Source organism: Bradyrhizobium sp. 153 (assembly GCF_023073835.1).
Classification (GTDB): domain Bacteria; phylum Pseudomonadota; class Alphaproteobacteria; order Rhizobiales; family Xanthobacteraceae; genus Bradyrhizobium.
Window position 1 is genome coordinate 56957 of record NZ_JADPKH010000029.1, and the last position, 207829, is coordinate 264785.

The 207829-nt window shown below is 64.3% G+C and carries 186 protein-coding genes, 2 tRNA genes and 3 pseudogenes (1 of these 191 only partly in view); 94 read left to right on the plus strand and 97 right to left on the minus strand.

The genetic code is table 11. The annotated features are described in order from the left end of the window. The 3 genes in view from modA to modC are tightly spaced (at most 13 nt apart) and all read left to right on the plus strand, a layout consistent with a single transcriptional unit that may run on beyond the window. On the plus strand, positions 1-294 hold the 3' portion of the coding sequence (modA, locus tag IVA91_RS08260) for a molybdate ABC transporter substrate-binding protein (RefSeq protein ID WP_247276381.1). It extends 492 nt beyond the left edge of the window; only the last 294 of its 786 coding nucleotides appear in the window; the start codon falls outside the window, past its left edge; its stop codon occupies positions 292-294. Between the two features lie 13 nt (positions 295-307). Beyond that, positions 308-1003, plus strand: coding sequence for a molybdate ABC transporter permease subunit (gene modB, locus IVA91_RS08265; RefSeq protein ID WP_247276380.1), 696 nt, complete (start codon positions 308-310; stop codon positions 1001-1003). A 2-nt stretch (positions 1004-1005) separates the two neighbouring features. Continuing rightward, complete coding sequence (gene modC, locus IVA91_RS08270; protein ID WP_247276379.1) at positions 1006-1668, plus strand: molybdenum ABC transporter ATP-binding protein; 663 nt, start codon at positions 1006-1008, stop codon at positions 1666-1668. Between the two features lie 43 nt (positions 1669-1711). Here modC and IVA91_RS08275 read toward each other — a convergent pair whose 3' ends face one another. After that, positions 1712-1972, minus strand: coding sequence for a PepSY domain-containing protein (locus tag IVA91_RS08275; RefSeq protein WP_247276378.1), 261 nt, complete (start codon positions 1970-1972; stop codon positions 1712-1714). 166 nt (positions 1973-2138) lie between these two features. Beyond that, complete coding sequence (locus IVA91_RS08280; protein ID WP_247276377.1) at positions 2139-3932, minus strand: potassium/proton antiporter; 1794 nt, start codon at positions 3930-3932, stop codon at positions 2139-2141. Positions 3933-4148: 216 nt separating this feature from the next. Between IVA91_RS08280 and IVA91_RS08285 the strand changes: the two genes are divergently transcribed. From IVA91_RS08285 to radC, 3 genes are all read left to right on the plus strand, one after another. After that, entirely contained in the window at positions 4149-5462 is a 1314-nt protein-coding gene (locus IVA91_RS08285; protein ID WP_247276376.1) for a mechanosensitive ion channel domain-containing protein, read from the plus strand. A 118-nt stretch (positions 5463-5580) separates the two neighbouring features. Next, on the plus strand, positions 5581-6399 hold the full coding sequence (gene map / locus IVA91_RS08290; protein ID WP_247276375.1) for a type I methionyl aminopeptidase: 819 nt from the start codon (positions 5581-5583) through the stop codon (positions 6397-6399). 89 nt (positions 6400-6488) lie between these two features. Beyond that, positions 6489-7202, plus strand: a complete 714-nt coding sequence (gene radC, locus IVA91_RS08295; protein ID WP_247276374.1) for a DNA repair protein RadC — start codon at positions 6489-6491, stop codon at positions 7200-7202. A 17-nt stretch (positions 7203-7219) separates the two neighbouring features. Here the strand turns inward: radC and IVA91_RS08300 are convergent, their stop codons facing one another. From IVA91_RS08300 to IVA91_RS08325, 6 genes are all read right to left on the minus strand, one after another. Continuing rightward, positions 7220-7594 carry a hypothetical protein gene (locus IVA91_RS08300; RefSeq protein ID WP_247276373.1) on the minus strand — a complete coding sequence of 125 codons (375 nt, stop codon included), beginning with the start codon at positions 7592-7594 and terminating at the stop codon, positions 7220-7222. A gap of 94 nt (positions 7595-7688) precedes the next feature. Next, a complete protein-coding gene (locus tag IVA91_RS08305; protein ID WP_247276372.1) occupies positions 7689-8381 on the minus strand; it encodes an AprI/Inh family metalloprotease inhibitor in 693 nt (230 codons plus the stop codon). Then, entirely contained in the window at positions 8381-9370 is a 990-nt protein-coding gene (locus tag IVA91_RS08310; protein WP_247276371.1) for a 2-hydroxyacid dehydrogenase, read from the minus strand. Before IVA91_RS08310 ends, IVA91_RS08305 begins: the two co-directional genes overlap by 1 nt. Further along, positions 9370-10188: an ABC transporter permease gene (locus tag IVA91_RS08315; protein ID WP_247276370.1), complete on the minus strand. Its 819-nt coding sequence runs from the start codon at positions 10186-10188 to the stop codon at positions 9370-9372. The genes IVA91_RS08310 and IVA91_RS08315 overlap by 1 nt, the downstream gene beginning before the upstream one ends. Further along, positions 10185-11000: an ABC transporter ATP-binding protein gene (locus IVA91_RS08320; protein WP_247276369.1), complete on the minus strand. Its 816-nt coding sequence runs from the start codon at positions 10998-11000 to the stop codon at positions 10185-10187. The genes IVA91_RS08315 and IVA91_RS08320 overlap by 4 nt, the downstream gene beginning before the upstream one ends. A 209-nt stretch (positions 11001-11209) precedes the next feature. Beyond that, positions 11210-12232, minus strand: a complete 1023-nt coding sequence (locus IVA91_RS08325) for an ABC transporter substrate-binding protein (protein WP_247276368.1) — start codon at positions 12230-12232, stop codon at positions 11210-11212. A gap of 165 nt (positions 12233-12397) precedes the next feature. Between IVA91_RS08325 and IVA91_RS08330 the strand changes: the two genes are divergently transcribed. The 4 genes from IVA91_RS08330 to IVA91_RS08345 all read left to right on the plus strand — a co-directional run bounded on the left by IVA91_RS08330 (position 12398) and on the right by IVA91_RS08345 (position 17557). Then, positions 12398-13204: a creatininase family protein gene (locus tag IVA91_RS08330; protein ID WP_247276367.1), complete on the plus strand. Its 807-nt coding sequence runs from the start codon at positions 12398-12400 to the stop codon at positions 13202-13204. 140 nt (positions 13205-13344) lie between these two features. Then, entirely contained in the window at positions 13345-13608 is a 264-nt protein-coding gene (locus tag IVA91_RS08335) for a hypothetical protein (protein ID WP_247416941.1), read from the plus strand. A 396-nt stretch (positions 13609-14004) separates the two neighbouring features. Continuing rightward, positions 14005-15975 (plus strand): carbohydrate porin, encoded by a 1971-nt coding sequence (locus tag IVA91_RS08340; protein WP_247276365.1) that lies wholly within the window; start codon positions 14005-14007, stop codon positions 15973-15975. Between the two features lie 286 nt (positions 15976-16261). Beyond that, positions 16262-17557, plus strand: coding sequence for a hemolysin family protein (locus IVA91_RS08345; RefSeq protein ID WP_247276364.1), 1296 nt, complete (start codon positions 16262-16264; stop codon positions 17555-17557). 72 nt (positions 17558-17629) lie between these two features. Here IVA91_RS08345 and IVA91_RS08350 read toward each other — a convergent pair whose 3' ends face one another. The 3 genes from IVA91_RS08350 to IVA91_RS08360 form a co-directional block, all read right to left on the minus strand. Continuing rightward, on the minus strand, positions 17630-17869 hold the full coding sequence (locus tag IVA91_RS08350; RefSeq protein WP_247276445.1) for a PilZ domain-containing protein: 240 nt from the start codon (positions 17867-17869) through the stop codon (positions 17630-17632). Positions 17870-17970: 101 nt separating this feature from the next. Then, on the minus strand, positions 17971-19596 hold the full coding sequence (locus IVA91_RS08355; RefSeq protein ID WP_247276444.1) for an FMN-binding glutamate synthase family protein: 1626 nt from the start codon (positions 19594-19596) through the stop codon (positions 17971-17973). Positions 19597-20000: 404 nt separating this feature from the next. Next, positions 20001-20774 carry a ferredoxin--NADP reductase gene (locus tag IVA91_RS08360; RefSeq protein WP_247276363.1) on the minus strand — a complete coding sequence of 258 codons (774 nt, stop codon included), beginning with the start codon at positions 20772-20774 and terminating at the stop codon, positions 20001-20003. Between the two features lie 373 nt (positions 20775-21147). Here IVA91_RS08360 and IVA91_RS08365 point away from each other — a divergent pair, with 373 nt between their 5' ends. Beyond that, positions 21148-21948, plus strand: coding sequence for an ATP-grasp domain-containing protein (locus tag IVA91_RS08365; protein ID WP_247276362.1), 801 nt, complete (start codon positions 21148-21150; stop codon positions 21946-21948). Positions 21949-22132: 184 nt separating this feature from the next. Here IVA91_RS08365 and IVA91_RS08370 read toward each other — a convergent pair whose 3' ends face one another. Further along, positions 22133-23074: an amino acid ABC transporter substrate-binding protein gene (locus tag IVA91_RS08370; protein WP_247276361.1), complete on the minus strand. Its 942-nt coding sequence runs from the start codon at positions 23072-23074 to the stop codon at positions 22133-22135. Between the two features lie 9 nt (positions 23075-23083). Beyond that, positions 23084-24382 carry a dicarboxylate/amino acid:cation symporter gene (locus IVA91_RS08375; RefSeq protein ID WP_247276360.1) on the minus strand — a complete coding sequence of 433 codons (1299 nt, stop codon included), beginning with the start codon at positions 24380-24382 and terminating at the stop codon, positions 23084-23086. Between the two features lie 205 nt (positions 24383-24587). Here IVA91_RS08375 and IVA91_RS08380 point away from each other — a divergent pair. The 5 genes and pseudogenes from IVA91_RS08380 to IVA91_RS08400 all read left to right on the plus strand — a co-directional run bounded on the left by IVA91_RS08380 (position 24588) and on the right by IVA91_RS08400 (position 29868). Beyond that, a pseudogene (locus tag IVA91_RS08380) lies at positions 24588-25588 on the plus strand (NADP-dependent oxidoreductase). Positions 25589-25743: 155 nt separating this feature from the next. Further along, positions 25744-26580: a cysteine rich repeat-containing protein gene (locus IVA91_RS08385; RefSeq protein WP_247416945.1), complete on the plus strand. Its 837-nt coding sequence runs from the start codon at positions 25744-25746 to the stop codon at positions 26578-26580. A 132-nt stretch (positions 26581-26712) separates the two neighbouring features. Next, positions 26713-26928, plus strand: a complete 216-nt coding sequence (locus IVA91_RS08390) for a hypothetical protein (protein ID WP_018316432.1) — start codon at positions 26713-26715, stop codon at positions 26926-26928. Between the two features lie 190 nt (positions 26929-27118). Next, complete coding sequence (locus tag IVA91_RS08395) at positions 27119-28258, plus strand: FAD-dependent monooxygenase (RefSeq protein ID WP_247276358.1); 1140 nt, start codon at positions 27119-27121, stop codon at positions 28256-28258. After that, the gene (locus IVA91_RS08400; RefSeq protein WP_247458539.1) at positions 28255-29868 is read left to right on the plus strand and encodes a benzoate-CoA ligase family protein; all 1614 of its coding nucleotides are present in this window, start codon (positions 28255-28257) and stop codon (positions 29866-29868) included. Before IVA91_RS08395 ends, IVA91_RS08400 begins: the two co-directional genes overlap by 4 nt. A 185-nt stretch (positions 29869-30053) precedes the next feature. On the opposite strand, the gene IVA91_RS08405 is transcribed toward IVA91_RS08400, so the two are convergent. Further along, on the minus strand, positions 30054-30566 hold the full coding sequence (locus tag IVA91_RS08405) for a MarR family transcriptional regulator (protein ID WP_247276356.1): 513 nt from the start codon (positions 30564-30566) through the stop codon (positions 30054-30056). After that, positions 30556-31188 (minus strand): maleylacetoacetate isomerase, encoded by a 633-nt coding sequence (gene maiA, locus IVA91_RS08410; RefSeq protein WP_247276355.1) that lies wholly within the window; start codon positions 31186-31188, stop codon positions 30556-30558. Before maiA ends, IVA91_RS08405 begins: the two co-directional genes overlap by 11 nt. A gap of 176 nt (positions 31189-31364) precedes the next feature. On the opposite strand from maiA, the gene gtdA reads away from it, so the two are divergent. Then, positions 31365-32405, plus strand: coding sequence for a gentisate 1,2-dioxygenase (gtdA, locus tag IVA91_RS08415; RefSeq protein ID WP_247276354.1), 1041 nt, complete (start codon positions 31365-31367; stop codon positions 32403-32405). 117 nt (positions 32406-32522) lie between these two features. On the opposite strand, the gene IVA91_RS08420 is transcribed toward gtdA, so the two are convergent. From IVA91_RS08420 to IVA91_RS08435, 4 genes are all read right to left on the minus strand, one after another. Beyond that, the gene (locus tag IVA91_RS08420) at positions 32523-33347 is read right to left on the minus strand and encodes an ABC transporter permease (protein ID WP_247276353.1); all 825 of its coding nucleotides are present in this window, start codon (positions 33345-33347) and stop codon (positions 32523-32525) included. Further along, complete coding sequence (locus IVA91_RS08425) at positions 33340-34113, minus strand: ABC transporter ATP-binding protein (protein WP_247276352.1); 774 nt, start codon at positions 34111-34113, stop codon at positions 33340-33342. The genes IVA91_RS08420 and IVA91_RS08425 overlap by 8 nt, the downstream gene beginning before the upstream one ends. Positions 34114-34396: 283 nt before the next feature. Then, positions 34397-35401, minus strand: coding sequence for an ABC transporter substrate-binding protein (locus tag IVA91_RS08430; RefSeq protein ID WP_247276351.1), 1005 nt, complete (start codon positions 35399-35401; stop codon positions 34397-34399). Between the two features lie 44 nt (positions 35402-35445). Next, positions 35446-36807, minus strand: coding sequence for an FAD-dependent oxidoreductase (locus IVA91_RS08435; RefSeq protein ID WP_247276350.1), 1362 nt, complete (start codon positions 36805-36807; stop codon positions 35446-35448). Between the two features lie 40 nt (positions 36808-36847). On the opposite strand from IVA91_RS08435, the gene IVA91_RS08440 reads away from it, so the two are divergent. Then, positions 36848-36988 (plus strand): hypothetical protein, encoded by a 141-nt coding sequence (locus tag IVA91_RS08440; protein WP_247276349.1) that lies wholly within the window; start codon positions 36848-36850, stop codon positions 36986-36988. Positions 36989-36992: 4 nt separating this feature from the next. On the opposite strand, the gene IVA91_RS08445 is transcribed toward IVA91_RS08440, so the two are convergent. Further along, entirely contained in the window at positions 36993-37796 is an 804-nt protein-coding gene (locus IVA91_RS08445; RefSeq protein WP_247276348.1) for an enoyl-CoA hydratase-related protein, read from the minus strand. Positions 37797-37949: 153 nt separating this feature from the next. Here IVA91_RS08445 and IVA91_RS08450 point away from each other — a divergent pair, with 153 nt between their 5' ends. Then, positions 37950-38924 (plus strand): ketopantoate reductase family protein, encoded by a 975-nt coding sequence (locus tag IVA91_RS08450; protein WP_247276347.1) that lies wholly within the window; start codon positions 37950-37952, stop codon positions 38922-38924. A 3-nt stretch (positions 38925-38927) separates the two neighbouring features. Here the strand turns inward: IVA91_RS08450 and IVA91_RS08455 are convergent, their stop codons facing one another. Continuing rightward, positions 38928-39605 carry an alpha/beta family hydrolase gene (locus IVA91_RS08455; RefSeq protein ID WP_247276346.1) on the minus strand — a complete coding sequence of 226 codons (678 nt, stop codon included), beginning with the start codon at positions 39603-39605 and terminating at the stop codon, positions 38928-38930. Between the two features lie 122 nt (positions 39606-39727). Here IVA91_RS08455 and IVA91_RS08460 point away from each other — a divergent pair, with 122 nt between their 5' ends. Next, positions 39728-40873 (plus strand): acyl-CoA dehydrogenase family protein, encoded by a 1146-nt coding sequence (locus tag IVA91_RS08460; RefSeq protein ID WP_247276345.1) that lies wholly within the window; start codon positions 39728-39730, stop codon positions 40871-40873. Positions 40874-40884: 11 nt separating this feature from the next. Here IVA91_RS08460 and IVA91_RS08465 read toward each other — a convergent pair whose 3' ends face one another. Beyond that, entirely contained in the window at positions 40885-42024 is a 1140-nt protein-coding gene (locus IVA91_RS08465; RefSeq protein WP_247276344.1) for an amidohydrolase/deacetylase family metallohydrolase, read from the minus strand. 126 nt (positions 42025-42150) lie between these two features. Further along, positions 42151-42227, minus strand: a tRNA-Arg gene (locus IVA91_RS08470). A gap of 136 nt (positions 42228-42363) precedes the next feature. Here IVA91_RS08470 and IVA91_RS08475 point away from each other — a divergent pair. After that, positions 42364-42723, plus strand: coding sequence for a VOC family protein (locus tag IVA91_RS08475; protein WP_247276343.1), 360 nt, complete (start codon positions 42364-42366; stop codon positions 42721-42723). A 13-nt stretch (positions 42724-42736) separates the two neighbouring features. On the opposite strand, the gene IVA91_RS08480 is transcribed toward IVA91_RS08475, so the two are convergent. From IVA91_RS08480 to IVA91_RS08500, 5 genes and pseudogenes are all read right to left on the minus strand, one after another. After that, positions 42737-43693, minus strand: a complete 957-nt coding sequence (locus tag IVA91_RS08480; RefSeq protein ID WP_247276342.1) for a tripartite tricarboxylate transporter substrate-binding protein — start codon at positions 43691-43693, stop codon at positions 42737-42739. A 49-nt stretch (positions 43694-43742) separates the two neighbouring features. Further along, positions 43743-44114 (minus strand): cupin domain-containing protein, encoded by a 372-nt coding sequence (locus IVA91_RS08485; protein WP_247276341.1) that lies wholly within the window; start codon positions 44112-44114, stop codon positions 43743-43745. A 25-nt stretch (positions 44115-44139) separates the two neighbouring features. Beyond that, entirely contained in the window at positions 44140-44778 is a 639-nt protein-coding gene (locus IVA91_RS08490) for an RraA family protein (RefSeq protein ID WP_247276340.1), read from the minus strand. Between the two features lie 34 nt (positions 44779-44812). Further along, entirely contained in the window at positions 44813-46330 is a 1518-nt protein-coding gene (locus IVA91_RS08495) for an AMP-binding protein (RefSeq protein ID WP_247276339.1), read from the minus strand. A gap of 111 nt (positions 46331-46441) precedes the next feature. Continuing rightward, positions 46442-46733, minus strand: a pseudogene (locus IVA91_RS08500) (alpha/beta hydrolase); the annotation flags it as partial. Between the two features lie 260 nt (positions 46734-46993). Here IVA91_RS08500 and IVA91_RS08505 point away from each other — a divergent pair. Beyond that, positions 46994-47623, plus strand: coding sequence for a hypothetical protein (locus tag IVA91_RS08505; RefSeq protein ID WP_247276338.1), 630 nt, complete (start codon positions 46994-46996; stop codon positions 47621-47623). Between the two features lie 192 nt (positions 47624-47815). On the opposite strand, the gene IVA91_RS08510 is transcribed toward IVA91_RS08505, so the two are convergent. Both IVA91_RS08510 and IVA91_RS08515 read right to left on the minus strand, forming a co-directional pair. Next, the gene (locus IVA91_RS08510; protein WP_247276337.1) at positions 47816-48019 is read right to left on the minus strand and encodes a hypothetical protein; all 204 of its coding nucleotides are present in this window, start codon (positions 48017-48019) and stop codon (positions 47816-47818) included. An 18-nt stretch (positions 48020-48037) separates the two neighbouring features. Next, the gene (locus tag IVA91_RS08515) at positions 48038-49045 is read right to left on the minus strand and encodes a 2-dehydropantoate 2-reductase (RefSeq protein WP_247276336.1); all 1008 of its coding nucleotides are present in this window, start codon (positions 49043-49045) and stop codon (positions 48038-48040) included. Positions 49046-49208: 163 nt separating this feature from the next. Here IVA91_RS08515 and IVA91_RS08520 point away from each other — a divergent pair, with 163 nt between their 5' ends. Both IVA91_RS08520 and IVA91_RS08525 read left to right on the plus strand, forming a co-directional pair. After that, positions 49209-49784, plus strand: coding sequence for a YidB family protein (locus IVA91_RS08520; RefSeq protein ID WP_247276335.1), 576 nt, complete (start codon positions 49209-49211; stop codon positions 49782-49784). A 28-nt stretch (positions 49785-49812) separates the two neighbouring features. After that, positions 49813-50085: a GlsB/YeaQ/YmgE family stress response membrane protein gene (locus tag IVA91_RS08525; protein WP_247276334.1), complete on the plus strand. Its 273-nt coding sequence runs from the start codon at positions 49813-49815 to the stop codon at positions 50083-50085. Positions 50086-50214: 129 nt separating this feature from the next. Here the strand turns inward: IVA91_RS08525 and IVA91_RS08530 are convergent, their stop codons facing one another. Further along, positions 50215-51000, minus strand: a complete 786-nt coding sequence (locus IVA91_RS08530) for an SDR family oxidoreductase (protein ID WP_247276333.1) — start codon at positions 50998-51000, stop codon at positions 50215-50217. Positions 51001-51233: 233 nt separating this feature from the next. On the opposite strand from IVA91_RS08530, the gene IVA91_RS08535 reads away from it, so the two are divergent. The 3 genes from IVA91_RS08535 (at position 51234) to IVA91_RS08545 (ending at position 54490) form a co-directional block, all read left to right on the plus strand. Next, on the plus strand, positions 51234-52298 hold the full coding sequence (locus tag IVA91_RS08535; protein ID WP_247276332.1) for an acyl-CoA dehydrogenase family protein: 1065 nt from the start codon (positions 51234-51236) through the stop codon (positions 52296-52298). Between the two features lie 16 nt (positions 52299-52314). Further along, positions 52315-53475: an acyl-CoA dehydrogenase family protein gene (locus tag IVA91_RS08540; protein ID WP_247276331.1), complete on the plus strand. Its 1161-nt coding sequence runs from the start codon at positions 52315-52317 to the stop codon at positions 53473-53475. Positions 53476-53671: 196 nt separating this feature from the next. Further along, complete coding sequence (locus tag IVA91_RS08545; protein WP_247276330.1) at positions 53672-54490, plus strand: enoyl-CoA hydratase/isomerase family protein; 819 nt, start codon at positions 53672-53674, stop codon at positions 54488-54490. A 172-nt stretch (positions 54491-54662) separates the two neighbouring features. Here IVA91_RS08545 and IVA91_RS08550 read toward each other — a convergent pair whose 3' ends face one another. The 4 genes from IVA91_RS08550 to IVA91_RS08565 all read right to left on the minus strand — a co-directional run bounded on the left by IVA91_RS08550 (position 54663) and on the right by IVA91_RS08565 (position 59806). After that, entirely contained in the window at positions 54663-56777 is a 2115-nt protein-coding gene (locus IVA91_RS08550; protein WP_247276329.1) for an acetate--CoA ligase family protein, read from the minus strand. 143 nt (positions 56778-56920) lie between these two features. Then, a complete protein-coding gene (locus tag IVA91_RS08555; RefSeq protein WP_247276328.1) occupies positions 56921-57667 on the minus strand; it encodes a hypothetical protein in 747 nt (248 codons plus the stop codon). Positions 57668-57669: 2 nt separating this feature from the next. After that, positions 57670-58458, minus strand: coding sequence for an enoyl-CoA hydratase (locus IVA91_RS08560; RefSeq protein WP_247276327.1), 789 nt, complete (start codon positions 58456-58458; stop codon positions 57670-57672). Positions 58459-58600: 142 nt separating this feature from the next. Next, on the minus strand, positions 58601-59806 hold the full coding sequence (locus tag IVA91_RS08565; protein WP_247276326.1) for an ABC transporter substrate-binding protein: 1206 nt from the start codon (positions 59804-59806) through the stop codon (positions 58601-58603). Between the two features lie 244 nt (positions 59807-60050). Here IVA91_RS08565 and IVA91_RS08570 point away from each other — a divergent pair, with 244 nt between their 5' ends. Beyond that, positions 60051-60902, plus strand: a complete 852-nt coding sequence (locus IVA91_RS08570; protein WP_247276325.1) for a thermonuclease family protein — start codon at positions 60051-60053, stop codon at positions 60900-60902. Positions 60903-61035: 133 nt separating this feature from the next. Beyond that, the gene (locus IVA91_RS08575) at positions 61036-62427 is read left to right on the plus strand and encodes a M48 family metalloprotease (RefSeq protein ID WP_247276443.1); all 1392 of its coding nucleotides are present in this window, start codon (positions 61036-61038) and stop codon (positions 62425-62427) included. 22 nt (positions 62428-62449) lie between these two features. Here IVA91_RS08575 and IVA91_RS08580 read toward each other — a convergent pair whose 3' ends face one another. After that, positions 62450-63778 (minus strand): MFS transporter, encoded by a 1329-nt coding sequence (locus IVA91_RS08580; RefSeq protein WP_247276324.1) that lies wholly within the window; start codon positions 63776-63778, stop codon positions 62450-62452. 181 nt (positions 63779-63959) lie between these two features. Between IVA91_RS08580 and cyoA the strand changes: the two genes are divergently transcribed. Genes cyoA through IVA91_RS08615 form a run of 7 tightly spaced genes read left to right on the plus strand, consistent with a single transcriptional unit; the run spans position 63960 to position 70906 of the window. After that, a complete protein-coding gene (gene cyoA, locus IVA91_RS08585; RefSeq protein WP_247416973.1) occupies positions 63960-65123 on the plus strand; it encodes a ubiquinol oxidase subunit II in 1164 nt (387 codons plus the stop codon). A gap of 11 nt (positions 65124-65134) precedes the next feature. Continuing rightward, positions 65135-67132 (plus strand): cytochrome o ubiquinol oxidase subunit I, encoded by a 1998-nt coding sequence (cyoB, locus tag IVA91_RS08590; RefSeq protein WP_247276322.1) that lies wholly within the window; start codon positions 65135-65137, stop codon positions 67130-67132. A gap of 1 nt (position 67133) precedes the next feature. Beyond that, on the plus strand, positions 67134-67763 hold the full coding sequence (cyoC, locus tag IVA91_RS08595) for a cytochrome o ubiquinol oxidase subunit III (RefSeq protein WP_247276321.1): 630 nt from the start codon (positions 67134-67136) through the stop codon (positions 67761-67763). Beyond that, positions 67760-68140: a cytochrome o ubiquinol oxidase subunit IV gene (gene cyoD, locus IVA91_RS08600; protein WP_247276320.1), complete on the plus strand. Its 381-nt coding sequence runs from the start codon at positions 67760-67762 to the stop codon at positions 68138-68140. The genes cyoC and cyoD overlap by 4 nt, the downstream gene beginning before the upstream one ends. Before the next feature lie 13 nt (positions 68141-68153). After that, the gene (locus tag IVA91_RS08605; protein ID WP_247276319.1) at positions 68154-69005 is read left to right on the plus strand and encodes an SURF1 family protein; all 852 of its coding nucleotides are present in this window, start codon (positions 68154-68156) and stop codon (positions 69003-69005) included. Continuing rightward, positions 68977-70383 carry an ATP-binding protein gene (locus IVA91_RS08610; protein WP_247276318.1) on the plus strand — a complete coding sequence of 469 codons (1407 nt, stop codon included), beginning with the start codon at positions 68977-68979 and terminating at the stop codon, positions 70381-70383. Before IVA91_RS08605 ends, IVA91_RS08610 begins: the two co-directional genes overlap by 29 nt. After that, positions 70373-70906, plus strand: coding sequence for a response regulator transcription factor (locus IVA91_RS08615; RefSeq protein WP_247276317.1), 534 nt, complete (start codon positions 70373-70375; stop codon positions 70904-70906). The genes IVA91_RS08610 and IVA91_RS08615 overlap by 11 nt, the downstream gene beginning before the upstream one ends. 86 nt (positions 70907-70992) lie before the next feature. Here the strand turns inward: IVA91_RS08615 and IVA91_RS08620 are convergent, their stop codons facing one another. The 5 genes from IVA91_RS08620 to IVA91_RS08640 all read right to left on the minus strand — a co-directional run bounded on the left by IVA91_RS08620 (position 70993) and on the right by IVA91_RS08640 (position 77877). After that, positions 70993-71802 (minus strand): CarD family transcriptional regulator, encoded by an 810-nt coding sequence (locus IVA91_RS08620; protein ID WP_247276316.1) that lies wholly within the window; start codon positions 71800-71802, stop codon positions 70993-70995. Positions 71803-72146: 344 nt separating this feature from the next. Beyond that, positions 72147-72485: a ferredoxin FdxA gene (gene fdxA / locus IVA91_RS08625; RefSeq protein WP_018643465.1), complete on the minus strand. Its 339-nt coding sequence runs from the start codon at positions 72483-72485 to the stop codon at positions 72147-72149. A 132-nt stretch (positions 72486-72617) separates the two neighbouring features. Then, positions 72618-72869 carry a S4 domain-containing protein gene (locus tag IVA91_RS08630; protein ID WP_346015473.1) on the minus strand — a complete coding sequence of 84 codons (252 nt, stop codon included), beginning with the start codon at positions 72867-72869 and terminating at the stop codon, positions 72618-72620. Between the two features lie 22 nt (positions 72870-72891). After that, a complete protein-coding gene (locus IVA91_RS08635; RefSeq protein ID WP_247276314.1) occupies positions 72892-76314 on the minus strand; it encodes a helicase-related protein in 3423 nt (1140 codons plus the stop codon). A gap of 753 nt (positions 76315-77067) precedes the next feature. Beyond that, positions 77068-77877: a DUF3108 domain-containing protein gene (locus IVA91_RS08640; protein WP_247276442.1), complete on the minus strand. Its 810-nt coding sequence runs from the start codon at positions 77875-77877 to the stop codon at positions 77068-77070. A gap of 574 nt (positions 77878-78451) precedes the next feature. Here IVA91_RS08640 and rpmB point away from each other — a divergent pair. The 7 genes from rpmB to ftsZ all read left to right on the plus strand — a co-directional run bounded on the left by rpmB (position 78452) and on the right by ftsZ (position 85368). Further along, complete coding sequence (gene rpmB, locus IVA91_RS08645; RefSeq protein WP_247276313.1) at positions 78452-78757, plus strand: 50S ribosomal protein L28; 306 nt, start codon at positions 78452-78454, stop codon at positions 78755-78757. A 169-nt stretch (positions 78758-78926) separates the two neighbouring features. Further along, a complete protein-coding gene (locus IVA91_RS08650) occupies positions 78927-79988 on the plus strand; it encodes a YaaC family protein (protein WP_247276312.1) in 1062 nt (353 codons plus the stop codon). Further along, positions 79988-80503, plus strand: a complete 516-nt coding sequence (locus IVA91_RS08655; RefSeq protein WP_247276311.1) for a nucleoside 2-deoxyribosyltransferase — start codon at positions 79988-79990, stop codon at positions 80501-80503. Before IVA91_RS08650 ends, IVA91_RS08655 begins: the two co-directional genes overlap by 1 nt. A gap of 24 nt (positions 80504-80527) precedes the next feature. Beyond that, entirely contained in the window at positions 80528-82135 is a 1608-nt protein-coding gene (locus tag IVA91_RS37075; protein WP_247276310.1) for an AAA family ATPase, read from the plus strand. After that, positions 82128-83195, plus strand: coding sequence for a UvrD-helicase domain-containing protein (locus IVA91_RS08665; RefSeq protein WP_247276309.1), 1068 nt, complete (start codon positions 82128-82130; stop codon positions 83193-83195). The genes IVA91_RS37075 and IVA91_RS08665 overlap by 8 nt, the downstream gene beginning before the upstream one ends. A gap of 348 nt (positions 83196-83543) precedes the next feature. Beyond that, a complete protein-coding gene (locus IVA91_RS08670; protein WP_247458541.1) occupies positions 83544-84056 on the plus strand; it encodes a hypothetical protein in 513 nt (170 codons plus the stop codon). A gap of 52 nt (positions 84057-84108) precedes the next feature. Beyond that, entirely contained in the window at positions 84109-85368 is a 1260-nt protein-coding gene (gene ftsZ / locus IVA91_RS08675; RefSeq protein ID WP_247276307.1) for a cell division protein FtsZ, read from the plus strand. Between the two features lie 641 nt (positions 85369-86009). Here ftsZ and IVA91_RS08680 read toward each other — a convergent pair. Next, complete coding sequence (locus tag IVA91_RS08680) at positions 86010-86687, minus strand: hypothetical protein (RefSeq protein ID WP_247276306.1); 678 nt, start codon at positions 86685-86687, stop codon at positions 86010-86012. 159 nt (positions 86688-86846) lie between these two features. Between IVA91_RS08680 and IVA91_RS08685 the strand changes: the two genes are divergently transcribed. Together IVA91_RS08685 and IVA91_RS08690 are read left to right on the plus strand one after the other, a co-directional pair. Then, the gene (locus IVA91_RS08685; protein WP_247276441.1) at positions 86847-88220 is read left to right on the plus strand and encodes a DUF2235 domain-containing protein; all 1374 of its coding nucleotides are present in this window, start codon (positions 86847-86849) and stop codon (positions 88218-88220) included. A 244-nt stretch (positions 88221-88464) separates the two neighbouring features. Further along, entirely contained in the window at positions 88465-88710 is a 246-nt protein-coding gene (locus tag IVA91_RS08690; protein WP_247276305.1) for a PilZ domain-containing protein, read from the plus strand. Between the two features lie 57 nt (positions 88711-88767). Here the strand turns inward: IVA91_RS08690 and IVA91_RS08695 are convergent, their stop codons facing one another. From IVA91_RS08695 to cobS, 5 genes are all read right to left on the minus strand, one after another. Continuing rightward, positions 88768-89175: a hypothetical protein gene (locus IVA91_RS08695; RefSeq protein ID WP_247276304.1), complete on the minus strand. Its 408-nt coding sequence runs from the start codon at positions 89173-89175 to the stop codon at positions 88768-88770. Positions 89176-89307: 132 nt separating this feature from the next. Then, positions 89308-90420 carry an NADH:flavin oxidoreductase/NADH oxidase gene (locus IVA91_RS08700; RefSeq protein ID WP_247450037.1) on the minus strand — a complete coding sequence of 371 codons (1113 nt, stop codon included), beginning with the start codon at positions 90418-90420 and terminating at the stop codon, positions 89308-89310. 163 nt (positions 90421-90583) lie between these two features. After that, a complete protein-coding gene (locus IVA91_RS08705; protein ID WP_247276302.1) occupies positions 90584-91681 on the minus strand; it encodes an esterase-like activity of phytase family protein in 1098 nt (365 codons plus the stop codon). Further along, the gene (gene cobT, locus IVA91_RS08710) at positions 91678-93579 is read right to left on the minus strand and encodes a cobaltochelatase subunit CobT (RefSeq protein WP_247276301.1); all 1902 of its coding nucleotides are present in this window, start codon (positions 93577-93579) and stop codon (positions 91678-91680) included. Before cobT ends, IVA91_RS08705 begins: the two co-directional genes overlap by 4 nt. A gap of 47 nt (positions 93580-93626) precedes the next feature. Next, on the minus strand, positions 93627-94625 hold the full coding sequence (gene cobS / locus IVA91_RS08715; RefSeq protein WP_247276300.1) for a cobaltochelatase subunit CobS: 999 nt from the start codon (positions 94623-94625) through the stop codon (positions 93627-93629). Positions 94626-94921: 296 nt separating this feature from the next. Between cobS and IVA91_RS08720 the strand changes: the two genes are divergently transcribed. Then, positions 94922-95581: a DedA family protein gene (locus tag IVA91_RS08720; RefSeq protein ID WP_247276299.1), complete on the plus strand. Its 660-nt coding sequence runs from the start codon at positions 94922-94924 to the stop codon at positions 95579-95581. A gap of 179 nt (positions 95582-95760) precedes the next feature. Here IVA91_RS08720 and IVA91_RS08725 read toward each other — a convergent pair whose 3' ends face one another. Further along, entirely contained in the window at positions 95761-96990 is a 1230-nt protein-coding gene (locus IVA91_RS08725; protein WP_247276298.1) for a citrate synthase family protein, read from the minus strand. A 78-nt stretch (positions 96991-97068) separates the two neighbouring features. Between IVA91_RS08725 and IVA91_RS08730 the strand changes: the two genes are divergently transcribed. After that, positions 97069-98172, plus strand: coding sequence for a citrate synthase/methylcitrate synthase (locus tag IVA91_RS08730; RefSeq protein ID WP_247276297.1), 1104 nt, complete (start codon positions 97069-97071; stop codon positions 98170-98172). A 156-nt stretch (positions 98173-98328) separates the two neighbouring features. After that, positions 98329-99372, plus strand: coding sequence for a sensor histidine kinase (locus IVA91_RS08735; protein ID WP_247276296.1), 1044 nt, complete (start codon positions 98329-98331; stop codon positions 99370-99372). A 102-nt stretch (positions 99373-99474) separates the two neighbouring features. On the opposite strand, the gene IVA91_RS08740 is transcribed toward IVA91_RS08735, so the two are convergent. Then, positions 99475-100110: a DnaJ domain-containing protein gene (locus IVA91_RS08740; RefSeq protein WP_247276295.1), complete on the minus strand. Its 636-nt coding sequence runs from the start codon at positions 100108-100110 to the stop codon at positions 99475-99477. Positions 100111-100267: 157 nt separating this feature from the next. Between IVA91_RS08740 and IVA91_RS08745 the strand changes: the two genes are divergently transcribed. Beyond that, a complete protein-coding gene (locus IVA91_RS08745) occupies positions 100268-100537 on the plus strand; it encodes a BolA family protein (RefSeq protein WP_247276440.1) in 270 nt (89 codons plus the stop codon). Positions 100538-100574: 37 nt separating this feature from the next. Here the strand turns inward: IVA91_RS08745 and IVA91_RS08750 are convergent, their stop codons facing one another. The 3 genes from IVA91_RS08750 to IVA91_RS08760 all read right to left on the minus strand — a co-directional run bounded on the left by IVA91_RS08750 (position 100575) and on the right by IVA91_RS08760 (position 103745). Further along, positions 100575-101927 (minus strand): hemolysin family protein, encoded by a 1353-nt coding sequence (locus IVA91_RS08750; protein ID WP_247416996.1) that lies wholly within the window; start codon positions 101925-101927, stop codon positions 100575-100577. A 67-nt stretch (positions 101928-101994) separates the two neighbouring features. Then, a complete protein-coding gene (aroB, locus tag IVA91_RS08755) occupies positions 101995-103137 on the minus strand; it encodes a 3-dehydroquinate synthase (RefSeq protein WP_247276293.1) in 1143 nt (380 codons plus the stop codon). Beyond that, on the minus strand, positions 103134-103745 hold the full coding sequence (locus IVA91_RS08760) for a shikimate kinase (protein WP_247276292.1): 612 nt from the start codon (positions 103743-103745) through the stop codon (positions 103134-103136). The genes aroB and IVA91_RS08760 overlap by 4 nt, the downstream gene beginning before the upstream one ends. A 159-nt stretch (positions 103746-103904) precedes the next feature. Between IVA91_RS08760 and IVA91_RS08765 the strand changes: the two genes are divergently transcribed. From IVA91_RS08765 to IVA91_RS08780, 4 genes are all read left to right on the plus strand, one after another. Beyond that, on the plus strand, positions 103905-104051 hold the full coding sequence (locus IVA91_RS08765; protein WP_247276291.1) for a histidine kinase: 147 nt from the start codon (positions 103905-103907) through the stop codon (positions 104049-104051). Between the two features lie 16 nt (positions 104052-104067). Continuing rightward, the gene (xerD, locus tag IVA91_RS08770) at positions 104068-105024 is read left to right on the plus strand and encodes a site-specific tyrosine recombinase XerD (protein WP_247276290.1); all 957 of its coding nucleotides are present in this window, start codon (positions 104068-104070) and stop codon (positions 105022-105024) included. A 314-nt stretch (positions 105025-105338) separates the two neighbouring features. Continuing rightward, complete coding sequence (locus IVA91_RS08775; protein WP_247276289.1) at positions 105339-106301, plus strand: acetyl-CoA carboxylase carboxyltransferase subunit alpha; 963 nt, start codon at positions 105339-105341, stop codon at positions 106299-106301. Positions 106302-106734: 433 nt separating this feature from the next. Next, positions 106735-108243, plus strand: a complete 1509-nt coding sequence (locus IVA91_RS08780; RefSeq protein ID WP_247276288.1) for a murein L,D-transpeptidase family protein — start codon at positions 106735-106737, stop codon at positions 108241-108243. 87 nt (positions 108244-108330) lie between these two features. Here IVA91_RS08780 and IVA91_RS08785 read toward each other — a convergent pair whose 3' ends face one another. From IVA91_RS08785 to IVA91_RS08815, 7 genes are all read right to left on the minus strand, one after another. Next, the gene (locus IVA91_RS08785) at positions 108331-109026 is read right to left on the minus strand and encodes an ABC transporter ATP-binding protein (protein WP_247276287.1); all 696 of its coding nucleotides are present in this window, start codon (positions 109024-109026) and stop codon (positions 108331-108333) included. Beyond that, positions 109019-109753: an ABC transporter ATP-binding protein gene (locus tag IVA91_RS08790; RefSeq protein WP_247276286.1), complete on the minus strand. Its 735-nt coding sequence runs from the start codon at positions 109751-109753 to the stop codon at positions 109019-109021. Before IVA91_RS08790 ends, IVA91_RS08785 begins: the two co-directional genes overlap by 8 nt. After that, positions 109740-110825: a branched-chain amino acid ABC transporter permease gene (locus IVA91_RS08795; RefSeq protein WP_247276285.1), complete on the minus strand. Its 1086-nt coding sequence runs from the start codon at positions 110823-110825 to the stop codon at positions 109740-109742. The genes IVA91_RS08790 and IVA91_RS08795 overlap by 14 nt, the downstream gene beginning before the upstream one ends. A gap of 17 nt (positions 110826-110842) precedes the next feature. Next, a complete protein-coding gene (locus IVA91_RS08800; protein ID WP_247276284.1) occupies positions 110843-112060 on the minus strand; it encodes a substrate-binding protein in 1218 nt (405 codons plus the stop codon). Between the two features lie 4 nt (positions 112061-112064). Then, complete coding sequence (locus IVA91_RS08805) at positions 112065-112922, minus strand: branched-chain amino acid ABC transporter permease (RefSeq protein ID WP_247458542.1); 858 nt, start codon at positions 112920-112922, stop codon at positions 112065-112067. Between the two features lie 36 nt (positions 112923-112958). Further along, a complete protein-coding gene (locus IVA91_RS08810; protein WP_247276282.1) occupies positions 112959-114473 on the minus strand; it encodes an amidase in 1515 nt (504 codons plus the stop codon). A 167-nt stretch (positions 114474-114640) separates the two neighbouring features. Next, entirely contained in the window at positions 114641-115825 is a 1185-nt protein-coding gene (locus tag IVA91_RS08815) for a substrate-binding domain-containing protein (protein ID WP_247276281.1), read from the minus strand. 179 nt (positions 115826-116004) lie between these two features. On the opposite strand from IVA91_RS08815, the gene IVA91_RS08820 reads away from it, so the two are divergent. Further along, positions 116005-116448, plus strand: a complete 444-nt coding sequence (locus tag IVA91_RS08820) for a MarR family transcriptional regulator (protein ID WP_247276280.1) — start codon at positions 116005-116007, stop codon at positions 116446-116448. 389 nt (positions 116449-116837) lie between these two features. Here IVA91_RS08820 and secA read toward each other — a convergent pair whose 3' ends face one another. Further along, a complete protein-coding gene (gene secA / locus IVA91_RS08825) occupies positions 116838-119678 on the minus strand; it encodes a preprotein translocase subunit SecA (RefSeq protein ID WP_247276279.1) in 2841 nt (946 codons plus the stop codon). Positions 119679-120031: 353 nt separating this feature from the next. Here secA and IVA91_RS08830 point away from each other — a divergent pair, with 353 nt between their 5' ends. Together IVA91_RS08830 and argJ are read left to right on the plus strand one after the other, a co-directional pair. Next, positions 120032-120943, plus strand: coding sequence for a peptidylprolyl isomerase (locus IVA91_RS08830; RefSeq protein WP_247276278.1), 912 nt, complete (start codon positions 120032-120034; stop codon positions 120941-120943). Positions 120944-121046: 103 nt separating this feature from the next. Further along, complete coding sequence (argJ, locus tag IVA91_RS08835) at positions 121047-122288, plus strand: bifunctional glutamate N-acetyltransferase/amino-acid acetyltransferase ArgJ (protein ID WP_247276439.1); 1242 nt, start codon at positions 121047-121049, stop codon at positions 122286-122288. Between the two features lie 171 nt (positions 122289-122459). Here the strand turns inward: argJ and IVA91_RS08840 are convergent, their stop codons facing one another. Then, complete coding sequence (locus IVA91_RS08840) at positions 122460-123785, minus strand: TadE/TadG family type IV pilus assembly protein (RefSeq protein WP_247417004.1); 1326 nt, start codon at positions 123783-123785, stop codon at positions 122460-122462. Between the two features lie 137 nt (positions 123786-123922). Here IVA91_RS08840 and mutT point away from each other — a divergent pair, with 137 nt between their 5' ends. Then, positions 123923-124333 (plus strand): 8-oxo-dGTP diphosphatase MutT, encoded by a 411-nt coding sequence (mutT, locus tag IVA91_RS08845; RefSeq protein ID WP_247276276.1) that lies wholly within the window; start codon positions 123923-123925, stop codon positions 124331-124333. Positions 124334-124453: 120 nt separating this feature from the next. Here the strand turns inward: mutT and IVA91_RS08850 are convergent, their stop codons facing one another. Then, entirely contained in the window at positions 124454-125323 is an 870-nt protein-coding gene (locus tag IVA91_RS08850) for a methyltransferase domain-containing protein (protein ID WP_247276438.1), read from the minus strand. A 191-nt stretch (positions 125324-125514) separates the two neighbouring features. Here IVA91_RS08850 and IVA91_RS08855 point away from each other — a divergent pair, with 191 nt between their 5' ends. Genes IVA91_RS08855 through IVA91_RS08870 form a run of 4 tightly spaced genes read left to right on the plus strand, consistent with a single transcriptional unit; the run spans position 125515 to position 127995 of the window. Further along, positions 125515-126324, plus strand: a complete 810-nt coding sequence (locus IVA91_RS08855; protein ID WP_247450041.1) for a ComF family protein — start codon at positions 125515-125517, stop codon at positions 126322-126324. Positions 126325-126359: 35 nt separating this feature from the next. Then, complete coding sequence (grxC, locus tag IVA91_RS08860; protein ID WP_247276437.1) at positions 126360-126635, plus strand: glutaredoxin 3; 276 nt, start codon at positions 126360-126362, stop codon at positions 126633-126635. Continuing rightward, positions 126632-127510: a carbon-nitrogen hydrolase family protein gene (locus IVA91_RS08865; protein WP_247450043.1), complete on the plus strand. Its 879-nt coding sequence runs from the start codon at positions 126632-126634 to the stop codon at positions 127508-127510. The genes grxC and IVA91_RS08865 overlap by 4 nt, the downstream gene beginning before the upstream one ends. Then, complete coding sequence (locus tag IVA91_RS08870; RefSeq protein ID WP_247276274.1) at positions 127507-127995, plus strand: DUF1178 family protein; 489 nt, start codon at positions 127507-127509, stop codon at positions 127993-127995. The genes IVA91_RS08865 and IVA91_RS08870 overlap by 4 nt, the downstream gene beginning before the upstream one ends. Here IVA91_RS08870 and IVA91_RS08875 read toward each other — a convergent pair. The 3 genes from IVA91_RS08875 to IVA91_RS08885 form a co-directional block, all read right to left on the minus strand. Beyond that, positions 127992-128891, minus strand: coding sequence for an EamA family transporter (locus IVA91_RS08875; protein ID WP_247276273.1), 900 nt, complete (start codon positions 128889-128891; stop codon positions 127992-127994). The genes IVA91_RS08870 and IVA91_RS08875 overlap by 4 nt on opposite strands. A gap of 268 nt (positions 128892-129159) precedes the next feature. Then, positions 129160-129927: a bifunctional 2-polyprenyl-6-hydroxyphenol methylase/3-demethylubiquinol 3-O-methyltransferase UbiG gene (ubiG, locus tag IVA91_RS08880; RefSeq protein ID WP_247450045.1), complete on the minus strand. Its 768-nt coding sequence runs from the start codon at positions 129925-129927 to the stop codon at positions 129160-129162. 14 nt (positions 129928-129941) lie between these two features. Beyond that, on the minus strand, positions 129942-130409 hold the full coding sequence (locus tag IVA91_RS08885; RefSeq protein ID WP_247276271.1) for a PH domain-containing protein: 468 nt from the start codon (positions 130407-130409) through the stop codon (positions 129942-129944). Positions 130410-130562: 153 nt separating this feature from the next. Here IVA91_RS08885 and IVA91_RS08890 point away from each other — a divergent pair, with 153 nt between their 5' ends. The 5 genes from IVA91_RS08890 to IVA91_RS08910 all read left to right on the plus strand — a co-directional run bounded on the left by IVA91_RS08890 (position 130563) and on the right by IVA91_RS08910 (position 137626). Further along, positions 130563-131819, plus strand: coding sequence for an aspartate kinase (locus IVA91_RS08890; protein ID WP_247276270.1), 1257 nt, complete (start codon positions 130563-130565; stop codon positions 131817-131819). A gap of 286 nt (positions 131820-132105) precedes the next feature. After that, the gene (ptsP, locus tag IVA91_RS08895) at positions 132106-134373 is read left to right on the plus strand and encodes a phosphoenolpyruvate--protein phosphotransferase (protein WP_247276269.1); all 2268 of its coding nucleotides are present in this window, start codon (positions 132106-132108) and stop codon (positions 134371-134373) included. Positions 134374-134432: 59 nt separating this feature from the next. Beyond that, on the plus strand, positions 134433-135518 hold the full coding sequence (prfA, locus tag IVA91_RS08900; RefSeq protein WP_247276268.1) for a peptide chain release factor 1: 1086 nt from the start codon (positions 134433-134435) through the stop codon (positions 135516-135518). Positions 135519-135521: 3 nt separating this feature from the next. Next, entirely contained in the window at positions 135522-136403 is an 882-nt protein-coding gene (prmC, locus tag IVA91_RS08905) for a peptide chain release factor N(5)-glutamine methyltransferase (protein WP_247276267.1), read from the plus strand. Positions 136404-136864: 461 nt separating this feature from the next. Beyond that, entirely contained in the window at positions 136865-137626 is a 762-nt protein-coding gene (locus IVA91_RS08910) for a DUF4167 domain-containing protein (RefSeq protein ID WP_247276266.1), read from the plus strand. A gap of 53 nt (positions 137627-137679) precedes the next feature. On the opposite strand, the gene IVA91_RS08915 is transcribed toward IVA91_RS08910, so the two are convergent. Beyond that, positions 137680-138426, minus strand: a complete 747-nt coding sequence (locus tag IVA91_RS08915) for a methyltransferase domain-containing protein (RefSeq protein ID WP_247276265.1) — start codon at positions 138424-138426, stop codon at positions 137680-137682. A gap of 108 nt (positions 138427-138534) precedes the next feature. On the opposite strand from IVA91_RS08915, the gene gloB reads away from it, so the two are divergent. Then, complete coding sequence (gloB, locus tag IVA91_RS08920; protein ID WP_247276264.1) at positions 138535-139302, plus strand: hydroxyacylglutathione hydrolase; 768 nt, start codon at positions 138535-138537, stop codon at positions 139300-139302. Positions 139303-139325: 23 nt separating this feature from the next. Then, positions 139326-139748: a cupin domain-containing protein gene (locus IVA91_RS08925; RefSeq protein ID WP_247417021.1), complete on the plus strand. Its 423-nt coding sequence runs from the start codon at positions 139326-139328 to the stop codon at positions 139746-139748. A gap of 7 nt (positions 139749-139755) precedes the next feature. Here IVA91_RS08925 and IVA91_RS08930 read toward each other — a convergent pair whose 3' ends face one another. The 3 genes from IVA91_RS08930 to IVA91_RS08940 all read right to left on the minus strand — a co-directional run bounded on the left by IVA91_RS08930 (position 139756) and on the right by IVA91_RS08940 (position 142893). Next, positions 139756-140625 (minus strand): EamA family transporter, encoded by an 870-nt coding sequence (locus IVA91_RS08930; RefSeq protein ID WP_247276262.1) that lies wholly within the window; start codon positions 140623-140625, stop codon positions 139756-139758. Between the two features lie 116 nt (positions 140626-140741). After that, on the minus strand, positions 140742-141467 hold the full coding sequence (phbB, locus tag IVA91_RS08935; protein ID WP_247276261.1) for an acetoacetyl-CoA reductase: 726 nt from the start codon (positions 141465-141467) through the stop codon (positions 140742-140744). A 247-nt stretch (positions 141468-141714) separates the two neighbouring features. Next, positions 141715-142893, minus strand: coding sequence for an acetyl-CoA C-acetyltransferase (locus IVA91_RS08940; RefSeq protein WP_247276260.1), 1179 nt, complete (start codon positions 142891-142893; stop codon positions 141715-141717). Positions 142894-143198: 305 nt separating this feature from the next. Between IVA91_RS08940 and phaR the strand changes: the two genes are divergently transcribed. Next, a complete protein-coding gene (gene phaR, locus IVA91_RS08945; RefSeq protein ID WP_247458545.1) occupies positions 143199-143789 on the plus strand; it encodes a polyhydroxyalkanoate synthesis repressor PhaR in 591 nt (196 codons plus the stop codon). Positions 143790-143832: 43 nt separating this feature from the next. Next, positions 143833-144450 (plus strand): class I SAM-dependent methyltransferase, encoded by a 618-nt coding sequence (locus IVA91_RS08950; RefSeq protein ID WP_247276258.1) that lies wholly within the window; start codon positions 143833-143835, stop codon positions 144448-144450. Between the two features lie 118 nt (positions 144451-144568). On the opposite strand, the pseudogene IVA91_RS08955 reads toward IVA91_RS08950, so the two are convergent. Further along, positions 144569-145454 (minus strand): annotated as a pseudogene (locus IVA91_RS08955) (branched-chain amino acid aminotransferase). A 114-nt stretch (positions 145455-145568) separates the two neighbouring features. On the opposite strand from IVA91_RS08955, the gene IVA91_RS08960 reads away from it, so the two are divergent. Continuing rightward, a complete protein-coding gene (locus tag IVA91_RS08960) occupies positions 145569-146504 on the plus strand; it encodes an alpha/beta hydrolase (protein ID WP_247276257.1) in 936 nt (311 codons plus the stop codon). A 9-nt stretch (positions 146505-146513) separates the two neighbouring features. Here the strand turns inward: IVA91_RS08960 and IVA91_RS08965 are convergent, their stop codons facing one another. Continuing rightward, the gene (locus IVA91_RS08965) at positions 146514-146759 is read right to left on the minus strand and encodes a hypothetical protein (protein WP_247276256.1); all 246 of its coding nucleotides are present in this window, start codon (positions 146757-146759) and stop codon (positions 146514-146516) included. 15 nt (positions 146760-146774) lie between these two features. On the opposite strand from IVA91_RS08965, the gene IVA91_RS08970 reads away from it, so the two are divergent. Beyond that, on the plus strand, positions 146775-148688 hold the full coding sequence (locus IVA91_RS08970; protein WP_247458547.1) for a sensor domain-containing diguanylate cyclase: 1914 nt from the start codon (positions 146775-146777) through the stop codon (positions 148686-148688). Positions 148689-148703: 15 nt separating this feature from the next. On the opposite strand, the gene IVA91_RS08975 is transcribed toward IVA91_RS08970, so the two are convergent. Together IVA91_RS08975 and IVA91_RS08980 are read right to left on the minus strand one after the other, a co-directional pair. Continuing rightward, positions 148704-149264 carry a carboxymuconolactone decarboxylase family protein gene (locus IVA91_RS08975; protein WP_247276254.1) on the minus strand — a complete coding sequence of 187 codons (561 nt, stop codon included), beginning with the start codon at positions 149262-149264 and terminating at the stop codon, positions 148704-148706. Positions 149265-149346: 82 nt separating this feature from the next. Then, positions 149347-149811: an Lrp/AsnC ligand binding domain-containing protein gene (locus IVA91_RS08980; RefSeq protein WP_247276253.1), complete on the minus strand. Its 465-nt coding sequence runs from the start codon at positions 149809-149811 to the stop codon at positions 149347-149349. 162 nt (positions 149812-149973) lie between these two features. Between IVA91_RS08980 and IVA91_RS08985 the strand changes: the two genes are divergently transcribed. Then, the gene (locus tag IVA91_RS08985; RefSeq protein WP_247276436.1) at positions 149974-150987 is read left to right on the plus strand and encodes a 1-aminocyclopropane-1-carboxylate deaminase; all 1014 of its coding nucleotides are present in this window, start codon (positions 149974-149976) and stop codon (positions 150985-150987) included. A gap of 102 nt (positions 150988-151089) precedes the next feature. Here the strand turns inward: IVA91_RS08985 and recQ are convergent, their stop codons facing one another. The 6 genes from recQ to IVA91_RS09015 all read right to left on the minus strand — a co-directional run bounded on the left by recQ (position 151090) and on the right by IVA91_RS09015 (position 159502). Continuing rightward, the gene (recQ, locus tag IVA91_RS08990) at positions 151090-152955 is read right to left on the minus strand and encodes a DNA helicase RecQ (protein ID WP_247276252.1); all 1866 of its coding nucleotides are present in this window, start codon (positions 152953-152955) and stop codon (positions 151090-151092) included. A gap of 234 nt (positions 152956-153189) precedes the next feature. Further along, positions 153190-153933 (minus strand): polysaccharide deacetylase family protein, encoded by a 744-nt coding sequence (locus IVA91_RS08995; RefSeq protein ID WP_247276251.1) that lies wholly within the window; start codon positions 153931-153933, stop codon positions 153190-153192. Positions 153934-154036: 103 nt separating this feature from the next. Continuing rightward, positions 154037-155035, minus strand: a complete 999-nt coding sequence (locus IVA91_RS09000) for a homoserine O-succinyltransferase (protein WP_247276250.1) — start codon at positions 155033-155035, stop codon at positions 154037-154039. A 12-nt stretch (positions 155036-155047) separates the two neighbouring features. After that, complete coding sequence (locus IVA91_RS09005) at positions 155048-156349, minus strand: O-acetylhomoserine aminocarboxypropyltransferase/cysteine synthase family protein (protein WP_247276249.1); 1302 nt, start codon at positions 156347-156349, stop codon at positions 155048-155050. 292 nt (positions 156350-156641) lie between these two features. Beyond that, positions 156642-158201, minus strand: coding sequence for an amidase family protein (locus IVA91_RS09010; RefSeq protein ID WP_247276248.1), 1560 nt, complete (start codon positions 158199-158201; stop codon positions 156642-156644). 119 nt (positions 158202-158320) lie between these two features. Continuing rightward, a complete protein-coding gene (locus tag IVA91_RS09015) occupies positions 158321-159502 on the minus strand; it encodes an MFS transporter (protein WP_247276247.1) in 1182 nt (393 codons plus the stop codon). Between the two features lie 98 nt (positions 159503-159600). Here IVA91_RS09015 and IVA91_RS09020 point away from each other — a divergent pair, with 98 nt between their 5' ends. Next, positions 159601-160554, plus strand: coding sequence for a LysR family transcriptional regulator (locus tag IVA91_RS09020; RefSeq protein WP_247276246.1), 954 nt, complete (start codon positions 159601-159603; stop codon positions 160552-160554). A gap of 6 nt (positions 160555-160560) precedes the next feature. Here IVA91_RS09020 and IVA91_RS09025 read toward each other — a convergent pair. Further along, a tRNA-Ser gene (locus IVA91_RS09025) sits at positions 160561-160650 on the minus strand. Between the two features lie 195 nt (positions 160651-160845). Here IVA91_RS09025 and IVA91_RS09030 point away from each other — a divergent pair. Further along, the gene (locus tag IVA91_RS09030; RefSeq protein WP_247276733.1) at positions 160846-161187 is read left to right on the plus strand and encodes a hypothetical protein; all 342 of its coding nucleotides are present in this window, start codon (positions 160846-160848) and stop codon (positions 161185-161187) included. A gap of 114 nt (positions 161188-161301) precedes the next feature. On the opposite strand, the gene IVA91_RS09035 is transcribed toward IVA91_RS09030, so the two are convergent. The 3 genes from IVA91_RS09035 to IVA91_RS09045 form a co-directional block, all read right to left on the minus strand. Next, positions 161302-162765, minus strand: a complete 1464-nt coding sequence (locus IVA91_RS09035) for a trehalose-6-phosphate synthase (RefSeq protein WP_247276734.1) — start codon at positions 162763-162765, stop codon at positions 161302-161304. 239 nt (positions 162766-163004) lie between these two features. After that, positions 163005-163826 (minus strand): trehalose-phosphatase, encoded by an 822-nt coding sequence (otsB, locus tag IVA91_RS09040; RefSeq protein ID WP_247276735.1) that lies wholly within the window; start codon positions 163824-163826, stop codon positions 163005-163007. Positions 163827-163829: 3 nt separating this feature from the next. Beyond that, positions 163830-165314 (minus strand): MFS transporter, encoded by a 1485-nt coding sequence (locus IVA91_RS09045; RefSeq protein ID WP_247276747.1) that lies wholly within the window; start codon positions 165312-165314, stop codon positions 163830-163832. Between the two features lie 46 nt (positions 165315-165360). Here IVA91_RS09045 and IVA91_RS37080 point away from each other — a divergent pair, with 46 nt between their 5' ends. Beyond that, entirely contained in the window at positions 165361-165867 is a 507-nt protein-coding gene (locus tag IVA91_RS37080; RefSeq protein ID WP_247458549.1) for a DUF3175 domain-containing protein, read from the plus strand. Positions 165868-166043: 176 nt separating this feature from the next. On the opposite strand, the gene IVA91_RS09055 is transcribed toward IVA91_RS37080, so the two are convergent. Together IVA91_RS09055 and IVA91_RS09060 are read right to left on the minus strand one after the other, a co-directional pair. Then, positions 166044-168077, minus strand: a complete 2034-nt coding sequence (locus tag IVA91_RS09055; protein ID WP_247276737.1) for a HAMP domain-containing methyl-accepting chemotaxis protein — start codon at positions 168075-168077, stop codon at positions 166044-166046. A 254-nt stretch (positions 168078-168331) separates the two neighbouring features. Beyond that, on the minus strand, positions 168332-170371 hold the full coding sequence (locus tag IVA91_RS09060; protein WP_247276738.1) for a HAMP domain-containing methyl-accepting chemotaxis protein: 2040 nt from the start codon (positions 170369-170371) through the stop codon (positions 168332-168334). A 341-nt stretch (positions 170372-170712) separates the two neighbouring features. On the opposite strand from IVA91_RS09060, the gene IVA91_RS09065 reads away from it, so the two are divergent. The 4 genes from IVA91_RS09065 (at position 170713) to IVA91_RS09080 (ending at position 175754) form a co-directional block, all read left to right on the plus strand. Further along, on the plus strand, positions 170713-171198 hold the full coding sequence (locus tag IVA91_RS09065) for a (2Fe-2S)-binding protein (protein ID WP_247276739.1): 486 nt from the start codon (positions 170713-170715) through the stop codon (positions 171196-171198). A gap of 79 nt (positions 171199-171277) precedes the next feature. Next, positions 171278-173620: a xanthine dehydrogenase family protein molybdopterin-binding subunit gene (locus IVA91_RS09070; RefSeq protein ID WP_247297719.1), complete on the plus strand. Its 2343-nt coding sequence runs from the start codon at positions 171278-171280 to the stop codon at positions 173618-173620. A 15-nt stretch (positions 173621-173635) separates the two neighbouring features. After that, positions 173636-174436, plus strand: a complete 801-nt coding sequence (locus IVA91_RS09075) for a xanthine dehydrogenase family protein subunit M (protein WP_247276741.1) — start codon at positions 173636-173638, stop codon at positions 174434-174436. 205 nt (positions 174437-174641) lie between these two features. Further along, on the plus strand, positions 174642-175754 hold the full coding sequence (locus tag IVA91_RS09080; RefSeq protein ID WP_247276742.1) for a CaiB/BaiF CoA-transferase family protein: 1113 nt from the start codon (positions 174642-174644) through the stop codon (positions 175752-175754). 116 nt (positions 175755-175870) lie between these two features. On the opposite strand, the gene hppD is transcribed toward IVA91_RS09080, so the two are convergent. Next, positions 175871-176989 carry a 4-hydroxyphenylpyruvate dioxygenase gene (hppD, locus tag IVA91_RS09085; protein ID WP_247276743.1) on the minus strand — a complete coding sequence of 373 codons (1119 nt, stop codon included), beginning with the start codon at positions 176987-176989 and terminating at the stop codon, positions 175871-175873. A gap of 121 nt (positions 176990-177110) precedes the next feature. Here hppD and IVA91_RS09090 point away from each other — a divergent pair, with 121 nt between their 5' ends. Continuing rightward, positions 177111-177590, plus strand: coding sequence for an Lrp/AsnC family transcriptional regulator (locus tag IVA91_RS09090; RefSeq protein ID WP_247458551.1), 480 nt, complete (start codon positions 177111-177113; stop codon positions 177588-177590). 74 nt (positions 177591-177664) lie between these two features. Continuing rightward, positions 177665-177976: a DUF1272 domain-containing protein gene (locus IVA91_RS09095; protein ID WP_247276745.1), complete on the plus strand. Its 312-nt coding sequence runs from the start codon at positions 177665-177667 to the stop codon at positions 177974-177976. Positions 177977-178148: 172 nt separating this feature from the next. On the opposite strand, the gene fahA is transcribed toward IVA91_RS09095, so the two are convergent. From fahA to IVA91_RS09120, 5 genes are all read right to left on the minus strand, one after another. After that, entirely contained in the window at positions 178149-179420 is a 1272-nt protein-coding gene (gene fahA, locus IVA91_RS09100) for a fumarylacetoacetase (RefSeq protein WP_247278666.1), read from the minus strand. Positions 179421-179630: 210 nt separating this feature from the next. After that, on the minus strand, positions 179631-180977 hold the full coding sequence (gene hmgA / locus IVA91_RS09105; RefSeq protein ID WP_247278665.1) for a homogentisate 1,2-dioxygenase: 1347 nt from the start codon (positions 180975-180977) through the stop codon (positions 179631-179633). A 2-nt stretch (positions 180978-180979) separates the two neighbouring features. Continuing rightward, on the minus strand, positions 180980-181936 hold the full coding sequence (locus IVA91_RS09110; RefSeq protein ID WP_247278664.1) for an MBL fold metallo-hydrolase: 957 nt from the start codon (positions 181934-181936) through the stop codon (positions 180980-180982). 24 nt (positions 181937-181960) lie between these two features. Next, a complete protein-coding gene (locus IVA91_RS09115; protein WP_131874472.1) occupies positions 181961-182185 on the minus strand; it encodes a DUF2783 domain-containing protein in 225 nt (74 codons plus the stop codon). Between the two features lie 7 nt (positions 182186-182192). Continuing rightward, on the minus strand, positions 182193-183806 hold the full coding sequence (locus IVA91_RS09120; protein ID WP_247278663.1) for an FAD-dependent oxidoreductase: 1614 nt from the start codon (positions 183804-183806) through the stop codon (positions 182193-182195). Positions 183807-183915: 109 nt separating this feature from the next. On the opposite strand from IVA91_RS09120, the gene IVA91_RS09125 reads away from it, so the two are divergent. Further along, positions 183916-184458, plus strand: coding sequence for a MarR family transcriptional regulator (locus IVA91_RS09125; protein WP_247278662.1), 543 nt, complete (start codon positions 183916-183918; stop codon positions 184456-184458). Between the two features lie 58 nt (positions 184459-184516). Here the strand turns inward: IVA91_RS09125 and IVA91_RS09130 are convergent, their stop codons facing one another. Then, positions 184517-185323 (minus strand): N-acyl homoserine lactonase family protein, encoded by an 807-nt coding sequence (locus tag IVA91_RS09130; protein ID WP_247278661.1) that lies wholly within the window; start codon positions 185321-185323, stop codon positions 184517-184519. A gap of 371 nt (positions 185324-185694) precedes the next feature. On the opposite strand from IVA91_RS09130, the gene IVA91_RS09135 reads away from it, so the two are divergent. The 5 genes from IVA91_RS09135 (at position 185695) to IVA91_RS09155 (ending at position 192576) form a co-directional block, all read left to right on the plus strand. Next, positions 185695-187218 carry a caspase family protein gene (locus IVA91_RS09135; RefSeq protein ID WP_247416785.1) on the plus strand — a complete coding sequence of 508 codons (1524 nt, stop codon included), beginning with the start codon at positions 185695-185697 and terminating at the stop codon, positions 187216-187218. Between the two features lie 144 nt (positions 187219-187362). Continuing rightward, positions 187363-188034, plus strand: a complete 672-nt coding sequence (locus IVA91_RS09140) for an OmpA family protein (RefSeq protein WP_247278659.1) — start codon at positions 187363-187365, stop codon at positions 188032-188034. A gap of 158 nt (positions 188035-188192) precedes the next feature. Continuing rightward, on the plus strand, positions 188193-189122 hold the full coding sequence (locus IVA91_RS09145; RefSeq protein ID WP_247278658.1) for an efflux RND transporter periplasmic adaptor subunit: 930 nt from the start codon (positions 188193-188195) through the stop codon (positions 189120-189122). After that, on the plus strand, positions 189122-192271 hold the full coding sequence (locus IVA91_RS09150) for an efflux RND transporter permease subunit (RefSeq protein WP_247278657.1): 3150 nt from the start codon (positions 189122-189124) through the stop codon (positions 192269-192271). The genes IVA91_RS09145 and IVA91_RS09150 overlap by 1 nt, the downstream gene beginning before the upstream one ends. A 65-nt stretch (positions 192272-192336) precedes the next feature. Further along, complete coding sequence (locus tag IVA91_RS09155) at positions 192337-192576, plus strand: DUF433 domain-containing protein (RefSeq protein ID WP_247278656.1); 240 nt, start codon at positions 192337-192339, stop codon at positions 192574-192576. 364 nt (positions 192577-192940) lie between these two features. Here IVA91_RS09155 and IVA91_RS09160 read toward each other — a convergent pair whose 3' ends face one another. Next, on the minus strand, positions 192941-193615 hold the full coding sequence (locus IVA91_RS09160) for a Crp/Fnr family transcriptional regulator (RefSeq protein WP_247278655.1): 675 nt from the start codon (positions 193613-193615) through the stop codon (positions 192941-192943). Between the two features lie 233 nt (positions 193616-193848). Between IVA91_RS09160 and IVA91_RS09165 the strand changes: the two genes are divergently transcribed. Next, entirely contained in the window at positions 193849-195900 is a 2052-nt protein-coding gene (locus tag IVA91_RS09165; RefSeq protein WP_247278654.1) for an AsmA family protein, read from the plus strand. A gap of 219 nt (positions 195901-196119) precedes the next feature. Next, positions 196120-198567: an adenylate/guanylate cyclase domain-containing protein gene (locus IVA91_RS09170; RefSeq protein ID WP_247416790.1), complete on the plus strand. Its 2448-nt coding sequence runs from the start codon at positions 196120-196122 to the stop codon at positions 198565-198567. A gap of 168 nt (positions 198568-198735) precedes the next feature. Here IVA91_RS09170 and IVA91_RS09175 read toward each other — a convergent pair whose 3' ends face one another. Together IVA91_RS09175 and IVA91_RS09180 are read right to left on the minus strand one after the other, a co-directional pair. After that, entirely contained in the window at positions 198736-199992 is a 1257-nt protein-coding gene (locus IVA91_RS09175; protein ID WP_247416817.1) for a Spy/CpxP family protein refolding chaperone, read from the minus strand. Positions 199993-200346: 354 nt separating this feature from the next. Next, the gene (locus tag IVA91_RS09180) at positions 200347-201390 is read right to left on the minus strand and encodes a LysM peptidoglycan-binding domain-containing protein (RefSeq protein WP_247278651.1); all 1044 of its coding nucleotides are present in this window, start codon (positions 201388-201390) and stop codon (positions 200347-200349) included. A gap of 225 nt (positions 201391-201615) precedes the next feature. Between IVA91_RS09180 and IVA91_RS09185 the strand changes: the two genes are divergently transcribed. Further along, positions 201616-204279, plus strand: a complete 2664-nt coding sequence (locus IVA91_RS09185) for an EAL domain-containing protein (RefSeq protein ID WP_247278650.1) — start codon at positions 201616-201618, stop codon at positions 204277-204279. Positions 204280-204535: 256 nt separating this feature from the next. Here the strand turns inward: IVA91_RS09185 and IVA91_RS36775 are convergent, their stop codons facing one another. Further along, positions 204536-204658 (minus strand): hypothetical protein, encoded by a 123-nt coding sequence (locus IVA91_RS36775; protein ID WP_346015472.1) that lies wholly within the window; start codon positions 204656-204658, stop codon positions 204536-204538. Between the two features lie 120 nt (positions 204659-204778). Between IVA91_RS36775 and IVA91_RS09190 the strand changes: the two genes are divergently transcribed. Next, on the plus strand, positions 204779-205180 hold the full coding sequence (locus IVA91_RS09190) for a hypothetical protein (RefSeq protein WP_247416793.1): 402 nt from the start codon (positions 204779-204781) through the stop codon (positions 205178-205180). A 125-nt stretch (positions 205181-205305) separates the two neighbouring features. After that, positions 205306-206430: a lactonase family protein gene (locus tag IVA91_RS09195; protein ID WP_247278647.1), complete on the plus strand. Its 1125-nt coding sequence runs from the start codon at positions 205306-205308 to the stop codon at positions 206428-206430. A gap of 55 nt (positions 206431-206485) precedes the next feature. On the opposite strand, the gene IVA91_RS09200 is transcribed toward IVA91_RS09195, so the two are convergent. Further along, entirely contained in the window at positions 206486-206644 is a 159-nt protein-coding gene (locus tag IVA91_RS09200) for a hypothetical protein (RefSeq protein WP_247450057.1), read from the minus strand. Between the two features lie 158 nt (positions 206645-206802). On the opposite strand from IVA91_RS09200, the gene IVA91_RS09205 reads away from it, so the two are divergent. After that, positions 206803-207696: an HlyD family efflux transporter periplasmic adaptor subunit gene (locus IVA91_RS09205; RefSeq protein ID WP_247278646.1), complete on the plus strand. Its 894-nt coding sequence runs from the start codon at positions 206803-206805 to the stop codon at positions 207694-207696. Positions 207697-207829: the final 133 nt, after the last annotated feature.

Consider the following 207829-nt stretch of genomic DNA (forward strand, 5'->3'; position numbering starts at 1 on the left):
GCCGCCGAGCCGAAATTCGCCATGGCCGAGAGCGTGCGCGCCGCGCTGACGCTGGTGGCGCGCGGCGAGGCCGTGCTCGGCATCGTCTATGCGACCGACGCCAAGGTCGAGCCGGACGTGAAGATCGTCGGCACCTTCCCGGCCGATTCGCATCCCGCGATCATCTATCCCGTCGCCGCGACCACGACCGCGAAGGGCGAGACCAGCGACTATCTTGCCTTCCTGCGCTCGACGGTCGCCAAGACCATTCTGGAGAAATACGGCTTCAAGTTCCTTATCAGCCCCACCACATGATATCTCCGGCTTGATGTCCGAGATTTCACCCGCGGAATGGACGGCGATCCTGCTTTCGCTCAAGGTCGCCGTCATCGCAACGCTGGTGGCGACGCCGTTCGGCATCGCGCTGGCATGGCTGCTCGCGCGGCGCGATTTCTGGGGCAAGTCGCTGCTCGACGCACTCGTGCATCTGCCGCTGGTGCTGCCGCCCGTGGTCACCGGCTATCTGCTGCTGCTTAGCTTCGGCCGCCGCGGCCTCCTCGGCGGTTTCCTCGCCGACAATCTCGGCATCGTCTTCGCTTTCCGCTGGACCGGCGCTGCGCTCGCCTGCGGCGTGATGTCGTTTCCGCTTCTCGTGCGGCCGATGCGGCTGTCGATCGAGGCGATCGACCGCCGGCTCGAGCAGGCCGCCGAGACGCTTGGCGCGGCGCCGTGGAAGGTGTTCTTCACGGTGACGCTGCCGCTCGCGCTGCCCGGCGTGCTCGCCGGCATGGTGCTCGGCTTCGCCAAGGCGATCGGCGAGTTCGGTGCCACCATCACCTTCGTCTCCAACATTCCCGGTGAGACCCAGACGATCTCGTCTGCGATCTATTCGCTGATCCAGACCCCCGACGGCGACGCCGCGGCGGGACGACTCGTCATCGTCTCGATCGTGCTCGCGCTCGGCGCTCTGATCGCGGCCGAGTGGTTCGCCCGCCGCGCCACCGCGCGGCTGCACGGGAATTGACCATGCTGCGTGTGGATGTCGAAAAACAGCTCGGCGAATTCTCGCTGCACGCGTCCTTCACCGGCGAGGGACGCGTCATCGGGCTGTTCGGCGCCTCGGGCGCCGGCAAGACATCGCTGGTCAACATGATTGCAGGCCTGTTGCGGCCCGACCGCGGCAGCATCGTGATCGACGGCGAAACCGTCGACGACACCGCGGCCGGCATCCATGTGCCGACCTGGCGCCGCCGCGTCGGCTACGTCTTCCAGGATGCGCGGCTGTTTCCGCATCTCAATGTCGCGCAGAATCTCGACTATGGACGGCAGATGAACCGCCTCGCACCCGATCCGGCCCAGCACAAGCGCATCGTCGACCTGCTTGATATCGGCACCCTGCTCGGCCGCCGCCCCGGGAAGCTCTCCGGCGGCGAGCGCCAGCGCGTCGCGCTCGGCCGCGCGCTGCTGTCGAAGCCACGCCTCCTGCTGCTTGACGAGCCGCTCGGCGCGCTCGACGAAGGCCGCAAGCTCGAGATCCTGCCTTATCTGATGCGGCTCCGCGATGAAGCCAACGTGCCGATGGTCTATGTCAGCCACGACGCCGCCGAGCTGCGCCAGCTCGCCACGCAGATCGTGATGCTGAAGCAGGGCCGCGTGACGTCGTTCGGCGGGGTGAAGGTGCTGACATAAAGACGCAGCCGGAAATCCGGCTGCGCGGCCATATCATTCAGAGCTACCAGCCTCGCTCGACGTTGCGCACCTCACCCGTCCTCGCGTCAACGTAGACTTCCATCCAGCGGCCTGCACGATCCCGCCCATCAACCTCCCATTCGTCGCCGAGGAAGTTGGTGTGGGAGACCGTCACGACGCCAAGATCTGTCGCGACGTCGAGCGCGACCTGCATCGAGATCTGATCGCCGGTATCGTAGGCCATCGCCGGTGCGGCAGCGCCGAGCGCGAGGGCTGTTGCGATCGGAAGGATGAACTTTCGCATTGGCATACTCCTGCGGTCCAAGCTGTTACGCGGCTTAGAACGAGCGGCATGGCAGAGTGTTCCGGGTTTCGACGTCACGAAACCGCGCAAATCTTCGGCGGTTGCGGCGATTTGGTGGCGGTTCCTCATCGTGATTGTCCTGGCAAAAGCCAGGACGACACCCAAATCAGACCCCCGCCACCGACGCCCAGACGTCGGCGAGCTTGCGCCGTAGCGCCTGCGCACGCGTCAGCGGCGTCGGGGTCTCGTCCTCTTCCGGCAGGCGCAGGCCAACGACGTTGACGCGGCCGCCGGAGATCGAGCGCGCGACCAGCACAATCGTATCCAGCGCAAGCTCGGCGCCCTCTTTTGGCGCGTGATCGAGATGAACGTCGAAATAATCAGCCAGCGTCAGCTTACTTTCCTCCTTGTCGACCTTCACGCCGTAGATCTCGGCGAGCTCGGCGAGCGTGTGCTCGCCCGAGACCATGAAGTCGCCGAGCAGATGCGGATCGGGCGCCGAGCTCGGCTGCATGTCGACGAAGAAGCGGTCGAGTGCCTCCGCCTTTTCCGGCGGCGCCAGCAGGTAGATGTAATCGCCGGGCGCGATTGGATCGGCCTCCACCGGCGTCAGGATGTTCTCGTTGCGGATGACGAGCGTCGGCTTGGACCAGGATGGAATCAGTCCGCGGCGAAAATACAAGCTCTTCGGCCGCACCGGATAGCCGACCAGTTGCTGTTCGAGCTGGCCCGGCAGATCGAGTTCGACGCGGCGCGGGCCGCGCTCGGCGCGCGGCAGCGCCACGTGCAGCTTGCGCGCGGCGGGCGCCAGCGTCCAGCCTTGCAGCAGCAGCGAGATGATGACGACGACGAAAGCGACGTCGAAATAGAGATAGGCCTTGGACAGGCCGACCAGCATCGGGATCGAGGCCAGGAAGATCGCGACCGCGCCGCGCAGGCCGGTCCAGGCGATGAAGACTTTCTCGCGCCACTTGAAGCGGAACGGCGCAAGGCACACGAACACGGCAAGCGGCCGCGCGACCAGCATCAAGACGAGCGCGACGCCGACGGCCGGCAGCACGCTGGCGCCAAGCCGGCTCGGCGAGACCAAGAGGCCGAGCAGCACGAACATCACGATCTGCGCCAGCCAGGTCGCGGCGTCCAGGAAGGCCACCACCGAATTATGCGCGCGCGTCGGCCGGTTGCCGATAATGATTCCGGCGAGATAGACTGCAAGAAAACCGGAAGCGTGCATGATCTGCGAGCCGCCGAAGATGACGAGCGCGCCGGTCGTCACGAACGGCGCATGCAGGCCCTGCGGCAGCGCCACCTGGTTGAGCGCGATGACGACCAGGCGTCCACCGATCACGCCGACGACGGCACCCAGCACCGCCTCCTGGACGAACTCCATCAGCACATGGCCGGGCGAGCTCGAGCCGAGCGAGATGTACTCGACCAGCATGAGCGTGAGGAAGATCGCAAACGGATCGTTGGTGCCGGATTCCGCCTCCAGTGTCGCACCGACGCGCGGGCGCAGGCGCAGGCCCTGGGTGTGCACCAGCAGAAAAACCGCGGCGGCGTCGGTCGAGGCGACCACAGCGCCGACCAGCAACGATTCCGACCAGTTGAGATCGAGCGCGTATTTCGCGAATGGCGCGGTGATCAGCGCCGTCAGCAGCACGCCGATGGTCGCCAGCACCACGGAGGGCGCGAGCACGGTGCGGATGCTGGCAAAGCGCGTCCGCAGGCCGCCGTCGAACAGGATCAGGGCGAGCGCCACCGAGCCGACCAGATAGGTGGTGCGGACGTCGTCGAACTGGAGCTGCCCGGGCCCCGAATCGCCGGCGAGCATGCCGATCGCAAGGAAGACAAGCAGCAATGGCGCGCCAAAGCGCAGCGCAAGCAGGCTCGAGAGGATGCCGGCCATGACGAGAACAGCGCCGAGCAATATGGCGAGGCTGACGGAGTCGAGGGAGGCCATCCACCTTCCGGGTAAAAATCGCTGGATTTGCATCCTTATCGTCGGCGGACTCGCGCGCCAACCTATTTTCTCCCGCTCGCGGCAATCTGCCCGCATTTTGCGGCCTTAACGCGCATCACTTCGCGGTGTATCGATGGTCCGGCCGTGCCCTTTGTGGGATTCTGCGGCGCCCTCGAATCAAAATCCTCCCGCCCGCTTCCCGACGAGACCGACCCGATGGACATGGACCTCAAGGACTTCATGGAGTTCGTGCAGACGACCGCGCGCAGCGTCGGGGCGGAAATCTCCTCACCCTGGTTCTACCTGCAATTCGGTCTCATCCTGGCCGCCGCCGGCATGGCCTATGCCGCGGAGGCCGCCATTCGCAGCCGCCTCGACATGACGTCGCTGGCAATGCGCTGGCCGCTGCCGCTCCGGCACTTCGTCCGGGTGATGGTCGCGAGCGCCTCGACGGCGGTTTTCACCCTGCTCGTGATCATTTCGCGCGTGGTGATGTACCACGCGACCTGGCCGAGCCGCAGCTATCTGTTGATGGTCGCGGCCAAGCTCGGACTGGCCTGGCTGGTGATCCGGCTCCTCACTTCGGTGCTGCGCAACGCCTTCATCGTCAAGCTAGTGTCGATCACGGCGTGGTTCATCGCCGCGCTCTCCATCCTCGGCCAGCTCGATGCGACGGTCGAGCTGCTCGATTCCTTCGCGATCGTGCTCGGCGGCCTGCGCCTGACCCCGCTCTTGGCGCTCAAGGCCGGCGCGCTGCTGCTGATCGCGCTCTGGCTGACCAACATCGCGAGCAATTTCGCCGAGAGCCGGATCAATGCGACCACCGATTTGACGCCGTCGGTGCAGGTGCTGCTGGTCAAGATCATCCGCATCGGGCTGCTTGCGGTCGCGATCGTGATCGCGCTCGGGGCGGTCGGGATCGATCTGTCGGCGCTCGCGGTATTCTCCGGCGCGGTCGGTGTCGGCATCGGTATCGGCCTGCAGAAGATCGTGGCCAATTTCATTTCCGGCATCATCCTGCTCGCCGACAAGTCGGTGAAGCCCGGCGACCTCGTCACCATCGGCGACAATACCGGGCGGATCAGCGCGATGAAGACGCGCTATATTTCCGTCGCGGCCGGCGACGGGCGCGAATTCCTGGTGCCGAACGAGGATCTGGTGACGCAGAAAGTCGTGAACTGGACCTATACCGACAAGAACACGCTGGTGAAGATCGCCTTCGGCACCAATTACGACGCCGACCCGCGCCTCGTCTGCAAGCTCGCCGCCGAGACCGCCGCCGCCCATCCGCGCGCGCAGAAGGGCAAGCCGCCGAACAGCATTTTGACCGAGTTCGCCGAGGCCGGCATGAAGTTCTCGCTGACGTTCTGGATCGCGGACCCCGACGGTATGGATAACGTCAAGAGCGACGTGATGCTGGCGCTGTGGGACGCCTTCAAGCGCGAGGGCATCCGGGTTCCCTACCCCGTCCGCGAAATCCGCGTGCGCGGCGCCCTGCCGGTCGAAACGGCCGTAGAAGTCCCGAATTAGGCCCGCTTTCGGGTGCAAACATCACGCTTGGCTTGCATGAAGGCCCGCAATCATTAGATTGGAGCCTGAAATCAAGCCTTTCCGCCGACATTGAGCCCCTTTGGAAGATCGCGCCCGCATGAGTTACGTCGAAGCCACCGAGACCTCCCTGCGCAAGACCGGACAGATCAAGCTGCATGGGCCGAGCGCCTTTGCCGGCATGCGCAAGGCGGGGGCGCTGGTGGCCAAGTGCCTCGACGACCTCACCGATATCGTCGGCCCCGGCGTGCCGACCTCGCGCATCGACGAATTCGTCCGCGACTTCGCCTTCAGCCACAACGCCTATCCGGCGACGCTGATGTACCGCGGCTACCGTTACTCGACCTGCACCTCGCTCAACCACGTGGTCTGCCATGGCATGCCCGGCGACCGCCCGCTGAAGGAAGGCGACATCGTCAACATCGACGTCACCTTCATCGTCGACGGCTGGTACGGCGATTCCAGCCGGATGTATGCGGTCGGCCCGATCGCGCGCAAAGCCGAGCGGCTGATCGAAGTCACCTATGAAGCGATGATGCGCGGCATCGCCGCGGTGAAGCCCGGCGCCACCACCGGCGACATTGGCCACGCCATCCAGAGTTTCGTCGAGCCGCAGGGCATGAGCGTGGTGCGCGATTTCTGCGGGCACGGCCTCGGGCGCATGTTCCACGACGAGCCGAACATCATCCATATCGGCCGGCCCGGCGAGGGCGTCCAGCTCAAGCCCGGCATGTTCTTCACCATCGAGCCGATGATCAATCTCGGCAAGCCGCATGTCAAAATCCTCTCCGACGGCTGGACCGCGGTGACCCGCGACCGCTCGCTGTCGGCGCAGTTCGAGCACTCGGTCGGCGTGACGGCGACGGGCGTCGAGATCTTCACGCTGTCGGAGCGGCATGGCGAGAAGCAGATCGGGTGAGGCTTTGGGCCGCCGGCCTACAATGAACGGCGCTTGCTATCGCAATTGACGGTTGCAAAGCTGCGGTTCCGCGGCAATGCTGGCGGCCGATGCCCGCCAAATCCGACCACGACAAGAGCAAACCTGAGGACGCGCCGCATTATCACGGCCATCGCGAGCGGCTGCGCGAGCGCTTCTACAGCGCCGGCGCGGATGCGCTCAGCGACTACGAGCTGCTGGAGATGGCGCTGTTTGCCGCGCTGCCGCGGCGCGACACCAAGCCACTCGCAAAGACCTTGATAAAGACTTTCGGCTCGTTCGCCGAGGTCGTGCATGCGCCGGTGGCGCGCCTGCGCGAGGTCGAGGGCATCGGCGAATCCGCGATCAACCAGCTCAAGCTGATCGCAGCAGCGGCGCACCGCGTCGCCAAAGGCGACGTCAACAGCCGCAACGCGCTCTCGTCCTGGAACGAGGTGATCGACTATTGCCGCACCAGCATGGCCTTCGCCGACAAGGAGCAATTCCGCCTGCTCTTCCTCGACAAGCGCAACCAGCTCATCGCCGACGAGGTGCAGCAGACCGGCACCATCGACCACACCCCGGTTTATCCCCGCGAGGTGATCAAGCGCGCGCTCGAACTCTCCGCGACCGCGCTGATCCTGGTGCACAACCATCCCTCGGGCGATCCCTCGCCCTCGCAAGCCGATATCCAGATGACGAAAGCGATCATCGACATCGCAAAGCCGCTCGGGATTTCCGTGCACGACCACATCATCGTCGGCAGAAGCGGCCACGCCAGCCTGCGCGGGATGCGCTTGATCTAGCAGGCCGGGACGTCAATTCATGGCTCGACCCAGCGCTGCACCGCTTCGACTGTGTCGGCCGGCGTCGTGTTGAAGCAGATCGCGGCTTCCGGCGCCAGGCGGTGGACGAGGTTGAGCACCTTCTCGAACAGCAGCAGCCGTTCCTTCGGCTCGCGGAGCCCGGCGCCGATCACGATGCAGTCGAAGCGCTCGTCGCGCAGCGCCGCCGTCACGGCAGCCTCCGCAGTCGCATCGAGATCGATCAGACAGCTCGTGACCTCGAAGCCGAGACCGCGCAGCCGCAGGAGCTGGGCCTCGATGTAGCTGCGGACATGTTCGGGCGTGAGCTGCGGGAATGCGCTATAATCCGCATTGCCGGGCTCGATGCCGATCGCGAGGATGCGCTTGGCCATGCGGATCTCCCAACGAAATCGCTCTTTCGTCAACGGGCTGCCCTGCAGCGGGTTCCGCGTTCACACCCGTCGTTCGGCAGCGCGGAAGGCTTGCCTATTGACGCAGCATGATCAAGGGATCGGCGGTATCGGGGACGCGCCGCCACTGCGCGTTGTCGTCGGCCTCGAACTGCCAGGCTTCGCCTGATTTCGACATCAGGAGGATCTGGCCGCGCTCGAGCCGCCATTGCGTCGGGTTGAATTGCGCGATCGCCGCGTCGCATTTCGGCTTGAGGAAGACCTGGAAATTGTCCGCGCCCGCCTCGGTGTTGGTCAGCGTCAGCCCGCACACCGGCTGGCCGTTGCCGCGCACCATCGACCAGTCGCCGATCATCTGGTCCATCGATTTGGCCATCGATCGCGCCGCGGCGAGATCCTGCAGGATGTAGACACCCTCGCCCTGGCGCAGGCCCTCGAAGATGCCGGCCTCGACCTCGGTAAAGTCGATCACGGCTTCACCGGTGGCGTCCTGCAAGCGGACGATGTCGAGGCCCCGGACGTTCCAGGCGACGATGTCCTTGGTGAAGGGCAGCGCGGTCTTGCAGGCCGGCTCCAGCTCCAGCTTAAAACCCTGGCCCTTGGCGTCGCCCTTGAGGGTGACGACGCAGGTCTTGTTGCGCTCGGTTGTCGAGAGCTCCCACTGCCCGGGCATCTGCTTCTTCAGGGTCGCCGCATCCTGCGCGTGCGCAGGATCGATCGCGGCAGCACATGCCGCGATCATCAATGCAACGCCCCGAAGAGCTCTCATCAGCGCCCCCTAAACGGCGTTTCCGCAACCGGTGTCAGCGGCGCCTTGCCGGCGAACCAGGCCTTGAGATTGTCGACGACGAGTTGGTCCATCGCGTTGCGCGTCACCACCGAGGCCGAGCCGATATGCGGCAGCAGCACCACGTTCTGCATGGTCTTGAGCTCGTCCGGCACGTTCGGCTCCGCCGCGAACACGTCGAGGCCGGCGGCGAGGATGGTGCCTGATTTCAGTGCCTGGACCAGCGCCGGCTCGTCGACCACCGAGCCGCGCGCGACGTTGATGAGCACGCCGCGCGGGCCGAGCGCCTTGAGCACCTCGGCGTTGATCATCTTGTCGGTGCTGGCGCCGCCGGGCACGATCACCATCAGCGTGTCCACCGCCTTCGCCATCTCGATCAAATCAGGGTAGTGCTTGTAGGAGACATCCTTGGATGGGTTACGGGAATGGTAGACCACAGGCACCAGCGAGGCATCGAGCCGGCGCGCGATGGCCTGGCCGATCCGTCCCATGCCGACGATGCCGACCTTGCGGTCACGCAGCGAGCCGACGCTGAGCGGATAGTTCTGCGTCTGCCACAGTCCGGAGCGGACGTAGCGATCGGCCTTGATGAACTCGCGCAGCGTGGAGATCAGAAGGCCCATCGCGACATCGGCGACCTCCTCGGTGAGGACATCGGGCGTGTTGGTGACGATGATATTGTGCTCGGCCGCGTATTTGGCGTCGATGTGATCATAGCCGACGCCGAAGCTCGCCACCATTTCCAGCTTCGGCAGCTGCGACAGTGAATCCTTGTCGGCGCGCACGGTGTGATACGTCACGGCGACGCCGCGGATCCTGTCGCGGACCGCCGCCGTCAGCCGCTCGAGGTCACCGCGCGTCTCGGCCTTGTGCACGACGAAATGGTCGGAAAACCCGTTCTCGAGGATCGGCCGCACCGGTCCATAAATCAAAAGATCGATCTTTTCGGACGAAATCGAACCGGCGGTCATCAGTTTTCCTTTCCAAGCGCGCTCTCATGCCAGCGCCGTAAAACGAGGTGCGAAACTAGCGCCAGCACCCCATAGATGACAATCCCGGCGAGCGACAGCAAAAGCAGCGCAGCGAACATGCGGGGTATGTTCAATCGATAGCCTGACTCGGCGATCCTGTAGGCGAGCCCGGAGCCGGCACCGGCCGTTCCCGCTGCAATCTCGGCCACGACCGCGCCGATCAGCGACAGGCCGCCGGCGATGCGCAAGCCGCCGAGGATGTGGGGCAGCGCCGCGGGCAGCTTGAGAAAGCGCAGCGTCTGCGGCTTTGATGCGCCATAGAGCTGGAACAGGCCGGCGAGATTGCGGTCGACCGAATTCAGCCCGAGCGTGGTGTTGGACAGCACCGGGAAAAAGGCAACGATGAAGGCGCAGACCACCACCGCGGTCTGCTGCTCCAGATAGATCAGCAAGAGCGGCGCAATCGCGATGACCGGCGTCACCTGGAGCACGATGGCATAGGGGAACAGCGAATATTCCACCCATTTCGACTGGTTGAACAAGAGCGCCAGCCCGATGCCGCCGATGCTCGCTGCCACAAAACCTTCTAGCGTGGTCAGAAGCGTGGTGGCGAGCGACTGCGACAGCACCGCCCAATCCTTGATCAGCGTCAGAAAGATGACGGAGGGCGCCGGCAGCACGTAGGGCGGAATCTCCTTGATACGGACCACCAGTTCCCAGGCGAGAAGGCCGGCCGCGAACACGAGGACGGGCGGCACGAGGCGCATTGCACGTTGCGCGCCGGACGGCTTTGCGGTGACCGCAGCTTGCACGTTCATAGCGTCGATTGCCCCGCATAGGACGGCGCCAAGGCCGCCGACACCCTGCGGCAATAATCGGAATAGGCGACTGAAGTACGAAACTCCTCGCCCCGCGGCTCGACCGTCTCGATGCGGAGGTCGGCCTGGATGCGGCCGGGCCGCGCCGTCATCACCACCACGCGCTGCGACAGGTAAACGGATTCGAACACCGAATGGGTGACGAAGATGACCGTCTTGCCGAGGCTGCGCCACAGCGCGAGCAAATCATTGTTGAGGCGGAAGCGCGTGATCTCGTCGAGCGCCGCGAACGGCTCGTCCATCAGCAGGATATCGGGATCGGTGACGAGCGCGCGCGCCAGCGACACCCGCATCTTCATGCCGCCGGAGAGCTCGCGCGGAAAGGCCTCGGCAAAATCGGCAAGGCCGACGCTGGCGAGCGCCGCCTCGGCACGCGCGCACGCCTCGGCCTTCGGAACGCGACCAAGCCTCAGGGGTAGCCGCACGTTCTCGCGCACGCTGGTCCAGGGCATCAGGGTCGGCTCCTGGAACACGAAGCCGATGCCGTGGCCCGGCTGCGGCACGCCTTCGCGGCGCGCCACCCGCACGATTCCGGACGAGGGCGTGCTGAGCCCCGCGATCAGCCGCAGCGCCGTCGACTTGCCGCAACCCGACGGACCCAGCAGCGAGATGAACTCGCCCTTGCGCACGGCGAGGTCGAGCGGGCCGAGGGCCATGACGCCGTTGTCATAGGCTTTCGTCACGCCGCGGAGGCTGACGGCGAGCGCCGTCAGGCTGGCCTCGACGGCGGGCGAGGTTGAGCTCTCTAGCATTGGCCGCAGGCTGTTGTGAGACGCGGTCGGGCCGCGTCCTTCACCTCTCCCCATCGGGGAGAGGTCGGCGCGCAGCGCCGGGTGAGGGGGCTCAGGTCACACCAGGGAGCGTAACCCCTCACCCGCATCGCATCTGACGATGCGATGCGACCTCTCCCTTCGGGAGAGGTGTAGGACACCGAGCCGCCTGCGCCAGATCTCAACATGCGTTACGGCTTGCTCGGGCGCAGCTCGACGCCGACGCCCTTGTTGACGAAGCGCAGCGTATAGGATTTGCGGAAGTCGAGATCGGGCTTCACCACGCCCGCCTTCACCATCTTGTTGAAGAAGGAAGCGTAGCGCTCGTCGCTCATGGCGCCGATGCCGTTCTTCAGGCTGTCGCCGGAATCGACGATGCCGTGCTCTTTCATCTTGGCGACGGAGTAGGCGAGCAGATCATCGGTCATCTCGGGATTGAGCTTCTTGATCATGGCATTTCCAGCGGAATTGTCGCGGTAGATGTAATTGTACCAGCCGATCATGGAGGCATCGACGAAGCGCTGCACCAGATCCGGCTTCTTCTCGACCACGTCGCGGCGGGTTTCGATCAGGGTCGAATAGGTATTGAAGCCGTAATCGGCGAGCAGCAGTACGTTGGGCTTGAAGCCGGCCGCCTTCTCGACTGCGAAGGGCTCGGATGTCACGTAGCCCTGCATGGCGCTCTTGGGGTTGGCGATGAAGGGCTGAGGATTGAAATTATAGGGGCGGACGTTCTTCTCGCTGAATCCATATTCGGACTTCAGCCACTGGAAGTAGCTGGTCATGCCCTCCTTGGAGACGAACAGCGTCAGCGGCTTGAGATCCTCAATCTTGGCGACCTTGGCATCGGGCTGCGTCAGCATCACCTGCGGATCTTTCTGGAAGATCGCGGCGATGGTGATGACGGGAACGTCGTTGGCGACCGCATCGAACGACATCAGCGTGTTCGCGGCCATGAAGAAATCGATCTTGCCGGCGATCAGCAGCATCCGATTGTTCTCGTTGGGCCCGCCGGGGACGATGGTGACGTCGAGCCCGTAACGCTTGTAGGTGCCGTCGGCGACCGCCTGGAAGAAGCCGCCATGCTCGGCCTCGGCGACCCAATTGGTGCCGAAGGTGACCTTGTCGAGCGTTTCGGCCCCCACCGGGACGCTTCCGATCAAAGCGGCCATCAAGCCCGCCGTTAACGCTCGCCGCAGATGAGAAGGGCTCATGAAGGGACTCCGTCGATCGTTGCTGGCCCAATCGCGTCTGGCTCATGTGAACGCAACGCGATAAAACCGCATGAAGTTCGGGGACGCGAGCCGTCCGGGCCCGCGTCCCCTCATACCCCAAATTACGTGACAAATTCGGGCAAAGAAACCTCCAAGGAAAGTTCAATGATGCCGTCCCGCGACTGGACCGAGATCCGCTGGGCCGATGTTGCCCCGGCCGAGGCCTCGCGTTGGATTGCGGTGCTGCCGCTGGCGGCGACCGAGCAGCATGGCCCGCATCTGCCGCTCGAAACCGACGTGCTGATTGCGGATGCCTATCTCGCGCGCGTGCGCGAGCTGCTGCCCGAAACTGTTCCGGCCAGTTTCCTGCCCGTTGAACCAGTCGGCATCTCCACCGAGCATATCGACTATCCGGGCACGCAGACGCTGCCGACCGACGTTGCGCTGAAGCGATGGACAGGCATCGGCGAAGACGTCGCCCGACGCGGGTTAAGGAAGCTCGTCATCATCACCAGCCATGGCGGCAACAGCGCGGCGATGATGCTGGTGGCGCAGGATCTTCGCGCGCACCAGAAACTGTTCGTGGTGACGACGTCGTGGTCGCGGCTGTCGGGCGCCGACAAACTGTTCTCGGCGGACGAAGTTCGCCACGGCATTCATGGCGGTGCGATCGAGACCTCGATCATGCTGGCGCGCTACCCCGATCAGGTGCGCAAAGATGCGATCGCGGATTTTCCCGCGAGCAGCATCGCGATCGAGCAGCAATATCGCTGGCTGTCGACGCAGCGCCCCGCGCCGTTCGCCTGGCAGGCGCAGGATCTCAACGCCAGTGGCGCAGTCGGCAATGCGACTTTGGCCGTTGCAGAAAAGGGCGAACGCCTGATCGATCAGGGCGCGACGGCCTTTTGCAAGCTGCTGATTGAAGTCGATAACTTCGACGTGAACAGGCTCGCCAAGGGGCCCCTCGGCTAGATCCCATGCTCCTGGAATTGTTCAGGAAAGCACAGGGCTCCGCGACCGCATCTGCCGGCTTCGAACCGGACGCGCGCAGCCTCCGTCCAATTGGGCACGCGGGCCACAACGGACCGCCTCAACCCCGGATGGAGTTTCACATGTCGATCAAGACCAGGATTGCCGCTGTCGCTCTCGCTGCCCTCGCCGTGACAGGCGGCATCGTGTCCACCGCCTCGCAGGCCGAAGCCAAGCCGCTTGGCTGGGGCTGGGGTGTGGGCGCCGGCACCGCCACTGCCGCCGTCGTCGGCTCCGCAATCGCCGCCAGCAACGATCCCTATTACTACGGCTATCACCGCTGCGGCTGGGTCGCCCAGTACAACGCTTTCGGCCAGTACGTCGGCCGCGTTCGTACCTGCTACTGACTTGAGTACCTGAGGCCGATCTCACGTGGATCCTGCGTCCGACACGGGCGCCTCATCCACCCCGTGTCGTGCCCCCGACCCCGCCCGGCTGTCCCCCCGGGCGGGGTCATCTGTTTTCGGGCCGCGACCCTGTTGCAGGCCCGTCACATGAGGGTGCGAACCAACACCTGCGGCAATTGACACCAGTTGCTATTGAGAATTACTCGCAATAAAGTTCGCAACAGGCACAGGTGCTTGGGACGGAATCGCGTCGAATCGAGATCATCTCGCCCGATCGCATGCCAACCAAGACCTGATGACAGGGTCGCCACGAATCGGCAGGGATGCCGCAGCATCGGGACACATTCGCGTTTGGGGGCGTGCGTTTTGACGTTGAGAGGTCACCGTTACCGGTACTTGCGGACGGCCGCGGCGATTGCGACGGGCGTGCTGGCTTTTCCCGCCACAGGCACCGCGGCCGATCTGCCGCTGAAGGCCCCGGCGCTGAGAGCGGTCTATGACTGGACGGGGCTCTATATCGGCGCGCATGCCGGCTATGGCCGAGGTTCGTCGCACTTTGCGCTGAACGACGGGGCTGCAATCAGCGACAGCGGCGTCTTCAGCGGCATGATGGGCGGCGTGCAGGCCGGCTACAATTACCGGCTCAATTCCGGGTGGCTGGTTGGTATCGAAGGCGATTTTTCGTTTCCCAATTACATCACCTCGAACTCGATCGTCTCCTTCCTTTCGACCCCCGCCAACACCGTCACGCAGCAATGGGACTACACCGCGAGCTTGCGTGGCCGCGTCGGCTACACCAGCGGTCCGTGGCTGCTCTACGTCACCGGCGGCTTTGCCTGGATGGGCGAGCGCTATTTCGACGCGCCGGCTTCCAGTGCCGAAATCCCAAAAATCCTGAACACGCGGCCCGGCTGGGTCGCAGGCGCCGGCATCGAATACGGCTTCGCGCCCCATTGGAGTGCGCGGCTCGAATATCTCTACAGCCGCTTCGATGGCGCCAACGTCGCCTTCTCGACGGGGGCCCAATACAGCTCATCGTCGCTGGAGTTCCAGCAGATCAGGCTCGGCCTCAACCGCAAGGTCGATTGGGAGGGCCTGCCGAGCTACGTCCCGAAGAGCTCCCTGACCGACACGGAATCGGATCGCTGGGAGATTCACGGCCAGAGCACCTATCTGCCGCAAGGCTATCCGTCGTTCCCCGCCCTCTACACGGGGCCGAATTCGCTCTCCCCGTCGGCGCAGGCCAAAGCGACCTGGAGCAACAGCCTGTTCCTGAACGCACGGCTCTGGGACGGCGGCGAGGTCTATTACAATCCCGAGCTGCTCCAGGGGTTTGGACTGAACGACACCGTTGGCGCCGCCGGCTTCCCCAACGGCGAAGCGCAGAAGTCGAACTTCCCCTATCCGCATTACAATACCTCGCGCCTATTCGTGCGCCAGACCTTCGGCTTCGGCGGCGAGCAAGAGGAGCTCGCGAGCGGCCAGTTGCAGCTCGGGCAGAAGGTCGACGTGTCCCGCCTCACCTTGCAGGCCGGCAAGTTCGCGGTGGTCGACGTGTTCGACGGCAATGCCTACGCCAAGGACACCCGCAAGGACTTCATGAACTGGTCGCTATGGGCGCCGGGCGCCTTCGACTATTCCGCCGACAAGGTCGGCCTCACCTATGGCGTCACCGCCGAGCTCAACCAGAAGCAATGGGCGTTGCGCGGCGGCTATTTCCTGATGGTCGCAGAGCCCAATTCGAATCATTTCGACACCAAGGTCGCAGAGCGCGGCCAGTACGTGGTCGAGCTCGAGACGCGCTTCTCGCTGTTCGGCCACCCCGGCAAGCTCAGGACCATGGGCTGGCTCGACAGCGCCAACATGGGCAGCTTCCGCGAGACGCTGGACAATCCCGCGCTCAATCTCGACATCGCGCAGACCCGGCGCGGCCGCATCAAGGTCGGCTACGTCGTCAATCTCGAGCAGGCGATCACCGACGACCTCGGACTGTTCGGCCGCTGGAGCTGGAACGACGGCAAGTTCGAGACGATTGCCTTCACCGACATCAACCGCAGCCTGTCCGCCGGCCTTTCGATCAAGGGCACGAGATGGGGCCGGCCCGACGACGTGATCGGCATCGGCGGCGCCGTCAATGCGATCTCGCAGGATTATCGTGACTTCCTGGCCGCCGGTGGCCTCGGCGTGCTCATCGGCGACGGCGCGCTCAACTACCGCAAGGAGCGCATCCTCGAGACGTATTACGCCTACGCGCTGAACAAGAACCTCACCGTCACAGCCGACTACCAGCTCATCGTCAATCCCGCCTACAACGCCGACCGCGGACCGGTGTCGGTGTTTTCGGGACGGCTGCACGGGGAGTTCTGAGTAGCGAGCCAACCGCAAGGCTTCTTGGCGACAGAATGCGCGCCTCGTCCTTCGAGACGCCCGCTGCGCGGGCTCCTCAGGATGAGGCTAAGCTACGCCGGTGCTTGTCGAATTGCGACCGCGCACTCAGTCCTCATCCTGTGAGGAGCGCGCATTGCGCGCGTCCAGCGCGCAGGAACCATCGATCATGCGGTTCCCGCGGCGCCAGATGCGGCGGGATTGTGTCTCGCTGAATACCTATATCAAGGCCTGGGCGCCCAGCACACTCGCTTACCTCGGAACATCAATGCTCTCGATCGAACTCGTCATCGTCGTCGTCCTGATCGTCATCAACGGCCTGCTGTCCATGTCCGAGCTCGCCGTAGTGTCGTCCCGCCCGGCGCGGCTGTCGTTGCTCGCCGCCAAGGGCGTGCGCGGCGCCGAGCGGGCGCTGACGCTTTCGGCCGATCCTGGCAAATTCCTCTCGACGGTGCAGATCGGCATCACGCTGGTCGGCGTGCTTTCCGGCGCATTCTCCGGCGCGACGCTCGGGCAGCGGCTGACGCAATGGCTGCTTGAGCTCGGCATGTCCCCAGGCATTGCCGACATCGTCGGCGTCGGCATCGTCGTCACGCTCATCACCTACGCCACCCTGATCGTCGGCGAACTGGTGCCGAAGCAGGTGGCACTGCGCGACCCCGAAAGCATCGCCGTCAGGGTCGCGCCCGCGATGCACCTGCTGGCGCGGATCTCGCTGCCGCTCGTCTTCCTGCTCGATGTCTCGGGCAAGGTGATCCTCGCGCTGCTCGGTCGCGGCGGCAGAGCCGAGGAAAAGGTCTCGGAGGACGAAATCCATCACCTCGTCAGCGAGGCCGAAAGCGCCGGCGTGCTCGAGCCCGGCGAGAAGGAGATGATCGCCGGCGTGATGCGGCTCGGCGATCGGCCAGTCGGCGCGGTCATGACGCCGCGCACCGAGGTGGACGAGATCGACCTGAACGACGATGTGAAGACCATTCACGAGATCATCGCGAAGAGCCCGCATTCGCGTTTCCCCGTTTCGGACGGCGATCGCGACAAGCCGATCGGGGTGCTCCAGGCCAAGGACCTGCTGATCGCTTATATGAACGAGCGCACGCCGGATCTGCGCGCGCTGGTGCGTGAGGCGCCGGGCATTCCGGCCTCGGCCGATGCCCGCGACGTGCTGACCATCCTGAAAGCTGCGCCGGTTCACGTCGGTTTCGTCTACGACGAATACGGCGCCTTCGAAGGCATGGTGACAGCCGCCGATATCCTCGAGTCGATCGTCGGCGCCTTCCATTCCGAGGAAGGACCGCCCGAGCCGGCCTTTATCAGGCGCGACGACGACTCGCTCCTGATCTCCGGCTGGATGCCGGTTGACGAGTTCGGCGAACTGCTCGGCATCGAGCTGCCGCCGCATCGCTACAACACGGTGGCGGGCCTCGTGCTGCAACAGTTCAGCATGCTGCCCAACGTCGGAGACGCCTTCGATTTCGCCGGCTGGCACATGGAGGTGGTCGATCTCGACGGGCGACGGATCGACAAGATTCTGGCGAGCCGGAGGGGCGAACAGGCGGCGGCGTGAGGGTGCGCCATTGCATGCACCAGCGCGGGACGCCGCACCCACTCGTCCCGGCGCAGGCCAAACGCAAAACCTTCACCCGAACCTCACCCCGATCCGCTTTTCCTTGCGCCAGACCACGGCGCACGATCGATGCGTCCCGTCGGACTGGACGAACAGGGTGAAATGTTCGGGGATGCCGACCGGGCTGGTGACGTCGAGGGCTGCGCCGGTATCGGACAGATTGCGGATGGTGCAGTCGATCGCGCCGCCGCCGAACTCGATCGTCCCGGCCTTCAGCACGCGATGTCTCGCCTTGTCGCGCCGTTCGTCCATGGGCACAATTTACACCCAAAGTTGAACCAAGAGTTAAACGCGGTCCAGCTCGCGATGATTTTACGCGCCGGGACCGGCGTCCTTGCGGGGCGGCGCGACGCTCACTGCGCGGGCTGGAACGTCTCGGAGCGCGCCATCCGCCAGGCGTCGCGAAACCGAGGATCTTCCGTGCCTTCGAGCAGCTCGCCCGGGCGCAGCGCCGGATAGAGCTGTGCGAAGGATTGCACCTGGGTTGTCGCCGTCCGCTGGCTGAAGTGGATCGGACGCAGCTGCTGCGGATGTTCGAGGCCGGCAGCGGCGATCAGCTCGGTCAGCGAGTGCAGCGTCGCATGGTGGTAATTGTGCACGCGGTCGATCTTGAGCGGCACGTAGAGCGCGCGCGCGCGCGTCGGGTCCTGCGTCGCGACGCCGGTCGGGCAGCGGTCGGTGTGGCAGCTCAGCGACTGGATGCAGCCCAGCGAGAACATGAAGCCGCGCGCCGAATTGCACCAGTCGGCGCCAATCGCCATGGCGCGCGCCATGTCGAAGGCGGTGGCGATCTTGCCGGACGCGCCGATCTTGATACGGTCGCGCGCATTGATGCCGACCAGCGCATTGTGGACGAAATTGACGCCCTCGCGCATCGGCATGCCCAGGTGATCCATGAATTCCAGCGGCGCCGCGCCGGTGCCGCCCTCATTGCCGTCGACGACGATGAAATCAGGATAGATGCCGGTCTCTATCATCGCCTTGCAGATCGCCAGGAACTCCCAGGGATGGCCGATGCACAGCTTGAAGCCGGCCGGTTTGCCGCCGGACAGGCGGCGCATCTCGGCGATGAACTGCATCATGCCAACCGGCGTGGAGAAGGCGCGGTGCGAGGCCGGCGAAATGCAATCCTCGCCCATCGCGACACCGCGGATCTTGGAAATCTCTTCCGAGACCTTTGCGGCCGGCAGCACGCCGCCATGGCCGGGCTTGGCGCCCTGGCTGATCTTGAGCTCAACCATCTTGATCTGGTCCTCGCCGGCGACGCGCGCGAACGCCTCAGGGTCGAAGCTGCCGTCGAGATGACGGCAGCCGAAATAGCCGGAGCCGATCTCCCAGATGATGTCGCCGCCCATCTCGCGGTGATAGGGGCTGACGCCGCCCTCGCCGGTGTCATGCGCGAAACCGCCCTTCTTCGCGCCGGCATTGAGCGCACGCACCGCGTTCGGGCTGAGCGCGCCGAAGCTCATCGCCGAGATATTGAACACCGAGGCCGAATAGGGTTTTGCGCAATCCGGTCCGCCAATGACGACCCGGAATTTTTCCTCGGCATGCGCCTTCGGCGAGACCGAGTGATGCATCCACTCGTAACCCTCGCGATAGACGTCCTCCTGGGTGCCGAACGGACGCTTGTCGAGCTCCATCTTGGCGCGCTGATAGACCACCGCGCGGGTATCGCGCGAGAACGGCATGCCGTCCTTCTCGCTCTCGAAGAAATATTGCCGCATCTCGGGGCGGATTTCTTCCAGGAGGAAGCGGATGTGCGCGGAGATCGGATAGTTGCGCAGCACCGCGTGACTCTTCTGCAAGAGATCGCGGACGCCGAGCAGGGTCAGCGCGCCGAAGATCAGGATCGGGACCAGCAGGATGTCGAAGATCTTGCGGTCGACGATACCGATGGCGATCAGCAGCGCGGTGACGACCGCGCAGATCGTCAGCACGATGAAGCGCGGGGAGAACGGAAGCAGCAGGGTTTCCATGACCCCCTCTTCCGCCAGGGGCAGGCGTTTGGGAGCTTCGTGCGTCTTGTTGTCCTCGGCCACGATCCGATCCCCTCGCCAGCATGAGGCGATACGATACGCCTGTGCCTGTCATACGGATATGACGCGGCCCTTGTTTCAGGCTAGCGAATTCGGCTGAGACAAATCAATCAGCCCGATGGGCGGGCTTTTGCAGTGCAGCAGAAGGGGAAAGGGACGCGGCTAAGCGGGCAAAGGCGCCTCACCCGCCGCTGTCCTCCTGGCGAAAGCCAGGGCAAAGCCAGCAACACCCCTAAGCGGGGGTTGTTGCGAAGACTGGCAACGACCAGCCTTCGCCAAACTTCACGGTGGGTACCGGTCTTGGCCTTCGCCAGAACGACACCGAGACGACACAGAGCGAGGGCTTAGCGCTCGACGAACGCCTTTTCGATCACGAAATGGCCAGGCTTGTTGCCGGAGCCTTCGACGAAGTCGCGGCCTTCGAACATCAGCTTCAGCTCTTCGAGCATCGCCGGGCTGCCGCACATCATGATGCGGTCGGTTGCGATGTCGAGCGGGCTTTGACCGATGTCGTTGAAGATCTGCTCGGAGTTGATGAGGTCGGTGATGCGGCCGCGGTTGCGGAACGGCTCGCGGGTCACGGTCGGGTAGTAGACGAGCTTGTCCGCGAGCAGTTCGCCGAACACCTCGTCCTCGCGCAAATTCGCGACCAGCTTCTCGCCATAGGCGAGCTCGGAGACCTGGCGGCAGCCATGGACCAGCACGATCGACTCGAACTGGTCATAAACCTCGGGATCCTTGATCAGGCTCGCGAACGGCGCAAGGCCGGTTCCGGTCGACAACAGCATCAGCCGCTTGCCGGGAAGCAGATTGTCGGTGATCAGCGTCCCGGTCGCCTTGCGACCGACCAGAATGGTGTCGCCTTCCTTGATCTTTTGAAGGCGCGAGGTCAGCGGACCGTCCTGAACCTTGATCGAGAAAAACTCGAGCTGTTCCTCGTGATTGGCGCTCGCCATGCTGTAGGCGCGCAGCAGCGGGCGGCCATCAACCTCGAGGCCGATCATGGCGAACTGGCCGTTCTGGAAGCGGAAGCCGGTATCACGCGTGGCGCGGAAGCTGAACAGCGTGTCGGTCCAGTGGTGGACGGAAAGAACCTTTTCTCGGTAAAACGCGCTCATGATTTTCGATCTTCCGAATATTTGCGGTTTTCGGGCAAAAGCATCGCCCTGCCCCTGACGGCGGGGCGAGCACCATTTGCCTGGCGGAGGATTTCGCGTGTGTGATCTACGCCATTGAGACCAATAATCAACCTCGTTTCGGAAGCAATTGGTGCCGACCAAACCGGCATTTGGGCGGAATTGGGCGCATCATTAATGGATTTGCTGCCCCGCGCGCGCGGCGGGCAATTTCTTTTCCCTGGGGGGCTCGATGGCAGCAGTTAATTTCCGTGGCGCTAACGAGAATTTCATTAAGAATAGCTCTGATTTTGACCCCGGTTTGGCGCCGTTTCCCGCATTTTCGCGGCTTTTGGCGACAGGAACGACCGAAACCATGGCGAGCGGCGAGCGGATCTTCATCCAGGCGATCAGGCGCTATTGCGCGGACCATGGCATTGCGGTCGATGTCCATGCCAGCGGCTGGCTGGTTGCGATGCGCCGGGGCAAGACGCGCCGCTTCGCCTTCGGCTACGACATCGGCCTCAACAGCGCCATCGCGCATCGTCTCGCCAACGACAAATCGGCCACCGCCGAGGCGCTGGCGCTGGAGGGCGTGCCGTGCATTCCGCATCAACTGTTCCTCAACCCGAAGCTCGGCCAGAATGTCGTTGGCCCCACCTGGCGAGGTGCAATGCTTGAGCTGCTTCACGGCCATCCGCAAGGCGTGGTGGTGAAGCCGAATGAGGGGACATCGGGGCGCTCGGTGTTCAAGGTGACGACGGAGGCGGAACTGGATCACGCGGTTGGCGAGGTTTTTTCGATGAGTGCCGGCCTCGTGATCTCGCCCTATGTCGCGATCGAGGACGAGGTCCGTGTGGTGCTGCTCGATGATGTACCCCTCGTCGTCTACGGCAAGCAGCGTGGCAGAGATTGGCGACACAATCTTGATGGCGGCGCAAAGCCGGTATTGCTGGAGAGCGGCGAGGTTCGAACGGCTTGCGTGAAGCTCGCGATCGATGCCGCGCGCGCGATCGGCATCGCCTTTGCGTCGATCGACGTGGTGCGCGTCGACGCCGATTGGTGCGTGCTCGAGATCAATTCCGGCGTGATGATGGAGTCGCTGGCGAAGCTGCATCCGGAGTTGGTGCAGGCGACGTACGACGCGGCGCTGGACCGGGTGTTTGCCGGACGTTAGCAGCGGCGGCGCAGGTGCCCACCCTCCCTGGAGGGGGAGGGTCGCTGTGCACGGCGCGAAGCGGAATCCGCAGCGGGGTGGGGTGATCTCTCCACTTCGAACACTGCCCGTGGGGAGAGATTACCCCACCCCCGCTCGCGCTTCGACCATCCCCGTTCAAGGGGAGGGTAAGAGAGAAAGCCGCCTAATTATTCGCGCCCGGCGAATCGTCCATCGCCTTGAAGGCTTCTTCCAGTTGCAGCGAGATCGGTACGTTCAGCCGTTCGCCGGTGGGAAGCCTGGCTGTGAACCATTTGTTGTAGAGCGGGATGAGGTCGCGGTTGGAACCGAGCTTGCGGAAGGCGCGCTCGACCACGGCGGCGAGTTGCGGCTCGCCCTTCCTGAACATGATGCCGTAGGGATCGTAGGACAGATAGTCCCCGACCACGCGAAAATATTCCTGGGCCTTGTGACGCGCAATCAGGCCGTAGAGCAGGATGTCGTCGGTCGCGAACGCATCCGCCTTGCCGTCGTTCACCATCTGAAACGACTGCTCGTGATCCGGCGCGGTCACGATGTTAAGACCGAGCGAGAGCTTCTTGTCGGCTGCCTGGATCGCCTGCTCGTTCGTGGTGCCCTTCGTCACCACGATGGTCTTGCCCTTCAGATCTGTCAGCGACCGGACGTTCGACGCCTTCGGCACCATCAGCTTGGTGCCGGCGACGAACATCAGTGGCGAGAAGGCAACGCGCTTGCCGCGCTCGGCATTGGCGGTGGTCGAGCCGCATTCAAGGTCGATCTTGTTCTGGAGCACGGCCTCGATGCGGTCGTCCGAGGTGACCTTGACGTAATCTATCCTGAGATTGGGATCGTCGACCTCGATGCCGATCTCCTCGACGATGGCTTCGCAGAGCTCGAGGCTGTAGCCGATCGGGCGACCCGCCTGGTCGAGGAAGGAGAACGGCGGCGAGCTCTCGCGATAGCCGAGCCGCACCGCGTGCGCCTTCTTGATGGCCGACAGCGTCGGGCTGAGCCCTTCGCTGCCGGTCTGGGCGAATGCCGAGCTCACGAACAACGAAGTCGTCAGCAAACATGCCGCGAGCCACAGGCAGAATGAGGTCAGTGACCTCGCCAGGAACTGGCCCATGGTTCGCTCCTACCCATGGCCGGCCATTGCGGGCACTTCACCGGGCACCATATCCTCGGGCACCGCATCACTAGGTCCAAGCTCGTGCTCGGGCCCGAGTTCGCCTTCCCATTTGGCCACGACCGAGGTCGCCAGCGTGTTGCCGATCACGTTGGTGGCGCTGCGGCCCATATCCAGGAAGGTGTCGATGCCCATGATCATCAAGAGGCCTGCCTCGGGGATGTTGAACTGCGCCAGCGTCGAGGCGATCACGACGAGCGAGGCGCGCGGCACGCCGGCGACGCCCTTGGAGGTGATCATCAGCGTCGCCAGCATGGCGAGCTGGGTGCCGAGCGGCATGTCGATGTGGTAGCTCTGCGCGATGAAGACGCTGGCGAAGGTGCAGTACATCATCGTGCCGTCGAGGTTGAACGAATAGCCGAGCGGCAGCACGAAGCTCGAGATCCGCGACGAGGCGCCGAAGCGGTTGAGGCCCTCCAGCGTCTTCGGATAGGCCGCTTCCGAGCTCGCGGTCGAGAAGGCGATCATCAGGGGCTCGCGGATCAGCTTCAGCAGATGGCCGTAGCGTGGCCCGATCACAATGAAGCCGACGATGACCAGGATGGTCCACAGGATCGCCAGCGAGAGATAGAAGCCGCCCATGAAGACGACGAGCTTCCAGAGCACCAAGAGGCCGTTCTTGGCGACCGTCGCGGTGATGGCGGCCCATACCGCGAGTGGCGCGAACAACATCACGTAGCTCGTCACCTTTAGCATGATGTGGCCGATGTCGTCGATCAGCGCCAGGATCGGCTTAGAGCGCTCGGGCATCGCGCCCATCGCCACCGAGAAGAACACGGCGAAGATCACGATCTGGAGGATTTCGTTCTGCGCCATCGCGTCCGCGATCGAGGTCGGGATCAAATGGGTCAAGAATTTCTCGATTGAGAAGGCGGAAACCGGCAGGCCTGTCGATTGGCCCGCCGCGGGCAGCGTGCCGGGGAAGTTCGCGCCGGGCTGAAGCAAATTCACCATGATGAGGCCGAGCAGCAGCGACACGAAGGAGGCGCTGACGAACCAGCCCATGGTCTTGGCGAAGATGCGGCCGAGCTTGGAGCCGGAGCCCATATGGGCGATGCCGCCGACCAGGGTCGCGAACACCAGCGGCGCGATGATCATCTTGATCAGGCGCAGGAACATCATGGCGATCAGGTTGATGGACGAGGCCCAGTCGGCGCGCGTGTCGGGCAGGAAATTGTAGATCGCCGAGCCCATGACAATGCCCAGCACCATCGCGGCCAGAATGTATTGCGTGAACCTGTTGGACATCGCTTACCCCCACGTACACCGGCGCTTCATGATGTCGCAGATATCACAGCGACGCAACACGCTTTGCGTGTGCTCGTGTTGGCCGGATGTTCTCGTTGTGAAATGGAACGCCGCGATCTAGCTTTCATGCAGCGCACAACAAATGCGGCTTGCACGTTTTCTTGGCTGCCGCTGCATCAATAAAACGATCGGAGAGGGGAACGCCATGAGCGGCAACATCAATCGCCAGATTCTCCTGGTGGAAAAGCCCAGCGGCAAGCTCGGGCCCGAGCATTTCAAGATGGTGGAGAACGCAGTGCCGGAGCCGAAGGACGGCGAGGCCCTGCTGCGCGTGCGATACATCTCGCTCGACGCCGCCAACCGCGCCTGGATGCACGGCGCGACCTATCGCTCCGCCGTCGAAGCCAACAGCGTGATGGCCGGCGGCGCCATTGCCGAGGTTGTCAGCTCGAAGGCGCCGGAGCTGGCGGCGGGCGACATCGTGTTCGGTGACACCGGCTGGCAGGAATATGCCGCGGTGCCGGCGAAGCATCTCACCAAGATGCCGAAACTCGAGCCGATGACGCATCTGCTCAGCGTGTTCGGCATCGCCGGCCTGACCGCCTATTTCGGCCTGCTGGAGATCGGAAAGCCCAAGGAGGGCGAGACGGTCGTGGTCTCCGCGGCCGCGGGCTCGGTCGGCTCACTCGTCGGACAGATCGCCAAGATCAAAGGATGCCTCGTGATCGGCATCGCCGGCGGCGCCGACAAATGCAATTGGCTGACCTCCGAGCTCGGCTTTGATGCGGCCGTGGACTACAAGGACGGCGCGGTGTTCAAGGCGCTGCGCGCAGCTGCAGCCAAGGGCATCGACGTCTATTTCGACAATGTCGGCGGCGACATTCTGGAAGCCTGCCTGCCGCAGATGAACAATTACGGCCGCATCGCCTGCTGCGGTGCGGTCTCGCAATATGACGGCGCGCCCGCCGCACACGGCCGCGCGGCGTGCCCGGCTTGATCGTGGTGAAGCGGCTCGTCATGCAGGGCTTCATCGTGATGGACTACATGAAGGACAGCCAGCGCGCACTGGCAGACCTCCAAGCGTGGGTCAAATCGGGCAAGCTGAAGGTGCAAGAGGACATTATCGATGGCCTCGAGAACACTCCGCACGCGCTGATTGGATTGCTGGCGGGCGAGAACCGCGGCAAGCGCATGATAAGGCTCTGAGACGCCGCCACGGCGCAATTGCACCAGCATAATTGACTTGCAGGAGAGATCAAAGCGGCGAATGATGCCACGCGCGAGGCATCATTCGCGACGATTGCGATTGCATTACATTTTAAGAGTCGTCGGCGTGACCGACAGGGCAGGAAATCAGCCAGATGTTCAACACGTTGAAACATGCATCAACGCGCAAGGTGTTGCTGACGGCAGCGTTCTTCGCAACTGCAACAGGCGCGTTGGCGCAAACGCCGACCGAGGCGCAGAAGAGCGCCATCCGCTCGGCATGCCGCTCGGACTTCATGGCGCATTGCTCGAGCGTGACGCCCGGCGGCGTGGAAGCGTATCAATGTCTGGCAAAGAACATGTCCAGCCTGTCATCGGGATGCCAGATCGCGGTCCGCGCGGTAGAGCCTGCTTCGGCTCCGAAGACCGAAGCTGCGCCCGCTGCGCCGAAGACCGAGGCTGCGCCCAAGGCAGCAGCGGCGCCTGCCGCGCCGAAGGCTGACTCCGCTCCCGCTGCAAAGCCGGCCGCCGCGCCGGCGCCGAAGGCTGCTGCCGCCACGCAGCCGAGCAGCGCGCAGGTTGCGGCGGTCAGGAGCGCGTGCCGCGCCGATTATCCTAAGGTGTGCGCCAGCGTGCCGCCGGGCGGCGCCCCCGCGCTCGAATGCCTGGAGAAGAACAAGGCCAAGGTCTCGCCGGCCTGCCAGAGCGCGTTGAGTGCGGCGTCCGGCGGTGGCGCGGCTGCAACGGCAGCGCCCGCGGGTGCAGCTCCCGCGGCAGCAGCGCCGGCGGCCGCGCCAGCGGCGATCGCTTTGCGCCCGCTGCGGCCGCGCGAAGAACTGTTCATCGCAAGGTCGGCCTGCGGCGCCGACATCCGCACGCTCTGCGCCGGCGTCGCGCCCGGCGGCGGCCGCATCATTCAATGCATCTCCAGCAATGCCGCCTCGCTATCGCCCGCGTGCAAGGACGTGCTCGCCCCGTTCGCAGTGCGATGAGGCGGCGCACGATCGCGCGCCAAGGCACAGGGGCAATGATTGGCAGCGTGCGCGAATGAATTCCCGCACGCCTGCAACGACAAGTCTTTTGCAAGGATCCGATTTCGATCACGACCAGACCGGGAGGACAACATGCGTTCATTGCTGCTCGTCGCTTCTGCACTCCTCGCCTTCGCAGCAACCATGACGTTCGAGGCCACCGACGCCAATGCGGTGGTCTGCGCCCGCGGCGTGTATCGCGCCGGCTGCGCCGGGCCGAACGCGGCGGTCGTGGTCCGCAAGCCGGTTCCGGCCGTCCGCTGCACCAGGGTGCTGGTGAACGGGGTCTACGTGAAGCGCTGCGTCTGACGGTGCGCATGGCCAAGCCCGCGTGGTTTGGCTATGCTTGGGCGCGAAACTGCTTCGGACACGCGCCAAACGCGCGTTCGGGACTGAGCTTCGGCGCGCCTCGTCTTTCATAATTCCGCTGGCGCCGGACGCCGGAGCACATTAGTCTACCCCTAGATAGTGAGTATACTGTCAATTAGGGAGGCAGACGTTGCGGATCGCCGTGATTGGCGGGGGGCCCGGTGGGCTCTACTTCGCCTATCTCTGGAAGAGGCGTCACCCCGAGGATCAAGTCGACCTGTTCGAACAGAACCCGGCCGACGCGACCTGGGGCTTTGGCGTCGTGTTCTCGGACCAGGCTTTGGAATTCCTGCGCGCCGACGACCCCGAAACGGTCGACGCGATCGCGCCGCATATGGAGAGCTGGGAGAACATCACGCTGAACCTGCACGGGGACAGCGTCGCCATCGACGGGGTCGGCTTCTCCTCGATCGGACGGCTCGAGCTGCTCAAGTTCCTGCAGCAGCGCGCGCTCGATGCCGGCGTCACCCCGCGCTTCGACACCCAGATCCATGCGATCGACCAACTGAACGGCCACGATCTCATCGTCGCCGCCGACGGCCTCAACTCGCTGGTGCGCCGGGCCTATGAGGGCGATTTCGGCACCTCGCTGTCCTACTCCTCCAACAAGTTCGTCTGGTACGGCACCTCGAAACGCTTTGACACGCTGTCGCAGACTTTCGTGAAGACCGACCGCGGCGCCTTCAACGCCCATCACTACCGCTACTCGCCGAACATGAGCACCTTCCTGGTCGAATGCGACCACGCGACATGGCAGGCCTACGGCTTCGCCTACAAGGACGTCGAGCAGTCCAAGGGCGTTTGCGAGGAGGTGTTTGCCGACACGCTTGGCGGCCATTGCCTCGTCTCCAACAAATCGGTCTGGCGCAACTTTCCCTGGGTCTGGAACGAGCACTGGTCGTTCAAGAACATCGTGCTGCTCGGCGATGCCCTGCACTCGGCGCATTTCTCGATCGGATCGGGCACGCGGCTCGCGATCGAAGACGCCATCGCGCTGGTCAAGGCGCTGGAATCGGATGCGCATTTGTCGACCGCGCTGCATCGGTACCAGGCCGCGCGCAAGCCGATCGTGCAAAAACTCGTCGATGCCGCGCGCACCAGCGCGTTCTGGTACGAGCACTTCGCCGACCATATGAAGCTGCCCGTGATGGATTTCGCCTATAGCTACATCACCCGGTCCGGCCGTATCGACGATTCCCGGCTGCGGGCGATGTCCCCGGCCTTCATGGCGCGCTACGAGGCGGCCAAGAACGGCGGGGGTGCGGCATGAGCAACGAGATTCGCGACCAGGTGCCCGCGGACAGCCCCGGCGCACGCGAGATCGGCTTTGCCGTTCCGCAAATCTATAACGCCGGCCGCGTGCTGTTCGACAATCTCGACAAGGGGCGCGGCGACAAGCTCGCGCTCATCGGCCCGGCGGGCACGCGGACCTATGCCGAGCTCTGCGCCGAGGCTTGCCGCTGGGGCAACGGGCTTGCCTCGCTCGGCCTCAAGCGCGGCGACCGCGTGCTCTTGTTTCTCGACGACACGCCGACCTATCCCGCCGCCTTCTTCGGCGCGGTGCGCGCCGGCTTCGTGCCGCTCCTGATCAACACGCTGACGCCGCCGGACCTCTTGCAGTTCTATCTTGCCGATTCCGGCGCTGCCGTTGCGGTGGTGGATGCCGAATTCTGCGCGCGCTGCAATGCGGAAGCTTGCAGGGACACGGGTCTGCACACGCTGATCGTCGTCAATGGCGAGGTGCGCGACCACGCCGCGCCTGTTGCGATCGCAGCGGCAAGCTGGCTCATGCAGTTCCCGGCCGAACTCGCGGAAGCCAACACCGATCGCGACGAGATGGCGTTCTGGATGTACTCCTCCGGCTCGACCGGCCGGCCCAAGGGCATCGTGCATCTCCAGCACGATATGGCCTATAGCGAAGCCGCCTTTGCCCGGAGCGTGTTGAAGCTGACGTCTGGCGACATCTGCTTTTCGGTGCCGAAGATATTCTTCGCCTATGGCTTCGGCAATTCCGTCACCTTCCCATTCTCGGCGGGCGCGGCAACGTTGCTGTTGCCAGGCCAGCCGAAGCCCGCATCGATCTTTTCGGCGATCGAGCAATACAAGCCGACGGTGTTCTTCGGCCTGCCGACGCTTTATACATCGCTGACCAAGGCCGAAGACGCGGACAAGACGAATTTCTCGTCGCTGCGTATGGCGCTCTCCGCCGCCGAGGTGCTCTCGGCCGAAGTCTTCAACGGCTGGAAGACGCTCACGGGCCTCGAGATCGTCGAAGGCCTCGGCTCGACCGAGGTGCTGCACATCTATCTCTCCAACCGTCCCGAGCGGAAGAAGCTCGGCGCCGCCGGCCTGCGCGTTCCCGGCTACGAGGTTGCGCTGCGCGACAAGGACGGCTGCGACGTCGCCAACAACGAGGAAGGCATCTTGTGGGTGCGCGGCGATTCCAACACGCCGCTGTACTGGAACCGGCCGGACAAATCCGCCGAGACGATCCGCGAGGGCGGCTGGATCTACACCGGCGATCGCTTCGTGCGCGATGCCGAAGGCTTCCACTTCTTCCGTGGCCGCGCCGACGATCTCATCAAGATCTCCGGCCAGTGGGTCTATCCGCTGGAGGTCGAACTCTGCCTCGCCGACCACCCTGATATTCGCGAATGCGCGGTGTTCGCCGCCGAACTGCCGGACCGGCGCATGACGCTGAAGGCCGTGGTGGTGATGAACAACCGCACCACTGATCAGAGCGAGACGACGCGCAAGCTCCAGGATTATGTGAAGGGTAAGCTATTGCCCTACAAATATCCGCGCGAGGTGATCTTCATCGACGAGCTGCCGAAGACGGGCACGGGGAAGATCGACCGGCAGGCGTTGCTGCGAATGTGAGGCCGAGGATGTGAGGGATACGCTCACGTGACCATACCACGCTGTCATCGCCCGCGAAGGGGGGCGATCCAGTATTCCGAGACAAATGTGATTCAGCCGAGAAGCCGCGGCGTACTGGATCCCCGCCTTCGCGGGGAATGACAGTTGAGATCGAGGCGACAGCGTCGCTACACAACTGGAGTCCGTCACCCGCCCTTCCCCAGATGTTCCAGCGCATCCTCGGCCCGCAGCGGCACGCGTGAGGCTTCGTTGTTGAGATCGACCAGCTGCACCAAGAGCTCCAGCAGCGCCTTGCGGTCGGCGGGTTTCAACGGCTCCAGCATGCGCGCCTGGGCTCGCTCCACGGCGGGGATGATGTCGCGCAGGATCGCGGCGCCTGATTTGGTCAGATAGAGCAGCTTGATCCGCTTGTCCTCGGGCGCCGGCTTGCGCTCGATATAGGCCTTGGCCTGAAGCCGCTCGATCACGCTGCCGAGCGTGGAGCGGTCGAAGGCGATCACCGCCGACAGACGCGTCGCGTCGATGCCGGGATGGGTGTGGACCGCGATCAGCGCCGCATATTGCACCGGCGTCAGGTCGAACGCCTTGCACTCCTCCATGAAGATCGAGACCGCGATCTGCTGCATGCGCCGGAACAGATAGCCTGGCGCGGCATAGACCGCATCCATCGTGATCGGAGGAAGAGGCTTACTCGGCATCGGGCTGCTTCTCCGGCGCGGCATTGGCAAAGGCCGGCATTGCCTTGGCGGCGGCTTCTGCCTGAAGCAGGCGTGGATAGGCCGACACATCGACGCCGAAACGGCGCGCATTGGCGAGCTGCGGCACCAGACAGAGATCGGCCAGCGTCGGCGCGTCTCCGAAGCAGAACGGGCCCGGCTCGTCCCTGATCAGCGCCTCGCAGGCCGACAACCCCTCGCGGTTGACCCAGGCCGCCCAGTCCTGGACCTTCTCCTCGGCAAGGCCGAGCTCGCGCAGCCGCGCCAGCACCTTCAGGTTCTGCACCGGATGTGTGTCGCAGGCGATCGCGAGCGCGAACGCGCGCACCTTGGCTCGGCGCAGCGGGTCCTTCGGCAGCAGCGGCGGATTGGGGTGCGTTTCGTCGAGCCATTCGATGATCGCGACCGATTGGGTCAGCACTTCGCCTGCATCGTCCTCCAGCGCCGGCACCAGGCCTTGCGGATTGATGGCGAGATAGGCGGGCGCGCATTGCTCGCCCTTGCGCAGATGATGCGGCAGATGCTCGGCACCGAGGCGCTTGAGGTTCAGCGCGATCCGCACGCGATAGGCGGCGCTGGAGCGGAAATAGCCGTGCAGCTTCATTGAGACCTCCCTTGGTTCTTGTCGTTCCGGGGCTCGCGGAGCGAGAACCCGGAACCTCGAGATTCCGGGTTCGATGCTGCCGCATCGCCCCGAAATGTACGACCAACATCCCTCACGTTGACGCTACCTATATCGTCAGTATACTGTCAAATCAACAAACGAGCGGGAGCCGCACCATGGAAGCCGTGACCAAGACGCCGGAACGCGAGGCGTTTTACCGGAAGATCGACGGCGAAAATCTCACCGCGCTGTGGACGGTGATGAGCGACTTGATCACGCCGGAGCCGAAGAGCGCCTGCCGGCCTCACTTATGGAAGTTCGACATCATCCGCGACTACATGACGGAAGCCGGCAAGCTGATCACTGCCAAGGAAGCCGAGCGGCGCGTGCTTGTTCTGGAGAACCCGGGCCTGCGCGGCCAGTCCAAGATCACGACCTCGCTCTATGCCGGCGTTCAGATGGTGGTGCCCGGCGACGTCGCGCCCGCGCACCGCCACAGCCAGTCCGCGCTGCGCTTCGTGCTCGAAGGCAAGGGCGCACACACCGCGGTCGACGGCGAGCGCACTGCGATGGAGCCCGGCGACTTCATCATCACGCCGTCGATGACCTGGCACGATCATTCCAACGAGACCAGCGAGCCGATGTTCTGGCTCGACGGCCTCGATATCCCGCTGGTGCAGTTCTTCGATTGCTCCTTTGCGGAAGGCTCAAAGGAGGACCAGCAGAAGATCACAAGACCTGCCGGCGACAGCTTTGCGCGCTACGGCCACAACCTGCTGCCGGTCGACGTAAAGCGGAGCTCGAAGACCTCGCCGATCTTCAGCTATCCCTATGCCTACACCCGCGAAGCGCTGGAGAAAGCCCGCGTGTGTCAGGAATGGGACGCCTGCCACGGCCTGAAGCTGAAGTTCAGCAATCCCGAGACCGGCGATTTCGCAATGCCGACCATCGGCACCTTCATCCAGCTGCTGCCGAAGGCTTTTAAGACCGCGCGTTATCGCTCGACCGATGCCACGGTGTTCTGCCCGATCGAAGGCCGCGGCCGCAGCCGGATTGGGGAAGCGACCTTCGAATGGGGCCCGCGCGATCTGTTCGTGGTGCCGAGCTGGCACTGGGTCACGCACGAGGCGGATGAGGACGCTGTGCTGTTCAGCTTTTCGGACCGGCCGGTGCAGCAGAAGCTGGATCTGTTTCGGGAAGATCGCGGGAACGCGTGAGGGTTGACCCGTCATTCCGGGACGATGCGAAGCATCGAACTATGGTGCGCTCTTGCGCACCTGAGAATCTCGAGATTCCGGGTTCACGCTTCGCGGGCCCCGGAATGACAGCGGTGCTCACCGCCAGTGTAGCAGCCTTGTCTCCAGCCAGCCGATCACCTTCCCCACGGCCAGCCCGAACACCGACAGAATCACCACACCCGCAAGCAGCTGATCCGTCTGCATCAGATTGCCGGCCTGGAGCACGAAGGCCCCGATGCCGTATTGCGCGCCGATCATCTCGGCGCTGACGACGAGCAGCAGCGCGACCGAGGCGGTGATGCGGAAGCCAGCGAGGATCGCGGGCAGCGCGCCAGGCCAGATCACCTTGCGCACGATGGTGGCAAACGGAACGTTGAAGCTCTGCGCCATGCGGATCAGGTTGCGCGGCACCGCGTCGACGCCGCTATAGACCGAGATCGCGGTCGAGAAGAAGACGCCGAGCGCAATGGTCGCGATCTTCGGCTCTTCGCCGATGCCGAGCCAAAGGATCAGGAGCGGCAGCAGCGCGATCTTCGGGATCGGGAACAGCGCCGAGATCAAGGTGATGCCGACGCTGCGCGCGAGCCGCGACAGGCCGATGGCGAACCCGACGGCAACGCCCGCCGCCGTCCCGAGCAACCAGCCGATGCCGATGCGCAGCAGCGAGGCCGAAACGTGCTGCCAGAGCGCGCCAGAGATCGCGAGCTGATAGATCGCACGTACGATCGCCGACGGCGCCGGCAGGAACAGCGGATTGACGAAGCCCGCGGTGCCGGCGGCCTGCCAGATCGCGATGACGAGCGCGAGCGCGATCCAGCCGCCGAAGCGGCTCGACGCAGGCACGAAGCCCGCACCGCGGAAGCGGACGCGTCGAGTCGCTTGGTCCCTCGAAGCGCCTTCCGCCGGCGCACGGTCAAGCATGCTGAACCTCGCGTTCGGCGTCGATCGCCTCGTTGCGGATTAGCGACCAGATCTGGCTTTGCAGCGCCAGCAGCTTTTCCCGCGCAGCGGTTTCGCCGCGCTCTGCACGCGTCATCGGCACGGTCACGACCTCGCGAATGCGGCCGGGCCGCCGCGACAGCACCACGATGCGGTCGGCGAGCCGCGCTGCCTCTTCGAGATTATGGGTAACGTAGACCGCGCCCATGCCGCCGTCGGCGAGCAGGCGAACGAAATCCTCCATCAGCAGTTCGCGGGTTTGCGAATCCAGCGCCGACAGCGGCTCGTCCATCAGCAGGATCGCAGGCTTGACCGCAAGCGCGCGCGAAATGCCGACGCGCTGGCGCATGCCGCCGGAGAGCTGTTTTGGAAAGGTCTTGCGAAATTCAGTCAGGCCGGTGCGGCGCAGCGCGTCCTCGACCAGCGCGCGACGCTGCGTTGCTGAAAGCTGCGTGTGCAGCAACGGGAATTCGACGTTCTCCTCGACCGTCGCCCATGGCAGCAGCGCAAAATCCTGGAACACGAAGGTCAGCGGATTGAGGCTGTCCGCCGGCGGCTGGCCGCGCAGCTCGGGCGCACCCGAGCTCGGCTGCAAGAGGCCGCCGAGGATCGACAGCAGCGTGCTCTTGCCGCAGCCGGAGGGACCGACGATCGCCACGACCTCGCCGGCGCTGACGGTGAACGAGACGTCGTCGAGCACGGCGAGGTCGCCGAAGCGATGAGAGATGTGGTTGGCGATCAGATCCATGCGCGCCCGCCTTCTTCACCGTCCCCTGGAGGGGGAGGGTCGGTTTGCATGCGGCGAAGCGAAATGCAAACCGGGATGGGGTGGCGGTCTATCCACATGGATGCTGACAATGCCTGCTCCCGGACTTTCCGCGAGTACTCGGAGCGAACGACGGACAGACCACCGCCATGGCTCACCCCACCCCGCTCGCTCCGGACGATGCTGCGCATCGCCGGCACGATCGACCCTCCCCCTTCAGGGGAAGGTGGCAGGTTGCCCGTCACGAGAGTCTGCATCGTCAGCATCAATCCGCCTTCACATAGTCCTTCGCGATGATCGCGTTCGCATCAAAGCCCTTGTCGGCAAAACCCTGCTCCTGGAGCCATTTGATCTGGTTGTCGACGTTCTTCACATCCAGCTTGCCGTCGGGGTCAATATAGGCACAGTTGCCAACCACCTGCTCGACCGGGAGGTTGGTATACTTGGCAATGATCTCCAAGAGCGGCTTGGTCTGGTCGTTGACCGGCGCAACACCGTCCTTCATCGCCGCGAGGATGACGTCGTGATATTCGCGATCGGCCTTCGCCAGAGCGGCGAGCAGTTTTGTCACCAGCGCCTTGTTGGTCAGCGTCTTCGGCGAAGCGAACACCGCCCCTAACTGCCAGGGCGTCTCGTCGCCGACCCAGCCCAAAAATTTCGCGCCGCCCTCATCGATCAGCTTTCGCGCCGTCGAGACCGGAAGCAGCGCCGCATCGACGGTCTCGCCCTTTAGCGCAGCCGCAGCATTCGACAGCGATTGCAGCGGCACGATCTTCACGTCCGCGAGCTTGAAGCCATATTTGTCGGCGAGCAGCCCGAGCGAGTAATGAAAGCTCGATCCGACCTGCGTCACCGCCACGCGCTTGCCCGCAAGATCCTTCGGCGTCTTCAGGCCGGCGGCATAGGCGTTGTTGCTGGCGAAATAGCCGATCAGGGGATAGCCGGCCTTCTCGCGGCTCATGCCGCCGATCACCTTCAGCGTCCCCTTGCCGGCGAGATTGTAGAGACCGGCGGTGAAGGCGGTGATGCCGAAATCGACGTCGCCCGATGTGGTGGCGACCGCGATCGGCTGCGCCGCGTCGAAGAACTTCAGCTCGACCTCCAAGCCGGCCTCGCGAAAATAGCCCTTGTCCTGCGCAATGAAGACCGGCGCGGAGGACGACAGACGAAGCACGCCGATCTTCGCCTTCAGCGCGTCTTCGGCCCGGGCCGTGCTCATCGCCGTGATCGCCAAAAGGCCCACCAGCGCGAGCCGCGCCATCCCCATCATCCCATTTCCTCCAGTGCTTCTCTTGGGCATTCTCTTGCAGTCCGCTACAGGCCCTTGGGCACCGTCTGGTCCCGCCCGATGAAGGCGCCCTGCCGTTTCAACGTTTCCTGCAATTTTTCAACGGCGATGTCACGTGGCATCCGGTTTCCGGCCAGCGCCAGGGCGGCAGCGGAACCGGCCGCCTCCCCCATCACGAAACACGCACCGGAGACCCGTGCCGCCGATTGGCCCTCATGGGTCATGGAGGCACAGCGGCCGGCGACCAGGAGATTGTCGACGCCTTCGGGCACCAGCATCCGGTACGGCAGCTCGTTATAGCCGCGCGAGTCCGGGATCGGCGGAAAGGTGAAGACCACGTCGCCGGGCACATGGGCCTCGATCGGCCAGCCATTGACGCCGATCGAATCCTCGAACGAAGCGCAGCCGAGCACGTCCTCGCCGCTGAGCTGGTAGCCGCCGCTAATGCGGCGGGTCTCGCGGATGCCGAGCTGCGGCGGCAGGTCGACGATGTAGGAATTTTCGAAGCCCGGCACAGTGCGCAGGAACTCGAACGCGGCGAGCGCCTGCTTGCGGCCCTCGATCTCGCCGCGGGTGAGGTCGTCGGGCTCGACGCCATTGATGGCGTGGCCGTCCTCGCGCGCGACTTGCGTGAAATTCACCCGCCATTCGATGCCGGACTTTTGCGGCCGCACGATCGCGCTCTTGCGTGGGAATTTGTGCGTGCCGGCGGCAGTGGCCTTCTCCATCAATTGCGGAATGGTTCGCCAGGCCTCCCCTGCCTTCGCAGGATCGATGCCGTTGAGACGCAGCATCATCGAGGGGTACATCGGATGGCCATGCTCGTCGCCGATCTCGAACGGCGCGCCGGCCCACACCGCGAGATCGCCGTCGCCCGAGCAGTCGATGAAGATCTCAGATCGCACCGCCTGCCGGCCCGCCTTGGTCTCGACCATCAGCGCATCGATGCGGCGGTCATCGCCCATCACCACGCCGGCGCCGAGCGCGTGAAAGAGGATGTGCACCTTATGGCTGGCAAGCAGCTCGTCGGCCGCGATCTTGTAGGCGGCGGTGTCATAGGCCTGGGCAAAGACCTTGCCGAGGATCAGGTGCGGCGCATTGAGACCGTTGAGCCGATCGATCCGCGCCAGCAGCTCCGAGGCCATGCCCTGCACCAAGCGGCGATGCTCGCCGTAGACATTGCCGTGCAGGCCGCAGAAATTGGTGACGCCGGCTGCCGTGCCCATGCCGCCGAGAAAGCCGTAGCGCTCGACCAGCAGAGTCTTCCGCCCCGCGCGCGCCGCTGACGCCGCCGCAACGATGCCGGCCGGGCCGCCGCCGAGCACGACGACTTCATATTCGCCATAGAGCGGCACCTGTCGTGCCGGTTCTTCGATCATCGCCCGCATGACGCGTCCCTGTTCACAACTCTCTTGCTTGAGGCCGACTATGGATCAGTGCGCACTGAGCTACAATCCACCAAAAAAGCTCGCGATCGACGAGCGCAGGACACTGGAAACGCTGCGCCGGATGCGGCAGGACGATGATGCCGTCTATCGCAGCATCAACAACATCTGCCGCGGCTGCTGAACGCCTAACCTTTGCCGCCCCGCCAATTCGCCGCCCGCTTCTCGGCAAACGAGGCCAGCCCTTCCGCCGCCTCTGCGCTCTGGCGCTTGACCGAATGCAGGTGCACGAGGCGCGTGTAAGCGGCATCGTCCACCGCCATGCCGCCGAACGAGCTCTCCATCGCGAGCATTTTGGTTTCGGCCATCGCTTCCGGCCCGTTGGCGAGCAACTGCTCGACCACCTTGCTGCCTGCGGCCTCCAGTTCGGCGAGCGGCACCACCTCGTGGACGAGGCCGATGCGGCGGGCGTCCTCGGCGCCAAAGCGCTCGCCGGTCAGCGCGTAGCGGCGGACTTGCCGTACACTCATTGCGTCGCAGAGCTGCGGGATGATGATGGCGGCGGTCAGGCCCCAGCGCACCTCGGTGATCGAGAACAGGGCGTTGTCCGCGGCGATCACGACGTCGCAGGCCGCGATCACGCCGGTGCCGCCACCGAAGCAGCCGCCCTGCACCAGCGCGACCGTCGGAACCGGCAGCGTGTTGAGCCGCTGCACGGCCTCGAAGGTCGCTCGCGAGGCCGCCTCGTTCGCTTGGGTCGATTGCGGTCGCACGCCGTTGATCCATTTGAGGTCGGCGCCGGCTTGGAAATGCTTGCCATTGCCCCGGAGCACGACGACGCGGAGGCTCTGCTTCTTGCCGAGATCGTCCATGGCCGCGAGCACGCTCGCGATCAACGCGCCGTCATAGGCGTTGTTGACCTCGGGACGGTTCAGGGTGACGGTCGCAACGCCGCGCTCGTCGAGGGTCCACAACACTGGATTGGCGGTCATCGGCGATCCTCCGGTCGATTTGTTTGCCGCGCACTATGGCCGAGGCCGCGCGCCCTGATCCATATCTTTCCGGCGTGGGGCGGCCGCGTCCATCGCATGGCGGCTTGTGTCATGCTGGCACCAGGCGGCAAGAGATCAGGACGGGACACAGACATGCGCATCTGCATTTTCGGCGCGGGCGCCGTCGGCAGCCACATTGCGGTACGGCTGGCACGCGCGGGCCATGAGGTCAGTTGCGTGATGCGGGGGGCGCACCTGGAGGCGGCGCGCGCCGGCGGCCTCAAGCTGCGCGTCGGCGATTCCGAGGTCGGCGCCAAGGTGAACGCGTCCGGCGATCCGGCCCAACTCGGGCCGCAGGACGTCGTGATCTCGACGCTGAAAGCAACCGCGCTTCAGGGACTGGTCTCCAGCATCAAGCCGCTGCTGCAAGACGACACCGCGATCGTGTTCGCGCAGAACGGCATTCCCTGGTGGTACGGCATCGGCCTGCCGCCGCGACACCCCACGCCGCCGGACATTTCGTTTCTCGATCCCGGCGGGCGCTTGCGCGCCTGCATCCCGAAGGAACGCATCGTCGGCGGCATCGTCTTCTCGTCCAACGAGGTGATCGCGCCCGGCGTGGTGCAGAACCTCACCCCGGACCGCAACCGCCTCTTGATCGGCGAATGCGACGACCGCAATTCCGAGCGCATCACCAGGCTGCGCGGTGTCTTCAACGATGCCCGGCTGGAATCGCCGCCGGTGGCCGAGATCCGCGAGGCGATCTGGTCAAAGCTCCTGACTAACATGTCGCTGTCGGTGCTGTGCCTGCTCACCGGCCAGACCGCGCGCGGCGTGCGCGACGATCCCGCCTTCACTGAAGTCATTCCGCGCATGCTGAACGAGGCCAACGACATCGCCCAGCACTTCATCCCCGAGGTCAAGCGCGTGACCCGCAGCGGCCCCGCCCCCAATCACAAGCCATCGCTGCTCCAGGATTACGAGCTCGGTCGCGCCATGGAGATCGACGTGCTGGTGAAGGCGCCGGCCGCCTTCGCGCGCGCCGCCGGCCTATCGACGCCTGCCCTCGACCTGATCGCCGCGCTGGCGATCCAGAAGGCGCGCGACAAGGGGCTCTATGCGGCGTGAGCTTCAGGCAAGCCCATCGATCCAAGCCGCCAGCGTGTCGAGCACCTCTGTCAGCGCCTCGTCATTGCTGCGGCCGGACTTTTTCAGGACCGCGAAGGAGTGATCGCCGCCCTCGATCTCATGCAGCGTCGCCTTCGCTCCGAGCCGCGCGACGACCGGCTTGAGATGGCCGAGATCGGCAAGCCCGTCGCGCGTCCCCTGCAGGAACAGCATCGGGATTGCGATGGCGGCGAGATGCTCGGCCCGATCGACCGACGGCTTTTTGTCGGCATGCAGGGGAAAGCCGAGGAAGGCGAGCCCTTTGACGTGAGGCAATGGGGCCTTGGACTGCGCCTGCGAGGTCATGCGCCCGCCGAACGACTTCCCGCCGGCCACGAGCTTCAATCCCGGGCACAGCCGCGCCGCCTCCACGGCCGCCGCGCGGATCGCGACGTGGGCGACCGCCGGTGGATCGGGACGCCGCTGCTTCTTCTCCATGTACGGGAAATTGAAGCGAAGCGTCGCGATGCCGCGGTCAGCGAGACCTTGTGCGACCTTCTCCATGAACGCATGCCGCATATCGGCGCCTGCGCCGTGCGCCAGCACGTAGCAGGCGCGCGCCTCGGCCGGCTGCGTCAGGATCGCCGAGACTGTGCCGATGCGCTCGATGTCGAGCTTGAGCTCTTGAGTTTTGGCAGCCAAAATCAGACACCCTGATGCATTTCCGGCCGCCTTGGTAGCGTCACTGGCGCAGCCTGAAAACACAATAATTGCCGCGCCCTGCCGGCCTACCAAGCCGGACAGCCGCATTAACCGAGGTAACCATGTCCTACCGCTCCTCCTGGATGACCGAAGAGCTCGAAATCTTCCGCGACCAGTTCCGGAAATATCTCGCCAAGGATCTGGCGCCGCACGCGCAAAAATGGCGCGAGCAGAAAATGGTCGACCGCTTCGCCTGGCGCGGGCTCGGCGAGATGGGGGCGCTGCTGGCAAGCGTGCCGGAGGAATATGGCGGGTTGGGCGCCACCTTCGCCTATGACGCGGCGGTGCTGGACGATCTCGAAAGCACGGTGCCGGAGCTGACGACGGGGGTCTCCGTGCACAGCGCCATCGTCGCGCACTATATTCTCAATTACGGCTCGGAGGAGCAGAAGAAGCGCTGGCTGCCGAAGATGGCCTCGGGCGAGATGGTCGGCGCCATCGCCATGACCGAGCCCGGCACGGGCTCGGATCTGCAGGCCGTGAAGACCACGGCGAAGAAGCAGGGCAATTCCTACGTCATCAACGGCCAGAAGACGTTCATCACCAACGGCCAGGCCGCTGATCTCGTCATCGTGGTCGCACGTACCGGCGAGGCGGGCGCGAAAGGCATCTCGCTGATCGTGGTCGAGACGGCGGGCACTGAAGGCTATCGGCGCGGGCGCAACCTCGACAAGATCGGCCTGCACGCCTCCGACACGTCGGAGCTGTTCTTCGACAATGTCACCGTGCCGCCGGACAACCTGCTCGGCAAGGAGGAAGGCCAGGGCTTTGTCCAGCTGATGCAGCAATTGCCGCAGGAGCGCCTCGCGCTCGCGGTCGGCGCCGTCGCCGCGATGGAGCGTGCGATCAAGCTCACCACCGACTACACCAAGGAGCGGAAAGCCTTCGGCAAACCGCTGATGGACTTCCAGAACACCGCGTTCAAGCTCGCCGAGCGCAAGACCGAGGCGATGATCGCGCGCGTCTTCGTCGACTGGTGCATCGAGCGCCTGATCGCAAAAGACCTCGACACGGTCACGGCGTCGATGGCGAAATATTGGTGCTCGGAGAAGCAGGTCGAGACCGCCGACGAATGCCTGCAGCTGTTCGGTGGCTACGGCTACATGCAGGAATACCCGATCTCACGCATCTTCATCGATTCCCGCATCCAGAAGATCTACGGCGGCACCAACGAGATCATGAAGCTGTTGATTGCAAGGTCGCTGTAATCGCGTCCTGCTCAATTCGGATGCCACCAGCGGCCGCCGATAACGACACCGTCGGAGACGATCTTGCGATCGCCGATCAGGTGCTCGCCGACGACGTCCTCGTAATCGAACTGGCCCTGCTTGACCGAGATCAGCGTGGCGTCGCCGACGCTGCCCGGTTTGAGGCTGCCGAGCTCGGGGCGGCGCAGCGCCATCGCCGCATTCACCGTCGAAGCCGCAATCACATCCGGTAGCTCCATGCCCATGCACAGGAATTTCGACATGGTCGTGACCTGGTCATAGGCGGGGCCGTCGATGCACAGCATGTGGATGTCGGACGAGATCGTGTCCGGATAGAAGCCGTTGGCGAGCATCGCGCGCGCGGTCTTGAACGCGAACGAGCCCTTGCCGTGACCGATGTCGAACAGCACGCCGCGCTCGCGTGCATCCAGCACCGCCTTCTTCACCGTGCCCTGCGCGGTCGCGGGCGTGTTGGGGAAGGGGCGGAACGCGTGGGTGAGCACGTCGCCTGGGCGCAGGCGGGCCAGCACCTCCTCATAGCTCGGCGGCGGGTGATCGATATGCGCCATCAGGGGCATGCCGACCTCGTTCGCGACTTGGAGCGCGATGTCGAGCGGCACGGTTCCGGACGTGCCCGAGGAGTGCAGGCCCACACGCACCTTGATGCCGACGATGAGATCGCGATTGGCATCCGCCACCTTGGCCGCGTCGATCGGATTCATCAGCCGCAGCTCCTCGCTCTCGCCGACCATGATCCGGTGCGAGAAGCCGAAGATGCCGGCATGCGAGACGTGCAGATAAGCGAGAATGCGGACCTGGCTCGGCTCGATCACATGCTTGCGAAAGCCTGCGAAATTGCCCGGCCCGGCGCTGCCGGTATCCACCGCCGTGGTGACGCCGGAGAGGCGGCAGAACTCCTCGGCATCGATGCCGAGCGAGGTGCCGCCCCAATAGACATGGGTGTGCAGATCGATCAGCCCCGGCGTCACGATGTAGCGTGACGCGTCACGGACCTCGGTGCCCGGATCGGCCTTGAGCCCGCTGCCGACCGCTGCCACCTTGCCGCCGGCAAAAGCGACATCGGTCACGGCATCGAGCTTCTGGGACGGATCGACCACACGGCCGCCGCGCAGGATCAGGTCGAAAGGCATCGTCGTCTCCGGATAGTGCTGTGAGGTGTGGCGGGCACGTCGGCCGGGCCAGCAAGGAAGGAAGCCGCTCGCTTCTAGCAATTTTTGCGCCGAGCGGCGTGGCAAACCGTAACGGTGCCCTGAAAATGGCGATCCCGGGAAGACTCGAACTTCCGACCTACGGTTTAGGAAACCGCCGCTCTATCCGGCTGAGCTACGGGACCGCGGAACCCGGAGTTGCGGGTTCGGCCCCCTCATAGCAGAGCAGGATGCCGTTCGCCAGCCGCAAGGCGGGTCATCGCCAAGCCGAGCGAGGAGGCTGTACAATCGCGTCTGGGTTGACCCTGCGGAGCAGCTCCCATGATCGAAAGCATCAGCGCTATCACCCTCGGCACGCACGACATGGCGCGCGCCGTTCACTTCTATCATTCGCTGGGGTTCGAGCTCCTCTATGGCGGAAAAGCCGCGGCATTTACCAGCTTTCGCGCCGGGACCGGCTATCTCAACCTGACGGCACAGCCGGACGACAAGCGCTGGTCCTGGTGGGGCCGCGTCATCTTCTATGTCGCCGATGTCGACGCGACTTTTGAGCAGGCGCGCGCCGCCGGATGGCGGCCCTCGACCACGCCGCGCGATGCGGAATGGGGCGAACGTTATTTCCATCTCACCGACCCCGATGGCCATGAGCTCAGCTTCGCGCGGCCGCTCCGCGGAGTTTGAAGAGGCCGGATAGCTAAGCCCTGATATTGTTATCCTTTACCACCTTGCCCCAATAAGCGACCTGCTTGTCGAAGAAGCCCTTGAACGCGGCGCCGTCCTCGAGCAGCAGCGTCATGTGCTGGGTGTCCTTGAGCTGGGCGGCGGTCGCGGGCTCACTCAGGATCTCCTTGGAGGCCGTCGCCATGGCCGAAACGATGTCCGGCGGCGTGCCGGCGGGCGCGAAGATGCCCCACCAGGCGAGCGTCTCGAAGTCCGGAAAGCCCGCCTCGATCGCGGTCTGCGTGTCCGGCAGTGCCGGCAGCCGCTCGCGGCCAAGCTGCAGGATCGGTCGCAGCATGTTGGTGCCGAGCTGGGCTGCGACCAGCGCCGCCGATCCCGCAATCAGATCGACATGGCCCCCGAGCACGTCGTTCATCGCCGGGCCGCCGCCGCGATAGGGTACGTGCATGATCTCGACACCGGCCTTGCTGCCGAGCACGGTCATGGCGAGATGGCCGAGCGTGCCGATGCCGACCGAGGCATATTTCACCGCGCCGGGCGTCGCCTTGCAGGCCGCCACCACGTCCGCGAAACTCTTGTAGGGACGGCCGGCGCCGGCCGCGATGACGTAAGGCGCGGTGCCGATCAGCAGGACCGGCATCAGCTCACGCTCGACATCCACCGGCGGCTTGTCGAGGATGGATGGAATCACCGCATGGGAATCGAACGTCACCAAAAATGTCGAGCCGTCCGCGGGGCTCTTGGCCACCTGCGCCGCTCCGAGCGCGCCAGCGGCGCCCGACTTGTTCTCGACCACGACGATGCGGCCAAGCCTGGTTTGCAGATTGGACTGCAACAGCCGCGCCATCGCGTCGGTCGATCCGCCCGGCGGAAACGGCACCACGAGCGTGATCTTGCTCCCTTGCGCCGCCGCCTGCGCCATTGCGAGGATGGCCGGCGCAGCCAGGAGCGTACGTCGCGTGATCGTCATGGTCCCCTCCCTTTGATCCCCGCGCGCTTTGCTTTTTCTTTTGAGCGCTTCAGGTCGTCCCGAAACCGGATCCCGGTTTCCTGTATTCTGGCCTTGGTGGACTAAAGATGTCCAGCACGCGGGCGCCGTCGGGGCCGGCGCGCATCGTGTGCGGCACGTTGCCGGGTGTGCGCCAGAAATCGCCCTTCTTGACCGGGATTTCCTCATCGCCCTGGACGCGGATGGCGGAGCCGTCGAGCAGCACGCCCCATTGCTCCTCGGGATGATGGTGCAGCGTGCCCTGCGCGTGCGGCGCGAGCGTCACCACCGACAGCATCGCCTGCTCGCCGGAGAAGATGCGCGTGGTCACCCCAGCCGCGAGTTCGCGAAACAGCCCGTCGCTGGGATCATCGATATTGTGGAATTCATTCTTCTGGCTCATGCCATCCTCTCTTGTCGTCGCCTGATCAGGACTTGCCGTAGGAGCCCTGGTAGCGCCCCTCGCGAATCGCCTTCAGCGTCTCCTCCTCGCGCGCGACCTGGACGCGCACCGCCTCCAGCAGAGCCGCGGCGCCCGCGGCGGGAAACGACACCACGCCGTCCTCGTCGCCGACGACGATATCGCCGGGCGCAATCACGCTGCCGCCGATCGTGACCGGCACGTTGATCTCGCCGGGGCCGTTCTTGTAGGGGCCGCGATGGATCACCGCGCGGGCGTAGCAGGGAAAGTCGTCGGCCGCGAACGCCGCAACGTCGCGGATCGCGCCGTCGATGACATAGCCTTCGGCTTTGCGCCATTGCGCGATGTTCTTCATGATCTCGCCGACCAGGGCTCGCGACTCGTCGCCGCCGCCATCGACCACGATGACGTCGCCAGGGCCGACCAGCTCGAGCGCGCGGTGGATGGCGAGATTGTCGCCGGGACGGGTGCGCACCGTGAAGGCCGCTCCCACCAGCTTGCCGCCGCGATGAAAGGGCCTTAACCCCACTGCGCCCGGCAGCCGGGCCAGATTGTCTGAGATCACCGAGGTCGGCGCGTCGCCGAAACCTGCGATGATGCTCGCCGGCGGCTTCGGCACGCTGCTCGCTGCGATGGTGATCGTCATGTCGTCCTTCCGTGTTCTTGTCCGTGTTTTTGTCTTATTCGGCGTGCGCCCGCGCCTTCGCCGGCCAAATCCGGAAGGCGCGCCCCTCCTTCATCCACGCCGCGCGCTCGTCGCGCAACAGGGTGCGGCGGACTTTGCCGGAATCATCGCGCGGCGGCGCGTTGACGATCTCGAAACTCTCCGGGTGCTTGTAGCGGCTGAGCTTGTCCTTCAGGAAATCGGCCACGCCATCAGCGATGGCCTGACCGTCGGCATCGGGCTCCGGCTCGATGATGGCGTGGACGCGCTGGCCCAATTCCGGATCGGGCAATCCCACCACGACGCAGGAACGCACGCCGGGACAGGCGGAGACGGCGGCCTCAACCTCGGCCGGATAGATGTTGGCGCCGCCGCGCAGGATCATGTCGGCAAGACGGTCACCGAGATAGAGATAGCCTTCCGCATCCAGCCGGCCGATATCGCCAAGCGATTCCCAGCCGTCGGCACGGCGCTTCGGCTCGGCGCCGAGATAGTGATAGGTCGCGTCCGTGCCGTCATTGTTGAGGAAATAGATCTCGCCGGTCTCGCCAAGCGCGACATCGTTGCCGTCCTCGCCGATGATGCGAAGCTTCGCCATGTCGCCGATCTTGCCGACCGAACCCTTGTGCGTCAGCCATTCCGTACCGGAGATGATGCAGGCGCCCTGGCGCTCGGTGCCGCCATAGAGCTCCCAGATCCGCTCGGGCCCGAGCCAGGCGATCCAGTTCTCCTTCAGCCAGGGCGGCATCGGAGCAGCCATATGGAAAACCGTCTGAAGACTCGATACATCGTAGGCGTTGCGCACGGTCTCCGGCAGCGCCCAGATCCGGTGCATCATGGTCGGCACGAAATTGACCCATTGCACGCGCTCGCGTTCGATCTGCCGCAGCGTCTCCTCAGCGTCGAACTTGACGAGGCCGGTGAGCTTGCCGCCGGCGAACAGCGCGTAATGCGACACGATGAACGGCGCATTGTGATACAGCGGGCCGGGATTGAGCAGTGAGACCCCGAAGGGGATATTCAGCGGCGGCGCAGCGACGGTGTCGGTCACTGCCGGATGATGGTCGAGGATCACCTTGGGACGGCCGGTCGAGCCGCCTGAGGTCATGGCCTTCCAGTAGCGCGCCACCGGCGGGTCGAGCGGCTCGTCCGAAAAACCTTGCGGCACGAAATCAGCCGGGAGACGGTTCGGCGCGTTCCAATCGGCCTCGCCGCCGACCACCAGCGCCGGCTTGAGGATGTCGAGCACCGCGGCGGCTTCGCCGCGCGGCAGCCGCCACGACAGCGAGGTCGGCGTTGCCCCGCACTTCCACACCGCAAAGGATGTCTCGAAGAACGCGTTGCTGTTGGGTAATCCGATCGCGACGAAGTCACCGGGCTTGACGCCCTTGGCCATGAACGCCCGCGCGCGCCGGTTGGCGCCACGCTCGAGCTCGTCCCATGTCAGCGTCTCCTGCCCATGACGGACGGCGATCGTGCCGTGCGGTTTGCGCTCAGCGTACCAGCGCGGCACGTCGGACAGAGGCAGCAGCATCAGGCGTTTCCACTTCGTCTTTTTGGCGCCGCCTCACGATGAGGCGCTCACAGTGCGAAGTGTAACAGCCAAAGCCAAGCCTTCAAGGCACAAGCCTTCAAGGCATGCGCATCAGCGCTCCGCGCTGCAGCCCGCACTATCGAACAGTGCCGCGAGCCCGCACCGCGAGGTCAGCATCTGGTCGCCGTCATGGCCGACGCCGGGAACGTCCAGATCTTGTGATTGGGCGTGCGGTGGTTGCGCTTGGCCATCGCCTCCGCATAGGCATGTCCGCGGGCGTAGCGCGTGGCGCCTTGCGCCTTCGCCATGCAGCTCTTGTCGAGCGCGCGATGCTCCGGATTGGTTCGAGGGTGCCGAGCAGATAGATCACCTCGCGCTCGACATAGCGCTGTTCGAGCGCGGCCGGCGCCACGTTCGCACCAGGGCGGTTGCGACGATACCTGCCAGCGCTCGCAACGGACATTCTCCTTCGAATTCAGACCAATAAAAGTTTAAGCGCATCACCTGCCGCGCGGCTGTGACTCCCGCGCCACGTCAAGCAAAAAATGTCAGCAGCCCAGCCATGAAATTCCCGGGTTCCATGGGTGACAAGCCGGCGATAAAGAGGCAAAAATCCGGCTCGACTCAGGTGGGGTTGAGTCGTGCAAGGAATGCTCTCGTAAAATGTCGGTCGTAGTTGCATCGCGTCGTGCGGCGCCGCTTCTCGTTACCGCAGCAGGATTATTTCTGCTGACGCTGCCGCATGCCCGGGCGCAATGGTGGAAGCGCGCGCCGGTCGACTTCGAGCAATGCGCTGACGCCGCCGAGAAATCTCCGACCAAGGCTGAGAAGACGGCGGCGCTCGCCGATTGCAACGCCAAGTTCGCTGGCCGCCGCAAGGCAGGCGGCGGCTATTCCTATTACGACTTCCTCCAGGATCGCACCTTCGACATCGCCGGGCCGAATCCGACCCCCGAGGAGCAGAAGAAGATCGACGAAGCCTACACCGCCTATCTCGCCAGTCAGCGCCGCAGCAATGAAGCGGCCCAAGCCACCGCGCGACAGCAGCGCGAGCAGCAGGAACAACAGGTCCAGCAGCTCCAGCAGATCGCACTGCGAACCGAGGTCGAACGCGCACGCGTGCCCGTCCCGGTTGAGCGGCCGAAGGTGCAGCAGACTGTCGGCCCGAAGCCGAAGGGCGCGCCCTGCACCAAGGGCTCGTTCTCCTGCGAGTGGCCGCGCCTGTCGGAAAGCTTGAACGATTTGAAGAAGTTGTTCAATCCAACGCAGAGCAAGCCGGCGAAGAAGGGTTAGCTGGCCGCTCCCAACTCCGCTGTCGTCCCGGACAACCTTAAGCGCAGATCCGAGACCCATCGCCACAGGGAGGAGTTGTCGCACGCAGTCGGCAACCACGAGTCTTCGCCACACCCAATCCTGTGATTATGGGTCGGGGATCGGCGCGCGCTTTGGGCGCGCTTGTCCGGGACGGCGGCGCAGAGCGTGGCGTCAGTTCGCGTGCTTCTTCTTAGTGCGCTTGGGTTTGATTGCGGGCGCCGCTGCCGTTGGCGGAGCGCTCAACGCCTTGCGGCTCTCCTGCAATCGCGCGTCATAGCCCGGAGAGTTCACGACCGTCGGCGGTCTTGCATCAGCGAACGTGGATGCGCCGCAGAGCGCAGCCAGCGCGAGCCCGATCATCAAACAACGCTTCATCGCACTGCTCCTTCGCGCTCACGCTGATCCGCGAATCTGCCGTGGCGTCAGCCCGGGTGAGCCCTTGCCCGCGACTTCGGCTTCCTTGATCAACGCAACAATGCGGCGCATCAGCGGCACGTCGATATTGTTCTGTTCGGCCAGCGCGATGACCGCGCCCTGAAGATAGTCGATCTCGGTCTTGCGCCCTTGCTTCAGGTCCTGCCACATCGAGGAACGCGCCTCGGGGTCGATCTTCATCGTGCGGCCCAGGATCGCATTGAAGATTACATCTGGCAGCCTCAGCAAGGTCGGCGTCCATCCCATTGGGATCGGCGTTGCCGAAACCGGCGCGATGCCGGCGGCCTTCAGCGCGGCGAGGCCCTCGGCCATCTGGTCCGCGAACAGCCTTCGCCAGTCGCGGCTCGCCAATTGAGCGGCGAGCGGCATGTCGGAGAGCGCGCTGAGCGCGTTGTTCAGATTGATGATCAGCTTACCCCATTGCACGCCGGTGATGTCGCGGCTCGCGCGCATGGTGAGCCCCGGAACCGAGAGCGCCGCGGCCGTGTTCTCCGCATCCTCTCCGATATGAATATCGCCGGAGGTCGAACGGTGGAAACGGCCCTCACCCATCGCGATCACGTTGAACGGCACCATGCCGGCGAGCACGCGCCGGCCGCCGAGACGCTCGCCTAGCACCGCGACATTGCCGATGCCGTTCTGAAGCGAGACCACGACGGCGTCGTGCGGCGCATGCTGCCCGATCTGCTCCGCGACATCGGCGGTGTCGGCGCTCTTCACCGTCACCAGCACGATGCCGGCGCTGTGGAAGATCGAAGGGTCCTCCGACAAAGCGAGCTGGCCAGCACCGAGCTTGTTCTCGGAGCCATCGTGGTCCGTCAGCCGCAGGCCGAAGTGTTCGATCTCGCCCTTCACCCGCGGCCGCACCAGCAGCGCGACGCGGCGGCCCGCGGCCGCCAGCATGCCGCCGACGAAACAGCCGATGGCGCCGGCGCCGGCCACCACGATCGGTCGATCCGTAAGCACTGATCTCGCTCCCTGAATGACCGGCCTTCGATAGCAGAGGCGAAGCCGGCTGCCCATCGCGTCGCAGCCGCCTTGTAACCGTCATGACTGCCCCATATGTTCTCGCCCCGGGGGCCTGTCAGCGGCGAGCGCTCGCCGAACGAGACGCCAAAGGGAGAGCACGATGGGTCTACTCGACGTCCTCAACGGCATGCAGAACGGCCCGCGCGGCCCCAGCACGCCCAGCTCCGAGCAATCCTCCGGCGGCATGTCGCCGATGACCATGGCGCTGCTCGGCCTGCTCGCCTGGAAAGCCTTCAAGCATATCACCGCAAACCAATCTGGCACGGCCCCGCAACCGTCGCCGACGCCTGCGCCGCCGCCGGTGAACACCGCAGACAGCGGTGGGCTTGGCGGTCTCGGAGGCTTGCTGAAGGGCGGCCTTGGCGGCCTGCTAGCGGGCGGCGCGGCCGGCACCGTGCTGAGCGGCGGGCTTGGCGATCTCCTCAACCAGCTCCAGCAGAGCGGCCATGGCGACGCCGCAAATTCCTGGGTCGGCAAGGGCGAGAACAAGCCGATTGCACCGGGCGATCTCGCCAGCGCGCTCGGCGCCGACCAGATCGACAGCCTGTCCGCCCAGAGCGGCCTGTCGCGCGAGGAGCTGCTCTCCGGCCTCAGCCAGTATCTGCCGCAGGTGGTCGACCATCTGACGCCGGACGGAAGGCTGCCGACCGAGGACGAGCTCTCGGGCCGCATCTGATTGTCGTCAAAGGGAGGGGAGCACTGTCATGAGCATGGGCGGCCTGTTGTGGATCATCCTCGTCGGCTTCGTTGCCGGCCTCATCGCGCGCTGGCTCGCGCCGGGGCCGAACAATCCGAGCGGCTTCATCCTCACCACCATCCTCGGCATCGCCGGCGCGTTTCTCGCGACCTTCGTCGGCCAGGCCATCGGCCATTACAGCCCCGACCAGGGCGCCGGCTTCATCATGGCCACGATCGGCGCCGTGGTGGTGCTGTTCATCTGGCACCGCCTGGTGGCCAGCGGCGTGATCAAGGGATGATCGCCGCAGGCCGTAGGGGAGCCTGCCGCCTCACACGGCGTCATTGCGAGGAGCTCTTGCGACGAAGCAATCCAGACCGTCGCCGCGGACGCTTTCTGGATTTGCTTCGCTTAGCTCGCAATGACAGGGTCACGTAATCAAATGCATCCCCGCATCCATGCGCACGACCTCGCCGGTCATATTGCTGGAGGCCGGCATCGCGAGGAAGCAGACGAGCTGCGCGATGTCTTCCGCGCTCGAGGCGACCTTGAGCGGCACTTTCGCCACCACGCTGTCGCGCACCTGTTTTGCGCCGGCCTCGCCGCGGCCCTTGGTGAACCAGGGCGTGTCGATATAGCCGGGGCAGACCGTATTGACGCGGATCAGCGGCGCCAGCGCGCGCGACAGCGACAAGGTCATGGTGTTGAGCGCCCCCTTGCTCGCGGCATAGGCGATCGACGAGCCGACGCCGCTGATGCCGGCGACCGAGGACACGTTGACCACCGCCGACGACCGGCCCGAAGCCTTGGCGCCGGCCTCGAGCAGGCTGCGTGCCGCGCGTACCATCTGGAACGATCCGATGGTGTTGACACCATAGACCCGCTGGAAATCTTCCGCCGACAAGCCGTCGAGATCGGCGTGAGCGACGTGCTTGGTGGTGCCGGCATTGTTGACGAGCACGTCGAGCCGGCCCCACCCGGCCGCCGCTGCGACGATCTTGCGGCAATCGTCATCCTTTGAGACGTCGCCCTGCGCGACCAGGACTTCCGCGGCGCCGGCCTTGCGGCAGAGCTCAGCCGTGGCCTCGGCTTCCTTCTGGCTCGAGGAATAGTTGATGACGAGCCGGGCCCCGCTCCGCGCGAGAATTTCCGCGGTTGCAGCACCCAGGCCGGATGCCGACCCCGTCACGACTGCGCACAAGCTGTCCTTTGCCATCCCTGATGTTCCTACCTGATCTGATGTCGGCGTCTTGTTTAGCGAGTTTGCCGCGCCCTGCAAATCGAGCAAACTCCGCTAAGCGGAATTAGCTTGTCGCCCATGCCGGCGCTGCAGGTTGGCCTGCGATCAACGCTTGTCAGGGCCATGGCTTTTTCCGATCATCGGGCGCAAGAAGACACCGCGCGCCCATCCACGGGCGGACGCGCCAATGGCAAAGCACGGGGAACGCTGTGGCGGAGAGTGACAATATCGTCGTCGAGACCGCGGAAAAAATCTTCGCTGATCTCGCCGATCCGCAAACCATCAACAACGACAAGAAGAATTCGTGGCAGGCGCCGCTGTGGCAGGCGCTGAGCGAGGCCGGCCTGCCGCTCTCGTGGGTGCCTGACGACCTCGGCGGCTCCGGCGCCAGCCTTGCCGACGGCTTTGCCCTTCTGAACGCTGCGGGCCGCTTTGCGGTCGCGGTTCCGCTGGCCGAGACCATGCTCGCGGGCTGGCTGCTCGCGCAGGCCAAGATTGCCTCGCCCGAGGGCGAGATGACGGTGCTGCCGGCCTCGCCAAAGGATCACATCACGCTCGATGCCGACGGCGCGCTCTTCGGCCGCGCGCGCGGCGTGCCCTTTGCCAAGGCGGCGAAGCATTTTGCGGTGCTGGCGCGGGGCAAGGACGGCATGTCCATCGCGCTGGTCGATGCGAACAAGTCCCGGATCGAAGCCGGGCTCAATGTCGGCTACGACCACAGCGACACCGTGACGCTCGATAAGGTTCAGCCCGTCACCCTCAAGCCCGCGCCACAAAGCTTTGAGCAGACCACGCTGATGCTGATGGGCGGCGTCGCGCGCAGCCTTCAGATCGCCGGCGCGCTGGAATCCATGCTCGATATCTCCGTTCGCTATTCCAACGAGCGCGTCGCCTTCGAGAAGAAGATCTCGAAATTCCAGGCGGTGCAGCACAATCTCGCACGCCTCGCTGGTGAATCCGCCGCAGCGCTGGCGGCCGCGACCTCTGCCGCCGATGCGATTGCGAACGCCAAGGCGTTCGACGACGAGGTTTATCTCGAAGCCGCCTCCGCAAAAATCCGTTGCGCGGAAGCTGCGGAAAAGGGCGGCGCCATCGCGCACCAGGTCCACGGCGCGATCGGCTTCACCATGGAGCATATCCTGCACCGCTACTCGCTGCGGGCGCTGGCATGGCGCGACGATTTCGGGTCGGAGAGCCATTGGGCCGTCGAGCTCGGCAGGCTCGTTGCAAACCGCGGCGCCGATGAATTGTGGCCGCTCGTGGCTTCGCGCTGATCAGGGGACGACCACAATGACCGCTGCCCTCCGTTTCGATCCGATCCGCCTCCCCGAAAAATGCGAGCAATTGCGCAAGGAAGTGCGCGCCTTCCTCGCCGAAGAAATTGCCGCCGGCACCTTCGATCCGCACAAGCCCAACCGCGAGGACACCGACGCGCCGGAATTTTCGCGCCGGGTCGGCGCCAAGGGCTGGCTCGGCATGACCTGGCCCAAAAAATATGGCGGCCAGGAGCGCTCGTTCCTCGAACGTTACGTCGTGACCGAAGAGATGCGCGTGGCGAATGCGCCGACGCGGCGCTTCTTCGTCGCCGATCGCCAGAGCGGACCGGTGCTGCTGAAATATGCGCCCGAGCACATCAAGATGGAGATCCTGCCGCGCATCTGCCGCGGCGAGATCTGTTTCGCTATCGGCATGAGCGAGCCGAACTCCGGCTCCGACCTGTTCGCGGCAAAGACACGCGCGACCAAGACCGACGGCGGCTATCTCATCAACGGCACCAAGATCTGGACCTCGTCGGCGCATATTGCCGACTACATGATCGCGATCTTCCGGACCTCGCCGCCGACCAAGGAAAACCGCCGCCACGGCCTGACCCAGTTCCTGGTCAAGATGAAGCAGCCGGGCATCAAGGTGAACCCGATCGGCCAGATCACCGGCCAGTACGAGTTCAACGAGGTCGTCTTCACTGATCACTTCATTCCCGACGATCATGTGCTCGGCGAGGTCGATGGCGCCTGGAAGCAGGCGACATCGGAGCTTGCCTATGAGCGTTCAGGCCCCGAACGCTTCCTCGAAACCTATTACGTGCTGACCGAGCTGGTGCGCGCGATCGGCCCCAACCCGGACACGCGCAGCGCCGAGGGCATCGGGCGCCTGGTTGCGCAGCTCCACACCATGCGGCGCATGTCGGTTTCGGTTGCCGGCATGCTGCAGGCCGGCAAGGAGCCGGTGGTGGAAGCGTCCATCGTCAAGGATATCGGCACGGTCTGGGAGCAGCAGCTGCCGCACCGGGTGCGCGATCTCGCCGCCTTCGTCGAGGAGACCGCGACCAACCGCGAGACGCTGGAGCGGCAGCTCGATTTCGCCATCAAGACCGCACCGAAACTCACCATCCAGGGCGGCACCACCGAGGTGCTGCGCGGCATCATCGCCCGCGGACTGGGCTTGCGTTAGGACGAATGGACGACACGATCGCGGCTCGCTCCGGCCACCTCTCCCATAGGGAGAGGTCGATTTGCGTCAGCAAATCGGGTGAGGGGTTACGCCCTCACCAGGACCGCAGCCCCTCACCCGGCGCTACGCGCCGACCTCTCCCGATGGGAGAGGTGGTTCTTCGCTACTGAGAGATCGAGATGTTTGGAGACAACCTATGAGCACCTATAATGACATCGGCGTCGAGAAGGTCGGACATGTCGGCACCATCGAGATCCGCCGCCCGCCGCTCAACTTCTTCGACATCTCGCTGATCAACCAGATCGCGGATGCGCTCGACGAGTTCGACCGCGACATCGAAATCCGCGCCTCGGTTCTATCGGCACAGGGCAAGGCATTCTGCGCCGGCGCCAATTTCGGCGATCCGGCGCGGCAGGCGCAGGAAGCGCGCGAAGCGGAGAAGACCGCCAAGGGCGATCCGGCCGACAGTCTCGGGCCGATCAACCATCTCTACATCCAGGCCGTGCGCATCTTCCGCGCCAAGAAGCCGATCGTCGCCGCCGTGCAGGGCGCTGCCATCGGCGGCGGCCTGGGCCTGGCGGTCTCCGCGGACTTCCGCGTCACCTGTCCCGAAGCCCGCTTCTCCGCGAACTTTACCAAGCTCGGCTTCCATCCCGGCTTCGGCCTGACCGTGACGCTGCCCGAGCTGATCGGCAAGAACAACGCCGAGCTGATGTTCTATACCAGCCGCCGCGTCACCGGCGAGGAGGCTTACAAATGGGGCCTCGCCAACGAGCTGGTGCCGCAGGACCAGGTCAAGGCGGCCGCGATGAAGCTCGCCAGCGAGATCGCCGAATGCTCCCCGCTCGGCCTGCTCTCCACCCGCGCCACGATGCGCGCCGGATTGGCCGACCGCGTCATGGCGGCGACCAATCACGAACTCGCCGAGCAGACGCGGCTGCGCGCGACGGAGGATTTTAAGGAGGGCGTGAAGGCGACGGAAGAACGGCGCGTGGCGAATTTTAGGGGAAGGTAGCTCGTCGGGTGAAGGCACCTCTTTGTTCCTTCTCCCCTTGTGGGAGAAGGTGGCGCGAAGCGCCGGATGAGGGGTATCTATCCATGCGATCAAGTCCGTATTTGCGGAGAGATACCCCTCACCCGTCTCGCCGGGATGCGGCGAGCCCCCCTCTCCCACAAGGGGAGAGGGTTTAAGTGCGCCCCACCACCAGCGCGTCGACGATCGTCACGCCCTGCCCCTCCGGGTGCACCAGCACCGGGTTGAGCTCGATCTCCGCGATCTCCGCTGCATGCCGTGCGGCAAGCACGGAGATATCGGCGACGAGCTGCGCCAGACCCGTGACATCCGCCCTCGCCCCTCCGCGAAAACCGTTCAGGAGCGGCGCAGCCTTCAATCCTGCCAGCATCGCGCCGGCCTCCTCCGCACCGACAGGCGCCGGACGATAGATCACATCGCGGAATAGCTCGGTCGTGACGCCGCCGAGCCCCACCATCACCATCGGGCCAAATGTCTTGTCCGTCATCGTTCCCACGATGATCTCGACGCCCTTCTTCGCCATCGGCCCGACCAGCACACCTTGAATGACCGCCGCCGGCCGCTGCCTGCGCGCATTGTTGAGCAACGCTTCGAATGCCAGGAAGACCTCGCCCTTGGTGGTGATGTTGACCCGCACGCCATCGACTTCGCTCTTGTGCGCGATGTCGGGCGACTGGATCTTCATCACCAGCGGAAAGCCTACGCGGGCGACGGCTTCATCCAGCCCGGCCTTTTCCGTCACCAACACTTCGTCCGGCAGCCCGATGCCGGCGCCGCGGAGCAATGCCTTGCTGTCGGCCTCGGACAATGCCTGCTGCTTCAAATGCGCAGAGAGATCGCGCACCGGCAACCGCGTCTCGTCCGCGGGCTTCGGCAGATTGAACATTGCGTAGTCGACGAGCCGCCGCATCGCGACGCCGACATGAGTCAAACCGGAGAGGACCACGACACCGGACTTCGCGAGCTCCCGCCGCGCGAAGTCGGAGGGCACCGTGTAGGAATAGAACGCGACCGGCTTCTTCTGCGCCGCCAGCGCCGGCGTCAGCTCGGCCTCGTCGAACGGTTTGCGCACCTCGCTCGACAGTGAGAGCACGACCAGCACCGCGTCGACCTCGTCGGAGGCGGTGAGCAGGTCGACGCTCTTCTGCAATCCGCCGGAGGTCACGCCTTGCGCCGTAACGTCGATCGGGTTGCGTGCGGTGCCGTAGGATGGCATCAGCGTTCGGATCCCGGCCTGGATCATTTCGGAGAGCTCCGGCACCTGCAAGCCTTGCAGTGCCACAGCATCCGCGGCCCAGATGCCGGCGCCGCCGGAGACGGTGACAACGGCGACGCGATCGCCCTTTGGCAGCGGATTGCTGGCGAGCAGCGCCGCGATCGTCAGCGCCTCGTCGAGATCGTTGGAGACGATGAATCCGTATTTCGCGAACACCGCGTCATAGGCCGTCGACCAGCCGGCCATGCTCGCCGTGTGCGAGGCTGCCGCCCGCTGGCCTGCGCCGGAACGGCCGACTTTTGTCACGATGACGGGCTTTCTCGTCTCGGCAGCGCGCCGCGCCGCGGCCAGAAACTTGTCGACGTCACGGATGCCTTCGATGAACAGCAGGATCACGTCGGTCGAGGCGTCCTGCACCAAATAGTCCAGGAACTCGCCGGCGCCGAGATCGGATTCGTTGCCGGCGCTGACAACGTAGCTCACGGCGATACCGATCGCCTTCGCACGATGATAATAGGCAAAGCCGATGCCGCCGCTCTGCGCGACGATGCCGATCCGCTTTTGCGTAGCGACCAGCGGTACCACACCCGGCTTGACGTCCGCTGCGGGACTGAAGGTGGCCGCCACGCGCTGCATTTGGCTGAAGAAGCCCTCGGCATTGGGGCCGGAAATCCGCATGCCGGTGCGTCTCGCCAGCGCCGCGATCGCGTCCTGCATTGCTGCGCTGTCGCCGCCCTCCTCCGCGAAGCCAGAGGAGATGATGACGGCGTTCTTGACCCCGGCGGCGGCGCATTGCTCGAGCGCTGGCAGCACTGCGCGGGCCGGAATGACGATGACGGCGAGATCGACCGGAGCGCCGATCTCGGCGATCGATTTACAGCAGGCGAGCCCGTCGATGTCGGCATAGTTCGGGTTCACCGGATAGATCTTGCCGGGATAATCGTTCTTGCGCAGCATCGACAAAAGCCGCCCCGGAATCTTCTCGTGATCGCGCGAGGCCCCGATCAGCGCGATGCTCGCGGGCGCAAAGAAGCTGTCGAGCGGATGCGGCATGGCGTGTCCCTGTTGTTTTTCGATTAGTCTATCCGTGATGGCCGGGCTTGTCCCGACCATCCAACGCCGTCATTCCAGCTCAAGAACGCGGATGCCCGGGACAAGCCCGGGCACGACGACACGGTGAGAGATGAGCCGACAAATCAAGCGACGCGGAACGTTACACCACCTAACAAGAACTCGTTGCCGGCAACGGCCAGCCCCTTCGCCTTGGCCGCATGCAGCACGCCCGCCACGTCAGCCACCCGAAACTCCAGCGCGCTCATGATCTCGCTGGCCCCCTTCACGAATCGGAAGCTTGCATTGGGCAGCTTCAGTTCGGCGTCGCGCGGCGCAATACCAATGATCTTACCCCAGTGCTCCGCCAGCCCCTGCGGGTCTGGGCTTTGCATCTCCACGGTCGTCAGCGCCTGCGTCACATCCTTGCGGATGAATTTTTGCCAGTCGGGTCCCGCCGGCGGATAGACGCCGAGAATGTCGTCGCTGCCTTCGGTGTGATTGAACTCGATGAAGGCGGCGCGGCAGTCGCGGGGGTGGAGCTGCACGCCGTGATAGGGCGCATGGTCGATGACGTTGGCGGTGCGCACGCCCAGCGCGTTGGCGTTGCGGCCGCGCTCGTCCGGATCGTTGCAGCAGAAGATCGCCATGTAGCCGCCGCGGCCGCCGGTCTTCTCAATGAAGCGGCCGGCCGTGGTGCCGTCCTTGAAGGGCGCCACGACTTCCAGCAGGATTGTGTCGACCGGGAGCAGCGCGTTCTCCAGACCGTATTTCGCGACATTGCCGTCGCGATAGCACACAGTGAGGCCCATGATCCTGGCGATGTCCGTGATGACAGGCTCAAGCTGCGGCGCCACCAGGCAGATCTGACGCAGCCGGATATAGGGCGCCATCGTCATGCGCCCTTGAAGGTCGGCTTGCGCTTCTCGACGAAGGCTTTGGCGGCCTCCTTGTGGTCCTCGGTGTCGCCGCATCGGGTGTGATGGATCGCCTCGCCATCGAAGCAATCCTCCAGCGCCAGATGCTCGGCATTGTTGATGTTGCGCTTGATGAAGCCAAGCGCAATCGATGGGCCCTGCGCCAGCGACAGCGCGAGCTCGTGCGCGGCAGCGTCGATCTCGGTGTCGGGAACCACCTTCGTCACCATGCCGATCGCATGCGCCTCTTTTGCAGTCAGCACCGGCGACATCAGATAGAGCTCGCGCGCCCGCGCGCTGCCGAGCAGTTGCGTCAGAAAATAGGTCCCGCCGTAATCGCCGGAGAAGCCGACCTTGGCGAAGGCCGTGGTGATCTTGCAGGATTCGCTGGCGATGCGCAGGTCGCAGGACAGCGCCATCGACAGGCCGGCGCCGGCCGCCGCGCCGTCGAGCTGCGCCACGATGGGCTTTGGCATCTGATGCAGGATGCGCGAGACCTCCATGCCGCGGCGCAGGTTTGCGAGCTTCTGCTCGAACGGCAGCGGCGCGCGGCCCTCCGCCATCGACTTGACGTCGCCGCCGACGCAGAAACTGCCGCCCGCGCCCTTGAACAGCACCGCCCGCACCTCCGGATCATCGGCCGCGCGCCGCGCCGCCTCGACCAGTCCGGCGACCATGTCGGGGTTGAGCGCGTTCTTCCGCTCCGGGCGATTCATCGTGATGGTGAGCAGCCCGCCTTCGAGCTTTTGCAGGACCATGTCGTTCATGGGACGTCTCCCTTGTTGTTTTAGCTATCACCACACCGTCATTGCGAGCAAAGCGAAGCAATCCAGAAGTGTTTCCGCAGATGCCGTCTGGATTGCTTCGTCGCTTCGCTCCTCGCAATGACGTTGCGAGTTCGTCACGCTGTCATTTCTTCACCAGCGGGCAGCGCGACTGCTCCAGCGACTGGAACGCCTCATTGCCGGGGACGGTGGCGAGCAGCTTGTAATCGTCCCAGCGGCCCTTGGATTCCGACGGCTTCTTCACCTCGAACAGGTACATGTCGTGGATCATGCGGCCGTCCTCGCGGATCTTGCCACCCTTGGCGAAGAAGTCGTTGATCGGCGTCTCCTTCATCACCTTCATGACCGCCGCAGCGTCGGTCGTGCCGGCTGCCTTCACCGCTTTCAGATAATGCGTGACGGAGGAATAGACGCCGGCCTGCGCCGAGGTCGGCGGCCGCTTCACGCGTTCCTGGAAGCGCTTCGAGAAGGCGCGCGTCTCCTCGTTCATGTCCCAGTAGAACGCTTCGGCCAGCAGCAGGCCCTGCGCGGTCTCAAGCCCGATCGAGTCGATGTCGGTGACGAAGGCGAGCAGCGGCGACAGCTTCTGGCCGCCCTTCATGATGCCGAACTCCGCCGACTGCTTGATGGCGTTGACGGTGTCGCCGCCGGCATTGGCGAGCCCAATCACCTTGGCCTTCGAGGCCTGCGCCTGCAGCAGGAACGACGAGAAATCCGAGGTGTTGAGCGGATGACGCACGCTGCCGAGCACCTTGCCACCGGTCTTGGTGACGACGTTGCTGGTATCCTTCTCCAGATCCTGGCCGAAGGCATAATCGGCGGTGAGAAAGAACCAGGTGTCGAGGCCCGATTTGACCGCGGCAAGGCCGGTCACGTTGGCCTGGGCGAACGTGTCGAACACGTAGTGCACGGTATAGGGACCGCAGGCTTCGTTGCTGAGGCGGATCGAGCCCGGGCCGTTGAAGATGATGATCTTGTTACGCGCTTTCGCGATCTCTCCGGCGGCGAGCGCGGTCGCCGAGGCCGCGACGTCGTAGATCATCTCGACGCCCTGATTGTCGAGCATGTCGCGGGCGATGTTGGCGGACAGATCGGCCTTGTTGAGATGGTCGGCCGCCAGCACCTGGATCTTGCGTCCCAGCACCTCGCCGCCAAAGTCTTCGACAGCCATCTTGGCCGCGGTCTCGCTGCCGGGGCCGGTGATGTCCGCATAGAGGCTCGACATGTCGAGGATGCCGCCGATCTTGAGCGGCGGCTTGTCCTCCGCCTGCACGGCGCTCGCGCTCAGGGCAAACGCTGCGGCAAAAATGACCGACAAAATACGCTTCATGAAAAAGGTCTCCCTTATCGCGCCGTGCTCTGATGGCGGCTTGGCTATTGGTGTTGCTGCAATCATGCCGTATGCGCGAGAGCGCAGCAAGCGAAGGTACGTTGCGTGCGCACGATTGCCGCGTGTGTTTTCCGCAAAGCGGAATGGTGAGGCGCGGACAAATGTCTCCACGTCATTGCGAGCGTAGCGAAGCAATCCAGAATCTTTCCGCGGAGGGGCTCTGGATTGCTTCGCTGCGCTCGCAATGACGGAGTATGAGGAAGCCTCTTCGCGAGCCACTACGCATGAGCTAAGCTTGGCACGCAATACAACCTCTCCGGGTCACGTGACGCCACGCCTTCACCTCATCGTCGCACTTCTTCTCGTCGCGGGTCACAGCGCATCCGCGAGCCCATGCCAGTTCGAGTCTCAGGGCGAAGGCCGCGTCGCGGCCATCGTCGATGCGCGCAGCGTGCGTCTCGACGATGGCCGCGAAATCCGCCTGATCGGCATCGAGACGACGGCGACGACAAAGCAGGCCCTGACGTCGCTGCTCGCCGGCCGCGACGTGGCCCTGCGCGGCACAGACGACACACCTGACCGCTACGGCCGGCAAGGCGCTTTTGTGTTCGTCGGCGAGAGCGATATCTCGGTACAGGCCACGCTGCTCGCCCAAGGCGATGCCATCGTCTCCGCCGAGATCACGGACAAGGACTGCGCGGCCGCCCTGATGGCGTCGGAAGCCGAGGCGCGGCGCCAAAAAATGGGCAGCTGGGCTGATCCGTCGGCCATAAAAAACGCGGAAAGTCCGGACGATATTTTGGCAGGGATTGGGCGTTTTATGGTGGTCGAGGGCAAAGTCCTGTCGGTCCGGCAAGCTGGGGCAATGACCTACCTCAACTTCGGACGAAACTGGACACGGGGCTTTGCGGCGACTATTTCAAGGCGCACGCTGCCGGCATTCGAAAACGCCGGAATTACCCTCAAGTCCTTGGAGAATCGACGTATTCGCGTTCGGGGCTGGGTTGAAGGGAATACGGGGCCGCGTATCGATATACGCCTCGTGGGACAGGTCGAGTTGCTGGGCGCAAACGAGCCGACAGGGGTAAGGCCCTAAAAGGGCCGGGCACGGGTTAAGCGACGTGAATGGGGTGCTAGAACGGCACGAACGAGGTGATGGCCGCCGCCTGCGGGCTGCGCCGGCCGCGCTGTGCCTTGTTCTGGGCGGGCTTCTCGCCGGCTGCGGCGACATGGGCAGGTTCCAGGCCGCCGCGACCCCACCGGCTGTCGCGATGCCCAAGCCGAAACCCGCCGTCGCGCAGACCCCGGCCACCGAGAAGGAGCACGAGCGCATCCTGGCGAGCTATGGCGGCACCTATGACGATCCGCGGCTGGAATCGCTCGTCAGCAAGACCGTCGACCGGCTGGTCGCCGTCTCCGACCGCCCCGATCAGGGCTATAAGGTCACCATCCTCAATTCCGGCGCGGTGAATGCGTTCGCACTGCCGAACGGCCAGCTCTACGTCACGCGCGGCCTGCTCGCGCTCGCCAGCGACACCTCGGAATTGTCCTCCGTGCTCAGTCACGAGATGGCGCATGTCCTGTCCAAGCACGCCGCGATGCGCGAGGACCAGGCGCGCCAAGCCGCGATCGTCACCCGTGTCGTCACCGACATGAGCAACGATCCAGATCTGACCGCGCTCGCGCTCGCCAAGACCAAGCTCACCATGGCGAGCTTCTCGCGCAAGCAGGAGATCGAGGCCGACGGCATCGGCGTCGGCATTTCCGCCCGCGCGCATTTTGACCCTTACGGTGCGGCGCGCTTCCTCTCGGCGATGGAGCGTAATGCCGAGCTGAAGGCCGGGAAAAGCTCGCTCGATCCGCGCGCGCAGGATTTCACCTCGTCGCATCCGGCCACCCCGGAGCGCGTGCAGAATGCGCAGACCATCGCGCGACAATATGCAGCGCCCGAAGGCGCCGAGCGCGACCGCGAGACCTATCTCGCCGCGATCGACAATCTCGTCTATGGCGAAGACCCCAGCGAAGGCTTTGTCCGCGGCCGCAGGTTCCTGCATCCCAAGCTCGGCTTTACCTTCCAGGCGCCGGACAATTTCACGCTCGACAACACCGCGCAGGCGGTGATCGGCGTGCGCGAGGGTGGCTCGCAGGCGATGCGCTTCGACGTGGTGCGCGTGCCCGCCGAGCAGTCGCTCGGCGATTACCTGAACTCCGGCTGGATGGAAGGTGTCGAGAAGGCTTCCACCGAGGATCTCACCATCAACGGCTTTCCGGCGGCATCCGCCACCGCCAAGGGCGATCAGTGGCAGTTCAAGGTCTATGCTTTGCGCTTCGGCAGCGACGTCTACCGCTTCATCTTCGCGGCCAGGCAGAAGTCGACCGAGAGCGACCGCAACGCGCGCGAGACCGTCAATTCATTCCGCCGCCTGACGCTCGAGGAGATCCAGGCCGCGCGCCCGCTACGGATCAAGGTCATCACGGTGCAGCCCGGCGACACCGTGGAATCGCTCTCCCATCGCATGGCCGGCGTCGACCATCCCGCCGAGCGTTTCCGCGTGCTCAACGGCCTCGACCGCAACGCGCAGGTGAAGGTGCGTGATCGGGTGAAGATCGTCGCGGATTGACATCGACGCGTAGCCCGGATGGCTACCGCCCCGCGTCCATGTCGCCGGCCTCGCGCTGGCCGCTGAGCCAGAGCGCGAGCAGGGTCCAGAACGCGCCCGACAACAGGTACGCACCCGAGGCGATGACGCCGAGATTGGTGGCGAGCAAAAGCGCCACCAGCGGCGCGAAGCCGGCGCCGAACAGCCAGGCCATATCCGACGTCAGTGCGGACGCCGTGTAACGGTACGTCTGCTTGAAATTCGAGGCGATCGCGCCCGAGGACTGGCCGAAGGACAGGCCGAGCAGGATGAAGCCGATCACCATGTAGATGGTCTCGCCGAACGCACCAGCGTCGAGCAGCTGCGGGGCGAAGCCGCTATAGATCGCGATCGCGATCGCCGATCCCATCAGCAGCGACTTGCGGCCGACACGGTCGGCGATGATGCCGGAGATCACGATCGCGGCGACGCCGAACACGGCAGCAACGATTTCGATGATCAGGAAGCGCACCGGGCTTTCGCGGGTGAACAGGAACACCCAGGACAGCGGAAACACCGTCACCATGTGGAACAGCGCGAAGCTCGCCAGCGGCGCGAACGCACCGAGCATGATGTTCTGACCTTCGCGCGCGACGGTGTCTGAGATGCGCGCCGGCTGCAATTCGCGAGTCTCGAACAGCGAAGCATATTCCTCGGTCGTCACCATGCGCAGGCGGGCGAACAGCGCCACGACGTTGATGGCGAAGGCGACGAAGAACGGATAGCGCCAGCCCCAGTCGAAGAAATCGTCGGCCGAGAGGTTGCCGGCGAAATAGGCGAACAGCGCGCTCGCCACGATCAGCCCGAGCGGGGCCCCTAGCTGCGGCACCATTGCGTACCAGCCACGCTTGGAGGGCGGCGCATTCAGCGCCAGCAGCGAGGCGAGACCGTCCCAGGCGCCGCCCCAGGCCAAACCCTGCGCGATACGCGCCAGCGCCAGCAGCCAGATCGCGGCAACGCCGATCTCGTGATAGCCCGGCAGGAACGCGATCGCGACGGTGGCAGTGCCGAGCAGGAAAAGCGCCGAGATCAGCTTGGCCGTCTTGCCGTAGGCGCGGTCGATCGTCATGAAAATGACGGTGCCGATGGGGCGGGCCATGAAGGCCAGCGCGAAGATCATGAAGGAATAGAGCGTGCCCGTCAGTTCGCTCGCGAACGGGAACACCAGGCGGGGGAACACGATCACGGAGGCGATCGCGAAGACGAAGAAGTCGAAGAATTCCGAGGTACGGCCAATGATGACGCCGATGGCGATCTCGCCGGGGCTCGCCTGGTCGTGGCCGTGCTCGCCCGAGTGGAGGTCTGCCATTGCGGGGGTCTGTGCCGTCGCCATGCGTGCGCCCTTAACGTCCTGAAAACCAAAGCCAACCGCCCGGCGGGACGCCAGGCAATCTGGACCTCTCTGACTCAACATTCCGCACTGCAACATTGGACAAATTGTCCAATGTCCGGATTGCTGCGCCGCAGCTACCCGTTGGGCCGGCAAAGGAAACTCATTCTCAAAGGCTCGGCTCGTGTCCCGTCTCAAGATTCTGGCGCTGCTACCCCTGGCGGCTGCGCTTAGTGGCTGCAACTACGTCGTGCTGGCGCCCGCCGGCGATATCGCTGCCCAGCAGCGCGACCTCGTCATCATCTCCACCGTCCTGATGCTCCTGATTGTCGTCCCCGTGATGGCGCTGACGGTGCTGTTCGCCTGGCGCTACCGCCAGTCCAACACTGAGGCTCGCTACGAGCCGGATTGGGACCACTCGACCAAGCTCGAGCTGGTGATCTGGTCGGCGCCGCTCTTGATCATCGTCTGCCTGGGCGCGCTGACCTGGATGGGAACGCATCTGCTCGACCCTTATCGCACGCTCGGCCGCATCCATGCCGAGCGCGCCGTCGATCAATCCAAGGCCCCGCTCGAGGTCGACGTCGTCGCGCTCGACTGGAAATGGCTCTTCATCTACCCGGACTACGGCATTGCCACCGTCAACGAGCTCGCAGCTCCGGTCGACCGTCCGATCACCTTCCGCATCACGGCGTCCTCGGTGATGAACTCGTTCTACATCCCCGCGCTCGCCGGCCAGATCTACGCGATGCCGGGCATGGAGACCAAGCTCCACGCCGTCGTCAACCACGCCGGCACCTACAAGGGTTTTTCGGCGAATTACAGCGGCGCCGGCTTCTCCGGCATGCACTTCAACTTCCAGGGCCTCGACGACAAGGGCTTTGATGCCTGGATCGCCAGCGCCAAGTCGGCCGGCGGCTCGCTCGGCCGCGCCGAATATCTCCAGCTCGAAAAACCCAGTCAGAACGAACCGGTCCGGCGCTACGGCACGATCGATTCCGATCTCTACCGCCTGATCCTTAATATGTGCGTCGAGACCGGCAAGATGTGCCAGAGCGAGATGATGGCGATTGACGCCAAGGGCGGAGCCGGCCATCAGGGCGTGAACAATACGCTGCCGCTCGCCTACGACAAATACGCCCGCCGCGGCACGGCGCTTGGGCTGGAGCCGAGCTTCGTTGCCGGCACCTGCACCCCGGATGCGCCGCAAGGCGCCGCGACCACCGCGTCAATCAAGGCGCCGACCGACACCGCGCCGCTGCTCGGCGCCGGCCTGAAGCGGCCGTCGTTCACGCCGCTGAAGTCCTCGTCCTTCTTCCTCGGACAGCGTCCGAAGTCAGATTCTTAAAGAGATCCCGCATGTCTCCTGATCTTCTCAAGCTCATCTTCGGCCGGCTCGGCTTCGAATCGCTGCCGCTGCACGAGCCGATCGTCGTCGGCACCTTCGCGGTGGTCGCGCTCGGCGGCGCCGCGTTGCTCGGCGCCCTCACCTATTTCCGTCTCTGGGGCTATCTGTGGCGCGAGTGGTTCACCACCGTCGACCACAAGCGCATCGGCATCATGTACATGATCCTCGGCATCGTGATGCTGCTGCGCGGCTTCGCCGACGCGCTGATGATGCGCGGCCAGCAGATGCTCGCCTTTGGCGGTTCCGAAGGCTATCTCAACGCCCATCACTACGATCAGGTCTTCACCGCCCACGGCGTGATCATGATCTTCTTCGTGGCGATGCCGCTGGTCACCGGCCTGATGAACTACGTCGTGCCGCTCCAGATCGGCGCGCGCGACGTGTCGTTCCCGTTCCTGAACAATTTCAGCTTCTGGATGACGGTCGGCGGCGCAGTGCTGGTGATGGCCTCGCTGTTCATCGGCGAATTCGCCCGCACCGGCTGGCTGGCTTACCCGCCGCTGTCGAACATCGGCTACAGTCCCGACGTCGGCGTCGACTATTACATCTGGGCGCTTCAGGTCGCCGGCGTCGGCACGACGCTATCCGGCATCAACCTGGTCTGTACTATCGTCAAGCTGCGAGCTCCGGGCATGACCATGATGCGGATGCCGGTGTTCACCTGGACCTCGCTCTGCACCAACGTCCTGATCGTCGCCTCTTTCCCCGTCCTCACGGTCGTGCTCGCGCTGCTCTCGCTCGACCGCTACGTCGGCACCAACTTCTTCACGAACGATTTCGGCGGCAGCCCGATGATGTACGTGAACCTGATCTGGATCTGGGGCCACCCCGAGGTCTACATCCTAGTTCTCCCCGCCTTCGGCATCTTCTCGGAAGTCACCTCGACCTTCTCCGGCAAGCGGCTGTTCGGCTACACCTCGATGGTCTACGCCACGGTCGTCATCACCATCCTGTCGTACCTGGTCTGGCTGCATCACTTCTTCACGATGGGCTCGGGCGCCAGCGTCAACTCGTTCTTCGGCATCACCACGATGATCATCTCGATCCCGACGGGGGCGAAGATGTTCAACTGGCTGTTCACGATGTATCGCGGCCGCATCCGCTACGAGCTACCGATGATGTGGACCATTGCCTTCATGCTGACCTTCGTGATCGGCGGCATGACCGGCGTTCTGCTCGCGGTACCGCCGGCCGACTTCGTCCTGCACAACAGCCTGTTCCTGATCGCGCACTTCCATAATGTGATCATCGGCGGCGTGGTGTTCGGCGCGTTCGCAGGCATCAGCTACTGGTTCCCGAAGGCGTTCGGCTTCAAGCTCGATCCGTTCTGGGGCAAGCTGTCGTTCTGGTTCTGGGTCACCGGCTTCTATCTTGCCTTCATGCCGCTCTATGTGCTCGGCCTAATGGGCGTGACCCGCCGCCTGCGCGTGTTCGACGATCCCTCGCTCCAGATCTGGTTCGTCATCGCCGCGATCGGCGCCGGGCTCGTCTTGCTCGGTATCATCTGCATGCTGGTGCAGTTCGCGGTGAGCTTCCTCAAGCGCGAGCAGCTCAAGGACGTCACCGGCGATCCCTGGGATGCACGCACGCTGGAATGGGCGACCTCTTCACCCCCGCCGGACTATAACTTCGCCTTCACGCCCGTCGTGCACGACAACGACGCGTGGTGGGACATGAAAAAGCGCGGCTACCAGCGTCCGCTCAACGGGTTCAAGCCGATCCACATGCCCAGCAGCACCGGCACCGGCATCATCCTCGCCGGTCTTGCCACCGCGATGGGGTTCGGCCTGATCTGGTACATCTGGTGGCTGGCCGCCGCGAGCTTCATCGCGATGTTCGCCGTCGGTATCGGTCACACCTTCAACTATCACCGCGACTTCGACATTCCGGCTGAAGACGTCATCCGGACCGAGGACGCGCGCACCAAACTGCTCGCCGGAGCCAAGTAAAATGACTGTCGCGATCAATCCCACCCAATCTGGCGAGCCGATCTTCTACCTCGCCGACGAGCACCCGCATCCGGAAGGCTGGAGCACCGCGCTCGGCTTCTGGATCTATCTGATGAGCGACTGCCTCATCTTCGCGATCCTGTTCGCCACCTTCGGCGTGCTCGGCGGCAACTATGCCGCCGGTCCGGCGCCGAAGGACCTGTTCGACCTGAATCTGGTCGCGGTGAACACCTCGATGCTGCTGCTGTCGTCGATCACCTACGGCTTCGCCATGCTGACGATGCAGCAGAACAAGGTCGGCCAGACGCAGATCTGGCTGGCGATCACCGGCCTGTTCGGCCTCGCCTTCATCGGCATCGAGCTCACCGAGTTCGCCCACATGATCCACGAGGGCGCCACGCCGCAGCGCAGCGCCTTCCTGTCCGCGTTCTTCACCCTGGTCGGCACCCACGGCCTGCACGTCTCCTGCGGCCTGATCTGGCTGGTGACGCTGATGGTGCAGGTCTGGAAGTTCGGCCTGATCGAAGCCAACCGCCGCCGCCTGATGTGCCTGTCGATGTTCTGGCACTTCCTCGACGTAGTCTGGATCGGCGTCTTCACCTTCGTCTATCTCCTGGGAGTTCTGCGATGAACACCGATACTCACGCCGCGCACGCCGACGATCATCACCATGGCGACGGCCACGCCCACGGCACGTTCTCGACCTATATGCTCGGCTTCGTGCTCTCGGTCGTGCTCACCGCGATCCCGTTCTGGCTGGTGATGAGCGGCGCGCTGCCGAGCAAGCAGATCACCGCGCTGCTCATCATGGCCTTCGCAGTCGTGCAGATCGTCGTGCACATGATCTACTTCCTGCACATGAATACGACGTCGGAGAACGGCTGGAGCATGATGGCGCTGATCTTCACTATCGTCATGGTGGTGATCGCGCTTTCCGGTTCGCTGTGGGTGATGAACCACCTCAACAGCAACATGATGCCGATTCATCAGATGAGCGGAATGAAGTGAGCGAGCCTCTGACGTGAGCAAGATCTGGACCGGGACGAACAAGGCAGGCGGGACGCGCGGCAAGGCTGCGCGATCCCCCTCCCTGTGGCTCACGGTCCTCTCGCTCACGGCGATTGCCGTTCTGATCGCGCTGGGCATCTGGCAGGTCGAACGCCGCGCCTGGAAGCTGGCGCTGATCGACCGGGTCGAGCAGCGCGTTCATGCCCCGGCCCAGCCGGTTCCCTCGCCCGCTGCGTGGCCCACGATCTCCACCGCGAACGACGAGTACAGGCACGTCACCCTCACCGGCCGTTTCCTGCATGACCGCGAGACGCTGGTGCAGGCCGTCACCGAGGAAGGCCCCGGCTATTGGGTGCTGACGCCGCTTCTGCGCAGCGACGGCACGCAGGTCCTGATCAACCGCGGCTTCGTGCCCTCCGAGCGGCGCGACGCCTCGACGCGCCGGGACGGCAATCCCGACGGCGAGGTTGAGATCACGGGTCTGTTGCGCATCACGGAGCGCAGGGGCGGATTCCTCAGGAACAACGTGCCGCAGCACAACCGCTGGTACTCGCGGGATGTCGCCGCGATCGCGGCGGCACGCGGCCTCCACGAGGTCGCGCCCTTTTTCGTGGATGCCGACGCCGGATCACAAATTGCCGGCGGTCCGATCGGCGGATTGACCGTGATCCGCTTTCCCAATAACCACCTGATCTACGCACTGACGTGGTTTGCCCTGGCTTTCATGCTAGCCGGTCGACTTTTCGTCACATTCGGCGGCGGGCTATTGCGCCGCAAACGCTTCGTCCACGAACCGGCCGGCGGCTCCGACGCCGCTGCCCGCAGGACGGGATCAGATGCTGGAACGATCGTCGAGCCGACCTGACGACGCAAAGTCGAGCCCCCGGACGCTGGCCCATGGCGGCGAGCTGGCCGTGACGCTGCAATCGCAGGAGGACGCGCGCGGCGAGCTGATCGGCACTGCTCCCACCGACGACGAGACCAACCGCAAGAACATGGCGCTGCTGATCCAGCTGCGCTGGACCGCGGTGGTCGGCCAGATCGTGACCATCGGCGCCGTGCATTTCGGGCTTGGCATCCCCCTGCCCTTGGAACGGATGGGCGCGGTGATCGGCGCGCTGGTGCTGCTCAACGTCTCCAGCCTGGTCTGGGTGCGCCATCGCGCGGCGATCACCAACAACGAGCTTTTGGTCGCGCTGATGCTCGACGTCGCCGCGCTGACCGCGCAGCTCTACCTCTCTGGCGGCGCCACCAATCCCTTCACCTCGCTGTTCCTGCTCCAGGTCACGCTGGGCGCGGTGCTGCTCGACGCCCGCTCGACCTGGTCGCTGGTTGCGCTGACCTGCGCGAGTTTCGTGTGGCTGACGCTCGCCTACAGGCCGCTCGACCTGCCGCCAAATCCCATCAGCGAGACCTACAGCCTCACCGTAGCAGGCATGCTGTTGGGCTTCGTCCTCAACGCCGTGCTGCTGGTGGTGTTCGTCACCCGCATCAACAGGAATTTGCGCGAGCGCGACGCGCATCTGGCGGCGCTGCGCCAGCACGCGGCCGAGCAGGATCACATCGTGCGCATGGGCCTGCTCGCCTCCGGCGCGGCCCACGAGCTCGGCACCCCGCTCGCCTCGCTTTCGGTGATCCTCAGCGACTGGCGCCGCATGCCAGATCTCGCCGCCGATCAGGAGCTCGCCGAGGATCTCGCGGAGATGGAGACCTCGCTGCAACGCTGCAAATCGATCGTGACGGGCATCCTGGTGTCGGCGGGCGAAGCACGCGGCGAAGGCTCCTCGCCGACGACGGTGACGGCGTTCGTCACCGCGCTGGTGGAGGAATGGCGCGACGCGCGCTCGGCGCGGACGCTCTACTTCGTCAACACCTTCGGCGAGGACGTCGCGATCGTCTCCGACATCGCGCTGAAGCAGGTGATCTTCAACGTGCTCGACAACGCCTATGAGGTCTCGCGCGATTGGGTCGAGCTCGTCGCCGAGCGCGAGGGCGACAATCTCGTGCTGTCGATCAGCGACCGCGGCCCGGGCTTTGCGCCGGAGATGCTGGCGCAGCTCGGAAAGCCCTATCAGTCCAGCAAGGGCCGCGCCGGCGGCGGGCTCGGCCTGTTCCTGGTGGTGAACGTGGTGCGCAAATTAGGAGGCAGCGTGACCGCCGAGAACCACAGGAAGCGCGGCGCCACCGTTCGTCTCACGCTGCCGCTCGCAACGCTCGCGATCGGAGGGAATTTTGACGCCTGACCGCTCGCTCATCGTCGTCGAGGACGATGCCGGCTTCGCCCGCACACTGAAACGCTCGTTCGAGCGCCGTGGCTACGAGGTCGTGCTCGCCGCCTCGATCGAAGAGGTACGCCAAGTGCTGGAGGAGCGCTCGTTCGGCCACGCCGTGGTCGACCTCAAGCTCGGCGGCGCCTCCGGGCTTGCCTGCGTCGAGCTCTTGCACACGCATGATCCCGACATGCTGATCGTGGTGCTGACCGGCTTTGCCAGCATTTCGACCGCCGTCGAGGCCATCAAGCTGGGAGCCTGCCACTACCTGGCAAAACCGTCGAACACCGACGACATCGAGGCCGCCTTCAACAAGGCCGAAGGCAACGCCGAGGTCGCGCTCGATGCACGACCGACATCGATCAAGACGCTGGAATGGGAGCGCATCCACCAGACCCTGATCGAGACGGATTTCAACATCTCGGAAGCGGCCCGAAGGCTCGGCATGCATCGGCGGACGCTGGCAAGGAAGCTGGAGAAACGGCCGGTCAAATAAGGTGTCGTCCGGACCAGCGTCCCCCAAACAAAAAGCCCGGCCGAACGGCCGGGCTTTGATCTGTTGCAATCGATACGACGGGTTGCTTACGCAGCCTCGTCGGCAACGGTGGTGTCGTCGCCATCGGTGTCGTCGGTATCGCCCTCTGCATCCGTATCTGCTTCGCCCTCGGCGGCTTCCGCCTTGGCGTTGCGGCGCGGGCTCTTGGCAAGCTGGGCCTCGATCTCCTTGACCGCCTCGGTCTCGGTCGAATGCTGCACCACCGCGATCTCGCGGGACAGACGGTCGAGCGCCGCTTCATAGAGCTGGCGTTCGCTGTAGGACTGCTCCGGCTGCGACTCCGAGCGGTAGAGGTCGCGCACGACTTCCGCGATCGCAACGATGTCGCCCGAATTGATCTTCGCTTCATATTCCTGGGCGCGGCGCGACCACATGGTGCGCTTGACGCGGGCGCGGCCCTTGAGGGTCTCCAGCGCCTTCTTGACCAGCGCCGGATCGGACAGCTTGCGCATGCCGACATTGGCGACCTTGGCAGTCGGAACGCGCAGCGTCATCTTGTCCTTGATGAAGTTGATGACGAACAGCTCGAGCTTGGCACCGGCGATCTCCTGCTCCTCGATGGCCAGGATCTGGCCGACGCCGTGAGCGGGATAAACGACGAATTCGTTGGCCTTAAAGCCCTGACGCTGGGTGACGACCTTCTTTTCCTCGACTTTCGGCGCAGCAGCGGGCTTGGCGGCCGGCTTGGTAGCGGCAGGAGCCTTGGCATGAGCAGCAGCAACGGGAGCCTTCGGCGCGGCGGGCTTGGCAGCGTGAGCCTTCGCCGGGTGAGCCTTGGCAGCAGCAGGCTTGGCAACGGTCGCTTTCGCGGCCGATTTGGCAGTCTTGTTAGGCATTGCGCTTCTTTTGTTCTTCGAGGACTTTGCAGCCGGCGCCTTCGTCGCGGTCCGACCCTTGGATGCGCTACGGCTGGCCGCGGCGACTTTTTTGGCCTCCTTATGGGAAGCCCTCGCTGAAGTACTCTTTTTACGCGTTTTCTGTGACACAGCCTGCGCGCGGAAACTGCCACGCCCCTGTTCGACATTTGGTTTCACGGGAACCCAGAGGGGCCAACGGGGCTGACGGGGTTCGGCTTAATGTGCCCAATATAGCACATTTCCCGCAAAAATCAATGATTTAGGGGTCTTCAGGGCTGGTTTTCGGCGGTAACGCAGCTATTAGGGTTAAGTTTGGGCCCTAATTAGTCTCCCGAGCCCGGGTTCGGAGAAAAATATTTCTCGAACTTGCCTTCCATGCCATCGAATTCCTTGGCGTCGGCGGGTGATTCTTTCTTCTGGGTGATGTTGGGCCAGCTCTTGGCGTAGTCGGCGTTGACTTGGAGCCACTTTTCCAAGCCCGGTTCCGTGTCCGGCTTGATGGCGTCGGCGGGGCATTCCGGCTCGCACACGCCGCAATCGATGCACTCGTCGGGATGGATGACGAGCATGTTGTCGCCCTCGTAGAAACAGTCGACCGGGCAGACCTCGACGCAGTCGGTGTACTTGCACTTGATGCAGTTTTCAGTGACGACGTAAGTCATCCAACGCTCCGAAAAGCTCTTTCAAAAGTCGCGGCTTGCGTAGCGCGGATGGCCCGGCGCCGCAAGGTCGGGAACGGCCGATCATGACACTTGTGTGCGTTTGACCAGCCAAGAAATGAATGCACCGCGCAATTAATTGCGCTCGCCGAGCTCTTCGTAGAGCACGCGGGCCGAGGCGGCATCGCCGCGGCGCTCGTTGAAGGCGATGACCTTCAAGACGCGCACGGTGCGATCGAGCGCGATGGTGAGCACGTCGCCGACCTTGATCGCATGCCCCGGCGATGTCTCGCGTGCGCCGTTGACGCGAACGTGGCCGGTGACCACCAGCTCAGCGGCGGAGGTGCGCGCCTTCACCACCCGGGCGTGCCACAGCCATTTGTCGATGCGCTGCCGCTCGGTCGTAGGATTACTCCTTGCGCCCCGCCAGTTGCTCTTTCAGCGCTGCGAGCTTTGCGAAGGGCGAGTTCGGATCAACAGGACGATCGCGTTCGCGCGGATTCGCGCTGGAGGCATAGGGACGCAGCGACGGACCGGACTCGCGGTCGCGGCGGTCGCGGCCCTTGTCGCGGTCGCGGCCACGGTTGTCGCGGCCCTTGTCGCGATCGCCGCCGAACTTGCCTTTGTTGTCGCGGTTGCGATCGCGATCCTTGTTGTCGCGGTCCTTGCCCTCGAAACGGCGATTCCTGTCGTCACGCCCCTCGGGACGCGGCGCACCGTCTCCACCACCTTCGCGGCCCTTGCGAAAATCCTTGGCCCCGTCGCGGCGATGACCACCACCATGACGATGGCGCTCGCCCGGCTTCGCGCCTTCGGCTGCTTCGCCGGACGCGGCCGTGCTGCCTTCTGCACTCGCCTGCGGACGCGGCTGATGGTGACGCTGATGGCGATGGCGCTCGTGGCGCGGCTTGCGATCCTCGTGACGGCCGCCGGGACGCCAGACCTCGACGAGCTCGGGCTCGGCCGGCGTCGCCGCAGCCTCAGGCGCGACGGCTTCAGGCGCGGCAGCATCAGGCGATGCAGCAGCTTCCGTTGCCGCGGTCTCGGCGGCAGCGGCTTCGAGGCCGGCAGCCTCTGCCGGCGCAGCAATCTCTTCCGCCGGTGGCGCGATGCCGGGCGCATCTTCGGGCGTGACGGCAGCCTCAGGCGGAGCTTCCGGCGCAGGCTCTGCGTCCTGCGCGCCCCCGTCGTGCTGCTCCATGCCGGGGGCGTCTTCGACCGTGACGGCTTCGGGAGCGACTTCACCGGATGCTTCTGCCGACAGACCCGCTACGGCCTCCGCTGCGGTCTCGGTCGACGTCTCCGCGCTGCCCTCGACGGGCGGCGTCTCTGCCGCGACCGTCTCGGTCACCACAGGCTTTGGCGGCAACGGCGGACGCTTCTCCATGCGATAGCCGAGCGCGCGCAGCACGGACGCAAAGTCCTCGCCGGCCGACCCGGTGAGCGAGGTCATCGCCTGCGTCACCACAAAACCGCGGCCGTCGAACGCGCCGGCCGGCTTTTCGCCGGGCGAGTTCTCGCGCCAGGCCAGCGCCGGGCGGATCAGATCGGCAAGCCGCTCCAAAATATCGACGCGCACGGCGCGCTCGCCGGCCTGCTTGTAGCCGAGCACGCGATAGGCATCGCGCGGCAGCTGCTTGTCGACCGGGAACGAGGTGCGGCCCGAAGATGCCAGATGCTGAGCGCCAGACAGCGCGGAGAGATCGACATTGTCCTGCTTCAACGCCCAGAGCAGCGCTGCGAGCGCGCGCGCGGCGGGCTTGAGCAGACCGGGGAAATAGATGTGATAGGCCCCGAAGCGGACGCCGTATTTGCGCAAGACCGCGCGCGAGGACTGGTCGAGATCCTTCAGCTCGCTGGCGATCTTCGGCCGCTCCAGCACGCCGAGCGCCTCGACCAGCTGATAGGCGATGCCGCGGGCGATGCCGGTGACATCCTCGGCCTTTGACAGCTCGAACATCGGCCCGAGCAGCTTTTCGATATGCGTCTTGAGCCAGAGCTCGAGTCGGGCCTGCACCTTCTCGCGGGGCGCCCCAGTCAATCTCTCGTCCGAGATGATGCGGATGCGCGGATGCAGCGCGTCGTCTGCGGCGGACAGGCGCGCCACGGCATCGCCGGTCCAGCGGATGATGCCTTCGGAGGTCAGCACGAACTGCTCGTCCGGTGCATTGCCCAGCTTTTCGGCGCGCGCGTTGATCTCGCCGGCGAGCACCGCTTGCGCTGCAGCCTGCAAGGCTTTCGCATCGGAGCCGGCTTCCGCAGCGTCCGGTGCAAAGGTGAAGCCGTCGAGGCGGCCGATGACGTGGCCTTCGACGATGACTTCGCCGGTCTTGCCGATTTCAGTATTCAAGCTCGTGTTCTCCCGCAGGCGGCGCATCAATACACTGGTCCGGCGATCAACGAAACGCTCAGTCAAGCGTTCATGGAGCGCATCCGATAATTTATTTTCGACCTCGCGCGCGATCCCCTGCCAGCGTTCGGGGTCTTTCAGCCAATCCGGGCGGTTGGCGACGAAGGTCCAGGTGCGAATCTGCGCGATCCGGGCCGACAGCGTGTCGATGTCGCCATCGACGCGGTCGGCCTGATCGACCTGGGCGGCAAACCAGCTATCGGGGATGCATCCCTTCTGCATCAGGAAGCCGTACAGCGTCGTCACCAGCTCGGCATGGGCGGCCGGCGACAGCTTTCGGTAATCGGGGACCTGGCAGGCCTCCCAGAGGCGCTCCACGGCCACCTTGCCATGCGCGATATCGCGCACATCGACGTCGCGCGCAGCATGATCGAGCACGCGCATGTCCTCGGCGATCGGGGCGCGCGTCAGCGCCTCGTGCCCTGGGGCCAGGTTCAGCGACACCTGGAGCGCGCCGAGCGAGGAGAAATCCAGCTTCGAGTTGCGCCATTGCAGCATCTTCACGGCGTCGAAGGTGTGGTTCTGGAGCGCGTTGACGAGTTCGGGCTCGAACGGGGCGCAGCGGCCGGTGGTGCCGAAGGTGCCGTTGCGCGTGGCGCGGCCGGCGCGGCCGGCGATCTGCGCAAATTCCGAGGGCGTCAGGCGGCGGAACTGGTAGCCGTCGAACTTGCGATCGGAGGCAAAGGCAACGTGGTCGACGTCGAGATTGAGGCCCATGCCGACCGCGTCGGTGGCGACGAGATAGTCGACGTCGCCGTTCTGGAACATTGCCACCTGCGCGTTGCGGGTGCGAGGGCTGAGCGAGCCCAGCACCACGGCGGCGCCGCCATGCTGGCGGCGGATCAGCTCGGCAATGGCGTAGACCTCGTCGGCGGAGAAGGCGACGATGGCGGTGCGGCGCGGCTGGCGCGTGATCTTGCGGTCGCCGGCGAATTCGAGCTGCGACAGGCGCGGCCGCGTGATCATGGACACGCCCGGCAAGAGGCGCTCGATGATCGGGCGCATCGTGGCGGCGCCCAAGAGCAGCGTCTCGTCGCGGCCACGGCGGTTGAGAATGCGGTCGGTGAAGACGTGGCCGCGTTCGAGGTCGGAGGCGATCTGGACCTCGTCGATGGCGAGGAAGGAGACGTCGAGATCGCGCGGCATCGCCTCGACGGTCGAGACCCAATAGCGCGGCTTCTTCGGCTTGATCTTCTCCTCGCCGGTCACGAGCGCGACGCTCTCTGGCCCCGCGCGATCGGCGATCTTGTTATAGACCTCGCGCGCAAGCAGGCGCAGCGGCAGCCCGATCATGCCGGAGGGATGCGCGAGCATCCGCTCGATGGCGAGATGGGTCTTGCCGGTGTTGGTCGGCCCGAGCACCGCAGTGACGCCGGCGCCGGGGGCACGCTCGGAAGCGAAGGGGGAGGAAGAAAAAGCCATTCCGGAGATAGGTAGTGCCGATTTGGGCGAATGTCAGTGCTGTTTGAGGCGATGAGGCGATCAGGTGTCAGCGATGTCTCCGAACGCCACCACGCGCTCCGCTGTCATGCCCCGGCTTGACCGGGGCATGTGGCACGCCGTGGCTCATCGGCTCAACCACGACCGCCTCGGCGTACTGGATCGCCCGGTCAAGCCGGGCGATGACAGCGAGCGCGGAGCAGTCTTCCCAACCTCGCGCAACTGTCTCAGTTTGCGACGCTTTTCCCGCTCGCCTTAAGCTTCGGAACGACTCTAGAACGAATCGCGGCCGAATCGCTGACTCCCGATTGCGTCCCGTTCCGTTCACGCAACATGTCGCGGGACTCGCCACAGGTGCGCACTAGATGAAGGCTCGGGCTGCCGTACAAGCGACGATTTGATGACGGATTCCTTAAAGCTGGGGCGGCGGGGAGTCGAATCAGAATCGGGCGGGAGTCAAATGGATTCCAGGTTCCCCGACCTGCCAAAACAAAAATGCGAAAACAACCCCATGCACAGTAGGGAAGTCATTGATATCTCATACGTTCTTACCCTCCCCTGGAGGGGTCCGGGACGAGCGTAGCTCGCCCGTGGTCGATCGCGCGCAGCGCGAGCGGGGTGGGGTGATCTTTCCGCCCGGCACAGCGCCCGTGGGGAGAGATCACCCCACCCCGTCGCACATTTCGCTGCGCTCATGTGCGCCGACCCTCCCCTCCAGGGGAGGGTTAAGAACTGCTACTGCGTCTTGGCGACGCGTGGCGGCTGGGGGGAGGTGATGAAGCTCGTCGCTTCCAGCATCGCAGGCCCCAAGGGCGTCGGCACTTTCAGCCAGAACGGGACCAGGATGCGCGTTCCCGCCACCGGCGCAAAGGCGATCTCGATGTTGCGCTGGGCGGCGAGGTATTTGATTACGGGGCGGTCGGGGATGTAGCCGGCCACGGGCACGAAATAGAGCGCGCAGACCACGACCGGGCCCTTGTATCCCTTCTCGGCCTTCACGCTCTCCATGCGCTTGAAATCGAGTTTCAAGTCGTAGCGCATGCGGCCGTCGAAGACGGGCGCGCTGTTATGGCAGGCTTCCGGCGACACCGGATCGCCATTGCCGGGCACGCGCAGCAGCGAGGCCGTCATCGGGTCCCAGACGCCGCGGCGATGCGCTTCGGTGACGACGATGCGATCGGGGTCGACCGGCGGCTCCGGCAGGATCGCAAAATCCTTCACATTGCCCTTGTCGAGCGTGATGCGGATCTCTTCGGTCTTCTTCGAGGTGGTGGTGGAGGCCTGATAGCCGGTCGCAACCAGCGCGCCGTTGACGACGCGGCCCTGCGAGGCGCCGGTGCCCGAGCCACCCGCGAACGATTTCAGCAGCCCCGTGGTGCCGCCGGAGGCCGCGGCGGCGAACACGTCGTCCTGGATGTCGATGTTCCAGGCGCCCTTGCCGACGGGAATGCCTGATAACGTCGCCTCATATTGCGCCTCGAGCTTGCCTTGCGCCGCTGCCGGCGCCGCCCCCCACGCCAAGGCGAGCCCGCACAGCGCCGCCAGGGCCAACTGGCCGGCGCGCCGCCGCGGCGGATGAGAGGTCAGGATATTCACGAAGCCATCCAATGGGGCCGTCAGGCCTTGTTAGTTAAGCCAAAAACAGCGGCAAACAATGTGCTGGGCGCCAAAAGCGGCGGAACTCCCCAGGACTCTTCGGCCGCGAATACGCCCTTTATGTGATGGTAAGGCGTTCCGATCATTGCCGTTTTGGTGATCGGGGAAGGTGTGGTCGCGGGCGCGGTCACCTCTCCCGCTTGCGGGAGAGGTCGCGCGAAGCGCGGGTGAGGGCTCTCTCCTTTGGGGGCACTGTCGCGACTGCCCCTCCGCGGAGACAGCCCTCTCCCCAACCCTCCCCCGCGCGCGGGGGAGGGAGCGCACCGCGGGTGCCGCGCGAGATCCCGGGTTCGCGCTCCCCGCGCCCCGGGACGACGGGCCAAAAACGGCCCGTCGCCTTGACGTCCCGCCCCTTCCCCCCTATACGTCCGCCCGCTCCCTGCAAGGACGAAAGAATTTGCCCCCGTGGCGCCCCGAATGGCGGCCGCAAATCGTTGGGGGCTCGAACCTGAGGATTTCTACCATGTCTCGCCGCTGCGAACTGACGGCCAAGGGCCCCCTCGTCGGCCACAAGGTCAGCCACTCCAACATCAAGACCAAGCGTCGCTTCCTGCCGAACCTCGTCAACGTGACGTTCATCTCGGAAGCCCTGGAGCGCAACGTGCGCCTGCGCGTCTCCACCAACGCGGTCAAGAGCGTCGACCATAATGGCGGCTTAGATGCCTTCCTGCTCAAGGCCAGCGCCGACGTCCTGTCGCCGCGCGCCCTCGAGCTGAAGCGCGCCATCCAGAAAAAGGTCGGCGACGCGCCGGCGAAGAAGGCGAGCTAAGATTTCAGAATTGGGCGGGGGCTAAGTTGCGTCGCGTGGCGTAGGCTTAGCCAGTAGAGTTGCGTTGCGGCCGGATCGGAAGATCCGGCCGTTTTTGTTTGGGAAGCTTTGCTCTTCTGCAACTACAGAGCGCGGCGTAAGCTAACTGCGCCTCGAATCAGATAGAGCAATGGACGATATCTCAAAGGACCTACTTCAGATAAAGTTTAGAGGGCGAGCGATTCCGCCTCATAAGGCAATAATTGCTCCGGTAATTGGAGCTCGAAATGTTCTGACGAACAGCCCGTGGACATACGTTGCCTTGTGGCTCAAAAGAGGAGGCAAGGACAAGGCACTCCTCTATTGGCAGCAAGCGCAGGAATTCCACAAGGTATCCCTCGGCCTTCCTCCTCAATCGGCACCTCTGCTGCTTTACTATTCTTTCTTGAATGCAACGAAGGCGCTTCTATCAGCCAAGGGAATTGTATTTAACGAACGTCACGGCGTTTCAGAGCACACTCCGGCCTCGCAACGAGGAAGTTCCTCTCTCAATCACCTTGGCATCAAAATCCAGCAACATGGAGTATTGCCAAGCCTGTCGACTTACTACCAAGAATCCGAAACCAACAAGACTCACACTCTTCAAGAACTATTCTTCAACATGGTTTTCATACACCGAACCTATTGCCTAACCTATACATCGCAATCCGAAATGTTTATTCCAATCGCTAACTGCGGTTTCGTTGCAGATAGGCCATCCAAGCAAGTATATTTTCGCGCAGACATTACGAAGAACATTCCCTTCGCGACGGCCGTTAAGCGACTCCCAGTCCTTTTTGTTGCCGACGAGAAGTTTGGCCCTCGGGCAATTCGGTCTGTAGCCTCCGCGGCCTGCCAAAAGCCCGGTAAGTTGGGCGCGAGGGCTCTAGCCAACATTGCCGATCTAAACCAGAGCCTGCGCAGCGAGTTATTCTTTATAAACGGCACGGAGCCACTTTGGTACATCAGGTCTCGAACGCGCGGCCCAAAGCGCATTGAACGCCAACTGCCTACGCTCATCTTAGGCGCGATGCACCGGCTCAGCGAGATCAGCCGTTATAATCCGCCGCAGATGGCATCCCTCCTAGCTGGACAGAAGAATTGGTTACTAAGCGAATTTATTCAGATGTCTGCTGAACAGTTCATCGACGAGATTGCATCGGAGCTAACAGGCATTCAATTCCTAGTTCCAAACATCCGGGCAGCGAGCTGATGAATATCTACATCGCGTGCGCTCTGACCCACGTTCCGCGCTCGCTGTTTGACGAGCATGTCGCCTTTATTCACGAGTTAGCCAAAAGACTCCGGGAGAATGATCCAACCGCAGCAGTCAAGTACGCCCTCGTAAACAGTGACCCTCAACTCGCCACAAAACCGGAAACCGAGCGAGCTCGACTTTGCTATCTTTGGGATCGAGCAATGGTGGAAGAGGCTGATCTAGTCATCGCTGAAGCCAGCTTTCCATCCACCGGTCTTGGCATCGAACTCCAGTTAGCAGAATCCAACGGAAAGCCAGTTATTCTCTGCTTTCGCGATATCGGGACCAACAAGGTGGCATCGGCCTCCTATGAGAATCCCGATCACAGTCATCATGAATTGCAGGTCGGCCAAGGTCTCGTAACATTGATGGCCTTGGGAATCCCAACAATCTTTCGGACTATTCAATATTATGGGCAGAACGACGGCATTACGCGCATTGTTGAAGCAACGAATTCTTTACGCCAATAGTCGTTTCGACGAAGCCCACTTTGAGTGGCAGACATCGTGAAGATATCCAAAGTCATCATCAAGAACTACCGCTGCTTATCTAATAGCCAAGTTACGCTGAACGAGCACCTGAACATAATTGTTGGCGACAACGAGTGCGGGAAATCGACTTTCCTAGAAGCAATTCACCTAGCATTGTCCGGACAGTTAAACGGTCGCCCCATTCAAGCCGAACTCCACCCACACCTCTTCAACGCCGAAGCGGTGAGGCAATATGTCAAATCTTTTGGCAGTATGTTTTCCAAGGCTCCGCCAACGATCCTAATCGAACTCTACTTTCTTGATGACCCAGGGATCGCAAGATTTAGGGGAAAGAACAATTCGCTGCGGCAGGACGCCGCTGGCGTAAAGTTATTGATTGAGTTCAACGAAGAATATCAGGAAGAATATGCCGAGTACGTAGCAGACCCGACAATTATAAGAACGATACCTGTCGAATACTATGTCGTGCGATGGCGCGACTTTGCTGACAACGACATTACAGCGAGATCGATACCGATCAAATCCAGCTTCATTGATGCCAGCACGATAAGAAACAACTCCGCAGCAAGTCGCTACGTTCTTGATCTTGTTAAGGACGGCCTGAGTAAAAAGGAGCAGGTCGATCTCGCTCTCTCATATCGATTGATGAAGGACGAATTTCTCACGGACGAGCGGGTGCGTGAAATAAATGGATCGCTCGACCAAAAGAAGGGAATCGTATCTCAGAAGACACTGTCGATTTCCTTGGATACATCGTCGCGAGCAAGCTGGGAGCTGAGCGTCGTTCCTCACCTTGATGACATTCCGATGCCGCTTGTAGGTAAGGGGGAGCAAAACAGCGTTAAAATCAAACTCGCGATGGAAGCCTCAGCGCAGTCACACGTATTTCTTATTGAAGAACCAGAAAACCACCTCTCGTTTTCGAACTTAAGCATTCTCATCAGCCACATCTCGACCAGATTAAGTGGTCGACAACTAGTACTGACAACTCACAGCAGCTTTGTGTTGAACAAGCTTGGAATGGATTCTGTATTTCTGTTCAGGTCGGGCAATGCAAGACCTCTAAAGGATCTACCCAAAGACACGTACAATTACTTCATGAAGCTGCCAGGATACGACACCCTTCGGCTCATCTTGGCAAAGCGGGCGATCTTAGTTGAAGGCCCCTCCGACGAACTCATCGTTCAAAAGGCATTTCTAATGCGCTTTGGCAAGATGCCCCTCGCGATGGGAGTAGACGTGATCTCGGTAAGCTCCCTCGCCTTTAAGCGTTTCATAGATATCGCAGCTCTTCTTTCCATCGACGTAGATGTCGTTACTGATAACGACGGAGACGTCAGCAGACTTGAAAAGAGGTACAAAGACTACTTCAATTTCCCTTCAGTCGAGTTCGAATATGACAAGGATGAGACAGCGAAGACGCTGGAGCCGCAATTGGTCAAGAGCAATGGCCTGGACATCGTCAATTCCATTATTGGAAAGTCATTCCAGACCGCGGAGGATTTGCTCTCTTACATGGCCGACAACAAGACTGAATGCGCTCTAAAATTCTTCGAGACTGACCATTGTTGGACGATTCCGACCTACATCAAAAATGTTGTCCATGAATAACGTGGTGGTATCCGCTGCCGGCGGAGGAAAAACCACTAGAATTGTCACCGAAGCCCTTGGAGAGACCACAAGGCGCTGCGCTCTAGTAACTTATACCCAAAATAATGTCGCTGAGATCAAAGGGAAGATCTATCAAATCAATCGCTGCATCCCAGCACATGTAGAAGTATGGTCATGGTACTCCTTTCTGCTCCGCGAACTTGCTCGACCCTATCAATCGAGCCTAATCGGCTCTCGGATACGAGGAGTTCATTGGACTCAAGGGCGATCTGACAGATACGCCAAGCAGACTGAGATCAAACGTTTCTACTTCGGAAATCAGGGCCTTATCTACTCCGACAAGATCGCGCAGTTTGTACTCGCCTGCAACGAAGCGTCCGCCGGCGCCGTGATCCGCAGGCTGGAAGAGCGCTTTGATATGATCTACATCGACGAATTTCAGGATCTCGCCGGCTATGATCTCGATTTAATCGAGTTGATTTTGCGCTCACGCGTACAAGTGAACCTTGTTGGTGACCACCGACAGGCAACATTTCGCACAAACAACTCCGTTAGGAACAGCGCCTATTCCGGCATCAAGGTCATTAAGAAAGTTCGAGAGTGGGAAAAACTCAAACTATGCAAGACCACCTACCAAGCCGAGACCCATCGCTGCAATCAGGGCATTGCCGATATTGCCGATGGTTTCTTTCCGCGGGAGCCCAAGACGAGATCACTCAACGATAAGCTAATCGGCCACGACGGAGTCTTTGCCGTTAATAACAGCGATATAGCAGCCTACCTTGAAAGATTCCGACCGCAAGTACTCCGCCTGGATGTCAAGACAGATTGCCACGGCTACGAGGCGATGAATTTTGGCGAATCGAAAGGACTCACCTTTGAACGAGTCCTAATATTTCCGCACAAGCTCGCCAAATCTTGGCTGGCTAGTGGCGACATCAGACACGTGGAAAAGTCGGCCTCGAAAATGTATGTCGGAGTTTCTCGTGCCCGGCACAGCGTCACGTTTGCCTATGATGGTGCTCTAGGGGTAACTGGAATTGCGCGGTACGTTATGTAGATTCATTGTTCTCGACCCAGCTAGCAAATGCGTGTTGTCCAATTTTCCCCATTTTCCGCTATACTTGCCCAGATAGCATCACCCGGAGGCGCATTCCGTGGAGCACGCACCCAACACCGACCGCAAACCCGAGCCGAAAACCTCATCATCTGCTGTGAGGTACTGGCAACGAGATCAGCGAGAACATCTCCAACGTCCTGAAAATCCGCGGTCGGCACGGTGACGGCACTTGTAAACAACACCCCTCGCGCGTTAACCGTGCATTAACCAACGCAGCCTAGCCTGCGGTAATCGTCCAGCCATCATTAGCCCGAAATGCCGTCCCGGTTCGCTCCAGGAGAAGCGCCGATGTGCGTTGCATTGTTGACGTATGCCGATCTCAGTGCCCGCCTCGACATCTCCCGAGAGGCCGCGCGTTCGCTTGCGCGACGCCGCCATTTGCCGCGCTCGCGGTCGGAGGACGGCAAGGCCCTGGTCAGGGTCGATTTCGCCGACCTCCGCTACACACCCCGCCCACGACGCGTCCGCCGGGCAGACCCGATCGATGTCTCCCTGGCGAAGATCGAGGCCATCAAGATCCAGGCCTTCAAGGCGGAGGTGGCGCGGCTCGAGGCCGTCGCAACCGCCTACAGGGCAGTATTCGAGCGCGAGCGCGAACGTGCCGATCGCCTGGCCGTCGAGCTGACGCAGGCGGCCGCCGAGACGACCGCCGCCAATGCGTGGGCGGCACGACTGGAAGACGAAGTGGCGGTTCTCCAGGCCGGTCGCCGGGCGGGCGGCACGATCGCGGGGCAAGCCGCGCTTCGATTGGGACATCTGGCCGCTGCGATCGTGCAGGCAGACCGGGCGGCTCGCAGGTAACACTCGAGACTCATCTCCATCCCCGGCTTGCCGGAGCAATCACGAGGGAAGTATGACTGGCACCACCGATATCCACGAAATGAAGGCCCGCATTGTCGTGTTTGGCGTGGGCGGCGCCGGCGGCAATGCGGTCAACAACATGATCACAGCCGGGCTGCAAGGGGTCGAGTTCGTGGTCGCCAACACCGACGCGCAGGCGCTTGCGATGTCGAAGGCGAGGCGCCTGATCCAGCTCGGCACACAGGTGACCGCAGGCCTCGGCGCCGGCTCGCAGCCGGAATTGGGCCGCGCCGCAGCCGAAGAGGCGATCGATACGATTCGCGATCAATTGACCGGCGCGCACATGGTGTTCGTGACGGCCGGCATGGGCGGCGGCACCGGCACCGGGGCTGCCCCCATCGTCGCCAGGATCGCACGCGAGCTTGGCATTCTCACGATCGGCGTGGTCACCAAGCCGTTCTACTTCGAGGGCCAGCGCCGCATGCGCTTTGCCGAAGCCGGCATCGAGGAGCTGCTGAAGACGGTCGACACGCTCCTGATCATCCCGAACCAGAACCTGTTCCGGGTGGCCAGCGAGAAGACCACATTCGCCGATGCCTTCGCCCTTGCCGACCAGGTGCTTTATTCGGGCGTCGCCTGCATCAGCGACCTCATCGTCAAGGAAGGCCTGATCAACCTCGATTTTGCCGACGTCCTCTCCGTCATGAAGGAGAAGGGCAAGGCCATGATGGGACGGGGCGAGGCTTCCGGCGAGAAGCGCGTGCTTGCCGCCGCCGTGGCCGCGATCTCCAATCCATTGATCGAGAATCCCTCGATCAAGCGCGCCAGTGGCCTCATCATCTCCATCACCGGCGGCAAGGATCTCATGCTGTACGAGGTCGACGAAGCCGCGACCCGCATTCGCGACGAGGCCGACCCGGACGCCAACATCATCGTCGGCGCGTCGTTTGATGACAGCCTCGAAGGCATCGTCCGCGTCTCGGTGGTGGCGACCGGAATCGATAATCTCGACCCGGCGCAGCAGGCGCAGCCGGTGGAGACCGCCCTCACGCAGCTCGCCGGCAGGCTGCGCAACGACGGCCGCCGTATCGCCGATCGCATCGAGCGCAGTGCGCCCCTTGCGCAGGTGGAAAGTCCGCCGCTCCGCCCGCAGCCGCACCACCCGGTGGGGCCGCCGGCAAGGCCGAGCCTGGAACATGCACGCCAGCCGGCCGACCGGCCGCTCGATCCTTACGGCCGCACCGCTATGCGCAATGCGCCCGACGAGGCCGTTCTCGACGTCCCGGCCTTCCTGCGCCGCGCCGCCAACTGAACGGTGGCAGGAGGGAGTTACGGTCGTCACCGGGGCGCGACGACATCGCGAGCTATGATGCGCCATGGCGCATCTGAGCATGCATCGAACCGCGGTGATTGTTGAGCAATGGATTCTCGGGCTCGCGCCAAGAGGCGCACCCCGGAATGACGGAGCGGCTTGCGGAGAAGGCTATCGCATATGACAGTTGGAGGCTGCCGGATGAGTTCGGCCTGCATGGTTCGAGACGCCCGCTTTGGCGGGCTCCTCACCATGAGGGTTTGATATCGCGCCGCCAAACGAGACCTCATCCTGTGGAGCCCGCCGACGGCGGGCGTCTCGAAGGATGCGCCGCAAGGAAGCCACCCGCCAGGTTCACGCTGCCGTGCTGCGGGGGCCCTCCTGTGTTTCCTTCTTCCGACTCCTTATCGCGGGACAGCCACGCCGGAAAACGTAGCAGGCGTTCGTTGCTGTCTTTCGTCAGCTCGATGACGGAGCGGCTTGCAGAGAAGGCTATCGCATATGAGAGTTGGAGGCTGCCGGATGAGTGGCGGGCTCCTCACCATGAGGGTCTGATAGCTCGCCGCGAAACGAGACCTCATCCTGAGGAGCCCGCCGAAGGCGGGCGTCTCGAAGGATGCGCAAGGAAGCCAGCCGCCAGTTCACGCTGCCGTGCTGCGCGGGCTCTCCGGTGTTTCCTTCTTGTCCGTCTCCTTGTCGCGGGACAGCCATGCCGGAAAACGAAGCAGGCGTTCGTTGCTGTCTTTCGGCAGCTCGATGGCAGGTTCATCGGGCGAACTCGGGAGGTCCAGCGCGACGTGGCCGGTTCGCACCGCATCCGCGCGCTGATCCAGTTCGCGCAACAGAGGATCGAGCACACTGTCGATTTCGGTCGCCACCGACACCAGGAAACTATTGAGCTCGCGCGCCTCGGGCACGATTGCCGCAGCCGATTCGATCGCCTTGGAGAGGCCATCGACGACGGGCGCAAACGCGCCGGCGGCTTGCTTGATTCGGGTTTTGATCGCTTCGATCTCGACCAAAACGCGCTCACGCTCCCGCCTTTTCTTCTCCTCCGAAAGGCGGGCTTCAATTTCGGCGATCTGGGCCGTCAGGGTCGTGGCTTCGGATGCGAGTGCATCGCGTCTTCCGCGCGCGCGCTCGAGATCGCGGCTGAGATTGTCCACTAAGTCGTCCTTTCCAAACATGGCTTTGCTCCGTACGACAGCCGTTTTGGTCCGTAGGACGGCCGTGGCGCGAACCGCCAGCCTGGCAAGCTCAGCAAAGGCTGGACGGGCCGAAACAGGCATCAACTTCGGTCGCGTCACATGGGCCGACATGGTGATCCCCCACTCGTCCACATTAGGCGACGGCATGGTTAACAAGTGGTTAATGTCAACAGAAGATAAATGAGGCACCACGCCGGCGGCGCCGGCTTCGTCTCCTCGCTGCCATCCATTTCCGCTATACTGCAGTCGCATCACCCGGAGGCGCATCCCATGGAGCATGCAGCCAGCACCGACCGCAAACCCGAGCCGAAAAACCTCGTCATCTGCTGTGACGGCACCGGCAACGAGATCAGCGAGAACATCTCCAACGTCCTGAAGCTCTATCGCTGCCTGCGCAAGACCGACAAGACGCAGCCGCGGCAGATGGTGTTTTACGATCCGGGAGTCGGCACGGTGACGGAGCCGACGACGTGGCATCGCTGGAAGGCCAATATCAATATGGTGCTGGGGCTCGCCACCGGCTATGGGCTCGATCACAACGTGCTCAGCGCCTATTGCTTCCTGGTTCAGCATTACGCAGCCGGAGACAAGATCTACCTGTTCGGCTTCTCGCGCGGTGCCTATACCGTGCGGGTGCTGGCGGGGCTGATCCACAAGCTCGGGCTGGTCTCGCCGGAGCAGGTGAACCTCGCGGGCAGCGGCCTCATCGCCTACAAGCAATATTCCGGCACCGGGCGCGGCAACGACGTCGAGGACCTCAGCGACGTCACTTTCGACGATCAGGGGCCGCTACCGAAAGACCAATTCGACCTCGCAGCGCAGTTCGCGCGCATCACCTCGACGCGCTGGCCGACCATCCACTTCATCGGCGTCTGGGATACCGTGGCGAGCGTGATCGTGCCCCGCGCCGACCGGCTGTATTGGCCGAGCTTCGAGGAGCTCGCCTTCACGCTGCGCAATCCCAGCGTCAAAATCTTCCGGCAGGCGATCGCGATCGACGAGCGGCGCTGCATGTTCCGCCTCAAGGCGTATGACGCGCCGCAGGAGTTCTGGAGCAACCGCTATGTGCCGGACGAGAAGAAGGTGCCGCAGGACATTCTGCAGGTGTGGTTCGCCGGCGTGCATGGCGACGTCGGCGGCGGCTATCCGGAAGCCGAGAGCGGGCAGTCGAAATATCCGCTGCTGTGGATGATCGAGGAGGCCGCAAAGGCGGGGCTGAACTTCAACCCGCGCACGGTGAACCAGCTCGCCTTCGGCATTCAGCGCAAGAACTCGCCGTTCAGCTATGTCGCGCCTGCTTTTACCGGGAAGACGGGCGAGCTGCACGATTCCATGACGGCAGCTTGGCGGCTGCTGGAATATTTGCCGAAGCGCGCGAAGTACAAGGAGTGGCCGGAGCGGAAGGTGGTGCTCGGCTTCTACATTCCCGATAGCGAGCCGCGCGTCATTCCGGAAGGCGCGCATGTGCATGAGAGCGTGGTCAAGCGGATGGCGGTGGGGCCGGACTATCGGCCGGTGAATCTGCCGAAGAGTTACGTGACCGTGCCGATGCCGGTGGGGCCGCATGGGGGAGACGATGCGGGCATACTGCCACTCTCCCCTGGAGAGGGAGGGTCGGCTCACATGGAGCGGAGCGAAATGTGAGACGGGGGGTGACAGTCTCTCCACGCAAGCGCTGTCCGTGTGGGGAGATCACCCCACCCCGCTCGCGCTGCGCGCGATCGACCCTCCCCCTCCAGGGGAGGGTGGCAGCCCGCTACCGCCGCTTTGTTCTTTCGCCGCTACTTTTCGTTAAAATTCTCAAGCCTGCTTTAGCGGGATCGCATCATCTCTCTTCCAACATTGGAACCGATCCCCGCGATATCTGCGGAATTGGAGGAGAGTGCCAATGTATCCGCGCAAATATGCCCGCGTGAAACCTTCGGGATTGGTGTCGCGCCAGGCCAAGATCATCACCGACCCGCGCGCGCCGGTGATTCCCTGCACGCTGATCGACTATTCGCCCGGCGGGGCCTGCGTCGATCTCGGCGGACAGGTGAGCATTCCCGATCGGTTCGAGCTCTTGCAGGTCAACACCAAGAAGCGCTGCCGCATCGCGTGGAAGCGCGGCACGCGGGTGGGCGTGGTGTTCTAGGGCCGAAGGCCGAGATGCCCCGCTTACCCTCCCCTGGAGGGGAGGGTAAGAGCCGCGCTACGCCCGCATACGCGCCTTCGTCCCCGCGACGATCTGCATGGCGACACCGCCGATCCAGCCGAGCAGAGCGAGCCAGGTCCAGGCGATGTGCGGATCGAGGCGGAGCACGATGACGGCGACGGAGGCGAGCGCGGTAAGCGTGGCGCAGAGCGTGCCGGCCGAGCTCAAAAACTCCGCGGCGTCGATCTGGCTGTGCGCCTCGTCGAACGGCATTTGCGGCGTGTCGATCCCGATATAGAAGCCGATGAAGCCGAGCACCATCATCAGCAGCAAGAACCCCTGCGTGGTGAGCGTGGGGATCGCCGATCCCACATAGGCGCCGACGAACAATCCGCACGCCGCGCCCGCCATCGCAAGACCCACGCGCTCGAACACATGGGCAGTTTTGCGAACACCAAAACGCATGGCCGGCCTCCGTGAGCCGTTGAGGGGACGGAGGTTAGGCCAGTTTTGCGGGAGGTGGAAGGTGAGCGGGGTTACGGATGCGTGAGTTTACTCCCCCGCACGCGGCGCCGCATGCGGGGAGAGGTGAAGAAATCACCGCGCCCCGAACGTGGTCCTGCCGAACAGCGCCTTTTGCGTCGAGGGCTGCGAGCGCCAATATTGCGGCGGGGCTTCGACTTCGCCGCCGAGCTCGGCGGCCGCGTGCCAGGCCCAGCGCGGGTCGTAAAGCATGCCGCGGGCGAGCGCGATCATGTCGGCCTTGCCGGATGCAACGATCTCCTCGGCTTGCCTGGCTTCGCTGATCAGGCCGACGGCGATGGTCGGCAATTCGGTCTCGCGCTTGATCGCCTCTGCGAACTGCACCTGATAGCCGGGGCCGAGCGCAATCTTCTGCTGCGGCGAGACGCCGCCGGAGGAGGCATCGATCCAGTCGACGCCGCGCGCCTTCAGCGCTTTCGCAAATGCGATGGTCTGCGCCAGGTCCCAGCCGCCCTCGACCCAGTCGGTCGACGACACCCGCATGCCGACCGGCTTGTCAGCAGGGAATGCGGCGCGCACCGCATCGAACACCTCCAGCGGAAAGCGCATGCGGTTTTCGAGGCTGCCGCCATATTCGTCGGTGCGCCGGTTCGAGATCGGCGACAGGAACTGATGCAGGAGATAGCCGTGCGCGCCGTGCACCTCGATCGCGTCGATGCCGAGGCGGGCGGCGCGCTTTGCTGAGTCGGCGAAGGCGTTGCGGATGCGTTTGAGGCCCGCGGCGTCGAGCGCCAGCGGCGCGGCCTCGCCCTCCTTGTGCGGCACGGCCGACGGCGCAACCGTCTGCCAGCCGCCGTGTTCAACCGGAATCAGCTGGCCGCCCTCCCAGGGCCGCGCGCTGGAGGCTTTGCGGCCGGCATGGGCGAGCTGCATCGCGATGGCCGTCGAGGAATATTTGCGCACCGAATTGAGGATCGGCTTCAAGGCCGCTTCGCAGGCATCGCTGTAGAGCCCGAGACAGCCCGGCGTGATGCGGCCGATCGCCTCGACATGCGTCGCCTCGATGCAGAACATCGCCGCGCCCGACAGGCTGAGATTGTTGATGTGGGTGAAGTGCCAGTCGGTGGCGACGCCGTCGTCGGCCGAATACTGGCACATCGGCGACACCACGACGCGATTCTTCAACGTCAGGCCGCGCAGCTTGATCGGGGAAAACAGAACGGACATGCGGGGAGGTTCCGAAGGATGGAGGGGCAATGGCAGGAGTGTAGTGAGCGACGTGCGGATTGCTAGGCGCGCGGGGGAATGGCCGATAGTGGCGCCACGCATTGCGCTGTTGGCTTGGCGCGAGCCCGCCTCCGCATCGGCAATGACGGGGAGAGACCGCCGGCTATTCCACAAGCGTAAACTGCAGCAGCAGGGTCCGCTGGAGCATCGAGAAATTGTCGTCGGAGATCAGGGTCAGCACGGTCTCGCCCCCGGCCGTGACGTGGGCGTCGATGCCTTCCATGTTGTCGATCTCGTGGCCGAGATCGGCGGCGAACAGCGTGAGGCCGTCGACCAGCGCACCCGGCGCGATTGCCTTGAGCGGGATCGCGCGGATGCGGATATTGACGCCGGTGAACCAGGAGAATTTGCGCTCGAGGATGAGGAGATCGCCAGAGGGCAGCAGCACGGCGTCGCTGATGTCGAAGTTTTCGGAGCGCCGCACGCTGAACTGGCCCGGGGCCGGGCCGCCGATCAGGAAGGCTGTGAGGTTGCCGTCGGCATCGAGCCCGCGCTCGGAGAAGGCGATCAGCGTGCCGGCGAGCGGCTGGCTCTGGCCTTGCCCTTTCGGCACGATGACCATCGCCTCCAGCCCCTTGTTGGAGGGCAGCTTGCGCAACGCCGGCGGCACGGCAATCACCTCGCCGCGGGCGCGGGTGCCGCCCTTGGCGAAATCGTAGCGCAGAATCTGGTTGACGCGCTCGAGCCCGACATAGACGAGGTTGCCGTCGCGCGCGAGCGCCTCGGTGTCGTACCAGAGCCGCTTGTCCGTGATCGGCCGCCCGTCCGCACCGAGCAGCGGCGCGGCCTCGACGTCTGCGAGCCCAACCATCTCGCGGCCGGAATAGCGGATGGCACCGGTGAACCAGCCGCCCTGGTCGGAGATCGCGAGGAAGCGTTCACCTTTGTTGTCGAGGAAGCGGAGGCCGGACAGGCCGCCAAATCCGCGATAGGGCGAGGTCAGCACCAGGCCGCTGCGAAAATCCAGCGAGCCGAAGCGCGTGCGCGCGCGGTCGCGCGGCTCGAAATTGGGGATGGTGCGCGCATTGACCTCCACGCTGACGGGCGCGGCGACGGCGTGCTCGAGGTGGAGCGCGCGCGGCGGCGGCTCGATCGCAGGGTGCAATTGCGCCTGCGCTCGCGCCAATCGCGGCATCGTCAGAATGGAAAATCCCGCCGCCGCGTGGCCGAGAAAGCTGCGGCGGGACGAAGCTGCGCTCACGAATGCAGTTTGCGGCGCTGCCGGCTGGCCGGCTGGCTCGGCGCGGTGTTGGTCTCGCTGAAGAGTTCGGCGAGCTTCTCGGTGATGGCGCCGCCGAGCTCCTCGGCGTCCACGATCGTCACCGCGCGGCGGTAATAGCGCGTCACGTCATGGCCGATCCCGATCGCGATCAGCTCGACCGGCGAGCGGGTCTCGATCTCCTCGATGATGTGGCGCAGGTGCCGCTCGAGATAGTTGCCGGGATTGACCGACAGCGTGGAATCGTCGACCGGCGCGCCGTCCGAGATCATCATCAGAATCTTGCGCTGCTCGGCCCTCGCCAAGAGGCGCTTGTGCGCCCAGTCCAGCGCCTCGCCGTCGATGTTCTCCTTGAGGAGCCCCTCGCGCATCATCAGGCCGAGATTTTTCCGCGCACGACGCCAGGGGGCGTCGGCGGATTTGTAGATGATGTGGCGGAGATCGTTGAGGCGGCCGGGATTGGCCGGCTTGCCAGCGGCAAGCCAGGCCTCGCGCGATTGCCCGCCCTTCCAGGCGCGCGTGGTGAAGCCTAAAATCTCGACCTTGACGCCGCAACGCTCCAGCGTGCGGGCGAGGATGTCGGCGCAGGTGGCGGCGACCGTGATCGGACGTCCGCGCATCGAGCCGGAATTGTCCAGCAGCAGCGTCACCACGGTATCGCGGAACGTCGCCTCCTTCTCGTGCATGAAGGACAGCGGGTGATAGGGATCGGTCACGACGCGCGACAGCCGCGCGGGATCGAGGATGCCCTCTTCGAGATCGAACTCCCAGGCGCGGTTCTGCTGCGCCATCAAGCGGCGCTGCAGGCGGTTTGCGAGGCGGGCAACGATGCCTTGCAGGTGCGCGAGCTGCTTGTCGAGATAGGCGCGCAGCCGCTCCAGCTCGTCATGGTCGCAGAGGTCTTCGGCGGCGATGACCTCGTCGAATTTCGGCGCAAACGCATGGTATTCCGGCCCGCGCGGCTCGTTGGCCCCGCGCGAATTCGGCCGCGTCGCCTCGCCCGGCGTCTCGTCGTCGCCGAGTTCGCCGTCGTCGAAGGTGTCCGAAGTCGAGGCCTGCGCGCTTTCCATCGCGCTCTCGCTCATCTCCTCCGACGTCGCCTCGGCCTGGTCGGCGCTCATCTCCTGCGCGGCGTCGGAATCGGGCGAGCCTTCGGCGCCGGACTGGTCGTTGTCGCCGTCCTGGTTCTCGTCGTTCTCGTCATTGTCCTCGGTGTCGGCGTTACGCTCGTCGCCGAGCTCGAGCGCCGACAAAAGATCGTGCACGGCATCGCCGAACCGGGTCTGGTCCTCGAGCACGCCGTCGAGCCGGTCGAGCCGCTTGCCGATCTTGTCTTCGAGAATGGGACGCCAGAGGTCGACCATCTTCCTGGCGGCCGCCGGCGGCGCCATGCCGGTCAGGCGCTCGCGCACCAGCATCGCCAGCGCGTCGGCCAGCGGCGCATCGGCGCGGTCGGTGATCTCGTCGAACTTGCCGCGATGGAAGTGATCGTCGAGCATCGCGGTGAGGTTTTTCGCAACGCCCGCCATGCGGCGCGCGCCGATCGCCTCGACCCGCGCCTGCTCCACCGCCTCGAACACGCCGCGCGCCTGCGGATTGCCGGGCATCAGCTTGCGATGCACTTTCGGATCGTGACAGGCGAGCTTGAGCGCGATGGAATCGGCGTGGCCGCGCACGACCGCGGCGTCCCGCTTGGTCATCTTGCGCGCAGGCTCGGGCAGCCGCGCCTTGCCGGGCGCAAGGCCCGGGCGCTCAGCGGCGAAGGAGACGTCGAGCTCGGGCGTCTTCGCGATCGCCTTGAGACAGGAGGCGACCGAGCGCTTGAACGGCTCGGTCGGGGCTTCCTTGCTGCTGCGGAATTTGGAGTTGGAGGTGGTCATCTCACCCTATCCGTCGTCCCGAAAGGCCGGGACGACATCTCAAACCTTTAGCTCAGCGCCACGTTCACCGCCGATTCCGGCAGCTCCGCGTTGAAGCAGCGCTGGTAGAACTCGGCGACCAGCGGGCGCTCGAGCTCGTCACATTTGTTGAGGAAGGTGACGCGGAAGGCAAAGCCGATGTCGCCGAAGATGTCGGAGTTTTCCGCCCAGGTGATCACCGTGCGCGGGCTCATCACCGTCGACAGATCGCCGTTGGCGAAGGCGTTGCGGGTGAGGTCGGCGAGGCGCACCATCTTGTTGACGATGTCGCGGCCCTCCTGGGAGCGATAGTGCTTGGCCTTGGCCAGCACGATCTCCACTTCCTCGTCGTGGCTGAGATAGTTCAGCGTGGTGACGATCGACCAGCGGTCCATCTGGCCCTGGTTGATCTGCTGGGTGCCGTGATAGAGACCGGAGGTATCGCCGAGGCCGACGGTGTTCGCCGTGGCGAACAGCCGGAACGCCGGATGCGGCTTGATCACCTTGTTCTGGTCGAGCAGGGTCAGGCGCCCCGAGACCTCCAGCACGCGCTGGATCACGAACATCACGTCCGGGCGGCCGGCGTCGTATTCGTCGAACACCAGCGCGACGTTGTTCTGCAGTGCCCAGGGCAAAATGCCGTCGCGGAATTCGGTGACCTGCTTGCCGTCGCGGACCACGATGGAGTCCTTGCCGACCAGGTCGATACGGCTGATGTGGCTATCGAGGTTGACGCGCACGCAGGGCCAGTTCAGCCGCGCGGCGACCTGCTCGATATGGGTGGATTTGCCAGTACCGTGATAGCCGGTCACCATGACGCGGCGGTTGCGGGCAAAGCCCGCGAGAATGGCAAGCGTGGTGGCGCGGTCGAAGCGGTAGTCGGAATCGACTTCGGGCACGTGAGGATCGACTTCGGAATAGGCCGGGACTTCGAGATCGCTGTCGATTCCGAACACCTGGCGCACCGACACCTTCATGTCGGGCAGACCGGAAACTTCCTCAACTTTGGACAGAGCGGCGGTCGTCATCAATCCTCCGAGGTCCCGGGCGGTCCCGAAACCGGTTATTTGCACGTTGGCTGCGGCTGGGTGCTGAAAATCAACCTATCAGAGACAACGAGCGGGCAGAAGCCCGCCCCCTAATCAAAGTTCCAGTGTCTTTTCATTTAGATAGGCAAGGAACGCAGTTTTTGGAGGGCTGCCTTGCGAATCACGCTCGAATTTCGGGCGGTTGACCCCTCTGCCTGCGCGGATGGCCCTGTTGCCGCATGCACTTACCCATGTAGGGTCTGACTTCCAGTGCTCCAGCCCACCATAGAGACGACGTGACATCCTTCCTCGATCCCCTCATCGCCTTCGTCTCGGCCCATGCGTGGCTGGCTTATCTGACCCTGTTTCTCGCGGCGCTGCTCGAAGCGGTGCCGGTGGTGGGGTCGGTAATCCCCGGCTCGACCATCATCCTGGCACTGAGCGCGCTGGTTCCGGGCGGCGAACTGAAGCTGCCATGGGTGTTGCTGGCGGCCGCACTCGGGGCAGTGCTCGGCGACGGATCGGCCTATTGGATCGGGCACCGGCGACAGCGCGAGATCCTCAACACCTGGCCGCTGACCAGCTACCCGCGCGTGGTCGAGCAGAGCGAGAATTTCTTCCATCGCTTCGGCACCTGGGCGGTGTTCTTCGCCCGTTTCGTGCCCCCGATCCGCGCCTTCGTGCCTGTTACCGCGGGTGCGCTCGGCATGGCGCCGGCGAAATTCTACGCGGTGAACATCCCGGCGATCCTGGCCTGGGCGCCCGCGCATGTGCTGCCCGGCGTGCTGGCGGTCTCAGCGCTCCACGAATATGCCGGGCTGCATCATCACGGCCATATCGGCAAGCACATCTGGATGCTGACGGTGGTAGGGGTGGCGATCGTGCTTGGCGTGGGAGTGTTGATCCATCGCCGGCGCAACGGCGGTAGCATCGCGGCGGCCAAGCCGCGGGCGTAGATCTTACCCTCCCCTGGAGGGGAGGGTCGGCTCACATGGAGCGCAGCGAAATGTGAGACGGGGTGGGGTGAAGGTCTCTCTACGTCGAACACTGCCCGCGTGGAGAGATCACCCCACCCCGCTCGCGCTACGCGCGATCGACCCTCCCCCTCCAGGGGAGGGTGAAGGCGCGCTCCTGGTCAGGTCTTCGACTCCAAAACCCCCGCCCGCCGTCCCGGTGCCGGTCCGACATACCTGGCCCTTGGCCTGATCAGCTTGCCGAATTGCAATTGCTCGCTGGAATGGGCGATCCAGCCGACGCTGCGGGCCATGGCGAACAGAGCGAGCTCGCTGCCGGCAGGCAGGCGCAGGGCGTGCACGAGCACGGCGAGTGCATAGTCGATGTTGACGAACTCGCCGGTCGCTTCCGCGATCCGCTCCGGCACCTCGCGGGTGAACTTCCGCGGTGCGCCTGCGCGCGACAAGGCATTCAGCAGTGATTGCGCGCGAGGATCGCCGCGCTTGTAGACGCCATGGCCGAAGCCGGCAAAGCGCTCGCCGAGCGCGACGCGTTCGCGCACCATCGGCTCGACGTCGCGATCGATCAGCGTCTTCACGAGCTGCGAGGCCAGCACGCCGGCGCCGCCGTGCTTGGGCCCCTTGAGCGCGGCGAGGCCGGCGATCACCGAGTCGTAGAGATTGAGGCCGGTCGACGCGGCACAGCGCGCGGTGAAGGTCGAGGCGTTCAGTTCATGGTCGGCAAGCAGCACGAGCGCGCGGCGGATCAGATCGCTCGCGTGCTTGTTGTCCGCGGCCCATGCCTTCGCAACCTGCTGATGCAGCGGCTCGGCCGACGGCTCGGCATTGAGCATGGTCGCGACCAGCAGGCGGACGATGCGCGCGCCGACCATGGCACGGCCATCGGGCGCGCGGGTGAAAGCGCGGGGATCGGCGCTCGCAGCCAGCGCGAGCACCGCAATGGCGCGGTCGATCGGCGCGGCCCGACGCGCGGCTTGCCCGATCATGCGCATCTCCTCGGAGAGAAGCGGCTGATTGTCCTGATCGAACGGATCGACGCCAGAGACGTCCCACAGCAGCGTCGCCGTATGCTCGAGCGCATCGTTCTCGGCGAGATCGACGCAATTCACCCCGCGGTAGATCGCGCCCTCCTCGGTGATGGTCGAGATCTCCGTGTCCATCACCGGCAAATCGGCGTCGAAGCTGCGCAGGCCCCTGGGCTCCGGCGACGGCACCCGGCGCTCCTTGAGCGCGCGGACGTCCTCGGCCCGGTAGCGGTTTTTTCGCGAATCCTGCGTCGGCTCGGAGCGGATCAGACCGCGGCTGACATAGGCATAGAGCGTGGCCGGCGAGATCGCGAGCTCGGCGGCGGCTTCCCGGGCGGAGAGGTAGAGCTCGTTGGAATTTTTCATATTGATTTATGTAATCAAGATTGATCAATCTGTCGACAGGCCTGACCCTTCCCCCTGCGTCAAACAGGAGATTGGGCCATGAACATCCACCTCACCAAAAGCCAGATCGGACTGGACGGCGTTCCCGCCGCTGAGACCGTGCTGAGCCATGTCGACGGCGAGCGCGGCGAGCTGATCATCGCCGGCGAGCATGTCGGCAGCCTCGCCGCCAGATCGAGTTTTGAGGGCGTCACCGCCCGGCTCTGGAACGGCGCCAACAAGACCAGCTTAAGCGAGGCCAATGTGCGGGCGAGCCTGGGCACCGCGCGGGAGCGCGCCTTCGCTCGATTGCCGGACCTGTTGCCGGCAACCCGCGGCATGGGCATCGTCGACGGGTTTCGTGCGGCCGTCGCGGGCCTTCGCGCCGAATACGGCCTGGAGCATGAAGCAACTATCGTCGGCGCGTTTCCGGTGATTGCGGGCGCGCTGGTCCGCCGTGCCGGGGGGCTCGAGCCGGTCGCGCCCGATCGCAGCATGAGCCACGCCGCCGACACGCTGCGCATGCTGCACGGGCAGGCGCCTGCAACGCGCGAGGTCACCGCGCTCGATGCGTATCTCGTCACCGTCTGCGACCACGGCATGAATGCCTCGACCTTCACGACCCGCGTGGTGGCCTCGACGCAAGCCGATCTGTTCGCCGCCGTGACCGCGGGCTATTGCGCGCTCACCGGTCCCTTGCATGGCGGCGCGCCGGAGCCCGTGCTGGAAATGCTCGACGCGATCGGCTCGCGCGAACGCATCCAGAGCTGGGTCGACGCGGCGCTGGCACGCGGCGAGCGGATGATGGGCTTTGGTCACCGCGTCTATCGCGTCCGCGACCCGCGTGCCGACGTGCTGAAGACCGCGATCGAGGCCCTGGCTTCCAATGGCGCCGACCTGCCCTTTGCCGGCGAGGTCGAGGCCTATATCCGCAGCGCGCTGCGCAAGAAGAATCCGGACCGGCCGCTGGAGACCAATGTCGAGTTCTTCACCGCCATCCTGCTCGATGCACTCGCAATTCCGAGGCAGGCCTTCACGCCGATCTTCGCACTGGCGCGCGCGGCAGGATGGACCGCGCATGCGCGCGAGCAGCAGCGCACGGGACGGCTGATCCGGCCGAGCTCGTCCTATGTGGGGGCCATGCCGAAGGCTTCAGGCGACTAAAGACTAAGGGAAAGGCGACAGCGGAGCTCCCACTCCGCTGTCGTGCGGGCGAAGTCCTGATCTGTGCAGGTTGAGGAGATCTGCACGTCCCGGGCGAGCACCGTGGAACGTATACGCGGCCGGCGAATTAGCTGATCTGGCCCGTAGAGGAACGCGATGCTGGACTTGCTTGGACATTCGGACGAGGCCAGGATCGGCGAGATCGCGAGGCAAGCAGCGAACAGGAGCGCTGCCGGTGGGGATTCCGAGAGGCGCTTCCGGGACTTGCTCCAGGCGCTGCCCGCCGCGATCTACACCACCGACGCAGAGGGCCGCATCACCTTCTTCAATCAAGCCTGCATCGAGTTCGCCGGACGCACGCCAAACATCGGCGAGATGTGGTGCGTGACATGGAAGCTCTATCTGCCCGACGGCACGCCGCTCCCCCACGATGAGTGCCCAATGGCCGTCGCGCTCAAGCAGAACCGGCCGGTGCGCGACGTCGAGGCTGTGGCCGAACGGCCGGACGGCTCAAGGATTTGCTTCATGCCGTATCCGACGCCGCTGCGCGACGAAGGCGGCCGACTGGTCGGCGCGGTGAACATGCTGGTCGACATCACGGCTCGCAAGCAGGCCGAGCAGCGGATGATGCTCCTGGCTTACGAGGTCGATCATCGTTCGAACAATCTGCTCGCGGTGACCCAGGCGATGCTGCGGCTGACCAAGGCCGAGACCGCTGCAGAATTCCAGGCCGCGTTTCAAGGCCGTCTCAGCGCGCTTGCCAATGTGCAGAGGCTGTTCTCGGAATCGCGCTGGACCGGTGCGAGTCTGAAGACCATCGTCGAAGAGGAACTCCGGCCGTACGCAGGCGCAGACGGCGAACGTATCAGCATCGCTGGAGACGACCTCCGGCTGCCGGCGACGCTCGCCCAATCGATCGCGGTCGCCGTGCACGAGCTTGCGACCAACGCCGCTAAATACGGGGCGCTGTCGACGCCTTCAGGCAGGCTGGAGATCCGCTGGGAGACCAATGGTGCAGACCCTCTCGTGCTGCACTGGTCAGAGCGCGACGGTCCCCCGGTCAACGAACCGCCGACGCGCAAGGGCTTTGGCATCGGCGCGGTCGATGGCATCATCCGGACCTTGCGCGGAAGGATCACCCGGCAGTGGAAGCCGGAAGGGCTGGTGTGCCAGATGGCGTTCCCGGACGTCACTAAGTAAGCGCGACCAGATCCGGATGCATCGTCATCGCGCTTTGTCATCGCGCTTTGGACTGTCGCCAAAGCAAATCCTCTGAAGGCCGATGCACGCTTCCCGAATGCGCTAGGCCTCGCGGACCACCGTCTTCAGGTAATTATACGCCTTGATGATCTCGATCAAACGGTCTTCCGTGGAGCGGTCGCCGCCGTTGGCGTCGGGATGATGCTGCTTCACCAGCGCCTTGTACTTGCTCTTGACGTCGGCGAGGGTGGACTCGGGTCCGAGGCCCATGACCTGGAGCGCCTTGCGCTCGGCGTTCATGATCTTGCGCGTCTCGGCCTTGGGCGGGGCTTGCGGGCCGCCGCGCCAGTTGGCGCGGCCGTTGAGCTCCTGGAACATACTGAACGGATCGAAGGCGCTGTCGATCTCCGCCTCCGCGCCTTTCTTGACGCCGCCATTGGCGCCCATCTTCCAGGTCGGGCGGTGACCGGTCAGCGCATCCTTCTGGTAGCGCGCGACCGCGTCGGCATTCATGCCGGAGAAGAAATTGTAATTCTGGTTGTACTCGCGCACGTGGTTCAGGCAGAAGTGCCAGTACTCACGCTGATTGTCGCGACCCTTGGGCGCACGATGCGCGCCCTTGTTCTGACACCCGGTCCATTCGCAATTGACCACGGTGTCGCGCGGCTTCACTTCCGGCTGCTTGCCCCGCGGCTTGACCCGGATGGAGTCGAAGAACTTTGATGAATCGATCGGCATGGCTGACTTTGACTACGCAATGCAAAAACCTTCAAGTCTTGACATTGCAATTAGCTTGAAACCCGTAGCCGAAGTTTCACTTCGGCGTTTTTCAGAACGGCCGCCAGAGGCGGCCTATGGTGTTGACGGAGCGCGATCGCGTCCCTTAATGGCTCACATGGCTATCAGAGACGTTATCAGCAACAAGTTGCAGGAAGCTTTCACGCCGGAAAGCCTGCAAGTCGTCGACGAGTCACATTTGCATGAGGGCCACGCCGGCCATCGACCGAGCGGCGAGTCGCACTTCCGTGTGTATATCGTATCTGCCGCCTTCAAAGGGAAGAGCCGGGTCGATCGCCACCGCATGATAAATTCGGCGTTGGCCGCGGAACTCGCCGGCGGCGTGCACGCGCTCGCGATCCACGCGCAGGCGCCGGGGGAAGGGTGATTTGCTTACCCTCCCCGGGAGGGGAGGGTAAGCGAGATCAAAACGACGTCCCGGCCCTTCGCGGCTTGGCTTCCTCCAGCTCGGCCTCCCGCGGCACCGGTGAAATACGGAGCGCGGTGATGCGGTTGCGTTCGCGGCGGAGGACGCGGAAGCGGAAGCCGTGGAAGGTGAAGCTCTGGCCGCGGTCGGGGATCGAACGCGCCTCGTGGATGACGAGGCCCGCGACCGTGGTTGCCTCTTCGTCGGGGAGGTGCCAGTCAAGGGCGCGGTTGAGATCGCGGATCGGCACCGAGCCGTCGACCACGACAGAGCCGTCGGGCTGGCGGCGCACGCCGGCGACCACGACGTCATGCTCGTCGGCGATGTCGCCGACGATCTCCTCCAGAATGTCTTCCAGCGTCACGAGCCCTTCGACTTCGCCGTATTCGTCGACGACCAGCGCGAAATGGGTCTTGCGGCGGCGGAACGCCTTGAGCTGCTGGGATATCGGCCGCATTTCCGGCACGAACCAGGGCGGCAGCATGATGGTGGTGACATCGATGCGCGAGGTATCGCCCTCCGACGCGCGGATTGCGCGCAACAGATCCTTGGCGTGCAGAATGCCGATGATGTTCTCCGACTTGTCGCGCCACAGCGGAATGCGGGTGTATTCGGTGGCCAGCACCTCCCGCACCAGCTCCTCCGGCGGGAGATCGGCATTGATCATCACCATCGCGGTGCGGTGAACCATCACGTCGGACACGGTCAGCTCGCCGAGGCGGAAGACATTATGAATGTACTCGGCCTCGCCGCTCTCGATCTTGCCGTGTACGGCCGATTCCTCAACCAGGCCCTCGATCTCGGAATCCGTCAGGATCTCGTGCTGCGAAAACTCCTGAACGCCGATCAGACGCAAGATCGCACCCGAAGCCGTGTTGAGACACCAGCTCAGCGGGTAGAACACCAGGTAGGAGACATGAAGCGGATACGCAATCCACTGCGACACCGGCACCGGCTCCCTGATCGCAAGCGTCTTCGGCACCTGTTCGCCGATGATGATGTGCAGCGAGGAGAAAACCAGAAAACCCGCCACGAACGAGGTGAAGTGCAGCGTCGCCTCCGACAAGCCGAGCGGATGGAGGATCGGGCTCAGCAGCGCAGAAACGGTCGGCTCACCAATCCAGCCAAGACCAAGGGAGGCCATGGTAATGCCGAGCTGGCAGCAGGCGAGATAGGATTCGATATTCCCCATCATCGTCTGCAACAGGCGTGCGCCGAAGCGGTTCTGCTCGACCATTGCCTTGACGCGAAACCCACGGCTCTTCACGAGGGCAAATTCGGCCGCCACGTAAAATGCGTTGGCAGCGAGCAGGAGGACAGCAAGCAGCAGATTGATGGAAATCGAACTCATGTTTGCCTCGCGATCGCCTCGGCGTTCCGCGCCGTTTCGCGGGCGGCAGATCCAATCGATCCCGCCATCACTGCGCTAATTTCGACTGCAGGAAATCGCGCACCAGCGTCGGCTCGACGTCCTTCGCAATCACGGCGCGGCCGACCGCCTCCAGCAGAATGAAGGTGAGCTTGCCGCGCTTGACTTTCTTGTCCTGCGCCATCAGCGCCATCAGCGCGTCGGCATCGGCAAGGCCCTCCTGCGCAAAACCCGCGATGTCCTGCAAGCGCGTTGGCAGGCCGGCTTCGGCCAGATGCCGCTCGACGCGCGCCGCGTCCAGCTCGCCGATCATGCCGAGCCGGACCGAGAACTGCGCCGCCAGCGTCATGCCGATCGCGACGCCCTCGCCGTGGAACAGGCGGTCCGAGAAGCCGGTCGCCGCTTCCAGCGCATGCCCGAAGGTATGGCCGAGATTGAGCAGCGCGCGTTCGCCGGTCTCGCGCTCGTCGCGCGCGACGATTGCGGCCTTGGCGCGGCACGACGTCGCGATCGCATGCTCGCGCGCCGAGCCGCCCCTGAAGATATCGGCATGGTTCTTCTCCAGCCAGGTAAAGAAGGCCTCGTCGCCGAGCACGCCATATTTGGCGACCTCGGCATAGCCGGCGCGGAATTGCCGCGGCGACAGCGTGTCGAGCACGGCGGTGTCGGCGATGACAAGGATCGGCTGGTGGAAGGCGCCGAGCAGATTCTTGCCCTGCGGCGAGTTGATGCCGGTCTTGCCGCCGACGCTGGAATCGACCTGCGCCAAGAGCGAGGTCGGCACCTGCACGAAATCGACGCCGCGGCGCAGGATCGCCGCGGCAAAGCCGGCGAGATCGCCCACCACGCCGCCGCCGAGCGCGATGACGAGATCGTTGCGCTCGATTTTTGCGGCGATCAGGGCCTCGCTGACCTTTTGCAGGCCCGCATAGGTTTTGGAGATCTCGCCTTCCTCGACCACGATGCGCGAGGTCGGAATGCCGGCTGCGGCAAGCGACGCCTCGGCGGGCTCGAGCCAGTGCTTTGCGACGGTGCGGTCGGTCACAACGGCGGTACGCACGCCGGGGCGCAAGCGCGCGACGCGCTCGCCGAGCGAGGCCAGCACGCCGCGGCCGATGACGATGTCGTAGGCGCGGTCGCCGAGCGCGACATCGACATTGACAGGATCGGAATGCTTCAAAGGCGCAGTCATCGTACGGCACTCGCAAGGTCGGCAGGTGGCACGCCGCAGAGATGGGCGTGCAGGGTCTCGATGCATTCCTCGACGATCTTATCGTGCGGCACATCGCGCGAGGCGATGGTGAGGTCGGCATGGCGATAGACCGGTTCGCGTTCGGTGAGCAGGCGCGTCACGGTTCCTTCGGGATCGGCGGTCTGGAGCAGCGGGCGATCGGCACGGCGCCGCACGCGGCGCATGATGACGTCGTGGTCGGCCTTGAGCCAGATCGAGACCGCTTTCGCGGCGATGCGCGCGCGCGTCTCTTCGCGCATGAACGCGCCGCCGCCGGTCGCGAGCACGATCGGTCCGCCGTCCAGCAGCCGCGCGATCACGCGGGCCTCGCCGTCGCGGAAATGCGGCTCGCCGTGGCGCTCGAAGATTTCCGGTATGGTCATGCCGGCCGCCGCCTCGATCTCGGTGTCGGCATCGACGAAGGGCAACTTGAGCCGGGCCGCCATGCGGCGGCCGATGGTGGATTTGCCCACCCCCATCATGCCGACGAGCACGATCGAGCGCGCCCCGAGCGCCGACAGGATGTCGGCCTCAGGCGAACCGGGTATCGGTAGCGCGGCGTCGGACATGGATCTCGCTCGATCTGCCGCCAAAGGCGGCATGCTTTCGCCACCTATACGACCCCGCAGGGGGCCTCGCCAGAGGACTCTTGCCACGAAACGGCGAACATGTTGGATGATTTCATTGGTTAATTTGCCCGCCAAGACCGCTATCGAGACCCTTTGCCGATGCCCAGCCTGTTCCGCTTCCTGACGGTCCTCGCCGTGATCGCCGGCATCGTCTATGGCGCGGTCTTCGCGCTGGCAAACTTCGTCAGTCCGAAGCCGCGGGAAATGACGGTGACGATCCCGCCTGACAAGTTTCTCAAGAAATAGCAGCTAGGCTTTGGGCATGCGCACCAAGCCCTCCGACACCCAGCTCACCGGCCTGTTCCTCGACATGCTCGCGGCGGAACAGGGCGCCGGGCCCAACACGCTCGACGCCTACCGCCGCGACCTCACCGATCTCTCGGAATTTCTGGACCGCGTCGGCCACACTTTTGTAGATGCGGAGACGCAAACGCTGCGCGACTATCTCGCCGATCTTGATGCCCGCGGCTTCAAATCCACCAGCGTCGCGCGGCGGCTGTCGGCGATGCGGCATCTGTTCCGCTTTCTCCTCAACGAGCGCATCCGTACCGAGGATCCCGCAGCGATCCTGTCGGGGCCGAAGCGCGGCCGCGGCCTGCCGAAAGTGCTGTCGATTGCGGATGTCGACCGCATGCTCCGCCGCGCCAAGGAATTGAGCGAGGCGGCGGATGCCTCGCCCTCGAAACGGCTGCGCAGCTTGCGGCTCTATTGCCTGCTCGAGGTGCTCTACGCCACGGGCCTGCGCGTCTCCGAGCTGGTGGCACTGCCGCGCTCGGCGGCCAAGCGCGATGCGCGCATGATCGTGGTGCGCGGCAAGGGTAACAAGGAGCGCCTGGTGCCCCTCAACGAGGCCTCGCGGCAGGCGATGGCAGATTATCTCGCGGCGACGGAAGCTGCAAAGGGCGACAAGAAGAACAGCGTGGCTGCTTCGAAATGGCTGTTTCCCTCATTCGGCGAGAGCGGACATCTGACCCGCCAGCATTTCGCGCGCGACTTGAAGGAACTCGCGGTCGCCTCCGGGCTTCAGGCCCGTCTGGTCTCCCCGCACGTGCTACGCCACGCCTTCGCCAGTCACCTCCTCCACAACGGGGCCGATTTGCGCATCGTGCAGACCCTGCTCGGCCACACCGACATCTCGACGACCCAGATCTACACCCATGTGGTCGAGGAGCGGCTGAAGAGCCTGGTGCGCGACCTGCATCCGCTGGCGGAGAAGTAATCTCGCGTGCCCCGGGGCGCGGCGCAGCGTGAAACGGTGCGCCGCTGAGCCGGGCCCACGCCTCTTGCCGGGTCCCGGCTCAGCGCAGCGGCGCTACGGCGCGCTGCAGCGCGTCCCGGACACGAGAGTCCAACCCCGGCGATGGCGAAACCGCCTTGACTTCGGCCACATCTCCGCAGAAAGAGCCGGGGCTTCACGATTGATTTGGCTTGCGGCTCACGAGCACACAAGCCAAGCCATTGAAGAAGCTGCAGTTCTTTTCGCGACCGCAACCTCGCTTCGCTTCTCCAGCCCCGTCCGCCTATATTGAGTTGATGCCAGACCAGATGCGCAGCTATCTCGACTTCGAAAAGCCCGTCGCCGAGCTCGACTCCAAGGTCGACGAGTTGCGCACGCTCGCAGCTTCCGGCACCGACATCGCCGAGGAGATCGGGCGGATCGAGGACAAGGCTTCGCAAGCGCTGGCCGACCTCTATGCGAACCTGACGCCGTGGCAGAAGACGCTGGTGGCGCGGCACCCGCAGCGGCCGCATTTCAACGACTTCATCAAGGGCCTGATCACCGAGTTCACGCCGCTGGCCGGCGACCGCAAATTCGGCGAGGACGAGGCGCTGGTCGCCGGCTTCGGCCGCTTCCGCGGCGAGCCGATCTGCGTGATGGGCCAGGAAAAAGGCGATTCCACCGAGAGCCGCATCCGGCACAATTTCGGCATGGCGCGGCCCGAAGGCTATCGCAAATGCGTGCGGCTGATGGAGATGGCCGAGCGGTTCGGTCTGCCGGTGCTGTCGCTCGCCGATTCCGCCGGCGCCTATCCCGGCATCGGCGCCGAAGAGCGGGGACAAGCCGAGGCGATCGCGCGCTCGACGGATGCCTGCCTGGCGCTGACCGTGCCGAACGTCGCCATCATCACCGGCGAGGGCATGTCGGGCGGCGCCATCGCCATCACCACCGCCAACAAGGTGTTGATGCTGGAGCACGCGATCTACAGTGTGATCTCGCCGGAAGCCGCCTCCTCGATCCTGTGGCGCGACGGCACCAAGGCGCAGGAAGCCGCCAACAACATGAAGATCACCGCCCAGGACATGCTCCGCTTCGGCGTGATCGACAGCATTTTGAAGGAGCCGGTCGGCGGCGCCCACCGCGATCCCGCCGCCATGATCGCCACCACCGGCGATGCCATCGCCAAGGCTTTCGACGAGCTCCGGGGCCTCGACGGCGACGCCATCCGCAAGCAGCGGCGGCAGAAATTCCTCGATATCGGCCGGAAACTGGGCTGATTCGGCCCGAACAAGCGCACCGCTGAAGGAGCGCTGCGCTGCATCGGGGCGCGAGACCCCTTGGTGGCCCGCTGGTAACCCCGCGTTAACCCTTTTTTTGCCCAAATCGGCGATCTCTGTTCCAATCCGGCCGAAAGGCCCAAGTAAGGCCCAAAGTCGCGTCCATTTAGTCTTCGTTGACCATGCCACTGGGCCAACGGGCTCGTGATCCCCGCTCGGGTTGCGACCACATGACCCAGAGGTTAGAATTTTAATCAATGGCTTCAGGGCATAAGCGCTGGGGCGTGGTCTGAAAAGCCCGTCACGACGGGTCTGGTTCGCCGGTCAGATCATGCTCCAAACGATTGGGGTCGCGCTTTCTGCCCGGCACGGTGTGGGGTCCATCTTGATTTCTCGTTCGCTTGCTCGGGCGCTCTTGGCTTCGGTTGCGCTGATGACGGCCGGCGTTCTGCTGACCGGCTGCGACACCGACCAGGTCTCGCTCGCGACCAACGCCAAGGCCAACCAGCCGGTGCCGCCAAAGCTGCTCGCCGCGATGACCGAGAAGGACATGGATCTGCAATCGCCGATCCTGGTCCGCCTGTTCAAGCAGGAGGCCGAGCTCGAAGTCTGGAAGCAGACCCGAAGCGGCCAGTTCGCGCTGCTCAAGACCTATCCGATCTGCCGCTGGTCGGGCGATCTCGGCCCCAAGGTGCGCGAAGGCGACCGCCAGGCGCCGGAAGGATTCTACTCGATCAATCCGAGCCAGATGAATCCGCAATCGGCCTATTACCTGTCCTTCAATACCGGTTACCCGAACGCGTTCGACAAGGCGCTCGGGCGCACCGGCTCGCAGCTGATGGTGCATGGCGATTGTTCTTCGCGCGGCTGTTACGCCATGACCGACGAGCAGATCGCCGAGATCTATTCGCTAGGGCGCGAATCCTTTTTCGGCGGCCAGAAGGCGTTCCAGCTCCAGGCCTATCCCTTCAAGATGACGCCGGTGAACATGGCCAAGCACCGGAACAATCCGAACATGCCGTTCTGGAAGATGATCAAGGAGGGCTATGATCATTTCGAGGTGACGCGGCAGGAGCCGAAGGTCGATTTCTGCGAGAAGAAGTACGTATTCGATGCAGCCAAGCCGGCGGACGCCAAGCGCGACCCGGTGTTCGACGCCTCGGCAAAATGCCCGGCCTATGTGATCCCCGAAGACATCGCTCGCGCCGTGCGTGAGAAGCAGGCGAAGGACGAGGCCGAATACGCAAAGCTCGTCGCCAAGGGTACGCCGGTGGCACGGATGAACACCGGCATTGACGGCGGCATGAACAAGATTTTCGCGGCGAAGATTCCGGAAGGCTCGACCGGCCTGTCGGAGGGCGCCGAAGGCACCACGCTCCAGATGCTGGCCATGGCCAAGGCGCCCGGCACGATTCCGGGCCACGTCAACCCGCCCAAGCCGAACCTCGATGCGGCCGCGTCCGCGCCTGCGCCGCAGGACGAGCCGCTCACAGCTAGCAGCGCGCCCGCGACCAGCACCCGCGTCGCCTCGGCCGCTCCGAGCGAGAAATCACAAGAAAAGTCACAAGGCGGCTTCTTCTCCAACCTCGGCCGCAAGATGGGCCTGGGTACCGCCGACACCACGGCGACCACGCCTGCGCCGCAAGCCACGGCGTCCGTGGCGCCGACCACGACGACCCCGCCCACGGCCGCGTCGAGGCTGAAGGCCGCAGTGACCCGCTTCGTGCCGGGGCATGACAAGTCCAAGGATGCGGCGAAGGAAGCGCCGAAGGCAATCGTAGCCGCCAAGCCGGCCAAGCAGCCCGATACCCGCCTCGCCGCAACCCGCCCGGCGTTGAAGCCGTCAGTGTCGGATGGGGCGGCTGACAGCGGACAGATGGCCGGCGCCGCGCCGGTGGTGCAGTCGAGCTCGTTCGACAGCCGCTTTGGGGCGGTGAAGTAGGGCGGCGCTTCGCGCAATCCAAGGTCCATCCCAGACCAATGCTGTCATTCGCCGCGAAGGGTGAGAGCGCCACGCTCCGGCGAGAGCCTACGGAGCCAGATACCGCATCAGCTCCGGATTGCCCCTCACCTCCGCCGCCTCGCCTTGCAGCGCGACCCTGCCGCGATCCAGCACGTAAGCGTAGTCGGCGACGCGCAGCGCCAAGTCGAGGTGCTGCTCGACGATAATGACGGCGATTGTCTTCGCGAGTTCGATCAGGCGCTCGGTGATCTCCTCGATCACGCCGATCCAGACGCCCTCGGTCGGCTCGTCGAGCAGCAACAGCTTGGGATCGCCCAGCATGGCACGGCCGATCGCAAGCATCTTGCGTTCACCGCCAGAGAGCGTGCCGGCGGGCTGGTCGAGGCGCTGGCCAAGTTTCGGGAAGATGGTCAGCACGCGGTCGACCGCACTGGCGTCCTTGTTCGCGAGCGAGCCGACGGCGAGATTGTCCCGCACCGACAGGCGCGCGAACACCGAATGCTCCTGCGGGACATAGCCGATGCCGGCGCGCACGCGCTCCTGGGTGGCGCGGCGGCTGATGTCGCGGCCGTCGAAGGCGACCTCGCCCTTCCAGGCCGGCAGCTCGCCGACGATGGTCTTCATCAGCGTGGTCTTGCCAGCGCCGTTGCGGCCGAGCACGGCGACGCCGCCGCGCCAGGGGATGCCGAGGCTGACGCCGAACAGCACCTGGCTGCGGCCATAGCCAGCATCGAGATGCTTGATGTCCAAAAATTCAGGCACGGCGCAGATAAATCTCCTGGACGGCTTTGTTGGCCTGGATCTCGGACACCGTGCCTGATGCCAGCACCCTGCCCTGGTCGAGCACGGTGAGGCGATCGCAGATGTCGCGGATGAAATCGAGGTCGTGCTCGACGATGACGAGCGAGCAATGCTGCTTGATCGGCTCGAGCAGTTCGCCGGTGACGCGGCGCTCCTCGAGGCTCATGCCGCCGGTTGGCTCGTCCAGCAGCAGGAGTTTTGGCTTGCCCGCCAGCGCCATCGCGATCTCCAGCCATTGCTGCTGGCCATGCGACAGCGCGGCGGCCGCATCGAAGGCGCGGTTCGCCAGACGAAACTGCGTCAGCATGGTCATGACCTGGTCGTGCAGCAGCCTGCGCGTGCGCGAGAATACGAGATCGAACAACGAAGACTGCGCCTGCAGCGCAAGCAGGATGTTGTCGTACAGGGTCAGCGACGGCAGCACGGACGTGATCTGGAATTTCAGGCTCATGCCGGCGCGGGCGCGCTCGGTCGGCGTGAGAGCGGTGATGTCAGTGTTGACGAAGCTCACCTTGCCCTGCGTCGGCACTTCGGCCCCGGCGACGCACTTCATCAGCGTGCTCTTGCCGGAGCCGTTCGGTCCTATCAGCCCGTGAAACTCGTTTTCGCCGACGCTGAGCGCCGCGCCATCGAGCGCGGTGAGCTTGCCAAAGACTTTGCTGATGCCGGAGGCTTCAAGGAGCGGCATTGCGCTTCTCCTTGGGTTTGGCACCGAAGCTGCCGACGCGTTCACGCTCGCCGAGGACAAAGCTGATCAAGCCGAGCGGCCGGAACAGGATCACGAGCAGCAGCAACAAGCCCAGAATGATTGGCCAGATGTCGCGGTAATTGTCCGACAGCCAGAAGCTGACGCCTTCGACGATGACGGCGCCGATGACGGCGCCGATCAGCGTGCCGGAGCCGCCGAACAGCACGTAGAGCACCACCTGGGTCGAGACCACGACACCGACCATGTTGGGCCAGACGAAGCCTTCATGGAAGGCATAGAGGCTGCCGGCCAGCCCGGCGATGGCGCCGCCGATGGTGAAGACGATGGCTTTGAGATGCTGCGCCTTGTAGCCGAAGAAGGCGATGCGTTGCTCGTTCTCGCGCAGGCCTGCCAGCGCAAGGCCAAACTGCGAGCGCACCAGGAAGCGGCAGAGCAGGTAGACCACGACGAGGATGCCGAGCACGAGATAATAGAAGGCCGGCCCTTCCGAGAGTTCGTATGAACCAAGCGACATTGGCGCGATCGAGGGGATGCCGTTCTGACCGCCGAGATAGTACCAGCCGCGCGCCAGGCGGTCGGCCGCGTAGGAGCCCGTCAGCGTGCCCAGCGACACGAAGATCACGCTGGAGGGATGCCGCCCCAGCAACAGAAAGCCGCCGAGCAGCAGCGCGAAGGTCAGGCCGATCAGCGTGCCCGCCGGCAGCACCAGAAACATGTTGGTGATATCGAGGTCGCGCGCGAGCAGCGCGACGCCATAGCCGGCCGATCCGAAGAACAGGGCCTGACCGAAGCTCATGATCCCGGCATAACCCCAGACGAGGTCGAACGACAGCGCGAACAGCGCGAGGATGATCACGCGCGTCGCGAACACGGTGAGGTAGTCCTGGAGCACCAGCGGCGCGAGCAGTGCCGCGACCAGCACGACGCCCTCCACGATCGGCAGGACTTTTCGTCCTGCCCCGGTTTGTTTCCTGGCCCGTCCCGCTGCCACGCGTTCAGCCATCGCGTCGTCCGCTTCGTCGCCGGCGATGGCCTCTCTTACCCCGCTCATCGGCTTCCCATTCCGCCTCAGCATTCCTTGGGATCGACAAGCCCGTCGCTACGAGCAACGATCTCATAATTGCCGCTCTTGGCCACCGCGGTATACATCTTCATCTTGCAGTGCCGCTTGCCCGGCACCATCTCGGCAGGTCCGCCGGGGCCTTCAGCGATCTTGGCATGGTCGAGCGCGCCGGCGACGGACTCGCGGTCGACCTTGCCGGCCTCCTTGACCGCTGCTTCCCACAGCTTCAGGCCGCGATAGGTGCCGGTGGCGGCGCTGCCGGCGGCGAACAGGAAGTTGCCCGGGAAATCCTTCTCGTAGGCCGCCTGGATCTTTGCGTCGAAGGGGCTCTCCTTGGTCAACACCTTGAAATAGTCGAGGCAGCTTGCGAGCCCCTCGATCTCGGCGGCCTGATTGATGTTAAGCGTGTTCTCATCATAGTAGACGCAGGCCAGGCGCCCGCCGTTTTTGAGGAATCCGGCTTCATAGAGCTGCTTGAAGAACGGCCCGACGCCAGGCGGAATGACAGTGTTGAAGACGACGTCGACCTTGTTGGAGATGATGCGGTTGACGGTCGCGGAGAAATCGACCTGGTCGAGCGGATAGTATTCCTCGAACACGACCTCGCCGCCGTTCGCCTCGATCACCTTGCGTGCATAGACGTTGAGCGTGTGCGGCCAGACATAATTGGCGCTCGGCAGCGCGAACTTCTTGCCGCCGTTCTTGATCAGCCAGGGGATGAACTCGTCACATTGCTGCGCCGGCGTCGGCCCGGTGCAGAACAGGTAGGGCGTGCATTCCTTGCCTTCATAGAGCTGCGGATAGATGTAGAGCGTCTTGCCGCGTGCCACGATCGGATCCTTGATCGCGTTGCGCATCGAGGAGGTGATGCCGCCCAAGACCATGTCGACCTTGTCGCGCTGGATCAGCTTGCGGACGTTGCCGACGGCGACGGATTCGTTGGAAGCGGTGTCCTCGATATAGAGCTCGAGCGGCCGGCCGAGCAGGCCGCCGGCGGCATTGATCTCCTTGATCACCATCTTGGCGACATTGGCATCGGCATTGCCGGCATAGGCGATCGGGCCCGTGAGGTCGGTGGCGATGCCGACCTTGATCGGGGCTTCGGCCGCATTGGCCCAGGGAGCCGGAATCACCCAGCTGCCGACGCCGGTTGCGACCGCACCGGAGGCAAAAGCAAAATTGGAGAGAAAGCGGCGCCGTGAGAGCTGAGTGCGATCGAACATGTGACTAAACCCCTTTTCCTGCGGTGAGGCCCTGCGGACGGAATTTGATGAAGACAATGGCGAGCACGAAGACCAGCACGTCGGCGACGACGGGCGCCATCACCCACGGCAGCGCCGCGCTGAGCGTGCCGATGACGCCCGCGCCTGCGACCGGTCCGATGAAGGAGCCGACGCCGCCGACCATGACCGCGACAAAACCCTGGATCAGAAAGCGCAGGCCGAGATCGGCAAACAGGCTGAACACCGGCACGATCAGCGCACCGGCAAGGCCGGCAAGCGCTGCGCCGAACGCAAACGTGGCGCCGTAGATCAGCGGCGTGGAAATGCCCGACGCGCGTGCCAGCGACGGATTCTCCAGCGTGGCCCGCACGCGCAGGCCAAAGCTCGTGCGCGACAGCAGCAGATAGCAACCGCCCATCACCAGGAGCGTGATCACGATGATGGTGAAACGCCAGGCCGAGATGTGCATGGCGCCAATGTCGAGCGAGCCGCCGATCGGCTCCGGCACGGTGAGGTAGAAGCCGCCGATCAGTCCGCGCACGGATTCCCGGATGATGAGACCGAGCGCATAGGTGCCGAGCATGGCGACGATGGGCGCGGCATAGAAGCGGCGGATGATCAGCGCCTCCAGCACGAAGCCGAGCGCGCCGACCACGAAAGGCGCCGCAGCCATGCCGGCCCAGATCGGCAGCCCCTTGGCGTAGGCGAGATAGGTGATGTAAGCCCCGAGCAGGACGAACTCGCCTTGCGCGAAGTTGAAGATGCCCATCATGCTGGCGATGATCCCGAGCCCCAGCACGATAAGGACGATGATCGCGCCAAAGCTCAGGATCTCGAACGCCGCGACGAACGCGTTAGCCATGCGTTGCGTTTCCGTTCGCCTGCATCGAAGCCTCGCTCACATTTTTTTCCAGTCGCCGATCTGCTCGAAGGCATGGGCGGCGCGGTAGATCGTGGATTCCTCGAACATGCGGCCGACCAGCATCAGGCCGACGGGCAGGCCGTCGACCATGCCGCAGGGCAGCGACATCGCGGGATGATGGGTGATGTCGAAGGGCGCGGTGTTGGAGATCATCTCGAGCGCGCGGGCTACGTATTCCTCGCGGCTGGCATTGGGCTCCGGCAGCTTGGTCGCCTTCATCGGCGTGGTTGGCATCAACAGCAGATCGTAGTCGCTGAAGGCCTTGTCATAGGCCGCGGTGAGCCGGCGGGAGATGTTGAGCGCCTTGCCGTAGAAGCGTGGGCCGAAATTGTTGTTGATGTAGGTGCCGAGCATCATGAACAACTTCGTGGTCTCGGACAGCGAGTCGGCCTGCCGGCGCCAGCCGCGGTGAAAATCCATCAGGGAGGTCGAATAGAGATCGCCGCGGCTGAGGCCGTAGCCGTCGCCGAACATCATGGTCTGGGTCAGGCCTTCGGTGCCGATCGGGGTCCAGATCGCGCCGCCCAGGAGGTGCATCGGGATCGATACCGTCTCGACGCTGGCTCCAAGATCCTTGAAGCGTTTTGCCGCCTCGCGCACGCTTTCATTGACCGCCGCCTCTGCGGCCGGCTGCTCAAAGCCTTCCTTGACGATGCCGATCTTCATCCCTTTGACGCCCTGGCCGAGCGCCTTGGTGTATTCCTCGACCTTCGGCGCCTTGATGCGCGGATCGTAGCCGTCGTCGCCGGCGAGCACTTCGAGCAGCAGCGCGTTGTCGGCGACCGTCGCAGTCATCGGCCCGGTATGATCGATGTAGATCTCGATCGGCATGATCCCGGTATAGGGCACGAGGCCCCAGGTCGGCTTCATGCCGTAGATGCCGCAGAACGAGGACGGCATGCGGATCGAGCCGCCCTGATCGCCGCCGATCGCCATGTCGACCTCGCCGAGCGCAACCACGACGCCAGAGCCTGACGACGAGCCGCCGGCCGAGTAGCCCATCTTGTGCGGATTATGCACTGGCCCGTACGAGCCGGTGTGGCTGCCGCCAGACAGGCAGAAGTGCTCGCAATGCACCTTGCCCTTGATCTCGGCGCCGGTATCCAGCATGCGCGTGACGATCGTGGCGTCGAAATCGGGCACATAGCCTTCCAGCGTGGACGACCCGTTGGTCATGGGAACGCCGGCCAGCATGATGTTGTCCTTCAGCGCGACGGTCTTGCCCTTGAGCTTGCCGCTGGCGGCGCCCTTTACGGTCGACTTGCGATACCAGGCATTGCGCGGGTTCTCTTCGGCCGAGGGCCGGTAGCCCGGCGTGCGCGGGTATTTCACCTCCGGCACCTCGTCCGGCATCGCGGCGACGAGATTGTAGGCTTCGATCGAGCCCTGCATCAGGCCGCGGAACGAGGCGACGTCGTCGTCGGTCAGCGAAAGGCCGCACTGCTCGGCGACGCTGCGAAGTTGGGCTGGCGTGGGAAGAACAACTGTCACGGCGCTCTCCTCAAAGGCTTCTTGATCCCTGGCGTGGACGGAAGCCGCCTGGTCCCGCGCCTGCACAGCGCGGGACCAAATCGGCATCGCGTCGATATTACAGACAGAAATATTTTCCTTTTCAAGTATTATTTCGAAAATCCGCCAGCACCCTCGACAATCTCGTTTTAGACCGGCTTGATCAGCTTGAAATCGAGACCGTCAGCCTCGGCGAGATACATCTGCATCCGGGCGTGACCGTTGCGAACGGTGACCGGCCCGCGCGCGCCGCCATAAACGATGTTGCGCCCCGCCGCGAGCATCGGAGCCATGGACAACGAACCTGCCTTGTTCGCGACGGCTTCGAGGAAACGCAGGCCTTCGTAACTGGACTGGCCGAGCGAGCCGATCGGCGGAGCGTTTGGTCCGAACATCGCGCGATAGCGGATCTGGAAGTCGTCGTTGCTCCGCGAGCCGATGCCCGGGAAATAGCCGGAGGCGCAGAACATGTTCTCGCTGTTGTCGGCGCCGATGCCGAGCAGGACCGTCTCGTCCATCGCGCCGGCCAGCCGCAGCGTCGTCGCGGCAAGCCCGCATTCGCCGAAGGCACGGTTGAAGGTGATGCTGTCGGTGCCGATCAGCGAGATCAGCACGACATCCGGCCTCGCGGCGCGGATGCGCGCCAGATGAGGCTGGTGATTATCCTCGCCGAGGGGAACGAACTCCTCGCCGACGACAAGGCCGCCGGTTTCGTTGATGTAATTCTTCACGGCGCGATGCGACTGCCAGGGCCAGACATAGTCGCTGCCGATCAGGTACCAGCGCGACGCGTTCTTGACCTCGGCGAGCCAGTGGATCGAGGGCCGGCTCTGCCAGCGCGGCGTCTCACCGATCGCCATCACGCCCGGCGTGCACTCACCGCCTTCATAGACCGGCGTATAGATGTAGGGGATGCGATGACGCGTGGTGACGTCGCGCAAGCCGACACGGACCGCGCTGGTGTGCAGCCCGACGATGAGGTCGACCTCGTCGAACGCGATCGCCTGCTCGGCGCGGTTCAGCACCTCGTCGAGCGGTCCGCCAGCGTCGTAAATGGAAAGCTCGATTTCGCGCCCGAGGATGCCGCCGCGCTTGTTGATCTCGGCAACCGCGAGCTTGGCGCTGTTGGTCGCACAGGGGCCCCAGACTCCAGGCGAGCCGGTGCAGCAGATGAAGCCGCCGATCCGCAGCTTGTTCGCGCGGCGCCGCTTGAAGAAGGCGTGATCCCTGGGCGACAAGACACCATCAGCCGCCGATGACGACAGATTCCTGAACAGCAAGGACGGCGGCAACGCCGGGCCGCCGTGAGCCGGGAAGTTCACCGTCGCGCGCACGCCAACTCCTGTCTGGGACCAGACTTGAAAGCACATTGAGCAGGCGGCCGCGGCTTCCGCCCTTTTGTTGGGCAATGATCCTATTTTGAAAATATTGAATATTCAACAATTGAAGTGCATATAGATGCGGCATTGATTGCAAGACATTCACTCATTTGGGTCAAGACGAAGTCTTAGCCGTGGCAAAATCCTCGAAAGAAAACTCACCGATCACCGATCACCTCGCCTATCTGCTCGCGCAAGCCAACCGGGAGATCAACCGCCAGCTCGAGCTGCGGTTGAGCAAGGAGGGCGTGCCGGTCGAGCAATGGCGCATCCTGAAAGTGCTGTCGGATGGCAACGGCCATTCGATGGGCGAACTCGCCGATGCCGTGCTGCTCAACCATCCGACATTGACCAAGATGATCGACCGCATGGTCTCGGACACGTTGGTCTACCGCGTGCAGGATCCGAACGACCGCCGCAAGGTGCTGATGTTCATCTCCGACCGCGGCAAGGTGCTGAGCAAGAAGCTCAACTCGCTTGCGGTGGACCAGGAGGAGCACATCCTGGAGAGCTACGGCGACAAATCGACGAGTGAGCTCAAGCGGCTGCTGGAGAGCTTGATCGACAGCTCGAATTGAGGGCTGATTAAGTTCGGCTTCTTAAAGCACGTCGTCCTTGACAAGCGAAGTTCTTGGCAACGCGCAGCGTTGTCCGGGGCGGAGGGCCGATCCAGGGCCCATTACCACCGCATTTACTTGGCGAAGACTGGCGGTTGCCTGCGTCGCGCCGCGACTTCCCCTGGGTAATTGGCTTCGCCAGGACGACGGTGGGGTGAGAGCTGGGCGCGTCACGCTCAACTGTCATCGCCCGCCTTGTGCGCACTTGCGCACTGCAACAGGCGATCCAGTATTCCGGAGACGGTCGCGATTGAGCCGAGAAGCCGCGGCGTAATGGATCGCCCGATCAGTCGGGCGACGACAGTCGAGAATGAGGCGCCGGTGTTGCGCCCCACTAATACATTCAAGCCTTACGCGTACCTGCCGTGGCAGTGCTTGTACTTCTTGCCCGAGCCGCACGGGCAGTCCTCGTTGCGGCCGATCTTGCCCCAGCTTGCCGGATTCTTGGGATCGCGAAGGGCGGCATCAGTGGCCTGCGCTCCCAGCGAGACGCTGGCGATCGCCATTTCGTCTTCGCCGGTGTTCGGGTCGAACTTGTGCGCCTCCATCGGCGGCAGCAGCGGGGCTTCCTGCTCCGGCGGGACGATCTCGACGCGCATCAGCTGCGCGGTGACGGCCTCGCGCAAATGTGCGCTCATCTCCTGGAAGAGATTGAAGGCCTCAGTCTTGTACTCCTGCAAGGGATCGCGCTGGCCGTAACCGCGCAGACCGATGACCTGGCGCAGATGGTCGAGCATGATCAGGTGCTCGCGCCAGAGATGGTCGAGCGTCTGCAACAGAATGGTCTTTTCGACGTAACGCATCACGTCGGGCCCCCATTGCGCGACCTTGGCCGCCATGTGCTCGTCGGCTTTGGTCTCAATGCGGGTCAGCAACTCCTCGTCGGCGATTCCCTCTTCCTTGGCCCATTCGTCGACCGGCAGGTCGAGATCGAGCACGCGCTTCAGCTCGTCCTTCAGGCCCGCCACGTCCCACTGCTCGGCATAGGCATGCTCGGGCACGTGCTTGGCGACGAGATCGTCGATGAAAGCGTGGCGCATGTCGGTGACGGTTTCGACAACGCTCTCGTCCTTCATCAGCTCGACGCGCTGATCGAAGATCACCTTGCGCTGGTCATTCTGGACGTTGTCGAACTTGAGCAGGTTCTTGCGGATGTCGAAGTTGCGCGCCTCGACCTTCTGCTGCGCCTTCTCCAACGCCTTGTTGATCCAGGGATGGATGATGGCCTCGCCCTCTTGCAAGCCGAGACGCTGGAGCATGCTGTCGAGACGGTCCGAGCCGAAGATGCGCATCAGATCGTCTTCGAGCGACAGGAAGAATTTCGAGCGGCCGGGGTCACCCTGACGACCGGAACGGCCGCGGAGCTGGTTGTCAATGCGGCGGGATTCGTGCCGCTCCGAGCCGATGATATAAAGGCCGCCCGGCTTCTTCACGGTCTTGGCCGGCTTGCTCCCCTTCGCCGGCTCGATCTCGATGGTCTCCTCGGCCTTCAGCACGAGATCGCGGAAGTGCGCGATGTCGGCCTTGATCTGATCGATCTTCTTGGCTTTCTCGGCCTCGTCCTCGATGCCTGCGGTCTCCTGCTGGATGCGCATCTCGAGCGAGCCGCCGAGCTTGATGTCGGTGCCGCGGCCGGCCATGTTGGTCGCGATGGTGATCGCACCGGGCACACCCGCTTCGGCGACGATATAGGCTTCCTGCTCGTGGAAGCGCGCGTTCAGCACCGCGAACAGCTTTGCCGGCTTGCCGGCGCGGGCCGCAGCATAGAGCTTGTCGAGCGCGTTCTCCTTGCCGAAATCGATCTGCTTGTAGCCGTTCTTCTTGAGGAATTCGGCGAGCACTTCCGACTTTTCGATCGAGGCGGTGCCGACGAGCACCGGCTGGAGCCGCGAATTGGCACGCTCGATCTCGGCGAGGATCGCGCCGTATTTTTCCTGCTGGGTGCGGTAGACCTCGTCGTCCTCGTCGAGGCGCGCGACCGGCAGGTTGGTCGGGATCTCCACGACCTCGAGCTTGTAGATGTCGAACAATTCGTCCGCTTCGGTCGCGGCCGTGCCGGTCATGCCCGCGAGCTTCTCGTACATGCGGAAATAGTTCTGGAAGGTGATCGAGGCCAGCGTCTGGTTCTCAGGCTGGACCTGGACGTGCTCCTTGGCCTCCAACGCCTGATGCAGGCCTTCCGAATAGCGGCGGCCCGGCATCATGCGGCCGGTGAACTCGTCGATGATGACGACCTCGTTGTCGCGGACGATGTAGTCCTTGTCGCGCGTGAACAGCGTATGGGCGCGCAGCGCCTGGTTGATGTGGTGCACGACCGAGACGTTCTCGACGTCGTAGAGCGACTCGCCCTTGAGCTGGCCGGCGTCGCGCAGCAAGGTCTCGATCTTCTCCATGCCGGCTTCGGTGAGCGTCACTGTGCGCTGCTTCTCGTCGACGTCGTAATCGGTCTTGTCGAGCTTGGGCAGGAACGAATCGATGGTGTTGTAGAAGTCGGAGCGGTCGTCGAGCGGGCCGGAGATGATCAGCGGCGTGCGCGCTTCGTCGATCAGGATGGAGTCGACCTCGTCGACGATGGCGAAGAAGTGCGGCCGCTGGACCATGTCCTCGAGCCGGTACTTCATGTTGTCGCGCAGATAATCGAAGCCATATTCGTTGTTGGTGCCATAGGTGATGTCGCAGGCATAGGCCGCCTTGCGTTCGGCATCGTCGAGGCCGTGCACGATCACGCCGGTGGTCATGCCGAGGAAGCCGTAGATCTGACCCATCCAGCCGGAGTCGCGGCGGGCGAGATAATCGTTGACGGTGACGACGTGGACGCCCTTGCCGGCGAGCGCGTTGAGGTAGACCGCGAGCGTCGCCACCAGCGTCTTGCCTTCGCCGGTCTTCATCTCGGCGATGTCGCCCTCGTGCAGCACCATGCCGCCGATTAGCTGGACGTCGAAATGGCGCTGGCCGAGCGTACGCTTGGCCGCCTCGCGTACTGTGGCGAAGGCGGGCACCAGGAGGTCGTCGAGCGTCTTGCCCTCGGCGAGCTGCTTCTTGAACTCGGCGGTGCGGGCCTTGAGCGCTTCGTCAGAAAGTTTCGAGACTTCGGGCTCCAGCGCGTTGATCGCGTTGACGCGGGACTGATATCCCTTCACCCGCCGGTCGTTGGCGGAGCCGAAAAACTTGCGGGCGAGCGCGCCGATCATGCCTAGTTCCTGTGTTCGCGATTTAACCGCGTTGCAGCCAAGAAGTTGTCACCCGCCTGCCTATCAACTCACCGTGACGCCGATGGCGCCTTCAGCCCGGACTGCGGGGTGGTCCGCCATATGGGTGGGAATTGAGCAAGTCTGGGTTCAACGGCCAAAAACGCAGCAAAATAAACGCTATCGCCATGGACGCGACCGGCCAGAGATATGGCCGGCCCCTAGCCTTGTCAACGGCGGCCGCATTGCGGCTAATTCATCATTTTGACAGACTTTTCGCGTTGCCAAGCCCCCCTGAATTGGGCGAGTGTCCGCCCCGCTCGAGCAGCCCCCCTGCTTCAACATAAGGATTTTCCATGACCACCTCGTTCCCGGTAACCACCGGCCAGCGTTTCCGCCATGCGTCCGCCCTGGCCGGCTGCCTCGCTTTGGCGCTGTCCCTGGCGTGCGCCGGGCCGCTCCGCGCCGCCGACGATCCGGTGCTGGCGAAGGTCAATGGCGCGGAAATCAAGAAGAGCGACGTCGCCATGGCCGAGGAAGAACTCGGACCCAGCCTGGCCCAGATGGACCCGGCGACCAAGGACGAGAACGTCCTGTCCTTCCTGATCGACATGAAGATCGTCAGCAAGGCTGCCGAAGACAAGAAGGTCGCCGACAGCGAGGAGTTCAAGAAGCGCCTGGCATTCGCCCGCAACCGCCTCCTGATGGACAGCCTGCTCGCGGGCGAGGGCAAGGCCGCCACCACCCCCGACGCCATGAAGAAGGTCTATGACGAGGCCTCCAAGCAGATCACCGGTGAGCAGGAGGTGCGCGCCCGCCACATCCTGGTCGAAACCGAGGACGAGGCCAAGGCGGTGAAGGCCGAGCTCGACAAGGGCGCTGATTTCGCCGAGCTTGCCAAGAAGAAATCCAAGGACCCGGGCTCTGCCGACGGCGGCGACCTCGGCTTCTTCACCAAGGAGCAGATGGTGCCGGAATTCTCGGCCGTCGCCTTCGCGCTCGAGCCGGGCAAGATCTCCGACCCCGTGAAGTCGCAGTTCGGCTGGCACATCATCAAGGTCGAGGAAAAGCGCAACCGCAAGGCGCCGGACTTCGAGCAGGTGAAAACCCAGATCGAGAACTACGTCACCCGCAAGGCCCAGGCCGATTACGTCGCCAAGCTGCGTGCCGAGGCCAAGGTCGAGCGGCTGGACCAGCCGGCAGCGGACGCCGCCAAGTCGGACGCCAAGCCGTCTGACAGCAAGATGGCGCCGCCGGCGAAGAAGTAAGAATTTGCTGTCACTTCGCTGACGCCAAGAGTATCTAAGCATCGCAATGGCCGGGCATCGCCCGGCCATCTGCATGTCAGACCCCACCAAGGCGCCCCCCGCGATGTCTTCGACCGTCTCCCCGCTCGCCCCAAAAACCGTTCCCGACATGCCCGTGATCGCAGGCGTCCGTCTTGCGACCGCCGAGGCCGGCATCCGCTACAAGAACCGCACCGACGTGCTGCTGGCGGTGATGGACAAGGGCACGGCCGTGGCCGGAGTCTTCACCAGGTCGAAATGCCCCTCCGCGCCGGTCGAATGGTGCCGCGCCAAATTGAAGGGCGGCAAGGCTCGCGCTCTGGTCGTCAACTCCGGCAACGCCAATGCCTTCACCGGCAAAACCGGCCGCGCCTCCACCGCGCTGACCGCGAAGATCGCGGCGAAGGCCGTTGGGTGTAGCGAGAGCGAGATTTTTCTCGCCTCGACCGGCGTGATCGGCGAGCCACTGGACGCGACCAAGTTCGATGGCGTGCTCGGCCGCCTCGCCGAGACCGCCGAGCCGGACGATTATCTCGCCGCGGCCAAGGCGATCATGACCACCGACACCTTCCCGAAGGTCGCGACCGCGACCGTCAAGCTCGGCAAGGCCAAGGTCACCATCAACGGCATGGCCAAGGGCGCCGGCATGATCGCTCCCGACATGGCGACCATGCTGTCCTTCATCTTCACGGACGCGCCGATCGCGCCCGCCGCGCTGCAAGCCCTGCTCAAGAGCGGCGTCGAGGACACCTTCAATGCAGTGACGATCGACGGCGACACCTCGACCTCGGACACGCTGCTCGCCTTCGCGACCGGCGCCGCCGCGAAACATGGTGCGCCGAAGATCGACCGGGCCAGCGATCCCAGGCTGAAGGCCTTCGTCAAGGCATTCAACCAGGTGCTCGCCAATCTGTCCGAGCAGGTGGCCCGCGACGGCGAAGGCGCACGCAAGCTGGTCGAGATCACCGTCGAGGGCGCCAAGACCAAGGCCTCGGCGCGCAAGATCGCGATGTCGATCGCCAACTCACCGCTGGTCAAGACCGCGATCGCCGGCGAGGACGCCAACTGGGGCCGCGTGGTGATGGCGGTCGGCAAGGCCGGCGAGCCGGCCGATCGCGACAAGCTCTCGATCTCCTTCAACGGCATTCGCGTCGCCAAGAGCGGCGCGCGCGATCCGTCCTATGACGAAGCGCAGGTCTCGGAGGCGATGAAGGCACCGGAGATCGCGATCAAGGTCTCGCTCGGCCTTGGCAAGGGCCGCGACCGCGTCATGACCTGCGACCTCACCAAGGAATATGTCGCGATCAACGGCGACTACAGGTCCTGAATCTTCCGTCATTGAGGTGCGAGGCGCGCAGCGCGCAGCGATGCACGCCTTCCCTCGACGGATGAACGGCCGCGCTACCGCCGCACGGGGAGAACTGGGCCGCCGTTCCCCTGCGAGGGCCGCTGAAGAAGCGGCCGTCTCACGATGACGGCGATGGAGGTCTGCTTCATCTCACCCGGAGATCCGCGCGTCGGCGACCGCCTTCTTGAACAACGCATTCATCGCTTCGGAGATGCCTTGCGTCGGGCTGACCTCGAAATACAGGCCCGGCGAGGCGCAGCTCTGCATGTTCTGCGCGATCTCGCTGTTCGGCGACGGCCCATAGGGGCCAGCATTAAATGGATTGATCCATTTCATGTACCAGCTGTTGGTGGGCAGCGCGAGATACGTCGTGTACAAGACCGCAACCTTGACCCCGCGATCCCTCATGGCCTTGCACAGCAACGGGTCGAGCGGCGACTGGCATCGTGTGCTGCCTGAGAGCGGCTTCAGGCAGGCGGTGTTGCTCTCGTCAGCGACCCCGTCGGATACGAAGAACAGATATTTGAGCGGGCTGGATGACGTGCCGGGGCCGGGTGAACTGATCTCCTTGTCGATCGCAGGAAATATCGCGGTGAATGCCGTGTCCTGATCGCCGTTCTCGTTCTGACCGTTCACCGACATCAAGTCGATCTTGCCGGCCGCCGACTTCGCGCTGGAGAGCGACGCCGACAGCGAGAACAGATTGCGCAGACCGAGCGTGCTTGCGGAGCCGCCGAAATCATAGATCGCCATCCTGAACTGGTTTGAATAGGTTTCGGTTGCGCTCGCCGTGTCCATCAGCGACTGCGTGGCACTCCGAAGCACGTCGATCCGGGTGGTCACGCCGAGCTTCCTGGCAAGGTCGTAATAATTGTTCTTGTCCTTGAGATCGTGGCAGGCGAACGCGCACTTGTCCGACGTGTTGTTGACCATCGTCTGCACGTCGCCGGGCGTCGCGCCGACGCCCATCGAAGGCGAGTTGTCGAGTAGCAGGTAGAAGTCGATATAGAGCGGCATGCTGGCCGTCGCGGTCGACGTGCCGCTCACGGTCAGCGCGGTCTTGCCGATCACGCCGAGAAACATGGTGTTCAGCTCGGCGCTGAATGAGACCGTGGACTTGACGGTCGAGCCGCTCTTGACCACCGTCGGCGTGATGTTCTTGAGCGTGTAGCCGGTCAGGTTGGCGCGGTTGGCATCAAAAATGTTCTGGGCATCGGTAACGCCGACGGAAATCGGGCCGTCCGAGGTCATCGTGCCCGCGGCGGCAAAGGCCGGCGAGGACTTGGCCACCGAGCCGACGCTGGCCGCATCGGCCGCGCCCTGAAGCTTGGAGCGGATCTGCGTCGCACGAGAGTAGTCGACCGCACAGCCGACCACCGTGATCAGCGGCACGCAGCAGAGTGCGAAGATCACCGCGATATTGCCGCGCCGGTCGTGGACGAATCGGCGGATGATGATGCCAATGGCAGCGCGCATGGAGCGGGACCCGGAATGGTTTCAGCGTTTCCACTCTAGGAACCGTCGATTAAATATGACTTATGGAGGCCGGAGAACGCGGCCCCACGCGGGGTTAACGAACCGTTGCGAGCGATCCTTCAGCAAACGACATGGGCATGGCCGATCTCAAACTCACACTGGTGGTGGCCTGCGCGCTGGTCGACGCCGACAAGCGCGTCCTGATCGCGCAACGCCCCGAGGGTAAGGCGCTGGCCGGCCTTTGGGAATTCCCGGGCGGCAAGCTCGAGCCCGGCGAGCGGCCCGAGCAGAGCCTGATTCGCGAGCTCCACGAGGAGCTCGGCATCACGGTCGCCGAGCCGTGCCTGGCCCCACTGACCTTTGCGAGCTACGGCTACGAGACCTTTCACCTGTTGATGCCGCTCTACATCTGCCGCCGCTGGGAGGGGCAGGTTACGGCGCGCGAAGGCCAGGCTCTGGCCTGGGTCCGCGCCAACAAACTGCGCGATTACCCGATGCCGCCCGCCGACATCCCGTTGATCCCGCATTTGATCGACTTGCTGATGTGAGCTCGGGGAGCCATCACGCTCTCAGCCTCATGCCTAGCTGTCTCAGGCATCCACGATCTTCGTGCCGAGCTGAATGACGTTGATGGCCGTGTCGAGCACGGCCATGACGGGAGAGACAGCCTATATTTCTCTCGCCTTCTTCACCGCCTCGGCGAGGCTCGCCTTGGCCGAGCCGGGCTTGAGCGGCTGCTGCTGGCTCGCATGCGGGGCCCAGCCGGAGAGCCAGATGATATCGAACGTCGCACGGACGCGGCCGTCGGCATCGGCGAAGCGTTCGGCATAGATCTCGGCCATCCGCAGCAGCGTCGTGCGACGGCTCGGCACGCGCCGACGCTCGATCAGCACATTGGCCGCACCCATGCGGCGAAGATCCTGCATCAAAGCAAACGCATTGCCATAGCGTGCCACCACACGGTCGACGTCGGTGACCGGCAGCGCAAAGCCCGCGCGCTGTAACAGCGCGCCGATGTCGCGCAAGTCCGCGAACGGCGCGACGCGCGGCGACACGCCGCCTTCGCATTCGGCTTCGGCGGCCGCAAACGCCTGACGCAGCTCGGTCAGGCTGTCGCCGCCGATCATGGCGGCGAGCAGCAACCCGTCCGGCCTCAGGGCGCGACGAATTTGCGCGAGCACACCCGGCAGGTCGTTGACGAATTGCAGCGCCAGCGCCGAGATGATGAGGTCGCGGCTCTCCGGTTCGAAGAGCAGCTTCTCCTCGCCGGCCGCACCCGACGCAATCCGCTCGGTCGAACGTAGGCACGACCGCAACGTCGTGAGACCCTCGCCGGGTGTCCATAGATCCACCGCCGCATGAAATTCCCGCGTCACCGCGGCCAACCGGTCGGACATATCCTCGGCCACGCGATCGAGCAGGAAGGTGACCGGGCCTTGCGCAAGTGCGCGTTGCTGCCGTGCATGCAGCAAGGCGCGGTCGAACAAAGCGGGCGGGGTTTGCGGAATTTGGGCCATGCCGCTGGTTACGCCGATCATGCTGGCTATTGCAATCGGTCTCGTGTCCCGAACGCGGTGCGGCACGAATTGGCGCTCCGCAGAGCCGGGACCCACGCTGCTGCGCATGCGGCTCTTCTGGGCCCCGGCTCGGCAGCGCACTGCAAGAGCGCTGCGTCCGCGGCAGGAGAGGGTGGCTTGAGCAGATGATCGTGGAACGCTAGCCTTCCCTAATGGAAGCCAAAACCGCTCCCTCCCGATCCATCGCCGCACCACTGCGTGCCGCGTGGACGACTGGCTGTCAGGTGCTGTCGCGCGCGGCACGGCTCGCCCTCGACATCGCACTGCCGACGCAGTGCGTGTCCTGCCACGAGCCGGTCGACGGCGAGGGCGTTTGCGCTTCCTGCTGGGCGCGACTGTCGTTCATTGAACGGCCCTATTGCCCGCGGCTCGGTATTCCCTTTGTGTATGACCCCGGTCCCGACATGCTGTCGATGGAGGCGATCGCGAACCCACCGGCTTACATGCGGGCACGCGCGGCGGTGCGCTATGACGATGTTGCGCGCACGCTGGTCCATGCGCTGAAATACCAGGACCGCACTGATTTGGCGCCCGCCATGGGCCGCTGGATGACGCGCGCCGGCGCAGAGCTGCTCTCTGGCGCCGACATGCTGATTCCCGTCCCCCTGCATTGGCGGCGGGCCTGGCGGCGCCGCTACAACCAGTCCGGCGCGCTGGCGCGCATCATCGCGCGTCGGAGCGGGGTCGAGGTCCGGGGCGAAGTGTTGCGGCGGGTGCGCGCCACCGAGCAGCAGATCGGCCTGTCGCGGGCCCAGCGCGCCACCAATGTGCAGGGCGCGTTCCAGGTATCCCCCGACCGCCAAGCCGAGATTCAGGGCCGTCGCATCGTCCTGGTCGACGATGTCCTGACATCGGGTGCCTCGCTGGATGCCTGCGCGCGGGCCCTGCTGCGCGCCAAGGCCGCCCAGGTCGACGTGCTGGTCTTTGCCCGGGTTGTCGAAAGCGGCCCCCGTCCCATATAATTCAATGAATTCATGACATGAAAGCGCTGGACGCCATGACTGCTGCTGTCGAGATCTACACCCGGCCAGGCTGCGGCTATTGTTCCGCGGCAAGGTCGCTGTTGACCCGCAAAAAGGCGATCTTCACGGAATTCGATGTCGCCAAGAACCCGTCCTGGCGCCAGGACATGTACGACCGCGCCGGCGAAGGCTCGACGTTCCCGCAGATATGGATCGGTGGAACCCATGTCGGCGGTTGCGACGAGCTCTACGCGCTCGATCGTGAAGGCAAGCTCGACCGCATGCTCGACAGCGTCAAGGCCGTCTCATGAGCGAGGATCGGACCTTCACCGCCGCCATGGTGCAGATGCGCACCGGCCTCTTGCCCGAACCGAGCCTCGCGCAGGCTACCAAGCTGATCCGGCAGGCTGCGGCAAACGGCGCCGACTACGTGCAGACGCCCGAAGTCAGCAACATGATGCAGCTGAACCGTAAGGCATTGTTCGAGCATCTTCAGAGCGAAGAGGACGACGCCTCTCTGAAGGCGTATCGGGCGCTCGCAGCGGAACTCGGGATCCACATCCATGTCGGCTCGCTGGCGCTGCGTTTCTCGCCGGAGAAAGCGGTCAACCGCTCCTTTCTGATCGGGCCCGAGGGCAACGTGCTCGCGAGCTACGACAAGATCCACATGTTCGACATCGAGCTGCCGGACGGCGAGAGCTATCGCGAATCCGCCAATTACCAGCCGGGCGAGACGGCGGTAATTTCCGACCTCCCCTGGGGCCGCGTCGGTCTGACGATCTGCTACGATGTCCGTTTCCCTGCGCTCTACCGCGCGCTGGCCGAGAGCGGCGCATCCTTCATCACTGTGCCCTCGGCCTTCACCCGCAAGACCGGGGAAGCGCATTGGCACGTGCTGCTGCGTTCGCGCGCGATCGAGACCGGCTGCTTCATCTTCGCCGCGGCGCAAGCCGGCCTACACGAGAACAAGCGCGAGACCTACGGCCACTCCCTTATCATCGACCCCTGGGGCGAGATCCTCGCCGAGGGTGGCGTCGAGCCCGGCGTCATCATGGCCAAGATCGACCCGGCCAAGGTCGAGACGGCGCGCCGGGCGATCCCCTCGCTCCAGCACGGCCGCCGCTTCGGCGTCTCCGATGCCAAGGCCGGGCCGGACCATCTGCATCTCGTGCGGGGATCGGCATGATCCGCTACGCACTGCACTGCGACCGGAACCATGCCTTCGAAAGCTGGTTTCAAAGCTCGTCGGCCTATGATTCCCAGGTGAAGCGCAAGCTCGTGACTTGTCCGATCTGCGGCTCGGCCAGGGTCGACAAGGCGATCATGGCCCCGCGCATCGTCGGCAAGAAGGGCCGCGGGCGCGCTACGCCGCCGCCGGAGCCCACGGCGTCCACTACGCCTGCACCCGAGGCTGCGCCGTCAGGACCGACCTCGCTGCTGATGGCGCAGGAGCGCGAGCTGCGCGCCAAGCTGAAGGAATTGCGCGACCACATCGTCAAGAACGCCGACAATGTCGGCGAGCGCTTTGCCAACGAAGCCCGCGCCATGCACTACGGCGACAAGGAGCATCGTCCGATCTATGGCGAGGCCTCGCCCGACGAAGCCAAGTCACTGATCGACGAAGGCATCGAGGTGTCGCCGTTACCGGTGCTGCCGGAAGATCGGAATTAAGTCCCTACCAGAACAGCGACCCCGATCACGATCAACGCGATGCCTGCAAGCTCGCGCGGCGCGATCGGCTGCTTGAACGAGTAATACGCCACGCCTTGCGCGAACAGCACCTCGATCAAAGCGAGCGTGCGGACATTGGCGGCCGCGGTCAGCGCGAACGCCAGGAACCAGAATTGCGATGCGAAGGCACCCGTGAAGCCTGCAAGCATCGATGGCCGCCATAGTCCCAGGATGCCCCGCAATACCTTCGGCGCGCGCCAGAGCAGATAGATCGTCAGCACCAGCGTCTGCACGAACAGGCCGAGCACTAGCGTGAAGGACGACGCCGTCACGAACGACACGTTCGGCACCGTGATGATCGCGCCGCGAAAGCCGACTGCGGAGAGTGCGAAGGCCGCCGCGGCGACGAGGCCGGTGATGGTCGGCTTCAATTCGGCAAAGCTCTTCTCGCCGCCTGGCCGGAGCGCGGTGATGACGACCCCGGCGGTCGCGATCACGATCGCGAGCACCTTCAGCGAGGTCAGGTGATCGCCGAGGAAGACGAAGCCGAAGATCGCGGTCTGGATCGCTTCGGTCTTGAGGTAGGCCGTCGTCACCACGAAGGAGCGGTCATTCATGGCGAGCAGCATCAGCCCGGTGGCGACGATCTGGCTGAGTGCGCCGAGCAAGAGCCACGGCCAGAACGCGATCGGCGGCATGCTGAGATGATCGCCAGAGAGGACCAGCACCGCCGCGAGAAACAGCAGCGAGAACGGGAAGCCGAACAGGAAGCGGATGTTGGTCGCGCCCCAGGTCCCCAGCGGCTTCGTCAGCGACCGCTGCATCGCATTGCGCGCGACCTGCCCGAGCGCGGCAACGACGGTAAAGGGAATCCAGAGGCTGGCGATCGTGAACATGGGATGGGTTGGCGGGCTATATGACGGCTCGTGCAAACTGCCGGCGACGCGACAACAGGTCAATCATGCCTGCGTCATAGGAGCGATGCTCTCGCCACACCCTCAGGTCATCCTGGACAAGCGTAGCACAGATCCAGGACCCATGACCCAGGGAGTGGCTTTCCGAAGACTCGTAGTTGCCACCTCGCGCCACAACTTCTCCCTGGGATAATGGGTCCTTGGCGGCCTACGCCAGGACGACACCAAATGAGTGGGATGCAGCGCGGCCTTACACCATCCCTTCCGCCACGACCATGTAGTTCACGTCCAAGTCGGAGGAGAGGGTCCATTTGTCGGCAAAGGGGCTGTAGACCACGCCGGTCTGCTCGGTGATGACGAGGCGGTTGTCGAGCAGGTATTTTGCGAGCTCGTCGGGGGTGACGAACTTGCTCCACTCGTGGGTACCGCGCGGCAGCCAGCGCAGGACGTATTCGGCGCCGACGATCGCGAGCGCAAAGCTCTTCCAGTTCCGGTTCAGCGTCGAGACCACCATCAGGCCGTTCGGCTTCAGCATCGATGCGCAGCGCTTCAGGAAAACGCCGACGTCGGTGACGTGCTCGACCACCTCCATCGCCAGCACGATGTCGAAGCGCTCGCGCGGATCAATCTCCTCCACGGTGGTGCAGCGGTAGTCGATCGCGAGATGGCTTTTGTCGGCATGCAGCTTCGCGGCGGCGATGTTGCTCGCCGAAGGGTCGATGCCGATGACCTGCGCCCCCAGGCGCGACAGCGGCTCGCAGAGCAGGCCAGCGCCGCAGCCGATGTCGAGCACGCGCAGGCCGCCGAGGCAATTGAGACTGCGCACATTGCGCTCGAACTTGCGGCAAGCGGCATCGCGGATGTAGCCGAGCCGCAGCGGATTGATCCGGTGCAGCGGCGCCATCTTGCCCTTGGGATCCCACCACTCCGCCGAGAGTTTTGAGAATTTCGCGATCTCGGCGGCGTCGACGGTCGAACCCGGCGGGGTGGCTGCGGAAGTATTTTGCTGCATGCTCATGGTTACGCGCGGTCCTACCGCGTGGTGATCGAACTACGGAAGGCGAGCGGCGAGGCGATGGTCTTGATCGTCTCGATTCCCTCGCCGACGCCGCGAATCGTCACGTCGCCATAGTTGAGAATCCGTCCAAGAATCGTCTGGTCGACGTCGACGCTCTCGACCTTGTCCAGCGCCATCTCGAAGGTACGGCGCTTGATGAACCCGGTCTTGTGCACGACCCGGAGATTGGTGACGTCGGTCTCGGTGGTGAAGCGATGGAACCAACCCTTGATGGTCCAATACAAGGCCGCCAGGCCGACGAGACCCGCGGCTCCCAGGCAAAGCAAGACGAGCCAGTCAACCGTGACCTGCCGCGACAGGATCAGCAGCGCCAGCGCCACGATCCAGGCCACGATGGCCGGAAAATAGAAGATCCAATGCGCATTGGTCGAATACAGCACCCGCTCGCCCGGTTGCAGGATCTCGTCGATATAACGCGCCATGATCTGTGTTAACCCACTAGCCCCGCACCTGCCCCCCGCAGGAACCCGCTTGCCCCCGGCCCCGCCGCTCTGTATACGCGCGGTCGGTATCCGCGAGGCACCCGTCCGGTGCGGTCACCATACTGATCCTTATGAGGGAATGCACGCGTCGTCATGAGCCGCCTCGTGATGAAATTCGGCGGCACATCCGTCGCCAACATCGAACGTATCCGCAACGTCGCGCGCCATGTGAAGCGCGAGGTCGACGCCGGCCATGAAGTGGCCGTTGTCGTCTCGGCGATGTCTGGCAAGACCAACGAGCTGGTGGCCTGGTGCACCGAGGCCTCGCCCATGCACGATGCGCGCGAGTACGACGCCGTCGTGGCCTCTGGCGAACAGGTGACGTCCGGCCTGCTTGCCATCGTGCTGCAGGGCATGGGCATCCAGGCCCGCTCCTGGCAGGGCTGGCAGATACCGATCAAGACGAGCGACGCCCATGCCTCGGCTCGAATCGAGGACATCGACGGCAGCGAGATCATCAAGCGCTTTAGGGAGCGCAAGGAGGTCGCGGTGATCGCCGGCTTCCAGGGCATCAACCCCGAGACTGGTCGCATCACCACGCTCGGCCGTGGCGGCTCCGACACCTCGGCCGTGGCGGTCGCCGCCGCCGTCAAGGCGGACCGTTGCGATATCTACACCGATGTCGACGGCGTCTACACGACCGATCCACGAATCGTGCCGAAGGCCAAGAGGCTCGACAAGATCGCATTCGAAGACATGCTGGAACTGGCCTCCCAGGGCGCCAAAGTGCTCCAGGTCCGCTCGGTGGAACTCGGCATGGTTCACAACATGCCGATTTTCGTCCGCTCAAGTTTCGATAAGCCCGAGGACATCGACCCGCATGCCAACCAGCCGCCCGGCACGCTGATCTGCAGCGAGGAGGAGATCATGGAAAGCCACGTCGTCACCGGTATCGCCTTCTCCAAGGACGAGGCCCAGATCTCGGTGCGCCAGATCGAGGACAAGCCGGGCGTCGCGGCCTCGATCTTCGGCCCGCTGGCGGACGCCAACATCAACGTCGACATGATCGTTCAGAACGTTTCTGAAGACGGCAAGACCACCGACCTCACCTTCACGGTGCCGGCCGCCGACTACACCCGCGCCAAGGACACAATTACCGCCGCCAAGGCCAAGATCGGCTATGCCCGGCTCGATACTGCCACCGACGTCGCCAAGATCTCGGTGATCGGCAGCGGAATGCGCAGCCATGCCGGCGTTGCCGCCCAGGCGTTCTCGGCCCTCGCCAGACGGAATATCAATATCCGGGCCATTACAACCTCCGAGATCAAATTCTCGGTTTTGATCGATGCGGCCTATACCGAGCTTGCGGTGCGCACCCTGCACACGCTCTACGGCCTCGATCAGACTTAGACGAATTTTCTCTTAGCGGTCGCAGCAAACGCGAAGGCGTCCACACATTCGCGTTTGGCAGGCGTTTTGCTTGGCAAAACAAGCCCCAATTCGCTATACGGCGAACAGGGTTGGCTGCCGAAAACTGTGCCCCAGTTGAAGCGGTGTCGATTCGGCAAAAGCGTCAAGGCTCACTAGATTGAGCTTGGGCCGGCGCCGGACGAGCAGGCTTTGTTGCTTTTCTGGATTTCTGGGCCAGCCGCCGACGGCCCTTTCGGGCTCGGCAGACGGAGGAGATTGACGGTTCATGCGGAGCGCGTCGGGAGGTCCCCGCGTCTTATTGAGACGGCTCCGCGAAACCATGGCGGAGCAGGTTTCGGCCCAGGAGCGGCTGGACAAGATCGTGGTGCTGATCGCCGCCAATATGGTGGCCGAGGTCTGCTCGGTCTATGTGCTGCGCGTCGACAACACGCTCGAGCTCTACGCCACCGAAGGTCTCAACCGCGAGGCGGTGCATCACACGGTGCTCAGCGCCCATGAGGGCCTGGTCGGACTCGTCGCCAGCGAGGCGACGCCGCTCAATCTAAGCGATGCGCAGAGCCACCCGGCCTTCTCGTTCCGCCCCGAGACCGGCGAAGAAATCTACCACTCCTTCCTCGGCGTCCCGATCCTGCGGGCCGGCAACACGCTCGGCGTGCTGGTGGTGCAGAACCGTGCCAAGCGCAACTATGTCGAGGAGGAGCTCGAGGCGCTCCAGACCACCGCCATGGTGCTGGCGGAGCTGATTGCCTCCGGCGAACTATCCGCGCTGGCCCAGCCGGGCCAGGAGCCTGCCGCGCGCCATTCCGCGCAGAAGGTCGGCGCCATCCTGTCGGAAGGCATCGCGCTCGGCCATGTCGTGCTGCACGAGCCGCGCGTGGTCATCAAGGACTACATCGCCGAGGACCTGCCGAAGGAAATCAAGCGGCTCGACACCGCGCTCGCCAAGCTGCGCGCCGATCTCGACCGCATGCTTGAGCGCGGCGACGTCGCGGAGGGCGGCGAGCACCGCGAGGTGCTGGAAGCCTATCGCATGTTCGCCAACGACCAGGGCTGGTCGCACAAGCTGCATGAGGCGGTCGCCACCGGCCTCACCGCGGAGGCCGCCGTCGAGCGCGTCCAGTCCGACACCCGCGCGCGCATGCTGCGCTCGACCGATCCATATCTGCGCGACCGCCTGCACGACCTGGAAGATCTCGGCTACCGCCTGATGCGGCAGCTGGTCGGCCAGGACCACGCGCCCTCACGCGAGCAATTGCCCGACAACGCCATCGTCATCGCGCGTGCGATGGGCCCGGCGGCGCTGCTCGACTACGACCGCAAGCGCCTGCGCGGCATCGTGCTGGAGGAAGGCACCGCCAATTCCCACGTCTCGATCGTGGCGCGCGCGCTCGGAATTCCTGCGGTCGGCGAAGTCCCGAACGCGCCGGGTATCGCCGATCCCGGCGACGCCATCATCGTCGACGGCACGTCGGGCTCGATCTACGTGCGCCCCTCGCAGGAAATCGAGGCCGCCTTCGCCGAGCGCGTGCGCTTCCGCGCCCGCCGCCAGGCGCAGTACCTCGCACTGCGCGACCGGCCTTGCGTGACCAAGGATGGCGAGAAGGTCGAGCTCATGATCAACGCAGGTCTCGCCATCGACCTGCCCCATATCGAGGACACCGGCAGCGCCGGCATCGGCCTGTTCCGCACCGAATTGCAATTCATGGTCGGCCAGAGCCTGCCGCGCACCAGTGACCAGCTCGCGCTCTATCGCACCGTGCTGGATGCGGCCGGCAGCAAGCCCGTCACCTTCCGCACCCTCGACATCGGCGGCGACAAGGCGCTGCCCTACATGGAAGCGGTGGTCGAGGAGAATCCCGCGCTCGGCTGGCGCGCGATCCGGCTCGGGCTCGATCGTCCCGGCCTGTTGCGCGGCCAAATCCGCGCGCTCCTGCGCGCCGGCGGCGGCCGCGCACTGCGCATCATGTTCCCGATGATCTCGGAAGTCGCCGAATTCGATGCGGCCAAGGCGCTAGTCGAGCGCGAACTCACATATTTGCGCCAGCACGGCCACACGCTGCCGGAGCGGATCGACATCGGCACCATGGTCGAGGTGCCCGCCCTGCTCTACCAGCTCGACGAGCTCCTAAGGAAGGTCGACTTCATCTCGGTCGGCTCGAACGATCTGTTCCAGTTTCTGTTCGCCGTCGATCGCGGCAACCCAAAAGTGTCCGAGCGCTTCGACACCATGTCGGCGCCGATCTTGCGCGCGCTGCGCGACATCGCACGCAAGTCCCATGCGGCCAAGAAGTCGCTTTCGCTCTGCGGCGAAATGGCCTCGAAGCCGGTCGGCGCGCTGGCGCTGATCGCACTGGGCTATCGCTCGCTCTCGCTCTCGGCGACCGCCCTCGGCCCAGTCAAGGCCATGGTGCTCGACCTCGACGCCAGGAAGGCCGAAGCCATGCTCGGCCCGTTGCTGGACGCGCCCGCGGGCAGCGTCTCGATCCGGCAGAAGCTGACGGAATTTGCCGAGGCCGAAGGCCTGGCGTTGTAGCGGGCCTGGCGCCGCTTCCGCTCACCTCGCCTCCGCCCGCCCATTTGAGACTGAACCCGATGTCGTCACTCCCCGAAGCCAAACTCGACGTCCTGCTCGCACATCACGCCTCGCTCGAGGCCGAATCGCTCGGCCAGCTCGCCTCCGACCGTTATGTGCAGATCACCCGCGAGCTCGCCGAGATCACGCCGCTGATCGAGGCGGTGAAGACCTATCGTTCCGCGGTCAAGGAGCTCGCCGACACCGAGGCCCTGATCGCCGATCCCGCGACAGATGCCGAGATGCGCAGCATGGCGGAAGCCGAACGCGACGAGCTGATGGCCAGGATCGAGGACCTGGTCCAGAAGATCCGCGTCGCGCTACTGCCCAAAGACGCCATGGACGACCGCAACGTCGTGCTGGAAATCCGCGCCGGCACCGGCGGCGACGAGGCTTCGCTGTTCGCCGGCGATCTGTTCCGGATGTACGAGCGCTTCGCCAGCCTGCAGGGCTGGAAGGTCGAGGTGATCTCGGCCAGCGAAGGCACCGTTGGCGGCTACAAGGAGATCATCGCGGAGGTGCAGGGCCGCGGCGCGTTCTCCAAGCTGAAATTCGAATCCGGCGTGCACCGGGTGCAGCGCGTGCCCGATACCGAGACGCAAGGACGTATTCACACCTCGGCGGCGACGGTCGCGGTGCTGCCGGAGGTCGAGGACGTCGACGTCGACATCAAGAACGACGATCTGCGCATCGAGACCATGCGTGCGCAGGGCGCCGGCGGCCAGCACGTCAACAAGACCGAATCGGCGATCCGCATCACCCACATCCCGACCGGCATCGTGGTGATGATGCAGGACAGCCGCTCGCAGCACAAGAACCGCGCCTCCGCCATGAACATCCTGCGCTCGCGCATCTACGACGCCGAGCGCCAGCGCGTCGACGCCGCGCGGTCGGCCGAGCGCAAGGAGAAGGTCGGCTCCGGCGACCGCAGCGAGCGCATCCGCACCTATAACTTCCCGCAGGGGCGCGTGACCGACCATCGCATCAATCTGACGCTCTACAAGCTGCCACAGGTGATCGCGGGGGAAGCACTCGGCGAGCTGATTGACGCTCTGACCACTGAGCACCAGGCCGCACAGCTCGCCGCGCAAGGCGCGGCGGCCTGACGCGTGAGCAATCCCTTCACCGGACAATCGATCGAGAGTGCACGGCGCACGCTGGCCACACAATTGAGATCGGCGCAGCGCGACGAAGCCGATCTCGATGCCCGCATCCTGCTCGGTGCGGTGCTCGGCCTCGACCTCACCGGCCTGATCGCGCAGGCCACCCGCTCGCTCACGGATGCCGAGGCGTCGCGGCTCGCGCAGCACGCACAGCGTCGCATCGCCGGCGAGCCGGTGGCGCGCATCCTCGGGACCCGCGAATTCTGGGGACTGCCATTTCGCCTGTCCGAAGCAACCCTGGTCCCGCGTACCGATACCGAGACCGTGGTCGAGCTTGCACTCGAAATCCTTCGCGAGCAGAAGGCAGCTTATCCACCTCGCATCGCCGACATCGGCACCGGATCCGGCGCGATCCTGCTGGCGCTGCTGCATGAGATCCCTGACGCTTTCGGCGTCGCCACCGATCTCAGCCTGACCGCGCTCACAACCGCCAGGGACAATGCCACAACGCTCGGCCTTGCCGACCGCGCCGCCTTCATCGCCTGCTCCTATGCCGCCGCGCTCTCGGGTCCCTTCGATCTCATCGTGTCGAATCCACCCTATATTCCATCCGCCGAAATCCCTAAATTGAGCATCGAGGTGCGCGAGCACGATCCACATCTGGCGCTCGACGGCGGCAATGACGGATACGACGCCTATCGCGCCCTGATCCCGCAGGCGAGCGAACGTCTTGCCCCCGGCGGCGCGCTGATCGTGGAGGCCGGACAGGGCCAGGCCGGAAATATTGAAACCTTGATGCTGGCTGCGGCGTTAGTGGTGGACAGGCCCCCCAAGGCCGATCTGGCGGGTATTCCGCGGGCCGTTTCGGCCCGAAAAATGCCCCCATAAAAGCCGGAATGGCCTGTAAAAACCTCTTGGAATATCCCGTGGGAACGACTACGTTCCGGTCAACACATCGGTGCCGGCCCCGTAGACCTACGGGCGAAAGCCGGGCTCTCGGGCGAGAGCTTTACTGATATAGGTTCCAAGCCGCAGGTCCTGTTGAGCGCGATGGCCAGTGGAGCTGCGCTGCTCTCCGACCGCAACGTGAACGAAAGCCTGAATTTGCGCTTGAAGACTTACGCAAGAAAGCTGGGCTTGTTTCGGCAGGCGATATGAATGGGTTCGCTGGCAATGAATGCTGGCGGGTGGGGAACGCGTCTTTGTTGAACGCGACGGTCGACGAACATCGGCAGGGTTCAGGCCCCTCTTGCGCGCGGTTCGTGTGAGAGTCGTGAACCGCTGTCACCAGGTCACTCCTAGCAATCAGTAACGCGTGCAACCTTTAGGGCTGGAATTAAAGGCAGGACATGAGAAACGGTCAGAACAAGCAGCGGATGCGCAACCGCAACAACAATAACAACAACAACCGCCGCGGCCAGAACCCGATGACCCGGGTCTACGAGTCCAACGGGCCCGACATCAAGATCCGCGGCACGGCTTCGCACATCGCTGAAAAGTATCTTCAGCTCGCGCGCGATGCGCGCTCCTCCGGCGACCCCGTTGCAGCCGAGAACTACTACCAGCATGCCGAGCATTATTTCCGCCTGATCGCCGCCGCCCAGGAGCAGTTCCGCCAGAACCAGCAGCAGCCGCGCGGTGACGAGCCGACCGCCAGCAACGACGATGGCGAGGACGATGGCGAGAATTTCTCGGCCTTCGGCCAGGAGCCGGGCTTCGTCCCGCAGCCGCCGCAGCAGCCTTTCATGCGCGACCGCGACGGCCAGCGTGATCAGCAGCGCGAGAACCAGCAGCCATATCACCGCGACCAGCAGCAGCCGCGCGAGCACCGCGAACGCGACCATCGTCCGCAACCGCAATACCAGCCGCCGCAACCGCCGAACCAGCCGCAGCCCGTCATTGCCGATGCCGGCAACGTCGATCGCCTGCCCTCCTTCATCACCGGCGCGCAGCCGCAAGTGAATGTCGGCGCGAATGGCGGCCAGGGCGGTTTCGAGGGCGGTGGCGGCAGCGAGCGTTATCCGCGGCGGCGGCGCCGGCCGCATGGCCCCCGTCCCGAGCGCGAAGCCGCGCCGGCGGCATCCAACGACGATCTCGCGCCCGGCGAATGAGCTGGTTGGTTTCGTAAACTGAGTCGTCCCGGCTCCGCCGGGACGATTTGTTTTCAGCTCCGGGTTACCGTCGTCGAGGACGGCACCAAGACGGGCTTCGCCAACGAGGGAATCAGCCGTGTCCGCTCGCGCTTGGCGGGAAGCGCGCGGTAGACCTGCTTGGTGGCTTCGACGATGTGCACGCCGGCAAAGGGCAGTGACAGCGCCGCGCCGGCGCGCTCCCACATCTGCGCCGATTTCAAGACCCAGCCGCCGGCATAAGGCGGCATGAACAGCGCCTCGCCCCAGGCGGTCGGCGTGAACCAGGTCTGGCGCAGCAACTCGGTGATCTGTGAGCGCGAATAGGGCCGGCCATGGCCGAACGGCGTGCTGTCGGTGCGCGTCCACACCCCACGCCGATTCGGGATCACCGCAATGACGCGACCAGACGGCGCCAGCACGCGCCAGACTTCGCGCAGCAGCGCAGCCGGGTCGTCCGACATCTCCAGCGCGTGGACCAGGAGAATGCGGTCGACCGCGGCGTCAGGAAGCGGCAGCGAGAATTCATCGACCAGCGAGGCCAGCGCCGGCCGCCCCGTCGGCCATTTCAGGACCCCCTGGGCCGCCGGCATGAACGCGAGGCAGCGCTCCGCGTCCTCGCGGAACAGTCCGAGATAGGGCGTGGGATAGCCGATGCCGAGTACGCGCTGACCCGCCGCGCCCGGCCAGCGTTGCCTGATGCCGCGGTTGATCATTTGTCGCGCCACGATCCCGAGGCGGCGGGAATAGAACTCGCGGAGGTCGACGACGTCGATGGTCATGGCGGCAATGTAACATGCGCAAGGCCGCCGCCGCGCGCGGAATATTGCATTGCCTGCGCAACGTTAACGCCATATTTGTCTGGCGGGGCTGAGCGCGATGGAGATGTCATGGCCGCCGAAATTCGTACTTTCACCTGTTTAAGCGACAATTTCGGTTATCTGATCCACGATGTGGAAACCAAGGCGACCGCCTCGATTGACGCGCCGGAGGCAGGTCCCATCCTCAAGGCGCTGGAGCGCGAGGGCTGGCAACTCACCGACATCCTGATCACCCATCATCATGGCGATCATGTCGGCGGGGTCGCCGAACTCAAGCGGAAATTCAGTTGCCGCGTCGTCGCGCCGCACGACAAGACGACGAGAATTGCCGACGTCGATTTGCGTGTCGCCAATGCCGACGTGGTCAAGATCGGCAACCTGCTGGCGCGCGTCGTGGAGACGCCCGGCCACACGCTCGACCACATCTCCTACGTATTCGACAATGAGAAGACCGTGTTCGCCGCCGATACGCTGTTTTCGATCGGCTGCGGCCGCGTGTTCGAGGGCACCTATCCGATGATGTGGGACTCGCTGTTGAAGCTGCGGGCCCTGCCCGATGACTTCAAGCTCTATTGCGGCCACGAATACACGGCGTCCAACGTCAAGTTCGCGCTCACCATCGAGCCGGACAACGCGGCGCTCCAGGCGCGCGCAGCGGAAGTTGCGAGGCTGCGGGCCGAGAACAAGCCGACCATTCCCGCCCTGCTCGGCGACGAGAAGCGGGCCAACGTGTTCCTGCGCGCCGATGAGCCATCGGTCGCAGCCAGGCTGCACATGAAGGGTGCGGATGCCGCCGAGGTGTTCGGCGAGCTACGCGAGCGCAAGAACAAATCCTAAAGCACAAGTCCTGACGGGGATCGATGCCGACTGCAGCCGAGATCATCGCCCGCCTCGAACTTCGCCCCCATCCCGAAGGCGGGCACTACCGCGAGACGTTTCGCGACCAGACCACGGATAGCAACGGGCGCTCGCGTTCGACCTTGATCTATTTCCTGCTCGCGCGCGGCGAGCGCTCATACTGGCATCGCATCGATGCGGTCGAAGTTTGGCACTATTACGCCGGCAGCCCCTTGATGCTGCGCATCGCGCACGACGGCTGCTCGCAGCACGAGGTGCAGCTCGGCACGGATCTCGTGAGCGGCGAGCGGCCGCAGGCGATCGTGCCGGCGAATGCCTGGCAGATGGCGGAAACGACCGGCGAATGGACGCTGGTCGGCTGCACCGTCGCGCCCGCATTCGAGTTCGCGAATTTCGAGCTCGCGCCGCCGGGCTGGGAGCCGTAGGCCTCGTTCACCGCTTCCGCAGCACCATGTCCTTCGCCGCGATCAGGCCGCCACCGGCGATCAGGATGGCGGCGACGGCGATGTTGGTGCTGGCTTTCGCAAAGCCGGCAGCGATGAGGAAGCCGGTCGACAATAGCGGCGTCGCATAGGAGGCGGCGCCGAGCACGCGGATGTCGCCGCGCTTCATGCCGATGTCCCAGGCGTAGAAGGCAGCACCGACGGGACCGATGCCGAGCGCGGCCACGGAGAGCCATTGCAGCGCGGTCTCCGGCCAGACCGTGGTTTCGAGCAGAGCATGCATCAGCGCGGCAAGCGCGGCGGTGGCGAGGCAGAAGCCCGCGACCGCGTCGGTCGGAACCGCCTTGAGCCGGCGCGACAGCACCGAATAGCTCGTCCAGACGAAGGCGGCGATGAAGGCCGCGACCAGTCCCGGCACCGCGCCCGACGCGAAGCCCGAGGTGTTGCCGGCCAACAGCAGCACGGTGCCGACAAGTCCGAGCACGGCGCCGGCGATGTGATGCAGGGCGAGCCGCTCGCCCGGCAGGAAGGACGAGAACAACACGATCAGCAGCGGCCAGAGATAATTCAAGAGGCCGGCTTCTGCCGGCGGGGCGAAGCGCAGGGCAAGGAAATAGAGGGCGTGATAGCCGAACAGGCCACCGACGCCGACGACCCAGACGACGAGCGGCTGGCGCACGCTGCTTGCCGCCTCGCCGCGACCGATCCAGGTGAGCAGGCCGACGAGGCCGCCGATCGCGAAGGTCATTGCGGCGAGCTGGAACGCCGGGATCTTTCCAGTCGCCACCGTCATCACTGACAGTAGCGACCACATCAGGATTGCGGTCAATCCGATCAGCGTCGCGGTGCGGGGAGTCATCGATCAAAGGGCTCTGAGGACGTTTATGCCCGGCGCGGAGCCGGGCATTTGCGTCTTCACTATCGCCTCGTCGCGCCTGAAGCTACAGGCTTTTGGCCCAATAGCCTGCGGCCATATCAGGCCTGATACTGGCCGCCATTGATGGTCATGGTCGATCCGGTGATGAAGCCGGCCTCGTCCGCCGCCAGGAACACGACCGCCCGCGCGATCTCCTCGGGCTCGCCGAGCCGGTTGACGGGGATCTGCGGAATCACGCTCTTTTCCAAAACGTCCTTCGGCACCGCCTGCACCATTTCGGTATTGATGTAGCCGGGGCAGATCGCATTGACGGTGATGCCGCCCTTGGCGTTCTCGAGCGCGAGCGCCTTGGTGAAACCGATGTCGCCGGCTTTGGCCGCTGAATAGTTGACTTGCCCGAACTGCCCCTTCTGGCCGTTGATCGACGAGATCGAGATGATGCGGCCGAACTTGCGCGCACGCATGCCCTCGATCACCTGGCGCGTCATGTTGAACAGCGAGCCGAGATTGGTGTTGATGACAGCGTTCCACTGCTCGAGCGTCATCTTGTGGAACGCAGTGTCGCGGGTGATGCCCGCATTGTTGACCAGCACCTCGATCGGGCCGAGATCGGCCTCGACCTTCTTCACGCCCTCGGCGCAGGCGTCGAAACTGCTGACGTCCCATTTGTAGACCGCGATGCCGGTCTCGGCCTTGAACTTCTCCGCCGCAGCATCGTTGCCGGCATAGCTCGCCGCAACCTTGTAGCCCGCCGCCTTCAGCGCCTTGCTGATGGCAGCACCGATGCCCCGCGTACCACCCGTGACCAATGCAACACGTGCCATGTCGTATTCCTTCCCTTGGACTCTTCGGACGTTTCTGACGCGATCGTTTTTTAACTGCGGATTATGCGGGACGTTTGACGGACATCAAGAACAAAACGCCCGGCATCGAGCCGGGCGTTTCTCTTTAGTCGAGGCCTGCGCAATTGCGAAGAATATTTGATTTGCAACCGCCGCCTTTTTAATCGCGTGCAACGCACTCATTGACGTGTGCAGCGCACGCGCAAGTTAAGTACGTGTCAGGTCCTTCTCAGTCGCGTGCCAGACACATCGCGATGCCCATGCCGCCGCCGATGCACAGCGTGGCAAGGCCCTTCTTCGAATCGCGCTTCTGCATTTCATGCAGCAGCGTGACCAGCACGCGGGCGCCGGACGCGCCGACTGGATGACCGATGGCGATCGCGCCGCCATTGACGTTGACCTTCGAGGTATCCCAGCCGAGGTCCTTGTTGACGGCGCAGGCCTGTGCCGCGAAGGCTTCGTTGGCTTCGATCAGGTCGAGATCGCCGACACTCCAGCCGGCCTTCTTCAGCGCGGCGCGCGAGGCCGGGATCGGGCCCGAGCCCATGATCTTCGGATCGACGCCGGCCTGCGCCCAGGACACGATGCGGGCAAGCGGCTTCTTGCCTTCCTTGGCAGCCTGCTTTGCGCTCATGAGCACCACGGCGGCAGCGCCGTCATTGATGCCCGAAGCAGAGCCCGCAGTGACCGTGCCGTCCTTCTCGAAAGCCGGCTTGAGCTTGGCCATCGCGTCTAGCGTCGCGCCATGGCGCGGATATTCGTCGGCGCTGACGACGACGTCGCCCTTGCGGGTCTTGATGGTGACGGGAACGATCTCGTCGTTGAACTTGCCGGCCTTCTGCGCGGCCTCGGCCTTCTGCTGCGAGGCGACCGCGAACTCGTCCTGTTGGGCGCGCGTGATCTGCCATTGCCGCGCGACGTTTTCGGCGGTGTTGCCCATGTGATAGCCGTTGAAGGCATCCCACAGGCCGTCCTTGATCATGGTGTCGACCAATTCGAGACCGCCCATCTTGACGCCGCCGCGCAGGTGCTGGGCGTGCGGGGCCATGCTCATGGACTCCTGTCCGCCAGCGACCACGATCTCGGAATCGCCGTTGAGCAGCGCCTGGTAGCCGAGGGCGACCGTGCGCAGGCCGGAGCCGCAGAGCTGGTTGACGCCCCAGGCCGGGCTCTCCACGGGAATGCCGGCGGCGATCGAGGCTTGACGGGCTGGGTTCTGGCCCTGAGCTGCGGTCAGGATCTGACCCATGATGACTTCCGAAACCCGACCGGGCTCGATGCCGGCGCGCTCCAGTGCAGCCTTGATGGCGATGGCGCCGAGATCATGGGCGGGAAGGGTCGCGAACGCTCCGTTGAAGCTTCCGACCGGGGTGCGGGCGGCGCTGACGATGACGACATCGTCTGACATGGGCATCTCCTGAGGTTGAATGGGGGCAGGCGGGGCTGGGGAAAACGGCTCGCCAGTCTCGATCGGCATCCTGTTAACGTCATTGCGGCATGTCAATCGGCCGGCGACCGAATTCATGCCGCAGCGCATTCAAAATAGCGTTCTTGGCGCTTTCGCAAGCACGATTTTGCTGTCCGATTAACCGTGCCGCACAAAACGGTAGCGTGACCCCTTTGAAAATGCTTATTTTGTTGCGTTGCGTACTCTTCCCGCCCTGCGGCATAGCCCGCTAGGTTCCCGTTCTCCGCGCTTGCAAGTGAGAGCCCATGGCGAAATCAGACCAACCCACCACGATCAAGAAATACGCGAACCGCCGGCTCTATAATACCGGAACGAGCACTTACGTGACGCTCGAGGACCTCGCCGCCATGGTCAAGGACGGCGAAGATTTCCTGGTCTACGACGCCAAGACCGGCGACGACATCACCCGCTCCGTGCTCGCCCAGATCATCTTCGAGCAGGAGAACAAGGCCGGCCAGAACCTGCTCCCGACCACCTTTCTGCGCCAGCTCATCCGCTTCTACGGCGACAGCATGCAGATGGTGGTGCCGAAATATCTCGAACAGTCGATCGCGACACTGACCCAGGAGCAGGAGAAGTTCCGCAAGCAGATCGCCAACACGCTGTCCGGCACACCGTTTGCGCCGCTCGAGGAGCAGGTCCGCCGCAACATGGAGCTATTCCAGCAGACCTTCTCGATGTTCAAGCCCTTCGCCGCGCCCCGTCCGGCGGCCACCTCGGAGCCAGAGCCCGATGCAAATGCCGAGGCGCCGAAGGACAGCAACATCGACGATCTGCGCCAGCAGATGAAGGAAATGCAGGAACGCCTCGAGCGGATGTCGAAGAAGGACGAGTAGGTCTTTCCATTGAGCCGGCTCTCCGCGAACCGTAGGACGCAACATGTCCGATCGACGCGCGCATTGGGACAACGTCTACGCCACCAAGGGCGAAGCCGAGGTCAGCTGGTTTCAGAACAGCCCGGCGACCTCGCTGGCGATGATCAGAGCAGCCAATCTGGACCGCGAGGCCGCCATCATCGACATTGGCGGCGGCGCATCGCGACTAGTCGATGCTCTGTTGCAGGACGGACATCGCGACGTCGGCGTGCTGGATCTCTCCGCAAACGCGCTTGACGTCGCGCAGAAGCGACTCGGCGCAGCCGCTTCAGTGGTTGAGTGGATCGTTGCCGATGTCACGACATGGCGCTCAGCAAAGACCTACGATCTATGGCACGATCGCGCGGCGTTTCACTTCCTGACCGAATCCCGCGACAGGGCCGCCTATGTCGAGCGCCTGCGGTCGGCACTTGCGCCCGGCGGCTACGTCATCATCGCGACGTTCGCGCCCGACGGCCCGGAGCAATGCAGCGGCCTGCCGGTGCAACGCCATGACAGCGTCAGCCTCGCGGCGGAACTCGGCCCCGACTTCGAGCTGATCGAAACGCGTAGCGATATCCACCATACGCCGTGGCATTCGACGCAGGCGTTTCAGTTCAGCCGGTTTCAGCGAAGCCATTAGAGTGTTGCGACGACCGATTGAATCCGCCCAGTACGCCGCGCCTATCGAGGAGTCACAACTGTCTCTGGAATACTGGATCGCCCGATCAAGTCGGGCGATCACAGCGGAGTAATGGCAGCTACGCCGCTAGCTTCACCGCATGCGCAAAATCCCAATAGAGTTTTCGCGCCCGGGCGTAGAACGGACCCGGCTTCAGTTCGCGCTCGTCGATGCGGACAACCGGCGCGACTTTGGCGAAATTGCCGGTGGAGAAGATCTCGTCAGCAGCGAGGAAGTCGGCATAGCGCAGCGTCTTCTCGACCACGGCGACGCCGTCGGCGCGAAGCAGGTTGATACGCGCTGGCGCGTGATGCCGTTGAGGAACGTTCCGTTGGGCACGGGGGTGTAGACCACGCCGTCGTTGGCCATGAACACGTTGGAATTGCCGAACTCGGCGACATTGCCGAGCATGTCGAGCATCAACGCGTTCTGGAAGCCGCGCGAGGGGCCTCAGCGAGCGCGCGCGAATTGTTCGGATAGAGGCAGGCGGCCTTGGCCTCGACCGGCGCGCATTCGGCGGTCGGCCTGCGAAACGGCGACAGGGTGATGGCGTTGCCGACGGGTTTTGGCATCGGCGCCTCGTAGATGCACAGGCACCAATTGGTAGTCTCGGGATCGAACAGCACGCCGCCGCCCGAACCGTGCTGCGCCCAATACATCGGACGGATGTAGAGCTCGGCGTTGGCCGCAAAGCGCGCAATGCCCTCGCGCGCGAGCGTGAGCCAGGTGTCGGTATCGACCACCGGCTTGAGGCCAAAGTTGACCGCCGATTGATTGGCGCGGGCGACGTGGCGGTCGAGATCGGGCGCCACACCCTCGAACGCACGCGCGCCGTCGAACACGACAGAGCCGAGCCAAGCCGCATGCGTGCGCGGGCCCATGATCGGCACATTGCCGTCCTGCCATTTGCCGTCGAAGAAGGTCCAGCTCGGTGAATATTCGATGGGCTTCCTGATCTCGGCCATGACCGGCCTCCCTGGCGTGATGCCGCACTACAGCGCCACTATTGGTCGCAATTTCTAAATGATTCCCTGCGGGAAGATAGTTACCCTCTTCCCTTGTCGGAGAATGAAAGATCCATGCCGCTCGATCCGCTCGCAAAACGCTTGTTGGCCATGATGGCTGCCGCCGCGCCGCCGACACGAAGCCGGCCGAGCGTCGAGGCACGGCGGCAGTCGCTAGCGAAACTGATGCAGTTCGCGCGCGCTGATGCGCCGGATGTGACGACGTCCAACGGTAGGCTGCCGGGTCCTGGCGGCGAGCTGCCCTATCGCCTCTATGCGCCCGCAAGTGCCGGTCAACGCATGCCGGGATTCGTATTCTTTCACGGCGGCGGCCTCGTCGCTGGCAGCATCGCCACACACGACCGCATCGCAGCGGCGCTGGCGCATGCGACCGGCTGCCGCCTCGTCTCGGTCGACTACCGGCTCGCGCCCGAGCACAAATTTCCTGCCGCCGTCGACGATGCGATCGCCGCCACCGAGTGGGTCGCGCGTGAAGCGCCAACACTCGGCATCGATGCGGAACGGCTGGTGGTCGGCGGCGATTCCGCCGGCGCCACGCTGGCTGCGATCGTGTGCCAGGAGGCGATGCAGAACGCAGGCCTCTCCATCGTCGCGCAATGCCTGATCTGCCCGGTGCTGGATTTCGAGGAGATCTCGCCGTCGCGCGAGGCGTTCGCCGAGGGCCACCTGATCGATCGCCCCACCATGGAAGCCGACCTCGCCGACTATCTGCCTCAGGGTTTGGATGCCGCCGATCCCCGCATTTCGCCGCTACGCGCGACACGGCTCGCCGGCCTGCCGATGGCGATCATCCATACCGCCGAATTCGACCCGATGCGTGACGAAGGCAACGCCTATGCGCGCAAGCTGCTGACCGCGGGCGTGGTCGTCGAGCACACTTGCCATGACGGCATGATTCACAATTTCCACGCCATGGGCGCCATCCTGCCGCAGGCGCAGCTCGTGCTGTCGCAAATCGGCGAGCAGGTCAGGCGCGCGGTCGAGAAGTAACAGCGTGAATCACACGCGCGCGCCGAGCACGGCCCTGGCAGCCACGACATACTCAGGCCAATGCGCGTCCGCATAACGCTCGGCCTGCCGCGCGCAAGTGAGATCGGGCGCATGTGCGGCCGCAATCATGCGTGCGAATCGTTCCTCGGCCACCGTCACGTCATCAACTGCCGGCGCCGGGGCGGCTCCTGCGGCGGTTGGCGCGACGGCGAATCCCGCCAGTCCGGCGAGCACGATGCGGCGTGACGTGTTCATGGCTGTCGTTCCCCATTGTCCAGCCTGCACTCTGGCGGGCGAATGTGTCGGTGCGATCACGACAGGGTAACTGCGCGTATCGGTGTAGTCCATCGATTGCAGATACCGCCGGACCGATCACGTTCCATCCAGCTGGCGCGCGGGACATCGCATCCCGGCCCAAACCGGAGGACAGCACGTGACCCGGCACAGAGCCCTGATCACAAAAGGGTTTTTGCGCCGGTGCGCAGCATCCCGCGTCAACGGGTTGTTAGCCTTCATCGGAAAACACTGATTGCGTTACATCGCCGCAAGGAACCTTGCGCCATACTGAGACCGGTTTTCGTTTCGCCCTGGAGGCTGAGAATGTCCCGCTTGTTTCCGGAACGGACGTTCCTTGCTGGCAAGATCTTCTTCAATTTCGGCCAGTCGTCGATTGACTGCGTCGTGCGCCGGCTGTCCGAGGAGGCTGCGACGCTCGAGATGGAGAGCGGCCTCGGCGTACCCGAGCGATTCCAGCTCAGGGTCGCGGGACGCAAGATATTGGCCTGCCGCGTGATCTGGCGATCGGACCGTCAGGTCGGAGCCGCCTTCGAGCTGCCAGGCAGCGTCGAGCGCCCGAGTGGCGAGGAGCGGGAACGCTCGTCCGACGCGCTGATGCGCGGCCAGATGCTGGCGCTGCGCGCCGCGCTCGATCATGTGCCGACGGGCATCGTGCTGCTCGACTCAAGCCTCAGGGCACGTCTGATCAACCGGTCGTTTCGTCAGATGTGGCGCCTGCCAGACGAGGTTGCTGACAGCAATCCTTCCATTCTCACGCTGCTTCATCATGGACGTGACACCGGCGCCTATGAGGTGCCGGATCCTGAGCTCGATGCCTTGGTGGCGGAACGCGTCCGTGTGATCGAGGCGGGCGATCCGACGCCTATCGACCTACGGCGGACCAATGGCGATGTGGTGCGCGTACAGGTCACGCCTTTGCCCGACGGCGGGCGCATGCTGACCTACACGCCCGTCACTGACATTGTGCGCACCTCCGACGAGCTGAAGCTGCTGCGGGATGCGCTGGAGAATGTTCAGGATGGAGTCCTCCTTCTCGATTCCGACCTGCACGCTACGTTCATGAACCGGCGTATGCGGCGGTTCTGGGAGGTCAGCGACGAGGAGGCCGCGAATCGACCGACCTATTCGTCGCTGGTGCGACGCCTGCATCGCGCCAGCGCGCCCAATCTTCCGACGAACGAACTCGCGAAATTTCCGGCGCGACGCGTCGAAGAGGTCAAGGCCGGCGATCATGTCCGCGACCTGCAGACGCCGGATGGCCGGCGCATCAGGGCCCATTGTACGACGATGGCCAATGGCGGCCGCATGCTGACCTATGTCGACATCACCGATCTGACGCAAAAAGCCGCGCTGCTGGAAACGCTCGCCACCACCGATCCGCTCACCGGCCTCTCCAACCGCCGCCACTTTCTCGACTGTCTCGGTGCGGAATGGAGCCGCTTTCAGCGCTACTATCGCTCCGTCTCGGTGTTGATGCTTGACATCGACCATTTCAAGTCGGTCAACGATCGCCATGGCCATGCGGTGGGCGACGTCGCGATCAAGGCGGTTGCGGCCGCGTGCCTCGACGGCAAACGCAAGTCGGACATCGTTGGCCGCCTCGGCGGCGAGGAGTTCGCCGTGCTTCTGCCCGAAACCAGCCTGTCCCGGGCGAGGATTGTCGCCGAGCGCATCCGCAAACACGTGATAAGCGCGCAGATCGTCGCCGGAAAGGTTCAGTTCGGCGTCACCGTGAGCATCGGCATCGCGGAGGCCACCGTCAGCATGTCCGGCATCGACACACTGATGAGTGCGGCCGATCACGCGCTCTACCAGGCTAAGGCCGAGGGCCGCAATCGCTGCATCGCCTTCGCGCCCCCGCCGCCTGCAAGCAAGGCAGCGGAGTGATTGCCGGAACAGGCTTCACTCCGGAACCGGAACGTCGAACGTGTTGAGCGTGACCGAGACCATGCAGTAGACGCCGACGAGATAGGAGAGTTCGGCCGCGCCGTGCTCGCCGAACTCCTTCACGGCGGCGCGCCAGGTCAATTCCGGCAGAACACCGCCGCCGACCAACGCGGACGCGATGTCGTAGGCGACGGCCTCCTGCCTGGTGAGATCGACCGGCCGCTGTCCGGCGACGATGGTCGCGAGCTTCTCGTCGGACAAGCCGCGCTGCTCGGCGACCAGCACGTGGGCGTAGAGCTCGTAGCCGGAGCGGAAATGCGAGCCGGTGACGAGGATGGCGACCTCGCGCACCGGCGCCGGCAGCAGCGGGTTCGACGCGATCGCCTTGACCAGCTCCCATACCGGCTTACCGAAGCGCGGCTCGCGCAGCCAGGGATTCCACGGCCCCAGCAGCGCGCCGTCGTCGCGCATGTTCACAAAACCCTTGAAATGGTCCTTGATGCCGGCTCGCATGTCGTCATAAAGCGGCTTCTGTTCGTCGGCCAGATTCTGGGGATCGAGAATGGGAAGGCGCACGGCTGCGATCTCCTCTTTGAGAAGATGCGAGGCTCGCCTGCATGCGCGCGCAGGGCAAGTGAAGTTGCTGTGACGGGTGCGCTTAAAACTCCAGCGGCGCGTTGTCGACGACTTCCTTCATCACGAAGAAGGTGCGGGTCTGGCGCACCCCGGGGAGCGCGATCAGCTGCTCGCCATGGATGCGATTGAAATCCTCCATGTCGCCGACACGGATCTTGAGGAAGTAGTCGAAATCGCCGGCGACGAGGTGGCAATCAAGCACGAATTTCAGTTTTGTAATCGCCTGCTCGAAAGTGGCAAAACTCTCCGGGGTCGAGCGGTCGAGCACGACGCCGACCATCACCAGCGTGCCCTTGGCCACCTTCTTCGGCGCCACCATGGCGCGCACGGTCGCAATGAAGCCGTCCTCGAACAGGCGCTGGGTGCGGCGATGGCAGGTGGCGGGGCTGATCGCGACGGTTTCGGCCAGCTCGGCATTGCTGAGCCGGCCGTTATTCTGAAGCAATCGCAATATCTTAAGGTCGATACGGTCGAGACGGGAAGGCATGGAAGAATCTCTCATTCCTATCCATCATTACGGAACAAGTAAGGGTAATTGATGTCGTTTTCGCAAGCAACGGCGCAATATTGACGCAGCATTTGAGAGCACCTTTCTTGTAGCAAGTGCTAATCGCTGCGGCCAGCTCAATGCCAATCGGGATGACCCATGATGCTGAAAAAATTCGCGCGCTATTCGCTCACCTTCGGTCCGACGCCAATCGAGAAGCTTGAGCGGCTATCGAAATATCTCGGCGGTCAAGTCGAGGTCTACGCCAAGCGCGAGGACTGCAATTCAGGCCTTGCCTATGGCGGCAACAAGCTGCGCAAGCTCGAATACATCATTCCCGATGCGATCGCCTCCAACGCCGACACGCTGGTATCGATCGGCGGCGTGCAATCCAACCACACCCGCATGATCGCGGCGGTCGCCGCCAAGCTCGGCATGAAGTGCCGTCTGGTGCAGGAAGCCTGGGTACCGCACGAGGACGCGGTCTATGACCGCGTCGGCAACATCATGCTCTCGCGCATCATGGGTGCCGACGTGCGCCTGGTCGACGACGGCTTCGACATCGGCATCCGCAAGAGTTGGGAGCAGGCGATCGAGGAGGTGAAGGCGGCGGGTGGCAAGCCTTACGCGATTCCCGCTGGCGCCTCCGTGCACAAATTCGGCGGCCTCGGCTATGTCGGCTTCGCCGAGGAAGTGCGCAAGCAGGAGAAGGAGCTCGGCTTCAAATTCGACTACATCGTCGTCTGCACCGTCACCGGCTCGACCCATGCCGGCATGCTGGTCGGCTTCGCCGCCGACGACCGCGCCCGCAAGGTGATCGGAATCGATGCGTCGTTCACGCCTAGCCAGACGAAAGCCCAGGTGCTCGAGATTGCGCAGAACACCGCAAAGCTCGTCGAGCTCGGCAAGGAGCTCGTCCCCGACGACGTCGTGCTGATCGAGGACTATGCCTATCCCGCCTATGGCGTGCCGTCGGAAGAGACCAAGGAAGCGATCCGCCTCACCGCGCGGCTCGAAGGCATGATCACCGACCCCGTCTACGAGGGCAAGTCGATGCAGGGCCTGATCGACCTTGCGAAGAAGGGCTATTTCGAGCAGGGCGCGAAGATCCTGTACGCCCATCTCGGCGGCGCGCCCGCGTTGAACGGGTATGCCTATGCGTTCAGGAATGGGTGAGGTGGCGCAGATCTCGCCGCATACACGGCTGTCGTCCCGGACAAGCATAAGCACAGATCCGGCACCGAGAGCCACAGGATCGCGTTGGGCGAAGACTACTCGCTACCTCGCCCTGACGATCTGCAACAGCTCGTCGCCGTAATGCTCGAGCTTCTTGTCACCGATCCCGGGCACGTTGCGGAGTTCATCCAGCGTCGTCGGCCAGGCCCGAACGATGCCGTCGATGGTGGCATCGTGCAGCACGACATAGGCGGGCACGCCGCGCTCGCGGGCGACGTCGGAACGCCAGGAGCGCAGCCGCGCGCGCAATTCGGGATCGACGTCGCCTTGCGGCGCGCTCGCCGCGGGCGCGAGGTCGCCGCGGCGCGATTTGGCCCGGCTCGAACGGATGCGGGTGCCGGGCGCCTCCTCGCGCAGCCACACTTCCGTTTCGCCGCGCAGCACGCCGCGCGAAGAGTCCGTCAGCTTCAACGCGCCGAATGCTTCGCTGTCGCTCTGCAAATGCCCCATTGCCACCAATTGCCGCAGTACCGTGCGCCACTGCTTTTCGTTGAGCTCGCGGCCGATGCCGAACACCGACAGCTTGTCGTGGCCGAACTGCGTCACCTTCTCGGTCAGGCGCCCGACCAGCACGTCGATCAAATGCATTGCCCCGAAGCGCTGGCCGGTGCGGTAGACGCAGGACAACAGCTTCTGCGCCAGCACCTTGCCGTCGCGCATTTTCGGCGGCATCAGGCAATTGTCGCAATTGCCGCAACTCTCGGCCATCACGATCTCGCCGAAATAGGCGAGCAGCCGCCGGCGCCGGCAATGCGGCGTCTCGGCAAGGCCGACCAGCGCGTCGAGCTTACCGATCGAGACCCGCTTGAATTCGTCGGAAGCGTTCGACTCGTCGATCATGCGGCGCTGCTGCACGATGTCGGAGAGGCCGTAGGCCATCCAGGCGGCGGATGGCTTGCCGTCACGGCCGGCACGCCCCGTCTCCTGGTAATAGGCTTCGATGCTTTTGGGCAGATCGAGATGGGCGACGAAACGCACGTCAGGCTTGTCGATGCCCATGCCGAACGCAATGGTCGCGACGATGACGATGCCGTCCTCGTTGAGAAAGCGGTCCTGATTCCGGGAGCGCACGCTGCTGTCGAGGCCGGCATGATAGGGCAGCGCGGCCATGCCTGCGTCTTGAAGCGCGGCAGCGACCTCCTCGACGCGGTTGCGGGACAGGCAATAGACCACGCCGGCATCGCCCATGTGGCGCTCGCGGATGAACTCCTTCAGCTGCGACACCGCATTGCGCTTGTCGACGATCTCGTAGCGGATGTTGGGCCGGTCGAAGCTGGAGACAAATTGCGGGGAGCCGGTAAGCTGAAGCCGCTCGACGATTTCCTTGCGGGTCAGATCGTCGGCTGTCGCGGTCAGCGCGATGCGTGGGACATCGGGAAAGCGCTCGGCGATGATGGACAGACCGACGTATTCGGGCCGGAAGTCGTGGCCCCATTGCGAGACGCAATGCGCCTCGTCGATCGCGAACAGCGCCACCTTCGCCCGCGCCAGCATCGACAGGCAGCGCGGCGTCACCAGCCGTTCCGGCGCGACATAGAGCAGGTCGAGATCGCCCGCGATCAGGCGGCGCTCCACCTCCGAAGCTTCGTGCGGAGTCAGCGACGAGTTCAGCGCGGCCGCGTTGACACCTGATTCGATCAGGCCCGCAACCTGATCGCGCATCAGCGCGATCAGCGGCGAGACCACGATGCCGCAGCCTTCGCGCAGCAGTGAGGGGAGTTGATAGCAGAGCGACTTGCCGCCGCCGGTCGGCATCAGCACAAGGCAATTGCCGCCTTCGCTCACGTGCCGGATGATCTCACCCTGCGCGCCGCGGAACCCCGGCAGGCCGAACACCGAATGCAAGACCGACAGCGCGTCGCGGCCGTTGGCCAGAGCGGACAGCGGAGCGGTGGAAGGAGAGGACATGGGCGTGAGGACATTGAGCTTTCGGTCAACGCCAGTCGCACGACCGAGCGGGCATGGCAAGACCGTTTGCGCGGCAGGGTATAGTGTTCCCCTCTCCGCTTGTGGGAGAGAGTGGCTCGCCGCATAGTGAGGGGTCTCTGACTGCGCATTCGATGAGACTTGTTTCGCGGCGACATACCCCTCATCCGGCGCTTCGCGCCACCTTCTCCACAACGGAAAAGGGAAGAACAGCCGCTATGCCCCGATCCTTCGCAGCGCCTCCGCGACGGTCACGATCGGTACACTGCGCTTCTCGGCCGCCTTCAGCGCATGGCACATCAAATGCGGCGTGCAACCATAGGGGCTCGGCCTGTCGGCGACGTCATGGCCGTACAAGATCAGCCATCCGCCGCTTGCGACCGCCTCGTCGAAATAGCGATCGATGCCTGTCGTATCGATGTCGCGGTCGATCAAGGGCGAAGCACGCAGAAACTGGAGGTCGATGACGCCGTGATTGACGCCGGGAAGGATGCCGCGCGCCGAACGGTAGGCTCTTGCAAGCTGCGGCTTGCGCCAAACCGAGGCGAGACCATACGGATAGGCGAAGTTCTCCAGCATGATCGAGGAATCAATGCTGCGGAAGTGGTCGCGGTTGCGCTCGATCTCGCGTTCCATGGCGGCTTCGTCGAGATCGACCGCGCTCTGGTGCGAGAAGGTGTGGCAGGCAATCTCGTGGCCGGCGCGGTGAAGCCGCACGATCGCGTCATTCGACAGGCCCTGCCAATGATCCGACGGCTGATCGATCAGGCTGCCCGAGAGGTAGAATGTGCCGCGACCGCCATGTTTCTCGAGGAGTTCGGCACCCTCGCCTGCGGCGCTATCTGGAGCATCGTCGAAGGTGAAGCTCACCATCGGGGCGCGCGCAGGCAACCGGTGCGGCGCGGCGCGGAAATGCCGAGCCAGCCGATTGCTCACGCGTCCCTGGAGTGACGACCACACGCTGCGTTTCCCGTGATTCCATATTCGCTACTGAAACATTCGCGCGCTAGTTGAGGCAAGCCTAACGCTCGGGTAATCCTAACATGGAGCCAACACCCTTCGGCTAGCACGCAGGGACCGATACGTCGGCATCCGTACCGAGATATTGCAGCCAGTTCCGGAATAACGCTGCCGCTGCGGTGCCGGCGGCGATATCGGCGCGCAAATTCAGCGCAGGCAATTCGTTGGTGAGCGCGGGATGGCGCTGGTGCCGTGCCTGTTTCTCGAAGCGGGCCAGCTTCTCTTCTGTCGCTGCGTCAAAATAACTCACGGGCAAATTCGGATAATTCTCGCGCTCACGGGCGAGATAGCGGCCGACGTCGCGCAGATATTCGCGCTGGAGCGACAGCCCGTCATATTCCGGATGGCCCTGGAAGAACACGAAGCGGCTGGCATATTGGCGGATAAAGACGTCGACGCCGGCCTCTTCCGAGCGCGTCAGCACCCGGTACCCGGCTTCCACGAGCTCGCTCTCGGCGATCTCGTTCAGGCGCGAATGCGAGACCTTGAGCGGCATAGGCGCACCGCGCGTCAGCGGATCGCGCGTCACGGCTTCGCAGTCGAAGATGCCGTGACATTTGCTCGGCAGCCGCCGCCGCGCGATGCCGTCGAGGTGCAGCACCGCCGCATGCGCGGCGAGGCACGACCAGATCGTCGAGCGCGTGTTGACCTTGGCCCAGTCGATCAGCTCCGTCAGGTCGCGCCAGTACGGCTCCTGGTCGAGTTCGGGCGCGACCGGCTCGGCGCCGGTCACGATCAGCCCGTCGAATTTACGGCGCCTGAGATCCGCAAGATCGGAATATTCGCTCTCGATATGCCACTTGGCGTCCGGCGAGCGCCTCACCGAAGGAAGCGAGAAGCAGTGGAAGCGGATGCGACGCGAGCCTGCAGCCGCCTGGAGCAGCTTCATGAACTGCCGCTCGGTCGCCTTCAACGCCGGGTCCGGCATGTTGTTGATCAGCCCGATGGTCAGCTCGGCGCCGCGATCACGCGCGAGATCACCTTCGGCCGGCACCAGTGCCGGGCTTGATATGACTTGATCCCTGTCGATCAAGATCGTCATTGGCGCCGCCGCCTACTCCGCGGCCTGCAGACGCGACGACGGACAGGCCTTTTCCAGCGCCTGATCGATATCCTCGATGATGTCTGCGGAATGCTCGATGCCGATCGACAGGCGGATCGTCTCCGGCAGCACGCCCGCTATGCGCTGCTGCTCTGCCGACATCTGCCGGTGCGTCGTCGACGCCGGATGGCAGGCCAGCGACTTGGCATCGCCGATATTAACGAGCCGCGTGATCAGCTTCAGCGCATCATAGAAGGTCTTGCCGGCTTCCATGCCGCCCTTGATGCCGAAGGTAAACAGCGAAGAGGCGTTGCCGTTCAGATATTTCTGCACCAGCGGATAATAGGGGCTGTCCGGGAACCCCGTGTAATTGACCCAGGCCACCCGCGAATCGCCACGGAGGAATTCGGCGACCTTGCGGGCGTTCTCGACGTGGCGCTCCATGCGCAGTGCCACGGTTTCGATGCCCTGGAGCAGCAGAAAGGCATTGAAAGGCGAGAGCACCGAACCCATGGTGCGCTGATAGACGCTGCGCGCGCGCTCGATGTAGGCGGTCCTGCCGAAGCGCTCGGCATAGACGAGGCCGTGATAGGACGCATCCGGCTTGTTGTAAGCCGGGAATCGGTCGGCGTGTTTCCCCCAGGGGAAGTTTCCGGAATCGACGATGGCGCCGCCAAGCGTGGTGCCGTGGCCACCGAGGAACTTGGTCAGGGAATGCACGGCAATATCGGCACCGTAGTCGAACGGCTTGAGCAGAATCGGGCTTGCGACCGTGTTGTCGACGATCAGCGGCACGCCATGCGAATGCGCGATTTTCGCCAGCGCCTCGATGTCGCAGACATTGCCGGCGGGGTTGCCGATGGTCTCGGCGAACACGGCGCGGGTATTCTCGTCGATCAGTTTCTCGATCGCCTCGGGCTGGTCGCTCTCGGCGAAGCGGCCAGTGATGCCCTGCCGCGGCAGGATGTGTGAGAGCAGCGTGTGTGTGGTGCCGTAGAGCTGCGGCACCGAGACGATGTTGCCGCCGTGATCGGCGACATTGACAAAGGCGAAATGCAGCGCCGCCTGGCCGGTCGCAACCGCAAGCGCGCCGACGCCGCCTTCGAGCTGCGCGATGCGCTTCTCCAGCACCGCGCTGGTCGGATTGGCGATGCGGCTGTAACGAAAGCCCTCGGCCTCGAGATTGAAGAGCGCCGCGCCATGATCGGCGCTGTCGAAGGCATAGGCTGCGGTCTGGTAAATCGGCACGGCGACGGCGTGCGTTGTGGCTTCCGGTTCGTAGCCGGCGTGAATAGCGATCGTCTCGTTGCGCATCGTGCCACCTCCGCGTGGAGCGGGCCGCACTTATCGGCCTGTATGAGGCGCGTGCGTTGTCCGCCATCCTCCTGTTAGAGGGGGGTGGTAAAGCGGACAATAATTCGCCTAGAGATCGAGGAAGTAACCCTAACGCTTGTTGGCGAGGTGGCCAGAATTCGGGTTAAACTGGATTAACGAATTGACGAGGTTGCCGCGCCCGCGGCGTTGCTTTTCCCTTCTCCCTTACGGGTTTTGGGGACCGCATAAGGGCAGAGGGTGCACCGTCAACCCGTCGACAACCTGCCTAGCTTCAGGCCATCGTCTCCCACAGTCGATGAGCGAGCACGCCGGCGCGCTTCTCGATCGCGGCCGCGGCATCGAGCGCGAGATCCTCGCGATAGCGCCCGGCAATGAGCTGCACGCCGATCGGCCTGCCGTCATGCACTGCCACCGGCACCACCGCGCCAGGCAGGCCCAGCACGTTGATCGCGGAGATGAAGCGGATCTCGCCCCAGAAGATCTCGCGCACGCGCTCGGGGCTGACGGTGTCCTCGCGCGGGCCCGGCGTCGGCTTCACCGTGGTCGGCGCCAGCACGACCGGATACTCGTCGAAGAACAATTGCCAGGCGCGGATGTGGCCGTTGCGCGCGGCCGTCGCCTGCATCCAGGCTTTGAGATCGAGCACGTTGGCCTTGGTCCTCATGCCGCCCCAGGCCTTGTGAAAATCCTCGGACGTAACCTTCAGCATGCTGGCTTCCTGCATCACAACGGTCTCGTTGGTGATGATGTCGCACCAGGTCTGCCAGACGCCGTTGATGTCGGGCACCTCGACCTCGCTGACGCGATAGCCGGACCGCTCGAGATGATCCGCGGCCTGGCGCAGCGCCGCGGCAACCTGCGGGTCAACGTCCATGTCATCGGGGATCTTGGCCAGCGCGACCTTGATCGGCCCCTTTGGCTTCGGCCCGACGAGCGGCGCCGGCACCCACCAGGGATCGCGCGGATCGCGTTGGCTCATCACCTCCAGCGCGAGACGAACGTCGGCGACGTGACGGGCGAGCGGCCCCTGCGCCGACATCAGATGCGCCAGCATCGGACGCTCGGCGATGGCGCTTCCGTTGAAAGCGGGGATCCGTCCCTGCGTCGGCTTGATCGTGACAACACCGTTGCAATGCGCCGGCCAGCGCAGCGATCCGCCGATGTCGTTGCCATGGGCGATGGTGCCGATGCCGGCCGCCACCGCCGAGCCCGCACCGCCCGAGGAGCCGCCGCAGGTGACGTTCGGATCCCAGGGGTTCAGCGTCAGCCCGTGCAGAGGATTGTCGGTGAAGCCGCGGAAGGAGAATTCCGGTGTGTTGGTGAGCCCGATCACGATCGCGCCGGCCTTTTTCAAGTTGCGCACCACGGGGGAATCGGACGGCGCGATGAGGTCCTTGTTAGCGGGAACGCCGTTGAAGTTTGGCCGCCCTTCGTAGTCGACATTTTCCTTGATGGTTACAGGCACGCCATGCAGGAGGCCGAGCTCGCCGCCCTTTGCGCGCTGCCTGTCGGCCGCATGCGCCGCTTTTAACGCCTCTTCGGAGAGATCGACGACGACGGCGTTCAGCCTTGGATTGACGGCGTGCATGCGTTCGAGATGCGCTTCGACCGTCTCGACGGCGGAGATTGCACCGGAGCGGATCGCAGCCGCGGTCTCGACCGCCGACCATTGCCAAGCCGGCCCCTTGGGACGGCGCGGTGAGGCCGGCTTGAGCCGCGTGGCTTTCTTTGCCTTCTTTGCAGCGACGGCCTTGCGGCTTGTGCTTTTCTTGCTGGAGGTTTTTACCGGTTTCTTCGAAGCCGTTTTCTTCTTGGTCGTCGCCTTCGCCACGTCGCATCTCCTGAAATTGCGCCGCAGACGTTACGGATGGCCAAAGGACGTGTACAGGTGCGTTTTCTGCATGGCGCGATGGCGCGACGCGGCGAATTGTCCGCGAACGCACCGCTGCGCTATTCCGCGGGGCAAGCCGCAACGGCGGCCTGGGCGCGGTCGAGCCGGAGGCTCCACAGCGCCAGCAGGAGACCGACAGCGGTGATGCCGGCTGCGACCAGAGGCAGCGCCGAAAGGCCGAGTCCGCGATCGATGGTGACGCCGCCGGCCCAGGCGCCGAGAGCGTTACCGAGATTGAACGCGGCGATGTTGAGGCTGGAGGCGAGCGTGCGGCCATCTGGGCCTGCCGCTTCCAGCACGCGAAGCTGGAGCGGGGCGACGGTCGCAAAGGCGGCGACGCCCAGCAGCAGGATCAGCACGACCGCGGCGATCTTGAGCGACAGCGCGGCGGCAAGGCCAAGAAGCACGATGGCGAGCGCAGCGAGCGTCCCGATCAGCGCGCCGGCGAGCCCGCGGTCGGCGAGCTTGCCGCCGGCGACGTTGCCGATCGCGAGGCCGACGCCGAACACCAGCAGGATCGGTGAGACCGCGGCCTCCGAAAAACCGGTGAAGCGCGTCAGGATCGGCTGGATATAGGTGAAGACGACGAACAGGCCGGCAAAGCCGAACACGGTCATAGCAAGGCCGAGCAGCACCTGCGGGCGGCCGAGCACCGAGACTTCGTCGGCAAGCGAGACCGGCTTGTCGCCGTTGCCGACATGGCCGGGCACCAGCGCGGCAACCACGGCAAAGGCGATCACACCGATGACCGTCACGGCCCAGAACGCCGCGCGCCAGCCGAGCATCAGGCCGACCCAGGCGCCGAAGGGCACGCCCAGCAATGTCGCGACCGTAAGGCCGATGAACATGGTGGCAATCGCCGAGGCCCGCTTGTCCTCGGCGACGAGGCTGGTCGCCACCACCGAGCCAACGCCGAAGAAGGTACCATGGGCAAGGGAAGTCAACACGCGCGCGGCCATCAGCAATTCGTAGTTCGGTGCCAGTGCGCAGGCCGCATTGCCGAGCGTGAAGATCGCCATCAGCGCGAGCAGCACGGTTTTCCGTGGCATTCGCCGCGTCGCCAGCGTCAGGACGGGCGCGCCGACGAACACGCCGAGCGCATAGCCGGAGATGAGCAGGCCCGCGACGGGCACCGAGACGTGCATCTCGGCGGCGACCTGGAGCAACAGGCCCATGATGATGAATTCGGTGGTGCCGATGCCAAAGGCACCGGCGGTGAGCGCAAGGACGGCGGAAGGCATGCGTGGCTCCGATGGATGAGACGAGCCACGCAGATAGCCGCGCGTGGGCAAAACCGTTAGCATGGCCGCAATCCAATCATTTGTGACGTGAATTCAACATGGGCCGTTTCGACACCAACCGCTCCGCCGAGATGGAGGTCTTCGTCCGCGTCGTCGACCTCGGCGGATTCACCCAGGCCGGTCGAAAACTGCGCCTGACGCCATCGGGCGTGAGCAAGCTGATCTCACGGCTGGAGGCACGGCTCGGCTCGCGCCTCGTCAACCGCACCACACGCAAGCTGACCCTGACCGAAGAAGGGCAGGCGTTCTACCAACGGGCCGTGCGCATCCTCGCAGAGATGGAGGAAGCCGAGCGCGAGGCGGCCTCCGGTGCGGCCCCGCGCGGCCGCCTCACGGTGAACAGCAACATTCCATTCGGCATGCTGCATGTGATGCCACTGATCCCGCGGTTCCTGGAAGAGCATCCCGACGTCACGCTCGATCTCGTGCTCACGGATACGGTCATCGACCTGATGCAGGAGCGCGCCGACGTCGCGATCCGGGTCGGCCCGTTGCGTGCGTCACGTCTCGTCGCCCGAAAACTCGGCACCAGCCGCATGGTCGTGGTCGGCGCGCCGAACTATCTCGCACGTTGCGGCACGCCGAGGACGCCGGCCGACCTAGCTGATCACCGCGGCATCGGTTGGACGTTTCCGCGCAGTATCCGGGGCTGGCCATTCAAGCGTGGCGACCACACCGAAGAAGCGGTGCCGCCGCCCGTCGCGCGCGCCAGCGACGGCGAAGCCGCGCGCCGCCTTGCGCTGGGCGGCGTCGGCCTCGCGCGCCTCGCCCTCTTCCACATCGGCCCCGACATCGAATCGGGCCGCCTCGTCCCGGTGCTGCAAAGCCACAATCCCGGCGACCGCGAAGACATCCACGCCGTCTATGTCGGCCACACCGCGCCGCTCCCGGCACGCGTCCGTGCGTTCATTGATTTTCTCGCCGAGCATGTGCGGGTGAGCGATCCCGTGCTGAAGCGGGCCGGAGACGGGAGATGGAAGCTGACGAGATGAGACCAATGGCGGAGAGAGTGGGATTCGAACCCACGGTACGGTTTCCCGCACACACGCTTTCCAAGCGTGCGCCTTAAGCCACTCGGCCATCTCTCCGGAGCGCCCTCTCTTGAAGGGGCGCCGACGATTTTGCAAGGGATCGCGGTAAAATCGGGTGAAATTTTCCGCAACATATTGGATTTACGAGAGAATATCTCGCGCCGGCCAACGTCCTGACGCGCCGGTCGGCTGAACCATCGGTGGGTTTGGGGCGACGATTCACGTGAGGACGCCAGACATGCCAGGGACGCCATGACCATCTGCAAGACCATCACCGCGCTGAGCTTGATTTCGGGCTTGGGTATCGCCCTCGCCGCGCCGGCCCTGGCGCAGGTCTGCACGCGGCAGGGCGTCGATGTGAGCTGCGACGACGGGCGGCGCGGAATGCTGTCGGGCGATACCATCATCTGGCCGGACGGCACGCGCTCGAGCGCCTCGCCGCATCCGAGCGTGATCATCGGCAAAAAAAGCTCAGTGCATGTCGGGCCAGGCGTGTTCGTCGGTCAGGGTAAGGGTATGGCGCCGATGGATGATCCGAACGCGCCGAACAAGCGGCAGTGCGCGATTCTGGATGGCGTGTCGTATTGTTATTGACGCCGCGGGCCGCCCTCGCAGTGCACCGTCATGCCCCAGGCTTGTCCCGGGCATTCACGTTCAAGCCGAGGCGTCAGACGTGGATGGCCGGGACAGGCCCGGCCTGACGAGACCTTAGATCAACCTCACGCCTGAGATCGCCGACTTCAGCCAACGTAGCGCCTGCGGCGGTTGCGCGGCAAGCGGCGCGACAGCGGCCTTCTCCGTCCGGCACTTCTCGAGCTCAGCCACGAAATCGGCGGACCATTGCTGGATGGTGTGGCCGCGCAGCTTCTTCATCATCGCGTCCCAGCGCATCTTGCGCTCGGTGAGCGGCATTGAGGCCGCGACGGCGATCGCGCGCGCCATGCCGTCGATGTCGTGCGGATTGACCAGCAAGGCGGTGTCGAGCTCGTTGGCCGCGCCCGCGAACTTCGACAGCACCAGCACGCCGGGATCGGCCGGGTTTTGCGCGGCGACATATTCCTTGGCGACGAGGTTCATGCCGTCATGCAGCGGCGTTACCACGCCAATCTGCGCGGTGCGGTAGAGGCCTGCGAGCACGGCCTGGCTGAAGCCCTTGTTGAGGTAGCGGATCGGCGTCCAGTCCACTTCGCCGTGGCGACCATTGACGTCGGTGACGAGACGAGCGACCTCGTTCTGGAGGTTGCCATAGGCCTCGATGCCACCCCGCGAGGGATTCGCGATCTGGAGCAGCGAAATGCTGCGCGCAAACTGCGGCTGCTCGGTCCAGAGCCGGTCGAACGCGCTGATGCGGTTGACGAGGCCTTTCGAATAATCAAGGCGATCGACGCCGATCGCGAGGCGCTCGCCGTTGAGGCTGCGCCGCAACCGAGACACGTCGGGATGCGACACCGATTTCGCGGCATAAGCTGCGAACTTTTCCGCATCGATGCCGATCGGAAACACTTCACAGCGGGTGCGGCCATGCTGAGAGATCGCAACACCGTTCTCAACGGCGAGGCCGAGCTCACCGCCGACATAACCGAGGAAGTTCTGGCAATCCTCATTGGTCTGGAAGCCGAGCAGATCGTAGGCCAGCATCGCCGTGATCAGCTCGCGATGATTGGGCACGCCCTGCATCACCGCGGCGACCGGCCACGGCGTATGAAGGAAGAAACCGATCGGATCATCGACGCCGAGATCGCGCAATTCCGCACCGAGCGCAAGGAAGTGATAATCCTGCACCCAGAACGCAGTTTTTGCTTTTCGGAAGCGCATCAAGGCGCGCGCCATGAAGGCGTTGACCTCGCGATAGCTGACATAATCCTCGCGCGAGACGCGGATCAGATCGCTGCGCGAATGCAGTGCCGGCCATAACGCCGAATTGGCAAAGCCTTCGTAATAGCCGCCGTAATGCGCCGCCGGCAGATCCAACGTCGCAATCGCGCCCGACCCCAGCGCTTCGATCTCGGCGAACGGTTCCTTCTGATGGCCATCGCGCACGCGGCCTGAAGAACCCACCCAAATAGCTCCCGAATGTTCCACGACCGGCAGCAAGGCCGCCGCGAGGCCACCCGTCATGGGCTCATTGGGTTTGCCGCGCGCGACGCGATTTGAAACGACGACTAAGTTCACAGGCCGTCCCCTCCTGTTTCATTCCACCCGTTTAACTGCCGTTCATCAATATGGTTCCTGATCATCGTTTCAACGAATTGAAACCAAAATCAGGCGTGCGCGTTGGAACTGGTTTCGCTCGCGGAACCAAGGATTTCAGCGCAAAGAGAGCTCGTGCGCCCGGAATTGCGCAGGATGCATTGCGATGCGCCACGAAAGGGTGTCGCGCATTGTGTTTGCGAAGTGGCGCTGCCTTTGTTTCACCTCGGATCGAGCAGGTGCGCAAGGAACGCGCGCACATCGCTTGGCGCATCGAAGTGACCGTTCACGCCCATGGCGCGGCGGCCGACCGAGAAGGCGAGCCCGTTCATATCAGGCATGATCGCGAACACGGTCTCATCTGTGACGTCGTCACCGATGAACAGTGGACGACGCCCCCTGAAGGGCTCGTGCTTCATCAACTCGCGCACGCCGCTCGCCTTGGTGAAGCCTGAATGCTTGATCTCGCAGACGAACTTGCCAGGCAGCACCTCGATCGGCGCACTGGGCAGGTCCGCGCGGATCAGCGACACGGATTCGTAGATCGCCTTCTCCGCATGTGGCGCCAGGCGGTAATGTAGCGCAAGCGAGTAGCCCTTGTCCTCGAGCAGAATGCCCGGGCTGAGCTTGGCAATCGCAGCCAGCCGCCGCTTCAGCTCCTTGTCCAGCGGCGGCGCATGCACGGCATCAGCTTCATTGTCCGCGGACAGCCGCATCTCTGCGCCGTGACCGGCGACGGCGCAAAACACGTCGGGGGCGAAAATCAGATCGATATCGTTGAGTGAGCGGCCGCTGACCAGCGCCAGCGCGCCTGACGTACATTCCACCAATCGGTTGAGCGTGTCCGAAAGCCCCGGCGGCACCCACACCTCGCGCGGCGTCGGCATCAGGTCGAGCAGCGTGCCGTCGATGTCGAGCAGGATCGCGGTCTCGTTCAGATGCGGCACGAGCGCGTGCGGCACCGGCACCGTTTCCGGCGTCTCGTCGTCACCAGGGATGGTGAGCTTCTCGTCCAATTCCATTTCCGCCAGTTCCGATTTCATAGTCTACTCCATAAAGGCAAGCGGCCGTGCGATTTGTTCGAGCGATTTGCGCTCCGCCGAGACGGCATAGCGCCACGCCACGATTGCAGCCGTGATCATCAGGGCTGCCCCCAGCAGATAACCGGCGAATACGCTGGTGCGCGATCCCGTGTCGATCAGAACGCCGAACAGCGCCGGCCCGATCACGCCGCCGATGCCCGTGCCGACTGCATAGAATACCGCGATCGCCAGCGCGCGAACCTCTAAGGGAAAGTTCTCGCTGACGGTGAGATAGGCCGCGCTCGCGGCGGGCGAGGCGAAGAAGAAGATCACCATCCAGGCGATGGTCTGCCCCTGCGCGCTGAGCGCGCCGATCGAGAATAGATAGCCTGACAGCGCCAGCAGCAGGCCTGACATGCCATAGGTGAACATGATCATGGTGCGGCGGCCGAGCGTATCGAAGAGACGGCCGAGCAGCAGCGGGCCGAGGAAGTTGCCGGCGGCGAAGGGTAGCAGGTACCAGCCGACGTGATCGGCGCTGATGCCGTAGAAATCGGTCAACACCAGCGCGAAGGTGAAGAAGATGGCGTTATAGAAAAATGCCTGCGCGCTCATCAGCATGAGGCCGACCAGCGCGCGCTGTCGATAAACCGAGAACAGCGTGTGGATGACCTCGGCGATCGGCGTGTGATCGCGCATCCTCAGGCGGATCTTCGTAAAGCGACCGTCGCTCGTATCCTGGCCGTGTCCAATGACCGAACGCTCGATCTCATCGGCGATCGCATGAGCCTCGTCGGGCCGACCATGGATCATCAACCAGCGCGGACTCTCCGGAATCCACATCCGCATCAACAGCACGACGAGGCCGAGCGTCGCGCCGATCAGATAGGCGAGGCGCCAGCCCATGTCGGGCCCCATCGCGGCAGGATCGAGCAGAACGATGGCTGCCACCGCGCCCATCGCAGCGCCGATCCAGAAGCTGCCGTTGATCACGAGATCGGTCCAGCCGCGATACCGCGCCGGCACCAGCTCCTGGATGGTTGAGTTGATCGCGGTGTATTCGCCGCCGATACCGGCACCGGTGAGGAAACGGAACACCGCGTAGCTCGCCACATCCCATGACAGAGCCGTCGCAGCCGTCGCCGAGAGGTAGAGCGCAAGCGTGATGAAGAACAATTTCTTGCGGCCGATGCGATCGGTAAGCCAGCCGAAGCCGAGCGCACCCAGCACCGCGCCGGCGAGATAGGCGGAATTGGCAATGCCGAGATCGAGATTGGAAAAATGCAGCGAGGGACTCTGCTTCAGCGCGCCCGAGAGCGCGCCGGCCAGGGTCACCTCGAGCCCGTCGAGGATCCAGGTGATGCCGAGCGCGAGCACGACGCGCGTGTGAAAGCCGCTCCACGGCAGCGCGTCGAGCCGCGAGGGGATGCTGGTCTCGACGATGCGATCCGTCGCCACCGCCGAGATCGCAGGTCCATAATTCAGCGCTGGGCTTTCCTGCAATTCCATCGCGTTGTTGCGTCTGATCAATGGAAGCGGCCCCGGTTCACATGGCGTGGACGGGGTCGATCCGATCATGGGGGTGCGGCATTCCGCCTGCCTGCGACAACGTCTGCCACGAGGTCGAGTTCCCTTGGGAACAGCCTCCAAGAACATCCGTTTCCGATGGAGCTGCAAGGAGTTGACGCATGGCTCAGGTCAGAAAGACGACACATTCGCGGAAGACAGGCGCGAGCAGCACCGCGCGCCGCAAGGCCAGCACGACACGCAAGAGGTCAAGCCGCCGCGCAGCACCGAAGCGATGGTCGCAACGTGTGACGAAGGAGAGCAACGCGCTCGATCTCAAGCACGGTGTGTTCAAGCTCAAGGACCCCAGGAAATCGCGGGCTCCCTGAAGCGCTCGGCCGAGCACAGCTCGCGCCGCAAGACCGGCGCCTATCGCTCTGCGCTGTCGATGCTGACGTTCTACATCAACCGCGCCGGCAAGACGCTACCGAAGACGCAGCGCACGCGACTGGAGCGCGCAAAGGTGGAGCTGAAGCGGGCTTTCGGGAAGGAGTGAGTTTCAGAGCTCCGCAGTCGTCCTGGACAAGCGAAGCGCTGATCCAGGACCCATCATCACAAGACGTGGTTTGGCGAAGACTCGGAGTTACCCGCTTCGCGCAGCAACGGTTTCCGGGGGGAATGGGTCCTGGCCTTGGCCAGCACGACGACGGAGGAAGTGGCGCGGTCCGAGCGTCACGCCGCGCGGATATTGGCCATGAAGCGGTCGAGTTCGGCGCGCAGGCGGGTGCTTTCGCTCGACAGCGTCTTGGCCGAGTTCAGCACCTCTTCCGAGGCCGAGCCGGTCTCGGCGGCGCCGCGGTTGACCTCGCCGATATCGGTGGCTGCGGTCTGGGTGCCCTGCGCGACGGTCTGGACGCTGCGGGCGATCTCCTGCGTCGCCGCGCCCTGCTGCTCGACGGCGCTCGCGATCGAGGTCGAGATCGACGAGATCTGGCCGATGGTCGCGCCGATCTCCTTGATCGCGGCAACCGATTCGGCCGTGGCGCCCTGCATGCCGGTGATATGCGAGGAGATTTCATCGGTCGCCTTCGCCGTCTGGCTCGCCAGCGACTTCACTTCGCTCGCAACCACGGCAAAGCCGCGGCCGGCCTCCCCGGCGCGCGCCGCCTCGATGGTGGCGTTGAGCGCCAGAAGATTGGTCTGCTCGGCAATCGCCGTGATCAGCTTGACGACCTCGCCGATCTGCTGGGCGGCATGCGACAGCTTGCCGATGCGGCCGTCGGTCTCCTTGGCCTGCACCACGGCGGCCTCGGCGATCCGGCTGGAATCGCGGACCTGGCGGCCGATCTCCTCGACCGAGGCCGAGAGCTCTTCGGTCGCGGTCGCAACCGACTGCATGTTGGAGGACGCCTGCTCGGAGACGCCGGCGACCTGGCTCGACAGGCTCTGCGTGGTCTCGGCGGTGCGGGTCAGCGTGGAGGCTGCCGATTCCAGCTGCACGGCGGAAGCCGAGACGTTGGAGACGATGGCGCCGACCGCGTTCTCGAAATCGTCGGCGAAGCGAATCAGCTCGGCGCGCCGGCTTGCAGCCTGCTCCCGGTTCTGGGCTTCGCTGGCGGCGGCATCGCGCTCGGCCTTGGCCACCGCCTGAACCTTGAACTCCTCGACCGCTCCGGCCATCTCGCCGATCTCGTCCTTGCGACCAAGACCCGGCAGCACCACGTCGAAATTGCCCGAGGCCAGCTCCCGCATCGCCTTGCACATCGCAATCATCGGACGCGAGATGCCGTTCCCGAGCATCCAGGCCAGCGCGACACCGACGGCAAGGCCACCGAGCGCCATCATCAGCATCAGCCGCTCGGTGTCCCCGATCGTCGCATTGGCGCTCGCCTCGATGCGCTGCTGGTCGGCAGTCAGATCCGAGCGCAGTTCGCCCGAAAGTTTCACGATGGACGCGGCCGTCTTGGTCATCTCGCCATTCAGCTTGACGATGACCTTCACGTTTTCGGTCAGCTTTACGAAGGAAGTACGATACTGCTTCAGGAGATTGCCGATCTCGGTGACGCGGTCGGTGATCTTCTGGTCGTTCGCGTAGATCGAGACCAGCAAGGTCTCCAGGAACTTGATGCGGGCGATCACGCCATCGGCGGTCTTCGGCTCCGGCTTGGCAACGAAGGCGCTGACCGAGGTGGAGACCGCCAGATATTGCGAGGTGATGTCCTTGGCTGTGGTCTGGACGGATGCAAGACCCGCCAGCGCCGCCGTGTCGCCGAGATCGTCGAACTTGAAGCGGATCTTGTTGCCGACGCTGTTGAGCTCATCGGCCGCGATCTTGTTGTTTTCGCGTGTCAGAGTGATGATCTCACTGAACACCTTCGTGAAGCGCTGGAACTCGGCCTCGAGCTTGCCGACCTGCTCGCGGCGCGCGGCGCCGGTCGTGGCGGACAACGACTTGCCGATCGCGCCCCTCAGATTCTCTTCGGCGGCCTTGGCCGCGGTCTCGTCGTCGGCGGCCCCGGTCAGGGTGTAGGCCCGCGCCAGCCCCTGATAGGCGATCAGTTCACGATCGACGGTCCGCGCCAGATCGGCTTCCGATACGCTGGTCCGATACGAGGCCACGGCGCCTGCGATCCGCTCGAAGCCGAAATAGGCGAAAGCCATGCTGACGGCGAGGATGGCTAGCACCGCCACGAAGCCGAGGATGATTTTTGCGCGAAAACGCAGCGTTGGCAGCTTCGATGGTTTCGACTTCGACTTGACCGACATTCCCCCACCCCATTCCATTCGCGGAAAACCAGGCGCAGCCCGGAAGCAGCCCGCTTCCTGACCCTCCGGCACGTTACGGGGCAAAGGATAAGCTGTGGTAAATTTGTGGCACCGCAACTGGCGGTTAGCTGACGCGGGGGGATAGTTCACTCAACTCGTCATCCCGGATGAGCAGAGCGCCGATCGGGACGACCGGCCGAATGTGAGGCGATAGCGAGGGCTTCGGCCGCAGAATGGCTTGACGCGCAGCGAACTCACGCCGCGCGGATATTGGCCATGAAGCGGTCGAGTTCGGCGCGCAGGCGGGTGCTTTCGCTCGACAGCGTCTTGGCCGAGTTCAGCACCTCTTCCGAGGCCGAGCCGGTCTCGGCGGCGCCGCGGTTGACCTCGCCGATATCGGTGGCTGCGGTCTGGGTGCCCTGCGCGACGGTCTGGACGCTGCGGGCGATCTCCTGCGTCGCCGCACCCTGCTGCTCGACGGCGCTCGCGATCGAGGTCGAGATCGACGAGATCTGGCCGATGGTCGCGCCGATCTCCTTGATCGCGGCAACCGATTCGGCCGTGGCGCCCTGCATGCCGGTGATATGCGAGGAGATTTCATCGGTCGCCTTCGCCGTCTGGCTCGCCAGCGACTTCACTTCGCTCGCAACCACGGCAAAGCCGCGGCCGGCCTCCCCGGCGCGCGCTGCCTCGATGGTGGCGTTGAGCGCCAGAAGATTGGTCTGCTCGGCAATCGCCGTGATCAGCTTGACGACCTCGCCGATCTGCTGGGCGGCATGCGACAGCTTGCCGATGCGGCCGTCGGTCTCCTTGGCCTGCACCACGGCGGCCTCGGCGATCCGGCTGGAATCGCGGACCTGGCGGCCGATCTCCTCGACCGAGGCCGAGAGCTCTTCGGTCGCGGTCGCAACCGACTGCATGTTGGAGGACGCCTGCTCGGAGACGCCGGCGACCTGGCTCGACAGGCTCTGCGTGGTCTCGGCGGTGCGGGTCAGCGTGGAGGCTGCCGATTCCAGCTGCACGGCGGAAGCCGAGACGTTGGAGACGATGGCGCCGACCGCGTTCTCGAAATCGTCGGCGAAGCGGATCAGCTCGGCGCGCCGGCTTGCAGCCTGCTCCCGGTTCTGGGCTTCGCTGGCGGCGGCATCGCGCTCGGCCTTGGCCACCGCCTGAACCTTGAACTCCTCGACCGCTCCGGCCATCTCGCCGATCTCGTCCTTGCGGCCAAGACCCGGCAGCACCACGTCGAAATTGCCCGAGGCCAGCTCCCGCATCGCCTTGCACATCGCAATCATCGGACGCGAGATGCCGGTACCGAGCAGGAAGGCGAGGACCGCCCCCAGCAGCGTGCCGCCGACGGCGAGCATCAGCACCAGTTGCTCGGTCTGCCCGATGGTTGCTTCCGATTCCGCCTCCAGCCGCTGCTGTTCGGCAATGAGGTCCGCCTTCATGGCGGTGGCGCCCTGAAGGATGGCGCCGGCCGAGCCGCTCATTTCGGTCACGAGCTCATCGACCAGCTTGGCGTTGGCGATCAGCTTCTCCAGCGCTTCCCGATAAGCCCCCAGCAGCGCCTTGGCGTCCTTCAGCCCGGCGACGATCTTGTCGTCCATGGAATAGATCGCACCGAGCGAGTTCTCGACGAATTTCAGCCGCGCCAGCGCGCTTGCCGCGACCGCCTGGTCGGAATTGAGGATGAAATTGCTCGCGGCGGAGCTTGCGGTCTGGAACTGGGCATTGACCTGCTTGGTGCCGAACTCGATCGCCTGCGCCTCCGCGTCGGAGGCGTTGTTGCCGATGTCATCGAGCTTGTATTTCAGGAGATTGGCGTTGCGCTGGAGCTGGTTCTGGACCAGCAGCACGCTGTCACGCTTGGCCTGCAGGATCTTGGCAAACGTCGCGGAGAAGTTGGAAAACTCCTTGGCGAGCTTGTTGAGGCCCTCTTGCCGCGCCGGCTTCTTGGCGTTCTTGATGGCCAGGTCGATCGCGCTCTTGAGGCTGGCTTCTGCCTCCAGCGCCGCCTTGGCGTCGTCCTCCTTGCCGGTAACGACAAAGTAGCGGGCAGCCGAACGATAGGCGAGCAGCTCGCGGTCGATGTTGCGGGCAAGGTCGGCCTCGGAAACGCTGGTGCGGTAGGACCCGACCCCGGAGGAAACCCGCTCAAAGCCGAAATATGAGAAGGCCATGCTGCCGGCGGAGATCACCAGCACTGCGGCAAAGCCCAGGATGATCTTGGTACGGAACCTGAGAGCCGGAATTAGTGTTCGCTTCGACGGCGACCCGATACGCCCGGACATTCCCACCCCCATTTTCATTCAGCCGCGACCGGGAGGCGCCCCGCCCCAGACCTGGATGCGCAAAACTAAGGCACAATCGATAAGGGGCGGTAAACTCAGTGCATCTCCTGATTCCGAAGTCATCGGGCCAAGGCTGACCGGCTACAAAAAGGCGACGGCTGGCATCCCATGGTTAGACAGGCCGCGCCGTCCGGGTCCAGCGGCTCGGTGGCAACTCATTGCACGCCCTTCTGGATCAATGACTTTTCCATGACGCCGGCGACCAAAATCCCAGTTGCAAAGTTCCGGGTCGCCGGTCTCTAATTGGAAACAATCAAAATCAATCCCGGGAGGACTTCACCGTGTCTACTGTCAAACTGACGGTCAACGGCAAGGCCGTTGCCGTTGACGTCGAGGACCGCACGCTGCTGGTCCAGCTGCTGCGCGACCACCTCAACCTCACCGGCACCCATGTCGGCTGCGACACCAGCCAGTGCGGCGCCTGCGTCGTCCACATGGACGGCCGTGCGGTGAAATCCTGCACCATGCTGGCGGGACAGGCAGACGGCGCGAGCGTCACCACGATCGAAGGCATCGCAAAGGGCGACGAACTACATCCGATGCAGGCCGCTTTCCGCGACAATCACGGCCTGCAATGCGGCTATTGCACGCCAGGCATGATCATGTCGGCGATCGACATCGTGCAGCGCCACGGGGGCCAGCTCGACGAGGCCACCGTGCGTCAGGAGCTCGAGGGCAATATCTGCCGCTGCACCGGCTACCACAACATCGTCAAGGCCGTGCTGGATGCGGCCGGTCGCATGAAGGTTGCGCAGGCGGCCGAGTAAAGGCCGCAGCGAGCAAGAAAATCACTGGCGCTTTCGATGGAAAGCGCGGGTCAACAAATTCCGGTCGGGAGGACCAGACATGGGTGTTGAAGGCATCGGCGCACGCGTGCTGCGCAAGGAAGACAAGCGTTTCATTACCGGCAAGGGCCGCTACGTCGACGATATCAAATTGCAGGGCATGACCCATGCGTATTTCATTAGAAGTCCGCACGCGCACGCCAAGGTGAAGGGGATCGACTCTTCCGCCGCGCTGAAGATGCCGGGCGTTGTCGCGGTGCTCACGGGACAGCAGCTCGTCGACGACAAGGTCGGCAACCTGATCTGCGGCTGGGCCATCACCTCCAAGGACGGCAGCCCGATGAAGATGGGTGCATGGCCGGCGATGGCGCCGGAGACGGTGCGCTTCGTTGGACAGGCCGTCGCTGTCGTGATCGCCGAGAGCAAGAATCTGGCGCGCGACGCGGCGGAAGCCGTCGTCGTCGATTACGAAGAGCTTCCGGCGGTCGCCGACATGCACGCTGCCATCAAGCCCGGAGCACCGCAGCTTCACCCCGAAGCCCCCGGCAACCAGGTCTACGACTGGGTGATCGGCGACGAGAGTGCGGTGGATGCAGCCTTCTCGAAGGCCGCCAATGTGGTCAAGCTCGACGTCACCAACAACCGCCTCGCGCCCAACGCGATGGAGCCGCGCGCGGCGATCGCCGATTACGACGCGGCGGAGGAGCATTTCACGCTCTACACGACGTCGCAGAACCCGCACGTCGCTCGCCTCGTGCTGTCGGCGTTCTACAACATTGCCCCCGAGCACAAGCTGCGCGTGATCGCGCCCGACGTCGGCGGCGGCTTTGGCTCGAAGATCTTCATCTATCCCGAAGAGATGGTGGCGCTGTGGGCCTCCAAGAAGGTCGGCCGTCCCGTGAAATGGACCGGCGACCGCACCGAGGCCTTCCTCACCGACGCGCATGGCCGTGACCACGTGACCCATGCCGAGATGGCCTTCGACGCCAACAACAAGATCACCGGGTTGAAAGTGAAGACCTACGCCAATTTCGGCGCCTACATGTCGCTGTTCTCGTCGTCGGTGCCGACCTATCTCTACGCAACGCTCCTGTCCGGCCAGTACAACATCCCGGCGATCCATGCCGAGGTGATCGGGGTCTACACCAACACCACGCCGGTCGATGCCTATCGCGGCGCCGGCCGCCCCGAGGCCAGCTATCTGCTCGAGCGGCTGATGGAAACGGCAGCGCGGCAATTGAACGTCGATCCGGCCGCACTGCGCCGGACCAACTTCATCACTCAGTTTCCGCACCAGACGCCTGTCATCATGGCCTATGACACCGGCGACTTTAATGCTTCGCTCGATGCGGCGATGAAGGCGATCGACTATGCCGGCTTCCCTGCCCGCAAGGCACAAGCAAAGGCACAAGGCAAGCTGCGCGGCATCGGCGTATCCTGCTACATCGAGGCCTGCGGCATCGCGCCGTCAAAGGCCGTCGGCAGCCTGGGTGCCGGCGTCGGCCTGTGGGAATCGGCTGAGGTGCGCGTCAACCCGGTCGGCACCATCGAGATCCTGACCGGCTCGCACAGCCACGGCCAGGGTCACGAGACCACCTTCTGCCAGCTCGTCGCCGATCGCTTGGGCGTTCCCATCAGCCAGGTCTCGATTGTCCATGGCGACACTGACAAGGTGCAGTTCGGCATGGGCACCTATGGCTCGCGCTCGGCGGCCGTAGGTCTCACTGCGATCCTGAAGGCAATGGAGAAGATGGAATCCAAAGCCAAGAAGATTGCCGCGCATGCGCTGGAGGCTTCCGAGGCCGACATCGTCATCGAGAACGGCGAGTTCAAGGTCACGGGCACCGACAAGGCGATCGCCTTCCCGATGGTCGCGCTCGCGGCCTACACCGCGCACAATCTGCCTGAAGGAATGGAGCCCGGCCTGAAGGAAAGCGCCTTCTACGACCCGACCAACTTCACCTTCCCGGCCGGCGCCTATATCTGCGAGCTCGAGGTCGATCCCGGCACCGGCAAGACGTCCTTCGTCAACTTCGTCGCGGCCGACGATTTCGGCCGGCTGATCAACCCGATGATCGTCGAGGGACAGGTTCATGGTGGACTCGCCCAAGGCATCGGGCAGGCGCTGCTCGAGCACGCGATCTACGATGCCAACGGCCAGCCGGTCACGGCCTCGTTCATGGATTACTCCATGCCGCGCGCCGACGATCTGCCCTCGTTCAATCTCTCCCACACCACGACGCTGTGCCCAGGCAATCCCCTGGGCATCAAGGGTTGCGGTGAGGCCGGCGCGATCGGCGCTTCTGCAGCCGTGATCAACGCGATCACGGATGCGATCGGCAAGAACAATCTGGAAATGCCCGCAACCCCGGACAGGGTGTGGCGCACGATCCACGCGGCTTAAGAGGGAGGAACGAAGATGTACCAAACCACCTATCATCGGGCTTCCTCGGTCGAAGAAGCCGTGAGCCTGTTCGGCAAGAGCAGCGAGGCGAAATTTCTCGCCGGCGGACAGACACTGCTGCCGGTCATGAAACAGCGGCTTGCCAGTCCCTCCGACGTGATCGACCTCGGCAGGATCAAAGAGTTGCAGGGCATCGAGCTGTCAGGCGATACGCTGACAATCAAGGCCGCCACGACCTATTACGACATCATGCAGAATGCCGATGTGAAGAAGGCGATCCCCGCGATTGCCTATCTCACCTCGGTGCTCGGCGACCCTGCCGTGCGCTATCGCGGCACGATCGGCGGCTCGATTGCCAACAACGATCCTGCCGCAGACTTTCCGGCCGCGCTGCTGGCGCTCGGCGCGACCGTAAAGACCAATAAGCGATCGCTTGCGGGGGAGGATTTCTTCCAGGGCCTGTTCACCACGGCGCTCGAAGACGGCGAGATCATCACCGCTGTGTCGTTCCCGGTTCCGGCAAAAGCGGGTTACGAAAAAATGCGGCACCCGGCCTCGCGCTTCGCACTGACCGGTGTGTTCGTCGCGCAGACCAAGTCCGGCGAGGTTCGGGTGGCCGCCACCGGCGCCTCGCAGTCTGGTGTGATGCGCGTGCCCGCAATCGAAGCCGCGCTGAAGGCGAACTGGTCGCCATCGGCGCTCGACAGCGTCAGTATTTCTGCAAGCGGATTGCTGGCTGACATCCACGGCACGGCCGAGTACCGGGCCAACCTCGTCAAGGTGATGGCGCAGCGCGCGGTAGCCGCGGCTGGGTGACGTTCGCGCTTCAGCGCCTCGACGCAATTTTTCCGCGGCGCGCACTTCGGTGCGCGCCGCTTTTATTATGCGCCCATGCATGAAAAGCGCTTGCCTCGTTCGGTGTAAGGCGGGAAAAGTTAATTGACCAATTAACTCGATAGAGGAAACGTCCAGGCGAATGCGCTCATCGCGCACGCGCGCTGCGATCCGAGGAAACAACAACGTGCTCGACAAACCAGCCCAAAACTCCTCCGTCCGCACCTCCGGCCCGCTGTCGGGCTTTCGCATCGTCGAATTCGCCGGCATCGGACCCGGCCCGTTCGCCTCCATGATGCTGGCCGACATGGGCGCCGACGTCGTCACGCTCGATCGCGTCGGCGCGAGGAAGAGCATGAAGTCGGTGGCGGGCCGCGGCCGCAAGGTGATCGAGCTCGACCTCAAGGACAAGGCGGCGATCGCGCAAGTGCTCGACCTGCTGGCCAGCGCCGATGCGCTGGTCGAAGGCTTCCGTCCCGGCGTGATGGAGCGGCTCGGGCTCGGGCCGGACGTGGTGCTCGCGCGCAACCCCAAGCTGGTCTATGGCCGCATGACGGGCTGGGGCCAGGAAGGCCCGCTTGCCAACGCCGCCGGCCACGACATCAACTACATCTCCATCACCGGTGCGCTCGCCGCGATCGGCACCAAAGAGGCACCGGTGCCGCCGCTCAACCTGGTCGGCGATTTCGGCGGCGGCGCGCTTTATCTCGTCGTCGGCGTGCTGGCCGCACTGCTGGAGGCGCAGAGATCCGGCAAGGGCCAGGTGGTCGATGCCGCGATGTGCGACGGCGCGGCGTCGCTGATGTCGTTCTTCTTCGATATGACCACGATGGGACGCTGGACCGAGGAGCGCAGCCAGAACTTCCTCGACGGCGGCGCGCATTTCTACGGCGTCTACGAATGCGCCTGCGGCCATTTCGTCTCGATCGGCTCGATCGAGCCGCAATTCTACGCGCTGCTGCGCCAGCATGCGGGCCTGACCGACGCCGATTTCGACGCGCAGATGGATCGGAACGCCTGGCCGGCGCTGAAGGAGAAGCTGAAGGCGGTGTTCAAGAGCAAGACGCGCGAAGACTGGTGCAAGATCATGGAAGGCACCGACATCTGCTTCGCGCCGGTGCTGACCATGTCGGAAGCCACGCAATACCCGCACATGGTCGCGCGCAACGTCTTCATCGAGCGCCATGGCGTGAAGCAGCCCGCGCCCGCGCCGCGCTTCTCGCGCACACCCTCCACGGTTCGCGAGCCGGAAGCGGCGGAGATCGGTGCGGTCACGAAGGCGTGGAAGGCAGCGAAGTAGCCTCAGCGCACGAATCCGTAGGGTGAAAAAGGCGCATAGCGCCGTGCCCACCATCTCTCGGAGATCGCTACAGAACTGGTGGGCACGCTTACGCTTGCCCACCCTACGGCACTGAGCTATGCCGCGCTGTCCACCTTCAACACCCCGCGCCGGATCTGATCCTCCTCGATCGATTCGAACAGAGCCTTGAAATTGCCCTCGCCGAATCCATCGTCGCCCTTGCGCTGGATGAATTCGAAAAAGATCGGCCCGATCGCGTTGGCCGAGAAGATTTGCAGCAGCACCTTGGTCTGACCGCCCTCGACCACACCCTCGCCGTCGATCAAAATGCCGTTGGTCTTGAGACGTGCGACGTCCTCGCCGTGTTTGGGCAGGCGCGCGTCGATCTTCTCGAAATAGGTATCGGGCGGAGGCGGCATGAAGGGCAGGCCGGCCTCGCGCAGGCCTTCGATGGTTTGGTAGATGTCGCGGCAGCCGCAGGCGATGTGCTGGATACCTTCGCCGCGATAGGTCTTCAGATATTCCTCGATCTGGCCGGAATCGCCGGCATCCTCGTTGATCGGAATCCGGATCTTGCCATCCGGGCTGGTCAACGCGCGCGAGAACAGGCCCGACGCGCGGCCCTCGATGTCGAAGAAGCGGATCTGGCGGAAGTTGAACAGCTTTTCGTAGAAGCCGGCCCAAACATCCATGCGACCGCGATGGACGTTGTGGGTGAGATGGTCGAGATAGAACAGGCCCGCGCCGAACGGCCGCGGATCGCGCGCCCCTAACCATTCGAATTCGGCATCATAGGCCGAGCCGTTGTCCCCATAGCGATCGACCAGATACAGCAGGCTGCCGCCAATACCCTTGATGGCGGGGACGTCGAGCGTCTTTTGCGAGGACGATACGTCGGCCGGCTCGGCACCGAGCGCGATCGCGCGATCATAGGCCGCCTTCGCATCGACAACACGGAACGCCATCGACGGCGCACAAGGGCCGTGCGCGGCGACGAAGTCGTGGCCGTGGGTGCCGGGCTCTTCGTTGACGAGATAATTGATGTCGCCTTGGCGATAGACCGTGATCTTCTTCGCCTTGTGGCGCGCCACGGCCGTATAGCCCATCAGCTTGAACAGCGCGTGCAACTCTTCCGGGTTGGGATGCGCATATTCGACGAACTCGAACCCGTCGGTTCCCATCGGATTGTCGGCGCTGATCCTGGCCGGCGGCGCATCGTGCGGAAACGGACCCATGGTGTTCTCCCAAATTGCTGCTGGGCAGAACTATCCTTCATGTAGCGCGCAATGAGCGTGCAAATCCGCCGCTATTTCTCTATCTTACACACGATCCATGCACAGAATGGGCGAAATACGCATGATCTCAGTTGATGCCTTCGACCTCAAGATTCTCGACGCACTCCAGGACGATGGCCGCCTCACCAACCAGGAGCTCGCCGGCCTCGCTGGCCTCTCTGCCTCACAATGCTCGCGGCGTCGGATGCGGCTTGAAGAGGAGAAGGTGATCGCGGGCTACCACGCTGATCTCTCCAGCGAGACGCTCGGCTTCAGCGTGGTCGCCTTCATCCAGGTGACGCTGGCGACGCGCTCGCCGGACAACGCCAAGCGCTTTCGCGCGCTGGTCAATCGAATCGACGAAATCCAGGAGGCCTATTCGCTCACCGGCGATGCCGACTATGTGCTGAAAGCCGTGCTGCGCGACCTCAAGGGTCTCTCCAACCTCGTCAACGACGTCCTGATGCCGCATCAGAGCGTCGCGCATGTGCGCTCCTCAATCGTGCTCGACAGGCTGAAGGAGAGCACGCGGCTGCCGCTCAAGGAGATCAAGCCCGGCTGAAATCGAGGGAAATCCGGCATTCGTGCTAGGCATGGGATCTGCGATGATTGAGGCCAGTCCGCGGAGATTCGACCATGGCCCTCCAGCTTCGACCGAATTGCGAATATTGCGACCGCGACCTGCCGCCGAATGCAATCGAGGCGCGGATCTGCTCCTATGAATGCACGTTCTGCGCGCACTGCGTCGAGACCAAGCTCTTCAATGTCTGCCCAAACTGCGGCGGCGGCTTTATGCCGCGCCCGATCCGCCCCACGCAAGAATGGCGGCCGGGCGTCTGCACGACCAGGCAGGCGCCCTCCGACAAGCGGGTGCATCTGAAGTACAGCCTGGAAGATGTCGCTGCGCATTGCGCGAGGATACGCGAGGTGCCGCCGGAGAAGCGGTGAACTCTCTCCGCGCCGTCATTGCGAGGAGCCCTTGCGACGAAGCAATCCAGACTGCCGCCATGGAAAGATTCTGGATTGCTTCGCGGAGCCTGTCATCGGGCCGCGCTTCGCGCGGACCCGTTGGCTCGCAATGACGGAGAATGTGGATAGAGCCTCGCGCCACGCTCCCCAGTTATTCCGCCGCCAGAATCGTCCCCTCCACTTCGCCAAACCCCACGCGATAGCCATTGCCCTGGCACCAACCGCGCATGACGAGAGAATCGCCGTCCTCCAGGAAGGAGCGTTTGGCGCCGCCGGGCAATTCCACGGGCTCGGTGCCGTTCCAGCTGATTTCCAAGAGGCTGCCGCGCTGGTTCTTCTCCGGGCCGGAGATGGTGCCGCTCCCAAGGAGATCGCCGACGTTCATGGCGCAACCGCTGGAGGCGTGGTGCATGAGCTGCTGCACCGACGACCAGTACATGTACTTGAAATTGGTGCGGCTGATGCTGGCGGGGGCGTTGGCACCGGCGGTGCGCAAGGACACGTCGAGCGCGATGTCGTAGTTCTGCGGCTTGCTCTGCTTGAGATAATCGAGCGGCGCCGGCTCCTGCTCCGGCCCCTTCAGCCGGAATGGCTCCAACGCTTCGCGCGTCACGACCCATGGGCTGATCGAGGTTGCGAATGCTTTTGCCAGGAACGGGCCAAGCGGCACATATTCCCATTGCTGGATATCGCGCGCGCTCCAGTCGTTGAGCAGCACGAACCCGAAGATCATCTCCTCGGCCTGGCTCTCGGTGAGCATGCCGCCCATCGGCGACGGCTGGCCAACGACGACGCCCATCTCCAGCTCGAAGTCGAGCCGCTTGCACGGCGCGAAGCTCGGCAAGTCCACATTCGGCGGCTTCAGCTGCCCCCGCGGGCGCTTCACCTTCGTGCCTGACACCACGACGGTCGAGGCTCGGCCATTATAAGCGATCGGCATATGTAGCCAGTTCGGCTGGAGCGCATTGTCCTTGCCACGGAACATCACGCCGACATTCGTGGCGTGCTCCTTGGAGGAATAGAAGTCGGTGTAGCCGGAGACGGTGAAGGGCAGATGCAGTTTTGCATCGCGCATCGGCACGAGCGCCTGCTTGCGCAGCTCCTCGTTGTCGCGCAGCTCCGGATGATCGTGGCGCAGGAGCTCACTGATCCGCGCCCGCGTCTTGGACCAGACGTTTGGTCCCAGCGCCATGAACGGATTGAGCGAGGCTCCGGAGAACACGCCGAGTGGACTGATATCGAGCCGCGAGTCCTGCTCGAGCTCCCAGAGATCGAGCACGTAGTTGCCGATCGCGACGCCCACGCGCGGCGTCGGATTGGCCGCAGTCGAGAACACACCATACGGCAGGTTCTGGATCGGAAAGTCCGAGGCGGGCTCGATGTCGATAAAGGAGCGGAGGCTGGGTTCGTTGGGGTGAGGCATAGGTTTTCCGTGGCGCAGCGGTGACGGTGTCACCCTCCCCTGGAGGGGGAGGGTCGGCTCATATTGAGCGCAGCGAAATATGAGACGGGGTGGGGTGATCTCTCAACACGGGCGGTGTTCCTTGCGGAGAGACCGTCACCCCACCCCGCTACGCATTCCGCTTCGCTGCATGCGTAGCGACCCTCCCCCTCCAGGGGAGGGTAAGAGGCATTACGGCGTGTTCGGATCGAACCGCTTCTCCAGGCCCTTCCAGCAATCGGCGTAATCGTCCTGGAGCGTCGACGACTTCGCCGCATGCGCAGTGACGCGCTGCGGGTAGCGGGTTTCGAACATGAAGGCCATGGTGCCGGTCAGCTTCACGGGTTTCAGCTCGCCGTTGCTGGCGTGCTCGAAGGCGTCGCGATCCGGCCCGTGCGGCAGCATGCAATTGTGCAGGCTGATGCCGCCGGGGACGAAGCCTTGCGGCTTGGCATCGTAGACGCCGTAGATCAGCCCCATGAATTCGCTCATGATGTTCATGTGATACCAGGGCGGGCGGAAGGTGTTCTCGGCGATCATCCAGCGCTCGGGGAAGATCACGAAGTCGATATTCGCGGTGCCCGCGGTCTCGGATGGTGAGGTCAGCACCGTGAAGATCGAGGGGTCGGGATGGTCGAAGCTGATCGCGCCTACGGGAGAGAACGTGCGCAGATCGTACTTGTACGGCGCGTAATTGCCGTGCCAGGCCACGACGTCGATCGGCGAATGGGCGAGCTGCGTCTTGAACAGCGAGCCGCCCCATTTCACGTAGAGCTCGGTCGGCGTGTCCTTGTCCTCGTAGTTTGCGACCGGCGTGAGGAAGTCGCGCGCATTGGCGAGGCAGTTGGCGCCGATCGGGCCGCGCTCCGGCAGTGTGAAAGCGCCGCCATAGTTCTCGCAGAGATAGCCGCGCGCCGGACCGTTCGGGATCTCGACGCGGAACTTGACGCCGCGCGGGATCACCACGATCTCGCCGGGCTCGGCATCGATGCAGCCAAACTCGGTGACGATACGCAGATTGCCCTGCTGAAGTACGAACATCAGCTCGCCGTCGGCATCATAGAAGTGCTGGTCCACCATCGACTTGGTGATGAGGTAGACATGCGCCGCCATGCCGGCCTGCGTGTTGACGTCGCCGGCGGTCGTCATGGTCTGCACGCCCTGCAGGAAGGTCATCTCCTCCTGCGGAATCGGTGCCGGATCCCAGCGCAGCTGCGCGATCGGCAGATCGTATTCATGGCACGGCGCCGAGCGCCACAGCCCGGCATCGATCTTCTCGAAGCGGCCGGAATGCTTCACCGACGGACGAATGCGATAAAGCCAGGAGCGCTCATTGCTGCCGCGGGGCGCCGTGAAGGGCGAGCCGGAGAGCTGCTCGGCATAGAGCCCGTAGGCGCAGCGCTGCGGCGAATTACGTCCAATCGGCAGCGCGCCCGGCAGCGCCTCGGTCTCAAAGCTGTTGCCGAAGCCGGACATGTAGCCCGGCGTCACCTGCGCGGAACTGCGGATGATCTGATCGGGCGAGGTGTTGATGTTCATGACTATCCTCCTCCTTGCAGCGCTGCCCACATTTCCTGGTCGCGCTTGTCGGTCCAGATCACAGGATCGTCGATTCCCGACGCTTCGTCATAGGCGCGCGACACGTTGAACGGCAGGCAGTGCTCGTAGATGGCGAAGCTCGAAAATTTCGGATCCATCACCTCGCGCGTCGCCGCCATCGTCTCCTTCAGCGTGCGCCCCTTGGCGACGGAGATCTCCGCGGCCCCATAAAGCGTTGTGACGAAATCACGCGTCATCGCGATGGCCTCGCGCACGGTGGCTGTGCCCTTCAGGGCATCACCGCGGCCCGGCGCGATCGCCTTGGGATTGAAGTTGCGGATCTCGTTCAGCGTCAGCGGCCATTCGCGCAAATGCGCATCACCGCAATAGCAGGCCGAGTGATATTCGATGAGATCGCCGGAAAACATCACCTCGGCGTCCGGCACCCAGGCGACGATGTCGCCGGAGGTGTGGCCGGCACCTAACTGGATCAGGCGCACCTCGCGTTTGCCGAGATAGATCGACATCTCGCCCTCGAAGGTCAGGGTCGGCCAGGTCAGGCCTGGAATGCTCTGCGCATCCTGGAACAGGCGCGGGAAGCGGCCGTATTCGGAATCCCAATCCTGCTTGCCGCGCTCTTCGATCAGCCGATAGGTCTCCTGCGAGGCGACGATGCCTTGCGCCTTGTAGGCGGAGGCGCCAAGCACGCGCACCGCGTGATAGTGCGACAGCACGACATATTTGATCGGCTTGTCGGTCACGGTGCGCACGCGCTCGATCACCTTGTTCGCCATTGCGGGCGTCGCCTGCGCATCGAACACGAGACAGCCGTCGTCGCCGACGATGATTGCGGTGTTGGGATCGCCCTCGGCGGTGAACGCATAGAGATCGGTACCGATCTCGGAGAAGGTGATCTTCTTCTCGGAGAGATCGCCGGTGGATGCGAAGTTCTTCGCCATCAATTCGTCCTTCAAGTCACTGGGTTATTGTTGTTGCTGTTGTTGCTGCTGGCCGTCGATCATGCGCCGCTTTGCAAGCCCGATCGCCTCCCGCAGCACGTCGATGTCGCCGATATGGTTGGCGAGGATCAGCACCAGCGCCGCGTCGAAATCGGCACTCTGCTCGTCGGTGAGCCCGCGATGGGCCTCGACGATGGCGCGAAAGGCATCGTCGGGGCGCGCGAAGTTGGAACTGGTGGAGAGCGGCATCAGAACCTCAATACAAGCCTTCGGCCCGCGCCAGCGCCGCCGCGATCATCGCACGCGTCGGGCGGCGGAAGCGCGCCGCGACATAACCGTCAGGCCTCAGCAGATAGGCGGCGCCCGGCTCGGCGCCGTAGCGTTTCGCGACCAGGCCCGAGGGATCGGCAAGTCCGCCCTCATCTCCAATGCGGATGCCCTTGATGCCATCGGGCACATCGGTCGGCGCGCCATTGCTGAACGACAGCAAGGTGAAGTCCGTTCCACCCTTGCGGAAGGCATCCGTCAGATAGATCTGCTCGCCGGCGCGCGTTGCGACGGGCGCGTCGAGCATGGAACAGCCGGGCGACGGTCCGCCGTGCCACGTATCCGCATCGAGCGAGGACAGCGGGGAGTCGTAGCTGCACGGCACCGAGAGCCGGCCGCCATTGACCATGCGCTTGCCGAACTCGGTCTCCTTGGCGAGCGACAGCACCGCCTTGCGCAGCCGCGCTTCCTGGTGCGAGTTCGGCGCCATGAAATCGGTCGAGCGGGTGGATTCGCGGATGTTCTCGTCAGCCGCCATGCTGCGCTCGGCATGATAGCTCTCGAGCAGGCTCGCGGGCGAAGTCCCGCGCAGCACACGGTCGAGCTTCCAGGAGAGATTCTCGGCGTCCTCGAGTCCCGAGTTCGCGCCGCGTGCGCCGAAGGGCGAGACCTGGTGAGCGGAATCGCCGGCAAAAATCACGCGGCCGTGGATGAACCGGTCCATCCGCCGGCATTGAAATTTATACAGCGAGATCCACTCGAACTCGAACTTGTCGTGCCCGAGCATGCGCGCGATGCGCGGCCGCACGTTTTCCGGCTTCTTCTCGACGACGGGATCGGCGTCGCGATTGAGCTGGAGATCGATGCGCCAGACATCATCAGGCTGCCGGTGCAAGAGCGCCGAACGTCCGGCATGGAACGGCGGATCGAACCAGAACCAGCGTTCAGTCGGGAATTCCGCGGTCATCTTGACGTCGGCAATCAGGAACTGGTCCTCGAACACCTGTCCCGCGAATTCGGCGCCGACCATCTGCCGCAGCGAGGAGCGCGCGCCGTCGCAGGCAATGACATATTGCGCGTGCAGCCGATAGGCGCCCTCGGGCGTTTCGATCGTCAGCGCGACGGCATCGTTGCGCTGCTCCAGCGCCGTCACCTTGTTGCGCCAGCGCAGGTCGATCGCAGGCAGATCCTGGATACGATCGACCAGATAGGCTTCGGCGTAATATTGCTGAAGGTTGATGAAAGCCGGCCGCTTGTGACCGTCCTCGGGCAGCAGGTTGAACTGATAGAGCTGCGACTCGCCGTGGAAGATCCGGCCGACGCTCCAGACCACGCCCTTCTCGACCATGCGGTCGCCGACTCCGAGCCGGTCCCAATATTCCAGCGAACGCTTGGAGAAGCAGATCGCGCGCGAGCCTTCGCCGATACGATCGGCATCATCAAGAAGAACGACGCGCTGGCCGCGTTGGGCAAGGTCTATCGCCAGCGACAGCCCGACCGGACCCGCACCGACGACCACGACCGGATGCGCGGCCGGGTCCTGGCCCGAACGATCCTGATCGGGGTGGCGTTGGTAGCCGAACTGGGATTTGGCGTGCGCCATGCACTAACCTCGGCTCTGGTCAGGAGAGGACTGATCTGCTAGATAGTCTCACGTGCAACTATTTTGGACCGGAGCCGGCCGGCCGTCAACCGAATTCGGAGCGCTCTGCTTGGCAAGGACATCCAGTGACATCGCGCTGAGGACACGCGAAGCCGAAGAGGCTTCATCGCGGCCAAAGCCTCGGCTCGATCTGTTCAAGTTCGTGCCGTTCCGCCTCAACCGGCTCGCCGCGGAGGTGAGTTCCGCGCTCGCGGTGGAATATCAGGAACGGCATGGCCTCGATATTCCGGCGTGGCGCGTGATCGCCACGCTCGGCTTTCGCAACGATGCCTGTAGCGCGCAATTCATCTCGCAATGCACCCGCACGCACAAATCGACCATCAGCCGTGCGGTGACGACGCTGCTGCAGCAGGGCTTGATCGAGCGGGTCGAGAACGAAGCCGATCGCCGCGAATTTCGCCTGCAACTGACGAAGAAGGGCCGCGCGCTCTATGAAGAGCTGTTCCCGCAATTGCTGCGACGGGAAGACGAGATCCTCGCCTGCCTTTCCGCGCAGGAGCGCAAGCAGCTCTCGGCTTTGCTCGGCAAGATCGAAGAGAGCCTCGACCTGATCCAGACCAGCGAAGAGGCGGACGCCAAGCAGGCGTATTAGGCGATGCTGTCATTCCGGGGCGCCGCGACAGCGGCGAACCCGGAATGACGCTACCGCGTCACTTCGCAAACGATCTCGTCGGCGGCAGGTGCAGCGCCCAGGCATCGATCTTGTCGCTGGCGCGTGGATAGATCTCCGTCACGATCGGATCATGACCGGGAATGAATCGATCAGGGTGACCGGCGAGGCGCTCGATCGTCTCCCAGCCTTGCGCCATGTCGCCGACATTGTAGACGATCGGGAATGGGCTCTTGCGCTGAAGATTGGCGTAGTAATGCGCGGCATCGGACGCCAGCACCACCGGTCCGCGCGCGGTCTCGACCCTGACGACCTGCAAGCCGTCGGAATGGCCGCCGACCCGATGCACGGTCACGCCGGGCGCGACCTCGCCGTCGCCCGAATAAAACGTAACGCGCTCGCCATAGACATGGCGCACCATCTGCGTGACGTGCTCGACCGAGAACGGATGGCGCAAGAGGCCATTGCACATGCAGCGGCCGGTCGCGTAAGCCATCTCGCGCTCCTGGAGATGGAAGCGCGCATGCGGGAAGCGATCGAGATTGCCGGCATGGTCGTAATGCAGATGCGTCACGATGACATCGCGAATCGCGGCCGCGGCGACACCAAAGCGCTCCAGCGCGTCAACAGGATTGAGCGTCAGCTTGCGTGCCCGCGCGCTCGCCTCCTCGGCGTTGAAGCCGGTATCGACCAGGATGTCGCGGTCGCCGCCGCGGATCAGCCAGACGAAGTAATCGAGGTCCTGTGCCGCGCTGTCATGCGGGTCGGGCACGAGGAAGTTCATGTGAGGAGTGCGCGGCGACATCGTCGCATAGCGCAGTGCGTAGATCTCGTAGACGTTTCCCATGCCTCTGCTCTTTGTTTTTTTCTGAGTGGACCTGCGGGACGAGCCGGCGCACCAAGCCATTGTCCGCAGCAAAGGTCAAACACCTGGGGTTGCGACGGCCGCGGTCCTGCAATGTGAGAGCAATCACATTTTCGTCGCCCTGGCTGCCCTAACATCCCGCAGATAGGATCGCACCAGATGCATCGAGCACAACCATGACAGCCCCCTTTATTCCACTCGAAGCGTGCCTATGCCTTTGGGTCGATCGTCGCAATACCGAATGTCCAAGCGGTTGACGCCCCCTGTCCCCGGTTTGATAATGCCTAAAGCGTAAGTTAAGGTCGCCGCGGCGCAAGCTGGAACGGCGCCTTTTTGGCTGGACCGCGCTGATTATGAAAATTCGCTTCCTTTTTCTGCTGCCCCTGCTCATCTCGCTTATCCCGACTGCTCCGACGCTTGCGGCTGGCGACCGCTTTGCGCTGGTGATCGGCAACGCCAAATATCCGGATGCGGATGCCCCGTTGAAGGAACCGATAAACGATGCGCGCGACGTCGCCGACGAGCTCAAGCGCGACGGCTTTTCCGTCGAGATCGGCGAGAACCTGACCGGCGACGGCATGCGCCGCGCCTTCGAGAAGCTCTACGGTAAGATCAAGCCGGGTTCGGTGGCGCTGGTGTTCTTCAGCGGGTTCGGCATCCAGTCCGCGCGTCAAAGCTATTTGCTGCCGGTCGATGCGCAGATCTGGACCGAATCCGACGTGCGCCGCGACGGTTTCAGCCTGGAGAGCGTGCTTGGCGAGCTCAACACCCGCGGTGCCGGTGTCAAGATCGCGCTGATCGATGCCTCCAGGCGCAACCCGTTCGAGCGCCGGTTCCGCAGCTTCTCGGCCGGCCTGACCCCGGTCATCGCGCCGAATGGCACCCTGGTGATGTATTCGGCGGCGCTGGCCTCGGTGGTCTCGGATGCCGGCGGCGAGCACAGCCTGTTCGTCCAGGAGCTGCTGAAGGAAATTCGCGTCCCCGACCTAATGGCCGAGGAGACGCTGAACCGCACCAAGATGGGCGTTACCCGCGCCTCGCGCGGCGAGCAGGTGCCATGGATATCCTCTTCATTGGCTGAAGATTTCTCGTTCATTCCGGGGGCCGGCGGATCGCGGCCGTCGACGACGCCACCACCGGCGCCGCCGGCCGTGGTCGCCAACAACCCGCCGCCGGCATCACCCGCGCCGCCGACACCGCCTCCGCCGACGAAGCCGGCCGACACGGTTGCGGCGCCTGCACCACCCCCTCCTTCTGCACCGGCACCCTCGCCGAAGCCGCAGGTCGAGGCCGCCCTGCCGCCACCGCCGCCGCCCGCGAAGCCGGCTGATCCCGCTCCCGCGCCGAACGCGGACGGCGGGCCGAGCCCCGCCGTCCTGGCTGACGACCCCACGATCAAGAGCCTGACAGCCAAGATTGCCGCCAATCCGGACGACGTGAACGCGCTGTACCGGCGCGGCCAGGTCTATGCCAGCAAGGGCGCCTACAACCTCGCCATCAAGGATTTCGACGATACGCTCCGCATCAACGCGAAGGACGTCGAGGCGCTGAACAACCGCTGCTGGACCCGCACCGTGGTCGGCGACCTTCAGGGCGCACTCAAGGATTGCAACGAGGCGCTGCGGCTGCGGCCGAACTTCGTCGATGCGTTGGACAGCCGCGGGCTCGTCAACCTGAAATCGGGAGCGGTCAAGAACGCCATCGCCGATTTCGACGCGGCCCTGAAGATCAATCCCCGCCTGACCTCCTCGCTCTACGGACGCGGCCTTGCCAAGCAGCGCAACGGCTCCGCCCAGGAAGGTGCGCTCGACATCGCCAATGCCAAGGCGATGGATCCGAACATCGTTCAGGAATTCGCAAGTTACGGAGTGCGTTGATATTTTTTTGAGTTGAGGGAAGACGCGCCTCGAACCTTGAACAGCCCAGGGAAGACTAATGGGCGGATGCCGCAAGGGGGCTTTCCCGAGGGCTTATTGCAGGAATTTGGAAACGCGCGAGCTGGCCGCGCAGGAGGGACTGCTATGAGATTGGCTGCAAAGGGACTTACCGCGATCCTGTCCATCATCACCATCGGCGCCGCTCTGTCGCTGCCGGCTTCGCCCGCCGTCGCGGGCGACGAAAGCAACAGCAAGAACGTCACCGAGGACGAGATCGTCCGCGCGCTCGCGCCGCCGGCAAAGAAGCCTTTGACGCGCGGCCTCTCGATCGCTCCGCAGGCCGATCCCGCGCCGAACGCGGCGGAGACCAAGCTGATCCAGTCCGTGCGTGGCCGCTCGACGCGTTCGCTGTCGTCGACCGAGCGCGAGGAAATCGCCTCGGTCGCCAAGGACAAGCCGAACATCGATCTCGAGATCACGTTCGACTACAACTCCGCCAATATCAGCGCCAAGTCCATGCCGTCCGTGCAGGCGCTCGGCCGGGCGCTGACGAGCCCCGACCTCAAGGGCTCGACCTTCGTGGTCGCCGGTCACACCGATGCCGCAGGCGGCGAAGCCTACAACCAGGACTTGTCGGAGCGCCGCGCCGATTCGATTAAGCGCTACCTCGTCGACAAGTACGGCATCTCCGCGACCGACCTCGTCACCGTCGGCTACGGCAAGAGCAAGCTGAAGGATCCGAACCAGCCGATGGCGGAGGTCAACCGCCGCGTGCAGGTCGTCAACATGGAAAACAAGACCACCGCATCCAAGTAAGCACGACGCAATCCTTTGCAGTGACAAGTCGTGATGTGGTGTAACGTCTCGCTTCCAGGGCGCGTCCCGCAGCCTTGCGGGACGCCACTTTATTTCAGGGAAACGCTCTCGATAGGCCTCGTACGGACGGCCGTGAGCCAGGCCAGGATGATCCGGCGATGAACCTTTCCGAATATCTCAAGCCGGCGGGAACGGTGGTGTTCGTCGTGGCGCTCGGCCTCGGCTATTATCTGTTTGAGCATCGGCATCGCCCTGAGGCGAAGGAAACGCCGGGCGAGGCGCTCGTCATCGTGACGAAGTCGACCAATGCCTGCTTCTCCGATCTCGTGCGGGTGACCGGCTTCTTCGTGCCGCGCCGCGAGGCCGTGGTCGTGGCCGACCAGGAAGGCTCTCGGGTTACGGACCTCTTCGTCACCGAAGGCACTGTTGTCACCGATAATCAGGAACTGGCCCGCCTGACCGCGCCGCCGCAGATCCCGGGCCAACCGCAGCGGCCCGGCCCGCAAGGCCCGATCTCGCTGAAGGCGCCCGCGCCGGGCCTCATCACCGAGGTCCGCACCATCGTCGGCGCGCCGGCCTCGCCGCAGGCCGGGCCGATGTTCCGCATCGCCGTCAACAGCGAGATCGAGCTCGACGCCCAGGTCCCGGCGGTTCACATGCCCAAGCTCAGCTCCGGCGCGACCGTGCGCATCAGCCGCGACGACGCGCCCGATCTGATCGGCCGGGTCCGGCTGGTTGCGCCCGAAATCGACCGCACGACCCAGCTCGGGCGCGTCCGCATCAGCGTCACCAACAATCCCTCGCTGAAGGTCGGCGTATTCGCCCGCGCCTCGATCGATGCCAAGCGAAGCTGCGGCGTCTCGATTCCCAAGACCGCGATCGACCATCTCACCGTGCAAGTCGTCAAGGGCAACATTGTCGAGACGCGCAAGGTGCGGGTCGGACTATCGTCCGACAGCGCGACGGAAATCCTGGAAGGGCTCGAGGTCGGCGAAATCGTTGTCGCCGACGCCGGCTCTTCGCTCCATGATGGCGACCAGATCAAAACCATGTTCGCCGATGAACTCGATCGCACGCGGGTACGCTGATGGCTCTCAATATCTCGGCATGGTCGATCCGCAATCCGTTGCCGTCGGTCGTCTTCTCGATCATCCTCCTGATCCTCGGCTGGACCTCCTTCACCAAGCTTGCGGTGACGCGGCTGCCGTCGGCCGACATTCCCGTGATCTCGGTCGCCGTATCGCAATTCGGCGCTGCGCCTGCCGAGCTGGAATCCCAGGTTACCAAGACGGTTGAAGACGCCGTCTCCGGCGTCGAGGGCGTGCGGCACATCACCTCCTCGATCACCGACGGCCTGTCGGTCACCACGATCCAGTTCGCGCTGGAGACCAACACGGACCGCGCGCTCAACGACGTCAAGGACGCGGTGACGCGCGTGCGCTCCAACCTGCCGCAGAACGTCACTGAGCCGCTGATCCAGCGCGTCGACGTCATCGGCCTGCCGATTGTCACCTATGCCGCGATCTCGCCCGGCAAGACGCCCGAGCAGCTCTCCTATTTCGTCGACGACGTGGTCAAGCGCGCGCTGCAGGGTGTGCGCGGCGTCGCCCAGGTCGAGCGCATCGGCGGTGTCGAGCGCGAGATCCTGGTTTCGCTCGACCCCGATCGATTGCAAGCGATGGGGCTGACGGCGGTCAATGTCAGCCAGAGCCTGCGCGGCACCAATGTCGACGTCGCCGGCGGCCGCGCCGAGATCGGCAAGAACGACCAGGCCATCCGCACGCTCGCCGGCGCCAAGACGCTGGGCGATCTTGCCGGCACAATGATCCCGCTGTTCGGCGGCGGCGAGGTCCGGCTCGACGATCTTGGCACCGTCACCGACACCATTGCCGACCGTCGCACCTTCGCCCGCTTCAACGGCGAGCCGGTGGTCGCGCTCGGCATCAAGCGCTCCAAGGGCGCCAGCGACGTGAAGGTAGCCGAGGCCGTGCAAAAGCGCATCGACGCGCTGAAGGCCTCCTATCCCGACGTCGATCTGAAGCTGATCGACACCTCGGTCGAATATACCAAGGGCAATTACCACGCTGCGATCTCGACCCTGTTCGAAGGCGCCATCCTCGCCGTCGTCATTGTGCTCCTGTTCCTGCGCGACCTGCGCGCGACCATCATCGCCGCGATTTCGCTGCCGTTGTCGATCTTCCCGGCGTTCTGGGCGATGGACCTGCTCGGCTTCTCGCTGAACCTCGTCAGCTTTCTCGCCATCACGCTGTCGACGGGTATTCTGGTCGACGACGCCATTGTCGAGATCGAGAATATCGTCCGGCACATGAACATGGGCAAGTCGCCCTACCGTGCCGCGCTGGAGGCCGCCGACGAGATCGGCCTCGCGGTGATCGCGATCTCGCTGACCATCATCGCGATCTTCGCACCCGCGAGCTTCATGTCGGGCATCGCCGGACAGTTCTTCAAGCAGTTCGGCATTACCGTTTCGGTCCAAGTATTCTTCTCGCTGCTCGCGGCCCGCTTCGTCACCCCGGTGCTAGCCGCCTACTTTCTCAAGCACCACACGCATGTGGAGCCGCCGCCCGGTCGCATCTTGCGGTCCTACCATGGGATCGTGGCCTGGTCGGTGAAGCACTATTTTATCACGGTGCTGATCGGGCTCGGCGTCTTCGCCGCCTCGATCTGGAGCATCACGCTGCTGCCGCAAGGCTTCCTGCCGGCGCAGGACAGCGCCCGCTCGCTGCTTGCCCTCGAGCTGCCGCCTGGCACTCAGCTCGCCTACACCGAAAAGGTCACCGAGGACATCGTCGCGCGGCTGCGCAAGCGGCCCGAGGTGAAGAGCATCTTCGTCGACGGCGGGCGCGTCCCGCCGGGCACTCAGGAAGTCCGGCGCGCCGCTCTGATCATCAACTACACGCCCAAGGACAGCCGCGACATTACCCAGCGCGAGCTCGAGTTCTCGATCAGCCAGGAGCTGGAGAACGTTCCCGACATCCGCTTCTGGTTCCTCGACGAGAACGGCCTGCGCGCGATCTCGCTGGTGGTGACCGGTGTGGATCCCAACATCGTCAACAACGTCGCGAGCGAGCTTGCGACGCAGATGAAGCGCATTCCCACCATCTCCAACGTGATCTCGGAAACCTCGCTGGAGCGACCCGAGCTGCGCATCGAGCCGCGCGCCGATCTCGCCGCGCGGCTCGGCGTCTCGACCGAAAGCCTGTCGCAGACCATCCGCGTCGCCACCATCGGCGACGTCGGGCCTGCACTCGCCAAGTTCGACGTCGGCGACCGCCTGGTGCCGATCCGCGTTCAGCTCGAAGACGCCGCGCGCGGCAATCTGAAGACGCTCGAGCAGCTCCGTGTCCCGCTCGGGGAGCACGGCGAGAAGGGCGGCGTGCCGCTCTCGGTCATCGCCGACGTCAAGCTCGACCAAGGCCCCACCAGCATCAACCGCTACGACCGCGAGCGGCAGGCGACCGTTGCGGCCGATCTCGTCGGCTCCGCCGCGCTCGGCGATGCCACCAAGAAGATCTACGACCTGCCGGTGATGAAGAGTCTGCCGAAAGGCGTGAAAGTCTCACCCTCCGGCGACGCCGAAAGCCTGAACGAGCTGTCCGACGGTTTTGCGACCGCGATCACGGCCGGCCTGATGATGGTCTACGCCGTGCTGGTGCTGCTGTTCGGCACTTTCCTCCAGCCGATTACCATCCTGTTCTCGCTGCCGCTCTCGATCGGCGGTGCGATCGCCGCCTTGCTCGTCACCGGCAAGCAGCTCACCACCCCGGTGTGGATCGGCATCCTGATGCTGATGGGGATCGTCACCAAGAACGCAATCATGCTGGTGGAGTTCGCCATCGAAGCCATTCGCACCGGCAAGCCGCGCGAGGAGGCCATGATCGACGCCGGCATGAAGCGCGCCCGCCCCATCGTGATGACCACGATCGCAATGGCCGCGGGCATGATGCCGAGCGCGCTCGCGGTCGGCGCCGGCGGCGAGTTCCGCTCACCGATGGCGCTCGCGGTGATCGGTGGCCTGATCTTCTCGACCATCCTGTCGCTGGTGTTCGTGCCTGCGATGTTCATGGTGATGGACGATTTCGGCGCACTGATCTGGCGCTTCGCCAAGCGATTGATCGTGCACAGCGAGGACGCGATGGCTCCCGGTCATCACGGAGCAGCGCCGGCGGAAGCGGCGCCGACGCCGAAGAACATCGCGCGCCCAGCGGCGGAGTGAAATCCCGGCGAGCAAACCAGGGCGGCACACTGGCGAACGGCGCCTCCAGGCGCTATGTTAGCCCCATGACTTTCTCGCGTATCACGATCGATCCTGCGGTCTGCACCGGCAAGCCCTGTATTCGCGGGATGCGATTTCCGGTCGCACGGCTGCTCGGCTTGTTGGCTGCCGGCGAAACACGTGAATCCGTGTTGAACGACTACCCGTATCTCGAACGTGGAGACATCGACGAAGCGTTGCGCTACGCGGCCTTCCTTGCTGAGGATGAATCCGTCGAGCTGCACCCCGCTGTTACGGCGAAGTGAAATTCATCATCGACATGCCCCTCTCGCCCTTACTTGTCGCACTGGCTGACAGAGATGGGGCATGATGCGGTGCATGCTTCCGCGATAGGCTTTCATTCTGCAAGCGATGTGGAGATCATCGATCGTGCCAGACAGGAGGATCGCACGATCATCACGGCGGATCTCGACTGCCCTCGCCTGATCGCGACTGCGGGAAGTGACAGCCCAAGTCTCATTCTATTCCGAGGGGGCGACTGGACGGAAGCGGCCGTCCGGGCCCGATTGGCGGAGGTTTTATCTGCCCTGCCTGAGAACGAAATCCAGGATAGCATCATCACGATCAACCGGAACGTGTGCGTCGGCGCAGACTCCCGATCGCTTGATTCTACTCGTTCCGTGCGATCGCGGTCAGCTTTGTCATGTTCCTCAGCAATATCCGGCCGCGCTGGAGATCGAGGATTGCCTCCTTGCGCCAGGCCTGAAGCTGGCGGTTGACACTTTCACGGGCGGCGCCGACGAAGACGCCGAGCTGCTCCTGCGAGATGTGCACCTCCGAGCCGAAATCGGCGGCGAGCGCGCAGAGCCGCCGCGCCAGCCGGACCGGCAGCGGTTGCAGCATGGATTCCTCCATGCGCTCGCTCTGCCAGCGGATGCGCTGGCAGAGCAGCGCGATGATCTTGATCGCGACCTTCGGCTCGCGCTCGAGGAAACCGAGGAAATCCTCGCGCCGCAGCACGAACAATTCGCTCGCCTCGCCCGCGGTCGCATCGGCCGTGCGGCTCTGGCCGTCCAGCACCGCGACCTCACCGAACAGGTCGCCCGGCCCCATGAAGTTCAGCGTCAGCCGGCTGCCGTCGGAGGCGCCGGTCTCGATGCGGACCTGGCCGCGGCGCACGCCGAACAGCGCGTCTCCTGGATCGCCCTTCTGAAACAGCACCTCGCCGCTCGCCAGATGCTGGGTGTGGCAGAGACCGGACAGCCGCTGGAGTTCGTCCGCGCCGAGGTCAGCGAACATCGCGTTCATCTTCAGGATGACCGCAAATTCGGCCTGCTTGCTCATTTCAATGTCCTTGTCAATTTACTCGTGAATGACTTTGGCAAATCGCTTGGAACCATCAGCGTAGGATGGCGTAAAACCGCGCCGGAGAAGTGTGGCATAAGTCACATAACTTTGCAGCACCTCCCGACTATTTTTGCGCGCTTGGAGCCGCTTCCCGTCCCGGGATAAACTCACGTGCAAATGACGGTAATCTGCCGGGTTCGCCGCCGATTGTCCGTCGCTGGGAAGTCGACATGAGAGCTATGAAGTTCGTCGGCGCGACAATAGCCGCCGTCATCATCGTGATCGCAATCCTTCTGGTGGTCGGAATCCCCTCCGGCTTCCTGACCTCGACGATTGCCGCGCGGGTCGAGAGCGCGACCGGCTATCGCCTGTCGATCGACGGCACCACGAAGATCAGCCTGTGGCCGACGCTGAACGTCACCCTGGGCGACCTCACGCTGCAAGACCCGAAGGACCGCAGCGGCATCACGCGCCTGACGGTCGACAGCGTGCAGGCCGACATGTCGCTCTCCAGCGTGTGGTCGGGCCAGCCTGAGATCAGCGAGCTCGTCGTCACCCATCCCGTGCTTTACCAGCCGCTGCTGCGTGAGCGCCTGCCGAATGCCGGCACCGCGTCGAAGCCGCTCGCGCTCGACACGAATAGCGCGACCATCGATCGCGTCAAGATCACCGATGGCGAGATTGCATTCGCGCGCGTGCGCGATCGCGTCGAGGGCCGCATCAGCGCCATCAACGCCGAGGCGATCGTTGGTGGCGATCGCAAAGTCAACATCACCGGCACCGCGCGCGTCGGCGAACATCCGACCAAGTTCGACATCAAGGGGACCACGCCGACGGCGGCGGGCGACCGGCCGACGATCCCGGTCGACTTCGCCATCGACATGCCTGACGTGCTGAAGTCCCAGCTCGCAGGTCACGCCGAGATCCGGCTGAGCGGCGACATCGTGATGATCAACGGCCTGAACGGCAGGCTCGGCGACAGCCCCTTCAACGGCTGGGCTTCGGTCGACATCGCGAGCAAGCCGCTGGTCAAGGTCGATCTCGACTTCCAGCGGCTCGCGATTCCGCTGGCGAAATCGCCGGAGGGCGCGGCCGGGCAGCCCTGGAGCAGTGCGCCGATCGACGTCTCCGGGCTTAATTATGTCGACGCGCAAGTCAGGATCTCGGCGAACGAAGCCGTGATCGGTGATGCGCGGCTTTCGCCGCTCGCGCTCGATGCAAAACTCGCCGGCGGTGTGCTGAAGGCCGGCACCGCCAATCTCGGCGCCTATGGCGGCCAGGTCTCGGGCGAGATGATCCTGGACGCGACCACCGGCGCGCCGAGCTTCGCCATGCATTCCGACCTCGTCGGCGTGCGCGCGCTGCCGCTGCTCCAGGGGCTTGCCGAATTCGACCGCATCGACGGCAAGCTGCAGGCCAAGCTCGCTTTGCGCAGCGCCGGCACCAGCCAGCGCGCGCTGATGGCGAACATGCAGGGCACGGCCTTCGTCAATTTCCAGGACGGCGCGATCCGCGGCATCAACGTTGCGCAGATGATCCGCTCGCTGACCACGGGCACGCTGTCCGGCTGGCAACAAGACCAGGACCCCAGCCGGGACCAGAGCACGGACCTGTCGCAGCTCTCGGCCTCCTTCCGCATCGACAAGGGCCAGGCGGTGACGACCGATCTCAATCTGATCGGGCCGCTGGTGCGCGTCACCGGCGCCGGCACCATCGCCCTTGACACCAAGATGATGGGCTTCCGCGTCGAGCCCAAGCTCATGATGACGACCGAGGGTCAGGGCCGTACCTCCGATCCGGTCGGCTTCGGCATCCCCGTGATGATCCAGGGCACCTGGTCGCAGCCGCGGATCTATCCCGACATGGCCGGCGTGCTCGACAATCCGGATGCCGCCTATGCCAAGCTGCGCGAGATGGGCAAGGGCCTGTTCGGCCCCGATGGCGCTGGGCTTGGCAATATCCTGGGCGGCCTGGGGTTGGGCGGCACTGCACCGGGCGGTGGCAACGCGACCAGCAATGCCAATCCACAAGGTTCGCAGCCGGGACAGAACAATCTGCTCGGCGGTCCCCTGGGCGAAGCCATCGGCAATCTGATCCAGCAGGGGCTTTCCAGCGGCGCCGGGGCCGGCGCTGGCACCGGCCGCAGCCGCAGCCTGCCGGCGCCGCCACCCACGCCTGCGCCACAGGCCTCGCCTGCCGCCCCCGCCCTGGAGGACCCGCCGGTGGTACAGCAGGACAGTCAGCCAATGAACGACGTGCTGCGGCAGCTCTTCAATCGATGATTGGCGGACCCGCGCACTGGGCTCCACAGCGAGGAAGCCGCTGCAATTCACCCCTTTCCACGCGCTGCCTTTCCACCTGTCCCGGCGCCCACAGCGGGTAACCACAACGGCGGCTCGGTCGGGCCCCTTGGCAATCCTTGGCCCGAATTGTGGTAGAAGGCTGCCAGGGCCGGTGCGGCCCGTAGCGCGCAGCGTCAATGGCGGCGCGAGAGGATCGGGATGGCAGGAGCGAACGACAAGACACGGTTTTTACGCGAGGGCCTGTTCGCCAAATACGTTGTCTCCCTCGTCGGCCTCGTCGTGTTCGTGCTCGCCGTCAACGGCGCGATGGAGACCTGGATCTCCTACCGCGCCACCAGGACGTCGCTGATCGACGGGTTGGAGGACAAGGCGCAAGGCGCTGCCCGGCGGGTCGAGCAGTCGATCTCGGAGCTCGAGCGCCAGATCAGCTGGGTGACGCGGGCGAGCCAGGATACGCTCGAGAAGCGCCGTGCCGACTACGCGTCGCTCCTGCACCAGGTCTCGGTCGTCAGCCAACTGTTCCAGCTCAACGGCGAGGGCCGCGAGGTGCTGCGCGTCTCGCGCCAGTCGACCACGACGGGGAGCAATGCCGACCTCTCCCGCGACATGCGCTTCACCGACACCGTCGCCCGCGGCGTCAGCTACGCGCCGGCCTGGTTCGCCGACCGAACCCCTTACATGTCGATCTCGGTGGCGCATTCCGGCTTCAACGCCGGCGTCACTGTCGCCGAGATCGATCTCAGCTTCCTCTCCGAGCTCCTGTCCGACGCCCAGGTCGGCAAGGCCGCCTTTGCCTATGTGGTCGACCCGCGTGGCCGCGTGCTGGCGACGTCCTCTAGAGGACCCGATGTCGGCAAGGATCTGTCGAAGCTGCCGCAGGTCGCGGCCGCGATCGCGCCCGGCGGCGAGCCGGACACGTCGGGCACCGACTTCAACGGCCATGCGGTGATGAGCGCCGCGAGCACGGTGCCGAAGCTCGGCTGGAGCGTATTGTTCGAGCAGCCGGCCACGCAGGCCTTGATGCCGATCCGCGACCAGCTCGTGCGCATCGCGCTCCTGATCGGCATGGGCCTGATGGTCGCGATCCTCGCCGGCACGCTGCTCGCCCGCCGCATGATCATCCCGATCACGGCGCTGCGCGACGGCGCCCACAAGCTCGGCGAGGGGGATTTCAGTCATCGCATCGATGTGCGCACCTCGGACGAGCTGGAAGACCTCGCAAGCCAGTTCAACCGCATGGCCGATCAGATCCAGGAGACCTATTCGAACCTGGAGACCAAGGTCGAGGAGCGCACCCGTGATCTCGCGCAGTCGATCCACGAGCTCAAGGTGCTGGAAGAGGTCGGCCGCGCGGTCGCCTCCTCGCTCGATCTCGATGCCGTGCTGCCGACGATCGCCGCCCGCGCGATCGAGATCACCCGTGCCGATGCCGTGCTGATCTACGGCTATGACGCGGATGAGCGCCGCTTCAGCCTGGTCGAGGCCAATGGCATCGGCAAATCGGCCGACGGTGCCCACCTCACCATCGACGAGGGCGAGAACATCCTGAGCGATGCGGCGATGACCGGCGAGCCGATTGCGCTGGCCGATCTCGACCATGCTTTCGAGCAGCCGTTGCGCGACGTCGCCGTCAATGCCGGCTTCCATTCGGTGCTGGTGGTGCCGCTGGTCGACCAGCAGGGCACGCTCGGTTCGCTGGTCGTGCTGCGCCGTGCCAGCGGCGAATTCGCCCCCAGCATCATCGGCCTGATGCGCACCTTTGCCAACCAGGCGGTGCTGGCGATGCGCAATGCGCGGCTGTTCACCGAGGTCGATCACAAGAGCCGCGCGCTGGAGGCGGCGAACGAGACCGTGCGCGCCCAGGCCGACAAGCTGCGCGAGCAGACCGAGCAGCTCAAGGACTGGAACAAGTCGCTGGAGGCTCGGGTCAAGACCCAGCTCGGCGAGATCGAGCGCATCCGCAAGCTCGAGCGTTTCCTGGCGCCGCAGGTCGCCCAGCTGATCGCCTCCTCGGACAGCCCTGAGGGGCTGCTCACCAGCCAGCGCCGCGAGGTGACCGTGGTGTTCTGCGACCTGCGCGGCTTCACCGCGTTCACGGAAGCAACCGAGCCGGAAGAGGCGATGAACGTGCTGCGCGAATATCACGCCGCGCTCGGCAAGCTGATCTTCAAGTATGAGGGCACGCTCGACAAATATGCCGGCGACGGTGTCATGATCCTGTTCAATGCGCCGATTCAATTCGAGGACCACACGAAGCGCGCCGTGAAGATGGCGGTGGAGATGCGCGACACGATCGGCCCGCTGACCGAGCGCTGGCGCAACCGCGGCCATAGCCTCGGCTTCGGCATCGGCATTGCGCTCGGCTATGCGACGCTCGGCCAAGTCGGCTTTGAGCAGCGGCTGGAATATGCCGCGATCGGCAGCGTCACCAACCTCGCCTCCCGCCTCTGCGGCGAGGCTAAGCCCAACCAGATCGTGGTGAGCCGCCGCGTCTACGGCATGGTCGAACCGTGGGTCGAAGCCCGCGCCCTCGACGATCTCCATCTCAAGGGCTTCAATCACCCCGTGCTCGCGATGGAAATCTTGTCCTGGCGCGAGGAGGTGGAGAACGTGGTGGATGCGGCCGCGGTGCGGCGGCGAGGGTAGCCAAGACAAAAGTGCGAAAACAACCCCATGCACAGTAGGCGGGGGCTGCAAGATCAATGACTTACGAGGGCCTCGCGCGGGTGGTGGCGTGGTTTGACACGTCGGGCAAAACACTGGGAGAAAGACATCATCTCTCCGACCCTCCCGCGAACCACATCCCTTCTGCGCTCACGCCCCCCGCTTCGGCCCGATCGCCTCGAAGCCGGCCTTCTGCTCGTCGCTCAGATCCGCCTCGAAATCGTCGAGTGCATCGCTGACGCCGCCGACCGCTTGCAGCATTGTCTCCAGCCGCGCCTTCACGGCGGCGAGGCGGGCCTGCGGTGTCGCGGCGGCCTCCGCCGGGCAGGCGCTCAGTGTCTCCACGGTGCGCAGAGTGGTGTCCTGGAGCACGTCAAGGCGGGCGCGGGCGATCTCGTCGAGCTTGAGCGTGGAAGCAATCTCGGCAACGGGCCATTGCTGCTGCACGAGCTGCTCGTATTGGCGCTGCGCCTTTTCGTCATAGCGAGGATCATAGTCCGGCTTGCAGGCGGCGGCCGCCTGCGCGTCCTTGGGCAGAGCCGCGGCAAGCGCGGCGCGACGCTCATTGGCGAGCGCATTGAGTCTTGCCTTCTGGTCGTCATTGAGGAGACCGACGAATTTCGAAAGCGGCGGCGCGACCGCGTCAATGGCCTTGATCATGGCCTGGAGCCGCTCACTCATCAGGCCGAGGCGCTCGGCGGCCGTGGCCGGGGCCTGCGTCGGGCAGGCGGCACGGATGGTGTCGCGCGCAGCGGCCCAGGCGGATGCGAGCTCGTCGAGCGCGGTGCGCTGCGATTCGTTCGGCGCCACGGCGGCGGTGACCCGCTCGACGGGGAGACCGCCGGCGTCGCTGGCTTCGCAAAGAGTCTCCGCGGACGGAATTCGCCGAGCGCGCCGGCCTTGCGGCGCGATGTAGGCGGCAAGTTCGGTGGCGACGTAGGGCGCGAAGATCGCCGCATAGATGTCGCCATAGCCATAGAGCGAGAGGCTGGTGGTGTCGCCGAAGATGATCGCGGTGGTGAGATCATCATGCGCGAACGGCCAGAACACCGGGCCGACCCAGCCATAGCTGCCGTCGGGATGGCGCCACCATCCCTGCGGACGGCGACCGCCCTGCCAGCCCGACAGCGCAGCCTGCGCCGTGAGCGCCGCACGCAGGACGTAAGGGTTGGCAGGCTGGCCGCGCTCGGCGCCGCGGGGATCCTGCGACCTCAGCGCGGCCGAACGGTATCGGCCACCGCGCACCGCCATGCGGGCATGGCGCAAGCGCGACATGCCGATCATGTGGCCGACGGCAAAACGTGCAACGCCGAGCGGACCGCCGCGCAATCCGAACTGGGCCTCGGCCTTGTCAGGCAGCAGCACTGCCACACACATGAGGGCAGCGCCCGCCAACGCCAGTCCCATGCGTCCGGACACGAAAGCTGACCCGACCACCTCGGCCTCCTCCCAGCGCCAAGCGCGCACTGCGTCGCATCACAATGACGCCTGGGGGAACCGATTGTTCCGGAGCGGCACCGGGCAAAGCGTCGCGGCAGCTCCCCGCTTGCGTCAGGACTATCGCGCATATGGCGCTTGGCCGGGCCTGAGGGCACGCCTCGTCCTTCGAGACGACCGCTCCGCGGTCTCCTCAGGATGAGGCTAGGCAGCATCGGTGCCTGTTGAAACTGCTGCCGCGCTCATCGTCCTCATCCTGAGGGCCCGCCTGAGGGGGCGTCTCGAAAGATGGCCGCAGAGAAGAGAGAAAGAAGAAAAACCGCCTCACTGCGCCTTTGGCGGCATCACGACGGTCTGGCCGGGATAGATCAAATTGGGATTATGGATCTTGCTGCGGTTGGCGTTGAAGATCACGGCGTAGCGGGCGCCGTCACCATAGGCAAGCCGGCTGAGCGCCCACAGGCTATCGCCGCGGGAGATCACGCGGCTGCCACCCGCTTCCGCCGGTGCACCATTGAGTGCGTCCGCCGGCGAAGCCGATGCCACTGCGGTCGCCGCCGGTGCGCGGGCCATGACCTTCGGCTTCGGCGCGCCAGTCAATCTGGGCCGAGCCGCGGGCCCGTCGGGTGCCGAGGCCAGGCGTGGCGCCGCCGAGGGCAAGGAGGCCACGACTTCAGGCCTGTCGTCGGGTTTCTCGGCCTGGTTCGGCGCTTGTTTCGCTTCTTGCTTCGCTTCCTGCCGCGCGGCCGGTACCGGGCGCGCGGGCGGCGGCGCGGCTTCGGCGATCGTCACCGGCATGGAGCGGGCGGATTGCGTGACGGTCCCGTCGGTCGATTTCGCCCGCAGGGTCAGCTCATAGGAACCGGCAGGAAGCTGCGGCGGGGTCATCACGAACTGCCCCGACGCATCGGCCACGACCGAATCGAGCGGCTTGCCGTCGCGCAAGAGCTCGACCTTCGCACCCGGTGTGGCCCGGCCGGCGATCACCGCGGCTTCGCCATGATCGTCGATCCGCGCAACGTCGAAACGGGGGCCCGCATCGGTCGCAGCCGCCGGCGGCTTGACCGGCGCGAGATCGGCCAGCGCCGCGACCTGTTTCTGCGTCTCGGCCAACGCACCCACCTTCGGCTCGGGCACCGGCGAGACGGTTGCGGCCGGCGCGCTGGCGGCAAGCTTCGGCTCTTCCGACTTGGGATCCTGTTTGAGTTCCGGTCTGGGTTCGACCTTTGCCTCCGGCTTGGCGGCGACTTCGGTCTTCGCCTCGCCCGTCAGCAGCAGGCGACGCAGGTCGGTGGGGCCGATCACCACCGCGGTACCGCCCACCGCGAGCAGACAGAATGCAATGAAGGCCTTGGATGCGGTGATCATCGAAAATGAACCTTAGTCAGAACCTGGGTCGCAAATCAGCGGACGCGGCAAATTGCGCCGATTTGGCTGCGGCAGCAAGACGATCATTGGGATGACAAGCCTCCGTTCAGGCGCGCCCCGGATGAACCGCGCCAGCCCGCGCGTTCCAATTCATCCTTCCCTAACCCTCGCTGGTAACGGGGTCTTGGCGGTTTTGCTGCATCTTGCGTTCCACGGGAGGGCTGGATGGGCACATCGATTGGATCGACCGCGCGGATGCGCGCGTTGCTGCGCCGTTGGCGCGGGGCACCGCTGACATGGCTGATCGTCGGCGGCTTCGTGCTGATGGCCGCGACCGCCGTCGGCACCGCGCTCACCGTCGACCGCTTTCGGCAGAATGCAATCGAGAGCGGCCGCGAGAGCCTGCAAAACTCCGTCCGCATGCTCGCCCGGCATTTCGACCGTGAGTTCGAGGACTTTGCGGTGCTCCAGAAGAGCATCATCGCCGAGCTCGAAAGTCATGGCATCGAATCCGCTGAGGTCTTTCGCAGCGAGATGGGCACGCTCGCCGTGCACGAGGTGCTGCGCGCAAAGGCCAGCGGCTGGTCTGACGTCGCCGGCGCCAATGTGTTCGATTCCGAGGGTGTGCTGATCAATTCATCGCGGCGCTGGCCGGTTGCCGCGATTTCGGTGGCCGACCGCGGCTATTTCAATCGCCTCAAGAACGATCCGGCCGCGCAGGAAGAGATCGAGATCGTACGGGGCCGGCTCGGCAACGGGCCGGCGATCGTGTTCGCGCGGCGCGTCTCCGGCCCGCACGGCGAATTCCTTGGGCTGGTCTCGCGCGCGATCGCGCCGGAGCAGCTCGAATCCTTCTTCGCCTCGACCGGGCTCGGCGAGGAATCCTCGATTGCGATGCACCACCAGAACGGCCAGCTGCTCGCACGCATCCCGCATGTCGATGACATGATCGGGCAGAACTTCCGCAAGGGCACGCCCGAGCAGATGGCGGTGTTCGAGCGCACCTTCGTCACCACCCAGCTCGCAAGCCCGATCGACGGCAAGGACCGCATCGTCGCCGCGCGCCTCCTCACCGGTGAGCCGCTGGTCGTGGTCGCGACCAAGTCGCTGGATGCAACGCTGGCCACCTGGCGCACGCAGACGAAATTCTTCGTCATGGTGGCCGTGCTGTCGATCGGCCTGCTCGTGCTGACGCTCTATCTGATCTTCCGCCAGGTGACGCACCGGCTCTCGCTGGAGAAGCAACGACTCGACACCGCGATGAACACCATGACGCAGGGCCTGTTGATGTTCGATCAGGACGAGCGGCTGATCGTCTGCAACCGGCGCTATATCGAAATGTACGCGCTATCCGCCGACGTGGTGAAGCCAGGCGTCCATTTCCGCGACGTGATCCGGCATCGCCACCACACCGGCTCGTTCCACGGCGACGTTGAGTCCTATTGCGACGATATCCTGAGCCATATCGGGCGCACCCAGAGCGCCATCGTCGAGACCGCCGACGGCCGCCTGATCGAGATCAAGAACCAGCCGGGCGCGGCCGGCGGCTGGCTCGCGACCCATGACGACGTCACCGAGCGCATCCGCGCCGACGAGCGCATTGCGCATATGGCGCATTACGACGCGCTGACCGACCTGCCCAACCGCGTGCTGATGCGCGGCCATCTGGAGCGCCGCGTCGCCGAGCTCGGCCAGGGCAAGCCGTTCGCGATCCTCTATATCGATGTCGACGAGTTCAAGGGCGTCAACGATTCGCTGGGACATGAGGTCGGCGACGAGCTGCTGCGCCAGGTCGCAAGCCGCCTGCGCGCCTGCGTCAGCGGCAACGACATGGTCGCACGGCTCGGCGGCGACGAATTCGCGATCATCAAGGCCGGCACCAACGATCAGGCTCAGCTGGCCGCGTTGGCGGAAACGATCTTGAATGCGCTGCGAGCGCCCGTCAATTGCAAGGGCCAGGAAATCCCGACCGACGCCAGCATCGGCATCGCGATCGCGCCCGATCACGGCGACAATATCGACGACCTGCTCAAGCGCGCCGATCTTGCGATGTATGCGGCGAAGTCGGAAGGGCGCCGCACCTTTCGCATCTTCTCGCCCGAATACGACGCCAAGGCGCGGCAGCGCCGGCAGCTCGAGCTCGATCTGCGCCAGGCGCTTGCGCGCGGCGAGTTCGAGGTGCACTACCAGCCGCTGGTCGACCTCGCGGCCAATGTCGTCACCGGCTGCGAGGCGCTGCTGCGCTGGCGCCATCCCGAGCGCGGCATGGTTTCGCCGGCGGACTTCATCCCGGTCGCCGAAGACACCGGCCTGATCAGCGAGATCGGCGAATGGGTGCTGAAGCAGGCCTGTACCGAGGCCGCGAGCTGGCCCGGCCAGATCCACATCGCGGTGAATGTCTCGCCGGTGCAGTTCCGATCGCGGACGCTGGCGCTCAAGATCGCCGCGGCGCTCGCGGAATCGGGGCTGGCACCGGGACGGCTCGAGCTTGAGATCACCGAGACCGTGCTGATCCGCGACGACGAGGAGGCGCTGACGATCCTCCAGCAGCTGCGCGAGCTCGGCGTGCGCATCGCGCTCGACGATTTCGGCACCGGCTATTCGTCACTGAGCTATCTGCACCGCTTCCCGTTCGACAAGATCAAGATCGACCGCAGCTTCATCAGCGACATCGGCGAGCCTGATGATTCCTCCCCGATCGTGCAGGCGGTGGTGCACATGGCCGCCGCGCGGCACATGGCGACGACGGCCGAAGGCGTCGAGACCGAGGCCCAGCGCGAGGTGCTGCGTCAGCTCGGATGCAGCCAGATGCAGGGCTGGCTGTTCAGCCCGGCCGTGCCGGCGGCGAAACTGAAGCAGCTCTTGTCGGCACAGGCCGCGGCGGCTTAGCGGCGCGCTCATTACGGCCGCTCCATCCGCGATGTCCGCGCAGCCATAGAACGCACCGGTCCGTACAAGTGCCGACGATTGATTTGAAGCTGGACTCGATCAGGGAGCGAGAATGACGAAGCGTGTTCCGAAAGCGAGTGTGCGCCGGTGTCAGCATCATGCTCGAAGATGAATGGACGCGCAGTGACGATCACATCCCGATCTCATCGGGCTTTTTCGCGCAGCATGCAGGATGACGTCGCGGAGGGACGAAAGCTCACATCAGGCCTTTTGCGGCACGGACTTCGGCGATCTCGGCGTCGGGATGGGCGACGATGGTGGCGAACATGATGCCGCTGATGATCAGCGACCAGGCGGTGTCCCAATAGATCCAAAACACGTGCCAGCCTCCGTTTCGATCTCCTCCGCCCGGGGATCAGGATAACGGCAAGGCGAGGCTGCCGTTCCCGGTGCGCATGCGGCGCTATTTTTGTTTGGTCGGCGGGGAGCTGCGACCGGTTTGACCGGTGTGGCGCTTTGCCACGACGTCCTCGTCGCGCTCGCCCTCAAGCGGACGCGGCGGCAGCTTGGGCTGGCCTTTCTGGCCGCCATGCTTGCCGCCCATGTCGGGCTCGCCTTCGAGATCGTTTTCACGGGGCATAATGCTTCAATGCGCTGGGGCGGCATTGGTTCGCCTGTGAACGAGGTCATAGGATCGCCGCGGTTTGCGGTGCACGATCGTTGCCCCGGGGGCATCGCGATTTCGACCGATGGATTAGGGCTGATGCGGAGACGACTGATCGCCTGGACCATCCTGACCTGCGGGCTGCTTGCGGTCACCGTATGGACCGTGCTCGGGCCGCCGAATCGCCCGCCCGGCCCGCATTTGCCCTCCCGCAGCGTGACGGCGGCGGTGCGGTAGCCATCCTGAGCCACCGATACAATTTCGGCATCGATCAATCCCAACTGGAATTTGGTGTGACGGCGCGCCTCCCGCTATCCTCAACGGCAAAACGACAATGCCGCACCGGCTTTGAGGAGGAGACCATGTTGAGACCGACCCGACGTATCGCGCGGCGCCTGCCGCGCGCTGCGATCGCCACCACCCTCGCCTTTCTCGCCCTCATTCCTGGAGTCCGTGCCGGCATGGCCGAGACCTTCGCCTATGTCGGCGACGCCGACAGCAACGACGTCAGCGTGTTCAAGATGGCCGAGAGCGGCGAGATGACGCCGGTGCAGACGGCCGCTTTTACCGGCATCGAAAAGCCGGGCTCCTCGACGCCGCTGGCGATCACGCCTGACAAGCGCGTGCTGATCGCCGGAATCCGCTCGCAGCCATACCTTGCGGTGAGCTTCGCGATCGATCCCAAGACGGGCCGCCTCAGTCATGTGGGCAACGGGCCGCTCGCCGACAGCATGGCCCATATCGCCGTCGATCGCAGCGGCAAATTCCTGTTCAGCGCCTCCTATGGCGGCAACAAGGTCGCGCTCAATCCGCTTGGCGCAAACGGCGTCGCCGGCGAGCCGAAGCAGATAATCCCGACCGGGCTGAACGCGCATGCCTTCCTGCCCTCGCCCGACAATCGCTTCGTGTTCGCGACCAATCTCGGCTCCGATCAGGTGCTGAGCTTTGCGTTCGACGCCACGACCGGCACGCTGACGCCGAGCGATCCACCTGCCCACAAGGTGCCGGAAAAATCGGGACCGCGGCACTTCGTGTTCCACCCCAACGGCAAGTTCGTCTATCTCATTCACGAGCTGAACGGCGACGTCGCGGCGTTCAGTTATGAGGCCAAGAACGGCGCCTGGACCGAGACCCAGCGCACCACCGCGCTGCCCGAGGGCTTCAACGGAAAGCCTTGGGCTGCCGACATCCACATCACGCCGGACGGGCGCTTCCTCTACGCCTCAGAGCGCACCACGAACACGCTCACCGCCTACAAGGTCGATGCAACAAGCGGCAAGCTGACCACGATCGGCAGCGTGCCGACCGAGAAGCAGCCGCGCGGCTTCAACGTCGATCCCTCGGGGCGCTATCTCGCCGCGGTCGGCGAACTCTCCGACGGCATGACGGTCTATGCGATCGACCAGAGCAGCGGCGCGCTCGCCAAGCTGAAATCCTATCCCACCGGCAAGAAGCCGAACTGGGTGGAGTTTCTGAGCCTGCCGTGAGGGAGGCGCGGCCGGCCTGCGCTAACATCGGTAGTTTCGCGCAGCCTGCCTCATATCACCGGGCATGGACCGTCAGATCGTCTTCAAGTGCCCCCGGACCGGCTTGAACGTGCAGTATCGGCTTGGCGACGATCATCTGCTCGACCGCTCCACCGGCATGACGGTCGGCGATCGCCGGAGCTGACGGCCGGTCCTGCACTGCGACCTGCCCCATCCGGCGGGAGCGAACCTGATCGCCAATCCCGCGACTAATCAAGGACTTGCCGCGGCGGCCCGCGCAGGCGTGGCGTCCCGCCGTGGGACAACGCTGCCGTAGTCCGGCCCGTTGCCATCTGCTATCGATTGAAGGGCTTGAACCCCATGGAATTTTCGATGCGTCATTTGCCCCGTGCCGTTGCCCGAAGCCTGTTTCCCGCAGCCATCGCCGGAGTGTTCGCTCTCGGCCAATATCCGGCCGGAGCCGCCGAGGACGATGCCCCCAAGGGGCCAGCAGTCACGGTGCTGAAGGTCGCGAAATCCTGCTTCTCCGACATCGTCGAAGCCACCGGCACGATCATTGCGCGCGAGGAAACGTCGGTGCGGCCCGAACGTCCGGGCCTGAAAGTGACCGAGGTGCTGGCGGAAGCCGGCCAGACCACCACCGCCGGCCAGGTGCTGGCGCGGCTGGCGCTGCCGGAAGGCGGCACGCTTCAGGTCACCGCGCCGGTGGCGGGCGTGATCGCCACGTCGACCGCGCAGATCGGCAATTTCGCCTCGGCCAAAGGCGAGGCCCTGTTCACGATCGTGGCGCGCAGCGAATACGATCTGGTCGGCATGGTCGCGACCACCGACATGCGCAAGCTCGCCGTCAACCAGCAGGCCACCGTGCGCATTGCCGGCGCCGGCGACATCGATGGCAAGATTCGCCGCATCGGACCGACCGTTGAGCCGAACATCCAGCAGGGCATGGTCTATATCGGCATCTCCTCGCAGAAGCGCCTGTTGCTGAATGCGAGCGGCCGCGCGCTGATCAAGACCGGGCAGAGCTGCAACGTCGCGGTGCCGCTGACGGCCGTGCAATATTCCTCGGCCGGCACCGTGGTGCAGGTGATCCGCCGCAATCGCGTCGAGACCAAGCGCGTCGAGATCGGATTGATGGCGGGCGGCAATATCGAGGTCCGCGACGGACTCAACGATGGCGACGTCGTCGTCGCCCGCGCCGGCGCGCTGCTGCGCGAGGGCGATCCGGTGCGCCCGGTGATGGCGAGCGCCGAAGCGGCGAAGTAGAGATTGAAGAAGCGCGATGCTTCACCCTCCCCTAGAGGGCAGGGCTATCGCATGTGGCCGAGGAGCTCAAAAAGAAAGGCATCGTTCCACCCGGCGCGCTTGAGCTTGAGGCGCAAGGAGATGGTGGTGTCAG

What these genes read in the sequence shown, in the direction of transcription:
- IVA91_RS08440 (WP_247276349.1), top strand. Translation starts at nt 36,848, where the DNA reads ATGGATCAGTGCGCACTGAGCTACAATCCACCAAAAAAGCTCGCGATC.
- IVA91_RS08435 (WP_247276350.1), bottom strand. Translation starts at nt 36,807, where the DNA reads ATGCGGGCGATGATCGAAGAACCGGCACGACAGGTGCCGCTCTATGGC.
- IVA91_RS09160 (WP_247278655.1), bottom strand. Translation starts at nt 193,615, where the DNA reads ATGAGCAAGCAGGCCGAATTTGCGGTCATCCTGAAGATGAACGCGATG.
- IVA91_RS08315 (WP_247276370.1), bottom strand. Translation starts at nt 10,188, where the DNA reads ATGAACGTGCAAGCTGCGGTCACCGCAAAGCCGTCCGGCGCGCAACGT.
- IVA91_RS08980 (WP_247276253.1), bottom strand. Translation starts at nt 149,811, where the DNA reads ATGCCTTCCCGTCTCGACCGTATCGACCTTAAGATATTGCGATTGCTT.
- IVA91_RS09195 (WP_247278647.1), top strand. Translation starts at nt 205,306, where the DNA reads ATGTTGAGACCGACCCGACGTATCGCGCGGCGCCTGCCGCGCGCTGCG.
- IVA91_RS08890 (WP_247276270.1), top strand. Translation starts at nt 130,563, where the DNA reads ATGAGCCGCCTCGTGATGAAATTCGGCGGCACATCCGTCGCCAACATC.
- IVA91_RS09000 (WP_247276250.1), bottom strand. Translation starts at nt 155,035, where the DNA reads ATGACGATCTTGATCGACAGGGATCAAGTCATATCAAGCCCGGCACTG.
- IVA91_RS09170 (WP_247416790.1), top strand. Translation starts at nt 196,120, where the DNA reads ATGGCAGGAGCGAACGACAAGACACGGTTTTTACGCGAGGGCCTGTTC.
- gloB (WP_247276264.1), top strand. Translation starts at nt 138,535, where the DNA reads ATGGCCGCCGAAATTCGTACTTTCACCTGTTTAAGCGACAATTTCGGT.
- gtdA (WP_247276354.1), top strand. Translation starts at nt 31,365, where the DNA reads ATGGAAGCCGTGACCAAGACGCCGGAACGCGAGGCGTTTTACCGGAAG.
- IVA91_RS08635 (WP_247276314.1), bottom strand. Translation starts at nt 76,314, where the DNA reads ATGGCTTTTTCTTCCTCCCCCTTCGCTTCCGAGCGTGCCCCCGGCGCC.
- IVA91_RS08510 (WP_247276337.1), bottom strand. Translation starts at nt 48,019, where the DNA reads ATGAAGCGTTGTTTGATGATCGGGCTCGCGCTGGCTGCGCTCTGCGGC.
- IVA91_RS08620 (WP_247276316.1), bottom strand. Translation starts at nt 71,802, where the DNA reads ATGCCTAACAAGACTGCCAAATCGGCCGCGAAAGCGACCGTTGCCAAG.
- IVA91_RS08875 (WP_247276273.1), bottom strand. Translation starts at nt 128,891, where the DNA reads ATGTTCACGATCGCCAGCCTCTGGATTCCCTTTACCGTCGTTGCCGCG.
- cyoC (WP_247276321.1), top strand. Translation starts at nt 67,134, where the DNA reads ATGACTGTCGCGATCAATCCCACCCAATCTGGCGAGCCGATCTTCTAC.
- IVA91_RS09110 (WP_247278664.1), bottom strand. Translation starts at nt 181,936, where the DNA reads ATGGCGAAGAACTTCGCATCCACCGGCGATCTCTCCGAGAAGAAGATC.
- secA (WP_247276279.1), bottom strand. Translation starts at nt 119,678, where the DNA reads ATGATCGGCGCGCTCGCCCGCAAGTTTTTCGGCTCCGCCAACGACCGG.
- IVA91_RS08840 (WP_247417004.1), bottom strand. Translation starts at nt 123,785, where the DNA reads ATGCGCGCTGCCATTGGCATCATCATCCGCCGATTCGTCCACGACCGG.
- IVA91_RS08965 (WP_247276256.1), bottom strand. Translation starts at nt 146,759, where the DNA reads ATGAACACGTCACGCCGCATCGTGCTCGCCGGACTGGCGGGATTCGCC.
- IVA91_RS08655 (WP_247276311.1), top strand. Translation starts at nt 79,988, where the DNA reads ATGAATATCTACATCGCGTGCGCTCTGACCCACGTTCCGCGCTCGCTG.
- IVA91_RS08280 (WP_247276377.1), bottom strand. Translation starts at nt 3,932, where the DNA reads ATGGCCTCCCTCGACTCCGTCAGCCTCGCCATATTGCTCGGCGCTGTT.
- IVA91_RS08960 (WP_247276257.1), top strand. Translation starts at nt 145,569, where the DNA reads ATGCCGCTCGATCCGCTCGCAAAACGCTTGTTGGCCATGATGGCTGCC.
- IVA91_RS08930 (WP_247276262.1), bottom strand. Translation starts at nt 140,625, where the DNA reads ATGACTCCCCGCACCGCGACGCTGATCGGATTGACCGCAATCCTGATG.
- xerD (WP_247276290.1), top strand. Translation starts at nt 104,068, where the DNA reads ATGCGCACCAAGCCCTCCGACACCCAGCTCACCGGCCTGTTCCTCGAC.
- IVA91_RS08950 (WP_247276258.1), top strand. Translation starts at nt 143,833, where the DNA reads ATGTCCGATCGACGCGCGCATTGGGACAACGTCTACGCCACCAAGGGC.
- IVA91_RS09130 (WP_247278661.1), bottom strand. Translation starts at nt 185,323, where the DNA reads ATGGGAAACGTCTACGAGATCTACGCACTGCGCTATGCGACGATGTCG.
- IVA91_RS08910 (WP_247276266.1), top strand. Translation starts at nt 136,865, where the DNA reads ATGAGAAACGGTCAGAACAAGCAGCGGATGCGCAACCGCAACAACAAT.
- IVA91_RS08505 (WP_247276338.1), top strand. Translation starts at nt 46,994, where the DNA reads ATGTCGGTCGTAGTTGCATCGCGTCGTGCGGCGCCGCTTCTCGTTACC.
- mutT (WP_247276276.1), top strand. Translation starts at nt 123,923, where the DNA reads ATGGCCGATCTCAAACTCACACTGGTGGTGGCCTGCGCGCTGGTCGAC.
- IVA91_RS08560 (WP_247276327.1), bottom strand. Translation starts at nt 58,458, where the DNA reads ATGAACGACATGGTCCTGCAAAAGCTCGAAGGCGGGCTGCTCACCATC.
- IVA91_RS08320 (WP_247276369.1), bottom strand. Translation starts at nt 11,000, where the DNA reads ATGCTAGAGAGCTCAACCTCGCCCGCCGTCGAGGCCAGCCTGACGGCG.
- phbB (WP_247276261.1), bottom strand. Translation starts at nt 141,467, where the DNA reads ATGGCACGTGTTGCATTGGTCACGGGTGGTACGCGGGGCATCGGTGCT.
- IVA91_RS08425 (WP_247276352.1), bottom strand. Translation starts at nt 34,113, where the DNA reads ATGGATCTGATCGCCAACCACATCTCTCATCGCTTCGGCGACCTCGCC.
- rpmB (WP_247276313.1), top strand. Translation starts at nt 78,452, where the DNA reads ATGTCTCGCCGCTGCGAACTGACGGCCAAGGGCCCCCTCGTCGGCCAC.
- modB (WP_247276380.1), top strand. Translation starts at nt 308, where the DNA reads ATGTCCGAGATTTCACCCGCGGAATGGACGGCGATCCTGCTTTCGCTC.
- ftsZ (WP_247276307.1), top strand. Translation starts at nt 84,109, where the DNA reads ATGACTGGCACCACCGATATCCACGAAATGAAGGCCCGCATTGTCGTG.
- modC (WP_247276379.1), top strand. Translation starts at nt 1,006, where the DNA reads ATGCTGCGTGTGGATGTCGAAAAACAGCTCGGCGAATTCTCGCTGCAC.
- IVA91_RS08690 (WP_247276305.1), top strand. Translation starts at nt 88,465, where the DNA reads ATGTATCCGCGCAAATATGCCCGCGTGAAACCTTCGGGATTGGTGTCG.
- IVA91_RS08430 (WP_247276351.1), bottom strand. Translation starts at nt 35,401, where the DNA reads ATGATGGGGATGGCGCGGCTCGCGCTGGTGGGCCTTTTGGCGATCACG.
- IVA91_RS09070 (WP_247297719.1), top strand. Translation starts at nt 171,278, where the DNA reads ATGGGTGTTGAAGGCATCGGCGCACGCGTGCTGCGCAAGGAAGACAAG.
- IVA91_RS08465 (WP_247276344.1), bottom strand. Translation starts at nt 42,024, where the DNA reads ATGCCTTTCGACCTGATCCTGCGCGGCGGCCGTGTGGTCGATCCGTCC.
- IVA91_RS08360 (WP_247276363.1), bottom strand. Translation starts at nt 20,774, where the DNA reads ATGAGCGCGTTTTACCGAGAAAAGGTTCTTTCCGTCCACCACTGGACC.
- prfA (WP_247276268.1), top strand. Translation starts at nt 134,433, where the DNA reads ATGTCGTCACTCCCCGAAGCCAAACTCGACGTCCTGCTCGCACATCAC.
- IVA91_RS08550 (WP_247276329.1), bottom strand. Translation starts at nt 56,777, where the DNA reads ATGCCGCATCCGCTCGACAGCTTCTTTGCGCCCGCGAGCATCGCGCTG.
- IVA91_RS08795 (WP_247276285.1), bottom strand. Translation starts at nt 110,825, where the DNA reads ATGAGCGGGGTAAGAGAGGCCATCGCCGGCGACGAAGCGGACGACGCG.
- IVA91_RS08665 (WP_247276309.1), top strand. Translation starts at nt 82,128, where the DNA reads ATGAATAACGTGGTGGTATCCGCTGCCGGCGGAGGAAAAACCACTAGA.
- cyoD (WP_247276320.1), top strand. Translation starts at nt 67,760, where the DNA reads ATGAACACCGATACTCACGCCGCGCACGCCGACGATCATCACCATGGC.
- IVA91_RS08325 (WP_247276368.1), bottom strand. Translation starts at nt 12,232, where the DNA reads ATGAGCCCTTCTCATCTGCGGCGAGCGTTAACGGCGGGCTTGATGGCC.
- IVA91_RS08400 (WP_247458539.1), top strand. Translation starts at nt 28,255, where the DNA reads ATGAGCAACGAGATTCGCGACCAGGTGCCCGCGGACAGCCCCGGCGCA.
- IVA91_RS08670 (WP_247458541.1), top strand. Translation starts at nt 83,544, where the DNA reads ATGTGCGTTGCATTGTTGACGTATGCCGATCTCAGTGCCCGCCTCGAC.
- IVA91_RS08555 (WP_247276328.1), bottom strand. Translation starts at nt 57,667, where the DNA reads ATGGCGCCCTATATCCGGCTGCGTCAGATCTGCCTGGTGGCGCCGCAG.
- IVA91_RS08700 (WP_247450037.1), bottom strand. Translation starts at nt 90,420, where the DNA reads ATGTCCGTTCTGTTTTCCCCGATCAAGCTGCGCGGCCTGACGTTGAAG.
- IVA91_RS09120 (WP_247278663.1), bottom strand. Translation starts at nt 183,806, where the DNA reads ATGGCGCACGCCAAATCCCAGTTCGGCTACCAACGCCACCCCGATCAG.
- IVA91_RS08800 (WP_247276284.1), bottom strand. Translation starts at nt 112,060, where the DNA reads ATGTTCGATCGCACTCAGCTCTCACGGCGCCGCTTTCTCTCCAATTTT.
- IVA91_RS08445 (WP_247276348.1), bottom strand. Translation starts at nt 37,796, where the DNA reads ATGACCGCCAATCCAGTGTTGTGGACCCTCGACGAGCGCGGCGTTGCG.
- IVA91_RS09175 (WP_247416817.1), bottom strand. Translation starts at nt 199,992, where the DNA reads ATGGGACTGGCGTTGGCGGGCGCTGCCCTCATGTGTGTGGCAGTGCTG.
- IVA91_RS08735 (WP_247276296.1), top strand. Translation starts at nt 98,329, where the DNA reads ATGCTGGACTTGCTTGGACATTCGGACGAGGCCAGGATCGGCGAGATC.
- aroB (WP_247276293.1), bottom strand. Translation starts at nt 103,137, where the DNA reads ATGACTGCGCCTTTGAAGCATTCCGATCCTGTCAATGTCGATGTCGCG.
- IVA91_RS08520 (WP_247276335.1), top strand. Translation starts at nt 49,209, where the DNA reads ATGGGTCTACTCGACGTCCTCAACGGCATGCAGAACGGCCCGCGCGGC.
- IVA91_RS08885 (WP_247276271.1), bottom strand. Translation starts at nt 130,409, where the DNA reads ATGGCGCGTTATATCGACGAGATCCTGCAACCGGGCGAGCGGGTGCTG.
- IVA91_RS08485 (WP_247276341.1), bottom strand. Translation starts at nt 44,114, where the DNA reads ATGAGCCAGAAGAATGAATTCCACAATATCGATGATCCCAGCGACGGG.
- IVA91_RS08685 (WP_247276441.1), top strand. Translation starts at nt 86,847, where the DNA reads ATGGAGCATGCAGCCAGCACCGACCGCAAACCCGAGCCGAAAAACCTC.
- map (WP_247276375.1), top strand. Translation starts at nt 5,581, where the DNA reads ATGAGTTACGTCGAAGCCACCGAGACCTCCCTGCGCAAGACCGGACAG.
- IVA91_RS08850 (WP_247276438.1), bottom strand. Translation starts at nt 125,323, where the DNA reads ATGATCGGCGTAACCAGCGGCATGGCCCAAATTCCGCAAACCCCGCCC.
- IVA91_RS08565 (WP_247276326.1), bottom strand. Translation starts at nt 59,806, where the DNA reads ATGAAGCGTATTTTGTCGGTCATTTTTGCCGCAGCGTTTGCCCTGAGC.
- IVA91_RS08375 (WP_247276360.1), bottom strand. Translation starts at nt 24,382, where the DNA reads ATGTCCAACAGGTTCACGCAATACATTCTGGCCGCGATGGTGCTGGGC.
- IVA91_RS08540 (WP_247276331.1), top strand. Translation starts at nt 52,315, where the DNA reads ATGACCGCTGCCCTCCGTTTCGATCCGATCCGCCTCCCCGAAAAATGC.
- IVA91_RS09180 (WP_247278651.1), bottom strand. Translation starts at nt 201,390, where the DNA reads ATGATCACCGCATCCAAGGCCTTCATTGCATTCTGTCTGCTCGCGGTG.
- IVA91_RS08305 (WP_247276372.1), bottom strand. Translation starts at nt 8,381, where the DNA reads ATGAGAGCTCTTCGGGGCGTTGCATTGATGATCGCGGCATGTGCTGCC.
- IVA91_RS08275 (WP_247276378.1), bottom strand. Translation starts at nt 1,972, where the DNA reads ATGCGAAAGTTCATCCTTCCGATCGCAACAGCCCTCGCGCTCGGCGCT.
- IVA91_RS09155 (WP_247278656.1), top strand. Translation starts at nt 192,337, where the DNA reads ATGACTTTCTCGCGTATCACGATCGATCCTGCGGTCTGCACCGGCAAG.
- IVA91_RS08545 (WP_247276330.1), top strand. Translation starts at nt 53,672, where the DNA reads ATGAGCACCTATAATGACATCGGCGTCGAGAAGGTCGGACATGTCGGC.
- IVA91_RS08745 (WP_247276440.1), top strand. Translation starts at nt 100,268, where the DNA reads ATGGCTATCAGAGACGTTATCAGCAACAAGTTGCAGGAAGCTTTCACG.
- otsB (WP_247276735.1), bottom strand. Translation starts at nt 163,826, where the DNA reads ATGAAATCGGAACTGGCGGAAATGGAATTGGACGAGAAGCTCACCATC.
- IVA91_RS08765 (WP_247276291.1), top strand. Translation starts at nt 103,905, where the DNA reads ATGCCCAGCCTGTTCCGCTTCCTGACGGTCCTCGCCGTGATCGCCGGC.
- IVA91_RS08495 (WP_247276339.1), bottom strand. Translation starts at nt 46,330, where the DNA reads ATGCTGCTGCCTCTGTCCGACGTGCCGCGCTGGTACGCTGAGCGCAAA.
- ptsP (WP_247276269.1), top strand. Translation starts at nt 132,106, where the DNA reads ATGCGGAGCGCGTCGGGAGGTCCCCGCGTCTTATTGAGACGGCTCCGC.
- IVA91_RS08525 (WP_247276334.1), top strand. Translation starts at nt 49,813, where the DNA reads ATGAGCATGGGCGGCCTGTTGTGGATCATCCTCGTCGGCTTCGTTGCC.
- IVA91_RS08480 (WP_247276342.1), bottom strand. Translation starts at nt 43,693, where the DNA reads ATGACGATCACGCGACGTACGCTCCTGGCTGCGCCGGCCATCCTCGCA.
- IVA91_RS08460 (WP_247276345.1), top strand. Translation starts at nt 39,728, where the DNA reads ATGTCCTACCGCTCCTCCTGGATGACCGAAGAGCTCGAAATCTTCCGC.
- IVA91_RS08390 (WP_018316432.1), top strand. Translation starts at nt 26,713, where the DNA reads ATGCGTTCATTGCTGCTCGTCGCTTCTGCACTCCTCGCCTTCGCAGCA.
- cobS (WP_247276300.1), bottom strand. Translation starts at nt 94,625, where the DNA reads ATGACGACCGCCGCTCTGTCCAAAGTTGAGGAAGTTTCCGGTCTGCCC.
- IVA91_RS08780 (WP_247276288.1), top strand. Translation starts at nt 106,735, where the DNA reads ATGACGGCCGGCGTTCTGCTGACCGGCTGCGACACCGACCAGGTCTCG.
- argJ (WP_247276439.1), top strand. Translation starts at nt 121,047, where the DNA reads ATGTCTTCGACCGTCTCCCCGCTCGCCCCAAAAACCGTTCCCGACATG.
- phaR (WP_247458545.1), top strand. Translation starts at nt 143,199, where the DNA reads ATGGCGAAATCAGACCAACCCACCACGATCAAGAAATACGCGAACCGC.
- IVA91_RS09060 (WP_247276738.1), bottom strand. Translation starts at nt 170,371, where the DNA reads ATGTCCGGGCGTATCGGGTCGCCGTCGAAGCGAACACTAATTCCGGCT.
- IVA91_RS09090 (WP_247458551.1), top strand. Translation starts at nt 177,111, where the DNA reads ATGATCTCAGTTGATGCCTTCGACCTCAAGATTCTCGACGCACTCCAG.
- IVA91_RS08385 (WP_247416945.1), top strand. Translation starts at nt 25,744, where the DNA reads ATGTTCAACACGTTGAAACATGCATCAACGCGCAAGGTGTTGCTGACG.
- IVA91_RS08530 (WP_247276333.1), bottom strand. Translation starts at nt 51,000, where the DNA reads ATGGCAAAGGACAGCTTGTGCGCAGTCGTGACGGGGTCGGCATCCGGC.
- IVA91_RS08285 (WP_247276376.1), top strand. Translation starts at nt 4,149, where the DNA reads ATGGACATGGACCTCAAGGACTTCATGGAGTTCGTGCAGACGACCGCG.
- IVA91_RS09030 (WP_247276733.1), top strand. Translation starts at nt 160,846, where the DNA reads ATGACCATCTGCAAGACCATCACCGCGCTGAGCTTGATTTCGGGCTTG.
- IVA91_RS09020 (WP_247276246.1), top strand. Translation starts at nt 159,601, where the DNA reads ATGGGCCGTTTCGACACCAACCGCTCCGCCGAGATGGAGGTCTTCGTC.
- IVA91_RS09200 (WP_247450057.1), bottom strand. Translation starts at nt 206,644, where the DNA reads ATGGGGCAGGTCGCAGTGCAGGACCGGCCGTCAGCTCCGGCGATCGCC.
- IVA91_RS08985 (WP_247276436.1), top strand. Translation starts at nt 149,974, where the DNA reads ATGCTGAAAAAATTCGCGCGCTATTCGCTCACCTTCGGTCCGACGCCA.
- IVA91_RS08750 (WP_247416996.1), bottom strand. Translation starts at nt 101,927, where the DNA reads ATGAGTTCGATTTCCATCAATCTGCTGCTTGCTGTCCTCCTGCTCGCT.
- IVA91_RS08610 (WP_247276318.1), top strand. Translation starts at nt 68,977, where the DNA reads ATGCTGGAACGATCGTCGAGCCGACCTGACGACGCAAAGTCGAGCCCC.
- IVA91_RS09005 (WP_247276249.1), bottom strand. Translation starts at nt 156,349, where the DNA reads ATGCGCAACGAGACGATCGCTATTCACGCCGGCTACGAACCGGAAGCC.
- IVA91_RS08805 (WP_247458542.1), bottom strand. Translation starts at nt 112,922, where the DNA reads ATGGCTAACGCGTTCGTCGCGGCGTTCGAGATCCTGAGCTTTGGCGCG.
- IVA91_RS08760 (WP_247276292.1), bottom strand. Translation starts at nt 103,745, where the DNA reads ATGTCCGACGCCGCGCTACCGATACCCGGTTCGCCTGAGGCCGACATC.
- IVA91_RS08940 (WP_247276260.1), bottom strand. Translation starts at nt 142,893, where the DNA reads ATGTCAGACGATGTCGTCATCGTCAGCGCCGCCCGCACCCCGGTCGGA.
- IVA91_RS08725 (WP_247276298.1), bottom strand. Translation starts at nt 96,990, where the DNA reads ATGAAAAATTCCAACGAGCTCTACCTCTCCGCCCGGGAAGCCGCCGCC.
- radC (WP_247276374.1), top strand. Translation starts at nt 6,489, where the DNA reads ATGCCCGCCAAATCCGACCACGACAAGAGCAAACCTGAGGACGCGCCG.
- grxC (WP_247276437.1), top strand. Translation starts at nt 126,360, where the DNA reads ATGACTGCTGCTGTCGAGATCTACACCCGGCCAGGCTGCGGCTATTGT.
- cobT (WP_247276301.1), bottom strand. Translation starts at nt 93,579, where the DNA reads ATGACCACCTCCAACTCCAAATTCCGCAGCAGCAAGGAAGCCCCGACC.
- recQ (WP_247276252.1), bottom strand. Translation starts at nt 152,955, where the DNA reads ATGTCCTCTCCTTCCACCGCTCCGCTGTCCGCTCTGGCCAACGGCCGC.
- IVA91_RS08370 (WP_247276361.1), bottom strand. Translation starts at nt 23,074, where the DNA reads ATGGGCCAGTTCCTGGCGAGGTCACTGACCTCATTCTGCCTGTGGCTC.
- IVA91_RS08580 (WP_247276324.1), bottom strand. Translation starts at nt 63,778, where the DNA reads ATGGCGACGGCACAGACCCCCGCAATGGCAGACCTCCACTCGGGCGAG.
- IVA91_RS08405 (WP_247276356.1), bottom strand. Translation starts at nt 30,566, where the DNA reads ATGCCGAGTAAGCCTCTTCCTCCGATCACGATGGATGCGGTCTATGCC.
- IVA91_RS08925 (WP_247417021.1), top strand. Translation starts at nt 139,326, where the DNA reads ATGCCGACTGCAGCCGAGATCATCGCCCGCCTCGAACTTCGCCCCCAT.
- IVA91_RS08730 (WP_247276297.1), top strand. Translation starts at nt 97,069, where the DNA reads ATGAACATCCACCTCACCAAAAGCCAGATCGGACTGGACGGCGTTCCC.
- IVA91_RS08355 (WP_247276444.1), bottom strand. Translation starts at nt 19,596, where the DNA reads ATGGAAACCCTGCTGCTTCCGTTCTCCCCGCGCTTCATCGTGCTGACG.
- IVA91_RS09055 (WP_247276737.1), bottom strand. Translation starts at nt 168,077, where the DNA reads ATGTCGGTCAAGTCGAAGTCGAAACCATCGAAGCTGCCAACGCTGCGT.
- IVA91_RS09135 (WP_247416785.1), top strand. Translation starts at nt 185,695, where the DNA reads ATGAAAATTCGCTTCCTTTTTCTGCTGCCCCTGCTCATCTCGCTTATC.
- IVA91_RS08775 (WP_247276289.1), top strand. Translation starts at nt 105,339, where the DNA reads ATGCCAGACCAGATGCGCAGCTATCTCGACTTCGAAAAGCCCGTCGCC.
- ubiG (WP_247450045.1), bottom strand. Translation starts at nt 129,927, where the DNA reads ATGAGCATGCAGCAAAATACTTCCGCAGCCACCCCGCCGGGTTCGACC.
- IVA91_RS09115 (WP_131874472.1), bottom strand. Translation starts at nt 182,185, where the DNA reads ATGCCGCTCTCCACCAGTTCCAACTTCGCGCGCCCCGACGATGCCTTT.
- IVA91_RS08915 (WP_247276265.1), bottom strand. Translation starts at nt 138,426, where the DNA reads ATGACCATCGACGTCGTCGACCTCCGCGAGTTCTATTCCCGCCGCCTC.
- IVA91_RS08450 (WP_247276347.1), top strand. Translation starts at nt 37,950, where the DNA reads ATGCGCATCTGCATTTTCGGCGCGGGCGCCGTCGGCAGCCACATTGCG.
- IVA91_RS08680 (WP_247276306.1), bottom strand. Translation starts at nt 86,687, where the DNA reads ATGTCGGCCCATGTGACGCGACCGAAGTTGATGCCTGTTTCGGCCCGT.
- IVA91_RS08335 (WP_247416941.1), top strand. Translation starts at nt 13,345, where the DNA reads ATGTCGATCAAGACCAGGATTGCCGCTGTCGCTCTCGCTGCCCTCGCC.
- IVA91_RS08310 (WP_247276371.1), bottom strand. Translation starts at nt 9,370, where the DNA reads ATGACCGCCGGTTCGATTTCGTCCGAAAAGATCGATCTTTTGATTTAT.
- IVA91_RS09140 (WP_247278659.1), top strand. Translation starts at nt 187,363, where the DNA reads ATGAGATTGGCTGCAAAGGGACTTACCGCGATCCTGTCCATCATCACC.
- IVA91_RS08365 (WP_247276362.1), top strand. Translation starts at nt 21,148, where the DNA reads ATGGCGAGCGGCGAGCGGATCTTCATCCAGGCGATCAGGCGCTATTGC.
- IVA91_RS08790 (WP_247276286.1), bottom strand. Translation starts at nt 109,753, where the DNA reads ATGCCGCTCCTTGAAGCCTCCGGCATCAGCAAAGTCTTTGGCAAGCTC.
- IVA91_RS08570 (WP_247276325.1), top strand. Translation starts at nt 60,051, where the DNA reads ATGACGGAGTATGAGGAAGCCTCTTCGCGAGCCACTACGCATGAGCTA.
- cyoB (WP_247276322.1), top strand. Translation starts at nt 65,135, where the DNA reads ATGTCTCCTGATCTTCTCAAGCTCATCTTCGGCCGGCTCGGCTTCGAA.
- IVA91_RS08350 (WP_247276445.1), bottom strand. Translation starts at nt 17,869, where the DNA reads ATGGACGAACGGCGCGACAAGGCGAGACATCGCGTGCTGAAGGCCGGG.
- IVA91_RS08865 (WP_247450043.1), top strand. Translation starts at nt 126,632, where the DNA reads ATGAGCGAGGATCGGACCTTCACCGCCGCCATGGTGCAGATGCGCACC.
- IVA91_RS09045 (WP_247276747.1), bottom strand. Translation starts at nt 165,314, where the DNA reads ATGGAATTGCAGGAAAGCCCAGCGCTGAATTATGGACCTGCGATCTCG.
- IVA91_RS08695 (WP_247276304.1), bottom strand. Translation starts at nt 89,175, where the DNA reads ATGCGTTTTGGTGTTCGCAAAACTGCCCATGTGTTCGAGCGCGTGGGT.
- IVA91_RS09145 (WP_247278658.1), top strand. Translation starts at nt 188,193, where the DNA reads ATGAACCTTTCCGAATATCTCAAGCCGGCGGGAACGGTGGTGTTCGTC.
- IVA91_RS08300 (WP_247276373.1), bottom strand. Translation starts at nt 7,594, where the DNA reads ATGGCCAAGCGCATCCTCGCGATCGGCATCGAGCCCGGCAATGCGGAT.
- IVA91_RS09075 (WP_247276741.1), top strand. Translation starts at nt 173,636, where the DNA reads ATGTACCAAACCACCTATCATCGGGCTTCCTCGGTCGAAGAAGCCGTG.
- IVA91_RS08650 (WP_247276312.1), top strand. Translation starts at nt 78,927, where the DNA reads ATGGACGATATCTCAAAGGACCTACTTCAGATAAAGTTTAGAGGGCGA.
- IVA91_RS08330 (WP_247276367.1), top strand. Translation starts at nt 12,398, where the DNA reads ATGATGCCGTCCCGCGACTGGACCGAGATCCGCTGGGCCGATGTTGCC.
- IVA91_RS08830 (WP_247276278.1), top strand. Translation starts at nt 120,032, where the DNA reads ATGACCACCTCGTTCCCGGTAACCACCGGCCAGCGTTTCCGCCATGCG.
- IVA91_RS09015 (WP_247276247.1), bottom strand. Translation starts at nt 159,502, where the DNA reads ATGCCTTCCGCCGTCCTTGCGCTCACCGCCGGTGCCTTTGGCATCGGC.
- IVA91_RS09185 (WP_247278650.1), top strand. Translation starts at nt 201,616, where the DNA reads ATGGGCACATCGATTGGATCGACCGCGCGGATGCGCGCGTTGCTGCGC.
- IVA91_RS09150 (WP_247278657.1), top strand. Translation starts at nt 189,122, where the DNA reads ATGGCTCTCAATATCTCGGCATGGTCGATCCGCAATCCGTTGCCGTCG.
- hppD (WP_247276743.1), bottom strand. Translation starts at nt 176,989, where the DNA reads ATGGGTCCGTTTCCGCACGATGCGCCGCCGGCCAGGATCAGCGCCGAC.
- hmgA (WP_247278665.1), bottom strand. Translation starts at nt 180,977, where the DNA reads ATGAACATCAACACCTCGCCCGATCAGATCATCCGCAGTTCCGCGCAG.
- IVA91_RS08575 (WP_247276443.1), top strand. Translation starts at nt 61,036, where the DNA reads ATGGGCAGGTTCCAGGCCGCCGCGACCCCACCGGCTGTCGCGATGCCC.
- IVA91_RS09165 (WP_247278654.1), top strand. Translation starts at nt 193,849, where the DNA reads ATGAGAGCTATGAAGTTCGTCGGCGCGACAATAGCCGCCGTCATCATC.
- IVA91_RS08345 (WP_247276364.1), top strand. Translation starts at nt 16,262, where the DNA reads ATGCTCTCGATCGAACTCGTCATCGTCGTCGTCCTGATCGTCATCAAC.
- IVA91_RS08740 (WP_247276295.1), bottom strand. Translation starts at nt 100,110, where the DNA reads ATGCCGATCGATTCATCAAAGTTCTTCGACTCCATCCGGGTCAAGCCG.
- maiA (WP_247276355.1), bottom strand. Translation starts at nt 31,188, where the DNA reads ATGAAGCTGCACGGCTATTTCCGCTCCAGCGCCGCCTATCGCGTGCGG.
- IVA91_RS09205 (WP_247278646.1), top strand. Translation starts at nt 206,803, where the DNA reads ATGCGTCATTTGCCCCGTGCCGTTGCCCGAAGCCTGTTTCCCGCAGCC.
- IVA91_RS08490 (WP_247276340.1), bottom strand. Translation starts at nt 44,778, where the DNA reads ATGACGATCACCATCGCAGCGAGCAGCGTGCCGAAGCCGCCGGCGAGC.
- IVA91_RS08475 (WP_247276343.1), top strand. Translation starts at nt 42,364, where the DNA reads ATGATCGAAAGCATCAGCGCTATCACCCTCGGCACGCACGACATGGCG.
- IVA91_RS08420 (WP_247276353.1), bottom strand. Translation starts at nt 33,347, where the DNA reads ATGCTTGACCGTGCGCCGGCGGAAGGCGCTTCGAGGGACCAAGCGACT.
- IVA91_RS08855 (WP_247450041.1), top strand. Translation starts at nt 125,515, where the DNA reads ATGGAAGCCAAAACCGCTCCCTCCCGATCCATCGCCGCACCACTGCGT.
- IVA91_RS09095 (WP_247276745.1), top strand. Translation starts at nt 177,665, where the DNA reads ATGGCCCTCCAGCTTCGACCGAATTGCGAATATTGCGACCGCGACCTG.
- fdxA (WP_018643465.1), bottom strand. Translation starts at nt 72,485, where the DNA reads ATGACTTACGTCGTCACTGAAAACTGCATCAAGTGCAAGTACACCGAC.
- IVA91_RS08870 (WP_247276274.1), top strand. Translation starts at nt 127,507, where the DNA reads ATGATCCGCTACGCACTGCACTGCGACCGGAACCATGCCTTCGAAAGC.
- fahA (WP_247278666.1), bottom strand. Translation starts at nt 179,420, where the DNA reads ATGCCTCACCCCAACGAACCCAGCCTCCGCTCCTTTATCGACATCGAG.